The sequence below is a fragment of the Acidisoma sp. C75 genome (assembly GCF_054665095.1).
Map to the genome: position 1 here is coordinate 56,822 of NZ_BAAFHD010000008.1, position 177,988 is coordinate 234,809.

The following is a 177,988-nucleotide window of genomic DNA, read 5'->3' on the forward strand; positions in this document are numbered from 1 at the left end:
CATTCCGCTTCATGTCCAGTGCCACCAGCCCCCTCGATCCCGCAACCGTCCGCCGCATCGCGCGCCTCGCCCGCCTTCGCCTGGCCGATGGGGAGGTGGCGCAACTGCAAGGCGAACTCGGCACGATCCTTGGCTGGATCGAGCAGTTGAGCGAGGTGGATGTCTCGGGCGTCGATCCGCTCGCCAATATCGGCGCGGCCAGCTTGCCGATGCGCGAGGATCGGGTGACGGATGGCGATCAGGTGGATGCCGTGCTCGCCAATGCGCCGGCCCGCTCAGGCCCCTTCTTCACCGTGCCGAAAGTGGTGGAATAAGACCATGACGCTTGAATTCACCCTTGCCAGCGCCCGCGCGGCCCTGGCTGACCGCCGCATTTCCGCGCGCGAACTGACGCAGGCGCATCTCGATGCGATCGCAGCGCTCGAGCCGCAGATCCACGCCTATATTACGGTGACGGGCGAGCAGGCCTTGGTGCAGGCGGACGCCGCAGATGCCGCGCTCGCCCGCGGCGAAGCCGGGCCGCTCACCGGCCTGCCGATCGCGATCAAGGATCTCTTTTGCACCAAGGGCGTGAAGACGACGGCAGCGAGCCGCATCCTCGAACCGTTTGTGCCGCCCTATGAGAGCACGGTGACGGCGAACCTCCTGCGCGATGGCGCGGTCTTCCTCGGCAAGGCGAATTTGGACGAATTCGCCATGGGTTCCTCGACCACGACATCCGCCTTCGGCCATACGATCAACCCTTGGCAGCGGGCCGGAAGCACCACGCCGCTGGTGCCGGGCGGCTCTTCCGGCGGCTCGGCCGCGGCGGTCGCCGCCGGCATGGCGCTCGCTGCCACAGGCACGGATACCGGCGGCTCCATCCGCCAGCCGGCGAGCTATTGCGGCATCGTCGGCATCAAGCCGACCTATGGCCGCTGCTCGCGCTACGGCATCGTCGCCTTCGCCTCCTCGCTGGATCAGGCCGGGCCTTTCGCCCGCACGGTGGAGGACGCGGCGATCCTCCTCGGCTCGATGGCGGGCCATGACCCGAAGGACAGCACCAGCGCGAACCGGCCCGTGCCGGATTTTGCCGCCGCCGTGAAGCGGGGCGTGAAGGGGCTGAAGATCGGCGTGCCGCGGGAATATCGCGTGGACGGCATGCCGGCCGAGATCGAGGCGCTCTGGGCCCAGGGCCTCGGCTGGCTGCGCGAGCAGGGGGCGGAGATCGTCGATGTCTCCCTGCCGCACACCAAATATGGGCTTGCCACCTATTATATCGTCGCCCCCGCCGAAGCCTCTTCCAACCTCGCCCGCTATGACGGCGTGCGCTACGGGCTGCGCGTCCCCGCCAACGACCTCACCGATCTCTATGAGGAAACCCGGGCGGCGGGCTTTGGCGCCGAGGTGCGGCGCCGCATCCTCATCGGCACCTATGTGCTCTCGGCCGGCTACTACGACGCCTATTATCTGAAGGCACAGAAGGTCCGCGCGCTGATCCTCAAGGACTTCACGGATGCCTTCCAGACCGTCGATGCGCTGCTGACGCCGACCGCACCCTCGGCCGCCTTCGCCATCGGGGAAAACGAGGACGATCCGGTGAAGATGTATCTGAACGACGTCTTCACGGTGAACGCCAATATCGCCGGCATCCCAGGGCTTTCGGTGCCCGCCGGGCTGGACGGGCAGGGCCTGCCGCTCGGGCTGCAGGTACTCGGCAAGCCTTTCGACGAGGAGACGGTCTTCGCCGTCGGCGCTGCGATCGAGGCCGCGGCCGGCTTCATAGCCAAGCCGCAGATCCGCGCGGGCAAGGAGGGCTGAAGGATGAGCTACATCATCGAAGGTCGCACCGGCCCCTGGGAACTCGTCATCGGCCTTGAAGTCCATGCTCAGGTGATCTCTGAGGCAAAGCTCTTCAGCGGCGCCTCGGCCACCTATGGCGGCGAGCCCAACACCCATGTGAGCTTCATCGATGCCGGCTTCCCCGGCATGCTGCCCGTCATCAACCGGGAATGCGTGGCGCAAGCCGTGCGCACGGGCCTCGGGCTCAAGGCCGAGATCAATCTCGTCAGCCGCTTCGACCGCAAGAACTACTTCTACGCCGATCTGCCGCAGGGCTATCAGATCAGCCAGTTCGCCCACCCGATCGTGGGGCGCGGCGTGATCGACATCGAGCTGGAAAGCGGCGAGGTGCGGCATATCGGCGTCACCCGCCTGCATCTCGAGCAGGATGCCGGCAAGTCGATGCATGACCAGCACCCGAGCCAGTCCTTTATCGACCTTAACCGTGCCGGCGTCGCGCTGATGGAGATCGTGAGCGAACCCGACATGCGCTCGCCCGAAGAGGCAGGCGCCTACCTTCGCAAGCTCCGCACCATCCTCCGCTACTTGGGCACCTGCGACGGCAATATGGAGGAAGGCTCCATGCGGGCGGATGTGAATGTCTCCGTCCGAAAGGCGGGCGAGGGCTTCCGCACGCGCTGCGAAATCAAGAACGTCAACTCCGTCCGCTTCGTCATGCAGGCGATCGAGGCGGAGGCCCGCCGCCAGGTGGAGATCTGGGAAGCAGGCGGCCAGGTGGAGCAGGAGACGCGGCTCTACGACCCGGCCCGCGGCGAAACCCGCTCCATGCGCTCGAAGGAAGACGCGCATGACTATCGCTACTTCCCCGATCCAGACCTCCTGCCCTTGGTGATCGACCAGGCTTGGGTGGATGGGCTGGCAGCTATGCTGCCCGAACTGCCGGACGAAAAGAAAGCGCGCTTCATGAGCCAGTACGGCCTGCCGGCCTATGATGCGCGGGTGCTGGTGATGGAGCAGGCGAGCGCGGACTTCTACGAGACGCTCGCAAAGGGCAGGGACGGGAAGGTCGCCTCCAACTGGATGCTCGGCGATTTCTTCGCGGGCCTCAACCGGATGGGGCGCGGCATCGAGGAGAGCCCGATCTCGGCCGAACAGCTCGGCGGGCTTCTGGACCTCATCGCGGACAGCACGATCAACGGCAAGATCGCCAAAGAGGTGCTGGAGGCGATGATGGAGACCGGCAGGACGGCCGCCGCCATCGTCGAGGAGCGGGGCCTGCGGCAGGTGACGGATACGGGCGCGATCGACGCGGCGGTGGACGCCGTGCTCGCGGCCAACCCGGACAAGCTGGCGGAATACCGGGCGGGGAAAGAGAAGCTCTTCGGCTTCTTCGTGGGCCAGGTGATGAAGGCGATGGCGGGCCGCGGCAACCCGGCGCTTGTCAATGAGGCGATTCGCCGCAAGCTCTGACCGCGCGGCGAAGCCATGCGTCCCGAAGGGCGAGCCCCGCCCGCCGGGACGCATTGACCGCCCCCCGAGCCGCCGCTAGAAAGGCCCGGCAAACGTCGTGTAATGGTTTGCTTCTCCCGGCGGAGGGGTGGCCGAGTGGCTGAAGGCGGCGGTTTGCTAAACCGTTGTACAGGGTCAACCTGTACCGTGAGTTCGAATCTCATCCCCTCCGCCAGCTCTCTCTTCTGACTTCTTCCATTTCGCCCAAACTCACAGAATCGCCGCACCTTTGGCGGCTATGCCTTTCCAAGCTGATCTCCGCGGACTCAAGCCGGAGAATGAGGCCGACGTCAAAAAGAAGGCAGATCATCGATCTGGTGCTCGCGCACGTATCGGAAAACGCGGTCGAAGGAGCATACAACCGGGGGGGGGGCTAGCTCGATCGCCGCGGGGAACTTGCGCAACAATGGGCTGACGTGTTGCTGGCCGGCTTTCCCAGCCCGGAGAAGCTTATCGAGGGAAGAAGGAAGGGTGCCAGCAGCTGGCTTGTTGCAGCGGATTAGAACGCTCGGCAGGGCAAGAGGCGGATGCGCGCAGCCCCCTCATTACCAGTAGGTGTGTCGAGTCCCGTTCGTCACCCGAATCGAGCGGGGTTCCGTAGAATCCGCAATACGGTATTCTGGGCTCTCCGATAAACCACCTTTCGTCCAGGATGATTGCGCAATGTGGCTCCGCAGAACGATTACCAAGGCAAGCCAGGTGATCGGACGAAAGCCCGAACCCCCCACGTTTTCTGTGCAGCAGCGTCCTTTGGTCAAGGACAACGATTTGGGTTTGTCTTCGCAGGCTTCCACCCTTGCTGCTGCGATGCAGCAGGGTATCCCAATAATAATTCCCTGCTTTAATACCGTTACTTACGTGCGCGGTATGGTCGATCAACTAATTAACGTTGGGCTGCAAAATATTATACTTGTTGATAATGCTTCAAGTTATGGCCCTATGAAAGCCTATTTGGAAGAAGTAGATGGTAGGGTCAGGGTTGTCCGCCAGAATGTTAATGCCGGGCCGCGTAGTGTTTTTCTTGACCCGACGAACTTTGCCGTATTGCCCGAATTGTTCTGCGTTACGGATCCAGATTTGGTATTTTCGACTGAAATGCCGAGAGATTTCATTGCTCAGCTAGCTTTTGTTTCCGAAAGAGAGAAAGTCGGAAAGGCCGGTCTCGCGATTGACATCGCGAATCTGGAAATAATGCGAGACGACGATTTTTTTGTTGTCGATAGGCACTGGAAAATTTGGGAGTGGGAACAACAGTTTTGGGAAGAAGAGCTTCAACCTATGCCTGGTGGTGACCCTGTTTTTCGCGGACAGATCGACACTACCTTCGCGTTGATCAACAAGAAATACCTTGATTTGGTTGACCATTTTCCGGCAGTACGTGTGGCCGGCAGATTTACGTGCAAGCACCTTCCTTGGTATCAGGACAATGAATTGCCTGCGGAGGAAGAGGCGTTTTATCGAAAGGTCGCTGTCCATAGCTACTACCTTCGTGACAATCAACTCGCCGTTCCTGACTAAAGCTTATCGAGGGACCGGTGCCATTGCGGGCATGAAAAAGGGCCGCCGGGTTTCCCCGAGGGCCTTGGGAGCTGATATATAAGTCAGCCGGCGGCGGTCAGCCGCTGATTGTGCTCGATCTCTATGAAGGCCTTCCCGGCGCGCAAGACGGCATGAGGAATGCCGTGACGCTCGAGGAAGCGCTGACTGGATTGCTTGAAGCGGCAGCACGCGCTGTAACGGCTGAAGTGCCGGGCTGCATGATTTCGACGGGTCTTGTCGAGGCGGGCGCCGAGCACGACGATCTCTGTCAGGAGTTGGCCGCACGCCGAAGGGGCCTGCAGAAGGCGATTGCGCTTGGCCTGGAGCGCTGGATGGCGCCGCAGGAGGCTGCACCAATCGCCGCTTTCCTGTTTGCCGTCCAGCAAGGAATGTCGGTGCAGGCGCGGGACGGCGCGACACTGGACGACCTGCTTCTGATCGCTCAGAACGCGACTGCGGGCATCACCGCGCAGCGGACAACGGAGCGCCACAAATAGTTGGCTTCCAGTATAGGTGAAGCAGACCATCCCATCTCACCAATCGAGCGATCTTCCGAGACCCGCCTTCGCATACCGGCATCGCCGGAGATCTGATGGAGGCGAGGTGAGACGCAGCCCGATCGTGGGTTATAGGCCCAGCGCCGCCCGCGTTGGCCGAAGCAGGGAGCCGTGCGCGCATTCCGGATGAGGCGCGATCCCGAAGAAATGCCTTGTTCCGGGCAGATCGTGGGCATATCGCAATGACATCCCGCCTTAGTCACGGGCGGGTCATTTATTTCTAAAGTATTAACAAGAATGTCGCGCCTCGGGCGAAGTTACCTAAGCCCTTCGCGGAATGGTTCTGTTCATCTTCTTTTGGTAACGCCGATACGAAGTTAGTTATTTCGTAAAGGATCTTCACGCGATGCCTTGGACCTGGACCGGCGATGCTCATAACGGGCGTTGGGATGATCCCTCGAACTGGAGCGCCAGCGGCACGGATTTCGGCTATCCGACGCTCGAAGGTGACGGCACGGTGAATATATCCGGCTCGCCGACCATCGACCTGAACTCCTTTCAATCCATCAACCAGTTGAACATCGCGCCGGGCAGCAACCCGACGCTGACGAACGGCACATTGTACGTCAATCTCTTGAACCCGTCCGCCGGCGCCACGCTGAAGCTCGGTCACGGCACGATGGTGGGCTCGAACGGCGGCTTCTCGATGGTCGGTGCCGGCACGGCGACGATCTCCGGCGGCACCTTCAATTCCGGCAATACGGCCACGATCAATGCCGGCCAGACCCTCGCGCTGACCGGTGATACTGGCTTCACGGTGGGGAATGTCGCGGGCTCGGGCACGCTTTTGCTGAACGACGCTTCGGCCACGCTGACGGATGGGGGTTTTGCCGGCACGATCACTTTCCTGGCTTCGGGGCATGGCGGCAATTCGCAGAACACGCTCACGGTGCCGAACTATGACAACGTCTCGCAGGGTAACGGCATCACCCAGATCGCCAATCTCGGCTATGGCGATCGGATCTACGCCGGGGGCGATCAACTCGAGCTGAAGGCCAATGGCGACGGCACGTACAGCCTTATCGATACGCATTACGGGCAATACACCACGACCCTCAGCGGCGACGTGACGCTGGCGCCCGGCACCGTGCTGGCGGATTTCGTCAACCACGGCGGCTACTTCTCCTACAACGGCAGCGCACCCTGCTTCCTCGCCGGCACGATGATCGCGACACCGCAGGGCGAGGTTGCGGTCGAAACCCTCAAGGTCGGCGATCTCGTGCTCAACGCGGCCGGCGCGGCCCGGCCGGTGCAGTGGATCGGCCATCGCGTGCTGAGCGGCCCCTTCGTGACCTCCGGCCGCGTGCCACAGCCGATCCGCTTCACCGCGGGCTCGCTCGGCCGCGGGCTGCCGCGACGCGACCTGCTCGTCTCGCCTGATCACTGCATGGTCCTCAAGGGGCATCTCGTGCGGGCGGAAAGCCTGGTCAACGGCGCCACCATCCGGCGGGAGAGCGGCCATGCCGAGATCCCCTATTTCCATGTCGAACTCGCAACGCATGACGTGATCCTGGCCGAGGGCGCGCCGGCGGAGACCTTCCGCGACGATAACAGCCGCATCCTCTTCCAGAACGACCGCGTTGAGGTTGCCGCCCTGCCGCCGACCGAGCCCTGCCTGCCGCTCCTTGAGGAAGGCCAGGCCCTGGCCGAGCTGCGCGCTGGCCTTGAATATGCGGCGGTGCAGACCGTCTGGCTGCCGGAGGAAGGCAGCGTTCGCATCGCCATCATCCCCGGCATGGTGGCGCTCCGCCTCCGCTCGCCCGCAGCCCGCATGGGCGGCGATAGCCGGCTCCTCGGCGCCGCGATCTCGGAAATTCTGCGGGATGGCGCGCCGGTCGATCTCGCGGGCCCGGCGCTCACCGCCGGCTGGCACGGCGCGGAAACGGGTTGGCGCTGGACCGACGGCGCCGGCCTTGTGCTGACCGAGGGCGCCGCCTTCATTGAGCTGACGGTGGTCTCCATCGCCCGCGAGCAGCGCGACGCCGCCTGAAGCAGGCGTGCCGGGCCCTCAGCGCAGGCGCCGGGCCCGGCACGGTTTCACAATTCCACATGCGCCTTGAGGCCGGGCACCACCGCATTCGGGATGCCGCTCTGGGCGTTGGGGTGGATGACGTATTGGAAATCCGGCATGAGATTGATGCCGCGATAGGCGCCGCGAAAGGCGTGGATATCGTAGTTCGCCTCCAGCACCTCCTCGTTGGTCTGCACCCCGGTCGCGCCATTGCTGAAGGAGATGGACGGAGACATCTCCGCCCGCGCCGTAGATTTCCTGCACCAGCAGCTCATGCCGGCGAGCTTCTGCCAGTCGATATCGACTTCGAGCGCCCGCTGATCGGCATAATCGAGCGCCCGGCGCGTGCCGCCGGCGACATTACCCGCCGTCTCCGATGTGTCATCGAGCAGGAGGTTGATGCCGAGGCGGCCGAGATCGGTGCGGATGCCGCCCCAATCGCCGAACAGATGCTCACGGTTTGAAAAGCTGTCGAAAGCTGTCGAAAGCTGTCGCTTGCGGTGCCGGCCGCGCCAGCGTCTTGCTCGCGCCGAGGTGAGGCGGGCGCTCATCCCCCAGCCCCGGCACAGGGCGAGGATGATGGCCGGGCACGGCGAGCAAGCCTTTCGCCGATCGACCACACTGGCGCCAGCACACAGGGACGAGGAGATGAGGTTCATGGACAGACATCTCGGCATGCGAGTGCGCGATTGGGGGATCTTGTTGGTGCTTTCGGTGCTCTGGGGCGGTTCATTCTTCTTTGCGAAAATCGCGCTGCGCGGGGTGCCGCCGCTCACCTTGGTCTTCTGCCGGGTCGCGCTCGCGGCGGTCGCCCTTGGTCTCTATCTGCGGCTGCGCGGTATGGCCTTTCCCCGCGCGCCGGGGATCTGGCTTGCCTTCTTCGGCATGGGGCTGCTCAACAACCTCATTCCCTTCACCCTGCTTTTCTGGGGGCAGACTGAGATTGCCGGCGGTCTTGCTTCGATCCTCAACGCCACGACGCCGATCTTCTCACTCATCGCTGCCCATCTGCTGACAGCCGACGAGAAGCTCTCGATCGCCAAGCTGGGCGGCATCCTGCTTGGCTTCGCGGGCGTGGCGGTGCTGATTGGTGGCGGGCTGATGGCGCAGCACGGACCATCGCTGCTGCCTATGTTCGCCTGCCTCGGGGCCGCCTTCTCCTACGGCATCGCGGGCGTCTTCGGCCGGCGCTTCCGCCGCATGGGCGTGCCGCCGGTGCTGGGCGCCTTTGGTCAGACAACGGCGAGCGCCTGCATGTCCCTGCCGCTGGTGCTGCTGGTGGATGCGCCGTGGCACATGGCGCTGCCCGGGGAGGGCACGATTCTCGCGATCCTGGGCCTCGCTGTCCTCTCTACCGCGCTCGCCTATATCCTGTTCTTCCACATCCTGGCCGTGGGCGGTGCGGTGAACAGTTCCCTCGTCACGCTGCTCATCCCGGTCAGCGCCTGCCTGCTAGGCCGCGTGTTTCTGGGAGAGGATCTGGCGGCGAATGAATGCGCCGGCATGGCGCTGATCGCCCTTGGCCTGCTCGGCATCGACGGGCGGATCTTCCGGCTGTTCCGCCGCGCTGCGTCCGCCTGAGCAGGGCTGCTGCGCGCACCCTTTTCTTGCACCGCGGCAAAGGCCGGAGTATCCGGCAGCGCCAAGGTTTCGCAAGCGCAGGTGAATGAGAGCCATGGCATCCAGTGATCTGACCCCCGAAAGTGCGATCGAGCAATCCCTGGATATCCGCCGGCAGGTGGTGACGCGGCCACCGGTGGAAGAGGCCCTGGCCTTCGACGATGTGCTGCTGGTACCGAACTACTCGCAAGTGCTGCCGGCGAGCGTGAGCACCGCCTCGCGCTTCACCAGGAACATCCCCCTCAATATCCCGATCGCCGCCGCCGCCATGGATACGGTGACCGAGAGCGCGATGGCGATCGCCATGGCCCAGCTCGGCGGCATTGGCGTCATCCACAAGAACCTCTCGATCGAGGAGCAGGCGGCGCAGGTGCGGCGCGTCAAGCGCTTCGAATCCGGCATGGTCGTCGATCCGGTGACGATCCATCCGGATGCGACGCTCGCCGATGCCCGCGCCCTGATGACGGCGAACCGCATCAGCGGCATTCCCGTGGTGGAGCGGGGGACGGGCAAGCTCGTCGGCATCCTCACCAACCGCGATGTGCGCTTCGCGACCGATCCTGGGCAGCGCGTCTCCGACCTCATGACGCATGACCGGCTCATCACCGTCGTCGAAGGTGCGAAGTCCGAGCAGGCGCGCGCGCTCCTTCACAAGCACCGGATCGAGAAGCTGCTGGTGGTGGACGATGCCTATCGCTGCGTCGGCCTCATCACCGTCAAGGATATGGACAAGGCGGAAGCCTATCCGCTGGCCAATAAGGATGCGATGGGGCGGCTGCGCGTGGCGGCGGCAACCGGCGTCGGCGCGGATGGCGAGGCGCGGGCGCGGGCGCTCATCGCCGCCGGTGTCGATGTGATCGTGGTCGATACCGCGCATGGCCATTCGCGCGGGGTGATGGGCTCGGTCGAGACCATCAAGCGCTTCTCCAACGCGGTCGAGGTGGTGGCCGGCAATGTCGCGACGCCGGATGGCGCCGAGGCGCTCATCGATTCCGGGGCGGATGCGGTGAAGGTCGGCATCGGGCCGGGCAGCATCTGCACGACGCGCGTGGTGGCCGGTGTCGGCGTGCCGCAGTTCACCGCCGTGCTGGAGACCGCTGCCGCTTGTCGCGCGCTCGGCGTGCCGGCGATCGCCGATGGCGGCATCCGCACTTCGGGCGATGTGGTCAAGGCGATTGCAGCCGGGGCGAGCGCGGTGATGATCGGCAGCCTGCTCGCCGGCACCGACGAGGCGCCGGGAGAGGTGTTTCTCTACCAGGGCCGCAGCTACAAGGCCTATCGCGGCATGGGCTCGATCGGCGCCATGGCGCGCGGCTCGGCAGACCGCTACTTCCAGCAGGACATCAAGGACCAGCTCAAGCTGGTGCCGGAAGGCATCGAAGGCCAGGTCGCCTATAAGGGGCCGGTCTCGGCGGTGGTGCATCAGCTGGTGGGCGGGCTTCGCGCCGGCATGGGCTATGCTGGCAGCCCCGAGATTGCCGAGTTGCAACGAAGCGCGCGATTCCGCCGCGTCACCAATGCGGGCCTGCGCGAAAGCCATGTCCATGACGTGACGATCACGCGCGAAGCGCCGAACTACCGGCGCGACTGACCCCGCACCGTGACACCTTCCGCCCGCTTTGCCGCCGCGATCGCGCTGATCGAGGCGATCGACGCCGCGCCCCGCAAGCCGGCCGATGCCGTCGCCAATGATTTCTTCCGTGCCCGCCGCTATATCGGCGGCGGGGACCGGCGCGCGGTCTCCGAAACCGTCTGGTCGGTCCTGCGCCAGCGGCGGCGGCTTGCCTGGTGGATCGAGCGGGCGCAGGGCGCGGTCTCCGCGCGGCTGCTGGCCGCCGCGTCCTTCGTGCTGCAAGGGCAGGACTACGGCGATGTCGTCGCGCTCTTCTCCGGCGGCCGCTATGCGGCGGAGCCGCTGGACGGCGCCGAGGTCGAGACCCTCCGCCGCCTCAAGGGCCACACCATCCTGCATCCGGCCATGCCGGAGGCGGTGCGCTCCGAGGTGCCGGACTGGATCATGCCGGCACTCACCGCCCGCTTCGGGGGTGAGACGGAGCGGGAGCTTGCCGCCATGCTGAGCCCCGCCCCGCTCGATCTGCGGGTGAACCTGCTGCGCTGCACGCGGCAGCAGGCGGTGGCTGCGCTCGCGGCCGAAGGGATCGAGGCGCGGCCCGGCACGCTCAGCCCCTGGAGCCTGCGCATCGAAGGCCGCCGCCCGGTGGTGACCGGCGAAGCCTTCCAGAGCGGGCTGGTGGAAATTCAGGACGAGGGCAGCCAGCTCGTCGCCCTGCTCACAGCGCCGCGCCCCGGCCAGCGTGTGCTCGACTATTGCGCCGGCGCCGGCGGCAAGACGCTGGCGCTCGCCATGATGATGCAGAACAAGGGCCATATCCTTGCCTGCGATACTTCCGCCCCACGCCTGGAAGGGGCGGTGCGGCGCCTGCGGCGGGCGGGCGTGCATAATGCCGAGCAGCATCTGCTGGCCGATGGCGATGGCAAATGGGCTAAGCGGCGGCGTGAGACCTATGACCGCGTGCTGGTCGATGCGCCCTGCACCGGCACCGGCACCTGGCGGCGCAACCCCGATGCGCGGGCGCGGCTGACGGAGGCGGATCTCGCCGAACTGCTCCAGAAACAGGCGGCGATCCTGGCTGACGCCGCCCGCTTCCTCAAGGTCGGCGGCCGGATGGTCTATGCCACCTGCTCCATCCTGCCGGCCGAGAATGAGGCGCAGGTGAGCCGCTTCCTCGCCGTGCATCCTGATTTCGCGCAGGTCTCGCCCGAGGATGAGGCGCTCCGCAGCCTCGCCCCGGATGGGATGCTCCGCCTCACCCCTGCCCGGCACGGGACGGACGGCTTCTTCGCCGCCCTGCTCGAACGGCGGTGAGCACCGTCCGCCCCGCGCGGCGCGAGGATGCCACCCAAATCGGCGCCGTGCATGTGGCGGCCTGGCGGAGCGCCTATGCCGGCATCCTGCCGGATTGGACGCTGACCGCGCTTTCCCCAGCCCGCCATGCCGCTCAGTATGACCACCTCGTTCGCCGCGGCCATATCCTGCACGTGGCCGTGGCCGAGGAGAGCGTGGTGGGTTTCGTGACCGCGAGCACCCGGCCCCGCCAGCCCTTCGCCGGGAGCGAGATCGAAACCCTCTATGTGCTGGACGATTATCGAGACCAGGGCTTCGGCCGCGCCTTGATGCGGGCGGCCGCTGAAAGCCTGGCGGCGGCGGGCGCGGCAGACACCTTCCTCTGGGTCTTGAGCGAGAATCCGAGCCGCTGGTTCTACGAGCGTCTCGGCGGCCAGCGCGTCGCCGAGGGGGAGGTGCGCGTGGGCGGCGTCGCCTTGGCGCAGACCGCTTATCTCTGGGCACCGTTGACCCGCCTGCTGGCGCCGGAAGCTTAGCGGGCGCGCGGGCGGGGCAGCCGCGCTGGCCTTCGCCAAGACGGGGCGAAAGATCTCCGCCGCCGGGGCGTTAGCTCTGCTTGGCGCGGCGGCTGTCTCGCCTCGCTGCGCGCCACCTTGGGCAAGTAACGCCGCGGCCTTTGCTTGAGCAGGGGGAGCGCCCGGCGGGCTCGCCTTTGGGGCAGATTTGCGTCGAACGGTCTTGCTTCGCCCTGAGCCTCGGTTCATATCACGCCATGGCACAGATCACCGCAGACCGCATCCTCATCCTCGATTTCGGCAGCCAGTTCACGCAGCTGATCGCCCGGCGCGTGCGCGAGAGCGGCGTCTATTCCGAAATCTGGCCCTTCAATACCGATCCGCAAAAGATCGCCGATTACGCCCCGCGTGGCATCATCCTCTCGGGCGGCCCCGCCTCGGTAACGGAGGCGGTATCCCCACGCGTGCCGGAGGTCGTCTTCGAACTCGGCGTGCCCGTGCTCGGCATCTGCTACGGCCAGCAGGCGATGTGCGCGCAACTGGGCGGCCTGGTGGAAGGGCACGATCATCGCGAGTTCGGCCGCGCCTATGTCGAGGTGCGGGAGGCTTGCGCGCTCTTCGAGGGCATCGGGGAAGCGGAATGGCAGGTCGGCGCGCGCGAGCAGGTGTGGATGAGCCATGGCGACCGGGTGACAAAGATACCGCCCGGCTTCCGTGTGGTCGGCACCAGCGACGGCGCGCCCTTCGCCGTGATTGCGCATGATGAGCGCCGGCTCTTCGGCCTGCAATTCCACCCCGAGGTTGCGCATACACCGCATGGCAGTGCGATCATCCGCAACTTCACCCACCGCGTGGCCGGCTGCGCGGGGGATTGGACGATGGCGAGCTTCCGACAGACGCAGATCGCCGCCATCCGCAAGCAGGTGGGGCAGGGGCGGGTGATCTGCGGGCTTTCCGGCGGCGTCGATTCCGCCGTGGCGGCTGCGCTCATCCATGAGGCGATCGGTGATCAGCTCACCTGCATCTTCGTCGATCACGGCCTCCTGCGTGAGCGCGAGGCGGAAGAGGTTGTTTCCGTTTTTCGTGACCGTTTCAACATCAATCTCATCCATCGCGATGCGTCGGCGATGTTTCTCGGCGCGCTGGATGGCGTGGACGATCCGGAGCGCAAGCGCAAGATCATCGGCGGGCTCTTCATTGATGTCTTCGAGGAGGAGGCGACGAAGCTCGGCGGCGCCGATTTCCTCGCCCAAGGGACGCTCTACCCGGATGTGATCGAGAGCGTGAGCTTTACCGGCGGCCCTTCGGTGACGATCAAATCCCACCACAACGTCGGCGGGTTGCCGGCGCGGATGCGCATGCAACTGGTGGAGCCGTTGCGTGAACTGTTCAAGGACGAGGTGCGCAAGCTCGGGCTCGAACTCGGCCTGCCGCAGCGCATGGTGGGCCGTCATCCCTTCCCGGGGCCTGGGCTCGCGATCCGCATCCCGGGCGCGATCACGGGCGAGAAGCTCGCGCTGCTGCGCCGGGCGGATGCGATCTTCCTCGAGGAATTGCGGCTCGCCAATCTCTATGACGCGATCTGGCAGGCTTTCGCCGTGCTCCTGCCGGTGCGCAGCGTAGGTGTGATGGGTGATGGCCGCACCTATGATCTCGCCTGCGCGCTCAGAGCGGTGACGAGCACGGACGGCATGACGGCCGATGTCTATCCCTTCGAGATGAGCTTCCTCAGCCGCGTCGCAAACCGCATCGTCAACGAGGTCCGCGGCATCAACCGGGTCACTTACGACATCACCAGCAAGCCGCCCGGCACAATCGAGTGGGAGTGATCCCGCGTCTGCCAATCCCGATGCCGACAGCCATTGCGTCGGAGGAGCAGGTCCGGGCCGGTTTCGCGCTGGGCCGCCCCCGTCATCGCGCCGACCTCCATTTCCACCAGGCGCTCTGCCGCAAAACTGCTCATCTCGCGCAGAAGGTCCGTATCAGGGGGCCTTTTCGACAAGGTCTCGGACGTTCATCATACCTCGGTCATCGAGGCCTTCGGTTTTGGGCTGGTGTCAGCAACCAGATCTTACCGGATCATCTCCCGCGACGACCTCATCCAGAACCTACCCCCTCTCGGGATACGACTGCCGAGATCGCCAGCAGCGCGCCTTGCAAGCTCGCTTGGGCCATCGGTCCATAGAGTTCAGTCGTGACCCGCAGAAGTCCGATAGAGAGGGGTTGTGTCAATCACACACTATCACGCTCGGGCACGAGACAAGCGGTTGCGAGGCGGCTTACGGCAGGCGAGCGGCAGCGGTGCCAAGCGTTGACCGATGACCAGGCGGCGAAGAGGTTTAGCCGGCACGCACGGGGGCTGAGCGAGGCGCAACTGCCCATTATGCCCATGAATGGGTCGCTTCTGGCGCGGTTCGCTGTTCAGAAACAAAAAACGCGACGGTCGTAAGCGAGAAGCCTAAATATTATGCAGCTGGCGGAGGGCGAGAAGAGGCTTCGCTCCCGGCAGTGAATCCGGCCTCGCTGCTCCGCGCCCCATGCGGGGCGGCCCGTACCCATCGCGCTTGCGCAATAACTGCGGAGTTTTAACGGATTGGACAGCGCGGCTATGCGCGGTATCTGTTACTCAAACCCGTGCGGGATGACCTGCTGTGTCTGGCCCTCCCGAAGGATGCGAAGCCTGGAGGGAGGCGTCTATGCTGCCGGTCACGCTGGATCTGGAGATCGAAGGCCTCGCGCCCACCGCTCTGCGCGTCGCGCGGCTCGAAGGGGAAGAGCGGCTGACGCGGCCCTATCGGTTCGAGATTGACACGGTTTCGACCGATCCCGCCCTCTCTCTCGAGGCGCTTTTGCTCCGCCCGGCGCGCCTTGGCCTGCGGCGCGGAGAGGATCAACGCCTTATCCATGGTCTCATTGTCGCGGCCGAGGAATCGACCGAGGCGGCGGGCGATTTCTACGCCTATCGCTTCACGCTCATGCCGCGCCTTGCGCTTCTTGCGCATTCAACCCACTTTCGTACCTTCGGCACCCGCACTGCCCTCTCGGTCGCTGATGTGGTCCGGGCGCTGCTTTCGGAGCCGGAGGCGGCGGGGCTGATGCAGACCGACTGGTCCTTCCGCTTCTTCAAGGAGGAGGCCTATCCGCAGCGCGATTTCTGGCTGCAATCGGATGAGACCGATCTCGATTTCCTGCACCGGTTGCTGGAACATTGGGGAATCTTCTACTATTTCGAGCAGGCGAGTGGGCATGAGCGGGTGGTCTTTACCGATGCTTCGAGCCTCTGCCCCCAACAGGGGGCTGACCGCGTTCTCTCTTTCGACCGGACGGGAACGCAGACGGCGCAGAAGCAGGCATCCGTCCTCTCGGTTCGCCGCCAGCTGCGCACCGTCGCCAAGGGCATCCATCTCAAAACCTACAACTATGAGACGCCGCATGTTGAATTGACCGCCCAGGCCGATGTGCCGAAGGGCGGCGCCGGACGGGTGCATGAGGTCAAGACCTATTTCGCGACCGCGGAGGAGGGGCGGACCTTCGCCCAAGCGCGCGCCGAAGCGATCGGGGCGGAGCGTGACCAGTTCGATTTCGTGACGACATCCCCCTTCCTGGCTCCCGGCTTCTTCTTCGCGTTCGACATGTATTTCCGCCCGTCCTTCAACCAGTCCTACCTGCCCATCATGGTGTCCCATTTGGCCAACCAGCCGGTGGCCGGGGCTTTCGCCGAGCAGCGGTCGGAAGAGAGGGGTTACCAGAACCGTCTGCGGGCGATCCCCGCTTCCGTCCCCTATCGCAGCCCGCGGGAGACGCCGCGCCCGGTCATGACGGGGGTGAGCCCGGCCAAGGTCGAGGCGGGGGAGGGGGAGGATGGCCGCGCGATCCTGGACGCGCAGGGGCGCTACAAGGTCTCGATCACGCTTAACAACGACAAGACCGACCGTTTCGAGGGCTCGCCCTATCTGCGCATGGCCCAGCCCTATGGCGGCCCGGGCGGCACCGGCATGCATTTCCCCTTGCCCGACAAGACCGAGGTGATGATCGGCTGGATGGGCGGAGACCCAGACCGCCCCTTCATCATGGGCGCGCTGCCGAACCCTGAGATAACAAGCCCGGTGACCAAGAGCAACCAGGTGCAGAACGTGGTTCGCACGCCCTCAGGGATCTCGATGGTGATGAACGATGGCCCCGGCAAGCCATCGGCGGCGGATGAGGCGCGGCAGGCGGCGGGCGGCACGCGCCCAAGCCTGGCGGGCGGCATCCCGGCGTTCAGCGCGGACGAGGTCTTTACCGCCTTCACGATACCCGCCTATGGCGTCAGCCTGCCGCATTACCTGCGTATCGGCGATGTCGCCTCCACATCGGATATCGAGCGGCGGATCATCGCCGATCCTGCCTTCGGCGCCGGGAAGGTCGAATTCCGCGGCTTCGCCCTGTCGAGCGGCGATTATGCCGGCATGTTCTGCTACACGCCCGGCAATCGCACCATCACCACCGCTGGCAACCACACCGAGGTGATCGGCGGCCATCGGCGCATCTTCGTCGGCGGCACGTCCACGGTGATCGTGCAAAGCGGCCGCCAGACCGAAATCGTGCTCGATTGAGCGCGCCGCTCTGCGGTGGCCCCCGCGGCCGTCGCAGGCGGGAGCCGCCGCGCAGATCAGAAACCTCACCGATAGGGAAGACCGATGCCCGATTTCAAAGAGCTGAGCTGGAAGACGAACATCTACAGCGGCAAGGTGAGCTATACCCCTTCGGTCGCCTATTCGGGATCCCTCGACTACAAGTTCAGCCATTCCTTGAGCTACGGCATATCCCTGTCCTCAAGCGTCGCGCTGAGTTTCGGGCTGCTCGGCTTTGCCTACAAGCTCGGCGCGACTTTAACGCTGAAGGGCCGGCCGCAGGCGTTCAAAGGGCCGAAACTCGACAAGATCGACGCGATCCTGCCGGATTACACCCTCGGCACGAACGGCAACATGACGGGGTCGGACAGCAGCCTCGGCTCCGGCTCGTCGCAGTTCTTCACAAAGGATTTTGTGATCGGCAACCGGGCGACCAGCGGGGCCTTGGTCAAGACAGCCTTCGAAACGCAAGCGGCGGCAGCGGCCTATCTTTCGCTCGGCGTCACCGCGGCGAACGCGCTTTTCGAGCTTTGGCCGGATCTGCCTCTGCCAAAGACAGGCGCGCCGATCAATCTCGACGATACCGCGGCGGCCGAGCAGGCGGCCGAGAAGAAATACGACGACGAGTATAATGCCAACAAGCAGAAGGCGAAGGATGCCGGGCAGAGCGAGAGTAGCGCCGCCAAGCCTTCCTATGACCGGCAGATCGACGGCATCGGCAGCGTCGTCGCCCTGGGTCTGGCGACCGCGCCGACACTCGTGGCAGAAGCCCTGGTCGGCTGGTGCGGCTACCAGTATGACAAGGTTCACGCGCCCTTGCTCGAGAACGCGATCCTGTTGGAGCCGACCTTCTCGGTAACAAAAGAGGGCATAGCTGCCTCGGCCGGCGCGGCAGGTAAGGTGGTGCTGGCCGCCGGTGCGGGCTTGCCCGGCGTTCCGGCACAGCCGGAAGGGCCGAACGGAGTGCCCCCTGCGGTGCCGGCGCGGCCGAATGCCTATGGCACGGCGGCGCTGACCGTCGGCAAGCTCGGCATCAATCTCTCAGCCAATGCGGCGCCGGTGCTGAGCAGGGATCCGCCAGCAGGGATCACGATCGATGGCATTGCCCACAAGATTACGGTGGATGCGACGGGCGTGAAGATCGCCAATCGCGCGGGCGTTACGGTGATCGAAATCAACCCCGCGGGGAAAGTGAGCATCTCGGCACTGGGAGGGGTGATGATTACAGGCGATGTCAACATCCAGGGCAATCTCAGCGTCTGGGGCTCGGGCGAGTTCATGCGCAAGGTCCATGCCTTGAACATCCAGGCGGGGGCATGACGTGCTGAGCCTCACCCCCAATCCGAAGCAGCTTGCATCCTTCGTCACACGAGCCCGGGCGGAAGACTATATGCTGACCGTCGTCTATGTCGCGCGGGCGCGGATCGTGCCGCATGGCGCCTGCCTGCCTTTGCCGCCGGAGAAGCAGCCGGGCGTGCAGAAATCCAAGAATTTCGAGGATGGACTTGGCAACAGCCCTCGCTTTGCGGGTGATTTCATTCCCTTCAAGCCGCGCACCGATGTCACCCTCGCAGGATCGGCCCATGCGCCGCGCGGCAGCCGCACGACCCGGCTCGACGTGACGCTCGGGGTCGGCGCCTGGCGCAAGAGCCTCACCGTCATCGGCAACCGGGCGTGGCATCGCGGCGCTCAGAATGCCGTCGAGCTGTCACCGCCGGAGCCCTTCTCCGCCATGCAGATCAGGCTTGAGCACGCCTATGGCGGGATCGATTCGCCGATCAATCCCTGGGGCAAGGGCTATGGCCGGATGGAAGAGAAGCCGGGCGCGGAATTCGCCGCCTGCAATATCCATCCGGTGAACGAGTTCCGCTCGAAATGGAATCTCGCAATCCCGCCCGATACCTTCGGCCCGCTTTCGCCCGAATTTCCCCCGCGCCTGGCTTTGCGCGGCACCTACGACAAGACCTGGCTCTATAAGCGGAGCCCTCTGCCACCGCTCGATTTCGATTGGGGGCATTATAACGCAGCCCCGGCCGACCAGCAGTTCGATCCCTATCTGCGCGGTGACGAACTCTTATCCTTCGAAAATCTTCATCCCGACCATCCGAGCTTCACGGCCAGGCTGCCCGGCCTTCGCGCCCGCATCTTCCTCCGCCGCGAGGTGGATGAGCAGCGCAACAGCTGGTACGAAGAAGTGCCGGCCCGGCTCGACAGCGTGCATCTCGATACGGATGCAATGACGGTCGATCTCGCCTGGCGCGCCGTCTGCAGCACCGCGGACGAGGCGGCGAGCGATGTGCGGCATGGCTATGTCGCCGAAGAGAGCCTCGCCGAGGAGCCCGCTCCGGCGCATGTGCATATCGATGCCTTCCGCCGCAAACTGGAGGGTGAGCCGCCTGCGCCGCCGCCGGCCCTGCCCCTGGTGCCGCCGGAGGATCCGGAGCGTCCGGAGCCGGAGGAGATGGTCATGCAAGGGATGCGGGACTTGGTGGAGTCGAAGCCTTTCCCGCCCGAATTCAAGGCTGCGATGGCCAAGGCCAAGAGTTCCGAGGAAATGCTCGCCCTTCTGCGCGCCGAGGGAGACCGCACGCTGAAGGTGCTGCAGGATGCGGTGGCGGCGGTGCAGCGCGGGGCCATGCCCTGAAGCGGCGGCCGTGTGTCGCCCCTCAGCCCAGCGCCTGACTCGCCAGCGCGAAGCTGTGGGGGGTCGTGCCGTCCGGCGTCGCGCTCCGTATCCACCGTCGCCCGAGCGACATGCTGGTCACCACATCGTAGAGCGGCAGGCCGCAGGCGCCGATGAAATCGGCAAACGGGCCGGCGGCGCGGCGCGTATCGATGCGGAGGAACCGGCCGGCGAGTGGCGCCATAAGCGGTGCTGCCACCGCGATCGCCACTTCATCCGAAGCGGCGACGATCGGCCCCACGACATGGCCACGCCCGAAGGGCCGGCAGAGGGCGAAGGCGACGATCTCCTCCCCGCGCAGCAGGACCGTCCCGGAGGCGGTCTTCATCAACTCAGCGAGCAGCAGGCCGCGATGCGCGCCGAAGGCCTGGGCATCGAGCGCCGCGATCGCGGCAAGATCGTCGGTGGCGAGCGGGCGAAGCTGCGCGCCGGGCGGCAGCGGCGGCGGGGCAGGGGGCGGGCGGGCGATCGCGTTGCGCTGATAGACCTTGGCATCGGGCGTGAAGCTCAGCCCCGTGTAAAGCCGCCAGGCGGCCCGCGTCGCGTTGAGGCCGATGGCGCGGTGGCCGGCTTCGCCCGTCACCTGCCGCATCAGCCAGCGGCCGCCGCCATTGGCCTGGAGGCGGGGCGTCGTGATGACCATGCCGATCGTCATGAAGGCGCCGCCATAGGGGAACCACATGGCGGTGCCGAGCACGCGGCCAATCCCATCGGTCAGCGCCCGGCCCTGGCCGATCTGGCGCAGCATGTCCCAATCCTCGGCGCGATGCGGCCAGCCCACCGAGATCGAAAGCGCGTGCAACGCCTCCAGCCGCGCCTCATGAATATCGATGAGGGCGAGGCGGTAGGAATCGAGAAGCATTGTATCGCCAAGCGTCACGCGGCGGGGCTCTCCCTGCTCGACCTTCTGTCGCAGCTTAAGCCAGGCTGGCCGCATTTTGCGTCTGTGATGGCGCGTGTTTCGCAACATTCCACCGAAGCCGCCGCAGGTTTCAGCGCGCGGGGAGGTGGCGCCCGCCCCTATGCTCGCAGGGCAGCCTCCGCGCGCCGGCCGCGGGCATGCCCGTGGCGGGCTCCCGCTGCTGCGAGAAAGGTGTGAGGCATGGCGCAGGCTGAACAAAACCCCGTCCGGCTGCTGGACCGCCTGATCGGCTTCCCCTCCGTCGTCGGCCGGCCGAACGGCGCGATCGCCGATTTCATCGCCGCCGAGGCACGCGCGGCGGGGGCCGAGGTCAGCCTGCTGTCTGGGCCGGAAGGGGATCGCTGCAACCTTTTCGCGACCATCGGCCCGCGGGATCGGCCGGGCTATATCCTCTCCGGCCACATGGATGTGGTGCCGGCGGGTGAAGCCGGCTGGCGCGCCGATCCCTTCTGCCTGCGGGCGGAAGGCGGGCGGCTCCACGGCCGGGGCACCAGTGACATGAAGGGCTTTCTCGCCTGCGCCATGGCAACTGTCGCCCGCCTCGCGGGCCACGCCTTGGCCCGGCCGCTGCATCTCGCCTTCTCCTATGACGAGGAGGCCGGCTGCCGCGGTGTGCCGCATCTGCTGCGCCAGCTGCCTGCGCTCTGCGCCCCGCCGCTCGGCTGCATCGTCGGGGAGCCGAGCGGCCTGCTCGGCATCCTCGCCCATAAGGGGAAGGCGGCGGCGCGCGTCTCGGTGCGGGGCAGGGCCGGCCATTCTTCCCGCCCCGATCTGGGACGCAACGCCATCCACGCCATGGCGCCCGTGCTGGCCCAGGTGGCAGCCGCGGCCGCCGCGGCCGAAGCGGGGCTTCAGGATGCCCGCTTCGCGCCACCCTATTCCACTGTCCAGGCCGGCGTCATCCATGGCGGCGAGGCTTTGAACGTCATTCCCGAACATTGCCTGCTCGAAGTCGAAGCCCGGGCGCTCCCCGGTGTCGCACCGCGCAGCCTGCTCGCCGGCATCGCCGCCGCGGTCGCCCGGCTCGTCGCCCATGGGGAGGAGGCCGCCTTCGACATCGTCAGCGAATATCCCGCCCTCGCGCTGCCGGCGAAAGCGCCGATCGCCCGCCGCATCGCGCAGCTCACCGGTCAGGCCCCGCTCGCCGCGGTGAGCTACGGGACGGAAGCCGGGCTCTATGCCGCGGCAGGGATCGAGACGATCATCTGCGGGCCGGGCGATATCGCGCGCGCCCATCGGGCGGAGGAATACATCGAGGTTCGCGAAATCGCCGGCTGCATGGATCTGCTCGCCGGCCTCGGGCGGGAGCTTATGGCGTGACCTTCCTGTTTCTATCGACGCCGGAGCGGGAGCGGGTCTTCGCGCGCCACTTCGCATCCGCCCTCCCCAACCTTCCCTTCGTGAGCGATGCGGCGGCGGTCGCGCCCGAAGCCGTGCGCTTCATCCTCACCTGGTCCGTGCCGCCGGATCTCGCGCGCTACCGCAACCTCGAACTGCTGTTTTGCGTCGGCGCCGGCGTCGATCATCTGGCGACGGGCGATCTGCCGGCGGGCGCCGGCCTTGTGCGCATGATCGAGCCGGCGATCCGCCGCATGATGCAGGAATACGTCACCCTCGGCGTGCTCGCCCTGCATCGCGGCCTGCCGCTCTACCGCACGCAGCAGGCCCGCGAGGACTGGCGCCCGCAGCCGCATCCGCAGGCGACCGCGCGGCGGGTCGGCATCATGGGCCTCGGCGATCTCGGCACCGCAGCGCTCGACTGCCTGCGTCCCTTCGGCTTTCCCCTGGCGGGATGGAGCCGGAGTGCCAAGACCATCCCGGGCGTGCGCAGCTTTGCCGGCGCCCAGGAACTGCCGGAATTCCTGGCCGAGACCGATCTTCTGGTCTGCCTTCTGCCGCTGACGGCGGAGACGCGCGGCATCCTCAACGCCGATCTCTTCGCCCGTCTGCCGCAGGGCGCGCTGCTGCTGCATGCGGGGCGGGGGCAGCAGCTGGATGCGGCCGCGCTCCTCGCCGCGCTCGATCGCGGTCAGCTCGCCGCCGCCATGCTCGATGTGACGGACCCCGAGCCGCTGCCGGCCGGTGATCCCCTATGGCAACATCCGCGCATCCTCATCACCCCGCATGTCGCGAGCGTCACCCAGCCGGATAGCGCGGCCGAGGCGGTGATCGCGAATATCCGGCGGCATCTGGCGGGGCTTCCTCCACTTGGCCTGGTTGACCGCGCACGCGGCTATTGAGCGGCAGCAGAAAGCTCTGTCCGCCCCGCGCGGAACGGCGTTTCCGGCCGGCCGCCGGCCTGGCTGCGGCGCAAACTTCGGGCCGCCGCGCGCTAGGCTGAGGGCCCGCCCGCAGAAGGAGGCCGCATGTCCCTGAGCTTCGATCCGGCCTCCGTCGCCCTGCCGCCCGGGCATTTCATCGCCGGCCGCTACCAGCCGGAGCCCGGCCGCTTGACCCTGCACCGCCCTTCGGACGGCGAAGCCTATTGGCAGTCCCCGATCGGCGATGCGTCCTTGGTGGATGAGGCGGTCTCGGCCGCGCGGGCGGCTCTCAAGGAAAGCCGCTGGGGTGAGCGCCCACCGCGGGACCGCACGCGCGCGCTTCAGGCCTGGGCCGATCGGATCGAGGCCGATGCGCCTTATCTCGGCCAGCTGGAGGCGCTCTCCTCGACACGCCCGATCGCCGAGGTCGGGCCGATCGATATCGCGGTGACCGCCGAGCAGATCCGCTTCTATGCTGAAATGGCCGATAAGGAGGGCGGCATGCTGGCGCCGACCGGAGACGCCAGTTTCGGCATGGTGATGGATGAGCCTTTCGGCGTCGTGGGCGCCATCACGCCCTGGAACGTGCCGCTCTCCATGGCCGGCTGGAAACTCGCCCCCGCGCTCGCTGCTGGCAATGCGGTGGTGCTGAAACCATCGGAGATGACGCCGTTTTCGACGCTCCGCATCGCCGAACTGGCGATCGAGGCCGGGCTGCCGCCTGGCCTCATCAATATCGTGCTCGGCGATGGCATGACGACGGGTGCGGCGCTCGTGAGCCATCCCGGCATCGCCAAGATCAGCTTCACCGGCTCCACCACCGCCGGGCGCGCCATCCTGCAGGCGATCGGCCAGACCGGGGTGAAGCCGATGACGCTGGAACTCGGTGGCAAGAGCCCGCAGCTCGTTTTCGCCGATGCCGATCTCGGGCGCGCGGCTTCCGCCATCGCGCGCAGTGTCCTCGCCAATGCGGGCCAGGCCTGCGTCGCCGCCGCGCGCCTCATCGTACAGCGGAGTGTCGCGGAAGCGACGGTTGCCGCGATCCTCAGCCATATGGCGGCGATCCGCCCCGGCGCCACCTGGGATGAGGAGAGCCGCTTCTCCCCGATCATCTCGCTCCGCCAATTGGCCCGCATCGACGGGATCGTGACGGCGGCGAAGAATGCCGGCGCGACCTGCCTTGCCGGCGGCGCGCCGATCCAGCGGCCGGGCTATTTCTACCAACCGACGGTGCTCGCCGGCCTCGATGCGCGATCCCCGGCCGTCACCCAGGAAATCTTCGGCCCTGTCCTGACGGTCGAGATCTTCGACGAGGAGGAGGAAGCCCTCGCCCTTGCCGACCACCCGACCTATGGGCTCGCCGCCGGGCTCTATACCCAGGATCTGGCGCGCGCCCTGCGCATCACGCGCCGGCTGCAGGCGGGAACCATCTGGGTCAATCGCTATGGCCGCTCGCGCGATCACATCCTGCCGACCGGGGGGTATAAGCAATCGGGGATCGGCAAGGATCTGGGCCGCGAGGCCTATCGCGCCAATCGCCAGAGCAAGAGCGTGCTGATCGGGCTTTGAGGGGGGCGAGCATGAAAACCTATCGCGTGGGGTTGATCCCGGGAGATGGCGTCGGCAAGCCGGTGACGGAAGCGGCCTGGGCGGTGGCGCAGAGGGCGGCTTCTCTTGAGGGCGTCTCCTTGGTGGGTGAGAGCTTCCCCTGGTCCTGCGCCTATTACAGGGACACCGGCCGGATGATGCCGGCGGACGGGATCGAGACGCTGCGCGGTTTCGACGCCATCCTGCTCGGCGCGGTCGGCTGGCCGGCGGAGGTGCCCGATTCCGTCTCCCTGCACGGGCTTCTGCTGCCGATCCGCAAGGCTTTCGTGCAATACGCCAATATCCGCCCACACCGCCTGCTGCCGGGGGTCGAGGGGCCGCTGCGCGCCGAAGGCTTCGATATCCTCTGCATTCGGGAGAATACCGAGGGCGAGTATTCTGGAGCCGGCGGGCGCATCCACCAGGGCAGCGCGGAGGAGGTGGCGGTCGAAACCGCGATCTTCACCCGCAACGGGGTGGAACGCATCCTGCGCTTCGGCTTCGAGCAGGCTCGCCGCCGCAGCCGGCGGCTCGCCTCCGTCACCAAATCGAATGCGCAGCGGCACAGCATGGTCTTCTGGGATGAGGTGACGGCCGAGGTCGCGGCGGATTATCCGGATGTCACCGTCACCTCCTACCATATCGACGCCATGGCGGCGCGCATGGTGATGGCGCCCGAAAGCCTCGATGTCGTCGTCGCCTCCAACCTCTTCGGCGATATCCTCACCGATCTCGGCGCCGCGATCCAGGGCGGTCTCGGCTACGCGGCCTCGGCCAATATCGATCCGACACGCCGCAACCCCTCGATGTTCGAGCCGGTGCATGGTTCCGCTCCCGATATCGCGGCGCAGGGCATCGCCAACCCGATCGCGGCCATCTGGTCCGCCGCGATGATGCTCGATCATCTCGGGGAGGGTGCGGCGGCGGCGCGGGTGATGCGAGCGATTGAAGAGACGACGCGGCGCGGCATCGGCACGCGCCCGGGCGCGGCGCGGACGGAGGCGATCGCCGCCGCCGTGCGCGACGCTTTGGCGTGAAGGACGATGGACGGATGCTGACACTCGAGGATCGGAGCTTGCTGGTGGAGGCCGCGCTGATCGGCGGTGCCTGGCAAAGCGCGGCTGGCGGCGGCCGGCTGGCGGTGATCGACCCTGCGACCACCGAGCCGATCGGCCATGTGCCGGCGATGGGCGCGGCCGAGACCGAGGCGGCGATCGCCGCGGCGGAAGCGGCTCTCGGCCCGTGGCGGGCGACGCCCGCGGCGGCGCGGGCCGAAAAGCTTCACGCCTGGTACGGGCTGATCCGCGCGCATCAGGAGGATCTCGCCCGCATCATGACGGCGGAGCAGGGCAAGCCGCTCGCAGAATCGCGTGGCGAAGTCGCCTATGGCGCGAGCTTCGTCAAATGGTTCGCGGAGGAGGCGCGGCGCATCGGCGGCAGCACCATCCCAGCCCCGAGCGCGGACCGCCGCATCCTCGTGCTGCGCGAGCCGGTTGGGGTTTGCGGGATCATCACGCCGTGGAACTTCCCGAATGCGATGATCACCCGCAAGGTCGCGCCGGCGCTCGCCGCCGGCTGCACCGTCGTCATCAAGCCATCCGACCTCACGCCCTTTTCGGCCCTGGCCCTCGGGGTCCTGGCGGAGCGCGCGGGCATTCCCGCCGGCGTCATCAATATCGTCACCGGTGAGCCGGCGGGAATCGGCCGCGCGCTCACGCAAAGCGCGGTGGTGCGCAAACTCTCCTTCACCGGCTCTACCCGCGTCGGCAGCCATCTGATGCGGGAAAGCGCCGGCACGCTCAAGCGCCTCAGCCTCGAACTCGGCGGCAATGCGCCCTTCATCGTCTTCGAGGATGCTGATCTCGATGCCGCGGTCGAGGGTGTGCTCGCCTCCAAATTCCGCAATGGCGGCCAGACGTGCGTCTGCGCCAATCGCATCCTCGTGCAAAGCGGCATCTATGAGGCGTTCGCCGCCCGGCTCTCGGCGCGTGTCGCTGCCATGCGGGTCGGCCCCGGCACGGAGGAGGGCGTGGCGATCGGCCCGATGATCAATGCCGCCGCCCTCGACAAGATCGCCCGCCATGTCGAGGATGCCCGCGCCCGTGGCGCGCGCGTGCTTGCCGAGGTGTCGGCGGTGCCGAGCCGCGGGCTCTATGCCCGGCCGATGGTGCTGGGCGAGGCGACGACCGAGATGCTGCTCGCCCAGGAGGAGACCTTCGGCCCGGTGGCGCCGCTCTTCCGATTTGCCGACGAGGCGGAGGCGATCGCCATTGCCAATGCAACTCCCTTCGGGCTCGCGGCTTATTTCTATACCGAGAACCTCAAGCGCGCCTGGCGGGTGGGTGAGGCGCTGGAATTCGGCATGGTCGGGCTCAATACCGGCGTCGTCTCGATGGAGGTTGCACCCTTCGGCGGCATCAAGCAGTCGGGCCTCGGCCGCGAGGGCGGGCAATGCGGCATCGAGGAATATCTCGAGATGAAGAGCTTCCACATCGCCGGGCTCGGCTGAGCGAGGCGCGGGCGGGGCGAAGGCCCCTCCCGACCGCTCTACCGGATGCGGTCCAGCATGCCGTAATAGGCGCCGATCAGCGGCAGGAACCAGGGCTTGCCGCTATAGAGGGGGATGGCGGGCCAGGGCAGGCCTTCGAAGGGATTGTCCACCTGCTTGCCCATGATCTTGTCGGCCATCATCATGCCCATGAGCGTTGCGAGTTGCGCGCCGTGGCCGGAATAGCCGAGTGCGTAGTGCAGCCCATTCTCGACGCCGGCGCGCGGGAAGCGATCCTTGGTGACATCGATGAGGCCGCCCCAGCAATAGTCGATCTCGACATCGGCGAGGCTCGGAAAGATATGCCTGAGTGCCCGGCGCAGGATCGCACCGCTCTTGGCATCCGATTGCTCGTCAGAACGGGCGGAGAAGCGGGCGCGCCCGCCGAAGATCAGCCGCCGGTCTGGGCTGAGACGGAAATAATTGCCGATGTTGAGCGAGGTGACGCAGGTGCGGTCCCCCGGCATCACCGCCGCCGCCTCGCTTTCGCTCAACGGGCGGGTCGCGATGATGAAACTACCGACGGGGAGAATGCGCCGCCGCTGGAAGGCGAAGGTCTGCGGCGTATAGGCCCCCGTCGCCAGCAACACCTGGCCCGCGCGTAGCGCGCCGCGCGGCGTGGTGATGCGCCAGGCCGCGCCATCGCGCGCGCAGCCCGCGACCGGTGCCTCCTCGAAGATCGTGGCGCCCTGGCGCTCGGCCGCTTGCGCGAGGCCGGCGACATAGCGGCCCATGTGCATCATCGCGCTTTTCTTCGACAGCATGGCGCCATGAAAGACATCGGAGCCGATGTCGCGCCGCAGATCATCCTTGCTGAGGAATTCCGTATCGGGGTCCACCGCCCTGTGCACCGCCTCGAAATTCGCGGCGATCGCGGCGATATGCTGCGGCTTGGAGGCCAGTTTGAGCTTGCCCGCGCGGCGGAAGCTGCAATCGATCGCTTCCTCGGCCACGATCGTCTCGATCACATCCACCGCCCGATCGTAGGCGTGGTAGAGGGCGGCGGCGCGTTCCGCGCCGAAGGCGGCGGTCGCTTGCGCGAAGCTATGGGCGATGCCGTTGTTGAGGTGGCCGCCATTGCGGCCGGAGGCCCCGGCGCCGACCCGCGCCGCTTCGAGCAGCGCGACCCGCGCGCCCCCGCGGGCGAGGTGGCGGGCGGCGGCAAGGCCGGTGAAACCGCCGCCGATAATCGCGACATCCCATTCCCCGCGCACCGCCCCGGTTTCCGCCGGGGCGAAGCGGGGCGCAGTATCATGCCAGTAGGAGATGAAGCGCATGGCGATGCTCGCCCCTTTCGCTCTCAGAACGGATTGCGCGCGGCGCGCTAAAGCCCCAGCACGCCGGGCAGGCCGCCGATGTCGTGGATTTCGGTATAGCCATAATAGGGATTGGCCGGCTCATGCCCGCGATTGACCCAGACCTTGCGCGTGATGCCGAGATCATGGGCGCTCATCAGGTCGTAGCGGAAGGAGGAGGAGACATGCAGGATATCCTCCGGCCCGCAGCCGAGACTGTCGAGCATAAATTCGAAGGCGCGGAAGCGCGGCTTGTAGGCCTGCGCCTGCTGCGCCGTATAGACACGGTGGAACGGCGCGCCGAGCTTTTCGACATTGGACATGATCTGGCTGTCCATCGCGTTCGAGAGGATGACCAGGGGGATTTCCTTGGCAACGCGCGCGAGCCCGGCCGGCACATCGGCATGCGGCCCCCAGCTTGGCACCTGCGCATAGATCGCCGCGGCGTCCTCGGGTCGGAAGGCGACGCCGTTGCGGCGGCAAGTGCGTTCCACGGCATTGTGGATGACCTCCGCATAAGGCTTCCAATCGCCCATGATCTCATCCAGCCGATAGGCGGCGAAGTTGCGGTTGAACGCCGCCATCGCTTCCGCGTTGAGTTGGCTGCCGTAGATCGCACTCGCGGCCTCGCTCATCTGAAAGAAGGTCAGCGTGCCGTAGCAATCGAAGGTCACGTATTTCGGGCGGGTCGCGCTCATGTCTCTTGTTCCCTGGCAGGATGCGTTCGGCGCAGGCGATGCCGAGAGTCCGATCATAGGAGCGCCGCTGCCGCCGCACCCACTGCATCCGCCGGGCTTTGAAGCGCATTCTTCCGTATTGCCAGCCGCCGGCGGCAGAGAGTTCCACGCGCGGCCGCAGCACGGCGATCTCCACTCGCAGGATGCGGCTATGCATGGATCACGCGATGAATGGACGGGCCGCCCGCATGCTGAACACCGATCTTCGTTTCGAACGCTTCCTGGCGGGCCACATTCCCGAAGCGGTGGGGCTGTCGCGCGCTGCAGGCTGGCCGCATCGGGCCGAGGATTGGGCCTTCCTCGCCCGGTTGAGCGAGGGCTTCGCCGTGCTCGCGGAAGGGGGGCGGCTGGTCGGCACGGCTTTCATGACCCCATTCGGCCCGCAGGCGGCGACGATCAACACGGTCATCGTGGCGGAGGCCATGCGCGGCCAGGGGCTCGGCCGCCGGCTCATGCTGCGCTGCCTTGAAGCGGCCGGCGGCCGCCTCTGCCGGCTGATCGCGACCGCCGAGGGGCTGCCACTCTACGAAAAACTTGGCTTTCAGACCATCGGCAGCATCGTCCAGCATCAGGGTGTGGTTGCGCGGGCGAGGGTGCCGAGCCTGCCGCCGGGCATGCGGTTGCTCTGGCCGGCGGGGGCGGAGATGCGGGCGGAGTGTGCCCGGCTCGACCGTGCCGCGACCGGGATGGACCGCGCGGCCCTGATCGCTGGCCTCTTCGAAGAGGGGCGCATCGCTTGCCTGATGCGGGGCGACTCCCTTGTGGGCTATGCGGCACTGCGCGCTTTCGGCCGCGGCGAAGTCGCGGGCCCGATCATCGCGGCAGACCTGCCGGGCGCGGAGGCGCTGCTCGGCCTGCTCATGGCGGCCTGCGAAGGCCGCTTCCTGCGCGTCGATACCCTTCCGCAGATCGGGCTCGTACCCCGCCTGCAAGCCCATGGCCTCATGCCGGTGGGCGGCGGCATCGGGATGCGGCGGGGCGATGCGCCGGCTGCTCAGCAGGATTTCCATCTTTTCGCCCTGGCCTCGCAGGCCCTCGGCTGATCTGGAGACAATCGATGTTCAGCAATTCGCTCGTGGAACTAGACCGGGCGCATCTTATCCATCCCGTCACCTCCTACCGTGGGCATGAGCGGGCCGGCGTGCGCGTTATCCGCTCGGCCCAGGGGGCAACCCTGACCGATGCGGAAGGCCGGCAAGTGCTCGATGGTTTTGCCGGCCTATGGTGCGTCAATGCCGGCTACGGCCAGAAGAGCCTGATCGAGGCGGCGACCCGGCAGATGGAAGCGCTGCCCTATGCGACGGCCTATTTCGGCTTCGGTGCGGAACCGGCGATCCGGCTGGCGGCAGCCCTTGCCGAGCGCACGCCCGGCGATCTCAACCACGTCTATTTCACCCTCGGCGGGTCGGACGCGGTCGATAGCACCGTGCGCTTCGTGCGCTATTATCAGCAGGCGCGCGGCAAGCCGGAGAAGGACCAGTTCATCTCGCTCGAACGCGGCTATCACGGCTCCTCCACGGTCGGCGCCGGGCTGACGGCGCTGCCCGTCTTTCATGCGGGCTTCGGCGTGCCCTTCGCCTGGCAGCATAAAATTCCGTCGCATTATTCCTACCGCAATCCGGCCGGTGCCGATCCGGCCGCGATCATCGCCGCTTCCGAGCAGGCCTTGCGGAGCAAGGTCGCCGAACTCGGCGCCGAACGCGTCGCCGCCTTCTATGTGGAGCCGATCCAGGGCTCGGGCGGCGTCATCGTGCCCCCGCCCGGCTGGCTCGCCGCCATGCGCGCCCTCTGCCGGGAGCTTGACATCCTGTTCATTGCCGATGAGGTCATCACAGGCTTCGGCCGCACCGGGCCGCTCTTCATGTGCGCCGAGGAAGCGATCGTGCCAGACATGATGACGGTCGCGAAAGGGTTGACCTCGGGCTACGCGCCGATGGGCGCGGTGTTCATGTCCGAGGAGGTCTATGCCGTCATCGCCGATGCGGCAGGATCTGCCGCCATCGGCCATGGGCAAACCTATTCCGCCCATCCCGTTTCTGCTGCCATCGGCCTGGCGGCGCTCGAACTTTACGATGGCGGCTTGCTGGAGAACGGCCGCGCCATGGGGGCGAGGCTGCAGGCGGGGCTCGCCAGCCTCGCCGATCATCCGCTCGTCGGTGAAGTGCGGGGGCGTGGCATGCTGGCGGGGGTGGAGTTGGTGACCGACAAGGCGCGCAAGACTCCGCTGCCCGCGGCGGCCGAGCCTTCCCGCCGCATCTTGGACCGCGCCTGGGCGCGCGGCCTCGTCATTCGTGCGTTCGGAGACGGGATGCTGGGCTACGCGCCGCCGCTCTGCTGCACGGCGGCGGAAATCGACGCGATCGTCGAGCGGACGCGCGGCGTTCTGGACGACACCCTGGAGGATCCTGACATTCGCACGGCCATGCGTTGAGCGCAGAGCAGGGGAGGCGCGCTGGTTTGGTCGGCATTTCAGCATTTTCTGCCGTCATGCCTCCGTCATTCGGCGCAACCGCGCGGGCTTCCGGGATGACACTTTTGCGAGGCGCGGCGCGGCCGGCCATCCACCGCTACCCGCCCCATCAGGAGACGAGCCCGTGCCGCGTGCATTGACCGCGTTCAAGTATCTGACCTTCGATGTCGTCGGCACGCTGATCGATTTCGAGCAGGGGTTGACCGGCTGCCTCGGCGCCATCGCCTCCGAAGCGGGCCGCCCCTTCGATGGGGAAGAGGCGCTCGCCCTCTATCGCGCGGCGCGCTACGAGCCCGCGGCGGGCCATTTTCCCGACGATCTGGTGCGGGTCTATCACCGCATCGCGCCCGCGCTCGGCCTGCCGGAGGGCGCGGCCTATGCAGAGCGGCTCCGCGCTTCCGTCTCTGCCTGGCGCGCCTTTCCCGATAGCCGGGCGGCTCTCGCCGCGCTTGGCGAACACTTCCGCCTCATCGCGATGACGAACGCGCAGCGTTGGGCCTTCGCGCATTTCGCCGAGGAACTGGGCCAGCCCTTCTTCGCGGCCTTCACGGTGGACGATACCGGCACGGAGAAGCCCGATCCCGCCTTCTTCCATCATGTCTTCGATTTCGTGCGCGCCGAGGGCGACGGGCCGGAAGATATCCTGCACGTCGCGCAGAGCCAGTATCATGATATCGGCGTCTCCCGCCGCCTCGGCCTCACCAATTGCTGGATCGAGCGACGGCACGCCCAGCCCGGCTATGGCGGCACCATCGCACCCGCCGCCGTGACGACGCCGGACTATCACTTCACCACGCTCGCTGGCCTCGCCGATGCCGCTGCCGCCGCCCGGCAGCGCGCCGGCTGATCCGCCCCGCTTGCCAGAACAATCTGCCGCCTGCTTCAACCCTTTTGTGAGAGAACGCATCTGATGGAAGACCGTCTCAAATCGCTCTGGACCCCGCGTGACGACCGGATGGTGGAAGCGGCGATGAGTGCCGGCGCCACCCGGCGCGACCTCTTCCGCATGCTGGCCGCCGGCGGCGTTGCCGCTGCCAGCGCCGGCACGATCCTCGGCCGCGCCTCCTCGGCCCTGGCCGCGACGCCGACCTATGGCGGCTCGATCGTTGCCGCCGGTTGGTCTACCTCCACCGCCGATACGCTCGACCCCGCCAAGGCCTCGCTTTCGACCGACTACGTTCGCATCTGCGCCTTCTACAACCGGCTCACCTTTCTCGACGAGCACGGCATCACCCAGATGGAGCTGGCGGAGAGCATCGACAGCAAGGACGCCAAGACCTGGACCGTCAAGCTTCGCCGCGGCGTGACCTTCCATGACGGGCATACGCTGACCTCGGCCGATGTCGTCTTCACGCTCAAGCGCCATCTCGATCCGGCGGTCGGCTCCAAGGTCGCGACCTTGGCTAAGCAGATGCAGACGATCACCGCGGTTGATCCGCAAACCGTGCAAATCGTGCTGGTGGCGCCGAATGCCGATCTGCCGACGATCCTCGCCATGCACCACTTCATGATCGTGGCCGATGGAACGACGGACTTTTCGAAAGGCAACGGCACCGGGCCCTTCGTCTGCAAGGAGTTTAGCCCAGGCGTTCGCTCGATCGGGGTGAAGTTCAAGAACTACTGGAAAGAGGGCAAGCCCTATCTCGACAGCTTCGAGTTCATCGGCATCTCGGACGACACTGCGCGCGCCAATGCGCTCTTCGCCGGCAATGTCCAGCTTGCCGCGGCCCTCGATCCGCGCGCGGTGCAGCTCATCAACCGCCAGCCCGGCTACCGCGCCTCGATTACCAATTCCGGCAACTACACCGATCTCAACATGCGGCTCGACATGTCTCCGGGCGACAAGGCAGACTTCGTCACGGGCATGAAGTATGTGATGGACCGCCAGGAGATCAAGCAAGCCGTGCTGCGCGATCTGGCCATCATCGCCAACGACCAGCCGATCTCCCCGTCTGACCGCTACTACAATGCGGCTCTCAAGCCCAAGCCCTACGATCCGGACCGCGCGAAGTTCCACTTCAAGAAATCCGGCCTGATGGGCCAGAGAATCCCGATCGTCGCCTCCGATGCGGCCGGCTCCTCCGTGCAGATGGCGATGGTGATCCAGCAGTCCGCGGCGGATATCGGCATGAAGTTCGATGTGCAGCGCAAGCCGTCGGACGGCTACTGGTCCGAATACTGGCTGAAGGCGCCGGTGCATTTCGGCAATATCAATCCGCGCCCGACGCCCGATATCCTGTTCTCGCTGTTCTATGCCTCGGATGCGCCCTGGAACGAAAGCCGCTATAAGTCTCCGAAGTTCGACAGCATGCTGCTCGAAGCGCGTGGCATGCTGGACCAGACCAAGCGGACGGAGATCTATCACGAGATGCAGGCGATGGTCTCCGTGCAGGCGGGCACGGCAATTCCGGCCTGGATTTCCAATGTCGATGGTCTGTCGGACAAGCTGCATGGCCTGCGGCCCAACCCGCTCGGCGGCATGATGGGCTACGCCTTCGCCGAATACGTCTGGCTCGCCTGAGCCAGGCGCGCATGGGGCCGAGACAGGTGAAAGCGGGGGCATGAGCAAACAGGTCATCAGCCTCGTCCTCGGCCGCCTCGGCGCCACCATCCTGACGTTGCTCATCGTCTCGCTGGTGGTGTTCGGAGCGACCGACATGCTGCCCGGTGATACCGCCCAGATCATCCTCGGCCAGGCGGCGACGCCGGCGGCGGTCGCGGGCCTGCGCCGGGCGATGCACCTCAACGATCCGGCGATCATTCGCTATATCCGCTGGCTCGGTGGCCTTCTCGTCGGCAATCTCGGCCATTCCTATGCGAGCAATATGCCGGTCTCGGCGCTCATCGGCTCGCGCATCGGCAATTCGCTGGAGCTTGCCGGCATCACCACCGTCGTCTCGGTGCCGCTCGCGCTCTCCCTCGGCATCCTGGCCGCGATCCGCCCCGGCTCCCGCTTTGATCGCTTCGTCACGGTGCTGTCGGTCGGCGTGATCTCGGTGCCGGAATTCATGGTCGCCAATCTCGCCGTGCTGCTCTTCGCGGTCTATCTGCACTGGCTGCCGGCGCTCTCCTTCGTCAGTCAGATCCATTCGCCGCTCGATTTCATCCGGGTCTATGCCATGCCGGTCTTGACGCTCACTTGCGTCATCTCCGCCCAGATGGTGCGCATGACACGGGCGGCGATGGTCGAGACGATGAGCGCGCCCTATATCGAGATGGCGCTGCTGAAGGGCGCCTCGCGCCGGCGGCTCGTGCTCTATCACGCGCTGCCCAACGCGGTCGGGCCGATCGCCAATGCGGTGGCGCTTTCCCTCTCCTATCTGCTCGGCGGCGTCATCATCGTGGAGACGGTTTTCAACTATCCGGGCCTTGCCAAGCTGATGGTGGACGGGGTCGAGACGCGGGATCTGCCGCTTATCCAGAGCTGTGCGATGATCTTCTGTTTCGGCTATCTCCTGCTCGTCACCACCGCCGATATCATCGCGATTCTCTCCAACCCGAGGCTGCGCAAATGAGCCGCCCCTGGGCCAGGATGGGGGGCTTCGTGCTCTTCGGCTATCGCTGCAACATCGCAGGGCTGCTCGCCTTCTGTGTCGTGCTGTTCTGGGCGCTCGTCGCCATCCTGGCGCCGCATCTGGTGCCCTATCCGGTGGGGCGCATCGTCGATTTCAACGATTTCGATGGCATCACCGCCAAATACTGGTTCGGCACGGATTATCTCGGGCGGGATACATTCTCGCGCATCATCATGGGTGCGCGCTATACGGTGGGCATCTCGCTCTGTGCCACGCTCATCACCGCCGCCTGCGGCATCTCGCTCGGCATCGGCGCCGCGGTTACCGGCGGCTGGATCGATACGCTGCTCGGCCGCTTCTTCGATGCGCTCAACTCGAGCCCGAGCAAGCTGTTCGGCCTCGTGCTCGTCGCGGCCGTCGGCTCCTCCATTCCTGTCCTCATCCTGACGATGGCGGTGATCTACGTCGCCGGCAGCTTCCGCGTCTCGCGCGCGCTCGCCGTCAACGTCAATACGATGGATTTCATCACCGCCGCGCGGGTGCGCGGCGAGGGCCGGGCCTATCTCGTCTTTTCCGAAATCCTGCCGAACGTCGTCGGGCCGGTTCTCGCCGATACCGGCCTGCGCTTCGTCTTCATCGTGCTTCTGCTCTCCGGGCTCTCCTTCCTCGGCCTCGGCGTGCAGCCGCCCTATGCCGATTGGGGCGCCTTGGTGCGGGAAAATCTCGACGGTCTCTCCTACGGGTCGCCCGCCGTGCTGTTTCCGTCCTTCGCGATCGCGAGCCTCACGATCAGCGTCAATCTCCTGATCGACAATTTGCCGCGCAAGATCCGCGACCGGGAGGCCGCATGAGCAAGCTGGTGGAGATCCGCGATCTCAAGATCGATGCGCGCACCGATTCCGGCCGCATCGTGGAGATCATCCGCGGTATCTCGCTCGATGTGGCCGAGGGCGAGATGCTGGCGCTGATCGGCGAGAGCGGATCGGGCAAGACCACGCTCGCCCTCTCGCTCCTCGGCCATGCGCGGCCCGGCTGCCGCTTCACCGCCGGCTCCGTCACGGTGGATGGACGGGAGATGACGCATCTGCCGGAGGCTGAGCGCGCGCGCCTGCGCGGGTCGCTCGTCGCCTATGTGCCGCAAAGCGCGGCCGCGGCCTTCAACCCGGCACGCAGCATCCTCGATCAGCTGATCGAGGTGGTGGCAATTCACGAAAGCACGGGGCGGGAAGAGGCGCGGGCGCGGGCGATCGCACTCATCCGTGCGCTCGGCCTGCCCGAGCCAGAGCGGATCGGGCTGCGTTATCCGCATCAGGTTTCGGGCGGCCAGTTGCAGCGGCTCGCCGCCGTCATGGCGCTGATCGGCCGGCCGAAGGTCGTGATTTTTGACGAGCCGACCACGGCGCTGGACGTGACGACGCAGATCGAAGTGCTGCGCGCCTTCAAGGCGGTGATGAAGCGCCAGGGGATCACCGGTGTCTATGTCTCGCATGATCTCGCGGTCGTCGCTCAGATGGCGGACCGCATCGCCGTGTTGCGGGATGGCGCGGTGCAGGAGGTGGGGGAGACGCGGCAGATTCTGCAGGCGCCACGCCACCCCTATACGCAGCAATTGCTGCATGCCTTCTCGCCGAGCGACTACGTGCCACCGCCCGAGGGCAAGGTGCGCCCGGCGGCTATCCTGGAAGCGACGATCACCGCCGGCTATGGCCCGCGCGATCGGGCCGGCAACCCCGCCTTCCGTGTTCTCGATGCTGTTGAAATCCGCTTGGAGCAGGGGCGGACGCTTGGCATCGTCGGTGAATCGGGCTGCGGAAAATCGACCCTCGCCCGCGCCCTTGCCGGCATTTTGCCGATCAGCGCGGGCCGCATTCTCTTCGAAGGCAAGCCCCTGGCGCCGGAGATGCGGCGGCGGGAGAAGCGCGATTCCCAGCGCATGCAGATCGTGTTCCAGCTTGCCGATACCGCCATCAATCCGCGCAAGCGGGTGGCAGACATTGTTGGCCGGCCGCTCAGCTTCTATCAGGGAATGAGCGGCGCCGCGCGGGAGCGTCGGGTCGATGAGCTGCTCGATATGGTGCATCTCCCGCGCGCCCTGAAGCACCGGCTGCCGGGCGAGCTTTCGGGCGGGCAGAAGCAGCGCGTCAACCTCGCCCGCGCGCTTGCCGCCGAGCCGAGCCTCATCCTGTGCGACGAGATCACCTCCGCGCTCGATGCGGTCGTAGCCGATGCGATCATCGACCTGCTACGCGAGCTGAAGCGGGAGCTTGGTCTCTCACTTCTCTTCATCAGCCATGATCTGGCAACGGTGCAGTCGATCTGCGACGAAATCATCGTGATGTACAAGGGGCGCAAGGTGGAGGCGATGCGCCCCGTGGCGCTGGGCGGCGCGCCGAAGGAGCCGTATTCCCAGCTTCTCTTCGCCTCCACCCCGACGCTCGATCCCGGCTGGCTCGACGGGCTGGCCGAGAATGCGGTGTTCCAGAAGGCGCTCGCCAACCGGTGACGGCTATTCGGCGAAGAGGCTGGTGAGCGGCAGATGCGCTTTGACGATCGGGGATTTGAGCACGATGAAGCTGAAATATTTATCGATCCCGATATCGAGGTCGGTGAGCTGCTCCATCAGGGTCTGATATTCCGCGACGCCTTTGGTCACGACTTTCATGAGATAGTCGTAACCGCCGGAGATGAGATGGCACTCCACGATCGCATCGACCTTCTCGATCGCGGTGATGAAGCGGCTGAAATCGATCGGGCGGTGGTTCTTGAGCGTCACTTCGGTAAAGACGGTGAGCATCTGGCCGAGCTTGGCAATGTTCACCTGCGCGGAATAGCCGATGATATAACCTGCCTGCTGCAGCTTGCGCACGCGCATGAGGCAGGGGCTCGCGGAGAGGCCGACGCATTCCGCCAGCTCCACATTCGTCATGCGGCCGTTCTTCTGCAGCTCGTAGAGAATTTTGATGTCGATACGGTCAAGTTTCATCACGGCAGCTATCCGTCTTTCGGCCGCGCCACCCGCACCCATGGGCCGGCCGCGCGCGCCGCAGAAAATTCCGGGCGCCGGGCGATAACAGCACCCTCCGCTGGCGCAAGTCCAGCATGATGTTGCGCGTCTTCCTTCTTGCGTGATCGATCTTTCTGAACGGGACTAAGCGATGCGTGCGCGGCTGCTGGCCATCGAATCTTCTGCTGTCTTGCCCGAGCGGGCGGATGTGGTCGTCATCGGCGGGGGGATCGTCGGCGCGTCCACCGCCTATTATCTCGCGCGCCGCGGCCTTGCCGTCGCGCTCATCGAGAAGGGGCGCATCGGGGCCGAGCAATCCTGTCGCAACTGGGGCTGGTGCCGCCAGCAGAACCGCGATGCGCGGGAGCTGCCGCTCTCGACGCAGAGCCTCGCGCTGTGGGATCGTCTCGCCGGCGAGATCGGCGAGGATGTGGGCTTCCGCCGCTCCGGCTTGCTCTATCTCAGCCAGGACGAGGCAGAGATCGCGCGCTGGGCCGCCTGGCGGGATTTCGCCCGCAGCGTGGGCGTGAGGACGGATGTGCTGTCCGCCGAGGAAGCGACGGCGCGGGGGGCTGCCACCGGGCGGCGCTGGCGCGGCGGGGTCTTCTCGCCCACCGATGGTATCGCCGATCCATCGCGCGCGGCGCCCGTCATCGCCCGCGGGGTCATGCAGGCGGGGGGCACGGTGCATCAGTTCTGCGCCGCGCGGGGGATCGAGACCGAGGGCGGGCATGCTTCGGCTGTCGTCACCGAACGCGGCACGATCCGCACGCGCACGGTGGTTTTGGCCGGTGGCGCCTGGGCTTCTTCCTTCTGTCGCAATCTCGGCCTGCGCTTTCCGCAGGCTTCCGTGCGTTCCTCCATCCTCGCGGTGGGGCCCGGGGCGGAGGGGCTGCCCGATGCGCTGCACACCAAGGCGGTTTCCATCACCGCGCGGCAGGATGGCGGCTATACGCTTGCCATCAGCGGGCGGGCGAGCCTCGATCCAACGTCGCAGGGCCTGCGCTTCGCGCGTGATTTCGCGCCGATGTTCCGCAAGCGCTGGCGTTCCTTGCGGCCCGGCACCTTGGCGGGGCTGCGCGCCGGGCATGAGCGCGGGCGGGGTTGGCGCCTCGATGAGGTCACACCCATGGAACGCTGCCGCATTCTCGATCCCGAGCCCGACCAGCGGCTGATTGCGGAGACGCATGCCCGCGCCCTCGCGCTCTTGCCGGCACTCGGCAAGACCAGCATCCAGGCGGCCTGGGCCGGCTATATCGACAGCACGCCCGATGGCGTGCCGGCGATCGGCCCGATGCCCGGCCTGCCAGGGTTGATCCTGGCGGCGGGCTTCAGCGGCCACGGTTTCGGCATCGGCCCAGGCGCTGGGCATCTGGTGGCGGATCTCGTCACCGGCAGCGCGCCGATCGTCGAGGCGCGGGATTACGACCCGGCGCGGCTTGCGGCTTCGGCGCGCGGCAAGGTGGCGGATTTCTGAAGCGGCGCCTGTTCGCCTCAGTCTCGGACCTAGGCGAACATGGCTTGCGCGATGTAACTCCCTTCGCGCGGTGCTGGCGGGATGAAGAAGATGCCCGAGCCGGTATGCGCGATATATTCGTTCAACGCATCGGCGGCGCCGAGCTTGGTTTGCAGCGTCTCGAAATGGCGCGGGTCGTTCATATAGGCGATGAAGAGCAAGCCGGCATCGAGCATGCCGAACTGGTTCAGCCCATCGGTATAGTTGTACGACCGCCGCAGGATCTTGATGCCACCGTTGTTCTCATGTGCGGCGAGGCGGATATGTGCGGTCAACGGAATGATCGGGCTGCCGTCCTTTGCGACTGCAGCGAAATCGGGCGGATCAAACTCATGCGTGCCGCCCAGCGGCGCACCGCTCAGCTTATGGCGCCCGAAGACCTGGTTCTGGTTGCTCACCCGGTCGGTATCCCAGTTCTCGATATGCATCTGGATCTTGCGGACGATCTGGTAGCTGCCGTTGCGCTGCCAGGCAGGGCCATCGTGCAGCCAGACGAAGCGATCATACTCGCCAGCCTCACTGATATTGCGCGTGCCGTCCTTGAAGCCGAGCAGGTTGCGCGGCGTCGATTGGCCGGCCCCGGCGGAGGCGCGGCCGAAGCCCATCACCGTCCATCGGGTGGCGGCGCTGCCCGTGCTTTTGGCGATGCGTGCGAGGTCGCGGATGGCGTGATAGGCGACCTGCGGATCATCGGCGCAGGCCTGGAGCGAAAGGTCGCCGCCCGTCAATCCCGGCTGCAGCGCATCGCTCGGCAATGGCCGCAGATCGCGCAGCAACGCTGGCCGCTGCTGGGCGAGGCCGTAGGTCTCGGTGAAAACGCGCGGGCCGAGGCCGAGGGTGACGGTCAGCGAGGCGGGCCCGAGATCCCGCGCTTCCCCTGTGTCGATCCCGACGGCACTGGGCCCCGTGGGCTCGATCGGCCCGATCGCCGCTCCCGCGGTGAGTTGCGCGATCGCCCCCGACCAGAGGGCAAGCAGAAGCTGCAGATCCTCCCGCTTTCGCGTCGTGAGGTCAAAGGTCATATAAACCACGTGCCGCTGCGGCGGGGTGGCGATACCAGCCTGCCCACCGGCCCCGTAAAAGGGGATGCTCAAGGAGAGATCGACCTTATCCTCGTCAGCCGGCTCGGTGCCGGCATGCGCGGGCAGCGCGCTGCCGATGGCGCCGGCTGCGCCGAGCGTCGCCCCCTTGAGGAGGCCGCGACGGGAAAAGGGGCAGCTGCCGTTCCCAGGTTCTTGCTTGCTCATCGTCAGTTGCCCGCCGCGCCCGCCGTTGCCACCCGCTCGGCAATCTTCGAAAGCGGCTCCTGCAACTGCTGGATGGCACGGCTCAGCTTGGCGGCATCCGCCTTGCGGATTTCGGCGGTGTAACGCAGGTAGCCGCCCGGTTCCTTCGCGTCGCGATAGCGATCGAGCAGGCTGACCACATGCGCGAATTCGGCATTCACCTGCCGGGTAAGGTCCGGGTCGATCCGCTGCAGGCCAGGCTCGAGGAAGGCGAAGGCTTGGCGGGCACCTTCGATGTTGCCAGCAAAATCCACGAGATCGTAATGGCTGAAGGCTTCCTCTTCGCCGGTGATCTTGGTTGTCTGGACCTCCTCCAGAAGGTCTGCCGCACCGTTGGCGAGGTCTTCTGGCTTGTAGGTCAGCCCCTTCGCGCGTTGATCGAGTTCCTGCACATGGCGGAGCAGATCGGCCGCTGTCGCCTTGGTCGCGCCGGTGATGCGGCCATCCCGGAAAAGATCCCGCTCGATGAGGTGAAAGCCGCTCCAGCCGACCTTCGGATCGAGATTGGAGGCCCGCATATCGATCAGATAATCGAGGTTGCCGGCATTGTCGGTCGGCTTGTAGCCGGGCAATACGAAGCCATCGACATCCGATTCGATCCGTTCGTAGAACGGACGCGCGCGGGGATAATCCGCCTTTGCCTTCGCAAGGTCGCCGGCATCGATATCAGCCTTGAGTATGCTGACGGCGGTGACCATCGCGTCCGCGACCCCATCGACATAATGGCCGTATTCCGCTGCACCTGTTATGAGCAAGGCGCTGGTGGAGTTTCCGCTTTTCGTCGCGATTTCGCCGACCACGGTGAAGGGTACGTTCTCCTGTGAAGCGCCCGGGCAATAGATCCGGTAGCTGCCGCCGTCGAGCGTGAGGGTGAGCGAGACGGCAGGCAACCCGGGCGCCAGATTTTCCTTCTCGCCCAGGATCCGGTCTCCGCTTTGAATCTCGATCTCGGTGATGCCGGTTGCTGTCTTGTTGCGCACGGTGAAGGTGATCGGCCCGGCCTGAGCGATTGCATGGTCAAGCAGGCAGGCGCCGCCGTGCTCTCCGGTAAGAGTGATGGCGATATGCGAAGCGCCGCCGGCGATGGGTGCAGCGCCCTGCGCGGGCACGTCCGCGAGCGCGGCGGGCGCGAGGGCGGTCGCCCCTGCCAAGAGGGCCGCGAGGCGGCCTCTGGCGAGGATGCGCTGGGCGAGGGTGGAGGGGATCAGCTTACTCGGCAGCATGGGCGGAGTCCTTCGTGGGGTCATGAGGCGATGTCCCGCCGGGGCGGGTGGCCGGCAGCGGGATGTCGAGGTGGTGGCGGGGGCGGCCCCTCCAGGCCGTGACAAGGAGGAGGATGAGCCCGCCCGCCAGCAGGAGAACCGGCAGCAATCCGGCCCAGAACTGCCGTTCGCGGGCGGCTCCGCGGTAGGTGGAGAGTGCCGCGCTTGCTTGCGCGACATAGGCCGGCGCGACCGACCAGCCTGCGGCATCGGCCACCGCATCCTGGCTCAGGCTGAGGATGCGCGGCGCGGCGAGACCGCTGCCGGAGAGCGCGAGGATTGCCGTTGCCGCTTCTCGGGCATCGAGCAGGCGATGTCCGCTCGTCCAGACATCGGTCCTGCTGCGCAGGGTCCAGCGCGCATCATAGGGGCCAGGGTGCTGAGCCGCGTTCAGGCCGAGGGGGATGCGGCCACCGGCGAGGGCGACGACCTGGTCGAGCGTCAGGAGACGGGGCGCCTTGGGCAATTCGCTGACACGGTCGAGATGCCAGGCTTCGGCGGTAATCCCCGCATGATCCTCCGGCCGTGCCAGGGCATCAGGCAGCGGCAGCCGCGCGGTTTCACCATCGGCATGGGTGACGAGAAGGATGCCGGCCGAGACCGCATCCCCCGGCAGCAGTTGCGCGCTGCCGCCGCCGGCCAAGGGGGCAGAGGTGCCAAGCGTGAGGCGGGGCTCGGGGTAGAGCAGGGCGAGGGCCAGCGCCGCGGCCATCAGCCAGGCCCCGAGGGCGAGCCGCAGGCGGAGGGCGCCACGCGCCGTCGGCCGGTAGCGTTGCGGCCAATAGACGTAGAGCGCGACCGGAACCAGATAGGCGAACCAGCCGATCACTTCGATGCGGCGCGGATCGGCGGGGATGCCCAGCACGCCGGTGATGAGGGCGGAGCGCACCGTGCCGGGGCTGACGAGCCAGGCGAGATCCACCGTCATCTGCTGCCCGGCATCGAGCCACCCGGCTTCGTGCGCGGTGCGCAGCGCCGAGACCACGAGCCCGGCGGCGACGAGGATGAGAAAGACCCCGGTGACGCGGAAGAAGCGCGAGAGGTTGATCCTCACCCCGCCCGCATAGATGCCCCAGCCGATGAGGATGGCGAGCAGAATGCCGAGCACCGCGCCGAGCCCGGCAAGGGCTGCCGATTGGGCGGCCGAAAAGGTCGCGAGGAGGAAGACCGCGGTTTCGAAGCCTTCCTTCAGGACCGCGAGAAACGCCATGATGGCGAGTGCCGTGGCCCCGCGGCTGCTGAGCGCTTCCGCCGCTTGCGCTTCCAGTGTCCGCTTCATGCTGCGGGCATGACGGTTCATCCAGGCGATCATGCCGGTGACGAAAAAGACGGCGATGCCGCCGATCACCGTTTCCATGCCTTCCTGGGCCGCTTGCGGCAGCGCTTGCTCGATCATGTCGAGGCCGAGGCCGACGCAGAGCGAGAGCAGCATCGCCATGATGACGCCGCACCACATGGCGAACAGGCCGCGGCCGTTGCTGCGCAGGAAGGCGGCGATGATGCCGATGATGAGCGCGGCCTCAAGCCCTTCGCGAAGGCCGATGATGAAGGTGGCGAGCATTGCTGCCTCAGCCGCGCGATTGCGGAAGCAAGGCGGCGGCGGGCAGGGCTGGGTCTTGGGTCATGCGGGAATATCCATGCGTCGTGTCGGCGGCGCCTGGGGTAGCAAGCTCGCGCTGATATTGCAAGTCATTCGCAATTGCAGACGCCGATGCGGCGTCGAGCGGAGGCGAAGGTGCGACTTCTAGGCCGTCAAGGCGCGGCCGGGAGGCGGATTGGTGATTTTGGGGGAGGGCTGCCGCCCCAGGCGGGGCGGCAGGCGGGCGCGGCCCTTACTGCGCGGCGGCTTTCTTCATGATGGCGCCGGTCATCGGGATGAAATAGACGCCGACATCGCGGCGGGAATGGATCTTGCCCCGCGCATCCTTGGTGTAGACGTAGAGGAACTGCCCGCGCTTGAAGGGCTGGCCGATCGGGATCAACATGATCCCGCCGGGCTTGAGCTGCTTGAAGAGTTCCGGCGGGGCATATTCGGCAGCGCAGGTCACGATGATGCGATCGAACCCGCCCTCCACCTCGGGCCAGCCATAATAGCCGTCTCCTACCCGGTTGAAGACATTCGTATAGCCGATGGGCGGGAAGATGCGGTGGACGGCATGGCCGAGCGGGGCGATGATCTCGATGGAATAGGCCTTGTCCACGATCCGCGACAGCACCGAGCTTTGATAGCCGCTGCCGGTGCCGATTTCGAGCGTCGTCTGCCCCGGCTTCGGCTGGAGAACCTGCGTCATATAGGCTTGGCCGAGATAGTCCGACAGCGCGGAGCCATAGCCGATCGCCCAAGGCTTCGGGTTTGCCTCGTAGGTTTCGGCGGCCAGCGCGTCGTGCGCCTCGTAGTTATACATGTAGTATTCGCGCGGGACGGCGGCGAAAGCTGCCATCACGGCTGGATCGGCGTGGCCGAGATGGGAGGCGAGATAGGACTGGATGAGCTTGAGCGCTGCGGGCCGGCGGCTCTGGATGGCGTTGAATTCGTTCTGGGAAATCGTCACCGGCCGGCCGCTTGCGCGCATCGCCGCCTCATAGGCCGCATGGCTCCAATTGCCCTTGGCGACATCGACGGCGGCCGAGGAGGCAGCCGGGCTTGCCTGAGCCGGCAGGGCAGCCGGGGTCTGCGCCGATGACGCGGTCTGAGCTTTGGCTTCGGCAGCAAGGCCAAGGAAGGGGGCGCCGATCGCCGAGGCGATGGCATGGCGGCGGGTCAGGATCAGGGTCAAGAGGCGCTCCTCGCGCTAGGGAAGCTCAATGCGGCCACTCCATACAGCAGGGCCGCCGCGGTGAGAACCACATCGAACCCGTGGGTGACGGCGATGAGGTTGGCAAGCGGCGTCGCTACCACCGAGAAGGCACCATTGAGCGCCCAGGCCCAGGGGAGGAACGGGCCGCGCCCGACGCGGCCGAGGCCGAGCGGGAAGGGCAAGCCCATCGCGAAGGCCGCCGGGCCGGCCGCCAGCAGGATCAGCAGGAGGCGGAGTGGCAGCGGCCAGCCAAGGGTCGCCAGCATGACCGGCCAGGCGAAGAGCCGCAGCAGCAGAAGCCAGACGAGCACGGTGGCGACAGCGAGGAGGACCGCGCGCCGTGGCGGCCCCGCCCGCCCGCTGGCAAGGCTGCCGAGCCCCGCCGCGATCAGCATGGAGGCAAGCACCACGGCGAAGCCAAGCGTCGCGTCGTTCAGGTAAACGCTCGCATATTGGATGAGGACAAGCTCGACAAAGAGAAAGCCTAAGCCCAGGGCCGCGAAATAGAGGGCGGCGCGGCTGGTGCCGCCCGCGCTTTCCTGCCCGCGCCATGAGCGACGGGCGAGCAGTGGCAGCGCCAGGACCGCGAGCGCGATGATCCCGGCCTGGGCGAGCACGGCGAGGTTGACGAGCGGCTCCAGCTCCGCCTGGGGCAGCAGTTCGATGCGCTTGAGGATGAGCCCGAGTTGGCCGAGGCGCAGGACGTCGTAGAAGAAGGGGCGGTCGAGCGTGATGGGCGAAAGATCGAAGGCGCGGCCCGATTCGGTCGGCTGGCGGGCGACGACGGCCGGTGCCTCGTCGGCGATCGCATCCTGCGGTGCGGAACTCGTCTCCACCTGGCCGGTCTCGAAGGAGACCGGCGGCAGGTCATTGTAGAGATTGGCTCGCGCGGCGGCGACGTCCATGCCCTTGTAGTAGCTGATATCGAAAGAGAAATTATCGCAGAAGGCGGCGGCTGCCTTGATCTCGCCCGGCGTCAAGGGGGTTTTGGAGACAAGCACCCGGGCATTCCAGGCCGAGCGATAGACAAGAAGATGCGCGCCCGGGTCGGGTATGCCGGCCTCCCTCAGGGCGCGGCGGGCGGTGGCCAGCACCTTGAGCGTGTAGGCGGGAAATTCTCGGATGGAGATCGGGATCGAGAGCAGGCCCTGCGGCGCGAGATGGCGGAGATAGACCGCCATCGCCTCGGCTGCGAAATCGCTCGCATTCGGCGGGTCGGCATTGAGGAAATCGGCCGCGATGTCGATGATGTCCCACTGCCCGCGCCGGGCGGCGGCAACCGGCGAAAGCCCGCTCACCGGCCCGATGCCGCTTGCCATGGCGCGCAGCACCGGATCGGGCTCCACGGTGGTGATCTGCCCCGCGCCGAGCTTCCGCGCCTCGAGATAGGCCCAGCCGCCGGACGCGCCGATGAGCAACACCCGGCCATGGGGCCTGAGCACATAGGGGAGGGCGGCGAGTTCGCTCGGCGCGAAGCGGAGATCGGCGCCCTGCGCCGGGGCGAGCGCCGTCAGGCGGTTGCCGTCCCGATACAGGCCCGGTGCCAGCGGCGGCCCGGCCATGCCCATCATCGCGGCATCGTTCGAGACATCGACATCGACCCGCTCGGTAAAGTCATGCAGGACCATGAAGAGCCCGCGCGGCGAGATCCAGGAACGGGCGACGGTGCTGCCGGGCACATGCAACGGCGCGTAGATCGCCTTGAACTCGGAAAACCGGCCAGGATTGGCGAGCAGCAGCGGCAGCCCGGCCAGGATCAGCGCTCCCGCCGCGCCGAGCCTGGGCAGGAGGCGTCGGGCGGCGAAGGCCACTGGCAGCAGCAGCGCCAGCGGCAGAAAGAAGGGTGGGACGACATACATCACCGCCAGGATGGCGAGCGCGCCGCAGCCGGCCCCGAGCAGATCGGCGGCATAGACCCGGCCCAGCCGGTCTGGCGCGGCGATGAAGGAGAGGCCGACGAAGAGCCCGGCAATGACGAAAGCCGGCAGCAGGCAGACGTAATAGAGCAAGATGTTGAGGAATTCGTCCCCGAAGGTCACCGGGTTCTGCAGCCGCAGCGGGTTGAAGGGGTCGAGGTCTGCGGCATAGGCCCCGAAACCGATGGCGAGGATGAGGGCCACGGGCAGCCAGTCGAGGCAGAGGCGGGTATGCCGAGCGAACCAGCTCTCGGCCAGCGCGAGCGCGACCCCCGATATCGCGAAGCCGGCCAGCACGATGGAAATGACCCAATAGCCATAAGCGGACCAGGTGGCGACCGCAAAGGCCCGGGTGAGCGCGATCTCGAAGCCGATCGTCGCCGCCGAGACGAGAAAAAGGGGCAGCATGCTAGCGGGGCCAGACCTGAGTTTGGAGGAAGGAGAGGAGCAGCGCGTCGAACTTCTCGGGCTGCTCGACGAACATGGCATGGCCGACACCCGGCCAGACGACCGTGCGGGCCAGCGGATCGTGCCGCGCGACATTCGCCGCCTGCCCGGCAAGCCAGGGGCGCACGATGTAGAGGACCGGGCGATGGCTCATATAGAGCGCATCGCGCCAGTAGCTGCGCGGCTCAGGATAGCGGAGCAGGGCTTCGGCCGCCCATTTGGGGGTCCGCAGGCTCGCCTGGGTCAGCGCCGCGAGATAATCGGCCGAGGGCGGATGGACGAACATGCTGCGCACGAAGTGCCGCATCTCGATCGGCCAGGGGATGGGGGGGCCATGATGCGGCGGGAGAGGGCGCGGCGGCGGTTCCTCGCCCACGGAATTATCGATCAGCACCAGGCCCGCAATCCGCGCATTGCCATGGGTATGGACATAGGCGAGCACATCGAGCACGCCGAGCGACCAGCCGCAGAGGACGACGGGCGCCGGGCCCAAGCGGCTCAGCAGGTCGGCGATATCCTCACCCCGACGCCGATCGTCATAGCCGGAGGCGGGCACGGCGCTCGCACCCTGGCCGCGCGGATCGAGGGCGACGACGCGATAGCGGGCTGAAAGCGCAGCGATTTGCTGATGGAAGATCCAGGCCGGCATGGTCCAGCCGGGAATGAAGACGATGGTCGGCGCATTCGGCCGGCCCATGATGATGGCATGCAGGCGCACCCCATCGGAGGTCTGAAAGAAATAGTCCGCCGCTCGCGCGATCGGCGCGGAAGCGAGGAGAGCGAGGGCGGCGAGCAAGGCTCGGATCAGGCGCATGGCCGCTCACTGGCGCGGCGGCCATGCCTCTGTCAATCATTCTCGCGCGAGCCTCCCAGCGCCGGGGGAAAGCAGCGCGAGGCCGGGGGGCTGGCGGCGCCGCCCCAGCCTTTCCCCGCACTCGCTGGCAAGCGGTGTCGTTACTGGCTGGCGCCCGCGGTGTGAACCTTGTTCTTCTTGTTCATGCCGCCCATCTTCCGCCCGCTTCCGGTCGTCATGCCGCCGCCACTCGTGCCGCTTGCGGGATTGGTCGTAACCGTGCCGGTATTCGTGCTGGCGCCGGCGACAGCCGCACTCTGCGTTTGCGGCTGGACATCCGAGCCGCTGCCCGCCGCGAGTGCCGCCGACAGCGGGAAGGCACCGATCGCGGCAGTGAGAACGGCAATCTGCAAAGACTTCATGATCCACTCCATAGGTCACGTCGCATTATCGCAACATGCCTTATCTGATGAGCGGGAGGTCGATTTGCAGCTTGCCGCCGATCACGAAACGCCGAGATCGCGAAGCCGGGAAGATGCCCGGTGATCGCGCCGCTCGGGCCGCGATCGAGCGGCGGGTGAGACGGTGAGGAGTGATTGCCCAATCAAAACGATAGCGACGAACGATCCCGCCCCCGGGTTCAGCCTTGCTCTTCTGCCGCCTCGAAGCGCAGCGTACCGGCCCGCCGCGACGGCTCGCCGGTATCGCTCGGGTGCCGTTCGCCATCCATGACCGGGACGGCGAGAAAATCGAAGGGGCTGATACCTTCAAGGCAAGCGACGTTGATGCCGTATTGCTGCGTGTTGGAGCGGCGCTGATGGTGCGTGTAGATCCCGCAGGCAGAGCAGAAGAAATGCTGCGCCGTGCCGGTATTGAACTGATAACGGGTGAGCCTCTCCTCGCCGCTCAGGAAGCGAATGCCGCCAAGCTCGGCCGAAACCGCGATCGCGCCGCGCATGCGGCAGTATGAGCAGGTGCAGCGCCGAGCTGTGTTCAAGCCGTCACTGAGCGTGACCTCGAAGCGCACGGCACCGCAATGGCACCGGGCGTTATAGATCTGCTTCGCACGATCCATGATCGCTCCTTTGATAGCTCTACTGTGGACAGATCAGTGCCGCGCGCTCGTCATCCGCGGTCAGAGATCGAGATGCAGGAACTGGTTGAAGCTGCTCTGCTCGTAGGTGGAAAAGACCGGGCCGTCCTTGAAGCCGTGCCGGCGGTAGAGGGCGAGCGCCGGCTCGAAGGCAGGGCCGCTGCCCGTCTCCAGGCTGAGGCGCGGCATGCCGCGCGCTCTGGCCGCCGCGATGATGGTGGCGAGGAGCGCCGCACCCACCCCGAGGCGGAGGAAATCGGGATGCGTGCGCATCGATTTCACCTCGCCCGTACCATCCGGGAGCTGCTTCAGGGCGGCGATGCCGGCGATGCGCTCGCCCCGCCAGGCGGTCCAGACGCTGACTTCGGGAACCTGCAGGCCAGAAAGATCGAGGGCAAAGACGCTCCCTGGCGGAGACTCCGCATGCATGCCGGCAAGATGCAGCGTGAGCAGGTCGCGGGTTTGAGGATCGGTCAGATCCCCATCTCGGATGATCAACATCAGGCATCGGCTCCATGGCTCGGCCGTTCGGCGGCGGCGGTCCACTCATAGACCCGATCGACTTTGCTGACGATAACCCGGTACCACTGATACCAGAGAGCGCGGCCGAGCGCGCGGATCCGTGCATGCTCGGCATCGTCGCGCCAATCTTCCGCCGCCTTCTCGTCTCGCCACCAGCTGACGGTTATGCCGAAGCCATCGGTGCCGCGGGTGGAATGGATGCCGAGGTAGCCATCATGCGCGGCGGCTCTGGCTTCCATCGCCGCGGCGGCTTCTGCATAGCCAGCATCGTCGTTTGCCGTGCGGCGGGAGAGGAAGATCACGGCGACCGCGCCTTGCGGCAGGCCGCGGGGCAGATCCGGCGGATGGCCCAGGGTGGCCTTTGGCAGCAGATCGCAGCTCGTCACGCGTGCTCTCCCGAACGAGAGATGAGTGCCCGGGCCCGCCTGCCAAACTCGCGGGTCTCGGAAGGGCCAGTGCGCAACGGGCCGGGCAATGAAGCCCGTAGCATGCAGGCGAGCGACGCCGATCCGTGATGGAGAGAAAGGCTCGGCTTCCATGCAGCCGCCGCATGCCGCCCGGTCGCCCGGTAGTCGGCATGCCTGCGGCGGGGCACCTCCCCGCGCGAGCGCGCTACCGCGCGATCATCTCGCGTTTGCGGCGGAGACGTCTCGCCGGATCGCACTGCGCCGCCCGTCGGCGGTCTGCTGGCTCACCTGCTCCAGCGCCATGTCCAAGGCGATTTCCAGCGCGCGGGTCGTCCGCATGGTCTGCGTCATCAACAGCCCCCCTTGCAGTGCTGCGACGATCCCGGTCGCCAAGCGGGCGATGTCTGCCTCCGCGCGGAGCAACCCGCTCTCCTGCATGCGGCGCAAGGCCGCCGCCAGATGCTGCTCCCAGAGATCGAAACTCCGGGCGAGCGCATCGCGGGCCGCTTCGGAGCGATCCGCAAGCTCGCTGGCGAGCGAGCCGATCGGGCACCCGCCTTTGCCGCCGGAGGAGCGATTGAATTCGACGATCTTATCCCGCCAGGCGCGCAGATCGTCCAGCGATCTGACCTTGCCCAGGCAGGATTCCTGGAACTGGAGGACACCTGCTGCCTGCACTTCGACGACCGCGCACATCAGCGCCTCGCGGTCCGCGAAGTAGTGGTAGATCTGGGATTTGCTGGTGCCGCTTTCGGCCATGATGTCGTCCAGCCGGGTGCGGGCGACGCCGTGCTCCGCCACCAGCCGCGCGGCGGCGGCGACGATCCGGGCACGGGTCGCGGCGCCACGCGCGGTGGGCGTCGGGTTGTTCACAGGTGGCCGGGCTTTCATCATTCAGGCGATATAGTATTTCTGGACCTGGCAGCCCAGTCTTTCGCCGCAGGCCAAGTGCTTCGGCCGTTCTGCCGCGGCCAGTGGGGTGCCGCGCCGCTCCCCGCCGGTCACAGGCTCCAGCGCATGCCGCAATTCTGGCAGGGTGCGGGCGGCTTGTCGGAGAGCAGGCTTTCGCGGAACTCCTTATAGGCCGGGCTGTTCCAGATCTCGCGCAGATCCTGCTGCGAAGCGTCTCCCAGCGTATAGTTGCTATAGCCGCGCACCGAGAAGGGCGCGATGCAGCAGGGCAGCGCGCGGCCATGGGCGGTGAAATACATCAAAGACCAGGGCCTGCGGCAGGCGGACCAGGCGTGCTCATCCTGCCGCTTGAGGCTGAGGCCTGGCTCCGTCGCGCCGGAGGCATCCAAGGTCACGCCGAGGGGCGCGGCAAGCGCCTGGGCCGCCAAGATCGCCTGCCGCTCGTCTTCCGCCGTGCTTTCGAAAAGCGAATTGGCGGCGGTCGCCAGGCCATAGCCCTGCTCGTCGAAAACGAGCCGCTGGAGGTGCACCTCGGTAATGCCCATCTGGGCCGCCAGGCGCACGAAGGCCGGCAGTTGGTCCACCGTTTCCTTAAGCCCCGTCAACCAGAGCGAGACGCGCGGCGTGCTGGCGCCGACCTTCTTCTGATAGGCGATGAATTTGCCGACATCGCGGACGATGCGGTCGAAGAAGTCCTTGCCGCGCACACGGAGATAGGAATCACGATCGGCGGCGTCAAGCGAGACGCGCAATTCGTCGAGCCCGGTATCGATCAATTCCTGAAAGCGCTTCTGCTGCATCAGCGTGCCGTTGGTGTTGAACAGCACATAGGTGCCGCGCGCCTTGAGGTAGCGGATCATCCGCGGCAGATCGCGCACCAGCATCGGCTCGCCCACCCCATGCAGCACGACGCGGGCGATATCGGGCACCTGATCGACGATTTTCGTGAACAGATCCCAACTCATATCCGCCGGCGGCTCCAGCGTTTCGAAGGTGCGCGGGCAGGTTTCGCAGAGCAGGTTGCAGCGGTTGGTGACCTCCAGATAGAGGCAGACCGGCGGCTTCTCGGCGACGGCGGAACGCTCCCGCGCGACCTCCTCGAAGTAGCGGCGCGGATCCTTCAACGCGGCTGTGGAGGACATGAGAAAGCTCCTGATGTGGCCGCGAGGCGGCACGAGGTGACATGTAGCGGCTTCAGTTGGGCGAGAGGCTGCCCGCGCAATGGCGCGGGGCTGAGGGAGGCAAGGCGCCCGCTCATGCGGCGTTCACGCCGTCCAGAACCGCGGCGAGGCCGAGTTCGTCGCAGGTGCGCCGGGTAAAAGGCGCCGGATAGCCGCCGGCCTCGGAGAGGAGCCGCGCCAGGGAAGCCGCATCATCCACATCGTACCATGGCGGGAGTTCGACAAGATCGAGGCCCAAGGCGGCGGCCTGGTGGCGGGTTGCGGCGGCGACACTGTCCGTGCTCCAGGCGATGTCTCGAAACAGGCCGGGATGCGGCGCGCGCATGCCGAGAAGATAATAGCCGCCATCATCGCAGGCTCCCAGCACGATGCGCCGTTCATCACCCTCCAGCAGCGCGAGGGCTGCCTGCACCAGGAAGGCGGTCGGCAGGGTCGGCGTGTCTGAACTCAACACGCAGGCGGCGGTGTGGCCCTGGTCGAACTGGCCTTGGATCGCGTGGAAAAGACAGCGCCCAAAGCCTTCCACGCCGTCGGGCATGGGAATGGAGCCATCGGCCGGCAGGCAGGTCGTGCGCGGAGCGAGATGCGGCAACAGGAGCTGTTCGCTGCCGATCGGCGCATAGGCCGCGTAACCCAAAATCGGCGCCGCGAGCGAGGCAGCCGCCAGGCTCTCGGTGGTATCGCGCAGGAAAGCGCCGCTGAGCCGTGCCGCTTGTTCCGGCGTCAGCGGTGGGCAGAGCCGCGTTTTGGAATAGCCGGGCCGCGGTGATTTTGCCATCACGCCGATCGCGCAGCTGCCCGGAAGGTAGCCGATCGGTGGCGCGTCCGCGGCGCCGGGCGCTGCCGCCACCGCCATCTTGGCGGCAAAGGGTGACGCGCCTGGTCCAGCTTCCATAGGTCATCCTTTCGAGCCGGCCGCAGGACGAGCGAGACATCGCCTGCGCTGCGGCGTGCATGGCTCATCCCTTATTCTTCGCCGGACGACAGAGGTTACACGCGGCGCCGGAAATCTGCCCGGCACGGCATCACATCAACGCTTGCGCACGAACCTCTGCCCGTCCGCGCCGCTACCACCGCGCCAGCCGGGAGATCGTGATCTGCCCGATCAGCGTGACGATGCCGCAGCCGAGGGTGTACCAAACGGCGATATAGAGCGGGTCGTTCGAGGGGCAGGCGAAGACGAAGACGAAAGCACCCCAGCCGGCCGAGGCCAATGCTGCGGCGAGCGCCGTCCCGCGTTCATCCGAAGGCGCGCCCCGGCGAATGAGGAAGCCGAGCGCCACCACGGCCGGAATGGACAGGGCGATCATCTTCCACGCACATTGCAAGCCCTGGCGCCAGTCCAGCCGCAGCAGCAGATGCGACACTCCTCCCTGCGCCGCATCGATCAGCCAACCACTCGCGAAGATGATGGCGATGCAGACGAGGATCCAGCGCAGCCCACGCCGGGGAGAGCGGGTCGGATCGATGGAGCAGAGTGCGATGCCGGCGCCGAGCACCGCGATCAGCCCCATGCTGACGAGTTTCCACCAGAAGGATGGCGCCTCCATCGCAAGCCGCATATCCGGCCGCATGAAACCCATCGCCAGGAACAGGGCGACTTCCAAGATGCCGAGAACCGCGAGAATGGCGGCTTCGCGCAAGACGCTGCGGGGGCGCACCGGCCGGAGTTCGCCGCTCAGCCGCGCGATGAGCGAGTCAGTCTGCATCGACGGACTTCCGCGCAATGCCCGCGAGACGTTTGAGCCCGCGATGGATGTTCACCTTGACGAGCGCGACCGACTGGCCGGTGGCGCGCGATGCCTCTTCGAGGCTGTATCCTTCGATCTTGACCAGTTGGATGACTTCCGCCTGGGCCGGGCGAAGCTCGCGGATCAATTGCCCGAAGGTCGTCTCCGCAATCACCGCGTCCTCGTGGTCCGGCGTGCCGAAGCTATCGTCCAAAGGCTCGGTCGCATCCCATTTCATCGAGCGCAGCCGGTCGATCCATTTGTGGCGGGCGATCGCGGCGAGCCAAGGGCCAAAGGGCCGCGAAGGATCGAAGGTGTGCCGCTTTTCATGGAGCGCGAGAAGCACATCCTGCACGCTATCTTCAACCATCATGGCCGGGACACGGCGCTGATAGTAGCGCCGGAGCCAAGGGACCAGTTCCTCCAGAAGCGCGCGATAGGCATCCGCATTCCCCTCCAGGGTCGCCGCCATCAACCGATCCCAGTGGCCGGCCGATGCCTGGCGAAGCTTGGCGCTCGTCACCGTAACGCCATCGCGATCGACACGTGAGCGGAGCGGTCCCTCGGGCCATGCGAGGGCTGAACCAAACCCCGCCCAGCCTTATTCGATTGTGCGATCCTTGAGGTTACAGGGGCATCGCTCGCGCGTTCTTGTGCGCCCGAGGATAGCCGTAAGGCGCCCACATTCCATCGGCTTGGCGCCCTGGGCAAGGTCGCGGGCGCGAGACATCGCACCAACGGGAATTTTGGCCTCCAATCGTCTCGCATAGGCCCGCTGCTTCCATGTTGCGGCCGATGGTTTGGGTGCCCCTCATGCCCATACCTTCCTGCCTGCCGGTCCGTGGGGCCGACGGGCCTTTTAGGGTAAGTGGACTAAAACGTCCAGTCATCCGGCGCGCCCCGCCGTCAGGGATCGTTGGCCGAGCCGGTGATGAGCCGGGTGCTCCGCCGATAGGTGAGGTAGGCCCAGAGCCAGTTGAGAACGACGGCCGCGCGGTTGCGGCCACCCACCAGAAACAGGATATGCGCCACCCCCCAGAACCACCACGCCGGCGCCCCCCAGAGGCGCAGCCTGGTTAATTCGGCGACTGCCGAGAGGCGGCCGATGGTCGCGAGGTTGCCGTAATGGCGATATCGGAAGGCGGCTGGGGCAGGGCGGCCGAGCAGGGATGCCCGGATCGCCTCAGCCACATACTGCCCCTGCTGCTTGGCGGCGGGCGCGAGGCCCGGCACCATCTTGCCATCCCAGCCGCTGGACGCTGCCGTATCACCCACCGCGAAGATCTGCGGGCGTTCCGGCACCGAGAGGTCGGCGCCGACGATGATGCGGCCCGCGCGATCGGCGGCCGCGCCCAGCCACTGTGCGGCGGGCGAGGCGGCAACGCCCGCGGCCCAGAAGGTCGTCCGCGCCGCGATGCGGCGATCATCGATCCGCACCCCCGCCGCATCGATCGCCGTGACCTTCGCCCCGACGATCACTTCGACGCCGAGTGCCGCCAGCGCTCGCGCTGCCTCTGCGGAGGAGCCGGCGGAGAAGCTCGGCAGCACGCGCGGCGCCGATTGCACCAGTACCACCCGGGCCTGGGCAGGATCGATCCGGCGATATTCCATATCCATCCCGGTTCTTGAGAGTTCCGCCAAAGCGCCGGCGAGTTCCACGCCGGTCGGGCCGCCCCCGACGACCACAAAGGTCAGCCAGGCCTTCTGCTTCTCGGCGTCCATCGTGCTTTCCGCCTCTTCGAAGGCGCGCAGCACCCGGGCGCGCATGGCGGTCGCATCCTCGATCGTCTTGAGGCCCGGCGCGACGGTGGACCATTCGTCTCGCCCGAAATAGCTGTGCTCGGCGCCGGTCGCGAGGATGAGAAAATCGAAGGAGATACGCTCCTCGCCGACGATGACCTCTCGCGCCGCGGCATCGACCCCCGAGACATCGGCGAGCCGCACGGTGGCATTGCCCTGTCCTCGGAGCACGCTGCGGATGGGCACTGCGATATCGGCCGGGGAGAGCGCCGCGGTCGCTACCTGATAGAGGAGCGGCTGGAACAGATGGTAGTTGCGCCGATCGATCAGCGTTATGCGACAGTCCGTCCGCCGCAGCGCCTGGACGGCGGCAATCCCCGCGAAACCGCCACCGACCACGACGATATGGGGCGCGCTTGCCCGGAAGCCGCGCGCGCTCGTGTCGAATTTGCGGAGGGCTTGGCCGAGCCCGTGGTCGAGCGAAATCCTGCCCGGCCCGCGGGCCAGGATCAGCAGCAGGAGGAGGCCGAGGGCGGTGCCGTCCTGCTCGGGGCGCAGAAGCGGCATCAGCGGCCAGATGATGCCGAGCGCGAGCGCAAGCGGGCGGGTCATCACCCCGAGGATCAAAGCCCAGCCGAGCAGGATGAGCCACCAGGGCGCCGTCAGAAGCGCGCCTGAGATCGGCTGCGGCCACAGGGCGAGCCCTGCACCTCCGGCGGCGAGGAGCGCCAGGAACAGGCGGGTGACGAGGGGCAGCCCCGCGCTTGCTCCCCTGTCGAGGCCGGCATAGAAGCCGCCGATCATCCGCACCGGTGCGAAGGGCACGCGCCGCAAGCCGGGCCGCATCAGATAGTCGATCGAGAGCGGTCCCGCGCCTTGCACGACCAGCCAGAGCATTAGAAGGTCACGCGCCCCGGCCCCGGCCCCGTCCTGGAGCGGGCCGGCGTGCCCGAGCCCGAGCCCGAGCAGGAGAAGGAGGGCCGCGGGCCGGGTCATCAGACCGATCGCCAAGAGGACGGGCAGGATGCTCTGCAGCAAGGTCTCCGGGGCAGGTGGGATCTGCGAGAAGCCATGGGCCTGCATCATCGCCATGAGACCATGGACGAAGCTTTCCTGGGCGAGCCCAAGGCGGGCGGCCAGCAGCGCACCGGCGCAGACCAGCTCTCCGCCACCGCGCAGCCCGCCATCAAGGAGGCGGGTGGCTTCCAGCATCCGGGGCAGCACGTCCTTGCAGCGCGCGATCCGCCGGGTAAGGGCTGCCATGGCCCTGATCCGGCGGTGCTCTCTCTTCGCCTCTGCGGGCTTTCTCATGGTTCAGGAAGCGAGTGCGAGCGCGCGCGCCAGGGGGCCATCATACCGCAGGCCGGGAATGAGCCGCTTGGCGAGCAGATTGTCGATCCCGAAGCTGCGGCCGGCCTGGGTGGCCGCAAACATCCCATGCGTGCAGATGATACCGACATAGGTCCAGGGCCATTCGGTCGGGTCATTGTAGAGCCCGATCAGCAGGTTGAGCGTGAACAGTGCGGCAAGCGTGCCCGACAGCCGGACCATGAAGCCGAGCATGAGGGAGGCGGTAAAGAACACTTCGAGGAGATAGATCACCGGCTGGATCAGCGCGATGTGAGCCACGAAGATCTGCATGATGTCAGCATGAATTTGGAAGGAGCTGTATTTCACCGTCTGGCCGAGCCAGTAGTGGAAGCCGGGCGATACCGGCAGCGGAAGTTTCCACAGGGTGCCGAGATACCACATGCCGGCGGCCAGAACCCGCATCAGATAGATGCTCACATGGGTGAGCGTCCGCTGGCTTGGATCGCGGCGCCAGTTCAGGGAGAAGACATAGAGGCTGCCGAGAAGAATGGCCCAATACAGCAGAACGGTGAACCATCGCAGACCGCCGAGGGAGAGCTGATCGGGAATTCCCCCCGTCAGAAACTGGAAGAAGGTATGAACCGGATTGTCGTGCATGGCCGTTGCCTCGCGGGGTGAAGGTCGTCGTCTGTCCTTCTTCGGGATGCTGGCGGAATAGTTACGCGCCGGTGCCTGCCTCAGAAGGATTGCCAAGCGCCCGCCGCGGCGAGGGAGTAAAACGCACCCGCGCTGTAACTTCTCGTGATGCCGCATCGAAAGATGCCCTGACGGTATCGATGGTGTGCCGTCGCATCAGCCCATAAAGGATGCCCGGCCGCGCCGGGCGGGGAGCATGGCATGCGCCGTTGGTTGTTGCTCGCGCTCATCACTTTGATGCCGACGTTCGCGGCGGCGCAAAGCGCGCCGCGCCCGATCGTGGGCGAACTTTTCACCTCCGAAGGATGCTCCTCCTGTCCGCCGGCCGATGCGCGCATCGCCGAGCTTTCGAGGACGCGGCCGGACCTGCTTCTGTTGACCTTTCATGTGACCTATTGGAACAATCTCGGCTGGCGCGATCCCTTCTCGCTCGAAGCGGCAACCGCGCTTCAGCGGCGATATGTGGCGCTCGGGATCAGCCCGGAGGTATATACGCCGGCCCTCATCGTGGACGGCAAGCTGGACGCGATCGGCTCGGACGAGGAGGCTGTCAACGCCGCCCTGCGCCGCGCCGCCGCGGAGCGGCAGACCGCCGCGCAGATCCACCTGCAGCGCCGCGGCCCGTTGATGGAGGTGGCGCTCGGCGCCGGTGCAGGCCAGGGCCAGGTTTTGCTCATCGGTTACGACCGGCTGCATCGAACCGAGGTGCGCTCCGGTGAGAACGGCGGCCGCACCCTCATCGAGGCGAATGTCGTGCGGTCGATCGCGGCGATCGGAGATTGGCACGGAGAGCCCCTGCATCTGAGCGTTCCGCTGCCTCAGGGCCAGGAGGTCGCGGTCCTTTTGCAACAGCAGAACGGCCCCATCATCGGCGCCGCTCATACCGCCATCGAAGGAGCCGCCGGCGTCCGGTGAGCTTCCGAGCGCCATGAGCCTCGCAAATGCGGCTTGGTCGGTGTGCAATGCCCGGGCGGTGATCGCGCTGGCAAGCCGGGCCAGGATATTCGATCATGCGGCCCCCATCGGCCCCTGGTCCACAACGCTTTCCGGGCATGTCCGTCAACCCAAGGGAATATCCGCCATGCGCGTCCTGCCATGTCTCGTCGGTGTTCTGCTGGCCGCGTTCACCGGGATCGCCCCTGTCTCAGCGGCGATCGTGCAGAAATACGAGCAAAGCGCTTTCGCGGCCGCGCAGCGGCAGGGCGAGCCGATCCTCATCTTCGTCGAGGCGTCTTGGTGCCCGACCTGCGCCAGAGAGCGCCCAATCCTCAACCGCCTTTACGCAGAGCCGCAGTTTCGCAGCTTGCGGGTATTTGATGTCGATTTTGACACGAGTAAGCCGCTGCTGCGCCAGCTGCATGTCCAGATGCAGAGTACCCTCATCGTCTATCATGGATCGCAGGAGATGGGTCGCCTGACCGGCGCCACGGACCCGGTGGTGATCGCTCATCTTCTGGAAAAGTCCGGGATATAGGCGGTGTCGATCGCCGGTTTTGGGGCCAGTCTCGGCGCCGGGTTTCTCGCGGGCGTGCTCTCGACCTTGTCGCCTTGCGTCTTCCCGTTGCTGCCCCTGGTCGTGGGCGCGGCAACCGCTACCGGCCGCTTCGGGGCATTTTGGCTGGCTGCGGGCGTTGCCACCTCTTTCACCCTCGCGGGGCTCTTCGTGGCGACGGTCGGCTTCGCGATCGGCTTGGATGGCGGTGTTCTCCGCAGCGTCTCCGCAATTCTCCTGGTGATCCTCGGCGTCATGCTTCTGAGCACGGCGGCGCAGACCAGGCTCGGGATCGTCACTGGAACACTCACCAATGCCGCTGATCGGTTGAGCCGCATGCTCTCGGTTTCGGCGGCACCGGGACAAGCGATCATCGGCCTGCTGCTCGGCCTGGTATGGAGCCCTTGCGTGGGCCCGACGCTCGGCGCCGCCTCGCTTCTCGCCGCGCAAGGAAAGGACCTCCCCGGCGTGGCCGGCATTATGCTGGCCTTTGGCATCGGCACGACCATACCGCTGATTCTCGTTGCGATCTTGTCCCGGCATGTCCTGCTCCGCTGGCGTCGGCAGGCGCTGACGGTCGGGCGGGTTGGCAAGCTGGCGATGGGAGTGAGCGCGATTGCGGTGGGCCTGCTCATCCTTTCCGGCACGGATCGTTACATCGAGACGCGGCTCGTCCAGGCTTCGCCCGCTTGGCTGACGATGGTGACGACGTATTTCTGAACCTCTCCGCCGGCGCATCGCCTGGCCCGCCAAGCGTCGCTCGCTCGCTGCGGGCGATTACGCGGGGAGCGCCATCTTCGCCGCCATCAGGGCGGCGCCAAGGGCACCGCCCTGATCACCGAGCTGCGCGACTCTGAGATCGACCTTGACGGCGAAACCGGGAGCCCTTTCCAGGGCCGCCTGCAGACGGTCGTGGAACAGCGGGAGATAGGGCGCGACACTTCCCCCGAGGACCGTCACCTCGGGCATATAGAGGGTATGCAAAACCGCGAGGCCGCGCCCGAGGCGATTGCCATATAGCGCAAAGCAGGCGGCGATATCAGGCTCGCGGTCAGCGCGCGCTGCGGCTTCACCGATCAATCGGGCGGCGGGAATCTCAGCCGCGAGCTGGGGCCGCAGCATGGCCTGCAGGGCGGTGCGGGAGGCGAGGTGCTCCCAGCAGCCGTCAGCGCCGCAATAGCAGCGCTCGGTATTCTCCAAAATCGGAATGTGGCCGCCCTCCGGGTGGGCGCCGCGCGCGCCCCGGAAGGGGAGGCCATGGTCGAGCAGGGCGACGCCGATGCCGGTGCCGAGCGTTACCATCAGCATGCGTTCAGAGCGCCCGCCGGCGCCCGCTTCATATTCCGCGAAGGCTGCCACCGCGGCGTCATTATCCATGGCCACCGGCACGCCGCAGCGCGCTTCCAGCATCGTGGCGAGGGGCATCTCCGAGAACCATGGCAAGGTGTCCTGGTTATGCACCGTGCCGGTCGCACGATCGACCGGGCCGGCTGCGCCCACGCCGATCGCCGTCAGAACACTCGCCGCCGGCAGGAGATCGTGCAGGATGGCCGCGATGCGCGCGATCCTCGCATGCGCGTCGCCCGCGCCAAGCTCGGCCGTTGGCCAGACTTGGGCAGCGGAGATGGCACCCGCCTCGCAGATGACGAGGCGGCTCGCCGTCCCTCCCAGGTCGATTCCGGCGATGACGGGTCTCATATCTCGGCATGGCCTTTCTGTCGTCGTGGAAAGCGCGGGGGCACGGAGGCCGCCGCCCGCGCCTGCGCAGGTCTGCGCCCCGTCTCTAGCCGGCGCCGATGATCAGGCAAAGACCGGTGGCGATGATGATGATCCCCGTCAGCCCATGCATGCCGAAGGCGAGGGCTCTGCTTCCGCCGGAGCGCAGAACGCTCACCATGTCGCCGAAGGCGATCAAGCTCGCGATGAGCATGAATTCACCGAGCAGCCGCGGCGATCCGTTGGCGATCAGCAGGAGCACGAAGAGGCAGGACGCGATGTCGCGCGTGCCCTTGACCGAGAGCCAGGCGGCAAATCCGGCGGAGGGTGGGGGTGAGCCAGCGATGCCGAAGCCGGCTGCCGCGGTGGCGGGTGCCAGCCAAAAGCGGGCACCGAGGAAGAGGATGGCGGCCGCGATGAGGCCGGACAGGGCATATCCGGCGTCGAGCAGCAGGTGCGTCTGGGTCATTGGGGGTGCTTTCGTTTGTCGTGTGCAGATGATCTAGCGGCGCTAGAAAAATTGGTCAAGAAAAAACTGCCGTTGACAGAAAGAGGTTCGTCGATAGGATATCTCAATGTCGATTGCCGAACGCAAAGAGCGCCAGCGCGCTGAGCGCTATGAACTCATTCTGGCCAAGGCGGCTGAACTGGCAGAAGCCGAGGGTTGGGAGGCTGTCACCACCCGCCGTCTCGCCGAGTTGATCGATTACAGCCAGCCGGTTCTCTACAGCCATTTCAAGAGCAAGGCTGAGATCATGGCGGCGGTGGCGACGAAGGGCTTCGAGGAACTGGCGGCGCGGCTGGAAGGGGCGTTGCGGCACGCCGCGGGCGCCCCCCATCCGGTTCGCGAAGTCTCGCTTGCCTATCTGGACTTTGCCCGATCGCGGCCGGTTCTCTACGAGGCGATGTTCATTCTGCCGACGAAGATCAAATTCGCCAGCGAGGAAACGCCCCCGGCGCTTCGTGCGGCCTTTGCCGCCTTTCTCAAGGCAATCGGGCCGGATCGGACAGAGGCTCCGTTACTCGCCGAAGTCTTATGGAGCGCCCTGCACGGCATGGTGGTGCTGGAGCAGTCGGCGCGCATTCCGGCTCACGGCGCGGAGGAGAGGCTCAACATCCTCGTCGAGAAGTGGTCGTCAGCTTAGGTGTGTCAGTCTGACAAGCGCCAGACCGCAGCAGCCTTCGGCGGATGGCGGGCGATTGCCGGGCCAGGCTTGCATCCGAATGCCCGCGCACATGGTTGCGTCAGGCGCCTGAAACCAGGCGATGGCTATGCGCGCCTTACCCGGCTCACCGATCATCTAAATCATTAAAAAGATTGGCGGACCCGAGACGATTCGAACGTCCGGCCTTTGCCTTCGGAGGGCAACGCTCTATCCAGCTGAGCTACGGGTCCGTGTGCCGCAAGTGCTGACCGGCCAGTCTCTAGCGGGAAAGGGGAGCGATGAAAAGGGGGGATCGCGCGGGGGCCGCACCCGCCCCGGCCCGCAGGCTTGCGGAAGGCGCCCCGTCGGGGGTGGCAGGGGCGGCGCGCGCTGGCTATCATCGGCACCAATGGTCGGGCGGTCAGCGAGGAGCGGGGCGATGATGAAGGCGATCGAAATGCGCGAGGTATCCAACCGCGTGGTGAGCTGCGAAGGCACCGGCGGCCAGCTCGGCCACCCGAAGGTCTATCTGCGCCTGCCGGCGGTGCTCAACGGCCCCGATCAGGTGCAATGCCCCTATTGCTCGCGCCTTTTCGTGCTGAGCGGCGAGCCGGTCGCGGAAGGCCACTGAGGCGCGGAGCCGGCGAGAGAGCATCCGCGCATGGCCGAGGACGCCGCCGCCCCGCACCTCATCCTGATCGACGGATCGGGCTTCATCTTCCGCGCCTACCACGCCATCCCGCCGATGAACCGGGCCGATGGCACGCAGGTCAACGCGGTCTATGGCTTCTCCAACATGCTGGCGCGGCTGCTGAAGGATCATGTCGGCACGCATTTCGCGGTCATCTTCGATGCCGGGCGGCTGACCTTCCGCAACCGGCTTTATGCCGAATACAAGGCGCATCGGCCGCCGCCGCCGGACGATCTCATCCCCCAATTCGCGTTGGTGCGCGCGGCGACCCGCGCCTTCGGCGTGCCGGCGATCGAGCTTGAGGATTGGGAGGCGGATGATCTCATCGCCTCCTATGCCGCCGCGATCACGCGGGAAGGCGGGCGGTGCACCATCGTCTCATCCGATAAGGATCTCATGCAGCTCATCCGCCCGGGCGTCGAGATGCTCGATCCGATGAAGCAGAAGCCGATCGGGCCGGCCGAGGTGCTGGAGAAGTTCGGCGTGCTGCCCGAACAGGTGATGGACGTGCAGGCGCTGATCGGCGACTCGGTCGATAACGTGCCCGGGGTGCCCGGCATCGGGCCCAAAACCGCGGCAAGCCTGATGGCGGAATATGGCTCGCTGGAAGCGATCCTCGCCGCCGCGCAAGACGGCATGAAACCCTCCAAGCGGCGCGAGGCGCTGGTGGAGCATGCCGAGGCTGCCCGCCTTTCCCGCAAGCTGGTGGAACTCTGTGCCGAGGTGCCGCTGCCCGCGCCCATCCCGAGCCTCGTTGCCCGGCCCTGGGTCGGGGAAGAGCTGAAGGCGTTCCTCGCCGAGCAGGGATTTCGCTCGATCGCGACCCGCCTCGGTCTCGACGGCAACAAGGCGATGGCCGCCCCGGCGCCCCTGGCCGAGGGTGGCGCGCCCATGCCCTTCGGTGCGCCCGCGCCGCCGCCGGAACCGGTCGCGAGCGCGGCACCGGTGCCGAGTGCCGCGCCCTTCGGCCCTTATGAGACGATCCAGGATCTTCCCGCGCTCGCTGCCCTGCTCGCCGAGGCGACGGCCGAGGGCATGCTCGCCGTGACCGTCATCGCCGAGGGCGGGGAGGGGATGCGCGGGCGTCTGGTCGGGCTCGGCCTCGCCCCGCGCGCGGGGCGGGGCGGCTATCTGCCGCTCGGCCATGATCTGCTGGCCGGCGCCCAGGCGGAAGTCGGTGCGGCGCTCGCCGCCCTGCGGCCGGTTTTCGCCGATCCCTCGGTGCTCAAGCTGTTCCATGGCGCTAAGGAAGCCCTGGCCGTGCTGGAACGCGCGGGCCTGCCCGCCGGCACCGCGCCGCTCGACGATGTCATGCTGATCTCCTACGCCCTTGATGCCGGGCGGCACAGCCATGGCCTGGGCGATCTCGCGAGCCTGCATCTCGGCCATGGGATGGTGGGCGTCGAGACGGTGACGGGGGCGGGGCGGGGGCGCATCGCCCTCTCGGCCGCGCCCCTTGACCGGGCGACGGCGCTCGCCGGCGAGGCGGCGGATGCCACGCTCCGCCTGTGGCAGGTGCTGCGGCCGGGCCTTCGCCCCTGCAAGGCGCTCGCCCTCTACGAGATGATGGAGCGGCCGCTGGTGCCGGTTCTGCTCGCCATGGAGCAGGCGGGCATCGCCGTCGATGCCGATGAACTCCGCCGCCTCTCCGCCGACTTTGCCGAGCGCATGGCGGCCGAGGAGGTGCAGATCCACAGGCTCGCCGGCCGGCCCTTCAACCTCGGCAGCCCGAAGCAGTTGGGCGAGATCCTGTTCGACGAGATGGGCCTGCCCGGCGGCAAGCGGATGAAGACCGGTGCCTGGGGCACCGATGCCGCGGTGCTGCAGGATCTGGCCGATCAAGGCCATGAACTGCCCGAGCGGCTGCTCGCCTGGCGGCAACTCGCCAAGCTTAAATCAACATATACGGATGCGTTGATAGAGGAGATCGACCCCGGAACCCGCCGCGTCCATACCCGCTTCGCGATGGCGGCGACGAGCACCGGGCGGCTTTCCTCGATCGAGCCCAACCTGCAAAACATCCCGATCCGGACGGAGGAGGGCGGGCGTATCCGCCGCGCCTTCGTGGCGGCACCGGGGTCGCTCCTGGTCAGCGCCGATTATTCGCAGATCGAGCTGCGCCTGCTGGCCCATGTCGCCGATCTGCCGGGCCTGCGGGAGAGCTTCCGCAATGGCGAGGACATCCATACCCGCACGGCCTCCGAGGTATTCGGCGTGCCGATGCAGGGGATGGACAGCCTCACCCGGCGGCGCGCCAAGGCGATCAACTTCGGCATCATCTACGGCATCAGCGCCTTCGGCCTCGCCCGCCAGCTGCAAATCGAGCCCGGCCAGGCGCGGCGCTATATCGACGCCTATTTCGAGCGCTATCCCGGCATCCGCGACTATATGGAGCGGACCAAGCAGGAGGCGCGGGAGCAGGGCTTCGTGCTGACACCCTTCGGGCGGCGCTGCTGGATACCTGGAATCGCGGACAAGAACGCCGCGCGCCGCGCCTATGCCGAGCGCCAGGCGATCAACGCGCCGTTGCAGGGCGGGGGCGCCGATGTCATCAAGCGCGCCATGGTCCGCCTGCCGGCCGCACTCCGGCAGGCGGGGCTTGCCGGCCGCATGCTCCTCCAGGTGCATGACGAGCTTCTCCTCGAAGCGCCGGAGGCGGAGGCCGCAGCGGTTGCCGCGCTTGCCCGCACGGTCATGCAGGAGGTTGCGGTGCTCTCCGTCCCGCTCGTGGTCGAAACCGGGATCGGCCGCAGCTGGGCGGATGCCCATTGAGGCGGAGGCCGGCGGCGCCAGCCGCTAGCGATCCGCCGGCGTGTCATCGCTGATCGTGAAGCGGAAATCGCAGTGGCTGGCGCCTTCCATGATCGTCTGGGTGCGGGTGAGCTTGATCCGCGGATCGTAGCCCTCGCAGAAAGCCCCGTCGCGATTGCAGGAGAGGATCGCGCCGATCTCGCCCAGGCCCATCGCGTGGTAGGTCTCGGCATAGCGGCAGCGGCGGACGTTGAAATCGAAATGCCGCTCGTCCGCGCGCAACACCTCGAGGCGAAGCGCGTCTCCCCTGGTCCATAACTCGAACAGCTCCTGAAAAGCCTGCAAGCTCGGCCCGCCCGGCGTCTTGCCGGCGAAACTCCGCCCGCTCGCGATCGCCGCCGCGCGAATGGCCTGGGCGAGCAGGGCGCGGGCCCGCGCCTCGCCGAGTTCCGCCGCCAGCACCGGGTAGATCGACTGCACGAGTTCCGCCTCGATCTTGCGGCGTTCGAGGATGCCGATCTCCCCTGCGGTGGCCGCCAATTCCGGCGCCTCCGCCCCGTTTTTGCTTTCGTCTGCACGCATCCGCCTGCCTCCTCTGTCGGGCTCCGTCGGCCCTCTATCCTCCGGCCGGGCTCACCCGGGCGCGGGATTCGGTGAAGAGATGCTCCATCAGGTTGAGCGATCTCGCGAAGGCCGCTTCGGCATCGCCGAGGATGATCGCCTGGCAGACGGCGACATGCCCTTCCGTCGCCGCCTCCAACCCGTCCGCGCCATGATAGTGGAACCAGAAGCGACGGCTATGGATTTGCAGCGGGCTGAGGATGCGGGGCAGGAAGGGATTGGCGGAAGCCTGGCCGAGCGCCTCGTCCAAAGCCTTATCCGCGCGGAGATAGGCCCGCACCTCGCCGCGCCGCGCGGCACGCTGCATTTCCTGCACCCGCAGGCTCATCTCGGCGCGATCCTTCGGGCCGGCGAAGCGCGCCGCCGCGCGGGCGAGCAGCGGCTCCAGGCTCAAGCGCGGCTCCATCGCGCGCGGATAATCCTCAGGCCTGATCTCGGCGATCTTGATGCCCGAGCGCGGCTGCACCTCGACCAGCCCTTCCAGCGCCAGGCGTTGCAGCGCCTCGCGCACCGGGGTGCGCCCGAAGCCGATCTCGGCGATGATCGCCTTCTCGGTCAGCTTGGCGCCGGGCGCGAAGTCCAGCGTCACGATGCGGTCTTCGAGGGCGAGATAGGCCTCGTGGAACTGGGAAAGCGGGGTCGCGTCTGCCATGCGCCTCAACGCGAAAGGGGGGGAGCGACCGGTATAGAGGCACGGGATCGGGCCGCGCAACGGGGCATGATCGGCTTCTGATATATCATAAATAGCTTGCCACCGGCGCGGCGCTTTCCTAGGCTGCTCGCATGAACGGCGGCCGCATCGGCGGCGCGCGCGGGCTTGGTGAAGGAGAGGCGAAATGGCCGTGACGTGGCAAGGCGTGGTGCCGGCATTGATGACCGAGATGAAGGCGGATGGCGCGCTGGATCTGCCCGCCACCGCCCGCCATGTGGAGCGCTGCATCGAGGCGGGGTGCGAAGGCTTCGTCATGCTCGGCACGCTCGGCGAAAACAGCTCCCTCAGCCTCGAGGAGAAGGCGCAGGTGGTGGCGAGCGCGGTGGAAGCAGCCGCCGGCCGGGTGCCGATCATCGCGGGCGTTGCCGAATATACCACCGAGCTTGCGATCGCCAGTGCCCGGCGCATGCGCGCGGCGGGGGCTGCCGGGCTCATGGTTCTCCCCTGCATGGTCTATGAGCAGGACGCCCGCGAAGCCGTCGCGCATTTTCGCGATGTCGCCCGCGCGGCCGATCTGCCGATCATGATCTACAACAACCGCGTCTCCTACAAAGTCGATCTCAGCCCGGAGGACTTCGCTGAACTCGCCGACGAGGCGGCGATCGTCGCGGTCAAGGAATCGAGCCACGATAGCCGGCGCATCACCGACATGATCAGCCGCCTCGGCGATCGCTACCTGATGTTCTGCGGCGTGGACGATCTGGTGCTGGAAAATCTGCTCTTCGGCGCCGTCGGCTGGGTGGCGGGCCTCGCCAACTGCTTCCCGCATGAGGCGGTCGCCCTCTATCGCCTGGCGCGGGCGGGGCGGGTGGCGGAGGCGCTGGCCCTCTACCGCTGGTTCATGCCGCTCCTGCACCTCGATACGGCGGTGAAGCTCGTGCAATATATCAAGCTCGGCAACCATCTCACCGGCTATGGCGCCGAGCATGTGCGCCGCCCGCGGATGACGCTGGTGGGCGCCGAACGGGCAAGGATCGAGGCGATCTATGCCCGCGCGATGGAGACGCGGCCCGCCCTGCCGAAGGCGGCCTGACGCGGCGGCGATGGCCGATATCGCCATCATCGGGGCCGGGATTCTCGGCCTCGCCTGTGCGCAGAAGCTGCAGCGCGCCGGCCGGCAGGTGATGCTCATCGATCCGCATGGCATCGCCAACCGGGCGAGCGCCGGCAATGCGGCAGCACTCGCCTTTTCCGATGTGCTGCCGCTGGCGAGCCGCGGCCTGCTGTTCAAGCTGCCAGGCTGGCTCGCCGATCCGCTCGGCCCGCTCGCCATCCGCCCGGCCTATCTGCCGCGGCTGCTGCCCTGGTTCTGGCGCTTCGTGCTTGCCGGCCGCGCCGGCCCTATCCGGCGCTCGGTCTCGGCGCAGGCGGCGCTCATGCGCCTCGCGCGCGCGGAAATGGCGAGCCTCGTCGCCGATTGCGGGCTCGGCGGCATGATCCGCCAGGATGGCTCGCTCGAACTCTATGAAAGCGCGGCCGAGTTGCGGGCGGCGGAGGCCGGCTGGCGCCTCCGCGCACAAGAGGGCATCGCCTTCGAGCATGTGCGCGGCGCCCGGCTGGCCGCTTTGCAGCCGGGGCTTTCGCCGCGGTTTGTTGCCGGCACCTTCGTGCCGGGCTGGGAGACGGTGGCCGAGCCGCAGGTCTTCGCCCGCGCCATCGCCGATCATGTCTTCGCCCAAGGCGGCACGCTCCGCCAGCAGGCGGTGCGGCGGCTGGAAGCGGCGGAGGGGGCGGTGCGCCTGCATCTCGATGATGGGCAGACGATCCTCGCCCGCCAGGTGGTGCTGGCGGCGGGTGCCTGGTCCAAGCCGCTCGCCGCGCAGGCGGGGGAGACCATCCCCCTCGATACCGAGCGCGGCTATAACACGACGCTGCCGCCGGGCGCCTTTCCGCTGCGGCGGCAGCTCATCTTCGGCGGCCACGGCTTCGTCATCTCCGCGCTTTCCACCGGCATCCGCGTGGGCGGCGCGGTGGAATTCGCCGGCCTCGACCATCCCCCCAATTTCGCCCGCGCCCGCGCCATGCTGCGCAAGGCCAAGAGCTTCCTGCCCGAGCTGCGGACCGAGGGCGGGCGGGAATGGATGGGGCATCGCCCCTCGCTCCCCGATAGCCTGCCCGTGATCGGCCGGGCGCGCGCAATGCCGCGGCTGGTGCTCGCCTTCGGGCACGGGCATCTTGGCCTGACGCAATCGGCGGCGACCGGGCGGCTCGTCGCCGATCTCATCGCCGACCGGCCGCCCGCGATCGATCTCTCCGCCTTCAGCCCGGAAAGGTTCTAGAGTGCCATGGCGCGGTTCACCTTCTCCTGCATCGACGGGCATACCTGCGGCAACCCCGTCCGCCTCGTCGCCGGTGGCGCGCCGCCGCTCCAAGGCCGCACCATGCTGGAACGGCGCGCGCATTTCCTGGCGGAGTTCGACTGGATCCGCACCGGTCTGATGTTCGAGCCGCGCGGGCACGACATGATGTCGGGCGCGATCCTCTATCCGCCGACGCGCGAGGATTGCGACAGCGCCATTCTCTTCATCGAAACCTCCGGCTGCCTCTTCATGTGCGGCCACGGCACCATCGGCACCATCACCATGGCGATCGAGAACGGGCTGATCCGGCCGCAGACGCCCGGCGTGGTGCGGCTCGATACGCCGGCGGGCGTCGTCACCGCCGAATACCGTCAGGAAGGCCCCTTCGTCGAAGAGGTGCGGATCACCAACGTGCCTTGCTACCTGCATGCGGAGGGCCTTGCGGTCTCGATCCCCTCGCTCGGGCATGTCACCTTCGATGTCGCCTATGGCGGCAATTTCTATGCGATCGTCGATCCGCAGGAGAGTTTCCGCGATATCGCGGATGTCTCCGCCTCCGATCTCATCCGCTGGAGCCCGGAGCTGCGGCAGGCGATCAACGACGCCTATCGCTTCGAGCATCCGGAGAATCCGGCGATCAACCGGCTGACCCATATTCTCTGGACGGGCGCGCCCAAGGCCGCCGGCGCCACCGCGCGCAATGCCGTCTTCTACGGCGACAAGGCGATTGACCGCTCGCCCTGCGGCACCGGCACCTCCGCCCGCATGGCGCAATGGGCGGCGCAGGGCAAGCTCGCGCCCGGCGATCATTTCATTCACGAAAGTATCATCGGCTCGCTTTTCGATGGCAGGGTCGAGCGATCGACCATGGTCGGTGGCAAGCCCGGCATCGTGCCCTCTATCGGCGGCTGGGCGCGGCAGACCGGCTTCAACACGATCTTCATTGATGACCGCGATCCCTTCGCCCATGGTTTCACGGTCATCTGATGCCGATGCGGCGCGCGACCTGGGGAAGGATAGAGCAGTGAAGATCACGGCGATCACCGCCTGGCAGGTGCATCTTCCCTTGCGGGAGGGGCGCTATAGTTGGTCCAACGGCAATTTCATTGAGGTTTTCGACAGTACCGTCCTCGCGATCGAGACCGATGCCGGGATTACGGGCTATGCCGAATGCTGCCCGCTCGGCTCGGCCTATCTGCCCGCCTATGCCCAAGGCGTCCGCGCCGGGCTTGCCGAGATCGGGCCGAAGCTTCTCGGGCTCGACCCGACCAATCTCGGCGCCGTCAACGCCGCGATGGATGCCGCCCTGCGCGGGCATCCTTACGTCAAATCCCCCGTCGATATCGCCTGCTGGGACATTCTCGGCAAGCAGGCGGGCCTGCCGGTCTATCAGCTGCTCGGCGGCGCGATGCAGGAGAGCGTCCCGCTTTATCGCGCCATCTCGCAGGAAGCGCCCGAGGTGATGGCCGGCAAGATCGCTGGCTACCGCGCCGAAGGCTATCGCAAGTTCCAGCTGAAGGTGGGGGGCGCGGTGGAGGAGGATATCGCGCGCATCACCGCCTGCCGCGCGGTGCTCGATGCCGGCGAGTTGCTGATCGCGGATGCGAATACCGGATGGACGCGGGCGGAGGCGGCGCGCGTTGTCTCGGCAACCGGGCATCTCGACGTATTCTTCGAGCAGCCTTGCCCGAGCTACGCGGAATGCCTCTCCATCCGCCGGCGCACCGCGCGGCCCTTCGTGCTCGATGAAGTGATCATCGATGCGCCGATGCTGATGCGCGGCGTGGCGGAAGACGCGATGGATGCGATCAACCTCAAGATCTCCAAGGTCGGCGGTCTCACCCGCGCCAAGCTGATGCGGGATATCGCGGTGGCGAGCGGCGTGCCGATGATCGTGGAAGATAGCTGGGGCGGCGATATCGCAACTGCCGCGATCGCGCATCTGGCACTCTCGACGCCCGCCGAATTCTGCATCGCGGCGACCGATTTCAACAGCTACGGCACGCGGAGGATCGCGGCGGGCGCACCGCAGCGGGTTGCCGGCGCAATGCGCCCGGCCGAGGCGCCGGGCCTCGGCATCCTGCCGGATCTGCAAAGCTTCGGGGCGCCGGCGCTGGTTATCCGATGAGCGGGTTGGCCCGCTCAGCCCGGCAGGCCGTGGCTGCGGTCGTACCGGCTGGGGCGCGGCTGCTCCCAGCCTTGCGGCGGCCGCTCGGGCTTCCAGATTTCGACCGCGAGGGGAAAGCAGGCGGCGGCATCGGAGGAGTGTTCCGCCCCGCAATCTCCCCCTGGGCAGACCGAGAGGCAGCCGAGCAGATCGATCTCGGCGAAGAACTCCAGATAGTCGCCCGGCCGCACCGGGCTCGCCTTCATGAAATACTGCCCCGTATCACGGGTGAAGCCCGTGCACATGAAGACGTTGAGGACATCATGGATGAGCCCCTCGGCCTCCATCAGCGGGAGCGACCGTGCTTCGGCGAGCGCGCGGGTGAGGTTGGAGTGGCAACAATGGTGATAGATCCCGCCCTCATGCAGCAAGGCATGGGTATAGGGATCGCAGCGCGTGCCGATGACATCGTGGACCGCGCCGCCATCGGCATCGAAGCCGTACCAATCGAGCGTATCATGCGTGATCGTCGCCATCGCCCGCAGGAAAGGGAAGCTCGAATAGAGCCGATCGCCGCGGCCAAGATGCGTGCCGTTCAGGGCGCGGGTCTTGCCGGCGTAGAAGCGCTCGCTCAGATCATGCGCATTGAAGAGGTTGAGATCGGCGACCTGGGGGCCCTCCGGGCAGCAGATGCGGAAGAAATGACCGGCCGGCACCTCCCAGCAGGCGCCGGCGCGCGGCGGAATGACGAGGCGGGATTGCAGCGCGAGCCCGGGGCGGAGCGCGCGATAGGCGGCGAGGTCGGCCGCCGGCAAGGTCTCGCGCGGATAGCAGATGGTGGGCGGCGCGGCACGCCGCGCGGCGGCATCGGCGGGTGGGGCGGAGAGCGGCTGCGGCTTCATGGGCAAGGCCTTCGCGTGTGCGGGCGCCCGCGGCGCCATTCCGCCATGCTATGGCGCGAAGCCAAGCACGGCGAGAGTGGGCGGCGGCTTCTTCGCCAATGTTCAGCGCCACCGTCCGTTCCGGACAAGGGATAGGACGGCTCAGCTGGCGCATCATTCTCATCCGCTGACAGATGCGCCGCCGCGCGAAAGCTGTTCACTCCTCTGCGGCTTAACCCGCGTGTAGCCGTGGCACGAAGTCTGCAAGGATGCGTGGCGTCGCGTGCCGCGAGCGAAACATGCTGGGTGGATTTACCCTGCTCACTTGAATATGATTTCGTGACGTGAGTACTTCGTCTGCGAACCGGCCGGGCTTTCGGCCACATTCCGGAGAGATACATGATCAAGCCGATTCTTTACGCCGGCCTGCCCCTGATGCTGACCATCGGGGCGGCGAGCGCCTTTGCTGCCGATACCATCAAGTTCGGCGTTCCGGTTCCGCTCTCCGGCCCCTATGCCGAAGCGGGCGCCGATATCGTTCATGGCGCGCAGCTCGCCGCGGCCGATATCAATGCCAAGGGCGGCATTCTCGGCAAGAAGATCGAGATCGTGCCGGAAGATGATGGCTGCGACGCGCAAACCGGCGTGCAGGCGGCGCAGAAGCTCGTCGATGCCGGCGTGCCGGTCGTCACCGGTTCCTACTGCTCGGGCTCGGCCCTGCCGGAACTCATCGCCCTGCATCGCGCCGGCATCCCTTATGTGCTCGACGCCGCGACCAACCCGAAGCTCACCGAGATGGGGTTCGACAATGTCTTCCGGGTCATCGGGCGGGATGATCAGCAGGGGCCCTTCGCCGCTGCCTATATCGCGAACTATCTGCATGCCAAGACGGCGGCGGTGATCAATGACAACACGCCCTATTCCAAGGGCCTCGCGGACAATACGGTCGCTTCGCTGAAGAAGGACGGCGTCGATGTCGTCTACAACAATTCGATCACGCCCGGCCAGATGGACTACTCGGCCGTGCTCGCGCATGTCGCCTCGCTCAAGCCCGATGTGATCTACTATACCGGCTATTTCTCGGAAGCCGGGCTGCTGGCCAAGGAAGCGGCGGCGCTGCATATCAAGGCGCAGATGATGGGCGGGGACGCGACGAACGACGCGACGCTGATCAAAACCGCTGGTGCCGGCGCCGAAGGCTGGATTTCGACCACCGCGCCGCTGCCGCAATTCCTCTCCGGCGCCAAGGATTTCGTCGCCAATTTCAAGAAGGACTACAACGCCGAGCCGGGGCCCTATTCCGTCTATGAATATGATTCGGTGGGCGTCGCTGCGCAGGCCATCAAGAATGCCAATTCCACCGATCCGGCGGCGATCATCAAGGCGCTGCATGCGATCAAGAACTACCAGGGGCTGACCGGCAGCATCACCTTCGACAAGCAGGGCGATCGCACCAACGCCGCCTTCATCACTGTCATCGTCAAGAACGGCGCCTTCACGCCGGGGCAGACGATGAACACCGCCGGCAAGTGGGTGCAGGTGCAGTAACGGCAGGATGAGAGCAGCCGGTCGGAAAGACGCAGCATGAGCCAGTTCTTGCAGCTTGCCATTGCCGGGCTTACGACCGGCTCCTTCTATGCCCTCATCGCCCTCGGCTACACGATGGTCTATGGCATCGTGCGCCTTATCAACTTTGCCCATGGCGATATCTTCATGGTCGGCGCCTTCCTTGGATGGACGGTGCTTTCCGCGGTCGCCGCCTCGCATCTGCCCTGGGGGATCGGGCTCCTGCTGGCGCTCGTCATCGCCATGGCGCTGACGGGCGGGCTCGGCGTCATCGTCGAGCGATTTGCCTACCAGCCGCTGCTTTCGGCGCCGCCGCTCTCCATTCTCATCACCGCGCTCGGCGTGTCCCTCGCCCTTGAAAACGGCGTGCTCGTCATCGTCGGGCCGGGCTTTCAGACCTACCCGCACCTCATCTCGATGGCGGGTTTCAGCCTCGGCGGCGCCCAGATCAGCTACGCGCAGATCGGCATCATTGTGGTGAGCTTCCTGCTCATGGCCGGGCTTTACCTCTTCGTGCATCGCACCTTCATCGGCACCGCCATGCGGGCACTCGCGGTCGATCGCGATGCCGCGCGGCTGATGGGCATCAATGTCGAGCGGGTGATCCAGATCACCTTCTTTCTCGGCTCCAGCCTCGCCGCCGCGGCCGGGGTGATGGAGGGGCTCTATTATACCGAGATCAATTTCTTCATGGGCTTCATCGTCGGGCTGCGTGCCTTTACCGCGGCCGTGCTCGGCGGCATCGGCAATATTCCGGGCGCGATGGCGGGCGGCCTGCTCATCGGCCTGCTCGAAGCCTTCAGCGCCGGCTATATCTCCTCGCGTTGGACGGATGTGATCGTTTTCCTCGTGCTCATCGGCACGCTCGTCATCAAGCCGACCGGCCTCTTTGGCGAACGCGTCGTGGAGCGGATGTGACGATGCAGATGCTCCGCCGCAATCCCCTGGGCCTCGCTGGCATGGCGGCCCTCGCCATCGCCGCTCTCATCCCCTTCGGCTGCGAAAACTATATCGTGGACGTGGCGCTCACCATCGTCACCTTCGGTATCCTCGGCCTCGGCCTGAATATCGTGGTGGGCTATGCCGGGCTGCTCGATCTCGGCTATGCCGCTTTCTTCGCGATCGGCGCCTATACGACCGCGCTGATGGAGACGCTGCTCAACCTCAATTTCTGGGAGACGATCCCTTTCTCGCTGGTCTTCGCCGCGATCGCCGGGATCATCATCGGCTACCCGACGCTCCGCCTGCGGAGCGACTATCTGGCGATCGTCACCCTCGGCTTCGGCGAGATCGTCCGCCTCATCGCGACCAACCTCGATATCACGGGCGGGCCCAACGGGCTTTACGGCATCAACCCGGCACGGGTTTTCGGTGTTGAGCTGACATCGCCGAAGCAGGTCTATGCGCTCGGCCTCGTCTTCCTCGTCCTGGTCCTCTTCTTCGTCATCCGGCTCGGCGCCTCGCGCATCGGCCGCGCCTGGACGAGCATCCGCGAGGACGAATCGGCCGCCGAAGCCGTGGGCGTGCCCACCTTGCGGGTGAAGATGCTCGCCTATGTCATGGGCGCGCTGATCGGCGGGCTCGGCGGCAGCCTCTTCGCTGCCCGCTTCGGCGCGATCGACCCGACCTCCTTCACCTATGCGCAATCGGTGACCATTCTCATCATCGTGGTGCTCGGCGGGCGGGGCAGCATTCCGGGCGTGCTGCTTGGCGCCGTCATCGTCGCTGGCCTGCCGGAGGCGTTGCGCTTCCTCAACAATTGGCGTGAACTCGTCTTCGCGGTCGCGCTCATCCTGCTCATGCTGCTTCGCCCGCAAGGCCTGTGGCCGGCGCGGCTGCGCCATATCGCAGCACCGTCCGCCAGTGCGGCCGCGGCCGATCCGCATGCAGCCCCCGCCGCGCAGATCGCCGAGACGACGGCGGGCGAGCCGGATTGCCTTCTGGAGGCGCAGGGGGTGAGCCGGATCTTCGGCGGGCTGCGCGCTGTCTCGGGCGTTGATTTCGAGGTCAGGCGCGGCGAGATCCTCAGCCTCATCGGGCCCAACGGTGCCGGCAAGACCACCGTTTTCAACTGCCTCACCGGGGTTATTCCGCCGAGCGGCGGGCGCATCCTCTGGCAGGGTGCGCCGCTTGGCCGGCTCAAGCCGCACCGCGTCGTGGCGCGCGGCCTCGCGCGGACCTTCCAGGGCATCCGCCTCTTCGACAATCTGACCGTCTTCGAGAACGTGTTGCTCGGGCAGGATCACCGCTTTCACCTGCCCTTCTGGGCCGAGGTGCTCGGCCTGCCGCGGGCGCTGCGGGAAAGCCACCAGCATTATGCCGCTGCCCGCCGCTGGCTGGAATTCGTGGGGCTCGCCGAACAGTCCGGCCTGCGCGCCGGGGATCTCGCCTATGGCGACCAGCGGCGGCTGGAAATCGCCCGCGCGCTGGCCGGCCAGCCGCAGCTTCTGCTGCTCGACGAGCCGGCCGCCGGCATGAACCCGACCGAGAAGCAGTCTCTCATGGGCCTCATCCGCAGCATCCGCGATCTCGGCACCACGGTGATGTTGATCGAGCACGACATGCTGCTGGTGATGGGCGTGTCGGACCGGGTGATCGTCATGGATCGCGGGCAGGTCATCGCGGCCGGCAGCCCGGCCGAGGTGCAGGCCAATCCGCGGGTGATCGAGGCCTATCTCGGCGCCGACGAGGAGGACGAAGCGGGCGAGCCTGATGGCCCGCTGCTCAGCACGGGGGCGCTCGCATGACGCTGCTGGAGGTTTCCGGCCTCAGGGTCGGCTATGGCAAGGTCGAGGTTCTGCACGGGATCGATCTTGCGGTGGGTGCGGGCGAACTCGTGGCGCTGCTCGGCAGCAACGGCGCGGGCAAAACCACCACGCTCCGCGCGCTCTCCGGCCTCGAGCCGGTGCGGGGCGGCAGCATCAGCTTCGCCGGGCAGGTGATCTCGGGCCTTGCCGGGCACCAGATCGCCGCCCTCGGCCTCGCGCATGTGCCGGAGCGGCGGCGGCTGTTCGGCCCCCTCACGGTGGAGGAAAACCTCCGCCTCGGCGGCTATCTCATCCGCCGGCAGGCGCCGGAATTGAAGCGCCGCATCGAGGAGATGTACGAGCTTTTCCCCCGCCTGCGGGAGCGGCGGCTGCAACTGGCAGGCACGCTCTCCGGGGGTGAGCAGCAGATGGTGGCGATCGCCCGCGCGCTCATCCTGCGGCCCAAGCTGCTGGTCTTGGATGAGCCGTCGATGGGGCTCGCGCCGCTCGTCGTGCGGTCGATCTTCACCATCATTCGTCGTTTGCGGGATGAGGGGATGGGCATCCTGCTGGTGGAACAGAACGCCCGGCAGACGCTCAAGATCGCCGATCGCGCCTATGTTCTGGAAAGCGGCGCCATCATCCTCGCCGGTGCCGCGGCGGAGATGGCGGCGGACCGGCGGGTGCAGGCGGCCTACCTCGGCGGCGCGACCGCGGCCTGACGTCTCGTTCCTGGGCGGAGCCTCGCACCCCGCTGCCGCGCTTTCACGCGGCGGCTGCCAGCACGCGCATCACCGCCCAATCGAGCGGGGCGACGCCCACCGATTTGAAGATGCGCGGCGCACCGCTGGCCGCACGTGGCGGTGGTGTTTCCCCCGCATCCCGCGCGACCTCGCCGAGCGGGATCAGCTGCTCCCGCCCGATCCTCCCGGCGGCGAGCGCCGTGATGATCTCCCCGGATTCGACGAGGCAGGCCTCCACATCGTCCACATAGATCCGCCCCGCCGCCGCCAGCAGCTCCTGTGGCAATTCGTGCATATCGGGCCGGTAGGAGCCGATGGCGCCGATAAAGGCGCCGGGCTTGATCGCCTCGGCCGCGAAGAGCGGCGCGCGGGCGGTGGTGGCGCAGCCGACGATATCGGCTTCGCGCAGCGCGGCCTCAGGCTCCCGCGCGGCCAAGATGCGCAGCTGCGGCATCTCGCCCCGCAACCTCTCGGCGGCCGCGAGCGCGGTCTCATGGCTGCGGCTGACGAGGGTGAGGGCCGTGATCGGCCGCACCGCGACCAGGGCGCGGGCCTGCTCCAGGCCTTGCGCGCCGGTGCCGAAAATCACCGCGCGCGACGCATCGGGGGGCGCGAAGAGATCGGTCGCCAGGCCGAAGAGCGCCGCGGTGCGCAGCGCCGTGACCATCGGGGCATCGGCGATCACCGGGTCTTCAGCGCCGCCCGCCACGAGCGAGACGGTGCCCTTGATCAGCGGCACGCGCGCCGGATCGAGGGTGAGGGACTTGATGGCGAGGGTGCGGCTTTGCCGATGATAGACGGGCATGACGAGGCCGAAGCTCTGATCGAAGCTGAGGCGCTGCGGGCAATCGAACTCACCCTGCTGATGGCGGATCAGCGCATCGCGCACGGCTTCAATCACTGCCCGGATCGGGGCATGTTCACGTACGGCCGCGGCATCGAAGAGACGAAGGCTCATGGGGCGGGCATCCGGTAGCGGGCGAAAAGGGATGGAGGCTTTCAGATTACAGCAGGGCGCCGGCCCGTCCATCCTGCCGCCCGGCCCGCGCCCGCAAAAGTGGCACGAAAGTTTCATGCGGCGTGGCGGCCGCGCGGTTGTTCCGGCCCGGCCCGGCCAGTAGCTTTGGCAAGCAGGATGCGGGGCCTGGGCGCGCGCGCGGGGTGGAGCGGAGGAGGCAAGGCGGATGGTCATGGTTCCTTATCTCACCTGCATGCTCACCGTGGCCGCCACGCTGCATCTGCCGCCGCGCGTTCTGCCGGTGATCCAGGCGATCGAGGGCGGCCGCGTCGGCCTCGTGCATGAGAACAAGGATGGGTCGCAGGATCTCGGCGTCATGCAGGTGAACACGCTCTGGCTGCCGAGCCTCGCCGCCCGGGCAGGCTTCAGCCTGGCCGAGGCGCGGGCGCATCTGATCGACGATCCTTGCTTCAACATCGCCGCCGCCGGCCTCATTCTTCGCCACTATCTGGACGAGACGGGGGGCGCGCTGCTGCCGGCGATCGGCGATTACCATTCGCATACCCCGGCGCTCAACCGCAGCTACCGGCTGGAGGCGGAGGAGACGGCGCTCCGCCTTTTCGCAATCCGCCGCTAGAGGGTGTTATGCACTCGGGATGAGGAGAGCTGCCTGCTTTATCATGAAACAGGCGAAAGCGACGACGTGCAGGCCAGCGAGAGTAGCAGCATAGCGCTCGTAGTCTTTGACGAGACGTCGGCACCTGGTAGCCCAGGCGAATGAGCGTTCAACCACCCATCGGCGCGGCAGCAGCACGAAGCCGCGTTTGGCTTCGGGCAGCTTGACCACCTCAAGAGCGATCCCATGCTGCGCGGCTGCGGTGGCCGGTCGTTCGCCCGTGTAGCCCTGATCCACATAGGCGAGTTCGACGCTCTGATCAGTCGCGGCCTGGATAGCCTCCGCCAAGCGGCCAACCTCAGCACGATCATCGCGATCGGCGGGTGTCACGTGCAGAGCGAGCAGGTGGCCGAGCGTGTCGACCGCCATATGCAGCTTGGACCCGCGCTTGCGCTTGGCGCCGTCATAGCCTGCGCGGGTGCCGCTCTCTGGCGTCGAACGCAGAGTACGGCTGTCGATGATGGCGGCCGTGGGCTCGGGCGGCCGCCCATCTTTCATCCGCAGCACCGCACGAAGGTCATGCACTAACGCCTCGAAGCAGCCCGCCTGCAGCCAGCGCTGCGTCTGCTGGTAGACGGCGAACCAGGGCGGAAGGTCGTTTGGCATGGCGCGCCAGGCAATCCCGTAGCGGACCACGTAGCGCAGCGCGTTGAACAACTCCCGAAGAGAGTGCTGTCGTTGCGGTGCGTCCTCACGAACCAGCGTCAGATAGGAAACAACCAACGACCACTCGTCGTCGGACACGTCAGAGGGATACGGCTTGCGAACGCTCTCCATGCCCGCAGGTATGAATCAAACCAGCGCGAAAGTACATAACACACTCTAGGCTCGCCCGCCCGGAGCCGCTACTGCGCGGCGGTGGGCGGCCGGTAGCCATCCGTCAGCGTCTTGAGAAAGGCGATGATGTCCCGCTCATCCTGGGCCGTCATCGCCGGACGGTCGCCCAGGTGGCGGTTGAAGGGCGGGTCGGTCACGTCGATATTGGCGCGGTAGCGCGGCGGCAGATCGTTGAACTTGGCGATGCGGCCGTCTGCGCCGCGGGGATAGATCTTCGCCGGATCGGTATCACGGAAATCGTAGAAATCGAGCACCTGTTGCAGGCTGTGATAGACGCCGTTGTGGAAGAATACGTGGCGCGTGGCCACGTTGCGCAGCGTGGGCGTGAGGAACATGCCGCAATACTGCGTCTCTTTCGCGAGATCGCTGCGGAAGGGGCCGCAGATTCCGAGATCGTAATAATTTGGATCGCGGTTGGCGAGGAGCGCCCGGTTGCGCGGCAGGCCGAGCGCCTCGAACTGATGATCGGTGAAGAGCGGTGGCAGGCCGTCCTTGCTCGGCTGGTCGAGGTGGCAGGCCGCACAGTCGCCCTTGGCCGGGTCGTTGAAGGCGATGTAGCCGCGCATCTCGGCGCGGGTGAAGCGCGCGCGGCCGGCAAGCCAGGCATCGTATTTGCTCGAATAGGGGTGAAAGCTCGGATCTTCCACCTGGTAGCGGGCAACCGCGAAGAGCGCCTCGGAGACGAGGAGGCGCGGCTCGCTGAGCACGCTCGGGCCGAACAGCTGCACGAAGCCTTTCGCATAGGGTGCTGCGCGCAGCTTGGCGGCGACCGTCTCGATGCTGCCGCCATCCATTTCAACGGGGTTGAGCAAGGGGCCGAGCGCCTGGTCCTGCAAGGTATTGGCGCGGCCATCCCAGAAGAGGCCGCCCTGCGGCACGACGTTCGCCGCACTCTGCGCGGTGCTTGCCGCGGTCTTGATCGCGCGGCTATCGGCGCTTGCCTGTGCCGCGAGCTGGGGCAGCGGCGTCGGCGTATCGCTGTCGCCGCTCGGATCGGGGCCGATCGTGAAGGGCGGTTGATGCGCGAGATAGGCGAGGCTTGGCACCGCGCGCATGCCCTGGCGCTTGAGATCCGGGCCGCCGAAGACGGCAGGCAGATCCGAGGGCGGCCCATAGGCGCGGGCCGGATCGTGGCAGGAAGCGCAGGACAGCGTGCCTGAGGCCGAATAGCGGGGATCGTAGAAGATCCGGCGGCCGATTTCGGCGAGGGCCGAGAGCGGCGCGGCCTGCGGCTCGGCGAGCTGGACCGGGGAGGGGTTTTCCCCCTCCGCGATCTTGAAGCTCGCCACCGGATGGGAGAGCCAGGTGCCGAGCGGCACCGGGCTCTCCGCGGCATAGGCGAGGACGGCGGCGATGCCGAGCGCGCCGGCAACTGCGCCAAGAAGCAAAAGGCGCGTCAGTATGCGAACCGTCATCGTCCACTCAGCCGGTCAATGGTTCAGAAAGCGCCGTTGTCGTCGCTGCCGGGGAAGCCGTGATGATGACCGTGGTCATGGTCATGGTCATGATCATGGCCGTGGTGGCCGCCATGCGGGAAGGAGACGCGTTCGCCCGTCGTCGGGTTGAGGATCACCGGGGTCAGATGCGGCCGGGAGCCGAAGTCGAACATATTCATGATCGACTGGTCCTGCGCATCGAAGGAACCGCCGCCGAGGCGTTCGCCATGCAGCCAGTTGTCTTCGATGAAGCTGACCACGGAAGCCTGGCTCGTCTGTGTGTGGTCAACGTAGTTCTGGCGCGCCCAGGGAGAGATCACCATGAAGGGCAGGCGGGTGCCGGGGCCGCAGCGGCCGTTGACCGGCTGGCCGAGCAGGCCCTTGGGTCGCAGGCCGCTCCCGCAGGTGCCAGGCCCGTCGAGCTGGTCGGCGGTCGCGTCGAAGGAGCTGCTGGTCGGCTTATGGAAGACATGGTCATACCAGCCGTCGGAATCGTCCCAGGAGATGATCACCGCGGTGTTCTTCCAGGTGGGCTGCGTCTGCAGGAAGTTCACCAGCTTGACGATGCCCGCCTGTTCGTCGAGCGGGTCGGAATAGCCGGCATGGCCGTCCTGATAGGCCGGCAGCTTGATGTAGGAGACCGTCGGGAAATTGCCGGCCTTCACCGCCGCGTAGAAGTCCTGCAGGCCGTATTCGTGGTTCGCCGGATCGGGCTGGCCGTTCGCATCGTAGCTGTAGCCGATATCCATCACGGAAGCCGGGCGCGCATGCGTCGGGTTGGCGGTGGAGGCGAAATACTGGAACCAGTTGTGGTGCGGAATGTAATCCGCGACGTTCTGGCCGACGGTCGCCGAGTATGTCGTGCGGGCGCAGCCCGTGGTGCCGTTGGCATTGGTGCGGTTGAGGTTGAAGCCGCCCATGAAGCCGCCCCAGGTAATGCCCGCGGCGTTGAGCAGATCACCGATATTCTTGCCCGACATCATGACCTGGTTGGTCGTGCTCGAGCAGGTGTCGTAGGCAGGATCAACGTCGTTGACCATGGTATAGTCGGGCGAGCCGTTGATCTGGTTCGTCACGTAGTAGTGGGAGGTGGTGCTTTTCACGAGCTGAACGCCGTCCGTATTGCCGGATACGACTTCGAGCGCACCCGGCGTGGAGGGGCCGTAGGTGTTCGTGAAGTTCGCGTCGTCCATCGCGAAATTCTGGGCGTAGTTCCAGAGCGCGGTGACGGTATTGCCGTCGAAATAGCCCATCACCTGGCCGGTGGTGCCGAAGGCGCCGGCGCCGCCCGAGGTCGCGCTGCCGGTGTATTTCGGGAAGAGATCCATCTTGCCGCCGTCATAGGCCTGCTGTTCCGGCGTGTAGGCGTGATCCTGGTCAGCCGTCGCCGCCTGGCTGCGGTCGAGGCGGAAGGGGTTGGTGGCGCCCGTGCCGTTGGCGGCATTGGTCGCGTTCGGGTTGTTCGTCAGCAGATGCGCGGTGACGAGGTTGTTCACCTGCGGCGTCCGCGGCTGCGCGGTGAAGGCGGGCTCGCCCTGCGGATTGGTCGCCTGCGGATAGGTGGCGAAGTAATGATCGAAGGAGACGTTCTCGTCATAGATCACGACGAGATGCTTGATCGGCGTCGCCGTGCGCGTGAAATGATCGTTCTGCTCGGTGGGATGGAAAAAAGCCGGCGCGCGCGCGCCGAGGCGCTGCTCCCCGGCCTGCGCGGAGATGATGGTTGCAAGCGCAAGAACGGGGGCGCAGATCGTCGCGCCGAGGAGAGACTTTCGCAGTTTCATAATGCGTCCTTTGAGGAAGATCCGGTTGGCGGATGGGAGGCTTCCTAGCCCAACCTCCGGCAGGCGCGTGTGACGCATTAATGACTTGTTACCGAAATGTCACCTCGTGCCCGACCCCTGCGAGGCGCGCGCGCAATGCCATCATTTCTTAATTTGCGCCGCTTTCGGAACCGCCACATACGCGCAAGATGGAGGCTTTGATCGCGCGGCATGCCGCGCTTCCCGATTCAGAGACGGCGCTCGGCCTGCTCGTCGCGTCCGGCGTCTGTGATGCGCAGGCGGCCGAGCGCGCGCGCGCCGGCGGCCGCGAGGCGGGGATCGACAGCGTCGAAGCGCTCGTCAAGCTCGGTCTCGTGCCGGAGCGGGACCTGGCACGCGGCTGGGCCTCGCTGTTCGGGCTCGATCTCGTCAGCCGGGATCTGTATCCGACGATGCCGGTGCTGCCCGATGCGCTCTCCCCGCGTTTCTTGCGGGCGGCGCAAGCCGTGCCGCTGATGCTTGAAGCGGCGCCGGGCGGCGGGCAGCGCCTGGTCCTCGCGGTCGCCAATCCGCTCGATCGCTTTCTCGTCGAGGCGGTCGCGCAGGCAACCGGGATGGCGGTGCGCCTCGCGGTCGGCGTGCCGATCGAACTCGAAGCGGCGCTCGACGCGCTTTATCCGGAGGAAGCGGATGGCGCGGGCCGGCCGGCGGAGGCAGAGGCGATCGCCTCGGAGGATGATACCGCGCGGCTCAAGGATCTGGCGAGCGAAGCGCCGGTCATTCGCCTCGTCAGCCAGACGATCGCGCGCGCTGTGGAGAGCCGGGCGTCGGACATTCATTTCGAACCCTTCGAGGATCGTTTTCGCATCCGCTATCGCTACGATGGCGATCTGCAGGAGGCGGAGACCCATCCGGCGCATCTCGCGCCCGCCATCATCTCGCGCCTCAAGATCCTCGCCAAGCTCGATATCGCCGAGCGTCGGCTGCCGCAGGACGGGCGCATCACCATCGCCGTGCGCGGGCAGGAGGTGGTGTTTCGCGTGGCGACCGCGCCGAGCCTCTATGGCGAGGTCGTCGTGCTGCGCGTGCTCGATCGGAGCGCCGTCACCTTCGATTTCGCAGCCCAAGGGCATGATGCGGGCGTCGTCGCGCGGATGCGCGCGACCCTCGCCCTGCCGAACGGCGTCATGCTCGTCACCGGCCCCACCGGCTCGGGCAAAACCACCACGCTCTATACCGCGCTGCTCTCGATCAACGCGGTGGAGCGCAAGATCATCACGGTCGAGGATCCGATCGAGTATCAGCTGCCCGGCATCACGCAAATGCAGGTCAAGCCGCAGATCGGCCTCGGCTTCGCGCAATTGCTGCGCTCGATCCTGCGGCTCGATCCCGATGTCATCATGGTCGGCGAAATCCGCGATCTGGAAACCGCCGAGATCGCGGCGCGCGCGGCGCTGACCGGCCATCTCGTGCTCTCCACCCTGCACACCAACTCGGCGGCTGCCGCCATCACCCGGCTGCGGGATATGGGGCTCGAAGATTACCTGCTCGCCGCCGTGCTGCGCGGCGTGCAGGCGCAGCGCCTGGTGCGGCGCCTCTGCCCCGCCTGCAAGGCGCCCGCCGCGCTGCCCGATGCGCTGCGGCGGAAATTCGGCCTCGGCGAAGGCCCGCTCTTCCGCCCCACGGGCTGCGCCGCCTGCCGGCAGACTGGCTTTGCCGGCCGCCAGGCGATCACCGAATTCCTCACGCCCTCCCCGGCGGTGGAGCGGCTGCTGTTCGCCCGCGCGGATCAGGCGGCGATCGAGCAGGCGGCGGTCGAAGGCGGCATGAAGCCCATGCTGCAGGCCGGCATGGAGGCGGTGGCGCGCGGGGAAACCACGGTCGAGGAGATCCTCCGCGCGGTTCAGGCGCAGGACGCATGAGCGCCGGGCGAGGCCCCGGCTGATGGGCCAGTTCCGCTACCGGATCCTGCTCGGCGGCCTCGCCGAAAGCGGCCTCATCGAGGCGGCCGATGCGGCGGATGCCGCGCGGCAGCTGCAGAAGCGGGGCGCCATGGTGCTGGGCCTCAGCCCGGCTGGGCGGGAGATGCCGCTGCTCTCCTTCCGCTTCGGCGCGGAGGCCGCGCTGCGCCACAACGATCTCACGGATATCATGCGCGAACTCGCGAGCCTGCTCTCCGCCGGGCAGGATCTCGACCGCGCGCTGCGCCTCATCGCCGAGGAGGCGCCAAACCGGCGGGTGCAGCGGGTGATGCGCCGCCTGCACGAGCGGGTGCGCGATGGCGCGGCACTCGCGGCTGCCATGGAGCGCGAGCCGCGCAGCTTTCCCGCGGTCGCGATCGGCCTCGTCAAGGCCGGGGAGGCGGGGGGCGATCTCGCCGCGACCGTCGCCCGGCTGGCCGAGCTGATGGAGCGGCAGCGGAGCCTGCGCGCCAGCCTGCAATCGGCGATGATCTATCCGGTGATCCTGCTGATCGGGGCGAGCGGCTCGATCATCCTGCTGCTGACCCAGGTGCTGCCGCAATTCGTGCCGCTCTTTGCCCAGAACGGCGCCGCCCTGCCGCCATCCACCGCCTTCCTGCTCGCCGCCGGCCATGCCGTGACCGCCGATGGGCCCTATGTCGGGCTCTTGCTCGCGCTGCTGGCGCTCGGCGGGGAGCGGGCCTTGCGGCGGCCGGGGCCTCGGCTTGCCGCCGATCGGCTGCTGCTGCGCCTGCCGCTGCTCGGCGGCCTCATGCGGGAGATCATGGCCGCGCGCTTCTCCCGCACCTTCGGCATGCTGCTGATCAACGGCGTGCCGCTGCTCGGCGCGCTTGGGGTGACGGAAGGGGTGCTGGGCAACCACGCGGCGCGGCGGGCGGTGCGCGCGGCGGCGGAAACCGCCAAGGCCGGGCAGGGCGTTTCCCGGGCACTCGGCGCCTCGGGCTGCTTTCCCTCGCGGCTTCTGCACCTTCTGCGCCTCGGCGAGGAGACGGCGCAGCTCGGGCCCCTTTCGCTCCGTGCGGCGGATATGTTCGAGGAGCGGACGCGCCTTGCCGTGCAGCGGCTGGTGGCGCTCGCCGTCCCCGCCATCACCATCCTCATGGGGGCGGCGATCGCCGGCATCGTCTCCTCGCTGCTCCTTGCCATGCTGAGCCTCAATGATCTCGCGCATTAGCAAGCGGCAGGCCGGCTTCACCCTGATCGAGATCCTGGTGGTCGTCGCCATTCTTGGCCTCGCGCTCGCGATCTTCGCCGGGGCGCGGCCGCCCGGCCGCGGGCGGCTCGCCATGGAGGCGGCGGTGCGCTCGGTCGTGCTCGCCATGCGCGAGGCGCGCGGCGAGGCGATCGCGCGCGGCGCGGTAGTGTCGTTCCGGCTGCCGCGGCTGCCTGCTTTCGTCTCGGTCGTCGAGCAAGCGCCGGCCGGCGGCATCCGCTTCGCGCCCGATGGCAGTTCGAGCGGCGGGCGCGTGCTGATGGCTGGCAGTGGCGAGCATATGGCGGTGGAGGCCGATTGGCTCACGGGGATCGTCCATGCCGCCGCCTTGCCCTGAGCCGCGCCGGCGCGAGGCGGGCTTCACCCTGCTCGAAGTTCTGGTCGCCTTCGTGATCGCGGCCCTCGCCGCGATCGTGCTTTACCGCGCGGCTTTCGACGGCGCGGCCGAGAGCGGCACCGCCACCCTCTACCAGGAGGCGACCGAGCGGGCGCAATCGCGCCTCGCCTCAATCGGGACGCTGACGCCGCTGCACCCCGAGCAGGCGAGCGGCGCCGATGGCGGCGGCTTTCGCTGGCGGGTGGTGATCACCGAACGCGCGAGCGAGCCGCGCCTCAGCCTCTACACCGTTCGTGTCACCGAGCAGTTCGGCAGCCGTTCGGTGACCTTGACGACCGAGCGGCTGGCGGCGAGGGGGCCATGAACCGGCGCGAAGCAGGCTTCACCCTCCTCGAAATCCTCGTGGCGCTCGTCATCTTCGGCCTCGTCATGGCGGGTCTCGCGCAAAGCCTGCGCTTCGGCCTCGTGGCGCTCCAGGCAAGCGCGGTGCGCGGCGCCGGGGCGGAAGACCGCGCGGCGCTCGATCGTGCGCTCACCCGCCTTATCGAAGCGGCGGAACCCGGCAGCCTGACCGGCGGGCCGGGCGGATTCGCCTTCACCACCCGCCTGCCGCCTGGTGCGGGGCTTGGCGGCGGCCTCGCCGATGTCGCGATCGAGATGGCGCCGGGCCATCGGCTCGTGCTCCTCTATCGCGCGCATCCCCCGGGCCTGCCGCTCCGCCCCTTGCCGCCGCCGCGGCGCAAGGTGCTGGCCGCCGGCGTCGCGGCTTTCGCGATGAGCTATTACGGCGCGCGGGGCGATGCGCCCGCGGCCTGGGGCCCGCGTTGGGAGGACAAGGCCCTGCCGCTGCTCCTGCGGATGCATCTGGCGGCACCCGGCGCGCCGGCCTGGCCGGATCTCGTCGTCGCGCCCGATCCGCAGTCCGGCTGAAACCAAAGCTTCATTGTTCATGGAAGGGTGAAGCCACTAGGCACAGCCGTTCATTTTTCCGCAACAATGCCGGCTTCGTCTCATTCTTTGATGCTGTCCTACTTCCTCACCTGGTGGATGACGCAGATGCGGGCGCTTCTCCTGGGCGAGGGCGCCGGCATCCGCGCGCCGGACGGGCTGATCGTCGCGATCGACGATCTCGCGGGTGAAGCGCCACGCGGCATGCTGCTCCTCCGCCGCCAGGGCCGGGAGGCGCCGCTGAGGCCGCTCGGCGCCGCGCTGCCGGGCGCCACGGCGGCCATGCCCGTGGCCGCCCTGCCGCGCCTGCCGGTCATCCTTCGCCTGCCCGCCGGCCTCGTGCTCAGCCGCCAGGCTTCCCTGCCGCTCGCCGCGGCGCGGGATCTGCAGACGATGCTGGCCTTCGAGATGGACCGGCTGACGCCGTTTACGGCAGCCGAGGTCTATTGGAGCCTCGGCACGGTCGAGACGCATCGCGCGCAGGAGAAGGTCAGCATCCGCCTCCTCCTCGTCCTCCGCCGCAAGGTCGATGGGCTGCTCGCCCATCTTCGCGCCCAGGGCCTCGCCCCGCGCTGGATCGAGGGGCCGGGCGGGCTTATCGCGCTCGATGAGCGCGGCGGCGGGCGCCGTCTGCCGCGCCTCGGCCAGCCCCTCGCCTGGCTTTGCCTGCTGCTCGGCCTGCTGGTCATCGGCACGCCCTTCATCCGCCAGGAGATGGCGCTGGCGGCGGCGCGCCAGGCGCTCGCCCGCAGCAGCGCGGCGGGCGAGGAGGGTGCGGCCTTGCTCCGCCGCATCGCCATCGCCCATGACAGCCGCCTCATCATCGGGGCGGCCCGCGACCATGGGGATGCGCTCGCCCTGCTTGCCGCCCTCACCACGGCGCTGCCGGACGGCACCTGGCTCGACGATCTCTCGCTGCATGATGGCGCGCTGAGCATCGACGGCGAATCGACCGACGCGACGCGGCTCATCGCGCTGCTCTCCGCCGTGCCGCTGCTGCGGGCGCCGAGTTTCGCCGCTCCCGTGACGCGAAGCGCCGACGATAAGATGGACCAGTTCTCGCTGCGCGCGGCGATCGCGCCATGAGCGGCGGGCGCATGGCTTTGCCGGAAGGCCCGCGGGGGCGGATGCTGGCCCTTGCCATCACCATCCTCGGCCTCGGCCTTGTGTGGCTCGCCCTCGGCGCGCCGCTACTCGGCTGGTATCAGGCGCGCGCGGTCGCGCTTTCGGAGGCGCGGATGCGGGCGGCGCATCTCGCGCGGCTCGCGGCGGAGGTGCCGGCGCTGCGCCGCGCGGTGCTCCGCCTCGGCGGTGAGGGCGCGGATCGCGGCCTGCTCCTGCCCGGCGCCAGCGATGCGCTGGCCGGCGCCAACCTCCAGTCGGAATTGCAGGATCTCGCGGCGCAAGCCGGCGTCACGCTCGATAGCGCCGCGATGCAGCCGGCCGCCGCCGCCGGGGCGCTGCGGCGGATCACCGTGCAGGTCAGCCTCAGCGCGCCTTTCGCCCCGCTGGTGGTGTTCCTCGGCAGCATCGGCACTGCCCGGCCGCAGATCATCCTGGATGACCTCAGCCTCACCGCCATCCGACCGCCGGGCGGCAGCACGCCGCCGCTCGTGATCGAAGGCGGCAACCCTGCCGCCGCGCGCGATGCGGGCAGCAGCCCGCCGCCGGCGCCGACGATCGAAGCGAGCTTCTCCGTCACCGGTTTTCGCGCCGGGGATCGGCCGTGAGGCTTCGGCAGGCCGCGCTGCCTGGCCTCGCGCTGCTGCTGGCGGGCCTTTGGGGGATGGAGCTGAGCGGCCGGGCGCCTGCCAGCCTCACCCTGCCGCCGGGCCGGGTGCCAGCCGCGAGCGGCGCCATCGGCACGCCGGCGGGCAAGATCGCCGCCTGGCAGGCGGTGATCCTGGGCCGCCCGCTTTTCGCGGAAGATCGGCGGCCGCCGCCTGCGGCGGGCAACGCCGGCCTCGCCCGGCTTGCCGCCATCATCATCGCCGGCGGCAACCGCTGCGCGATTTTCGCACCCGCCGGCGGCAAGCCGCAGATCGTGCCCGAGGGCGGTGCGATCGGCGGCTATCGCCTCAGCCGCATCGGCCCGGATTGGGTGGCGCTGGATGGCGCCGCCGGGCGCCTTCTGCTGCATCCCGCCTTCGCCGCCGCACCTTCCGCGTCGGGTGGTGCCGCCGCCGGGCCGCAGAGCGACCTCGCCGCGGCCCCCCCACCGCTCACGGGCCCGACCGTGCCGCCGCCTGGCGCCCCGCCTTCGGCGATCGATTACGATAACGAGCATTGACCTTGCGCCACGATCTCACGCTTCTCCTCGCCCTTCTGCTGGCTCTTGCCGCTTGCAGCCCGCAACCGGTGGCGAGCTATCCGGCGCCGCCGCTCGGCAGCACGCCCGCGCTCGCTTTGGCCGAAACCGGGCCGGGCGGCACGCCGGCCAATGCGCGCATTCAGCCCGCCTATCCGCCGGGGCCGAGCTTCAGCGCGGGGCAGGGGGCGGAGGGCAGCGCGGGTGGTGCGGCGCCGGCCGGCGGTCTCGCGGCGAATGCCGGCGCGGGCGGGGGCGCGGGCGATATCACGCTCAACTTCGCCGATACGGATCTGCGCAGCGTCGTCGCCGAAATGCTCGGCTCCATCCTCCGCGTGAACTACACGATCGACCCGGGGGTGAGCGGCAGCGTCACCCTCCATACCGTGCGGCCGCTGACCCAGGCCGAGATCATCCCGACCCTGCAGACGCTTCTCGCCCAGAATGGCGCCGTTCTGGTGCAGAGCGGAGGGATGTACCGCGTCATGCCGGCGGGCGGCAAAGCGGGCGATGGCGGGCTTGCCGGCAGCGCCGCACTTGGCGGTTCCGCCGTTGTTGCGCTGCGCTACGCCTCCGCCCCCGATCTCGCGACGGTCCTGCAACCCTTCGTCACCAAGGGCGGCGGCATCACCGCGGACCCGACCTCCAACGCCGTGATCATCTCGGGCGACCCCTCGACCAGGGCGGCCCTCGAAGGTCTTGTGCAAGCCTTCGATATCGATGCGCTGGCCGGGCAGTCCTACGCCGTTTATCCGGTCTCCTCGGGCAATGTGAAGGATTTCGCGCAAGCCCTGCAGGCGGCGCTGGTGCATGACGGCGCGGCCAAGCCGGGGCAGAAGGTGGCATCCGCGCTCACCGTCATTCCCCTCGAACGGATCAGCGCGGTACTCGTCATCACCCGCAGCCCTGAGCTTCTGGATGAGGCGGCGCGCGCCTGGCGCGTGCTCGCCCAGGCGCAGGCGGAGACGGCGCGCAGCTGGCGCGTTTTCTACCTGCGCAACACGCGCGCCAACGATGCCGCCTATCTGCTGCAGGAGGCTTTCACCCCGGATAACGTGACCGCCCAGCCGACGCCCGACAAGGTGGATGACGGCTCATCCAGCATGTTCAGCAATTCCGGCACGAGCGGCGGCGCGGGCGGCTCCTCTGGCGGGGCCTCCGCCGGCCTCGGCGGTGGCAGCGGCGGTCTCGCCAGCGGCGCGGGCGGGCAATCGGGCATCGGCCAGTCCGCGCTCGGCGCTTCGGGCTCCGACGGCGCGCCGAAGAGCGCCGGCCAGGGCGGCAGCGCAGGCGCGAGCGCCCTTCTCGGCGCGCTTTCCGCGACCGCCACCAATACCGCGAGCACATCCGAGCCGCGGATCATCCCCGATCCGCAGAACAATGCCGTGCTCGTCTATGCGACCGCGGGCGAAGCGAACGAGATCACCGGCATGCTCGCCAAGCTCGACATCCAGCCCTTGCAGGTGCGGATCGACGCGATCGTCGCCGAGGTCGATCTCACCGGCAAGCTGCAATACGGCACGCAGTTCTTCTTCAAGTCGGGCGACATCAACGCCGTCCTCAGCAATGCCACGACCTCGGCGCTGGCGACGAGCTTTCCCGGCTTCGTGCTCTCCGGCAATGGCAGCAGCGCAGCCCCGCTCGCCATCTCGGCCCTGCAGGACGTGACGAAGGTGAAGGTGCTGTCCTCGCCCGAACTCATGGTGCTGGATGGCCAGGCCGCCAATCTCCAGGTGGGCCAGCTCGTCCCCTATCTCACCCAGACCTCGCAAAGCACCCAGACCGCCAATACCGCGGTGATCAACTCGGTCGATTATCGCGAGACCGGCATCATTCTGAAGGTGACGCCGCATGTCGGCAATGATGGACTTGTCACCCTCGACGTGCGGCAGGAGGTAAGCGGGGTCGCCAACGGTATCACCACGGCAGGGCTCGATTCACCGACCTTTACCGAGCGCGTCGTCACCTCCCGGATCGCGATTCAGGATGGGCAGACGGTCGGCCTCGCCGGTCTCATCTCGGATAATGATTCGCACGAGAATTCCGGCATCCCGGGGCTCAAGAACATCCCCCTGCTCAGCGGGCTCTTCAGCACGCAGACGAATAACCGCACGCGCCAGGAACTGCTTGTGCTCATCACCCCGCATGTCATCCGCAACCAGCAGCAGGCGCTCGATCTCACCGCGGATATGGAGCAGGTCATGCCCAATGCGGCGATGGTGAACGGGCAGTTGCAAACCTCGCCGGTCGGCGGCTCGCCGGACCCGACGGCCGCGCTCCGCGCCCGCTTCGCCCGATGAGGGCGGGGCTCGGCCCCGGTGGGCGCGACCGGGGCTTCGCCCTCCTCATCGTTTTGTGGACCCTGGTGCTGCTGGCCTTGATCCTGACCGCGCTGCTCGCCTCGGGGCGAAGCTCCGTCACCCTCGCGGGCCGGGTGCGGGATGCGGCGATCGGCCGCGCGGCGGCCGATGGCGCGATCGCGGAGGCGATCTTCCATCTCGCCACAGGCAGCGACTGGCGGCCCGATGGCGCGCCGCATCTGGTGCGGATCGGCGCTTTCACCGTCGTCGTCGAAGCGCGCATGCTGCGTGACAGGATCAACCCCAACCTCGCCTCGACCGCGCTGCTCTCGGGCCTGTTCGAGGCGGCGGGCCTCCCCGCACAGCAGGCGCGGCGGCTTGCCGAAGCGGTGGTCTTCTGGCGCGCGCCGGACACGGACAAGGCGGCCGCGGCGCGGCAGCTTGCCGCCTATCGGCGGGCCGGGCTCGGCTTCGCGCCACCCGGGCGCCCCTTCGCCTCGATCGCCGAGCTGGGCGCGGTGATGGGCATGACGCCGGCATTGCTCCAGCGCCTGCGCCCGGCGCTCAGCCTCGACCAGCCGGGCGATCCCGATCCGGCGGCGGCGCCTCCGCTGGTGCGGGCGGCGCTGCGGCTGTCCGGCGAGGCTGGGGCGCAGGCTGGCGCCTTCGAGGGGGCGTTTCCGGTGGTGGCGATCACCGCCACCGCCGCCGGACCGGGCCATACCGTGATCCGTCGGCAGGCGCTGGTGCGGATGATCAGCCTCCGCGCCCGCACCCCTTACGAGATCCTCCGCCAGACGGACGCGCCTGCGCAATGAGCCCAGGCGAGACAGGGGAATGGGGGAGCGGCATCGGTATCCTGGGCAAAGCCGACACGCCATCAGGCGGGCGCTGGACTAAGCTCGGGGGGAGACTGGTGCCGACACTCGGAATTGAACCGAGGACCTACTGATTACGAATAAGGGTATTATCGTGTTTCACCCGAAATCTGGATGCCACAAGACGCAGCACAAAATGCCGGAAAAGCGTTGAAAAAACTGCACTTCCTGCCTTAAAGATAAATCACCGTGCTTCACCCCACGTCACCCTATCCGGGTTGAAGTGAAGCACGGGCGAGGCACGGAGTGAAGCACAGTGACCGTTCATCTCACCGCAAGCGCGATCGATGCCGCTACCCGCAAGGCGCGGGAAACCCGGGCGCTGGTGGAACTGGTGGATAGCGCGACCGCCGGCTTACGGCTTCGCTGCTCCGCCCGTGGCCGGCGAGCGTGGGTTCTGGCCACGCGGGACACCTTCGGCAGGCTGCGCCGGTTTCCGGTGGGCGAATATCCGGCCATGGGCATCGCCGAGGCACGCGGCAGAGCCTCGGTGGTGCGGACCGAGATCAAGGGCGGGGCTGATCCCGTGGCGGAAGCCCGCCGCCGCCGCCAGTCCGCCCGCGAAGGGGTGGAGGGTATCGCAACCCTTGCCGATCTGCTTGCCGTCTATGAGACAGCGGAAGGCAGCCGCAAGAAGTCCTGGGCTGAGCAGAAGGCCCGTATTGAAAGCGTGTTCGGCAAGCTGCTCAAGAAGCCGCTCGCCACCGTGGCGCTGGTGGACTTCCAGCTAATGGCCGATCGCTGGCCGGCCATTAGCTCGGCCTCGGCCGCCTGCCGATATCTCGCCCCGATCTTGAAATGGGCGGGCGCGCCGGGCAGGGGCTATGTCTCCGCTACCATGACCGGCCTGCGGCCGCCTGCCGCCCCGGGCCGGCGGGATCGTGTTCTATCTCGCGATGAGCTGGCCCGCCTTCTGCCGGTGCTGAAAGCCTCGCCGCGTCCCTATGCCGCTTGCCTGCGGCTCATCCTGCTCACCCTTGCCCGGCGGGAGGAAGCCGCCGGCGCTCGCTGGCGGGATATCGACCTAGAGGCGGGCATCTGGACGATTGCCGAGACGAAGAACGGCCAGCCTCATGCAGTGCCGCTCGCCCGCCAGGCCCGCGCTCTGCTGGCCTCGCTCAAGCCGGAAGGAGCCGACCCGCTGGCGCTGGTATTCGCCACCCGCACGGGGGAACGCTTAGGCAATTTCGATAAGGAGACGCGGGCGCTCCAGGTAGCGAGCCAGACCGAGGGCTGGACCCGGCATGACCTCCGCCGCACAGGGGCGACCATGCTGGGTGAGATGGGCGAGCTTCCTGATATCGTGGAAGCGGCCTTGAACCATGTCGCCATCCGCTCCCGGCTGGCCGCTACCTACAACCGAAGCCGCTACCGTCCGCAGGTGGCTGCCGCTCTGCAACGTCTTGCCGATGCGCTGGACGGGATCGAGGCCGGCGGGGCGGAGATCGTGCCGATAGGCGGGAGGCAATGAGCGATGCCGAGGCTGTGACACTGTTGACACTATTGACAGTATGAGGGCGAGGCCGCCGGCTGATCCTCGTTTTCGAGAATTTCCCTCGATGCCAAATTGCCAAAACTGCCGCTGAGGGGCTGACCGGGCCGCGCGGAACGCGGTGAAAGGGTGCCGGGCGGTGCTGGAACACCAGCCCAGCGTGATCCTGAGATACAGAAGGATGGAACCATCATTACCAGAACCGAGACGGAAGATAACACGGCAGCCGCCGCCCTTGCCAGCAGCAGCCAGAACATTGGCGCGCAAAGGGCCGCGCGGTGAACGCGGGGGGTGAGGGGTCGAAAACGAAGAGGCCGCCGGCGGTGCGGACCGCATCACCGCCAAATTCCCGCGCGGGCAAAATGAAAGAGAAAGATACTCCGGCATCGCCAGCCCATACGCCGGCCTTGCATTCCAGGTTGCCAAGTGAGGCAGGGGAAAAGCCGGGCCGCAATATAAGGAACGGAAAGGTGGCCATGCCTATAGGCCGCGCCGGCAAGCATGATGTCAGGCTCCCTTGGGGCGGCGCACTCGAAACGGCCCCAGTTTGCGCCGCGCCGTTGTTCGGTGCCTTGGATATCAAGGCCCTTGCCGACGCGGCGGGCTATCCCGAGCCGCCCGATTCTCCAGCATCGGCCAAATGGCTGGACCTAGAAATACGCGTTGCGGCTTCCGGCGCGATGATGGCGTGGAACCGCGCGCTGCCACAGGATCATCACGCGTGGAATGCCCTGGTTCATCTGCGCGCAACTGAACTTCTCAACGCCTTCGGTTTTGTGGACGCGGATGACGTTCTTAACCGAGAAAGGATTGAGGCGCTGCATGGAAGCGGGTTGGCGCTGGGTGGCGCTGCAATGCAATTTAATTGGGAGGCACGCAAGGCAAAGCTGCGTAATTCCCCCATTTGCGTATCGGCGGAGGTATCGAGACTTTTGCAGGTTAAGCCGACACGCCTTGATGATGAAGACGCGTTCGTGTTTGTGACGCAGATGTTCGCTGCTTTGCCTTGGCTTATTGGGGCGCTTGCCAAAGGTGCTGGAGCAACTAAGGGAATGACTATCGCCAGCACTCCCCGAAGGAGAGGCAACACGCCAAAGCACTTCCAGGGGCAGGTTTTCAACTTCCTACGACAAAACTTCCAGAACATCACCGGGCAGCCGCTTTCCGGCTTACGAAAAGCCGACGATGAAGGAGCGGGTACGCGCAACCTCAAAGCGCCGCCCGTGCTCTGGTGCAAGGTATTTTTTGCCCTCATTGCGGAGCGTGTTCCTGCGAGAGTGCTTAACGCACCGCCGGCCTTGATCGAAGAGGCACGGGGGCTTGCTGCTTTGTCGCAAGGCTCTATTGCCGAATACCTGGCGCGGAAGCCGAAAGGGCGCAGTAAGTCCACTGCAACAACAGAATAGCCAAAAAATTTGGCTATTTCGTTGGCTTGGTCCGGCCTGCGAATCCTGAGTAAATCACCTCGCATCCCGCCGCCCCGCATGCGGCAACTGGCACAAGGATGCACACGCAATGCCAAAACTCTCCGCCCCCGCTAAGCCGATTGACCTGACTGCGCCGCCGGCCCTGGCAACCATCGCCGAGACCTGCGCAACGTTGCGCATCTCCCGCGCCACCTGCTGCCGATGGATTGAGGCTGGCCGTCTGGAATCCGTGAAGCTCGGCACCGCCGTGCGGATCAAGGTTCCGAGCATCGCCGCGATTGCCGCCTGAGCAAAGAAAAACCCCGCCGCGCGGTAACGCGGACGGGGCGGAAACTCTCAGTCCGTGCAACGCCTTACTTAGAGAGTATCCGCTTCCTGTCAAGCGATTTTCGCCCGGCCATCCCGAAAGGGCAGCCCATGGCCACCGACTTCAAAGCCTCTGCTGATCGCCTTCATAGCCGCCGCCTGAACGCCCTGGACCGCCACCAGCGCTGCCGGCTCGCGGACACCCGCCGCGCCGCGATTGCGGAGGCTGCTCGATGAGCGAGACAATCACGCTTCTGCGCTGCGCCCGTGGTCTCGCTCTGGCAAAGCGCATTACGCCCGCCGGCATCAACACCTATGACCAAGCCAAGCGGTTCGATGGATTCACCCGGTCGCTCTCCGGCCTTGATGACATGCAAGACCTGCTCGGCCATCTGATCGATGCACCGCGCTTCTGCGTGGTGCGGGGGGCGCTTGCCGCTGGTGAGACGGCAACGGGAATCCGACGCCTGATCCATGAAGATCGGGCAACCGGCGATGCCGCCACGCTACGAGACGTGCCGCGCCGCTGGCTCGCTCTCGATATGGAGGGGATCGATCGCCCCGCCGATCTGCCTGCCGCCGATCTGCCAGGCTGCGCCGCGCTCGCCATCGCCACCTTGCCTGAAGCCTTCCGCGTGGCCGGCCATATCGCCCAAGCGACGGCCGGCCACGGTATCAAGCCCGGCATCCGCCTGCGCCTCTGGTATTGGCTCAGCCGCGCCACCAGCGGGGCGGAGGTTCGCCGCTGGCTCAAAGATACCCCGGCTGATCCCTCCATCTTTGGCGCTGCGCAGCCGATCTATATTGCCGCGCCGATCTTCTCAGAGGGGGCGCGTGATCCCGTGCCGCAGCGCCTCCATAGCCGCCCTGGCGGGCTTGTTGAGGTGCCACCGCCCGAAGCCCTGGCTCCGTCCCCCGCGCCACCAGCAAAGCCCCTGCCGGCGCCTGGGAATAGCCGCGCGGAACGCTATGCCCTGGCTGCTCTCCGTCATGCCGCCGCCGCTGTGGCATCCGCCCCGGTGGATAGCCGGCATGTCACCTGCCGCAGCCAGGCGCGCGGCCTGGCTCGGCTGGTGGAGGCCCGGCTTCTGGCATCAGCGGATGTAATCTCCGTGCTGGACGCCGCATTGCAACAAGCGGGCAAACCGAAAGGCGAGGGGGCCAGGGTTGCCGCCTGGGCTATCGCGCATCCGTCCACCGCCAAGCTGCCGGAGGGCATCGCCTGATGGACGCGCTTATCACCGATCCCACCGCCTTCGTGCAGAACGCCGTGGCGGCATCCCAGCCGGAGCCCTGGGGCGAGCCGGACATGAGCATATTGCGCAATGGCCGCCGCGAAGCGCCGGCCTTCCCGCTGGACCTACTGGGTGACGAATGGGCCGCCTGGGTGACGACCGCCGCCGAAGCTGCCGCAGCGCCGATCGATTACGTGGCCCTGCCGCTGCTCGCTAGCGCCTCGGCCCTCATCGGCAACGCCCGCTGGGTGCAAGCCGCACCTGGCTGGGCGGAGCCGCCGCATCTCTGGTGCGGGGTGGTGGGGGATTCTGGATCGAGCAAAAGCCCTGGCATGGATTGCCTGCTTCGCCATGTTTTGCCGCGGATCGAGGCCCGGATGCGGAGTGACCACCCGGACAAGCTGGCGGATTGGCGCGCGGCGGCTGAGATGCGCGCGGCGCAAGAGGAGGCATGGCAGAAGGACGTGCGGGCCGCCGCCAAAGCTGGCAATGCTCCGCCCCAGCCGCCCCGCGACCAAGCCCCTGTAGAGCCGCAGGAGCCTCGGCTTCGGCAGAGCGACGTGACGATTGAGAAGGTGGCCAGCCTGCTCGCCAGCGCCGCGCCCAAGGGCCTCTTGATCGTGCGGGATGAACTGGCCGGCTGGCTCCTCGGCATGACGAACTACAACGATGCGGGCCGCGCCTTCTGGCTGGAAGCCTATGGGGGCCGCCCCTATCGGGTGGAGCGCCAGAAAAGCCCGCAGCCGATCGAGGTGCCGCGCCTGGCCGTTGCCGTGATGGGCGGAACGCAGCCGGATAAGCTGGCGGAAATGTTCGCCGATGCCGATGACGGCTTGCTAGCGCGCTTCCTCTGGGCCTGGCCGGAGCCGAAGCCCTTCCGCCTCGGCCGCGCCGCGCCGAATGCTGGCTTCGCGGTGGAGGCGCTGGACCGGCTGCGCCTGCTGGATCTCATTGCCGCCACGGGGGAAGCGCCCGCTGCCCCGATTATGGTGCCGCTCGCTGCCGAGGCATTGCCCATGCTGGAAGCCTTCGCGCGGGAGATGCAGGAGACCCAAGCCAATGCCGGCGGCCTGCTCCGCTCGGCCTATGGCAAGGCGCGGGGGCTCGCCGTGCGGATTGCGCTGGTGGTGGAGTTTCTGCGCTGGGCTGCCACCAGCGGGCAGGAATCGCCGCCGCGCGTGGTAAGCAAAGCTGCCTTCGCCGATGCCTGCGATCTGGTTGCCGACTACTTCATGCCGATGGCGATGCGCGTCTATGGCGATGCAGCCACCCCACCAGCGGAGCGAAACGCCACCACGCTCGCCCGGTGGATCATGCAGCAGAGGCCGCCGGAGGTGCATATCCGGCGGCTGCAACGGGAGGTGCGCCTGCCCGGCCTGCGCGCGGCGGAGGATATCCGCGCTGCCTGCGCTGCGCTGGTGGAGGCCGATTGGCTCCGCCCGCCTGCGCCGGGTGCTTTCCAGGCGCGCAGCAAGACGGCTTATCCGGTTAATCCGTCCATCCTGGGGGCGGCGCGGTGAGGTGGTCGCAAGCCTACAAGGCTCGCATGCAGACGCCTGACATTGTTGACACAATGGACACAATGGCCGGACTGCCCATCCCGCCGCCCCATACTGTCAACAGTGTCAACAGTGTCACGCACGGGGACGAGGGAGAAACGGCATCGGAGGCCGCCTTCCTCGCCACGGAACGCGCGGCACTGGTGGCGGAGGGCGAGCGATCAGACGCGCGCGCGGCGATACCGCACCGCCTGCCGCCGTCATGGGCGGAGCCTGCGATAGAGCCGACACCCGGCGCGCGCTGCGTCATGAGCGGAGATCATCGCCGCTGGTGGAAGGAGCGCATCGCGCCGAAGGGCTGGCGCTGCTGGGCCTGCCATCCGCCTTTGCACCTGCCGGGCGATGCGGTGCGGGAGGTGCAGACCTGAAAGGGTTTCCGCGCCGTTTGCCATTGACATGTGACAACCATAAGTTTACAGATTGCTCCGATGATCAGATCATTCCGCAGCAAGCCGCTTGCCGACTTCTGGAACACCGGGAGCACGGCAAAGCTTGACGCGCGCATGGTCAGCCGTATTCAGGCGAGGCTTTCACGTCTGCATGTCAGCAAGCGTCCGGAAGAGATGAATGTGCCGGGGTTCAGGTTCCATTTGCTCACTGGCACGCGAGCGGGAACCTATGCCGTCTCGGTCAATGGCCCGTGGCGCATCACCTTCCGCTGGGACAATGAAGACGCTGTGGAGGTGGATCTTGAGCAATACCATTGATGGGGGCCGATCATGAGTGACACCTACCGCGCCGCCGCTTCTCCCGCCTGGCGCCCCACGCATCCGGGCGCGCTGCTGCGGGAGGAGGTGCTGCCCGCGCTTGATCTGAGCGTGTCCGCCGCCGCTGAGATGCTGCATGTCTCCCGCCAGATGCTGCACCGTATCCTGGCCGAGGAATCCGCCGTCTCGCCTGAAATGGCCGTCCGGCTGGGCAAGCTGTGCGGCGATGGCCCGCGCATCTGGCTAGCGATGCAGCAGGAGCATGATCTGTGGCAGGCCGAGCGTGACCTGGCCGAGGAGATCGAAACCATCCCGACGCGGGCGGCCTGACGCTGCACCCAAGCCAGCCAGCGGATGGAGGAGTTCTGAAACCCGGGCGCTGTTCCTTTTTGGTCCGCGCGCCCTTGCCCATGCTCAGCACGGCGGGCAAGGATGGCAGCCGCCAACAAACAGCTAAGTGTGCCCATGTCTGCTCTCGCCCAACTGCTTGATTCTTTTAGAGGCTGTTTGAAAATGGTTGTGGCGGCTCGGTGCGGTCTGATTCAAGCTTAGGATGTGGACCCAAGAGAGCCGAGGCCGGATGGCCGACATCGCCCGCAAGACCAAGCGGTATCCGACTGACCTGACCGACGAGGAATGGGCGCGCATTAAACCGCTACTGCCCGAACCGCCGAAGCGTGGGCGCAAAGTCAGCGTCGACTTGCGCGAGATGCTGAACGCGATCCGCTACATGGCGCGCAGCGGCGGTGGCTGGCGCATGCTGCCTACCGATTTCGGCCCGTGGCAAACTGTCTATTGGTGGTTCCGGCGGTTCGTGCGCCGCATGCTGTTCCAGACCATTCACGACGTGTCGTTGATGCTCGACCGTGAGCGTGCCGAGCGTGAAGCTAGCTGTATGGTCCCGGGATGTGGTGGTACACATTTCCATCATGCCTTGAGGGACGATCTATGGGCCAGATTCTTCACGGAAGCGCCCGCACGACAGAGGCGGTCCGTCGCGCAATTCAACTACGTCAAGAGAGCGTAAGGGTCCTCGCGAAACGCTTCGGCGTCAGCCCTACGACCATCCAGAAATGGCGAAAACGAGAGACCACCACCGATGCCCCGATGGGACCGAAAGTACCCCGGTCCACCGTGCTGACGGTTGCGGAGGAGGCGGTTATCGTCGCCTTCCGACGACATACGCTGCTGCCACTTGATGACTGCCTCTATGGCCTTCAACCAAGCATCCCACATCTCACGCGATCGTCGTTGCATCGCTGCCTCGCGCGGCATGGCATCAGCCGCTTGCCCGAGCTGCTTGGTGACAAACCTAAACGGAGCAAGTTCGCCGCCTACGCAATCGGCTACTTCCACATCGACATCGCCGAGGTTCGAACGGAGCAAGGCAAGCTCTACCTGTTCGTCGCCATCGACCGCACCTCAAAGCTGGCTTTTGCAAAGCTCGAGCATGAGGCGACCCGATACACCGCGTCCGATTTCCTCCGTGCCCTCGTCGAGGCGGTGCCGTATCACATCCACACTGTCCTCACCGACAACGGCATGCAGTTCTGTCACGCGCCTCGTAACAGGTCAGGCCCGACTGCCCAATACAGCGTGCACATGTTCGATCGCGTCTGCCGCGAGTACAACATCGAGCATCGCCTAACCAAGCCTAACCATCCTTGGACGAATGGGCAGGTCGAGCGGATGAACCGCACGATTAAAGAGGCGACCGTCAAGCGCTACCATTATGCGACTCACGACCAGCTGAAATCGCATCTGCAGCTCTTCGTTGACGCCTACAACTACGCGCGCCGTCTGAAGACCCTGCGCGGCCTCACTCCCTACGAATATGTTTGCTCGACCTGGATCACAGAGCCAGATCGATTTAGGATCAATCCGTCACACCACATCCCGGGACCATACACCTGGCACAGATTGCTAGGCAATGCCCGCGGGTGATACTCCTGCTGCTAACGTTCCTATCTCATTGGCGTTCGCGAGATTACGAAAGGCAAGCGCCGAGCGAGTAAACTGGCGACGTCCTCACTTTTCGAGAACGTCGCCAAACCGGCACTGTCTTTGGGTTGCCGAGCCCACACGAAGAGACTTTTGCTTGCGAAAAGCAGCCCTTCTCGTTCTGCTAGAGCACCTGGGTAGCATAACGGGAAAAGAAAACAAGCATGCCTACTGAACTCGTCTTCGGCTTCGATATTGGCACCACCTCCATCGGCTCCGCCGTGGTCAGAATGGACAGCAGCGCCGGCACCGGCGACATTGCTCATCTCGGGGTGCGCATTTTTCCGGAAGCGCGCGATCCCGGCGGCATACCGCTCAATCAGCAGCGCCGGCAGCGGCGGATGATGCGCCGCCAATTGCGCCGTAGGCGCAACCGCCGCCAGGATCTAAACACGCTGCTCAACGAAGCTGGCCTGCTGCCGCCCTTCAGCAAGGCGTCCACCGCACTTTGGGTCAGGGTTATGGCGATGGATCCTTGGGCGCTCCGCACCCGGGCGGTGGCCGATACACTTGCGCCGCATGAACTCGGCCGGGCCCTATATCACCTCGCTCAACGGCGGCACTTCAGGGGAAGGGATCTGGAAAGTACCCAAATCATCGAGGAAGGCGGCCGGATTGAAGTCACCGCAGATGAGAAGGCCGCGGCTAATCAGCGGGAGCTCGACCGGAAAGGTCTCAAAGCGTCAGGCAAGTCCCTCGGCGCATATTTGGCGGCGATCCCCGAGCGTGAACAGCGGCGCCGCGGCCACCACTTTGCCCGAGAGGATGTGGCAGTCGAGTTTCGCAACATTCTGCAGGTGCAGGAACCCTATCACACTCCGCTGCGGGACCCCGATTTTCTGGCAAATCTTGAACAGGTGATTTTCGATCAAAAGCCGGTCTTCTGGAGGCGTGCGACACTCGGGACATGCCGCTTCGTTCCCAGTGCTGAGCTTGCGGCCTCGGCCTCCTGGGTCGCGCAGGAAAAGCGCATGCTGGAAAAGCTCAACAACCTCCGCATCGAGGAAGGCAACGGGCGGCCGCTCGACGATCAGGAGCGTGCGGCTATCCTCGCCCTGCTGCGTAAGCAGGATAGCGTCAGCTGGGCGGGCATTCACCGCCACCTCAAGCTTTACTGGCGCAAGCATGACTTGCCCGAAAAGCCGACGTTCAATCTCCAGCGCGGGGGTGAAAAGGGTCTGGTCGGAAATCGCCTCGAAAATCGTCTCGCTACCATCATGGGCGGACGCTGGCAGAGCGATCCGGAGATGCGGGATAGGATGCGGCGGGAGATCCATGACCGACTGTATAAGGCTGATTATGGACAGATCGGCGGGCGCATCGTCATTCTTCGAAAGGAAGAGAGCGAGCGGCATCGCGCCGAGGCGCGCGACACGTTGCGGCGTGATTTCGATTTGACGGTGGAACAGGCTGACCAGTTAAAGGCCTTGAGCTTCGCCCCTGGCTGGGAGCCGTTTTCCGTCGAAGCGCTTTGGGCCTTCCTGCCGCGCCTGCAGGCGGGCACCCCGTTTGGCACGCTGCTCAGCGGGCCGGAAGAGGAGGCTTGGCGCGTTAAAACCTTCCCCAAGCGTGATCAACCGACTGGCGCCTGGGTCGACCGGTTGCCGACGCCGGGCAACAGCCTGGAGGAGAGCAGCCGGCAGAAATCTGTTCGTAACCCCACCGTGCTGCGCGTGCAAAACGAATTGCGCAAGGTCGTGAACAACCTGATCACGGTATACGGGCGCCCCCATCGCATCCGCGTGGAAGTCGCGCGCGAGGTCGGCAAGTCCGCCCGCGAACGTGCCGAGGATCTTAAGCGCAATGGTGACCGGGAGACGCAACGCAAGAAGGCGGCAGAGGAATTGCGCAAGGGCGGCATCGCGGAGCCCACACGCGACGATGTCGAGAAGTGGCTACTCTGGCGGGAATGTAACCACCAATGCCCCTATACCGGGCGAATGATCGATTTCGCTTCCCTCTTCCATACTGGAGAGTTCCAGGTCGAGCATATCTGGCCGCGCTGGCGCTCACTTGATGACAGCTTCGGCAATAAGACCCTCTGTCATCGTGATTTCAATCTGCGGAAGTCCAATCGCACGCCGTTCGAAGCTTTCCAGCATGATCAGGCAGGTTGGGAGGCGGCGCTTGCGCGTGTTCGTGCCTTCGCGGGTCAGCCGGGTTTGATGGCGGCCAAGGCGCGTCGCTTCGCCGCCACTGAAATCCCCGCCGATTTTGCCGCCCGCCAGCTCACTGATACCGGTTATGCCGCGCGCCAAGCCGTCGGCTTTCTCAAAATGCTGTTTCCTGATCTCGGGCAGGCGGGTGAAGTGCGCGTGGCCACCCTGTCCGGCCGGGTTACGTCGCGCCTGCGCCACAATTGGGGCTTGAATGGCATCCTGTCGGATAGCGGCGATAAAACCCGTGCCGACCACCGCCATCATGCGATCGATGCACTGGTTGTGGCGCTCGCGCACCCTGGCTACACACAACGTCTATCCCGCTGGTTCCAGGCGAGGGATGCGGCGACCCCGGAGCCTGAACCGGCGCTCGATCCGCCCTTCCCTAATGTTAGGGCGCTTGCCGAGGCGAAGGTTCCATCCATCACGGTCTCCCACCGGGTAAGGCGCAAGGTCTCGGGGCCGCTGCACAAAGATACGACCTATGGCGATGCCGGCCCGGCGGAAGGAACGGGTCACGCTTTCTATCGTTGGTTCGTCACGCGTAAGCCTGTTGAAGCGCTGACGCAGGCGCTCCTCGCAAAGGGTGATGCCTGGCCTGATGAGCATATTCGCGAGGTAGTGCGCTCATGGGTTGCGGCCCATGGAGGTGATCCGAAGAAGGCCTTTGCCCAAGCCTACCCTACTGTGTCGGAAGGTGGCCCGCCGATCCGCAAGGTCCGGATCCGGGTGAAACAGCAGGAAAAGCTGATGGCCAACCTGAAGAACGGCTACGCCGATCTGGGCAACAATCATCACGCCGCTGTATTCCGGGGCCCAGTTGGTGAAATCGATACCGAAGTTGTCAGTCTGTTCGAGGCGGCAAGCCGCCTGCGTCGTCGCGAGCCGGTCATCACGAAGTCTTTGAAGGGAGCGCGGTTGCTGATGTCCCTGGCCCAAGGGGACAGCGTTTTCTTTCCTGAAGGAAAGTTTAAGGGCTTATGGATAGTTCAGAGCGTGTGGTCCGCAGGCCCGATCGTTCTTTGGCGCGCTGAGGATGCAAACGGCGGTTCGGTCTTTCGCCCCACGCCCGCAGCAATTCTAAAATCCGGCGGCCGCAAAGTGTCGGTCGATCCTATCGGCCGTATCCGGCCTGCGGGGGACTGATGTTGCGCAAAACGATTGAGGTAGCGACTCCTGGAACTAGACTTTCGGTGAGCCATCGGCAGCTTGTTATCGAACGACCTGAAGTGCCGAAGGCGACAGTCCCGATCGAGGACATTGGGGTTCTCCTCGTCGATGATCCCCGGGCAATCTACACGCAGGCGGTCTTTATTGACTGCTTGGCTGCGGGCGCCACGGTCATCGTCGCCGGCAGGGATCATCTACCCACCGGCATGATGTTGCCGATGGACGGGCATCATGCGCTGACTGAACGGCACTGGGCACAGGTGGAAGCGAAAGAACCATTGCGGAAGCGACTATGGCAGTCAGTGGTGGCTGCCAAGCTGCGCCAGCAGGGACGGGTGATGAAAGAGGCCTCGGGGCAGGATATCGGCTTGTCGGCGCTCGCCGCCCGTGTGCGCTCGGGCGACCCGGATAATTTCGAGGCTCAGGGCGCGCAACGCTACTGGCCGAGGCTATTCGGCCGGGACTTCAGGCGTGATCGTGATAGCAGCGGCACCAATGCGCTTCTTAATTACGGCTATGCCATTATCCGCGCGGCCTGCGCCCGCTCGCTCGTTGCCTCGGGCTTGATCCCTTCGCTCGGGATTTGGCATCGCAATCGCTCAAATCCCTTTTGTCTCGCCGATGACCTGATGGAGCCATGGCGCCCCATCGTGGATTGGACAGTGCGCGGCCTGCACCGCCGTGGCGAATACGCACCAAGTCTAGACGAGCGGCCGACGCGCGCGGCCTTGCTCGCCATTTTCAACGAAACGGTGATGGTAGGCGGCAAGCGCTGGCCGCTTCTGCTTGGTATCGAGCAATCCGCCGCAAGTCTGGCTAAGGCGCTCACGATGAATGACCGCACGGCGCTCATCCTGCCAGAAAGCCTGGCGCTGCAACCGCTTCTGGTCGAAGATGGCGCGGCCTGAACCGTCGCCGCGCTATCCGATCCAACCCTGGGGATGGCGGAGCGTGTGGATAATCGCGATGTTTGACTTGCCGGTGGATACGAAAGCCGCGCGGCGCGCCTATGCCCGGTTTCGGAAAGAGCTGCTCGATGATGGCTTCACCATGATGCAGTTTTCTATCTACATTCGACACTGCGCTTCGATCGACAATGCCGAGCTGCACGCCGCACGTATGGGTGCGCGAGTGCCACAGAAGGGGGAGGTGCGCTTACTCACGATCACCGACAACCAGTTTGGGCGCATAAAAGTTTTTTTCGGTAAAAAGCGCGAAAGCCCGGTGGTGGCCCCAGCTCAGCTTCAGCTTTTTTGACAGCGGAAATGAAAAAACTCTCGCGCTTCCAATTGGTTACGCGAGAGTAGTTCTAGCAGAACGAGAGAGGGCTGCAATCCGCAGCGTGAATACAGTATCCCCCGCGTGCAGGCCCGTTCTAGCAGAACGAGAGAGGGCTGCAATCCGCAGCCGCCAGCGCAGGAGATACTTGCTGGCGCAGGTTCTAGCAGAACGAGAGAGGGCTGCAATCCGCAGCCAGCCTTAGATGCTCCCACCGCAACCAAAAGTTCTAGCAGAACGAGAGAGGGCTGCAATCCGCAGCATGAATGCCATGAAACCATTACTCGTAAACGTTCTAGCAGAACGAGAGAGGGCTGCAATCCGCAGCCGTTCTTGACAGACCCGGACTGCCACATGCGTTCTAGCAGAACGAGAGAGGGCTGCAATCCGCAGCTATGTCGAGCATTTCCTTACATGGCGCCAGGTTCTAGCAGAACGAGAGAGGGCTGCAATCCGCAGCCCTTGAGCACGCGAGTGTCGTGCGGCTGAGTTCTAGCAGAACGAGAGAGGGCTGCAATCCGCAGCTCCCGGCTGCGGCGCGTGCGCAATCCGCATGTTCTAGCAGAACGAGAGAGGGCTGCAATCCGCAGCTAACTATATCGTCAATCCGATTGTTGATCCGTTCTAGCAGAACGAGAGAGGGCTGCAATCCGCAGCCCGTAGCGTCGGCTCATACCACCACCTCCGGTTCTAGCAGAACGAGAGAGGGCTGCAATCCGCAGCTGATTATCAGCACCTACGATGCGCCGATCGGTTCTAGCAGAACGAGAGAGGGCTGCAATCCGCAGCAGATCGTTGCGCCGCGCTCCTTCACGCTGCGTTCTAGCAGAACGAGAGAGGGCTGCAATCCGCAGCAGATCGACCACCACCTAGCCGGCCCGAGCGGTTCTAGCAGAACGAGAGAGGGCTGCAATCCGCAGCCGGGTGGCGTCGGTGGCATCGCCGCCGGGGGTTCTAGCAGAACGAGAGAGGGCTGCAATCCGCAGCAGGAGTGCCGTCAGGTGACTGGCGGGATGGGTTCTAGCAGAACGAGAGAGGGCTGCAATCCGCAGCTGGATCGTCGCCATGCTCCTCCCTATCAAAGCGCCGGCTACCCGAAGGCAACCCGCCAGAGCGTCAACAATATCATGTTGGCCGAGGGGCAGGGTGGCTCACTCTGCGTCACCCTATCCGCCCTTCCGTGAAGCACCGGCGAGGCACAGTTTTTATGGAAGCAGGGCGGATGAGGCGAAAAGCGCCTCTAACCCATTGAAAAGAATGGTGCCGACACTCGGAATTGAACCGAGGACCTACTGATTACGAATCAGTTGCTCTACCCCTGAGCTATGTCGGCCACGCGCGGTCATGTATCGTGATCGGCAGCAGAGTGCAACACCCCTTTGGCCCCACCCTGTTCAAGCAGCGCAGCGTGCCGGCGGGGGCGAAGGAGGCCAGTTCATGGGCTATGCCGAAGACGGGATCTGGCATACCGGTTGGTATGATACGAAGGCCCATGGCGGCCGGTTCGAGCGGACGGTGACCCGCTATCGCAACTGGATCACCCCGGATGGCGCGGCGGGGCCGAGTGGCGAAGGCGGCTTTGCGGCCGAGCCCGGGCGCTACCGCCTCTATGTCTCGCTCGCCTGCCCCTGGGCCCACCGCACCCTCATCTTCCGCGCGCTCAAGGGGCTGGAGGCGATGATCCCCCTCTCCGTCGTCAACTGGGTGATGCGCGAACGCGGCTGGACCTTCGATCCCGCGCCGGGCGTGGTGCCCGATCCGGAGGGCGCGGCTACTCTCTTCGAGGTTTACCGGCGTGCCGATCCGCGCTTTTCCGGCCGCGTGACGGTGCCGGTGCTGTGGGATTCCAGCCGTCGCACCATCGTCAACAACGAGAGCGCCGAGATCATCCGCATGCTGGGCAGCGCCTTCGATGGCATCGGTGCCGCGCCGGGGGACTATTATCCGCCGCCGTTGCGGGCGGAGATCGACGGGCTCAACGAGCGGATCTACCGCACGGTCAATAACGGCGTCTATCGCGCGGGCTTCGCGACCACCCAGGAGGCGTACGAGGAGGCGCTCGCGCCCCTTTTCGAGACGCTCGATTGGCTCGAGGCGCGGCTGGCGGACCGGGCCTATCTCTGCGGCGCAGCGGTGACGGAGGCGGATTGGCGGCTTTTCACCACCCTTATCCGCTTCGATGCCGTCTATGTCGGCCATTTCAAGTGCAACCTGCGGCGTATCAGCGACTATCCCAATCTTTGGGACTATACGCGCGGGCTCTACCAGTCTCCGGGCATCGCGCAGACGGTCGATTTCGCCCATATCAAGGGCCATTACTATCAGAGCCACGAGATGATCAACCCGACCGGCATCGTCCCCGCGGGTCCGCTGCTCGATTTCGACCTTCCGGCCCGCCGCCCACAACCCCGTCCGGCGGGGTTCTGACCAGGGGCCTGGCGCCGCCGATCGTCTCCGCCGGCCTCGCTTGCGGCGCGCTTCCCCGGCCCGCGAGGCCCTTCGCGCTCGACCGGCCATCGGCTCTCGCCTGGCCGAAAGCCGCTATGCTACGGGTGGGGCCGGGTATGAAGGATCAGCACTGGCGGACCGGGCCGATGCTGTCTTGCAGAGGAGATTGCCGATGGGTCTGGTTCGGAAACGCGTGCTGGTGACCGGGGGGGCCGGCTTCCTCGGCTCGCATCTCTGCGAACGGCTGCTCGACCAGGGGGATGACGTGCTCTGCGTCGATAACTACTTCACCGGCCGCAAGGATAATATCGCGCATCTTCTCGCCCATCCCCGCTTCGAGGCCATGCGCCACGATGTCTGCTTCCCGCTCTATACGGAGGTGGACGAGATCTACAACCTCGCCTGCCCGGCATCGCCCGTTCATTACCAGTTCGATCCGGTGCAGACGACGAAGACCAGCGTCATGGGTGCGATCAACATGCTCGGCCTCGCCAAGCGGGTGAAGGCGAAGGTGTTCCAGGCGAGCACCAGCGAGATCTATGGCGATCCCGAGGTGCATCCGCAGACGGAGGACTATCGTGGCAATGTCAACACGCTCGGGCCGCGCGCCTGCTACGATGAAGGCAAGCGCGCGGCGGAGACGCTGTTTTTCGATTACTGGCGCCAGCACAAGGTACGCATCAAGGTGGTGCGCATCTTCAACACCTACGGCCCGCGCATGCATCCGAATGATGGGCGCGTTGTCTCCAACTTCATCATGCAGGCTTTGCAGGGAGAGCCGATCACGCTGTACGGCGATGGCAGCCAGACGCGCGCCTTCTGCTTCGTGGACGACCTGGTCGAAGGCTTCCTCCGCCTGATGGCGACCGGAGACGAGGTGACGGGGCCTGTCAACATCGGCAATCCGCACGAGATCACGGTCAAGGAACTGGCCGAACATGTGGTGCGGCTGACGGGCTCGAAGTCCAAGATCGAATACCGCCCGCTGCCGCAAGATGACCCGACCCAGCGCTGCCCGGACATCACCCGCGCCCGCGCGCTGCTCGACTGGGAACCGCGCGTGCCGCTGGAGGAAGGGCTCACGCGGACGATCGCGTATTTCTCCAGCCTGCTGGCGCGCAACTAGCCATTCTGCGCCGGGTCGAAGCTTTCGCAATCCGGCGCGAAATAAGCCGCCGCTAGGACAGCAAGCCATCGCTCGGAGAAGACGCGGCAAGGGATTTGCCACGTCAACGCCCGGCGAGCAAGCATGCGCCGATCGCGCGGATCGGCCGCCCTCCGCTCGGCAGCGCAGTGTCTGAAGAGGGATGCGCCAGGCGCCTGCCGCGGCCGGTTACGGTCGCGGGGCATCCGCCCGTTACGGCGCCCGGACGGACAGAAGCCAGGCATGACGAGGTTGCGGCGATTGAAGCGGCGTCTGACACACTCCGAGAGCCTTTGGCGATCCGCCAAGGCTGCTATGGGAGCAGGAGAGAGGGGAGATGCCGCAGATCAGAAACGCGATCAGGAATGGTGCTGCTGGAGGGGATTGAACTCTCGACCTCTCCCTTACCAAGGGAGTGCTCTACCACTGAGCTACAGCAGCGCCGGTGCGGTGGGCGGCTTCATAGGCCGCCCGCGCGCGGCTTGCAAGCCCCTCCCGCCGCGGGGCGCTCATCCGGGCGGGGGCGGCGGGTCGCGGTCGAAAACCCGGTGGGTCAGCGTCGCCGAGGGCAGGGTCGAGCTCATGATCGTCCCATCCCGCTTGAGCGCGACCCAGCCGCCCCACAGGATGAGCGCGATCACCGGCAGGCTCGCGATCGTCACCGTGCCGTTCGGCCAGTCGAAGGCCATGAGCACCACGACCGCCGCGAGGCAGGCGAGCGCCACCCAGGAGGAATAGGGCGAAAGCGGCATGCGGAAGGCGACCGGCTTGTTCTCCCCCCGCTCGATCGAGGCGCGCAGCCGCAGTTGGCAGAGCAGGATGAAGGCCCAGGTGCTGAGCACGCCGACGGAGGCGACGTTCAGCACCAGTTCGAAGACCTGGCTCGGCACGAGGTAGTTCAGCAGCACGCCGATGGCATAGACCACGACCGTCACCAGGATGCCGCAATAGGGCACCGCCTGGCCGTTGAGGCGGGCGAGCAACGGCGGGGCGGAGCCGCCAATGGCGAGCGAGCGCAGCACCCGGCCGGTGGAATAGAGGCCGGAATTGAGGCTCGAAAGCGCGGCGGTGATGACGATGACGTTCATCACGCTGCCCGTGCCTTCGATGCCGAAGGCGTGGAAGAAGGTCACGAAGGGGCTCTGCCCCGCCTTATAGGCGGTCCAGGGCAGCAGCAGCACCAGGAGCACGACGGAGCCGACATAGAAGATGGCGATCCGCCAGATCACGCTGTTGATGGCGCGCGGCAGAATCTCCCGCGCGTTCTGCGCCTCGCCGGCGGCGACGCCGAGGATCTCGACCCCGGCATAGGCGAAGATCACCCCCTGCGTCAGCACCACGGCGGCGAGCAGCCCGTGCGGGAAGATGCCGCCCTGGTGCGAGATCATGGCGAGCCCCGGGTGATGGCCGCCGACCTTGAGCCCGGCGCCCAGCACGACCACGCCGAAGAGCAGGAAGAGCGCCAGCGCCGCCACCTTGAGGAGGGCAAACCAGAATTCGAGTTCCCCGAACCAGCGCACGCCGACGAGGTTGGTGGCGGTGACGATGACGAGCGCGATGAGCGCGAAAACCCATTGCGGCACCGGGCCGAAGGCGGGCCAGTAATGCATGTAGAGGGCGACGGCGGTGATATCGACGATGCCGGTCATCGCCCAGTTGAGGAAATAGAGCCAGCCGGCGACGTAGGAGGCGCGCTCGCCCATGAATTCCCGGGCGTAGGAGACGAAGCTGCCCGAGGTCGGCCGGTGCATCACAAGCTCGCCCAAGGCGCGCAGGATGAGGAAGGCGAGGATGCCGCAGACGAGATAGACGAGGGCGAGGGCAGGGCCCGCCAGCTGCAGCCGCGCGCCGGCGCCGAGGAAGAGGCCGGTGCCGATGGCCCCGCCGATCGCGATCATCTGGATCTGGCGGTTGCTCAAGCCTTGCTTGTAGCCGCCCTCATGGGAGTCGAGCCAGGCGAGCTGGTCCTGATGGTCACGCGGTGCGCCTGTCATTCGTCTCCCCATCGGCTGATTGGCGTTCATTACGGCGCGAGACTGGCACGGGGGTGAAGCGGTTGGGAAGAACTCTCGCGCGGGCCGGCGCGCTCCGGGGCGGCATCGCCGCGGGAGGTGAATTGACAGGGGCGGCAGCCCTCTGCCAAGCCCCGGCGCGTGACAGAGGATGAACCCCCGCGCCCGAGGCTTTCGCCCGCCGCCCAAGCTGCCGAGGCCGAGCGGGAGCGCCGTCGTGCCGCCGCACTCCGCCAGAACCTCCGCCGCCGCAAGGCGCAGGAGCGTGGGCGCGGGCAGGGCGGGGATGGCGAAGCCTCCCCGCCGCGCGCCGCGCCAGAGGAGCCTGGGGAGAGCACAAAGGGCGAGGATAGCGGGGCGGAGCCACCGGTTTAGCTCGCGTGCCGCGCCGCACACAGCTTGTTTCCAAATATTTCAAACTGCCTCTAAGATAGTCGCCTCACCCAGGCGCGGCCCCCGCCGCGTGCGATCCGCCCCGTTCCGAGCCGTGGAGCCCTTGTTCATGCCTGTCCTGCCCGATCACGAGATCCGCCGCCTGGCCAATGAACAGGGAATGATCGATCCCTTCGTCGAGACCCAGAAGCGGGACGGCGTGGTGAGCTACGGCCTTTCCTCCTACGGCTACGATGCGCGCGTCGCGGAGGACTTCAAGATCTTCACCAATGTCGATTCGGCGGTGGTGGACCCGAAGGCCTTCAACCCGTCGAGCTTCGTCGATCGCCGCGTGCCGGTCTGCATCATCCCGCCCAACAGCTTCGCCCTCGCTCATACGGTCGAGTATTTCCGCATCCCGCGCGACGTGCTCGTCATCTGCCTCGGCAAATCGACCTATGCCCGCTGCGGCATCATCGTGAACGTGACCCCGCTCGAGCCCGAATGGGAAGGCCAGGTGACGATCGAGATCAGCAACACCACGCCGCTGCCCGCCAAGATCTATGCCGGGGAGGGGATCTGCCAGTTCCTCTTCCTGCGCGGGGAGAGCGCGCCCGAGGTGAGCTATGCCGACAAGGCAGGGAAATATATGGGCCAGCGCGGCGTCGCGCTGCCGCGGATGTGAGCGGCTGGGCAGAGGCGGAAGAGAGCGAGGCGCGCATGGACAGTATTCGGATCATCGGCGGCCAGCCGCTTGCCGGGGAGATCGTGATCGGCGGGGCGAAGAACGCCGCCCTGCCGCTGATGGCCGCCGGGCTGCTCACGGATGAGCGGCTGGTGCTCTCCCGCGTGCCGCGCCTCGCCGATATCGTGACGATGACCGACCTGCTCTCCCAGCACGGCATCGCGGTGGAGCCGGGAGAGGGCGGGCGCAGCCTCTCGCTCGGCGGGCGGATCAGCAATACCGAGGCGCCGTACGACATCGTGCGCAAGATGCGGGCATCGATCCTCGTGCTCGGGCCGCTCCTCGCGCGCTGCGGGGAGGCACGGGTTTCGCTTCCCGGCGGCTGCGCCATCGGCACCCGCCCGGTCGATCTCCATCTCAAGGGTCTTGAGCAGATGGGGGCCGAGATCACGCTCGATCAAGGCTATGTCGCGGCGCGGGTGCGCGGGCGGCTTCGGGGGGCGACGATCATCTTCCCCATGATCTCGGTCGGCGCGACCGAGAACCTGCTCATGGCGGCGGCCCTCGCCGAGGGGCAGACGGTTCTGCGCAACGCGGCGCGCGAGCCGGAGATCACCGATCTCTGCCACTGCCTCACCGCCATGGGGGCGCGCATCGGCGGGATCGGCACCGGCGAACTCGTCATCGAAGGGGTGGAGCGGCTGCACGGCGCGCACCACGCCATCATCCCCGACCGGATCGAAACGGGCACCTATGCCTGCGCCGTCGCCATCGCCGGCGGAGAGATCGTGCTGCGGCATGCGCGGATGGATCACCTCGGCGCGGTCGCGCGGGTGATGGAGGAGGCCGGCATCCGCATCACCGAGGTGCCGGAGGGCATCCGCGTCCAGCGCCGCAACGGGCTGCACGGGGCGGATGTGATGACCGAACCCTATCCCGGCTTCCCGACCGATATGCAGGCGCAATTCATGGCGCTGATGGCGGTGGCCGAGGGCGCTTCGATGATCACCGAGTCGATCTTCGAGAATCGGTTCATGCATGTGTCGGAACTGGTGCGCATGGGGGCGCGGGTGAATGTGCATGGCGCCTCGGCGATCGTGCGCGGCGTGCCGCAGCTCACCGGCGCGCCGGTGATGGCGACTGATCTGCGGGCGTCCTCCTCTCTCATCCTCGCCGGCCTCGCGGCGCGCGGTGAAACGATCGTCAGCCGCGTCTATCACCTCGACCGCGGCTATGAGGATGTGGAAGGCAAGCTCTCCGGCGTCGGCGCGCGGATCGAGCGGATCGGCGGCTGATCCCTCAACGCGTCTGGCCGCGGCGGGCGCCCAGGGTGGGGCGCCCCTGGGGTTCGGCGGGAAGGCCGATCGGCGCCTCGGGGCGGAGCGTGGCTTCGGACAGCCCGGAAGGCGGTGCTCGGCGCTATGACCTATGATGAGTTCGACGCGTTCTGCCGCTCGCTTCCCGCCAGCCGCTTTTCCGTGCAATGGGGCGGATCGCATGTCTGGAAAGTCGGCGGAAAGGTCTTCGCCATCGGCGGCTGGCAGATGGACGAGCCAAGCTTCACCTTCAAGGTCAGCGAGATCGCCTACGAGATGCTGAAGGAGCAGCCAGGCTTGCGCCCGGCACCCTATCTCGCCTCGCGCGGCCTGAAATGGATCCAGCATTTCGCGCGGCCCGGATTGGCCGAGGATGACCTGCGTGCCTACATCCGCCACTCGCACCGTATCGTGGCGCAAGGCCTCTCCAAGAAGAGACGGCGGGAACTCGGGCTCGAGTCGCTCTGAGGGCGGCCGCCGAACCGCGTGGCCGGGCGCGAAGCCTTTGGCTACCGCGCGCCGAATCGCTTGGCGGAGTGCGCCGCGCCATGCGGCTCAGGCAGGTAGCGCAGCAGAAGCGCCCGCCAATCGAAGGCGGCCCGGCTCGGCTCGCTCATCGCGGCGCGCTCGGGCGTCGCCTCAGGCCGCGGCTCCCTGGCCCTCAGTTCCTTCCGCGCCCGGCGCGGCCCATCGCTCTCGTCTCGCGCTTGCATGGCAGCGATTTCGTCGGACGACGGTGACGATCCTGTGGCGCCCGTATGTCGAAAGATTGCCGCTTGCGCACGAGGGCGTGCGGCTGCGGCAACGTCAGGCAAAGCTGGCCGGGATGTAGATTGATAAAGGGGAAAAACGGGATGGTGGAGCTGAGGGGGATCGAACCCCTGACCTCGTCATTGCGAACGACGCGCTCTCCCAGCTGAGCTACAGCCCCGTTCCCGTGGGCGGCTTTTTGCGGGGGTTGCCCCCCGATGTCAAGCGCACCCGCCCGAGCATTGGTTGCATGGCTCTCCCGCCGCCGTTAGGGTCCGCCCCGCACGCAATCGCAAAGGGATCTTATGGGCGCGCTGATCTGGCTGATCGAAAAGGTGATCAGCCTCTACATCTGGGCAATCATCATCGCCGCCGTGCTCAGCACGCTGGCCTCCTTCGGCGTGATCGACACGCGCAACCGGATTGTGTGGACGGTGATGGACTTCCTTGACCGGGTGACGGCGCCGATCCTCAACCCGATCCGCCGCGTCATTCCCTATCTCGGGAATATCGACATCAGCCCGATCATCGCCATTCTGCTGCTCGGCGCGCTGCAACGCCTCATCGCCGAGCTCTATATCCGGGCGATGGTCGGCGGGTTCTAAGGCCAGGCTGAACAGGGAAGGCGAATCGGCGTCGGGGCGGAACGAGGGCGCTCTCCCCGATGCCCTGCCGCCGGCAAGCCGCGCGAGAGACCGGCTGAAGCCCGGTCAGAGCCCGCGTTCGCGGCGGATACGGTCCCACGCGGCATTGACCCGCGCCGCCCGCTCCGTCGCGCGGGCGATGAATTCCGGCGGCACGCCGCGGGCGGCGAGGCTATCGGGATGGTTCTCCCGCATCAGCCGCATCCGCGCCTCGCGCAGCTCGTCATTGCTGGCGGCGCGGGTGAGGCCGAGTTCCTGGTACGGATCGCCCTCACTGCTCGCGGCGGCGCGGGCGGAATTGTTCATCGCCTGATCCCAGGCCAGCCGGTCGAGCCGCAGGCGGCGATGCACTTCCTGCAGGAAGAGCGTCTCGGCGCCGTTCACCGGCCCATCGGCGCGAGCGATGGCGAAGAGCGAGCGCAGCACCTCTTCCAGCAGCACGCGGTTATCGGCGCTGAAGGCGGCGGCGAGTTCCTCGGCGAAAGGCTCGAAGCCCGCCGCCGTCTTGCGCGCCTCGTCGAACAGCCGGCCGACCACCGGCAGGTTCTGCGGCGGCACATGGAAGCTGCGCTTGAAGGCATCGATCTCGGTGCGGTTCACCGGCCCGTCGCATTTGGCGAGCTTGGCCGAGAGGGTGACGGCGGCGATCGCGAAAAGCTGCTCGCGCTGGCCGAGCATGGCGGCAAGGCGGGCAGAGTTGAGCGAGGCGGAGGCGCTGCTCGCCCCGTTGCTGGCGAAGCCGCGCAAGCCTTTGCGAATCTGCGGAATGGCGCCAGTATCGGCCGCATGGCCGAGGGCCGCGCCCATAACCGCGCCTGCCGGACCGCCGACGGCAAAGCCCGCGACGCCGCCGATGATCTTTCCCCAGAGCATGGCAAGGGTCTAACACGATGCGCCGGATTGGGCGATATCAGAACGCGGAGAGCGGCGTGGCGGCTATGGGCCAAGGATGGGCGGGGTGACGGGCTGGCGCTTCTGGATCGATCGCGGCGGCACTTTCACCGATATCGTGGCGCAAGCGCCAGGCGGGGAGCGTCTGGCGCGCAAATACCTCTCCGAAAATCCCGGCCGCTATGCCGATGCGGCGATCTTCGGGATACGCGACATCCTCGGCCTTGCCCCAGGCGCGCCGATCGCGCCGGGCGCCATCGTGCATGTGCGCATGGGCACGACGGTCGCGACCAACGCGCTTTTGGAGCGGCGCGGCGTGCCGGTGCTGCTCGTCGTCAACCAAGGGCTCGGCGATCTTCTGATGATCGGCAACCAGGCCCGGCCACGTCTCTTCGATCTCGATATCCGCTTGCCTGGCGTGCTCTATCGGGAGACCTTGGAAATCTCGGCCCGCGTCGCGGCCGATGGCGGCGAGATCGCCCCGCTCGACGAGGCGGGGACGCTCGCCGCGCTCCGCGCCGCCCGCGCGCGGGGGCTGGAGGCGGTCGCCATCGCCCTCATCCATGCCTGGAAATATCCCGAGCAGGAGCAGCAGGTTGCGGCCCTTGCCCGCGCGGCGGGCTTCACCCAGGTCTCCACCAGCCATGAGACGGGCCCGCTGCTCCGCCTCGTGCCGCGCGGGCAGACGACGGTGGCGGACGCCTATCTCTCGCCGATCCTGCGCCGCTATGTGGATCAGGTGGCGGACGCACTGCCGGGCGTCGATCTCTTCTTCATGCAATCCCATGGCGGGCTCGCGCGCGCGGATCGCTTCGCCGGCCGCGATGCCGTGCTGTCGGGCCCGGCGGGCGGCATCGTCGGCGCCGCCCGCACCGCCGCGGCGGCGGGCTTTTCCCGCGTCATCGGCTTCGACATGGGCGGCACTTCGACCGATGTGGCGCTCTATGACGGGCATTTCGAGCGCACGACGGAAACCGAGATCGCCGGTGTCAGGCTCCGCGTCCCGATGCTCGCGATCCATACCGTCGCGGCGGGTGGCGGCTCCATCCTCGGCCGGGCTGGTGCGCGCCTCACCGCCGGCCCGGAATCGGCCGGCGCCAATCCCGGGCCGCTCTGCTACCGCCAGGGTGGGCCTTTGACGGTGACGGATGCGAACCTGCTGCTCGGCCGCATCCAGGCGGCCCACTTCCCGGCGATCTTCGGCCCGGGCGGCGATGAGCCGCTGGATCGGGCGGGCGTCGAGGCGGCTTTCGCCGCCCGCGCGGCGGAGGTGGCGGGGGCGACGGGCCAGGCGCTCACCCCGCGCGATCTCGCCGAGGGTTATGTGCGCATCGCCGTCGCCCATATGGCGAGCGCGATCCGCGAAATCACCACCCGTCGCGGGCATGACGTGACGGGCTTCGCCCTCGCCTGTTTCGGCGGCGCTGGCGGCCAGCATGCCTGCCTGGTGGCCGAGGCGCTGGGGATGACGCGGATCTTCATCCATCCGCTGGCGGGCGTGCTCTCGGCCTATGGCATGGGGCTCGCCGACCAGTCCCTCATCCGCGCCCAGGCGGTGGAGCAGCCTTTCGAGCCGGCGCTGATGGGAAGGCTCGCCAGCCTTGCCGAGCGGCTGGCCGCCGAGGGGAGGGCGGCACTTCAGGCGCAGGGCGCGGCGGTGGAGGGGCTCGCCACCATCGCCACCGCCGAAGTGCGGCTGGCCGGCACCGATGCGCCGCTGCCCGTGCCGCTCGGTGAGCATGGCGCGATGCTGGCGGCCTTCCGCGCGCTGCATGCCCAGCGCTTCGGCTTCCCGCCGCCGGATCGCCCGCTCATCCTCGAATCCCTGAGCGTCGAGGTGATGGCGCCGGCCACAATCCCCCCCGAGGCGATGCTGCCGCCCCGGCCCGCCGGCACCGCGCTCGCACCGCTTGAAACCATCGCGCTCTATAGCGGCGGGCGGATGCACCAGGCGCCGGTTTACGACCGCGCGGCGATGCGCGGGGGAGACCGGATCGCCGGCCCCGCGCTGATCCGGGAAGAAAACGCGACGACGGTGATCGAGCCCGGTTGGGCGGGCGGGATGACGGAGGCGGGCGGGCTCGTCCTCGAACGAGATGCCGAGGCGGCGGCGTCCTCTGTCTCTGGCGCTGCCTCGCCCGCTTCCGCCGCCGCCGATCCGGTGCTGCTCGAACTCTTCCACAATCTCTTCATGAGCATCGCCGAGCAAGCCGGCGTCGTGCTGCAGAACGCCTCCCTCAGCGTCAACATCAAGGAGCGGCTCGATTTCAGCTGCGCCCTGTTCGATGGCGAAGGCCGGCTCATCGCCAATGCCCCGCATGTGCCGGTGCATCTCGGGGCGATGGGCGAGAGTGTCCGCCATGTCATTGCCCGGCGGGGGCCGCGCCTGCGGCCGGGCGATTCGGTCGCGCTCAACGATCCCTATGCCGGCGGCACGCACCTGCCCGATATCACCGTCGTCACCCCGATCTTCGATGCCGAGGGGCGGGAGATCCGCTTCTTCACCGCCAATCGCGGCCACCATGCCGATATCGGCGGCACGACGCCCGGCTCCACGCCGCCCGATTCCCGCAGCCTCGTGGAGGAGGGGGTGGTGATCGACGATTTCCTGCTGGTGAGCGCGGGCCGGTTCCAGGAGGAGGCCTTCCGCGCGCTGCTTGCCGGGGCCCGCCACCCCGCCCGCAGCATCGACACCAACATCGCCGATATCGCGGCCCAGATCGCGGCCAACCAGGCGGCGGCGCGCGAGATGGCGCGGATCGAGCGGGAATGGGGCTGGCCGCTCATCCGCGCCTATATGGATCATCTGCGCGCCGATGCGGCCGAGGCGGTGCGGCGGGTGATCGACGGGCTGGCCGATGGCCGCTTCGTCTATCGCATGGATGATGGCGCGCCGCTCGTCGTGAGCATCCGCGTCGATCGCGCGGCGCGCCGCGCGGTGATCGATTTCACCGGCACAGGGCCGCAAAATCCCGGCAATTTCAATGCCCCTCCGGCGGTGACGCGGGCGGTGGTGCTCTACGTCTTCCGCTGTCTGATCCGGGCGGATATCCCGCTGAACGATGGCTGCCTGGAGCCGCTCGATATCCTCATCCCGCCGGGCAGCTTCCTCGCCCCGGCGCCTGGGGCCGCGGTGGTGGCGGGCAATACCGAGGTGAGCCAGGCCGTGGCGGCCGCGCTCCTCGGCGCGCTCGGTGTCGTGGCCTCCTCCCAGGCGACGATGAATAACCTGCTGTTCGGTGATGCCAGACGACAGTATTACGAGACAATCTGCGGTGGCGCCGGAGCGGGGCCTGGATTTGAGGGAGCCTCGGCGGTCCATACTCACATGACGAATACGCGAATGACCGACCCCGAGATTCTCGAACTGCGCTATCCGGTGCGGGTGGAGGAATTCGCCCGCCGCGCCGGCTCGGGCGGGCCGGGGCGGTTCCGCGGGGGGGACGGTGTGCGCCGCCGGCTCCGCTTCCTCGAACCGATGACGGCGGTGATCGTCGCCTCCCGCCGGTCGGAGGGGCCCTTCGGCCTTGCCGGCGGGGCGGCGGGCGCGCCCGGCCGGCAATGGGTCGAGCGGGCGGACGGCCGCCACGAAGCGCTCGGCGGGCGTGACCGGGCGGAGCTTGCCGCCGGCGAGGTGCTCGGCATCGAAACCCCGGGCGGCGGCGGTTACGGGCGCGCATGAGGCGAATGCCGCATAGGCGCGGGCGGTGAGGCGCCGGCCCCTGCGGGAGCCGCGGCGGATGACGCACCGGCCGCGGCGCTCGCGCCTCGTTCCGCTCGCGGCCGTGCTGGCGGTGCTCGGCGCGTTGCTGGCGCTGATCTGGATCGGCCCCGGCCTGCTCGATTGGAGCAAGCATCGCGAGGCGGTGGAATCTGCCGCGAGCGAGCTGATCGGGCGGCAGGTCGATATCGACGGCGCGATCCATCTGAGTCTCTTGCCGCAGCCCTCGATCAGCGCCGAGAAGGTTTCGGTGCGCGGCGAGACGGATGGCGTGCGCCTTGCCGCGCGGACGCTGACGCTCAACCTCTCCCTCGGCGCGCTCATCACCGGGCGAATCGCGGTGACGCATCTCGCCCTCGACCATCCCGATCTCCGCCTGCCCTGGCCGCTGCCGGAAGGCCCGACCTCGGTGGAGCCGCCGCCCTGGCTTTCCACCCTCTCGGCCGATATCACCAACGGCACCGTCTCGATCGGCCGGCTGACCATCACCCATGCCGATTTCAGCGTGACGACCGGCGCAGTCGCGAATGCGCTGACGATCGACGGCACGGCGCAGGCGGCGGGCCTCGGCTGGAAGGGCCAGCTCAGCCTCGGCTGGCCGGAGGCTGATGGCGCCGCCGCCCTCCGCATCGCCCTGCAAGGCCCGGACAGTCCGGCAAGCAGCTTCGAACTTGCCGGGCGGATGACGCCGCAGGGGGTTATCTCTGGCCAGTTTTCGGCCCATGGGGCGAAGCTTTCGGCGCTGCTGCCGGGGCCGCCCGTCGCCTTCGATGCCTATGGCCGGATGCAGGCGGATGGGCGCCGGCTGCGGTTCACGGGTTTGCGCCTCAACCTTGGCGATGTCGCGGCGGAGGGTGAGGGCGATCTGCGCCTCGGGCCGCCGGCCGCGGGGCGGGGCGGGGCCGCGACGAGCGGCAGCACCGCCGCCCGGGCGAGCCCGCCGCTTCACCTCAGCCTGCATACGCCGATGTTCGATCTCTCCCCCTGGCTCGCGAGCTTTCCCAAGGCGAGCCAGAGCATCATCCCGATGGCGCTGACGCTCGACGCCGATTCGGCGATCTATGGCCAGGGATTGATGCGCCATTTCAGCCTGCGGCTCGAAACCTCGTCGAGCGCGGTGAAGGTGAACGCCTTGCAGGCGACCCTGCCGGGCGAGGCCGATATCACCCTCGCCGGCCTCTACGATCCGGATGCGGCGCTCTTTCGCGGGGCGATCAAGCTTGCGGCGCCGTCACCGCTCGTCACCCTGCATTGGCTTGCCGCGGCGCATGGCCTGCCTGATGTCTCGGGCGCCCTGCTCGGCCTGCGGACGCTGGCGCTCGATGCGAATCTCTTCGTCGATCCGAAACAGGTCGCGCTAACGACGATCGACGGAACGATGAACGATACGGCCTTGAGCGGCGGCCTCGCCATCACCCGCGGCGCCGTGCCGCGCATCTCGGCCGGGCTCGCGCTTGGCCGGATCGATCTCGATACCTGGCTGCCGCCCGCCTGGATCGCCGATCCGCCGGGGCCGGATGCGCTCGCCCGCGCGCTCGGCGGGATCGCGGCCGATCTGCGGTTGACGGCGCGGCAGGTATGGATTGCCGGGGCCCGGGTGGACGATGCGCTGCTGGACGCCGATCTCGGCAGCCGTGGCCTCAACCTCCGCCAATTCGCCGGTCGCTATGGCGGCATGCAGATCCTCGCCTCCGGCGTGCTCAACCCCAAGGGCGCCGTGCAGGATGGCCGGCTGGTGCTGGCGGCACCCGATGCGGCGCCCCTCGCGGCTCTGCTGCCGGCCCCCGCGCGCGCCCTCAGCGCCGCCTTCCGCCACCAGCCGCTGGCCCTGACCTTGACCGGCAGCGGCCCGGTGGACCGGCTGCAACTGGCGCTGCAAGGCAAGCTCGGGGATCTCATGATCTCTGCCCAGCCGCTGCTCGACCTTCCGCGCGGCAGTTGGAAGGGCGTGCTGACGCTGCAGCATCCGAGCGCGCGGCGGCTGCTCGCCCTCATCGGCTTCGACGCAGCGGGAAGCTGGCTCGGCGAGGGGTCGCTCTCCCTGGTCGGCAACCTTGCTTATGGACAGGCCGGCTGGTCCGTCTCACCGCTGACTTTCAGCCTCGGCCAGCTGCATGGCAGCGCGCGGCTGGCCGAGGCGCGGGGCGCAGAGAAGATCCTCGGCGCGATCGCGATCGATAGCCTGCCCTGGCCGCAGCCGGATGCGGACCAGCCGCTGCCGCTCTCGGTGCTGAGCGGCTGGCAGGCGAGCCTCGGCATCACCGCCCAGCAGGTGGTGCAGGGGCTGCGGCCGCTTGCCCGCAAGGTGCAGGCCTATGCGGACCTCACCCAAGGCGTGCTGCGGCTCTCGATCGCGCATGCCGCTATCCTGGGGGGCGCGGCGAATGGCACGATCCGGCTGACGTCCGCAGACCCGCCGCAGCTCAGCCTCGATCTCGCGCTCCGCGGCGCGCATCTCGCATCGCCCGCCGCTGACACGCCGGCGCCGAGCCTCGTGGACTGGCTGCCGATCGCGCTGACCGCCCAGCGGCTCGACGCGCAGATCGGGCTGACGGCCGAGGGCTATAGCCTCAACTCCTGGCGGGCGAGCCTGGGCGGGCGCGTCGGCTTCATCGCCGAGCATGGCAGCCTCGGCGGCATCGACCTCGCGGGGGCAGCCCCGGCCCCGGTGGACGCCGGGGCGACGCCGGGCCGTCACGCGCCTGGCGCCGCGGTCTTCACCGGCGCGACACCTTTCGATGAATTCGGCGGCTCGGGGAGCGTCGCGCTCGGCAATCTCAGCATCACATCGATGAGCCTGAGCGGACCGGCGGGGGCGATCTCGATCGGCGGGCAGGTCGATCTGGTGCGTGGCACTTGCACGCTGGCGCTGGCACTCAGGCCGCATAGTCCCGCGGCTGGCGGCGGGGCCGCCGCAGGCGAGCCGCCGCCACTCACCGCTGTCCTGCAAGGGCCGATCGGCCGGCCGGCCGCCTCGCTCGTGCAGGGGATGGCGCCGGGGATGGCCACGGCCACGGCCACGGCTCAGGGCGGGGTACCGGCCCCGGGGGTCGCTGAGGGCGCCCCCTCCACCCCGGGCAAGGGCACTGGCTCCGGTCCGGCGGCGGCGCGGACGCATTGAGCCGGCGGCCCGCCGCGCGCCGCGGCGGCGAGCGCGGTGAGACGGAGCGCCGAAGCGAGGGGCCGCCCGGCAAGGGGCTGCGCCGAGGCGCGGTTCGCATCCACGGCGACGACGAGAGCGCCGAGCGCCAGGCCCTGCATGGCGGCCATGGCTTCCAGCACCTGCCAAAACTCCGCCTCAAGCGCGACCGAGGTGCGGTGCCCGGCGATCGTGAAGCTTTTTTTCACCAGCATGGCTTTACCACCTGAATCTCCGCCGGGCCCGAGGGTGGTTGGCCGCATGGTCTGGCCCAACCGTCTCTCCCAAGGCTTGTCGGCGTGGTGTGGCAGGTTGCGCGGGGATGACAAAGGGATGAAGAAGGCAGAGCGGCGCTGTCCACCCGACCTTGCCGGATGTATTGACGGGCCGCCAAGGCGCGCCATCTCCCCGCTGCCGAGAGAGGGGTGAGATGGCGAGAACCCAAGGCTGCGCAGGCAAGGCCGGCCAGCCGGGAAGTTTGTTCTGCGCCAACTCATTTGTGATATGAAGATGCTCTCCTAGAGCCTTGGTCACAAATAGTTTTCTTTCCTGCTGAAGGTGTATAGCTTAGAGCCGGGAGCGGCGGAAAATTGGCTCGAAGAGGCTTTATCCGCCGAAAGACTTCGCCAGGAGACCAAGGTGAAACAGTCCTACGTCATCGAGATCGACGGAGTTTTCGTCGGCGCCGCGGCGCGCTACGGTGATCGCTACCGCTTCGTCGGTGTTGATTCACGCCTCAAGGAAATCGACGGCCAGCAGTTCGCGGAACTTTCCGATGTGCGGGAAGCGGCGAGCCGAACCTATCGCCGCGCGCCCTTCGTGGCCGCGAAGCCAGCTGCCCCGCCGCATGTTCTTGCCTTCCCGCCGCTCTCGGCGGCCTGAGCGCCTCATCCCACAGGCTCCGCGCAGACGGCCATGATGGCCATGCGCGGAGTTGGGCTAATGGAGCCGCAAGTTCTGGTGCGGGCTGTCGAGGCTGAAGGTGGGGATCGTCACGTCGAATGCCTCGCCCGAGGCGAGCGCGACCATGTGATAGACGCCACCCATGAAGCCCGAAGGCGTATCGAGCGGCGTGCCGGAGGTATATTCGAAGCTCTCCCCGGGATCGAGCACCGGCTGCTCTCCCACCACGCCCTCGCCATGGACATGCTGCACCCGGCCGAGACCGTTGGTGATCGCCCAGGTGCGGCGGAGCAGCTGCACCGTCTCGCTCCCCTGGTTCTCGATCGTCACCCTATAGGCCCAGACGAAGCGGCCATCCTCCACCTGGGATTGGTCATCGAGGAAGAAGACGCGGACGCTCACCCGAATATGGCGCGTCGTCTCGGTATAGGCGTTGGACATGGCGCTCAGCCGGCAGCCGGCTCTCTCTCTCTCAACTCGCGGTCGCGGGCGCACCCCGAAGCGGCGGCGCCGGCAATGTGCCAAGGCTAGACCAGTTCCGCGCCTGAGGGAATCTCATCCCCGTTCGCCCGCCCCCCGCCAGGGCGCCGCTTCAATGCGCCGGCAGCGCGCGGCCGGCGGCAATCTCCTCGATCTCGGCAGCCGGCCGCTCCCCGGTGATGCCTTGGGCCGCGAGCTCACCCGTGAGCATCGAGAGCTTGAAGCCATGGCCGGAGCAGGCGCTGATGAGCCAGCCGCGCGGCCCGATCGGCCGCTGGATGAAATGCTCATCCTCGGTGATGGTATAGTAGCAGGCCTTGCGCTCCAGCACCTGGTAGCGATCGAAATCGCGGAGCACCTGGCCGAGCGAGCGCAGCAGGCGAGCGACGTCCTCGTCGGTCGCCATACGGTCCTGATCGGGGTCTCCCTTGCGGGTAAAGACATGATCGCCGATCTTGAGGCGGGTGCCGCGATGCGGCGGCAGGATGTAGCAGCTCGATTCGGCGCCGAGATCGGCCATCACGCAGGCATCGGCCCAATCCTCGGTATATTCGGGCGGGGGCAGCAGGAACATCACCGCCTGGCGGGAGGGCAGCGCCTCGGGCCGCATCTCGGGCACCAGCCGATCCGCCCAGGCGCCGGCGGCGACGACGATATGGTCGCCCGAAAACTCCCGCCCGTTCGCCGTCAACCTGCCCTGCTCGGTATCGATCGCCGTCACCTTGTGCATGGCGTGGAAGCGGGCGCCGCCGGCCCCGAGGAGGTTGATGAGCCCCCGCATGATGCGGTGCGGAAAGAGCAGCCCGGCGCCGTTCGTCTCCACCACCTTGGTGACGGGATCGAGATTGATCATCGGATAGCGCCGCCGCGCCTTGTCCATCGGCAGGTCGCGGAAGCTGATGTTCATGCTGGTCAGCGCGTGGGATGTGCCCTCCAGCCAGGGCGTATCCTCGCGAATGAAATAGGTCGCCCCGGTCGGCTCGTAATGGGTGGCGCCGAGATCGCGCCAAAGCTCGCCCCAGAGCGAATAGGCACGCGGCATGAGGGCGGCATAGCCGGTGAACTCGCCATAGGCGTGGCGCGTGATGCGATGCTCGTCCCAGGAGGAGCCGATGGGGTTGGGGATCGGGCCCTGCTCGAAGATTTCCACTTCGTAACCACGGCGGTGCAGCCGCCAGGCGGTGGCGAGCCCCGCGATGCCGGCACCGATGATGAGAATCCGTCCCTTGGCGGCCATCGCTCGCTTCCCCTTCAGGCTGAGGCTGTCTCTTCTCCCTGTACTTCATAATACCGTTTTGTCGATGGCACCCAGCCCTGTCTTGCACGCCAATCGCGCGGCAGGTTGGCGAAACGGCCGAGGCCGAGCTTGCCGATGTCGGTGAAGGTGCAGCGCCCCTCCTGGACGAGATCGCGGATAGCGTGGCCGGTGGCGGGGGAGAGGCCGAAACCGACCGAGCTCATGGTGCAGAGGGTGAGGTTGCCGGGATCGGCGAGCCGTTCGATGACCGGGCGGCCATCGGGCGTATTCTCGATGATCCCGGCCCAGGAGCGGATGACCCGCAGATGCGCGGCTTTCGGGAACAGCTCGGCGAGCCGGCGGGAGAGGTTCTGCAGAAGGGGCGTGGCCGGGCGGGCAAGCGGCCCGCCTTCGGCCGGCCTGCCATCGGCCGCGGTATCCTCCAGCCACTCATGCGGGCCGCCGCCATAGGCCAGGTTGCCGCGCAGGGTCTGCCGGCCATAGAGGCCGTTGCCGTCGACGCCGCCGATCTTCATGAGCGGCGCCGGCTCCGTCACGATCATCTCGGCCCGCGCCGGCGCCAGCGGCAGGTGGAGGCCGATGGAGGCGAGAAGGGCTGCCGTCTGCGGCCCGGCGGCGAGCACCAGATGGTCGCAGGCGAAGCGGCCGAGGCTCGTCTCCACGCCGCGGATGCGGCCGCCTTCGAGGATGAGGGAGGAGACGGCGGTATGCTGCAGAATGCGCCCGCCTAAATCCTGCAAGGCCCAGGCATAGGCCTGCACGGTCCGCTGTGGATTGGCCTGACCCCCGAAATGGTAATAGACGGCGCCGACGCAGTTATCCCCGGCGAAGGGCACCAGCTCCCGCGTCTCTTTCGGGTCCAATACCTCATACTGGTATCCCATGCCGGCGCAGATATCGCCATGGTCCCTGTATTGGGCGAGCTGCGCCTCGGTCAGCGCCATGATCACCCGCTCGCGCCGGTATTCCGTCGGGTAGCCGAGGAGCTCGTCCATCATCGGCCATAGCCGCTGCTCCTCATGGAACAGCGGGCTCTGGTAATGCGTGCAGCCGCCGCCATTGCGGCCCGAGGCTTCCCAGCCGACGATCCCCTTCTCGATGACGAGGACATCGACGCCATCGCGCGCCAGCCACCAGGCGGCGGAAAGGCCGGTGACACCACCGCCGATGACGATGACGGAGGCGCTTTTCTTGATCTCGCTCATCGCACCCGCCCTCAGAAATGGCTCATGCGGCCGGCGCGCTCGGCTTCGCGCTCGGTGCCGATATCGGCATAGGGAATCCACTGCGTGCGGATACCGAACCAGACGTTCCAACCGGCTTCCATCTCCGGCGTCTCGGCGGTCGCGCCGAGCTGCCCCAAGGGCAGGGGGCGCACCGGCGCGCGGTAGCCGGCAAGCGGGATGCTATCGAGCGGCCGATCGGCGCCGAGCGCCATCATCATCGCCACCTGCTCGCGGCAGCGGCGGGCCTGGCAGGGGCCCATGCAGGCACGGGTGAGGCGCTTGATCTGGTCCTGGTTGACGGGCCCCTCCTGCGCCAAGGTTTCGAGGCTGCGGCCTTCGATTGGCGCGCCGAGATAGCGGGGCGGCTGCACGCCGAGGAGATCCCGCCGTGTCACCTCCTCGCAGCTGCAGGCGATCACATCGAGGCCGCCGGTCTCGATCAGCGCTTCCATCCATTCCATGCGATAGGCATCGGTATCGGCGGGAAGCGGCGGCTGAGGTGCGGGCTCTGCGGCGGGTTCTGCCGTGAGGCCAAGGGAGGCAAGCGCCGCGGCGGCGGCGGCCCGGCCGGAGGCGGCGGCATCGCGCCCCACGCCTGCGCAATCACCCGCGAGATAGACGCCCTCGGGCAAGGTGCTGGCCGTGAAATCTCCGCCCTGCCGCGCGATGCGGGCGCCGGCGACATCAGCGAGTTCGATGACCGGCACCTGGCCGATCGCGAGGCAGATGGTGTCGCAGGCGATGCTCCGCGTGTCGCCACCACCGACCGGGGCGAGCAGGGCTGCCGTCACCCCCTCCGCATTGCCTTCCGCTTCCAGGATGGCGTGGCCGGTGATGATTTCGACCCCACGCGCGAGGAGGCCCGCGACATCGGCCTGCGGCTCGCCGCGCACCTCCACGAGTGCTGCGACCTCAAGCCCGGCATCGAGCGCGAGGGAAGCGGTCTCCACGGCGAGCTTGCCCGAGCCGAGGATGACGATGCGCTGGCCGTTGAAGGCCTGATAGCGGCGGATGAGCGTGCCGAGGGCCAGCGCGCCGACCACGCCCGGCGTCTCGAAGCCGCGGAAGGCATAGACGAGATCCCGCGCGCCGGCGGCGATAATGAGCCGGTCGAAGCTCATGAGCCAGGAGCGGGTCTCGTCCGCCAGCCCCACCACCGGCGCCGGCAGCGCACGCAGATTGGGGCCGGCGACGAACGCGCCCCAGGCGATGGTGCCGAGGTGCACATCCACCCCAAGCTCGAACGCCTCCTCGATCCCGGGAGAGGCCTGCAGCATCTGCCCCAGCATGCGGCCCTGGTTCTGCACCGCCGGCGTCCAGCGATTGCCGAAGAGGAGCGGCACGTCAATGCCGATGAGGCCGCTGCTCAGCGGGTTCTCATCGATCAGCGTCACCTGCGCGCCGGCTTTGGCGGCCGTGAGCGCGGCCCCGATCCCCGCTTCGCCGGCCCCGATGACGAGGATCTGCGCATGGCCCTCGGGCTTGCCGAACTTCTCGCCGATCGCATGAAAATCGGTGGGCGTGGCATTGTCCATCAGACGGCCTCCAGGGCTTGCGCGAGATCGGCGATGAGATCGGAGGGGGCTTCGATCCCGACCGAGACGCGCATGGTCGCCGGCCCGATATGGACCGCCGCACGCTGCGCTTCCGGCACGGCGTAATGCGTCGTCGTCGCCGGGTGACAGATCAAGGTCTCCGTCCCGCCGAGCGAGACCGCGAAGCGCAGCAGCCGCAGGCGATCGAGGAAGCGGAAGGCGCCAGCCTCGCCGCCCTCGACATCGAAGGAGAACGTCGAGCCCGCGCCTGCGCATTGCCGGTCATAGACCGCGCGCTCCGGTGTGCCCTCGGGCAGGAAGCCGAGATAGGTGATGCGCGTCACCTTCGGGTGGTCGCGCAGGAAGGTCGCGATCGTCTCGGCGTTCGCCACCGCCCGCTCGGTCCGCAGCGCCATGGTTTCGACCGAACGCAGCAGCATCCAGCAGCTATGCGGATCGGCGTGGTTGCCCATCAGCGTGCGGAGCTTGCGGAGGCGGCCGACCAGCGGCGCCGCGCCGCTCACCGATCCGGCCATGAAGTCGCTATGCCCGCCGGCATATTTGGTGAGCGAGGTGAGGCAAAGATCGGCGCCATGCTCCAGCGGGCTTTGCAGGAAGGGACCGAGGAAGGTGTTGTCAACCGAGATGACCGGCCGCCGCCCTTGCGCGAGCGCGATGCGGTCTGCCAGCCGGCTGATGAGCGCGATATCGGCGATCGCACAGGTGGGGTTCGCGGGGCTTTCCACCATGATGAGCGTGAGCGGGCCCTTGGCCATGGCGGCATCGGCGACCTCGCGCAGATGCGCCTCGTCCACGCCATCGGTAAAGCCGAAGGGATGAACGCCCATCTCCGTCATATGCGTGTTGAGCAGCATATCCGTGCCGCCATAGATCGGGCGGCTGTGCATCATGCTATCGCCCGGCCGCAGGAAGCACTGCGCGATGGTCGAAACAGCCGCCATGCCGGTCGAGAACAGCGCCGCATCCTCTGCCCGGTCGATCGCCGCGATGCGGGTTTCGGCCATGCTGAGGTTGGGGTGGCCGAGGCGCGCATAGATATAGCCGTGCTCATGCCCGCGCTCGGGCACCGCGCCATCGAAAAACGCCTGATGCACCGCCCGCGCTTGCGCTGCCGAGGCATAGACGAAGGTCGATGTCATATAGATCGGCGGCTTGGCGGCACCCTGATGCTCGGCCGGATCGTAGCCCGCGCCGATCGCCAGCGTTTCGAGCGCGAGGCCCGGTTTGTCCTCATGCGCCATGGTCAGACCTTCAGAACGAGGGAGGAGCGGGGATAGCTGCAGCAGGCGAGGATATCGCCCGCTGCGATCTCATCCTCCTCGATGCCGCCCTGGTGGTTCATCTCGACCTCGCCTTCCAGGCAGTGGATGCGGCAGGTGCCGCAGATACCGTCCGCGCAGGCGTAAGGGATGGCAAGGCCGAGCCGCTGGGAGACGGTGAGCACGCTCTCCCCCGGCCGCGCCTCGGCTTCGCGGCCCGAGGGCTCGAAGCGCAGGCGGAAAGCTGCGCCTGCTTCCTCCGCACGCGCTTGCGCGAATTCCGGGATGGGGATGGCGGTGAAGGCTTCCGTGCGGAACCGCGCGGCAGCGCCGCCGGCGCGGGCATGGGCCTCTTCCACCGCCGCCATGAAGCCCTGCGGGCCACAGCAGAAAACCTCGCGCACCGCGAGATCGGGGGCGAGGCGCGCGAAGGTCTCGGCTGTCGGGCGGCCATCGGTGCTCGTCAACCAATCGAGCTTCCAGGTTCCCAAAGCCGCCGCGATCGCCTCAATCTCCGGCTTGAAGAGCCAATCCTCTGCACGCCGGCCGAGATGGAGGTAATGCACCGGCGTATGGTCGTCGATGTCTCTTAGATAGCGGGCGATCGCCGCCATGGGCGTCGCCCCGCTGCCGGCCGAGACGAGGAGCAGCGGGTGCTGAGGCGGTGCCGTCAGGCAGAAGGGCCCGGCGGGCGGCCGCGCTTCCAGCGCCATGCCGGGGCGCAGCGTCCGGTGCATCCAGGCGGTCGCCGACGCATTCAGCGTCTCGGTCTGCGCCTTGATGGTGAGTTCGATCACCTCGGTCTGCGTGGCCGAGGATGCGATGGTGAAGCAGCGCCAGGCGGTGCCGGTGTCGAGCGGTAGGCCGAGGGTCACGAATTGCCCGGGATGGAAGCGCACCGGCGCGCCGCTGGCGGGCGCAAAGCGGAAGGTCTTCACGCCTGGCCCTTCATCCCCCACCGCCTGGCAGACCAGCCGATCGGCGCCGCCGGCCCAAAGAGTTTCCGTCATGCTACTCGGCAGCCATTGACTGCACGTGCGGGGCCTCGATCTCGTCCAGATAGGTGAGCGCTTGCCGCACATAGTAATCCGTGAAGCGCCGCACGAGAGATTCGGCGACTTCCGAATAGGGGCCCGGCCGGTAGCCGGGGCTATCGACGCCCCGCTGGTTGAGCTCGCAGAGATCGCGATCTTCGAGGTTGGTCACGTCCCAGAGCTTCACGAGGTTGTCGAGATCGTAATCCACCCCCTCCACCGCGTCGCGATGCACCACCCATTTGCCGAGCACCAGCGTCTCCTTCGGCGCTACCGGGATCGCCGTGAACATGAAGGTGAAGTCGGCTGTGGAATGGCAGAAGCTATGCGGCTCGATCGCCCAGCGCAGGCTGCCGATATCGCCATCGCCGATCGGGCACATGAGCTTGGAGACCGCGCGGGCGCCATCCATCGTCATCGAGACCATGCCGGGGTTGAGCGGGAAGCGGGAGGCCTGCCACCAGCTCCCTTCCACCGGCGCGCCCGACAGCCCGAGGGATGCCATCCGCGCATCGAAGGCCGCTTCATGGTCGGAGACGGGCTCGAAATTGCCCTTGGCAAAGATCGGGAAGGTGACGGCGAGTTCCGGATGCCGGCCGGCGCAGTGGTAGCATTCCCGCGCATTCTCCATCACGATCTTCCAGTTGGCGCGTTCGACCAGCGTCGCCTGATGCGCGACCTTCGCTTCCCGGAAATTGTGGGCGGCGAGCATGGGCCCCACCGCCGCGCGATAGGGCGCGAAATCGGGCGGCGTCTCGGCAAGGCAGACATAGACCGTGCCTTCCAGCGTCTCGACATGGATGGGCGCCAGGCCGTGCGCCGCCGGATCAAATCCATCCCCCATGCGTCCGGCAAAGAGCAGCTTGCCGGTGAGATCGTAGGTCCATTGATGATAGGGGCAGACGAGCCGGGCGGCCTTGCCCGAGCCTTCGGCGCAAAGCTCCGCCCCGCGATGGCGGCAGGTATTGTGGAAGCCGCGCAGCACGCCATCCTTGCCGCGGATGATGATGATGGGCGCGCCGCCGATCTTCAGCGACTGGTAGCTGCCGGCTTCCGGGAATTCGACCTCGAAGCCGATGAGCATCCAGCCGCGGCGGAACAGCGCCTGTTGGTCGAAGTCGAAGACGCCGGGATCGTTGTAGAGGAACTGCGGCAGGCTATGCCCCGCCGGCCGCGCTTCGAGCGCCGCCCTGATCCGCTTGCTATCCACGATCCGCATGCTCCATCGCAGGGAAAACCTGGTGCGCCGCAACCACCCTGAGCGACCGTCGCGCCCCTTGAGGTAATCCGCCCGGCGCAGCATGGCATGAGAGGCCCGGCGCGGGGCAAATCTCATTTCCTCATGCCCCTATCGCGTCGCGGCATTGTGCGCCGCAGCGGGGGCGGGGACGCCTCGCCTACCGCGAAGATCGGGCAAAAAGCGGCGGTTTGCCGCGAATTTCGGCTAGCCAGCCGGGCAAGAAACGGTCATAGATGGCAGTGGCGCTTTTACAGTTTGGGCTACAAGTGTTTCGGTACGCGGGTTCCTCTCGCCTCCGGCGCCTCCCCCCAATGCAAAAGTCAGTTTGGCCCGCATGTTGCGGGTTGCCAGGTGCGAGGAGAGACCCGATGTCGGTCGGCACGGTTAAGTGGTTCAATGCTACCAAGGGCTATGGCTTCATTCAGCCGGAAGAAGGCGGCGCGGATGTGTTCGTGCACATCTCCGCCGTGCAGCGCGCCGGTCTTGGCGGTCTGAATGAAGGCCAGCGGGTCAGCTTCGATCTGGAGCGGGGCCAGAAGGGCAAGATGGCAGCCGTGAACCTCAAGGTCTGATCGCTCCTTCGCGATCAGTCTTGCGAGCCGAAAAGCGGCGGGCCCGATGCCGGGTCCGCCGCTTTTTCTTTGGTTTATCGGCCGGGCGGCCGGCGCGTGGCGGAGGGTGCCTCCGCCCTTCGCTTCAGATAACCCATTCCCCGGCGCGCATCAGAGCCTCCGCCTCGCCCTGCGCGCCGATCCCGTCGATATCGACGGAGCCTGAGCCGATCATCCAATCGATATGGATGAGGCTACGATTGGCCCCGGCCTCGACCAGCGCCTCCTCGCTCTTCTCCTCGAAATTGCGGATGCATTTGTTATAGGCCTGGCCGAGGGCGATATGGCAGGCGGCATTCTCGTCGTAGAGCGTGTTGAAGAACAGGATGCCGCTTTGCGAGATCGGCGACGAATGCGGGACGAGCGCCACCTCGCCGAGGCGGGACGCGCCGGCATCGGTCTCCAGCACTTTGCGAAGCACCTCCTCGCCACGCCGCGCCGAGGCCTCGACGATGCGCCCGCCCTCGAAGCGCACGGCGATATCCTCGATCAGCGTGCCCTGGTAGGAGAGCGGCTTGGTGCTGCGCGCCGTCCCTTCTACCCGGCGGGCATGCGGCGTCGTGAAAACCTCCTCCGTCGGGATATTTGGATTGCAGGTGATGCCGTTGCGGGCAACCTCGGAGCCGCCCGCCCATTCATGCTCGTCGGCGAGGCCCACGGTCAGATCCGTGCCCGGCCCCTGGAAGCGGAGTGCGGCGTAGCGCCGCTCGTTGAGGAAGGTCTTGCGGTCGTGCAGGCGCTGGTTGTGCGCATTCCAGGCGGCCACCGGGTCCGCCTGATCGACGCGAGAGGCCGCGAAGATCGCATCCCAGAGCCGCATGACGGCATCGGCCTCCGACAGGTCGGGGAAGACCATGCGCGCCCAGGCGGGGCTCGCGAAGGAGACGATGCTCCAGTTGATATGGAAATCGACGATATGCTGCAGCGCCGGCTGATAGGCGCGGGAGCGGGCGCGGTTGGCGCGGCTGACCTTTTCCGCGTCCTGCCCGGCGAGCAGCGCCGGGTTCTCGCCCGAAATCGCGAGCCGCGCGGCGCCCGCGCCATAGGCTTTCGCCATGCCCTCGAAGAGCCAGGCGGGGGCGGTGTCGAAGCTTTCCGGCGCCGCTTCCTCGAAGCGGGCGAGGGTTGCATCCTCATCCGCATAGAAGGTGGTGACGAGCGAGGCCCCCGCCTTATAGGCGTGGCGGGTGATGCGCCGCGCGAGGGGCAGGCTTTCGAGCGGCGCCGTCATCACCACTTCCTGGCCCGCGCGCAGCCCGAGCCCCACCCGCACCGCGACCTCCGCCAGACGATCGAGCTTGGTTTCGAAATCCATCACACTCTCCCCGTTCACCGGGGCCAAGGTCACCCCCGAAAGGCGGTCCCGGTCAAGAGCGGGGCGCCGTCAGAGATGGATGCCGCCCGCGACCTCGATCCGCTGGCCATTGACCCAGCCGAGATCGGGCGAGAGCAGCGCCGCGATCACCGGCCCGACATCCTCGGGCAGGCCGACCCGGCCGAGCGCAGTCACCTGGGAGATCATGCGATTGACCTCCGGATTGTCCCGCACGATGCCGCCGCTGAAATCGGTCGCGATCGCGCCGGGCGCGACGACATTCACGGCGATGCCGCGTGGCCCGAGTTCGAGCGCCATGTAGCGGGAGAGGGCTTCGACGGCCGCCTTCATGCTGCCGTAGCCGATGCGCCGGGGCATGGCGAAGCGGGCGAGGCCGGAGGAGATGTTCACGATCCGCCCGCCATCGCGCATGAGCGGCAGAAGCGTCTGGGTGAGGAAAAAGACGCCCTTGAAATGCACCTGATAGAGCGCGTCCATCTCGGCTTCGGTCATCTCCAGAAAGCCGGTATTGGAGGAGGTGCCCGCGTTATTGACGAGGAAATCGAACCGCTCGGCGCCGAGCCTGGAGAGGGCGGCGGCGAGTTCAGCCGCGAAGGCCGGGAAGCCCGCGCTCTCGCCGGTATCGAGCGGCAGGGCGATGGCGGGCAGCCCCGCCTCTTCGGTGAGTTGGCAGACGGCTTCCGCCTCCGCTCGGTTTTGGCGATAGGTGAAGATCGAGCGGACGCCGCGCCCGGCAAGGGTGAGGACGGTGTTGCGCCCGATGCCGCGGCTGCCCCCGGTAACCACGGCGATGCGGGCGGGGCCCGATTTGGTTTCGTTCGGCATGAAGCCCTCCTGAAATGAGACGCCGGTTATTATGGGTGCCGGCCAGGGCCGGATGAATGCCGGAAGCCGGCGCGTTCTTGCCTGTTCCTGCTCGGCGGCTATCATGGGCGGGAGAAGGAGCCTCCCCGTGGTTCGAGACCTCGCCGCCGCCCTGGCCCGCTTCACCGCCCGCCAGAGCGGCGAAAGCCCCTACGAGACCGCGATCCCCGGCGTTATCGTGCTGCGCGCGACGGAGCCGCATCCGCCGATATGCCGGATGGCGCAGCCGACGATCTGCATCGTGGCGCAAGGCGCGAAATGGGCGACCTTCGGCGGCAACCGCTACACCTATCGCGCGGGCGAGGCGCTGGTGGTCGGCGTCGATGCCCCCGCGATGGGCCGGGTGACGGAGGCAAGCCCGGAGGAGCCCTGCCTTTGCCTGCTCATCGGGCTCGATCTCGATCTCATGCGCGGCGTCGCCGAGGAACTGGGCAGCGGCGGCGCGCCGCATCAGGGTGTGCCGCGTCAGGCCGGGCCGCGTCAGGCCGGGCCGCGCGGCGTCCTCGTCAGCAACTTCGAAGGCCCGCTTGCGGATTGCGCGCTCCGCATGGTGCGGCTGCTCGATACGCCGGAGGCGATCGGCACGCTCGCCCCCATCATCATGCGGGAAATCTGCTACTGGCTGCTGAGCGGCCCGGATGGCGGCGCGATCGCCCGCATGTGTTGCGCGGCCGGGCCTTCGCAGCAGCTGATGCGGGCGATGCGCCACCTGCGGGAGCATTTCGCCGAAACGCTGCGCATCGCCGATCTCGCCGGCATCGCGCATCTCAGCGTCTCGGCCTTCCATCGCCAATTCAAGGCGCTGACGGGGTTGAGCCCGCTGCAATACCAGAAGCAGATGCGGCTGTTGCGGGCGCGCCAGCTGATGGCGGCCGAGGCGATGACGGCGGCGCAGGCGGCACTCAGCGTCGGCTATGAGAGCGCATCCCAGTTCAGCCGCGATTATGCTCGCCAGTTCGGGCTGCCGCCGAAGCAGGATGCCCGGCGGATCGCCGCCAGCCTGCCGGCGATGGTGGCGCCGGATGCCGCCCCGCCCGGCAGGCGCGCGGCGGTGCCAGCCGCCTTGCCGTCCGCGTGATGGGCCGCGCGGCTCGCTTGCGGTGCCGGCTGACGGCGGGGCCAGGCCCCGCTATGCTGCCGGCATGGACGCGATGACCCTGCTTGCCCCCGACGAAGCCCGGCCCGTGATGGTGGACCATCCGGGCGGCTCCTCCGATCTGCTGCTCACCTGCGATCACGCCGGCCGCGCGATCCCCCGCCGGCTCGGCCAGCTCGGCCTGCCGGATGCCGAGCTTGAGCGCCATATCGCTTATGACATCGGGGCGCGGGCGGTGGCCGAGCAGGTCGCGGATGCCCTGGACGCGACCCTGATCCGGCAGGTCTATTCGCGCCTGGTGATCGACTGCAACCGTGATCCTGGCGTGCCGAGTTCGATCCCCGAGATCAGCGAGACGACGCGCATTCTTGGGAATGAGGGGCTGACAGAGGCAGCACGGCAGGCCCGTATCGCCGAGATCTTCACCCCGTATCATGCGGCGATCGCTGCGACGCTCGATGCGCGGGCGGAAGCCGGGCGGGTGACCGCGCTCATCTCCGTCCACAGCTTCACCCCGGTCTTCAAAGGCACCGCGCGGCCCTGGCACGCGGCGGTGCTCTATAACCGCGATGCCCGCCTTTCGCGGCTGCTGAAGGCGCGGCTGGAGGCGGAGGGTGGCCTCGTCGTCGGCGATAACGAGCCCTATTTCGTGAGCGACCTGACGGATTACACCATCCCCGTGCATGCCGAGCGGCGGGGGCTGCCCTATCTCGAAATCGAAATCCGCCAGGATCTGATCGGCAGCGCCGAAGGCCAGCGGGAATGGGCCGGGCGCCTCACCCGCCTGCTTCCCATGGTGTGGCAGGCGTTCCGCGCGGGCGAAGGCTAACCGCCCCGGAGGCTCGGGCCCCGGCTCGGCGCGCCTATGGCTCGCAGCCCGCCTCCCGCAGCAAGTCCGTCACCGCCTCGCCGGGCACCTCGCGGCTGGTGAAAGCCTGGCCGATGCCGCGCAGCAGCACGAAGGCGAGGGCGCCATCCCGCATCTTCTTGTCCCGCCGCATATGGGCGATGAGGCAAGCGGCCGAGAAGCGGCGGTTGAGCATGGCAAGCTCGGAGGGCAGGCCGACCGCGGCCAGGTGGTGGCGGATGCGGGCGGGGAGATCGGGCGGGCAGAGCCCGAGCTTGGCGGAGAGGCCGGCCGCGAGGCCGAGGCCGATCGCCACCGCCTCGCCGTGTAGCAGGCCGCCGCCATAGCCGATCTCGGCTTCCAGCGCATGGCCGAAAGTATGGCCGAGGTTGAGCAGCGCCCGCCCGTCATTGGGCTTTTCCTCTCGCTCGTCATCGCCCACTACGCTCGCCTTGAAGGCGCAGGCACGGCGGATGGCCTCGGCCTGGGCCTGGGCATCGCCACTGACCACGGCTGCGCCATGCGCCTCGCACCAGGCATAGAACTCCGCATCGCCGATGAGCCCGGCCTTGACGATCTCGGCATAGCCCGCGCGGAGTTCCCGCACCGGCAGGCTCGCCAGCACATCGGTATCGGCCAGCACCATGCGCGGCTGGTGGAAGGCACCGATGAGGTTCTTGCCGTGGCGGCTGTTGATGCCGGTCTTGCCGCCGACGCTCGAATCGACCTGGGCGAGCAGCGTGGTCGGCACCTGCACGAAGGGCAGGCCGCGCAGCGTCGCCGCGGCGGCAAAGCCCGCGAGATCGCCCACCACCCCGCCGCCCAAGGCGATGATGGTGGTGCGGCGCTCCACCCCCTGGTCGAGCAGCGCGGTGACGAGGCCGGACCAGCCCTCGATCGATTTGCTCGCCTCCCCAGGCGGCAGGATGACCTGCCCGGTCGTGAAGCCGGCTTCGGCGAGCCCGGCTTCGAGTGCGGCGAGATGCAACGGCGCGACATGCGCATCGGTCACGATGACGGCGCGGCGCTGAGGCAGCACGGTGCCGAGAAGGGCGCCGGCACGGGCGAGCAGGCCGGGGCCGATCACCACCTCGTAGCCGCGTTCGGCGAGCGCCACCGGCACGCGGAGCGGCGGGGCGTGGCGGGCGATGCGCTCGGCCAGGCGGGCGGCCATGCTGTCCACGGGTTCGTCACGGGAATCGATCACGATATCGGCCTCGGCATAGACGGGGTGGCGGAGCGTCATCAGCCGCTCCAGGACGGTGGCGGGGTCGCCGGCATTGAGCAAGGGCCGGTGGCTGCGGCCGGCCACGCGCTTGAGGAGTAGGGGCAGGCTGGCGCGCAGCCAGATGGAGAGGCCATGGTCGCGGATCACGGCCCGCGTCTCGGCATCCATGAAGGCGCCACCGCCGGTCGCCAGGACCACGCGGGGGCCGGAGAGCAGGCGGCGGATCACCCGCCGCTCGACATCGCGGAAGGCCGGCTCGCCGAATCGCTCGAAGATCTCGCTGATGCTCTGCCCCGCCGCCTGTTCGATCTCGTGATCGGCATCGACGAAGGGCAGGCCGAGAAGGGCGGCGAGGCGCCGGCCGACGGCGGTTTTCCCCGCGCCCATGAGGCCCACGAGCACGATGCTGCGGGGCGGGGGCAGGGGCAGGGCGCCGGGCGCGGAGGCTGGATCGTCGATATTGCGCGTCATCGGCCGAGGCATTAGCACAGCCGCATCACTCACGGGCAGGCCACCGGATGCGCAGCTTCCTCCTCATTCTCGTTATCCTCTTGCTGGTCGTGGCGGGTGGCGGATTCGTCGCCCTCGGCATGTTCCCGCTGCCCCTGCATCAGACGCAGGTGCACCAGATGCTGCCGACCCCCACCGCCGCCCAGGGCTGAGCGCGGGCGCCCGGCGATGGAGCGGTCGCTGGAGGCGTTTCTCGAAATGATGGCCGCCGAGCGGGGGGCGGCGCCGAACACGCTCGCCGCCTATCGCCGCGATCTCGAGGATCTCGCGGCCTTCCTGGCCGCCCGCGGCAGCGATGCGCGGGGCTGCGCCAAGGCCGATCTCAGCGCCTATCTGGTGAGCCTCGCCGAGGCCGGGCTTTCCCCCCGCACCCAGGCCCGCCGGCTGGCGAGCCTGCGTGGCTTCTTCACCTTTCTGCTGCGCGAGGGGCTGCGGCCGGACCATCCCGCCCGCCTGCTCTCGGCGCCGCGCAGCGCGCCCGCCTTGCCGAAGAACCTGACCGAGCGGGAGGTGGATGGGCTGCTCACCAGCGCCGCGGCGGCGGCGGTGGAGGGGCTCACCGGGCTGATGATGCAGGCGGGGCTCGAAATCCTCTATGCCAGCGGTCTTCGCATCTCCGAGATGCTGGCGCTGCCCGCCCAGGCGCTGACCGCGGACGCCGAGATGCTGATGGTGCGCGGCAAGGGTGGGCGGGATCGGCTGGTGCCGCTCTCGGCCGCGGCCCGGGCGGCGGCAGCCGCCTATCGCGGCGCGCGGTCAGGGGCGAAGGCGCCGCCCTCGCGCTGGCTCTTTCCGGGCCGCGACCCGCGCCAGGCGCTCACCCGCCAGGCCTTCTTCCTGCAGCTCAAGCGGCTCGCGGCCAAGGCCGGGATCGATCCCGCCCGCGTCTCCCCCCATGTGCTGCGCCATTCCTTCGCCTCGCATCTGCTGGGGCGGGGGGCGGATCTGCGCAGCATCCAGATGCTGCTCGGCCATGCCGATATCGCGACGACGGAGATCTATACCCACCTGCTCTCGGAGCGCCTGCAGAAGCTGGTGGAGGAGCGGCATCCGCTGGCCCTTGCGCATCAGGGGGAGGAGACGCCGGGGGGCTGAGGGTCGGCCGCTCTCCCGCCGCATCCGGCCGCACCGCTCGGGCGTTAGGGAAGAGACGCTCCCGGAGCTGCCCGATGAGACTTCTCTCCCTGCTCGGCCTCGCCTTCGCGCTCTCGGGCCTCGCGGCCTGCGCCCGCCAGCCGGTGACGGCCTTCGCCGGCCGCACGCCGCCCTTTCGCGTGCAGGATTTCTACGCCGGCCACTCCAGGGGCTACGGCTTCTTCTTCGACCGCGACGGCAATGTCGTGAAGCAGTTCACGGCCGATGAGAACGGCACCTGGGATGGCCATGTGCTGCATCTGCACGAGCATTACGTCTTCTCCGACGGCAAGACCCAGGATCGGGACTGGACCTTCACCCGCGCGGCGGATGGCAGCTGGATCGGCCGCACGCCCGAGGTGGTGGGCGTCGCCCGTGGGCAGACCTCGGGCAATGCCTTCCGCATGCACTATGTGTTCGACCTGACCAAGAGCGGATCGCCCCATACCCTGACCTTCGACGACTGGCAGTGGATGGTCGCGCCGAAGGTGATGATGAACCGCGCCTGGGGCAGCAAGCTCGGCGTCACCCTGGGCGAGATCGAGGCGGTCTTCATCCACGATTGAAGGCGGGCGCGCGGTGCAGGCCGGCCAGCCGATCCCCCAGGCCGCGGACCATGCGGCGGCCCGGCACCTCGATGAAGTGATGGAGTGCGAAGGCGGTCACGCCGAGGCTCGCGATGAGGAAGCCGGCGGAAAGGCTCTGCGCGACGAGCGGCGGCATGGCCATCGGCAGATGCCGGATCTCCCAATGCACGAGGCCGATCCAGACATTGTGGATGACATAGAGGGTGTAGCTCAGCACGCCGAGTTCGAAGACCGGACGCCAGGCGAAGAGGCGGGCGAGTGGCCCGCGATCGCAGGCGAGCGCGAGGACCAGGGCGGGGAAGGCGGGATAGATCGCCTGATCGGGCCAGCGCAGCAGCAGGCCAAGGGCGATCCAGCCGAGCGCCGCCCAAGCGAGGCCGCGCGCGGCGAAGCGCCGGACGGAGCCCAGGGTATAAAGCCGGTAGGTCAGCAGGCCGAGGGTGAAGCCGCCGAGGCAGCGGATGAGCGGGATGAGGGTGCGCCCATCATAGGCATCGAGCGCGCCGTTATGGTGCAGCCCGTCGGTCGCGGTCAGCATGCTCGCCAGCAGCACGAGGCCGATCGCGCCGGCGAGCGCGAGGAGCGCCTGCCAGCGGGCGCGAAAGAGGATCGCGCCGACCACGAAGGGAAAGACGAAATAGGCGCCCCATTCGGTGCTGATCGACCAGGTGGGCGTGGTCGCCGCCTTGGCCAGCCCCCAGGACTGGACCATGACGATATTGGCGAGCACATCCTTCAGCGGATGCGGCAAGGTGAGGGCGAACCAGCCATCCGGCACCTGCAGGCTGTGATAGACCGCGAGCGAATAGGCCAGCCGCAAGGCGAAGAAGGTGATGTAGAGCGGATAGAGCCGGGCGACGCGGCGGGCGAGGAAGGTGAGATAGGCGGGCGCGCCCACCCCTTCGCGGAACATCTGCCCATAGGTCAGCGCCATGACGAAGCCGCTGAGGACGAAGAAGACATCGACGGCGAGATAGCCGCGCCCAACCAAGGGGCTGAGGCCGATCGGGAAATCGGAAGCGGGATAGATGTGATAGGCGATGACGATGACGGCGGCGATGCCGCGCAGGCCGGTCAAGGCCTCGATCTCGTCTCGCCCGGCGGGGGTGATCCGATCGTCCCGGATGCGGGACGTGGTCTGCTTCTCCAGGGTCGTGCTCATGGGGCAGAGGTGGGCAGCGCGGCGAAGGCGGCAGGGCTCGGCGCACGATCCTGTGATCGGATGGCTCGGCAGCTTAGGTCAACTCGGCGCGAGGGCCCGCCGCACCTCGCCGGCCGCGCCTCGCCGGCTGCACACGGCAGACGCCCGCTCCAACGAGAGGAGCCGGCAAGCGGAAGGCGCTATCCGGCCGGCATCGGCCAGGGGGTCAGGACGGGAGTTTGAGCCAGGGCCCGCCGACCTGGTTGCGCCCGGCGCGCTTGGCGAGGTGCATGCCCTTCTCCGCCGAGTCGAGGATGCGGCTCGGCTCGTCACAGGGCACGATGCCGGTGACGCCGATGCTCACCGTCATCCGGATCAGCTTGGTGCCGACCATGAAAGGAAAGGTGGCGACGGCGACGCGCAGCCGCTCGGCCACCAGGATAGCATCCTGCATGACGAGCCCGTTGAGCAGCACGCCGAATTCCTCGCCGCCCATGCGCGCCAGCAAGTCGCCATCGCGCAAGGCGGCGGCGAGGCAGCGGCTCAGGTCATGCAGCAGCCGATCCCCCACCTCATGGCCGTATTGCTCGTTGAAATCCTGGAACAGGTCGATGTCGATCATCAGGAAGCTCGCCCGCACCTCCTCCTGATCGCAGAGCGCGGCCAGCGCCGCGTCCATCCGCTCGCGATTGGCAAGCCCGGTCAGCGGATCGACGAAGGCGGAACTCCGCTCGCCCTGCGCCTTCTGCAGAACTTCGTGCAGGTAGAGGCGGCGCGCCCCCCGCTCCAACCCATGCAGGGCGGTGAGGGCGAGCAGCGTGAGGATGATCTGGCAGGCGAGCGGAAGGAGGGCGAGGTTCCACGGCAGGGGGAGGACGCCGAGGAGTATGGCGGCATAGAGGACGAGGCTCGCCCCGCTCAGCGCAGCGGCGCGGCGAACGGGCAGCAGCAGCAGCAGCGGGAGAAAGGTCGTGCCCAGCGTCGCGAGCGCCAGAGCATCGACCCCAGGCCTCTCGCCGCCCCAGACGAGGCTGAGGCTGACGGCGAGGGCAAAGGCGAGGCCCAGGGCGAAGGCCGCCCCCTCGCGCCGCTGTTGCGGAATGGTGGAGCCGAAGAAGCGCCGCAGCCCGGCGGTGAGGGCAGCGAGCGCCAGGCAGGTGACGAGGAGCGGCATCCAGGCCGCCGCGCCGGAGACGAGGAGCCCGACGAGGATGACGAGCAGCGAAGCCGCGGCCCAGCCGATCATGGACAGCTTGCGCAGCTGGGCCGAACGCGCTTCCGCCCAATCCTGCTGGTAGCGGCTTTCGAGGAAGGGCGGGAAGGTGAGATCCAGCCGGCTCTCCCGCAGTTCGGCTTCGACGGCGGCGGTGAAGCTGCCGTGCAGGTTCGGCTGATCAGCCCCATCACTCCACATGCACGACGGCTCCCGGCTCCTGAACGGCCTGTCGCGCGACGCGGCAGGTCCGATCAAAGACTTACCTCGGCAGGTCTTGTTTTTTCGTTAGCGAGGCGAACGCATTAACCAAATGGCAATTATATGCGCCGCCGGATGGATGCGTGCGGCGAATGACCCCGCTCGCGACCTTCCCTCGCTCCGCCGGGCGGGCTTAAAGCAGGACGAGATCGTCGCGATGGATCAGTTCGTCCCGGCCGCGCCAGCCGAGCAGAGCCTCGATCTCCTCAGACCGGTGGCCGGCGATGAGGCGGGCATCCTCGGCACCATAGGCCGAAAGGCCGCGCGCCATTTCCACCCCCTCGGGGCTCAGCACACGCACGGCATCGCCGCGGGCGAAATCGCCCGAGACGGCGCGCACCCCCGCCGGCAGAAGCGAGCGGCCGGCGGCGAGGGCCCGCGCCGCCCCGGCATCGACGGTGAGGCTGCCGAGCGGGGCGAGGCTGCCGGCAATCCAGCGCTTGCGGGCGGAGCGGCCGTCTTCCCGCGGCAGAAACCAGGTGCAGGCCGCCCCGTCCATCAGGGCGCGCAGCGGATGCGGGCGGTGGCCGAGGGCGATCGCCATGGCGCAGCCGGCATTGGTCGCGATCCGCGCGGCGACGAGCTTGGTGCGCATGCCGCCCGATGAATAGCCGGGCGGCGGCTCGCCGCCCATGGCGTCGATTTCCGGTGTCATCACCGGCACCACCGGAATATGCGCGGCTTGCGGGTTGCGGCGCGGATCGGCGGTATAGAGCCCGTCGATATCGGAGAGCAGGACGAGTTGATCGGCCTCGACCATTTCGGCGACGCGCGCGGCCAGCCGGTCATTGTCCCCGAAGCGGATTTCGGCGGTCGCCACCGTGTCGTTCTCGTTGATCACCGGGACGCAGCCGAGGCCGAGCAGGGTCGCGAGCGTCGCGCGCGCATTGAGATAGCGGCGCCGATCCTCGCTATCCTCGATCGTCAGCAGAAGCTGGGCCGCCGTGATCCCCTGGGCGGACAGCGCCTCCGTCCAGGCCTGGGCGAGGCGGATCTGGCCGACGGCGGCGGCCGCCTGCTTTTCCTCGAGCTTGAGGCGCGGTTGGGTGAGGCCCAAGCTGCGGCGGGCGAGGGCGATGGCACCCGAGGAGACGAGGATGACTTCGGTGCCCTGGCGGCGCAGCGCGGCGACATCCTCCGCCACCTGGTCGAGCCAGGCCTGCCGCGGCGTCGCCGCCGCCTGATCGACGACGAGGGCGGAGCCGAGCTTGACGACGAGGCGCCGGGCGGCGCCGAGGCGCGGCAGGATCACGCCTCCTGCCCGCGGCCGCCGCCGGCCGTCTCCGAACGGCTCTCCGAGCGGGTTTCAGCCTCGGCCCGGCGCCCCTGAGCCGCCTGCCGCTCGGCCCGCGCCGCGTTCACGATCTCCATCAGCGCGCGGAGGATCTCCGGCACGCCCTGGCGGGAGACGCCGGAAGCGACGAAGACCGGCGCGCCGGAGGCGCGGGCGAGGGCCGTGCGGCGGGCGGAAAGCTCGCGCGGGCTCATCGCATCGGCCTTGTTGAGCACCAGGATCTCGGGCTTGGAGGCGAGGCCGCCGCCATAGGCTTCCAGCTCACCGCGGATGGTGCGCCAGGCATCCACCACATTGCCGGCCGCGCCATCGACGAGATGCAGCAGTGCCGCGCACCGCTCGACATGGCCGAGGAACCGATCCCCGAGCCCCACGCCCTCATGCGCGCCTTCGATGAGGCCCGGAATATCGGCGAGGATGAATTCCTCATATTCGGTCGGCCGTACCACGCCGAGCTGGGGCACCAGCGTGGTGAAAGGATAGTCGGCGATCTTCGGCCGCGCGGCCGAGACGACCGAGAGGAAGGTGGATTTGCCGGCGTTCGGCAGGCCCACGAGCCCGATATCGGCGATGAGCTTGAGGCGCAGCCAGACCCAGCGCTCCTCCCCCGGCCAGCCCTTATCCGCCCGGCGCGGCGCGCGGTTGGTGCTGCTCTTGAACATGGCATTGCCATGCCCGCCATCGCCGCCGCGGCAGAGCACGACGCGGCTGTCCGGCCGATCGAGATCGGCGAGCAGGGTCTCGCGGTCATCGTCGAGGATTTCGGTGCCGACGGGGACGCGGATGGTGATCGAGGGGGCATCGCGGCCGGTGCGGTCCGAGCCCGCGCCATTGCCGCCCTTCGGCGCCTTGAAATGCTGCGTATAGCGGAAGTCGATCAGGGTATTGAGATCGGGCGAGGCTTCGAAAATGATATCGCCGCCACGGCCGCCATTGCCGCCATCCGGGCCGCCGAACTCGATGTATTTTTCCCGGCGGAAGGCGACCACGCCATCCCCGCCATCGCCGGAACGGACATAGATCTTGGCCTGGTCGAGGAACTTCATCGGGGCAGCACCGGTCTCAAAAAAATAAAGGGGCCAGCGGAAAGCCGGCCCCTTGGCAGTCTCTGGGGCGGGCCGCAGGGCGGCCCGCGAAAAGGCTCGGGGCCTTGCTTACTCGGCGGCCTGCGGCAGCGGCGTCACCGACACATGCACGCGGTCTGCCTTGGTCTCGAACTGCACGCGGCCATCGATCAGCGCGAAGATCGTGTGGTCCTTGCCGAGCCCGACATTCTGGCCGGGCTTCATCTTGGTCCCGCGCTGGCGGATGATGATATTACCGGCGACGACGCTCTCGCCACCGAACTTCTTGACGCCGAGGCGGCGGCCGGCGGTATCGCGGCCGTTGCGGGACGAGCCGCCTGCTTTCTTATGTGCCATCTCTCAATCTCCTACGGAAAGCGGGGCTCAGGCCGCGACGATATCGGCGATGCGCAGCACGGTCACGTGCTGGCGGTGGCCGTTCTTGCGGCGGCTGTTCTGCCGGCGGCGCTTCTTGAAGATAATGATCTTGTCGAGCCGGTCCTGCGCGACGACCGTGGCCGTCACGCTCGCGCCCGCCACCAGCGGCGCGCCGACCTGGGCGGCGATGCCTTCGCCGCCGACCGCGAGCACTTCGCTGAAGGTGATGGTCTGGCCGGCCTCGGCCTCCAACTTCTCGACCTTCACGATGGCGTTCGGTTGAACGCGGTATTGCTTTCCGCCCGTGCGGATCACTGCAAACATCAGTCTCTCACTTTCATGCTGCACCCTCGTTGGGGCGGCTTCTTTTTATGAGGCAGGCGGTGGACGCAGGAACACCCGCGCGGCCTTTGCCAGCGGGCGGGGTCTATCCAGCAGCGGCGGCGGTGTCAATCTGATTACAGGTCAAGGGCTTTGCGAGCAAAGCGGGGCAGGGGCGCTCAGGCTTGAGGAGCGGTCGCGCGGAGGGCCCGCTGGCCGTAGGGGATGAGCACCAGCAGCGCCGCAATCGGCAGCAGCAGGCCGAAATCGCCGAGGTAGCGCCCGCCGATACCGGCAATCACCGCGCCGATGAGGAAGGAGAGCAGCGTCAGCAGCATGCGGAGCGCCTGCCGTTCCAGAATGACCTTCTCGCTCTTCGTGTGGCGAATCGAGGGGAAACGGCAGGCGAAGGCCACGATATCGCTCAGCACCTGGGTGAGGTTGCCGGTCATCACCGTCGTCGGCGGCAGGTTGTTCAGAACGAGCCGCATGAGCGTATTTTGCAGCGCCATGGCGAGCACGACGAGCGTGCCGGTGACGATATTGCCCAGGCTGTTGGCATGCGAGGCATTGGCCAAGGCCAAGGCCGAGACCATGGTGAGCAAGAGCAGCCCAGCTTCGAGCAGCAGGGCCGGCAGGAAGGGATCGCGCTCATGCTCCGCCAGAATGCCGATCATCCAGGCGGAAGCGACCACGCCGACACAGAAGACCGGCAAGGCCGCGACGAACATCAAGACGTCGTAGTGATTATGCGCGAGATAGATCGCGAGGAAAATGAGGTTGCCGGTGATATGGGCCGGCAATAGGCCCGAGAGCCGCGTGAAACCATAGACGTCGATGAACCCGGCCACGAAGCCGAGGCCGACAACGAAGGCGTTATGGTCAAATTTGCGCATCGAGCCTCAGCCAGGCAGGACTGGTATGTATATATGTTTATATCTGGTCGAGGTCATCCCTCCTTGAGCACGCGGAGCCCGGCGAAGCTTTGCACCACCGGCATGATCTCGATGGTGTTGACGTTGAAATGCGCCGGCAGGCTGATGACCCAGCGCACTGTCTCGGCCACGTCCTCGGAGGTCAGCGGCGTCGTATTGGCATAGACGTTCGCGGCCTTGGCCGGATCGCCGAAGCGCACGGTGGAAAACTCCGTGCCGGCGACGAGCCCCGGCTCGATATTGGTGACGCGCAGCCGCGTGCCGGCGAGATCGGCGCGGAGGTTGAGCGAGAACTGGCGCACGAAGGCCTTGGTGCCGCCATAGACATTGCCGCCGGCATAGGGCCAGGTGCCGGCGACGGAGCCCATATTCACCACATGCCCGCGGTCCCGCGCCACCATGCCGGGGAGGACGGCGCGGGTGACGTAGGTGAGGCCTTTCACATTGGTATCGATCATCCGCTCCCAGTTTTCGAGAGAGGCGCTCTGCGCCGGGTCGAGGCCGAGGGCGAGGCCGGCATTGTTCACCAGCACGTCGATCTCCGCCCAGTCGGCGGGCAGGCCGTCGATCGCGGCGAAGACGGCTTCCTTGTCCGTCACGTCGAGGGCGAGCGGCAGGACGCGATCCCGCCCGAGTTCCTCGGCGAGGGCCTCGAGCCGCTCCGCCCGCCGGGCGGTGGCGATGATGCGATGGCCGAGCGGGGCGAGGAGGCGGGCGATATCGGCGCCGAAGCCGGCACTGGCGCCGGTGATGAAGACGATCATGGGCTGAGCCTCTCCTGTGCGGGCGGCGGCGCGCCCGAGGATGGGCGCGCGGAGGCCGCGATGGCCCCTTATCCGGCAGATCGGCCGCCCCAGGCAATGCGCGCCGCGCCTGCCGGCATGCAGGGCGCGCGTGCGGTGGCGGGCTGCCGCCCTTCCGCCGCCTGATCGCCGTTTGGTGACGCGCCTGCGGGTACGGCGGGTGTTGCGGCGGAGCAGGGGCATCCTCAGCTTGAGCGCAAGGCCGCGGGGGGCACTGCCGTTCCGCGCCGCCGCAAAGGGTGCAATCCCCAAAGGAGACCACAGCATGAGCATCAGCCATCAGAAGATCGCCGCCCTGGTGACGGACGGTTTCGAGGAAGTGGAACTGACCGGCCCGGTCGAGGTGCTGCGCGCCGCGGGGGCGACCGTCACCGTCGTCTCTCCCAAATCGGGCGAGCTCCAGGGCATGAACCATGACAAGAAGGCCGGCCGCATCCGCGCCGACGTGCCGCTTTCCGGCACCACGCCCGATGCCTATGACGCGCTCCTGCTGCCGGGCGGCGTCGCCAACCCCGACTATCTGCGGGTGGACGAGGCGGCGGTTGCCTTCGTGCAGCATTTCGTGACCGCGCAGAAGCCGATCGCCGCGATCTGCCACGGGCCTTGGACGCTGATCGAGGCCGACGGCGTGAAGGGCAAGCGCATGACCTCCTGGCCCTCCCTCAAGACCGATCTCCGCAATGCCGGCGCCGAATGGGTGGATGAGGAAGCGGTGACGGACGGGCTGTTGGTGACGGCCCGCAAGCCTGACGATATCCCCGCCTTCTCCCGCGCCTTCGTCGATCTCCTGGAACAGGCGGGCGAGGCGGGTGGCAGAGAGGGCGGCCAGAGGGCGGGGCAGCGCCGCGCCTCCTGAGCCGGCCCGGCGCGCGGGTTTCGGCGCGCGGCTGCCATGGGGCGAAGGCCCTGGAGCGGCGGCGGTGCTCCCGCGTTCGGTCCTCACCATGCTAGCGTATAGGGGCTCCGGGGCGCGCACCGCTTCGGGGCCCTTTCGCTGATCAGAAAGCCCCTCGCCGATGCGGCCTCTGCCTGAGTCTGTCCTGCCCGAGCCCGCCCTGCCGGCCGAACTGCTGACGCCGGCCGAGATGGCGGCCGTCGATGCACGCGCGCCGGCGCTCGGTGTGCCGGGCCTCACGCTCATGGAAAACGCCGGGCGGGCGGTGGCGCGCGCCATCCGCGCCCGGTTCCGGCCCTGCCGGCTTCTGGTGCTGGCCGGCCCCGGCAATAATGGCGGGGACGGCTATGTTGTCGCCAGGCTGTTGCAGCAGGAGGGTTGGCCGGTGCGCCTTGCCCGCCTCGGCGCGCCGAAGCCCGAATCGGACGCCGCCCAGATGGCCGCCCGCTGGCGCGGGCCGGAGGCGGAGTTCACGCCCGCCGAAGCGGCGCGGGCCGACCTTGTGATCGATGCGGTGTTCGGCGCCGGCCTCACGCGCGATCTCGCGCCCGAGATTTCGGCCGTACTCGGCGCCGCGCGGCGGATCGTCGCGATCGACGTGCCGAGCGGCCTCGACGGTGAAACCGGCCAGGCACGCGGTGCCGTCTCGCGCGCGGACCTCACCGTCACCTTCCATCGGCTCAAACCCGGGCATCTGCTGCTGCCGGGGCGAATGCTCTGCGGCGCGCTGCATTGCGCGCCGATCGGCATGCCGGAGGGCGCGATGCTCAGAGATGAGATTAAGACCTTCGCCAATGGCCCTGATCTTTGGACATTACCGGCGCTCACCATGGCCGGGCAGAAATACACCCGCGGCATGCTCTCGATCCTCGCCGGCAGCGAGATGGCGGGCGCCGCGCGGCTGGCCGCGATGGGCGCGCGGCGGGCGGGGGCAGGACTGCTCACCCTGGTCGTCGCAGGCAATGGCGATGTTCTGCGGGGGACCGAGCCGGGGCTCATCATCAGCGAGGCGCCGCTGGAAGAGTTACTGCAAGATCAGCGTCGTAAAGCGTGGATTTGCGGCCCGGGATTAGGGTTGGAGCGTGCCCGGGAAGCACTTCCCCAGCTGATCGCGGCAGAGCGGCGGATCGTCGCCGATGCCGATGCCCTCGGCGCCTGCGCAGGCGCGCCGGAGCGGCTGCGGGGCGTCTCCGTCATCACCCCGCATGGCGGGGAATTCGCCAAGCTGTTCGGGCCGGTCGGGTCCTGCAAGCTCGCGGCGGCACGGGCGGCGGCGGCACGGATCGGCGCCGTCGTCGTGCTCAAGGGTGCCGATACAGTGATCGCGGCGCCCGATGGGCGGGCGGCGATCAACCACAATGCGCCGCCTTCGCTGGCGACGGCCGGATCGGGCGACGTGCTGGCCGGCATCATCGGCGGGCTGATCACCCAGGGCATGGCGGATTTCGAGGCGGCTTGCGCCGGCGTCTGGCTGCATGGCGCGGCGGCGCAGCTCGCCGGGCCGCCGGCCGGGCTCATCGCCGAGGATCTGGGCGAGGGGATTGCCCGCGCCCTTGCCGGCTTCCTGCCGCCGGACGCCAAGGAAACAGGTGAGCCGTGTAGCCCCCGCGCTTGTGAGCGGCGCCCGACTGCTGTAAAGCGCCCGCCCTACGGCTGCGGTTCGCGGGCGTGGTGAAATTGGCAGACACGCCAGATTTAGGTTCTGGTGGCGCAAGCCGTGGGGGTTCAAGTCCCTCCGCCCGCACCAGTCTCCATCCCCACCCTGCCGGCGCCCTGCGCCCGCGCTGCCACGCCACCGGCCACGCAACCCTCTAACGCCTTTTGTTTCGACCCGGAGCCCTGACGTTCAATGCAGATCAACCAAACCCAGTCCGACGGGCTGAAGCAGTCTTTCACCGTCACGCTGCCCTTCGCCGATCTCGACCAGAAGCGGCAGGCCCGGCTGGTTGAACTGAGCCGCACCATCCGCCTGCCGGGCTTCCGCCCCGGGAAGGTGCCGATGAGCCTGCTGCAGAAGCGCTATGGCTCGGCGGTGCTGGCCGAAATCTCCGACGAGCAGGTGAACGAGGCGACGCGCCAGCTGCTCTCCGAGCGCGGCCTGCGCCCCGCCCTGCAGCCCAAGGTCGATCTCGTCTCGGCCGGTGACGACAAGGATCTGGAATTCACCCTCGAACTCGAGGTGCTGCCCGAGATCGAAGTGCCGCCCTTGGGCGAGATCACGCTGACCCGCCTCAAGGCCGAGCCTTCCGAGGACGCCGTGACGCAAGGGCTGGACAATCTGCTCAAGAGCCGCCGCAAGCAGGTCGATGTCACCGAAGATCGCCCGGCGGTGGACGGCGATGCGGTGATCGTGGATTTCATCGGCCGCATCGACGGCACGCCCTTCGAGGGCGGCTCGGCTCAGGACGTGGCGGTGGAGCTTGGCGGTTCCGGCTTCATCCCTGGCTTTGCCGAGGGCATCGCCGGCATCCGCGCGGGCGAGACCCGCACCATCCAGGTGACCTTCCCCGAGGATTACGGCGCGGCCGAGCTTGCCGGGAAGGCGGCGGAGTTCGAGATCACCGCCAAGGCACTCAAGACCTTCGAGGCCGCCGAAGCGAATGACGCGCTGGCGACCGAGCTTGGCTTCGAGGATCTGGAGGATCTGAAGAAGTTCATCCGCGACCGGCTGCAGCGCGAGCTGGACAACGAGGCGCGGCAGAACCTCAAGCGCCAGCTGCTGGACGCGCTGGCCGAGCGGGTGAGCTTCGCCGTGCCGCCCTCGCTTGCCGAGAGCGAATTCAAGCAGATCTGGGACCGGCTTGAGGAAGAGCGCAAGGCCGGCCGCCTCGATGAATCCGACAAGGACAAGGACGAGGAGACGTTGCGCGCCGAATACCAGGCGATCGCCGATCGCCGTGTGCGCCTGGGCCTGCTGCTCGCCGAGATCGGCCAGAAGAACGGCATCACCGTCACGAACGAAGAGCTGAACCGCGCCGTCTTCCAGCACGCCATGATGTATGGTCAGCGCCAGAAGGAAGTGCTGGACATGTTCCGCAAGAACCCGCAGGCGGCGGAATTCCTGCGCGGGCCGATCTTCGAGGAGAAGGTGGTGGATTACATCCTCGAACTCGCCCGCGTCGAGGATAAGCCGGTGACGGCGGAAGAACTCGCCGCCGCCGTCGAGACCGACGCCGAAGGCTGAGGCTGAGAGCGGGCCGGGCGCTGCTCGGCCGGCTCGCCGCCGGTGGCCTTTCGCCCGCCAAGCGGAGCCTGGCTGGAGCGCTATCCTGAGCCCGATCGCGGCGCGTGCCGAAGCCCGCGCGCGCCGCCCCCCTTTTCAATCGGCCCGCAAAGCCTCACATTGGGGTGAGTTTGCCGGCCCCAGCCGGTGCGCGGGCCCGATCGCCGTTGAGGGATCTGGCCTGCCCACCCCGAGGCCGGAGGCCTCTTGCGAGTTCGGCAGGTTCATGAGGAAATGCCGGTAGATTCGCATGATAGCGTGGCGGCGGCGCCAGCCGGCCGCGCGGGAAAGGACTGACGATGCAAGACCGCGATCCCCTGACCGTCTATAGCAACACCCTGGTGCCGATCGTCGTCGAGCAGACCTCGCGGGGCGAACGCTCCTACGACATCTATTCGCGCCTGCTCAAAGAGCGGATCATCTTCATGACCGGCCAGGTCTTCGACGAGATGAGCTCGCTGATCTGCGCGCAGCTGCTCTTCCTGGAAAGCGAGAACCCGACCAAGGACATCGCCTTCTACATCAACAGCCCGGGCGGCGTCGTCACCTCCGGCCTCGCGATCTATGACACGATGCAATACATCCGCTGCCCGGTGAGCACGGTCTGCATCGGCCAGGCCGCCTCCATGGGCAGCCTGCTGCTCACCGCCGGGGCATCGGGCAAGCGCTACGCGCTGCCGAATGCTCGCATCATGGTGCATCAGCCCTCCGGCGGTGCGCAGGGCCAGGCGACCGATATCGAAATTCAGGCGCGGGAAATCCTGCGCATCCGCCAGCGGCTGAATGAGATCTATGTCCGCCACACCGGGCAGTCTCTCGACACCATCGAACGTAAGTTGGAGCGTGATAGCTTCATGTCGGCCGAGGAAGCCCGCGAGTTCGGCCTTATCGACGAGGTGGTGGAGAGCCGGCCGGTGACTGGCGGCGAGGAGCCGAAGGCGGGTTGAGCCGGGGCCGGGTGGCCGGGCTGCGGGGGCGCCGTCTCCCGCCGCTTGGCCTCAAGCCCGCCGGCCTGAAACTTGTATGGCCCTTCCCGCGTAGAGAAAGGGTCGGGGCATACGACATGGGCGGTGGCCCGCGGCTTCAGACGCAAGACGTGCCGTGCCGTTGATGGCGGGCCTGATCGCCAAGGGCGAAACCAGCCTGCACCTTGTTTAATATTGCTCCCGCGGCGTAGGCTTATAGACCGGCGCCTGGGCCGACCCGGGAGAGGAGCCTGCCATGAGCAAGACCAGCGATTCCAAGAACACCCTGTACTGCTCGTTCTGCGGCAAGTCCCAGCACGAAGTGCGCAAGCTGATCGCGGGGCCGACCGTCTTCATCTGCGACGAATGCGTCGAACTCTGCATGGATATCATCCGTGAGGAGAACAAGACGCATCTCGTGAAATCCCGCGATGGGGTGCCCACTCCGCGTGAAATCTGCAAGGTGCTGGATGATTATGTCATCGGCCAGCAACATGCGAAGCGGGTGCTGAGCGTCGCGGTTCACAATCATTACAAGCGCTTGGCCCATGGCCAGAAGCATAATGACGTCGAGATCGCGAAATCCAACATCATGCTGCTCGGCCCCACGGGCTCGGGCAAGACGCTGCTCGCCCAGACGCTCGCGCGCATGCTCGACGTGCCCTTCACCATGGCGGATGCGACGACGCTGACGGAAGCGGGCTATGTCGGCGAGGATGTCGAGAACATCATCCTCAAGCTGCTGCAGGCGGCGGACTACAATGTCGAGCGGGCGCAGCGCGGCATCGTCTATATCGACGAGGTCGATAAGATCAGCCGCAAGTCGGACAATCCGTCGATCACCCGCGACGTGTCGGGCGAGGGCGTGCAGCAGGCGCTGCTCAAGATCATGGAGGGGACGGTCGCCTCCGTGCCGCCGCAGGGCGGGCGGAAGCATCCGCAGCAGGAATTCCTGCAGGTGGATACCACCAATATCCTCTTCATCTGCGGCGGCGCCTTCGCCGGCCTCGACAAGATCATCGCGGCCCGCGGCAAGGGCTCAGGGATCGGCTTCGGCGCCACGGTGAAAGACCCGGATGAGCGGCAGACCGGCGAATTGCTGCGGGAAGTGGAGCCGGAAGACCTGCTGCGCTTCGGGCTCATCCCTGAGTTCATCGGCCGCCTGCCCGTTCTCGCGACCCTTGAAGATCTCGACGAGAATGCCCTTGTTGAAATCCTGACCAAGCCGAAGAACGCGCTTGTGAAGCAGTATGCCCGCCTCTTCGAGATGGAGGGGGTCAAGCTGAACTTTACGGATGATGCGCTACGCTCCGTCGCGGGCCGCGCCATCAAGCGCAAGACCGGGGCGCGCGGGCTCCGCTCCATCATGGAGCAGATCCTGCTCGGCACGATGTATGAACTCCCCGGCCTCAACAATGTCGAGGAAGTCGTCATCAACCGCGAAGTGGCGGAAAACCGCGCCGAACCCTTGTTCACCTATGGCAAGGAACGGGCGGAAGAGAGTGCGTGATGGGTGCCTGATGAGGGCCCAGCCCAGCGTGGGGTCCGCAAGCCGCTGCCGCTGACGGCAGGCGCGGCGGCGGGCGGACCGAGGCCAAGCGCGGGGGATTTGCAATGTTGCCAGCATCGTCATGCGGACCGGGCGAGGCCCCGGCGCCTCTGCAGGCGAAGGCTCCGCCCCGAGAGGACGATGCTGGGGAACGACTGTCCTTGAAAGGAGGTCATCGTGAGTGACGAAGAGATGACGGCGACCGAGGTTGCCCTGGAAGGCCGGATGCCGGTTCTGCCGCTGCGGGATATCGTGGTTTTCCCGCATATGATCGTGCCGCTGTTCGTCGGCCGCGAGAAGTCCGTCCGCGCCCTGGAGGCGGTTGCCAAGGAAGGCAAGCAGATCCTGCTCGTCGCCCAGAAGAACGCGGCGCAGGACGATCCGAGCGCGGATGACATCTACCGCGTCGGCACCGTCTCGACCATTCTGCAACTGCTCAAGCTGCCGGACGGCACGGTGAAGGTGCTGGTCGAAGGCACGAGCCGCGCCCGGGTGACGCGCTTCACCGAGGTCGAGAACTATTTCGAGGCCGAGGTCGAGCCGGTGGCGGAGACCACGGGCGATCCGAAGGAGCTGGAAGCCCTCGGCCGCACGGTGGTCGGCCAGTTCGAGCAGTATATCAAGCTCAACAAGAAGATCGCCCAGGAAGTTCTGGTCTCGCTGAACCAGATCGACGATCCGGGCAAGCTCGCCGATACCGTGGCGAGCCATCTGGCGCTCAAGATCGCCGAGAAGCAGGAGCTTCTGGAGATGCAGGGCGTGGGCGAGCGGCTGGAGCGGCTGTTCGGCCATATGGAGACCGAGATCGGCGTGCTGCAGGTGGAAAAGCGCATCCGCAACCGCGTGAAGCGGCAGATGGAGAAGACGCAGCGCGAATACTACCTCAACGAACAGCTCAAGGCGATCCAGAAGGAGCTGGGCGAGGGCGAGGACGGGCGGGACGAGATCGCCGAGATCGAGGAGAAGATCGCCAAGACCCGGCTTTCCAAGGAAGCGCGGGACAAGGCGATGGCCGAGATCAAGAAGCTGCGCAGCATGAGCCCGATGAGCGCGGAAGCGACCGTGGTGCGTAACTACCTCGATTGGATCCTCTCGATCCCCTGGAAGAAGCGCAGCAAGATCAAGTCTGACCTTGTCGCCGCCGAGAAGGTGCTGAACGACGAGCACTATGCGATGGAGAAGATCAAGGAGCGCATCCTTGAATACCTCGCGGTGCAGGTGCGGAGCCAGAAGGTGAAGGGGCCGATCCTCTGCCTCGTGGGGCCGCCCGGCGTCGGCAAGACCTCGCTCGCCAAGTCGATCGCGCATGCGACGGGCCGGAACTTCGTGCGCATGTCGCTCGGCGGCGTGCGGGACGAGGCGGAGGTGCGCGGCCATCGGCGGACCTATATCGGCTCCATGCCAGGCAAGGTCATCCAGGGCATGAAGAAGGCCAAGACCTCGAACCCGCTCTTCCTGCTCGACGAGATCGACAAGCTCGGCGCCGATTGGCGGGGCGATCCGTCCTCGGCGCTGCTCGAAGTGCTGGACCCGGAGCAGAACGGCACCTTCGCGGATCATTACCTTGAGGTCGATTACGACCTGTCGGACGTGATGTTCGTGACGACGGCGAACAGCCTGCGCATGCCGCAGCCGCTGCTCGACCGCATGGAGATCATCCGCATCCCCGGCTACACCGAGGATGAGAAGATCGAGATCGCCAAGCGCCACCTCATCCCGAAGCAGGGCCAGGCGCATAACCTCAAGAAGGAGGAATGGTCGGTCTCGGAGGATGCGCTGCGCGACCTTATCCGCTTCTATACGCGGGAAGCGGGCGTGCGGAACCTGGAGCGCGAGGTCGCCAATCTGGCGCGCAAGGCGGTGAAGGAGATCGTCACCGGCAAGGCCAAGCGGGTCGATTTCACCGCCCAGAACCTCGAGCCCTATGCCGGGGTGAAGAAGTTCCACTATGGCGAGGCGGAAGCCGAGGACATGGTGGGCGTGGTGACGGGCCTCGCCTGGACGGAAGTGGGCGGCGAGATCCTGACCATCGAAAGCGTGCTGCTGCCCGGCAAGGGCGGGGTGAAGCAGACCGGCAAGCTCGGCGACGTGATGCAGGAGAGCGTGGCGGCGGCCATCAGCTATGTGCGCAGCCGCTCCATCACCTTCGGCATCAAGCCGACGCTTTTCGAGAAGCGGGATATCCATGTCCATGTGCCGGAGGGGGCGACGCCGAAGGATGGACCTTCCGCCGGCATTGCCATGGCAACCTCGATCGTCTCGGTGCTGACCGGCATCCCGGTGCGGCGCGATGTCGCCATGACGGGCGAGATCACGCTGCGCGGCCGGGTGCTGCCGATCGGCGGGCTGAAGGAGAAGCTGCTGGCCGCCTTGCGCGCGGGGATCACCACCGCCTTCATTCCGAAGGAGAATGAGAAGGATCTGGCGGAAATTCCCGAAAACGTGAAGACGGCCATCAAGATCATTCCGGTGAGCCATGTGGATGAGGTGATCAGCCAGGCGCTGGTTCGCAAAGCTGAGCCTATTGAATGGGTTGAACCCGAAGAGACGCCGATTCCGGCGAAATCCGAAAGCCCGGTGGCGGCGCCCCTGCTGCCCCACTGAGCCTCATTCTTTTCGACTAGATCTTGGCGGAAAAGGGCGGTGAATGGCTGTTCACCGCCCTTTTCCTGCCCTATGGCGTAACTACTGAATTGGTTTGAGCGAGTTCCGCGGGGCCGCGCGGCCGTGCCGCTTTCCGGCGGCGGCTGGGTGGGCCCCGGTGAGAGTTGCCCCGGCAGCCGCCCCATACTTTGGGCATCGGGCCGCCGCGGGTTGGTGCAATGTGAACAGGGAGTTCCAGCGTGAACAAAATGGATTTGATCGCCGCCGTTGCCGAAGCGACGGACCTTTCTCGCGCCAAGGCGGGGGAAGTGGTGGATGCGGTCTTCGCGACGATCACCGAAGGGCTGAAGTCCTCCGAGGTTCGGCTGGTGGGCTTCGGCAATTTCGTGACCGCGCAGCGCAAGGCCGGCACCGGCCGCAACCCGCGGACGGGCGAGGAGATCGCGATCCCGGCTTCGACCTCGGTGCGGTTCAAGCCGGGCAAGGCGCTGAAAGACGCGCTGAACTGATAGTCCAAGATTCCGGCCGGGCTTGGGGAGACCCACCGGCCGGGATTTCGTCCTGGGCGACGCTGATCCCGATCCGGCGTGATGCCCATGAGCGCCGTGACGCGACCCGGCGCGACCAGCGCCACGTGTGCGCTTCCCTTTTGGGCACTGCGACAGCCGCGTTGACACGAATAAGTGCCTGAGCGCCACCGTGATGCGCAATGCAAACGGGGCAGGGGGCTTTACCAAAGCCCCCTGATTTCTCTACACCAGCGCGCGCCGAGGGCCGGGGCCTGTGGGCGGTTAGCTCAGCGGTAGAGCGTCTCGTTTACACCGAGAGGGCCGGCGGTTCGAACCCGTCACCGCCCACCACCGGCGCCAGCATTCCCCTTATTGAACTGGCCAGCGGCGCCTCGGATGCCAGTGTCGGTGTCAGAAGCCGCTTCAATCGCTACAACCGAGGCCTGCCCGGCTTCGTGCCAGGCATGACGAATCTGACGCATGCTTCCCGATCAGTCTGATGGGCTGAGGGCCGGGTTTGACCGTCCTCGACGGCAGCGTTTCGCTCAACGATCGCAAGACCCAGCTGCGCCCCTCGGCGCGCGGCGCCCGCCGCACCGACCGTCCATGCCGGGCGGGCAAAGCGGGCAAGGCCAGCCGCGGCTCCGCCCGGCCGCCCGCGCGCGGCGCGACTCACGCGAATGGCTCGGCTTCCTGTCAACGCCCAGCGGTGCAGGCACGCCCCCCTGCGGACGCGCAACCAAAGCGTCATTTCGGCGGCAATCCGCGCTTGACGGGTCGGCGCCCGCGGGCTACTTCCCCACCCGTCGCTGCGGGTGTAGCTCAGTTGGTTAGAGCGCCGGCCTGTCACGCCGGAGGTCGCGGGTTCGAGCCCCGTCACTCGCGCCAGCGACGCAGCAGGAATTCAGTTTTCCTTCCCATGACATCGTGACGCTCCGCCTCTGGCCGATCGCGCCGGGAGGCCTGTCGCGCGGGCCGCGTTACAAAGTTACGCGGCTTTCATGACAATGGGTTAAGGGGGGTGGCGCGCTGCGGGCGGAGGGTCTAGGTTCCTGATGCTGCTGCCGCGAAGAATGCTTTGTCGCGGCGCTTCGCCGTGATCGCCTGACGACCAGGGAGATGAAGGTGCAAACTCTGCTTGCGCAGTACTGGCCCATTCTTATCTTTGGAGCGATCGCCGCGGGGATTGCCACGGCCATGATGACAGCGGCGGTGCTGGCGGCGCGGCAGAAACCCTATGCCGAGAAGCTTTCCGCCTATGAATGCGGCTTCGAGCCGTTCGACGATGCGCGCCGCCGCTTCGATGTGCGCTTCTACCTCGTCTGCCTCCTCTTCATCATTTTCGATATCGAAGTGGCGTTCCTCTTTCCCTGGGGCGTCAGCCTCTCGCATATCGGGCTGCTGGGCCTCTTCACCATGCTCGCCTTCCTTGCCGAACTCACCGTCGGCTACGTCTATGCCTGGCGCCGTGGCGCGCTGGATTGGGAGTGATGGCGATGAGCGACAGGATCGCCCCTGGTGCTGCTGGCGAAACCGGCAGCGAGGTGATGTGGAACGGGCGGGAGCTGCCGCCCGGGCCGGAGCAGGATGCGGTGATGCGCGCGATCACCGGGGAGATCGCCGGGCGCGGCTTCGTCGTCGGTAATCTCGACAAGATCGTCAACTGGGCGCGCACCGGCAGCCTGTGGCCGATGACCTTCGGCCTCGCCTGCTGCGCCGTCGAGATGATCCACGCCTATATGCCGCGCTACGATCTCGACCGCATGGGGGTCATCCCGCGCGCGAGCCCGCGGCAGAGCGACGTGATGATCGTCGCCGGCACGCTGACCAATAAGATGGCGCCGGCCTTGCGCAAGCTCTACGACCAGATGAGCGAGCCGCGCTGGGTCATCTCCATGGGCAGCTGCGCCAATGGCGGCGGCTACTACCATTACTCCTATTCCGTGGTGCGCGGCTGCGACCGGATCGTGCCGGTCGATGTCTATGTGCCGGGCTGCCCGCCTTCGGCGGAAGCGCTGGTTTACGGCATCATGCAGCTTCAGAAGAAAATCCGCAGGACGGGGACGATCCTTCGTGGCTGATGCAAACGACACGGCGCCCGCCGAGGCGCTGCCGCCGGCGCCATTGAGCCCGCATGAGGCGCTGGCCGCCGCCGCGGGCGCGCTTGCACCGCAGACGACGGCACGCGTCGAGCTTGGCGAGGTCGTGCTGCGCACCAGTCTCGCCGCCCTGCCGGGGGTGATGCAGACCCTGCGCGACGATCCGCGCTTTGCCTTCGAGCAATGCATGGATATCTGCGGGGTTGACTGGCCGGAGCGGGAAGAGCGGTTCGAGGTGGTCTATAACCTCCTCTCGGTCTCGCTGAACCAGCGCATCCGCGTCATCGTGACGACCGATGGTGTGCAGCCGGTGCCCTCCGTCTCGGGCCTCTGGGCGGCGGCAACCTGGTGGGAGCGCGAGGCCTGGGATCTCTTCGGCATTCCCTTCTCCGATCAGCCGGATCTGCGCCGCATCCTCACCGATTACGGCTTCGTCGGGCACCCGATGCGCAAGGACTTCCCGATGACCGGCTATGTCGAGGTTCGCTACGACGAGGAGCGGCGCCAGGTGGTCTATGAGCCGGTCAAGCTCGTGCAGGATTTCCGCCGCTTCGATTTCATCTCGCCTTGGGAAGCGATGACGACGCTGCCCGGGGATGAGAAGGCGCATCGGGAGGGCTGAGGCATGGTGGAAATCAATATCGCCGAGACGCCGACCGTCGATCCGCGCACCAAGATCGTCGAGATCGACAGCCACGCGATCAATTTCGGGCCGCAGCATCCGGCGGCCCACGGTGTGCTCCGCCTCATCCTGGAGATGGATGGTGAGGTGGTGGACCGCGCCGATCCGCATGTCGGCCTGCTGCATCGCGGCACCGAAAAGCTGATGGAATACCGGACCTATCTGCAGAACGTCTCGTATTTCGACCGGCTCGATTACGTGAGCCCGATGGCGCAGGAGCATTGCTACGCGATCGCGGTGGAGAAGCTGCTCGGCATCACGGTGCCGGAGCGGGCGGAGTGGATCCGCACCCTCTTCGGCGAGATCACCCGCATCCTGAACCACCTGCTCAACGTCACCTCCTTCGCGCTCGATGCCGGCGCGACGACGCCGAGCCTCTGGGGTTATGAGGTGCGCGAGCAGCTGATGGAGTTCTATGAGGCGGCCTCGGGCGCGCGGATGCATGCGAATTACATCCGGCCGGGCGGCGTCAACCGTGATCTGCCGGCCGGGCTCGAGGAAAAGATCGCCGCCTGGTGCGACACCTTCCCGGCCTTCGTGGACGATCTCGAAGGCCTGCTGACCGAGAACCGCATCTGGAAGCAGCGCACCGTCGATATCGGCATCGTGACGGCGGAAGAGGCGCTGAACTGGGGCTTTTCGGGGCCTAATCTGCGCGCCTCGGGCGTGCCCTGGGATCTTCGCCGCGCCCAGCCCTATGCCAAATACAATGAGGTGCAGTTCGACATCCCGGTTGCCCGCAATGGCGACTGTTATGATCGCTACCTCGTCCGCATCCAGGAGATGCGGGAGAGCCTCAAGATCATCCGGCAATGCCTCGCCGCGATGAAGCCGGGGCCGGTGCGGGTGCAGGACAATAAGTTCACCCCGCCCCGTCGTGGCGAGATGAAGCGTTCGATGGAAGCGCTGATCCATCATTTCAAGCTCTTCACCGAAGGCTTCCACGTGCCGGCGGGGGCGACCTACACGGCGGTGGAAGCGCCCAAGGGCGAATTTGCGGTCTACCTGGTGGCGGACGGCACCAACCGGCCCTATCGCTGCAAGATCCGGCCGACGGGCTTCGCCCATCTGCAAGCCATGGAGAAGATGGCGCGCGGCCATATGCTGGCCGATGCGGTTTCCATCATCGGGTCCATCGACCTCGTCTTCGGCGAAATCGACAGGTAATCATGAGCCAATCCCCTGTAGCCTCCGCGGTCGAGCCGACGCATTTCGCCTTCAATGCGGAATCGGAGGCCGAGATTGAACGCATCCTGCTGCGCTACCCGCCGGAGCGGCAGGCGAGTGCGGTGATCTTCCTGCTCTACATCGTCCAGCGCCAGATGGGGCAGGAGACCGGCAGCGCCTGGATCCCCCGCATCGCGATGGACGCGGTGGCCGCCCGCCTCGGCATGCCGCCGATTCGCGTCTATGAGGTGGCCACCTTCTATACGATGTTCAACCTCAAGCCGGTGGGCCGCTACCACCTGCAGGTCTGCACCACGACGCCGTGCTGGCTGCGCGGATCGGACGAGGTGGTCGCCGCCTGCAAGAAGGTCGCCGGCATCGCGCATCTCGGCGAGACGAGCGCGGATGGCATGTTCACCCTCACCGAGGTCGAATGCCTCGGCGCCTGTTCCAACGCGCCGATGATGCAGGTGAACAACGAGAATTATTACGAGGATCTCGACGGGCCGCGCACGGAAGCGCTGCTCGAAGCCTTCCGCCGGGGCGAGACCCCGCAGCCGGGCCCGACCATCGCGCGCTTCGGCAGCCAGGCGGAGGGCGGGCCGACGACGCTGACCCATCCGGAAGAGTTCTGGTCGCCCGAGAAATATGCCGCTTTGAAGAAGCAGCGCGAGGAAGCGGCCGCCCGCGCCGCCGCCGAGAAGGCCGCCGCCGAGGCGGCCCAGCCGGCCGAGCCTGCCGCCAAGCCGGGAGCCTGAGCCATGGCACTCTTGCAAGACCGCGACCGCATCTTCACCAATCTGCACGGCCAGCGGGATTGGCGGCTGGACGGCGCGCGCGCACGCGGCGACTGGGATGGCACGGCCGAGCTTCTCGCCCGCGGCCGCTTCACGATCGTCGATGAAATCAAGGCCTCGGGCCTGCGCGGCCGCGGCGGGGCGGGCTTCCCCTCCGGCCTCAAATGGTCCTTCATGCCAAAGGATCGCGGCGATAAGCCGGCCTATCTCGTCGTCAACTGCGACGAGAGCGAGCCCGGCACCTGCAAGGATCGGGAGATCCTGCGCAACGAGCCGCACAAGCTGGTGGAAGGCTGCCTCATCGCCGGCTTCGCGATGGGGGCGACCGCCGCCTATTGCTATATCCGCGGCGAATACTGGCTCGAATACACGCGCCTCCAGGCGGCGGTGGAGGAAGCCTATGCGGCGGGGCTGATCGGCAAGAACGCCGCCGGATCGGGCTATGATTTCGATGTCTTCGTGCATCGCGGCGCCGGCGCCTATATCTGCGGCGAGGAAACGGCGATGCTGGAAAGCCTCGAAGGCAAGAAGGGGATGCCGCGCTCCAAGCCGCCCTTTCCGGCCGCGATGGGCCTTTATGGCCTGCCGAGCACGGTGACGAATTGCGAGACGGTCGCCGTTTCGCCGACCATCATGCGCCGCGGCGCCGCCTGGTTCTCAAGCTTCGGGCGGGACAAGAACCAGGGCACCAAGCTGTTCTGCATCTCGGGCCATGTGAACCGGCCCTGCACCGTCGAGGAATCGATGGGCATCACCATGCGCGAGCTGATCGAGACCCATGCCGGCGGCGTGCGCGGCGGGTGGGACAATCTCCTCGCGGTCATCCCGGGCGGCGTCTCGGTGCCGATGATCACCAAGGAGATGGCCGAGACCGCGATCATGGATTTCGACGGTTTGCGGGAAATGCGCTCCGGCCTCGGCACCGGCGCGGTCATCGTGATGGATAAATCGACCGATCTGATCAAGGCGATCGCCCGCATCTCCGCCTTCTACAAGCATGAAAGCTGCGGCCAGTGCACGCCCTGCCGGGAAGGCACGGGCTGGATGATGCGCATCATGAACCGCATGGTGGAAGGCCGCGCCGAGATCGAGGAGATCGACATGCTGGAGCAGGTGACGCGCCAGGTGGAGGGCCATACGATCTGCGCGCTGGGCGATGCTGCGGCCTGGCCGATCCAGGGCCTCATCCGGCATTTCCGCCCGCTGATGGAAGAGCGCATCGCTGCCTACAAGGCGCGCATCGGCGCTTCCCCCAGTTCCACGCAACCCATGGCGATCGCGGCGGAGTAGCGCTGATGCCCAAACTCACGATCGACGGCATCGAGGTCGAGGTTCCGGCCGGCTTCTCCGTGCTCCAGGCGGCGGAAGCGGCGGGGCGGGAAGTGCCGCGCTTCTGCTATCATGATCGGCTTTCGGTCGCGGCCAATTGCCGGATGTGCCTGGTCGAGGTCGAGAAGGCGCCGAAGCCCGTCGCCTCCTGCGCCTTTCCGGTGGCCGATGGCATGGTCGTCAAGACCGATAGCGAGATGGTCCGCCGCGCCCGCCGTGGCGTGATGGAATTCCTGCTCATCAACCACCCGCTCGATTGCCCGATCTGCGACCAGGGCGGGGAATGCGACCTGCAGGACCAGGCGATGGCCTATGGGCGGGATCATTCCCGCTATACCGAGGATAAGCGCGCGGTCCGCAACAAGGATCTCGGCCCGCTCGTCCGCACGGTGATGACGCGCTGCATCCAATGCACGCGCTGCGTGCGCTTCGCGACCGAGATTGCCGGCGTGCCGGAACTCGGCGGCGTCTCGCGCGGGGAAAATCTCGAGATCACCACCTATGTCGAGCAGGCGCTGACCTCGGAGCTTTCGGGCAATCTCGTCGATATCTGCCCGGTGGGTGCGCTGACCTCCAAGCCCTATACCTTCACCGCCCGGCCCTGGGAGCTGCGCAAGACCGACAGCATCGACGTGCTGGATGCGGTGGGTTCCGCGATCCGGGTGGATACGCGCGGGCCGCAGGTGATGCGCATCCTGCCGCGTCTGCATGAGGCGGTGAACGAGGAGTGGCTGGCCGACAAATCCCGCCATGCGGTGGATGGGCTGACGCGCCGCCGGCTGGACAAGCCCTGGGCCAAGGTCGGTGGCAAGCTTCGGCCGGTGACCTGGGAAGAGGCCTTCATGGCGATCGCCGGGCGGCTGCGCGACGTGCCGGGCGCGCGGATCGGCGCGCTCGCCGGCGATCTCGCCGATGCCGAGAGCATGCTGGCGCTCAAGGATCTGATGGCGACGCTCGGTTCCGCCAATATCGATTGCCGCCCGGGCGGGGCTGCCTTCGACCTCGGCCGGCGGGACTACTACCTTTTCAACACCACGATCGCCGGGATCGAGGAGGCGGACGCCATCCTCCTCATCGGCACCAATCCGCGCCACGAGGCGCCGATCCTCAATGCCCGCATCCGCAAGCGCTGGCGGCAGAACCGCCTGGCGGTGGGCGTCATCGGGCCGGCGCAGGATCTCACCTATCCGTCTGAGCGGCTGGGGACGGGGGCCGAGACGCTCGCCGCGCTGCTCTCGGGCGAGCACGCCTTCGCCGAGGTGCTGAGCCGCGCCACCAAGCCGATGATCGTGCTGGGCGAGGGGGCCCTGGAAGGCGCGGGCGGCGCGGCGGTGCTGGCGGCAGCCTGGTCGCTCGCCGAGAAGGTCGGCGCCTTCGCCGAAGGCTGGCACGGCTTCAACATCCTGCATCGCGCGGCGGCGCGTGTCGGCGCGCTCGATCTCGGCTTCGTGCCGGGGCCGGAGGGGCGGAACTGGGCCGAGATGGCTTCGGGCGGCGTCGATGTCCTCTGGCTGCTCGGCGCGGACGAGTTCGATGCGGCGGCGATCCCGCCCGAGACCTTCGTGATCTACCAGGGCCATCACGGTGATCGGGGCGCGGCGCGGGCGGATGTGATCCTGCCGGGCGCGGCCTATACCGAGAAGAGCGGCACCTACGTGAACACCGAAGGCCGCGTGCAGCGCACCGGCCAGGCGGCTTTTCCGCTCGGCGAGGCGAAGGAGGATTGGCGGATCATCCGCGCCTTCAGCGCCGTGCTCGGCCGGCCGCTGCCCTATGACACGATCGAGGCGCTGCGCGCGCGGCTGGCAAGCGTCAACCCGGTCTTCGGCCAGGTGGATCGCTTCACCCGCTTCGCGACGACCGATACCGCCGGCCCCGCCGACCGCGGCGAGACCCTCGGCAGCCGGGCCTTCCTGCCGGCGATTGCGGATTACTACCAGACTGACCCGATCAGCCGCGCGAGCCCGACCATGCAAGCCTGCACCGAGACCTTCCGGCCCCTTCTTCAGGCGGCGGAGTAAGCGGCGATGGGTTTCTTCTCCACCATCCTCGGCCATATCATCCTCGCCGCCCTCGAGACGCTGGCGGTGCTGGTGCCGCTGCTCCTGATCGTCGCCTACGCGACCTATGCCGAGCGCCGCATCATGGCGGCGATGCAGATGCGCAAAGGGCCGAATGTCGTCGGCCCCTTCGGCCTCTGGCAGCCCTTCGCAGATGCGATCAAGATGATCATGAAGGAAACGATCATCCCCTCGGGCGCCAATCGCGGCCTGTTCCTGCTCGCCCCGATCCTGACATTCACGCTGGCCATGTTCGCCTGGGCGGTGGTGCCGACCGGCAATGGCCTCGCGGTCGCCGATATCAATGTCGGCACGCTCTATCTCTTCGCGATCAGCTCGCTCGGTGTCTATGGCATCATCATCGCGGGCTGGGCGTCGAATTCGAAATACGCCTTCCTCGGTGCCCTGCGCTCCGCCGCCCAGATGGTGAGCTACGAGGTCTCGATCGGCTTCATCATGGTGTCGGTGCTGCTCTGCGTCGGCAGTCTCAACCTCAACCAGATCGTTCTCGCTCAGAACGGGCTGTGGTTCTGCATCCCGCTCTTCCCGATGTTCGTGGTGTTCTTCATTTCGGGGCTGGCGGAGACCAACCGCGTGCCCTTCGACCTGCCGGAGGGCGAGAGCGAGATCGTTGCCGGCTTCATGGTGGAGTATTCCTCCATGAGCTATGCCATGTTCTTCCTCGGCGAATATGCGAACATGGTGCTGATGAGCGCCATGATCTCCATCCTCTTCCTCGGCGGGTGGATGGCGCCGCTGCCCTTCCTCACCTTCGTGCCGGGCCCGATCTGGCTGATCCTCAAGATCTTCCTGATCATGTTCGTCTTCATCTGGGTGCGCGCGACCTTTCCGCGCTTCCGCTACGACCAGCTGATGCGGCTGGGCTGGAAGGTCTTCCTGCCGCTTTCGATGGGCTACATGGTGCTGGTGGCGGTGGTGCTCGAAGCTTTCGGGTGGCTGCCCCATGGTTGAGATGCGTCGGTTGCTGGCTGCGGCAGCAAGAAGGGGAATGAGATAATGGGTGTTCTCGACCGCGCGGCGCGCAGCCTGCTGCTCAGCGAATTGCTCGGGGGCATGGCGATCACCTTCCGCACCATGTTCCGCCCGAAGGCGACGCTGAACTATCCTTTCGAGAAGGGCCCGCTCTCACCCCGCTTCCGCGGTGAGCATGCGCTGCGCCGCTACGCCAATGGCGAGGAGCGCTGCATCGCCTGCAAGCTCTGCGAGGCGATCTGCCCGGCGCAAGCCATCACCATCGAGGCCGAGCCGCGGGAAGACGGCTCCCGCCGCACCACGCGCTACGATATCGACATGGTGAAATGCATCTATTGCGGCCTCTGCGAGGAGGCCTGCCCGGTGGATGCCATCGTCGAAGGCCCGAATTTCGAATTCTCCACCGAAACCCGCGAGGAGCTTCTCTATGACAAGCAGAAGCTGCTCTCGAACGGCGACCGTTGGGAGCCGGAGATCGCCCGGCGCCTCGAACTCGATGCCCCGTATCGGTAAGCCCGCGCCATGATCTTCGCTCAGATATTCTTCTACCTTTTCGCGATCGTCCTCATCGCTTCGGCGGTGATGGTGGTGACGGCGCGCAACCCCGTCCATTCCGTCCTCTTCCTCATCCTCTGCTTCTTCAACGCGGCCGCGCTCTTCCTGCTGGCGGGGGCGGAGTTCCTCGCCTTCATCCTCCTCATTGTCTATGTCGGCGCGGTCGCGGTTCTGTTCCTCTTCGTCGTCATGATGCTCGACATCGACTTTTCCGAGCTGCGCGCGGGGGTGCAGCGCTATGCCCCGATCGGGGCGGTGGTCGGCATCATCCTCTTCCTCGAACTGGTGCTCATCCTCGGCGGCTGGAAGATCGCCCCGGCGGCGACGGGCCTGCGGATCACGCCGATGCCGGCCGGGATCACCAATACCGAGGCGCTGGGCCAGGTGCTCTACACCCACTACGCCTTCCTCTTCGAAAGCGCCTCGGGGATCCTCATGGTCGCCATGATCGGCGCCATCGTGCTGACCCATCGCGAGCGGCGGCGCTCCAAAACCCAGGACATCGCGCGGCAGGTGGCGCGGCGGCCTTCGGAGACCCTCGTCATGCTGGATGTGCCAGCTGGTGCCGGCGTGCGCGAGCTTGGCATCCTGCGGCCCGATCCGGTGCTGAACCGGCCCGAGCCCGACCTCACCCTACCGCCGGCAGGCGAAACCGCCGCCGCCGCCCAGCATCGCGGAGCGCATTGACATGCCCGGCACCGGCCTGCCCGTGGGGATCGGCCCCTATCTCGTGGTTTCCGCCATCCTGCTGGTGGTGGGCATCTTCGGCATCTTCATCAACCGCAAGAACGTCATCACCATCCTGATGTCGATCGAACTCATCCTGCTCGCGGTGAACGTCAACTTCATCGCCTTCTCCGGCATGCTGCACGACCTCACCGGGCAGGTCTTCACCATGTTCGTGCTGACGGTGGCCGCCGCCGAAGCGGCGATCGGCCTTGCGATCGTGGTGATCTACTTCCGCAACCGCGGCTCCATCGCGGTCGAAGACGTCAATCTGATGAAGGGCTGAGACGTGAACGCCGCTTTCGCCATTGCCGTTTTCGCCCCGCTTCTCGGATCGCTCGCCGCTGGCCTCTTCGGCCCCTGGCTGAAGGATCGGGGGGCCGAGGCCGTGAGCATCGCCTGCATGCTGGCCGCCGCCATCTGCGGCGTGATCGCAGGCGTCGCCCAGCTGACCCATGCCGTGCCGCCGACGGTGGTGCCGATCGCCGCCTGGATTCATGTCGGCGGCTTCCAGGTGGATTGGGCGCTCCGCTTCGATAGCCTCGCCGCCGTCATGGTGCTGATGGTGACGGTGGTTTCCACCCTCATCCACATCTATTCGGTGGGCTATATGGCGGGGGACCGCTCGGTCCCGCGCTTCTTCTCCTACCTCTCGCTCTTCACCTTCGCGATGCTGATGCTGGTGACGGCGAACGACCTCGTGCAGCTTTTCTTCGGCTGGGAGGGCGTCGGCCTCGTCTCCTATCTGCTCATCGGCTTCTGGTATGAAAAGAAGTCGGCCAATGACGCGGCGGTGAAGGCCTTCGTGATGAACCGCGTCGGCGATCTCGGCTTTGCGCTGGCGATCGCGCTCACCTTCTTCCTCTTCGGCTCGGTGCGCTTCGCGGATATTTTCGCCGCCGTCTCTGCCCATGCCCATGCGAGCTATCACCTCTTCGGCGCCAATCTCGATGCGCTGGATGTCATCGGCATCCTGCTCTTCATCGGCGCGATGGGGAAATCCGCGCAGCTTGGCCTGCATCCCTGGCTCGCGGATGCGATGGAGGGGCCGACGCCGGTTTCCGCCCTCATCCATGCAGCGACCATGGTGACGGCGGGCGTCTTCCTCATGGTGCGGATGTCGCCGCTGCTGAACGAGGCGCCGGTCGCGCTCACCTTCATCGGCGTGATCGGCGGATTGACCGCCTTCCTGGCGGCGACGATCGGCTGCGCCCAGAACGACATCAAGCGCGTCATCGCCTATTCCACCTGCTCGCAGCTCGGCTACATGTTCGTGGGCATCTCGGTCGGCGCGTATCAGACCTCGATCTTCCACCTCATCACCCATGCCTGCTTCAAGGCACTGCTGTTCCTGACCGCGGGATCGGTGATCCATGCGATGTCGGGCGAGCAGGATATGCGCCGCATGGGCGGGCTCGCCCGGCGCATCCCCTATACCTATACGATGATGTGGATCGGCTGCCTGGCGCTGGCCGGCATTCCGCCGCTTTCCGGCTTCTTCTCGAAGGACGCGATCATCGCCGCGGCCTTCGCCGGCGGCGCCTATTTCCCGTGGATCCTGACGGTGCTGGCGGCCTTCCTCACCGCCTTCTATTCCTGGCGGCTCATCTTCATGACCTTCCATGGTGAGGCGCGGGGCGAGGCGCATGTGATGGCGCATGTGCGTGAAAGCCCCTGGAACATGCGCGGGCCGCTGTTCCTGCTGGCGCTCGGCGCGATCTTCGTCGGCGGGGTTTTCGCCCATGATTTCATCGGCGCCGACCAGCAGGCCTTCTGGAACGGCTCGATCAGCAGCCTGCCCAATATCCTGGCCGCGCTCGATCATCTTCCCTTCGTCATCGATATCCTGCCGACGCTTTGCGCCCTGCTCGGCATCCTGACCGCCTATGTGATGTATATCGCGCGGCCCGGCCTGCCGGCCGAGATGGCGGCGCGCTTCGCCGGCCTCTACCGGCTGCTGCTCAATAAATACTATGTGGACGAGGCTTATGATGCGGTCTTCGTCCGCCCCTACCGGGCGCTCGCCCGCATCATCTGGCATGTCGGCGATGAGGAGATCATCGACGGCATCCCCCGCGGCGGCGCGCTCATCGCCCGCGGCTCGGCCGGGGGGCTCACGCGGTTTCAGACCGGGTCGCTCGCGCAATATGCCTTCGTCATGCTGATCGGGCTCGTCGTCCTGATCTCCGTCTTTCTGATCTTCCGGTGAGCCCGATGAACCAGGCCGGTTTCCCGATCCTTTCGCTGCTCACCTTCCTGCCGCTGGCGGGCGTGGTGGTGCTGCTCTTCCAGCGCGGCGAGGACGAGGCCGCGGCGAACGCCGCCCGGTGGACGGCGCTGTGGACGAGCCTCATCGTCTTCGTCCTCAGCCTCATCCTGTGGTTCGGCTTCGACAAGTCGGTCCCCGGCTTCCAGTTCGTCGAATATCTGCCCTGGCTGCCGCAATACGGGGTGGACTATCGCATGGGGGTGGACGGCATCAGCGTGATGTTCGTGCTGATCTCGACGGCGCTGACCCCGATCGCGATCCTCTCGGCCTGGAAAACGCAAGGTCGCGCGCGGGAATACATGATCGCCTTCCTGGCGCTCGAAACCACCATGATCGGCCTCTTCTGCGCGCTCGACTTCGTGCTGTTCTTCGTCTTCTTCGAGGCCGTGCTCATCCCGATGTTCGTGATGATCGGCGTTTGGGGCGGGGAGCGGCGGCGCCCGGCGGCGATCAAGTTCTTCCTCTTCATGTTCGCGGGCTCGATGCTGATGCTGCTCGGCCTGCTCGCCATCTGGTTCCATGACGGGACGACGAGCATCCCGGCAATGATGCGCATGCCGCTGCCGGCTTCCTTGCAGTTCTGGCTCTTCCTCGCCTTCCTCGCCGCCTTCGCCGTGAAGATCCCGATCTGGCCGGTGCATACCTGGCTGATCGACGCGCATCGCGAGGCGCCGATCGCGGGATCGGTGCTGCTCGCGGGCGTGCTCGCCAATATGGGCGGCTACGGCTTCCTGCGCTTCTCGGTGCCGCTGCTGCCGCAGGCGAGTGCGGAGCTTGCGCCGCTGATGTTCGCGCTCGCCGTCGTCGCCATCATCTACACCTCGATCGCGGCCCTGGTGCAGCGCGACCTCCTGAAGTTCTGCGCCTATTCCTCGATCGGCCATATGGCGATTGCCGTCGTCGGCATCTTCACCTTCTCGGTGCAGGGGATCGAGGGCTCGCTCTTCCGCATGCTTTCCCACGGCGTCATCACCGCCGCCCTCTTCATCTGCGTCGGCGTGCTGATGGATCGCACGCGAAGCCAGAGCATGGATGGGTTCGGCGGCCTCGCGCGCAGCATGCCCTTCTACGCGCTGCTCTTCATGATCTTCGTGATGGGCACGGTGGGCCTGCCCGGCACGGCGGCCTTCATCGGCGAAATCCTCGTCATCGTGGCGGCGCTCAAGGTCAATTTCTGGGTGGCGCTGCTCACCGGCAGCACGCTCATCCTCAGCGCCATCTATACCCTTGTGATGTATCGCCAGGTGGTGTTCGGCGCGGTCGAGCGGCCGGAGATGGCGAAGATGCCCGATCTCGGCGGGCGGGAGATCGCCATGCTGGTGCCGCTCGTGATCCTCACGCTCTGGATGGGGATTTACCCCTCCAGCTTCTCGACCTTCTTCGACGCGACGGCGACCGCCATGGCCCATGCCCATGGGCTGGCCATGGCATCGCCACCCGCCGCGCACCTCGCCTCGGCCGCAGGCACGGGCACCGTTATGGCCGGGGGGGCCAACTGATGAACTGGCTTATCGCATTTCCGGAGATCGCCCTCTCGGTCTTCGCCATGGCGATCCTGCTCGCCGGGGCCTTTACCCGCGCCACGGCTGCCTTCCAGCTCGCCAGCATGCTCTCGCTGGGCGCGCTGCTGCTGACCGTGGGGTTCGTGGTCATCTCCCCGGTGGGCCATGGCTATGAGGGGCTCTTCATCGCGGATGCCTTCAGCCGCTTCTGCCAGATCCTCATTCTCGCCGCGGCGGGCCTTGCCATCGTCCTCTCGCTCGATTTCAACATGCGTGAAGAGGGGATGGCGCGCTTCGAATTCCCCGTGCTGATCCTCTTCGCCACGATCGGCATGATGATCATGGTGGGTGCCACCAACCTCATGACGCTCTATCTCGGGCTCGAGATGCAATCCCTCGCGCTCTACGTCCTCGCCGCTTTCGCGCGCGATCAGCTGCGCTCGGCGGAAGCCGGGCTCAAATATTTCGTGCTCGGCTCGCTCGCTTCCGGCCTGCTGCTCTATGGCCTGTCGCTGACCTACGGCTTTTCGGGGACGACCGATTTCGTCCATATCGAACTTGCACTCGGCAGCGGGGCGCCCTCCACCGGGCTCGTCATCGGCATGGTCTTCGTGCTCGTCGGCCTCGTCTTCAAGATCGCCGCCGTGCCCTTCCACATGTGGTCCCCGGATGTCTATGAGGGCGCGCCGACCTCGGTGACGGCGCTGCTCGGCTCGGCACCGAAGGTGGCGGCGCTCGCGCTGCTCATCCGCGTGATGGGCGGGCCCTTCGGCCATCTCATGCAGGATTGGCGGCTGCTCATCGAGATCATCGCCATCGCCTCGCTTATCCTCGGCGCGCTGGCGCCGCTGGTGCAGACCAATCTCAAGCGGCTGATGGCCTATTCGGCGATCGGGCATGTCGGCTACGCCCTCATGGGTCTGGCCGCCGGCACCGCCGGGGGGGCGAGTGCCACGCTCATCTATCTCGCGACCTATGTGTTCATGACGCTCGGCGCCTTCGGCGTCATCCTCGCCATGCGCAAGGATGGCCGGCCGGTGGAAAAGATCTCGGACCTTGCCGGCCTCGGCCAGCATGACGGCGCGCTCGCGCTTGCCATGACCGTCTTCATGCTGAGCATGGCGGGCGTGCCGCCCTTCTCGGGCTTCTTCGGCAAGCTCTACGTCTTCCTCGCCGCGACCGGCAGCGGCCTCTGGACGCTCGCGGTGATCGGCGTGATCACCAGCGTGATCGGCGCCTTCTACTACCTGCGTATCGTCAAGATCATGTATTTCGATAGTGCGGCGCTCGCTTTCGATCGCCGGGCCCCCTCGCTTTCCTTCGGCGTGGCGGCGGCCGGCATCATCACCGTCTTCTTCATCCTGGTGCTGGGGCCGATGACGGCCGCGGCGCAGGCCGCCGCCTCGGCTCTCTTGGGTTGAGGGGCGAGGAGGGCACCCCTCCGCTTCACCTGCCGGCTGGATACAGGCTGCTGGAGGAGGGGATCATCGCCTCGACCTCCGATGCTTGTATCGCGCGGGCGCGGATGGGCGAGGCGGATGGTCTGGCCATTCTCGCCGAAGGGCAGACGGCGGCGCGCGGCAGCCGTGGGCGCGGCTGGACCGGGGCGCCGGGCAATCTCTATTTCTCGGTGCTGCTCCGGCCACGAAACGCGGTGGAGGCGGAGGCGTCCGGTGCCGGGCGATGGGCGCTCCTCGCCGGCATCGCCTTCATCGAGGCTTTACGCGCTTTCGCCGCCGAGCCCGCGGCGCTCTCCCTCAAATGGCCGAACGACGTGCTCGGGGAGGGTGCCAAGCTCGGCGGGATTCTCGTCGATGCCGCCTTCACGGGTGAGCCGCCGGGCAGGCTCGATTGGCTGGTGATCGGCTTCGGCGCCAATCTGGCCGCAGCCCCCGCCGTGCCGGGGCGCGCGACCGCGATGCTGGCAGCAGCGGGCGGCAGGCCACCGGGGCCGCCGGCGGTTGCCGCCCGGCTGCTCTCCCGGATCGACCATTGGCGCCAGGTGCTGGCGGCGGAGGGCTTCGCCCCGCTGCGCGCCGCCTGGCTCGCCGCTGGCCATCCGCTCGGCACGCCCCTTCGCATCAGGGATGCGCAGGGCGAGCGGGAGGGGCTCTTTGGCGGGCTCTCTGCCGGGGGCGCTCTCCTGCTACAAGCGCCCGGCGGTGAGATGGTTGCCCTCTCCACAGGCGAGGTTTTGTTAGGGCAGGGAGGTCAGGCGCCATGCTACTCGTGATCGACGCCGGCAACACCAATATCGTCATGGCGGTGCATGATGGCGAGACCTGGCGCGGCACCTGGCGCATCTCGACCGATGCGCAGCGCACCTCCGACGAATATGCCGTCTGGCTGACGACGCTGCTGCGCCATAGCGGGATCGAGCCTGCCGCCATCACCCGCGCGGTCATCGGCATCGTGGTGCCGGCCGCGCTTTATCACCTCCGCCGCCTCTGCCGCGAATGGTTCATGGTCGAGCCGCTCATCGCCTCCGCCGAACTCGACTGGGGGTTTCAGATCCTGACCGACAGCCCGGCCGAGGTGGGGGCGGACCGCCTGCTCAATACGCTGGCCTCCCATCAGCGTTATGGTGGCCCGCTGGTCGTTGTGGATTTCGGAACCGCCACCAATTTCGATGTGGTGGACTCTGACGGTAATTTCATCGGCGGCATCATCTCGCCCGGCGTCAATCTCTCGATCGAGGCGCTGCATCGGGCGGCCGCGCGGCTGCCGCGCATCGCGATCGGGCGGCCGCAGGTGGTGATCGGCCGTTCTACCGTGCCGGCCATGCGGTCCGGCATCTTTTGGGGTTATGTCGGCATGGTCGAAGGGCTCGTCCAGCGCATCCGCGGCGAGTTCGCCCAGAGCCTGAAAGTGATCGCGACGGGCGGGCTCGCCCCGCTCTTCGCCGAAGGCACGACGATTTTCGAAGCGATCGATCCCGATCTCACGCTGGAGGGGATGCGTTTGTTGGCGCTGCGCAACCCGGCTCCCAGCCTCGCCCAAGACTGGAAGCGCCAGCCCACAGGAGATTGATCAAGGACTGATTCCTGATGTTTGAAGATGACGACGATCTGGCCTTCCTTCCGCTTGGGGGGACCGGCGAGATCGGCATGAATTTCAACCTCTACCGCTGCCGCGGGCAGTGGCTGGCGGTGGATTGCGGCCTGGGTTTCGGGGGGCCGGAAAGCCCCGAGGTGGATGTGATGGTGCCCGATCCGGGCTTCATCGCGGAGCGGCGGGACAAGCTCCTCGCCCTCATCATCACCCATGCGCATGAGGACCATATCGGCGCCGTCGCCTGGCTCTGGCGGCAGCTACGCTGCCCGGTCTATGCGACGCCCTTCGCCGCCGCCGTGCTGCGGCGGAAGCTTGCGGAAGCCGGCTTGCTCGCGGAAGTGCCGCTCCATGTCGTGCTGCCCGGCGCGCGGCTGACGCTTGGCGCCTTCGAGATCGAGTTCGTCGCCATGACGCATTCGATCCCGGAAGCCCAGGCGCTCGCCATCCGCACGCCCTTTGGCCTCGTGCTGCATAGCGGGGATTGGAAGCTCGACCCGGACCCGGTGGTGGGCGGGCTGACGGACGAGGCGGCCCTTCGCCGCTTCGGCGATCAGGGCGTGCTCGCGATGATCTGCGACTCGACCAATGCCACCGTCGAAGGCCATTCCGGCTCGGAGGCCGAGGTGCGGCGGGCGCTGCCCGAGCTGATCCGCCATCTCAGCGGCCGCGTGGCGGTGACCTGCTTCGCGAGCAACGTCGCGCGGCTCGAGAGCATCGGGCTTGCCGCCAAGGCGGCCGGCCGCCAGGTGGCGATCGCGGGCCGTTCCTTGCGCAATATCGAGGCGGCGGCGCGGGAATGCGGCTATCTCGCCGATCTGCCGCCCTTCCTGTCGGAAGATGCGGCGGCCGACGTGCCGGACGACAACCTGCTGCTGATCCTCTCCGGCAGCCAGGGCGAGGCGCGGAGCGCGATGTCGCGCGTCGCTTCCGATACGCATCCCCGCATCGCGCTCGGCGAAGGCGATACCGTGATCTTCTCGAGCCGCGTGATCCCCGGCAATGAGCGGGCGATCAACCTCGTGCAGGACAATCTTGCCCGGCGTGGGGTGCGGCTGATGACCGAGGAGGACCATCTGGTCCATGTCTCGGGCCATCCGGCGCGGGACGAGTTGCGGCGGATCTACGGCATGGTGCGGCCGATTCATGCCGTGCCGGTGCATGGCGAGTGGCGGCACCTCACGGCCCATGCGGGCCTTGCCCGCGAGGCGGGGGCGAAGCCGCTGATGCTGGAGGATGGCGATATCCTGCGCCTCGCCCCTGGCACGCCGCAGATCGTGGATAGCGCGCCCGTTGGGCGACTGGCGGTGGATGGCAATCGCCTGGTGCCGATGACCGGCGGCGTGATGGGCGCGCGGCGGCGCATGCTCTTCAACGGCGTGGTGGTGGCAAGCCTTGCGGTCGACCAAGGCGGCCGCGTGCTCGGCCAGCCGCAGCTTTCGGCGCCCGGCCTGTTCGAAGCCGAGGATGCCGAGACCAGCCGCATGGTGGCGGAATTCAGTGCCGCGATCGGTGAATTGCCGGCGCCGATTCGGCGGGACGATTTCTCGCTGCTCGAATCGGCGCGCGCGGCGCTGCGGCGCGTCGTCGGGCGGCGGGTGCAGAAGCGGCCGCTGGTCGATGTCCATCTGATGCGGATCGGCAGCTGACGCAGCAGCGCCGAGGCTGAGCAGAGCAGGGGGCGGGCGCCTTTCCGCCGTCCCCTGGCCGTGCCTGCCGCAGCTGGGGGCGGGCTCAAATCACCGCAAGGCGCGCAGCGCAGGGCGGTATTCCGGCGGCGGCGGGTCTTTCGGGCAAGAGCCCCCTTGCGGCGCCCGGCAAGTGCCGTTAGGTAAGCGGCCATCGGAACCGTGGGCGCATAGCTCAGCGGGAGAGCACCACCTTGACACGGTGGGGGTCACAGGTTCAATCCCTGTTGCGCCCACCACGGTTCCCCTTTCTCCCTTTCATGAAAAATTTGGTGTGATCGCCCGCAACCTGCGGCTGTGATCTGCTGCGCTCTGGCGTAGCGGTGCGGTTGATGGCAGGGTGCGATTGGGTTCGTTTCGGAATCGGTTGGCGGGTTAACGAGATTCTGCGGCCAAACCGGAAAGCTTTTGATTTTCCATTCGAATTAACTGATGACTGGCGAGAAAGCTTACAATTAGCTTAACGGCCATCGAAAAATACCACCAAAGGTTGTGTTTGTTATTGACTTCTACACGCTACGGTAGCACCCTGAGCCTACAACCTGGAGGTGTAGTCCGATGCGCGTTCTTCTTGTCGACAATGATGCCCAGGCCGTCGCGGTGATCCAACGGGCACTGAAGGCGAGCGGGGCGGTACTCGAACATGTCGAGACTGGCGAGGAAGCGTTTCAACTCGCCAAGCGCTACGATTACGACGCCATGATCATGGATGTGATGCTGCCGGACACTGACGGCTACGAGGTGATCCGCAAGCTGCGCTGGGCCTCGATCAATATCCCGATCCTGGTGCTCTCCAGCCTCACCCGCCCCCAGGCCAAGGTGAAGGCCTTCTCGCTTGGCGCGGATGATTTCCTGGCCCGGCCCTTCGACGAGGCCGAGCTCGGCGCCCGCATCCAGGCCCTGGTGCGCCGCTCCAAGGGGCTCAGCCACTCGCGCATCACCGTGGGCGCCATCCAGCTCGACATGGATTCGAACGTCGTGACGGTGGATGGGCAGCCGGTGCATCTGACGGAGAAGGAATATCGCATCCTGGAACTGCTGTTCCTGCGCAGCGGCAGTATCGTGACGAAGGAATCCTTCCTCAACCACCTTTATAGCGGCACCGACGAGCCGGACATCAAGATCATCGATGTCTTCGTCTGCAAGCTCCGCCGCAAGTTGACCCAGGCGGGGGCGGAGGACGTGATCACCACGGTCTGGGGCCGGGGCTACATTGTGCGGGACGCGGTGGCGAGCAGCCAGCCGGTGCCGCGGGTGGCACCGGGGCTGCAAACGGTGCCGGCCTGATCACGCGGTATCTGCGCCGGCGCTCTGGCGCCGGATGGCAAGGCGCTTTATGGAGAAGGGGCGTGCGGATGGGTGGCCGAGCGGTTTAAGGCAGCGGTCTTGAAAACCGCCATACGTGTAAGCGTATCGTGGGTTCGAATCCCACCCCATCCGCCAGTTCGGAACTGTGTCCAGTCTGGACAGATAGGTAACACCTTGTTCCTAAGAGATGGGTGACAACCTCGTGCCGAACGGGTTGTCGATGGGTTGCA

The 177,988-nt window shown here is 67.1% G+C and carries 156 protein-coding genes, 10 tRNA genes, 3 pseudogenes and 1 CRISPR repeat array; of the genes and pseudogenes, 112 read left to right on the forward strand and 57 right to left on the reverse strand.

From position 1 onward, the window contains the following. Nucleotides 1-11 precede the first annotated feature (11 nt). The 7 genes from gatC (at nt 12) to ACYQ7X_RS11860 (ending at nt 7,377) form a co-directional block, all read left to right on the forward strand. Nucleotides 12-314: an Asp-tRNA(Asn)/Glu-tRNA(Gln) amidotransferase subunit GatC gene (gene gatC, locus ACYQ7X_RS11830; protein ID WP_459697236.1), complete on the forward strand. Its 303-nt coding sequence runs from the start codon at nt 12-14 to the stop codon at nt 312-314. A 4-nt stretch (nt 315-318) separates the two neighbouring features. Next, nucleotides 319-1,800: an Asp-tRNA(Asn)/Glu-tRNA(Gln) amidotransferase subunit GatA gene (gene gatA, locus ACYQ7X_RS11835; protein WP_459697237.1), complete on the forward strand. Its 1,482-nt coding sequence runs from the start codon at nt 319-321 to the stop codon at nt 1,798-1,800. A 3-nt stretch (nt 1,801-1,803) separates the two neighbouring features. Next, complete coding sequence (gene gatB, locus ACYQ7X_RS11840; RefSeq protein WP_459697238.1) at nt 1,804-3,252, forward strand: Asp-tRNA(Asn)/Glu-tRNA(Gln) amidotransferase subunit GatB; 1,449 nt, start codon at nt 1,804-1,806, stop codon at nt 3,250-3,252. A 121-nt stretch (nt 3,253-3,373) separates the two neighbouring features. Beyond that, a tRNA-Ser gene (locus ACYQ7X_RS11845) sits at nt 3,374-3,466 on the forward strand. Between the two features lie 488 nt (nt 3,467-3,954). Next, nucleotides 3,955-4,809, forward strand: a complete 855-nt coding sequence (locus ACYQ7X_RS11850; protein WP_459697239.1) for a glycosyltransferase — start codon at nt 3,955-3,957, stop codon at nt 4,807-4,809. A gap of 110 nt (nt 4,810-4,919) precedes the next feature. Continuing rightward, nucleotides 4,920-5,327: a hypothetical protein gene (locus ACYQ7X_RS11855; protein WP_459697240.1), complete on the forward strand. Its 408-nt coding sequence runs from the start codon at nt 4,920-4,922 to the stop codon at nt 5,325-5,327. 406 nt (nt 5,328-5,733) lie between these two features. After that, nucleotides 5,734-7,377: a Hint domain-containing protein gene (locus ACYQ7X_RS11860; RefSeq protein WP_459697241.1), complete on the forward strand. Its 1,644-nt coding sequence runs from the start codon at nt 5,734-5,736 to the stop codon at nt 7,375-7,377. Between the two features lie 47 nt (nt 7,378-7,424). Here the strand turns inward: ACYQ7X_RS11860 and ACYQ7X_RS11865 are convergent, their stop codons facing one another. Next, nucleotides 7,425-7,949 (reverse strand): carbohydrate porin, encoded by a 525-nt coding sequence (locus ACYQ7X_RS11865; RefSeq protein ID WP_459697242.1) that lies wholly within the window; start codon nt 7,947-7,949, stop codon nt 7,425-7,427. Nucleotides 7,950-8,055: 106 nt separating this feature from the next. Between ACYQ7X_RS11865 and ACYQ7X_RS11870 the strand changes: the two genes are divergently transcribed. The 5 genes from ACYQ7X_RS11870 (at nt 8,056) to guaA (ending at nt 14,228) form a co-directional block, all read left to right on the forward strand. Continuing rightward, on the forward strand, nt 8,056-8,979 hold the full coding sequence (locus tag ACYQ7X_RS11870; RefSeq protein WP_459697243.1) for a DMT family transporter: 924 nt from the start codon (nt 8,056-8,058) through the stop codon (nt 8,977-8,979). Between the two features lie 94 nt (nt 8,980-9,073). Next, on the forward strand, nt 9,074-10,609 hold the full coding sequence (guaB, locus tag ACYQ7X_RS11875; RefSeq protein WP_459697244.1) for an IMP dehydrogenase: 1,536 nt from the start codon (nt 9,074-9,076) through the stop codon (nt 10,607-10,609). A gap of 9 nt (nt 10,610-10,618) precedes the next feature. Beyond that, nucleotides 10,619-11,905, forward strand: coding sequence for an RsmB/NOP family class I SAM-dependent RNA methyltransferase (locus tag ACYQ7X_RS11880; protein WP_459697245.1), 1,287 nt, complete (start codon nt 10,619-10,621; stop codon nt 11,903-11,905). Continuing rightward, nucleotides 11,902-12,420 carry an N-acetyltransferase family protein gene (locus ACYQ7X_RS11885; protein WP_459697246.1) on the forward strand — a complete coding sequence of 173 codons (519 nt, stop codon included), beginning with the start codon at nt 11,902-11,904 and terminating at the stop codon, nt 12,418-12,420. The genes ACYQ7X_RS11880 and ACYQ7X_RS11885 overlap by 4 nt, the downstream gene beginning before the upstream one ends. Before the next feature lie 236 nt (nt 12,421-12,656). Then, nucleotides 12,657-14,228: a glutamine-hydrolyzing GMP synthase gene (gene guaA / locus ACYQ7X_RS11890; protein ID WP_459697247.1), complete on the forward strand. Its 1,572-nt coding sequence runs from the start codon at nt 12,657-12,659 to the stop codon at nt 14,226-14,228. A 2-nt stretch (nt 14,229-14,230) separates the two neighbouring features. Here the strand turns inward: guaA and ACYQ7X_RS11895 are convergent. Next, nucleotides 14,231-14,420 (reverse strand): annotated as a pseudogene (locus ACYQ7X_RS11895) (transposase); the annotation flags it as partial. A gap of 675 nt (nt 14,421-15,095) precedes the next feature. Between ACYQ7X_RS11895 and ACYQ7X_RS11900 the strand changes: the two are divergent. From ACYQ7X_RS11900 to ACYQ7X_RS11910, 3 genes are all read left to right on the forward strand, one after another. After that, the gene (locus ACYQ7X_RS11900; protein WP_459697248.1) at nt 15,096-16,994 is read left to right on the forward strand and encodes a type VI secretion system Vgr family protein; all 1,899 of its coding nucleotides are present in this window, start codon (nt 15,096-15,098) and stop codon (nt 16,992-16,994) included. Nucleotides 16,995-17,078: 84 nt separating this feature from the next. After that, entirely contained in the window at nt 17,079-18,332 is a 1,254-nt protein-coding gene (locus tag ACYQ7X_RS11905) for a hypothetical protein (RefSeq protein WP_459697249.1), read from the forward strand. Nucleotide 18,333: 1 nt separating this feature from the next. Beyond that, nucleotides 18,334-19,656 carry a DUF2169 family type VI secretion system accessory protein gene (locus ACYQ7X_RS11910; protein WP_459697250.1) on the forward strand — a complete coding sequence of 441 codons (1,323 nt, stop codon included), beginning with the start codon at nt 18,334-18,336 and terminating at the stop codon, nt 19,654-19,656. Between the two features lie 22 nt (nt 19,657-19,678). On the opposite strand, the gene ACYQ7X_RS11915 is transcribed toward ACYQ7X_RS11910, so the two are convergent. Then, on the reverse strand, nt 19,679-20,575 hold the full coding sequence (locus ACYQ7X_RS11915; RefSeq protein ID WP_459697251.1) for a GNAT family N-acetyltransferase: 897 nt from the start codon (nt 20,573-20,575) through the stop codon (nt 19,679-19,681). Between the two features lie 222 nt (nt 20,576-20,797). On the opposite strand from ACYQ7X_RS11915, the gene argE reads away from it, so the two are divergent. The 5 genes from argE to ACYQ7X_RS11940 all read left to right on the forward strand — a co-directional run bounded on the left by argE (nt 20,798) and on the right by ACYQ7X_RS11940 (nt 26,974). Next, nucleotides 20,798-21,937: an acetylornithine deacetylase gene (argE, locus tag ACYQ7X_RS11920; protein ID WP_459697252.1), complete on the forward strand. Its 1,140-nt coding sequence runs from the start codon at nt 20,798-20,800 to the stop codon at nt 21,935-21,937. After that, on the forward strand, nt 21,934-22,857 hold the full coding sequence (locus ACYQ7X_RS11925; RefSeq protein WP_459697253.1) for a 2-hydroxyacid dehydrogenase: 924 nt from the start codon (nt 21,934-21,936) through the stop codon (nt 22,855-22,857). The genes argE and ACYQ7X_RS11925 overlap by 4 nt, the downstream gene beginning before the upstream one ends. 126 nt (nt 22,858-22,983) lie before the next feature. Beyond that, the gene (locus ACYQ7X_RS11930) at nt 22,984-24,447 is read left to right on the forward strand and encodes an aldehyde dehydrogenase family protein (protein ID WP_459697254.1); all 1,464 of its coding nucleotides are present in this window, start codon (nt 22,984-22,986) and stop codon (nt 24,445-24,447) included. An 11-nt stretch (nt 24,448-24,458) separates the two neighbouring features. Further along, nucleotides 24,459-25,502 (forward strand): tartrate dehydrogenase, encoded by a 1,044-nt coding sequence (locus ACYQ7X_RS11935; protein ID WP_459697255.1) that lies wholly within the window; start codon nt 24,459-24,461, stop codon nt 25,500-25,502. A 14-nt stretch (nt 25,503-25,516) separates the two neighbouring features. Continuing rightward, nucleotides 25,517-26,974 carry an NAD-dependent succinate-semialdehyde dehydrogenase gene (locus ACYQ7X_RS11940; protein ID WP_459697257.1) on the forward strand — a complete coding sequence of 486 codons (1,458 nt, stop codon included), beginning with the start codon at nt 25,517-25,519 and terminating at the stop codon, nt 26,972-26,974. A gap of 38 nt (nt 26,975-27,012) precedes the next feature. On the opposite strand, the gene ACYQ7X_RS11945 is transcribed toward ACYQ7X_RS11940, so the two are convergent. Continuing rightward, the gene (locus ACYQ7X_RS11945; protein ID WP_459697258.1) at nt 27,013-28,290 is read right to left on the reverse strand and encodes an NAD(P)/FAD-dependent oxidoreductase; all 1,278 of its coding nucleotides are present in this window, start codon (nt 28,288-28,290) and stop codon (nt 27,013-27,015) included. Between the two features lie 47 nt (nt 28,291-28,337). Continuing rightward, nucleotides 28,338-29,006, reverse strand: a complete 669-nt coding sequence (locus ACYQ7X_RS11950; RefSeq protein WP_459697259.1) for a haloacid dehalogenase type II — start codon at nt 29,004-29,006, stop codon at nt 28,338-28,340. Between the two features lie 194 nt (nt 29,007-29,200). Here ACYQ7X_RS11950 and ACYQ7X_RS11955 point away from each other — a divergent pair, with 194 nt between their 5' ends. The 7 genes from ACYQ7X_RS11955 to ACYQ7X_RS11985 all read left to right on the forward strand — a co-directional run bounded on the left by ACYQ7X_RS11955 (nt 29,201) and on the right by ACYQ7X_RS11985 (nt 37,533). Next, nucleotides 29,201-30,088, forward strand: coding sequence for a GNAT family N-acetyltransferase (locus ACYQ7X_RS11955; RefSeq protein WP_459697260.1), 888 nt, complete (start codon nt 29,201-29,203; stop codon nt 30,086-30,088). Between the two features lie 14 nt (nt 30,089-30,102). Continuing rightward, the gene (locus ACYQ7X_RS11960) at nt 30,103-31,476 is read left to right on the forward strand and encodes an aminotransferase class III-fold pyridoxal phosphate-dependent enzyme (protein ID WP_459697262.1); all 1,374 of its coding nucleotides are present in this window, start codon (nt 30,103-30,105) and stop codon (nt 31,474-31,476) included. A 163-nt stretch (nt 31,477-31,639) separates the two neighbouring features. After that, nucleotides 31,640-32,362, forward strand: coding sequence for an HAD-IA family hydrolase (locus ACYQ7X_RS11965; RefSeq protein ID WP_459697264.1), 723 nt, complete (start codon nt 31,640-31,642; stop codon nt 32,360-32,362). A 63-nt stretch (nt 32,363-32,425) separates the two neighbouring features. Further along, a complete protein-coding gene (locus tag ACYQ7X_RS11970) occupies nt 32,426-34,036 on the forward strand; it encodes an ABC transporter substrate-binding protein (RefSeq protein ID WP_459697265.1) in 1,611 nt (536 codons plus the stop codon). 40 nt (nt 34,037-34,076) lie between these two features. Further along, nucleotides 34,077-35,030 carry an ABC transporter permease gene (locus ACYQ7X_RS11975; RefSeq protein WP_459697266.1) on the forward strand — a complete coding sequence of 318 codons (954 nt, stop codon included), beginning with the start codon at nt 34,077-34,079 and terminating at the stop codon, nt 35,028-35,030. Further along, complete coding sequence (locus ACYQ7X_RS11980; protein WP_459697267.1) at nt 35,027-35,881, forward strand: ABC transporter permease; 855 nt, start codon at nt 35,027-35,029, stop codon at nt 35,879-35,881. The genes ACYQ7X_RS11975 and ACYQ7X_RS11980 overlap by 4 nt, the downstream gene beginning before the upstream one ends. Continuing rightward, nucleotides 35,878-37,533: an ABC transporter ATP-binding protein gene (locus ACYQ7X_RS11985; protein WP_459697268.1), complete on the forward strand. Its 1,656-nt coding sequence runs from the start codon at nt 35,878-35,880 to the stop codon at nt 37,531-37,533. The genes ACYQ7X_RS11980 and ACYQ7X_RS11985 overlap by 4 nt, the downstream gene beginning before the upstream one ends. A 3-nt stretch (nt 37,534-37,536) precedes the next feature. Here the strand turns inward: ACYQ7X_RS11985 and ACYQ7X_RS11990 are convergent, their stop codons facing one another. Then, the gene (locus ACYQ7X_RS11990; RefSeq protein WP_459697395.1) at nt 37,537-38,013 is read right to left on the reverse strand and encodes an Lrp/AsnC family transcriptional regulator; all 477 of its coding nucleotides are present in this window, start codon (nt 38,011-38,013) and stop codon (nt 37,537-37,539) included. A gap of 172 nt (nt 38,014-38,185) precedes the next feature. Here ACYQ7X_RS11990 and ACYQ7X_RS11995 point away from each other — a divergent pair, with 172 nt between their 5' ends. Further along, complete coding sequence (locus tag ACYQ7X_RS11995; protein ID WP_459697269.1) at nt 38,186-39,511, forward strand: NAD(P)/FAD-dependent oxidoreductase; 1,326 nt, start codon at nt 38,186-38,188, stop codon at nt 39,509-39,511. A 29-nt stretch (nt 39,512-39,540) separates the two neighbouring features. Here the strand turns inward: ACYQ7X_RS11995 and ACYQ7X_RS12000 are convergent, their stop codons facing one another. The 17 genes from ACYQ7X_RS12000 to ACYQ7X_RS12080 form a co-directional block, all read right to left on the reverse strand. Next, on the reverse strand, nt 39,541-40,797 hold the full coding sequence (locus ACYQ7X_RS12000) for a Dyp-type peroxidase (RefSeq protein WP_459697270.1): 1,257 nt from the start codon (nt 40,795-40,797) through the stop codon (nt 39,541-39,543). 2 nt (nt 40,798-40,799) lie between these two features. After that, nucleotides 40,800-42,059 carry an iron uptake system protein EfeO gene (efeO, locus tag ACYQ7X_RS12005; RefSeq protein ID WP_459697271.1) on the reverse strand — a complete coding sequence of 420 codons (1,260 nt, stop codon included), beginning with the start codon at nt 42,057-42,059 and terminating at the stop codon, nt 40,800-40,802. After that, the gene (efeU, locus tag ACYQ7X_RS12010) at nt 42,046-43,659 is read right to left on the reverse strand and encodes an iron uptake transporter permease EfeU (RefSeq protein ID WP_459697272.1); all 1,614 of its coding nucleotides are present in this window, start codon (nt 43,657-43,659) and stop codon (nt 42,046-42,048) included. The genes efeO and efeU overlap by 14 nt, the downstream gene beginning before the upstream one ends. Before the next feature lie 271 nt (nt 43,660-43,930). Next, nucleotides 43,931-44,875, reverse strand: a complete 945-nt coding sequence (locus ACYQ7X_RS12015) for a protein-L-isoaspartate O-methyltransferase family protein (protein WP_459697273.1) — start codon at nt 44,873-44,875, stop codon at nt 43,931-43,933. Further along, nucleotides 44,872-47,220 (reverse strand): hypothetical protein, encoded by a 2,349-nt coding sequence (locus tag ACYQ7X_RS12020; protein ID WP_459697274.1) that lies wholly within the window; start codon nt 47,218-47,220, stop codon nt 44,872-44,874. Before ACYQ7X_RS12020 ends, ACYQ7X_RS12015 begins: the two co-directional genes overlap by 4 nt. A gap of 1 nt (nt 47,221) precedes the next feature. Beyond that, nucleotides 47,222-48,073: an alpha/beta fold hydrolase gene (locus tag ACYQ7X_RS12025; RefSeq protein WP_459697275.1), complete on the reverse strand. Its 852-nt coding sequence runs from the start codon at nt 48,071-48,073 to the stop codon at nt 47,222-47,224. A gap of 140 nt (nt 48,074-48,213) precedes the next feature. Then, on the reverse strand, nt 48,214-48,474 hold the full coding sequence (locus tag ACYQ7X_RS12030) for a hypothetical protein (RefSeq protein ID WP_459697276.1): 261 nt from the start codon (nt 48,472-48,474) through the stop codon (nt 48,214-48,216). Nucleotides 48,475-48,692: 218 nt separating this feature from the next. Then, a complete protein-coding gene (locus ACYQ7X_RS12035; protein ID WP_459697277.1) occupies nt 48,693-49,127 on the reverse strand; it encodes a GFA family protein in 435 nt (144 codons plus the stop codon). A 60-nt stretch (nt 49,128-49,187) separates the two neighbouring features. After that, on the reverse strand, nt 49,188-49,646 hold the full coding sequence (locus ACYQ7X_RS12040) for a GNAT family N-acetyltransferase (RefSeq protein ID WP_459697278.1): 459 nt from the start codon (nt 49,644-49,646) through the stop codon (nt 49,188-49,190). Then, nucleotides 49,646-50,053, reverse strand: a complete 408-nt coding sequence (locus ACYQ7X_RS12045) for an antibiotic biosynthesis monooxygenase family protein (protein ID WP_459697279.1) — start codon at nt 50,051-50,053, stop codon at nt 49,646-49,648. The genes ACYQ7X_RS12040 and ACYQ7X_RS12045 overlap by 1 nt, the downstream gene beginning before the upstream one ends. Nucleotides 50,054-50,290: 237 nt before the next feature. Then, nucleotides 50,291-50,947, reverse strand: coding sequence for a TetR/AcrR family transcriptional regulator (locus tag ACYQ7X_RS12050; RefSeq protein ID WP_459697280.1), 657 nt, complete (start codon nt 50,945-50,947; stop codon nt 50,291-50,293). A 128-nt stretch (nt 50,948-51,075) separates the two neighbouring features. Further along, complete coding sequence (locus tag ACYQ7X_RS12055; RefSeq protein WP_459697281.1) at nt 51,076-52,128, reverse strand: radical SAM protein; 1,053 nt, start codon at nt 52,126-52,128, stop codon at nt 51,076-51,078. A 112-nt stretch (nt 52,129-52,240) separates the two neighbouring features. Then, on the reverse strand, nt 52,241-53,062 hold the full coding sequence (locus tag ACYQ7X_RS12060) for a TIGR04282 family arsenosugar biosynthesis glycosyltransferase (RefSeq protein ID WP_459697282.1): 822 nt from the start codon (nt 53,060-53,062) through the stop codon (nt 52,241-52,243). Between the two features lie 172 nt (nt 53,063-53,234). Then, a complete protein-coding gene (locus tag ACYQ7X_RS12065; protein ID WP_459697283.1) occupies nt 53,235-53,876 on the reverse strand; it encodes an NrsF family protein in 642 nt (213 codons plus the stop codon). Continuing rightward, entirely contained in the window at nt 53,866-54,369 is a 504-nt protein-coding gene (locus ACYQ7X_RS12070; RefSeq protein WP_459697284.1) for a sigma-70 family RNA polymerase sigma factor, read from the reverse strand. The genes ACYQ7X_RS12065 and ACYQ7X_RS12070 overlap by 11 nt, the downstream gene beginning before the upstream one ends. A gap of 434 nt (nt 54,370-54,803) precedes the next feature. Continuing rightward, nucleotides 54,804-56,900 (reverse strand): NAD(P)/FAD-dependent oxidoreductase, encoded by a 2,097-nt coding sequence (locus ACYQ7X_RS12075; protein WP_459697285.1) that lies wholly within the window; start codon nt 56,898-56,900, stop codon nt 54,804-54,806. Between the two features lie 51 nt (nt 56,901-56,951). Continuing rightward, nucleotides 56,952-57,605, reverse strand: a complete 654-nt coding sequence (locus ACYQ7X_RS12080) for a hypothetical protein (RefSeq protein ID WP_459697287.1) — start codon at nt 57,603-57,605, stop codon at nt 56,952-56,954. Nucleotides 57,606-57,845: 240 nt separating this feature from the next. Here ACYQ7X_RS12080 and ACYQ7X_RS12085 point away from each other — a divergent pair, with 240 nt between their 5' ends. The 3 genes from ACYQ7X_RS12085 to ACYQ7X_RS12095 are packed head-to-tail and all read left to right on the forward strand — an operon-like array spanning nt 57,846 to nt 59,856. Next, nucleotides 57,846-58,559 (forward strand): DUF1223 domain-containing protein, encoded by a 714-nt coding sequence (locus ACYQ7X_RS12085; protein ID WP_459697288.1) that lies wholly within the window; start codon nt 57,846-57,848, stop codon nt 58,557-58,559. 13 nt (nt 58,560-58,572) lie between these two features. After that, complete coding sequence (locus ACYQ7X_RS12090; protein WP_459697289.1) at nt 58,573-59,118, forward strand: thioredoxin family protein; 546 nt, start codon at nt 58,573-58,575, stop codon at nt 59,116-59,118. Nucleotides 59,119-59,121: 3 nt separating this feature from the next. Beyond that, complete coding sequence (locus tag ACYQ7X_RS12095; protein ID WP_459697290.1) at nt 59,122-59,856, forward strand: cytochrome c biogenesis CcdA family protein; 735 nt, start codon at nt 59,122-59,124, stop codon at nt 59,854-59,856. A 57-nt stretch (nt 59,857-59,913) separates the two neighbouring features. On the opposite strand, the gene ACYQ7X_RS12100 is transcribed toward ACYQ7X_RS12095, so the two are convergent. Together ACYQ7X_RS12100 and ACYQ7X_RS12105 are read right to left on the reverse strand one after the other, a co-directional pair. Next, a complete protein-coding gene (locus ACYQ7X_RS12100) occupies nt 59,914-60,834 on the reverse strand; it encodes an ROK family protein (protein WP_459697291.1) in 921 nt (306 codons plus the stop codon). 85 nt (nt 60,835-60,919) lie between these two features. Further along, on the reverse strand, nt 60,920-61,321 hold the full coding sequence (locus ACYQ7X_RS12105) for a DUF4267 domain-containing protein (protein WP_459697292.1): 402 nt from the start codon (nt 61,319-61,321) through the stop codon (nt 60,920-60,922). 106 nt (nt 61,322-61,427) lie between these two features. On the opposite strand from ACYQ7X_RS12105, the gene ACYQ7X_RS12110 reads away from it, so the two are divergent. Next, nucleotides 61,428-61,997, forward strand: a complete 570-nt coding sequence (locus ACYQ7X_RS12110; protein WP_459697293.1) for a TetR/AcrR family transcriptional regulator — start codon at nt 61,428-61,430, stop codon at nt 61,995-61,997. A gap of 174 nt (nt 61,998-62,171) precedes the next feature. Here the strand turns inward: ACYQ7X_RS12110 and ACYQ7X_RS12115 are convergent. Then, nucleotides 62,172-62,248 (reverse strand) — tRNA-Arg (locus tag ACYQ7X_RS12115). Nucleotides 62,249-62,436: 188 nt separating this feature from the next. Between ACYQ7X_RS12115 and ACYQ7X_RS12120 the strand changes: the two genes are divergently transcribed. Both ACYQ7X_RS12120 and polA read left to right on the forward strand, forming a co-directional pair. Continuing rightward, nucleotides 62,437-62,628, forward strand: coding sequence for a zinc-finger domain-containing protein (locus ACYQ7X_RS12120; protein ID WP_459697294.1), 192 nt, complete (start codon nt 62,437-62,439; stop codon nt 62,626-62,628). A 30-nt stretch (nt 62,629-62,658) separates the two neighbouring features. Beyond that, complete coding sequence (polA, locus tag ACYQ7X_RS12125) at nt 62,659-65,460, forward strand: DNA polymerase I (protein WP_459697295.1); 2,802 nt, start codon at nt 62,659-62,661, stop codon at nt 65,458-65,460. A gap of 24 nt (nt 65,461-65,484) precedes the next feature. Here the strand turns inward: polA and ACYQ7X_RS12130 are convergent, their stop codons facing one another. Together ACYQ7X_RS12130 and ACYQ7X_RS12135 are read right to left on the reverse strand one after the other, a co-directional pair. Beyond that, nucleotides 65,485-66,021 (reverse strand): L-2-amino-thiazoline-4-carboxylic acid hydrolase, encoded by a 537-nt coding sequence (locus tag ACYQ7X_RS12130; protein WP_459697296.1) that lies wholly within the window; start codon nt 66,019-66,021, stop codon nt 65,485-65,487. Between the two features lie 34 nt (nt 66,022-66,055). After that, nucleotides 66,056-66,712, reverse strand: a complete 657-nt coding sequence (locus ACYQ7X_RS12135) for a GntR family transcriptional regulator (RefSeq protein ID WP_459697297.1) — start codon at nt 66,710-66,712, stop codon at nt 66,056-66,058. 184 nt (nt 66,713-66,896) lie between these two features. Here ACYQ7X_RS12135 and ACYQ7X_RS12140 point away from each other — a divergent pair, with 184 nt between their 5' ends. The 4 genes from ACYQ7X_RS12140 to ACYQ7X_RS12155 are packed head-to-tail and all read left to right on the forward strand — an operon-like array spanning nt 66,897 to nt 71,200. Further along, entirely contained in the window at nt 66,897-67,805 is a 909-nt protein-coding gene (locus tag ACYQ7X_RS12140; protein WP_459697298.1) for a dihydrodipicolinate synthase family protein, read from the forward strand. A 10-nt stretch (nt 67,806-67,815) separates the two neighbouring features. Next, nucleotides 67,816-69,051 carry an NAD(P)/FAD-dependent oxidoreductase gene (locus ACYQ7X_RS12145; protein ID WP_459697299.1) on the forward strand — a complete coding sequence of 412 codons (1,236 nt, stop codon included), beginning with the start codon at nt 67,816-67,818 and terminating at the stop codon, nt 69,049-69,051. A 6-nt stretch (nt 69,052-69,057) separates the two neighbouring features. Further along, complete coding sequence (locus ACYQ7X_RS12150; RefSeq protein ID WP_459697300.1) at nt 69,058-70,059, forward strand: 4-hydroxyproline epimerase; 1,002 nt, start codon at nt 69,058-69,060, stop codon at nt 70,057-70,059. A 37-nt stretch (nt 70,060-70,096) separates the two neighbouring features. Next, on the forward strand, nt 70,097-71,200 hold the full coding sequence (locus tag ACYQ7X_RS12155; protein WP_459697301.1) for a cis-3-hydroxy-L-proline dehydratase: 1,104 nt from the start codon (nt 70,097-70,099) through the stop codon (nt 71,198-71,200). Between the two features lie 14 nt (nt 71,201-71,214). Here the strand turns inward: ACYQ7X_RS12155 and ACYQ7X_RS12160 are convergent, their stop codons facing one another. Further along, nucleotides 71,215-72,081, reverse strand: a complete 867-nt coding sequence (locus ACYQ7X_RS12160; RefSeq protein ID WP_459697302.1) for an urea carboxylase-associated family protein — start codon at nt 72,079-72,081, stop codon at nt 71,215-71,217. A gap of 378 nt (nt 72,082-72,459) precedes the next feature. Between ACYQ7X_RS12160 and ACYQ7X_RS12165 the strand changes: the two genes are divergently transcribed. Genes ACYQ7X_RS12165 through ACYQ7X_RS12180 form a run of 4 tightly spaced genes read left to right on the forward strand, consistent with a single transcriptional unit; the run spans nt 72,460 to nt 77,095 of the window. Continuing rightward, the gene (locus ACYQ7X_RS12165) at nt 72,460-73,608 is read left to right on the forward strand and encodes a branched-chain amino acid ABC transporter substrate-binding protein (protein WP_459697303.1); all 1,149 of its coding nucleotides are present in this window, start codon (nt 72,460-72,462) and stop codon (nt 73,606-73,608) included. Between the two features lie 36 nt (nt 73,609-73,644). Next, a complete protein-coding gene (locus tag ACYQ7X_RS12170; RefSeq protein WP_459697304.1) occupies nt 73,645-74,544 on the forward strand; it encodes a branched-chain amino acid ABC transporter permease in 900 nt (299 codons plus the stop codon). A 2-nt stretch (nt 74,545-74,546) separates the two neighbouring features. Beyond that, nucleotides 74,547-76,373, forward strand: a complete 1,827-nt coding sequence (locus tag ACYQ7X_RS12175) for a branched-chain amino acid ABC transporter ATP-binding protein/permease (protein ID WP_459697397.1) — start codon at nt 74,547-74,549, stop codon at nt 76,371-76,373. Beyond that, entirely contained in the window at nt 76,370-77,095 is a 726-nt protein-coding gene (locus tag ACYQ7X_RS12180) for an ABC transporter ATP-binding protein (RefSeq protein WP_459697305.1), read from the forward strand. Before ACYQ7X_RS12175 ends, ACYQ7X_RS12180 begins: the two co-directional genes overlap by 4 nt. A gap of 43 nt (nt 77,096-77,138) precedes the next feature. Here ACYQ7X_RS12180 and ACYQ7X_RS12185 read toward each other — a convergent pair whose 3' ends face one another. Next, nucleotides 77,139-78,074: an ornithine cyclodeaminase family protein gene (locus ACYQ7X_RS12185; RefSeq protein ID WP_459697307.1), complete on the reverse strand. Its 936-nt coding sequence runs from the start codon at nt 78,072-78,074 to the stop codon at nt 77,139-77,141. Nucleotides 78,075-78,300: 226 nt separating this feature from the next. Between ACYQ7X_RS12185 and ACYQ7X_RS12190 the strand changes: the two genes are divergently transcribed. Next, a complete protein-coding gene (locus tag ACYQ7X_RS12190) occupies nt 78,301-78,711 on the forward strand; it encodes a lytic transglycosylase domain-containing protein (RefSeq protein WP_459697308.1) in 411 nt (136 codons plus the stop codon). A gap of 6 nt (nt 78,712-78,717) precedes the next feature. Here the strand turns inward: ACYQ7X_RS12190 and ACYQ7X_RS12195 are convergent, their stop codons facing one another. The 3 genes from ACYQ7X_RS12195 to ACYQ7X_RS12205 all read right to left on the reverse strand — a co-directional run bounded on the left by ACYQ7X_RS12195 (nt 78,718) and on the right by ACYQ7X_RS12205 (nt 82,807). Continuing rightward, nucleotides 78,718-79,527 (reverse strand): IS5 family transposase, encoded by an 810-nt coding sequence (locus ACYQ7X_RS12195; protein ID WP_459697309.1) that lies wholly within the window; start codon nt 79,525-79,527, stop codon nt 78,718-78,720. A gap of 68 nt (nt 79,528-79,595) precedes the next feature. Next, a complete protein-coding gene (locus ACYQ7X_RS12200; protein WP_459697310.1) occupies nt 79,596-81,002 on the reverse strand; it encodes a cytochrome-c peroxidase in 1,407 nt (468 codons plus the stop codon). Nucleotides 81,003-81,025: 23 nt separating this feature from the next. Then, the gene (locus ACYQ7X_RS12205; RefSeq protein WP_459697311.1) at nt 81,026-82,807 is read right to left on the reverse strand and encodes a phospholipase C; all 1,782 of its coding nucleotides are present in this window, start codon (nt 82,805-82,807) and stop codon (nt 81,026-81,028) included. Nucleotides 82,808-82,995: 188 nt separating this feature from the next. On the opposite strand from ACYQ7X_RS12205, the gene ACYQ7X_RS12210 reads away from it, so the two are divergent. The 23 genes and pseudogenes from ACYQ7X_RS12210 to cas2 all read left to right on the forward strand — a co-directional run bounded on the left by ACYQ7X_RS12210 (nt 82,996) and on the right by cas2 (nt 106,065). Continuing rightward, nucleotides 82,996-84,708, forward strand: a complete 1,713-nt coding sequence (locus ACYQ7X_RS12210) for a GspE/PulE family protein (RefSeq protein WP_459697312.1) — start codon at nt 82,996-82,998, stop codon at nt 84,706-84,708. Nucleotides 84,709-84,730: 22 nt separating this feature from the next. Further along, nucleotides 84,731-85,942 carry a type II secretion system F family protein gene (locus ACYQ7X_RS12215; protein ID WP_459697313.1) on the forward strand — a complete coding sequence of 404 codons (1,212 nt, stop codon included), beginning with the start codon at nt 84,731-84,733 and terminating at the stop codon, nt 85,940-85,942. Then, nucleotides 85,926-86,318: a pilus assembly FimT family protein gene (locus ACYQ7X_RS12220; RefSeq protein ID WP_459697314.1), complete on the forward strand. Its 393-nt coding sequence runs from the start codon at nt 85,926-85,928 to the stop codon at nt 86,316-86,318. The genes ACYQ7X_RS12215 and ACYQ7X_RS12220 overlap by 17 nt, the downstream gene beginning before the upstream one ends. After that, a complete protein-coding gene (locus ACYQ7X_RS12225; RefSeq protein WP_459697315.1) occupies nt 86,299-86,682 on the forward strand; it encodes a type IV pilus modification PilV family protein in 384 nt (127 codons plus the stop codon). The genes ACYQ7X_RS12220 and ACYQ7X_RS12225 overlap by 20 nt, the downstream gene beginning before the upstream one ends. Then, nucleotides 86,679-87,248, forward strand: a complete 570-nt coding sequence (locus ACYQ7X_RS12230) for a prepilin-type N-terminal cleavage/methylation domain-containing protein (protein WP_459697316.1) — start codon at nt 86,679-86,681, stop codon at nt 87,246-87,248. Before ACYQ7X_RS12225 ends, ACYQ7X_RS12230 begins: the two co-directional genes overlap by 4 nt. A gap of 90 nt (nt 87,249-87,338) precedes the next feature. Then, a complete protein-coding gene (locus ACYQ7X_RS12235) occupies nt 87,339-88,352 on the forward strand; it encodes a PilN domain-containing protein (protein ID WP_459697317.1) in 1,014 nt (337 codons plus the stop codon). A gap of 11 nt (nt 88,353-88,363) precedes the next feature. Then, nucleotides 88,364-88,996, forward strand: a complete 633-nt coding sequence (gene gspM / locus ACYQ7X_RS12240) for a type II secretion system protein GspM (protein ID WP_459697318.1) — start codon at nt 88,364-88,366, stop codon at nt 88,994-88,996. Next, complete coding sequence (locus ACYQ7X_RS12245; RefSeq protein ID WP_459697319.1) at nt 88,993-89,556, forward strand: hypothetical protein; 564 nt, start codon at nt 88,993-88,995, stop codon at nt 89,554-89,556. Before gspM ends, ACYQ7X_RS12245 begins: the two co-directional genes overlap by 4 nt. Nucleotides 89,557-89,558: 2 nt before the next feature. After that, nucleotides 89,559-91,874: a type II secretion system secretin GspD gene (gspD, locus tag ACYQ7X_RS12250; protein ID WP_459697320.1), complete on the forward strand. Its 2,316-nt coding sequence runs from the start codon at nt 89,559-89,561 to the stop codon at nt 91,872-91,874. Continuing rightward, complete coding sequence (locus ACYQ7X_RS12255) at nt 91,871-92,692, forward strand: hypothetical protein (RefSeq protein ID WP_459697321.1); 822 nt, start codon at nt 91,871-91,873, stop codon at nt 92,690-92,692. Before gspD ends, ACYQ7X_RS12255 begins: the two co-directional genes overlap by 4 nt. 316 nt (nt 92,693-93,008) lie before the next feature. After that, nucleotides 93,009-94,223: a tyrosine-type recombinase/integrase gene (locus ACYQ7X_RS12260; protein WP_459697322.1), complete on the forward strand. Its 1,215-nt coding sequence runs from the start codon at nt 93,009-93,011 to the stop codon at nt 94,221-94,223. A 491-nt stretch (nt 94,224-94,714) separates the two neighbouring features. Then, nucleotides 94,715-95,650 (forward strand): hypothetical protein, encoded by a 936-nt coding sequence (locus ACYQ7X_RS12265; RefSeq protein ID WP_459697323.1) that lies wholly within the window; start codon nt 94,715-94,717, stop codon nt 95,648-95,650. Nucleotides 95,651-95,759: 109 nt separating this feature from the next. After that, nucleotides 95,760-95,960 carry a helix-turn-helix domain-containing protein gene (locus ACYQ7X_RS12270; RefSeq protein ID WP_459697324.1) on the forward strand — a complete coding sequence of 67 codons (201 nt, stop codon included), beginning with the start codon at nt 95,760-95,762 and terminating at the stop codon, nt 95,958-95,960. A gap of 250 nt (nt 95,961-96,210) precedes the next feature. Further along, entirely contained in the window at nt 96,211-97,203 is a 993-nt protein-coding gene (locus tag ACYQ7X_RS12275) for a hypothetical protein (protein WP_459697325.1), read from the forward strand. Then, nucleotides 97,203-98,732: a DUF3987 domain-containing protein gene (locus ACYQ7X_RS12280; RefSeq protein WP_459697326.1), complete on the forward strand. Its 1,530-nt coding sequence runs from the start codon at nt 97,203-97,205 to the stop codon at nt 98,730-98,732. Before ACYQ7X_RS12275 ends, ACYQ7X_RS12280 begins: the two co-directional genes overlap by 1 nt. Before the next feature lie 62 nt (nt 98,733-98,794). Further along, complete coding sequence (locus ACYQ7X_RS12285) at nt 98,795-99,139, forward strand: hypothetical protein (RefSeq protein WP_459697327.1); 345 nt, start codon at nt 98,795-98,797, stop codon at nt 99,137-99,139. Between the two features lie 60 nt (nt 99,140-99,199). Beyond that, nucleotides 99,200-99,478, forward strand: coding sequence for a type II toxin-antitoxin system RelE/ParE family toxin (locus ACYQ7X_RS12290; RefSeq protein ID WP_459697328.1), 279 nt, complete (start codon nt 99,200-99,202; stop codon nt 99,476-99,478). A gap of 12 nt (nt 99,479-99,490) precedes the next feature. Beyond that, nucleotides 99,491-99,808, forward strand: a complete 318-nt coding sequence (locus ACYQ7X_RS12295) for a HigA family addiction module antitoxin (protein WP_459697329.1) — start codon at nt 99,491-99,493, stop codon at nt 99,806-99,808. Nucleotides 99,809-100,031: 223 nt separating this feature from the next. Continuing rightward, nucleotides 100,032-100,370: pseudogene (locus tag ACYQ7X_RS12300) on the forward strand (transposase); the annotation flags it as partial. 56 nt (nt 100,371-100,426) lie between these two features. After that, nucleotides 100,427-101,422 (forward strand): IS481 family transposase, encoded by a 996-nt coding sequence (locus ACYQ7X_RS12305; RefSeq protein WP_459697330.1) that lies wholly within the window; start codon nt 100,427-100,429, stop codon nt 101,420-101,422. A 221-nt stretch (nt 101,423-101,643) separates the two neighbouring features. After that, nucleotides 101,644-104,784 (forward strand): type II CRISPR RNA-guided endonuclease Cas9, encoded by a 3,141-nt coding sequence (gene cas9, locus ACYQ7X_RS12310; protein WP_459697331.1) that lies wholly within the window; start codon nt 101,644-101,646, stop codon nt 104,782-104,784. Beyond that, entirely contained in the window at nt 104,784-105,716 is a 933-nt protein-coding gene (cas1, locus tag ACYQ7X_RS12315; RefSeq protein ID WP_459697332.1) for a type II CRISPR-associated endonuclease Cas1, read from the forward strand. The genes cas9 and cas1 overlap by 1 nt, the downstream gene beginning before the upstream one ends. Beyond that, complete coding sequence (gene cas2 / locus ACYQ7X_RS12320; protein WP_459697333.1) at nt 105,703-106,065, forward strand: CRISPR-associated endonuclease Cas2; 363 nt, start codon at nt 105,703-105,705, stop codon at nt 106,063-106,065. The genes cas1 and cas2 overlap by 14 nt, the downstream gene beginning before the upstream one ends. Before the next feature lie 49 nt (nt 106,066-106,114). Further along, a CRISPR array of direct repeats spans nt 106,115-107,139; the repeat unit is 36 nt; unit sequence GTTCTAGCAGAACGAGAGAGGGCTGCAATCCGCAGC. A gap of 205 nt (nt 107,140-107,344) precedes the next feature. Here the strand turns inward: cas2 and ACYQ7X_RS12325 are convergent. Further along, nucleotides 107,345-107,419 (reverse strand) — tRNA-Thr (locus tag ACYQ7X_RS12325). A gap of 104 nt (nt 107,420-107,523) precedes the next feature. Here ACYQ7X_RS12325 and ACYQ7X_RS12330 point away from each other — a divergent pair. Together ACYQ7X_RS12330 and ACYQ7X_RS12335 are read left to right on the forward strand one after the other, a co-directional pair. Further along, nucleotides 107,524-108,513 (forward strand): glutathione S-transferase family protein, encoded by a 990-nt coding sequence (locus ACYQ7X_RS12330; RefSeq protein ID WP_459697334.1) that lies wholly within the window; start codon nt 107,524-107,526, stop codon nt 108,511-108,513. Between the two features lie 193 nt (nt 108,514-108,706). Then, on the forward strand, nt 108,707-109,660 hold the full coding sequence (locus ACYQ7X_RS12335) for a UDP-glucuronic acid decarboxylase family protein (protein WP_459697335.1): 954 nt from the start codon (nt 108,707-108,709) through the stop codon (nt 109,658-109,660). A gap of 384 nt (nt 109,661-110,044) precedes the next feature. Here ACYQ7X_RS12335 and ACYQ7X_RS12340 read toward each other — a convergent pair. After that, nucleotides 110,045-110,119, reverse strand: a tRNA-Thr gene (locus ACYQ7X_RS12340). A gap of 68 nt (nt 110,120-110,187) precedes the next feature. Next, a complete protein-coding gene (locus tag ACYQ7X_RS12345; RefSeq protein WP_459697336.1) occupies nt 110,188-111,672 on the reverse strand; it encodes an amino acid permease in 1,485 nt (494 codons plus the stop codon). A 159-nt stretch (nt 111,673-111,831) separates the two neighbouring features. On the opposite strand from ACYQ7X_RS12345, the gene ACYQ7X_RS12350 reads away from it, so the two are divergent. The 4 genes from ACYQ7X_RS12350 to ACYQ7X_RS12365 all read left to right on the forward strand — a co-directional run bounded on the left by ACYQ7X_RS12350 (nt 111,832) and on the right by ACYQ7X_RS12365 (nt 114,531). Next, on the forward strand, nt 111,832-112,065 hold the full coding sequence (locus ACYQ7X_RS12350) for a hypothetical protein (RefSeq protein WP_459697337.1): 234 nt from the start codon (nt 111,832-111,834) through the stop codon (nt 112,063-112,065). A gap of 127 nt (nt 112,066-112,192) precedes the next feature. Then, entirely contained in the window at nt 112,193-112,747 is a 555-nt protein-coding gene (gene dcd / locus ACYQ7X_RS12355) for a dCTP deaminase (protein WP_459697338.1), read from the forward strand. Nucleotides 112,748-112,782: 35 nt separating this feature from the next. Further along, nucleotides 112,783-114,042 (forward strand): UDP-N-acetylglucosamine 1-carboxyvinyltransferase, encoded by a 1,260-nt coding sequence (gene murA, locus ACYQ7X_RS12360; protein ID WP_459697339.1) that lies wholly within the window; start codon nt 112,783-112,785, stop codon nt 114,040-114,042. Nucleotides 114,043-114,168: 126 nt separating this feature from the next. Further along, nucleotides 114,169-114,531: an MmcQ/YjbR family DNA-binding protein gene (locus ACYQ7X_RS12365; RefSeq protein WP_459697340.1), complete on the forward strand. Its 363-nt coding sequence runs from the start codon at nt 114,169-114,171 to the stop codon at nt 114,529-114,531. Nucleotides 114,532-114,918: 387 nt separating this feature from the next. Here ACYQ7X_RS12365 and ACYQ7X_RS12370 read toward each other — a convergent pair. Beyond that, nucleotides 114,919-114,994: transfer RNA gene (locus ACYQ7X_RS12370), tRNA-Ala, on the reverse strand. 124 nt (nt 114,995-115,118) lie between these two features. Between ACYQ7X_RS12370 and ACYQ7X_RS12375 the strand changes: the two genes are divergently transcribed. Beyond that, nucleotides 115,119-115,418, forward strand: a complete 300-nt coding sequence (locus ACYQ7X_RS12375) for a YggT family protein (RefSeq protein ID WP_459697341.1) — start codon at nt 115,119-115,121, stop codon at nt 115,416-115,418. A 105-nt stretch (nt 115,419-115,523) separates the two neighbouring features. Here ACYQ7X_RS12375 and ACYQ7X_RS12380 read toward each other — a convergent pair whose 3' ends face one another. Next, nucleotides 115,524-116,330 carry a TerB family tellurite resistance protein gene (locus tag ACYQ7X_RS12380; RefSeq protein ID WP_459697342.1) on the reverse strand — a complete coding sequence of 269 codons (807 nt, stop codon included), beginning with the start codon at nt 116,328-116,330 and terminating at the stop codon, nt 115,524-115,526. Between the two features lie 85 nt (nt 116,331-116,415). Between ACYQ7X_RS12380 and ACYQ7X_RS12385 the strand changes: the two genes are divergently transcribed. Further along, nucleotides 116,416-120,030: a hydantoinase B/oxoprolinase family protein gene (locus ACYQ7X_RS12385; protein ID WP_459697343.1), complete on the forward strand. Its 3,615-nt coding sequence runs from the start codon at nt 116,416-116,418 to the stop codon at nt 120,028-120,030. A 58-nt stretch (nt 120,031-120,088) separates the two neighbouring features. Continuing rightward, the gene (locus tag ACYQ7X_RS12390; RefSeq protein ID WP_459697344.1) at nt 120,089-123,190 is read left to right on the forward strand and encodes an AsmA family protein; all 3,102 of its coding nucleotides are present in this window, start codon (nt 120,089-120,091) and stop codon (nt 123,188-123,190) included. Here the strand turns inward: ACYQ7X_RS12390 and ACYQ7X_RS12395 are convergent. Further along, on the reverse strand, nt 123,094-123,705 hold the full coding sequence (locus ACYQ7X_RS12395) for a ribbon-helix-helix domain-containing protein (RefSeq protein ID WP_459697345.1): 612 nt from the start codon (nt 123,703-123,705) through the stop codon (nt 123,094-123,096). The genes ACYQ7X_RS12390 and ACYQ7X_RS12395 overlap by 97 nt on opposite strands. A gap of 142 nt (nt 123,706-123,847) precedes the next feature. Between ACYQ7X_RS12395 and ACYQ7X_RS12400 the strand changes: the two genes are divergently transcribed. Beyond that, on the forward strand, nt 123,848-124,090 hold the full coding sequence (locus tag ACYQ7X_RS12400) for a hypothetical protein (RefSeq protein WP_459697346.1): 243 nt from the start codon (nt 123,848-123,850) through the stop codon (nt 124,088-124,090). Between the two features lie 57 nt (nt 124,091-124,147). Here ACYQ7X_RS12400 and apaG read toward each other — a convergent pair whose 3' ends face one another. The 7 genes from apaG to ACYQ7X_RS12435 all read right to left on the reverse strand — a co-directional run bounded on the left by apaG (nt 124,148) and on the right by ACYQ7X_RS12435 (nt 132,134). Next, nucleotides 124,148-124,552: a Co2+/Mg2+ efflux protein ApaG gene (gene apaG, locus ACYQ7X_RS12405; protein WP_459697347.1), complete on the reverse strand. Its 405-nt coding sequence runs from the start codon at nt 124,550-124,552 to the stop codon at nt 124,148-124,150. Nucleotides 124,553-124,703: 151 nt separating this feature from the next. Further along, complete coding sequence (locus ACYQ7X_RS12410) at nt 124,704-125,828, reverse strand: NAD(P)/FAD-dependent oxidoreductase (protein ID WP_459697348.1); 1,125 nt, start codon at nt 125,826-125,828, stop codon at nt 124,704-124,706. A gap of 14 nt (nt 125,829-125,842) precedes the next feature. Continuing rightward, nucleotides 125,843-127,054, reverse strand: a complete 1,212-nt coding sequence (locus ACYQ7X_RS12415; protein ID WP_459697349.1) for an NAD(P)/FAD-dependent oxidoreductase — start codon at nt 127,052-127,054, stop codon at nt 125,843-125,845. Between the two features lie 11 nt (nt 127,055-127,065). Beyond that, nucleotides 127,066-128,610: an FAD-dependent oxidoreductase gene (locus ACYQ7X_RS12420; RefSeq protein WP_459697350.1), complete on the reverse strand. Its 1,545-nt coding sequence runs from the start codon at nt 128,608-128,610 to the stop codon at nt 127,066-127,068. Then, complete coding sequence (locus ACYQ7X_RS12425; RefSeq protein ID WP_459697351.1) at nt 128,610-129,872, reverse strand: cystathionine gamma-synthase family protein; 1,263 nt, start codon at nt 129,870-129,872, stop codon at nt 128,610-128,612. Before ACYQ7X_RS12425 ends, ACYQ7X_RS12420 begins: the two co-directional genes overlap by 1 nt. A gap of 2 nt (nt 129,873-129,874) precedes the next feature. Beyond that, a complete protein-coding gene (locus ACYQ7X_RS12430; RefSeq protein ID WP_459697352.1) occupies nt 129,875-130,900 on the reverse strand; it encodes a flavin reductase family protein in 1,026 nt (341 codons plus the stop codon). Nucleotide 130,901: 1 nt separating this feature from the next. Beyond that, a complete protein-coding gene (locus ACYQ7X_RS12435) occupies nt 130,902-132,134 on the reverse strand; it encodes an aromatic ring-hydroxylating oxygenase subunit alpha (RefSeq protein ID WP_459697353.1) in 1,233 nt (410 codons plus the stop codon). Between the two features lie 398 nt (nt 132,135-132,532). Between ACYQ7X_RS12435 and ACYQ7X_RS12440 the strand changes: the two genes are divergently transcribed. Then, nucleotides 132,533-132,736, forward strand: a complete 204-nt coding sequence (locus ACYQ7X_RS12440) for a cold-shock protein (RefSeq protein WP_459697354.1) — start codon at nt 132,533-132,535, stop codon at nt 132,734-132,736. Between the two features lie 124 nt (nt 132,737-132,860). Here the strand turns inward: ACYQ7X_RS12440 and ACYQ7X_RS12445 are convergent, their stop codons facing one another. Together ACYQ7X_RS12445 and ACYQ7X_RS12450 are read right to left on the reverse strand one after the other, a co-directional pair. Further along, nucleotides 132,861-134,090 (reverse strand): aminopeptidase, encoded by a 1,230-nt coding sequence (locus tag ACYQ7X_RS12445; RefSeq protein WP_459697355.1) that lies wholly within the window; start codon nt 134,088-134,090, stop codon nt 132,861-132,863. A gap of 69 nt (nt 134,091-134,159) precedes the next feature. Beyond that, complete coding sequence (locus ACYQ7X_RS12450; RefSeq protein WP_459697356.1) at nt 134,160-134,936, reverse strand: SDR family NAD(P)-dependent oxidoreductase; 777 nt, start codon at nt 134,934-134,936, stop codon at nt 134,160-134,162. A gap of 127 nt (nt 134,937-135,063) precedes the next feature. On the opposite strand from ACYQ7X_RS12450, the gene ACYQ7X_RS12455 reads away from it, so the two are divergent. Both ACYQ7X_RS12455 and ACYQ7X_RS12460 read left to right on the forward strand, forming a co-directional pair. Continuing rightward, on the forward strand, nt 135,064-136,053 hold the full coding sequence (locus ACYQ7X_RS12455) for an AraC family transcriptional regulator (protein WP_459697358.1): 990 nt from the start codon (nt 135,064-135,066) through the stop codon (nt 136,051-136,053). A 64-nt stretch (nt 136,054-136,117) separates the two neighbouring features. Further along, the gene (locus ACYQ7X_RS12460) at nt 136,118-136,900 is read left to right on the forward strand and encodes an N-formylglutamate amidohydrolase (RefSeq protein ID WP_459697359.1); all 783 of its coding nucleotides are present in this window, start codon (nt 136,118-136,120) and stop codon (nt 136,898-136,900) included. Nucleotides 136,901-136,934: 34 nt separating this feature from the next. On the opposite strand, the gene aroB is transcribed toward ACYQ7X_RS12460, so the two are convergent. Further along, nucleotides 136,935-138,617 (reverse strand): 3-dehydroquinate synthase, encoded by a 1,683-nt coding sequence (gene aroB / locus ACYQ7X_RS12465; RefSeq protein WP_459697360.1) that lies wholly within the window; start codon nt 138,615-138,617, stop codon nt 136,935-136,937. Between the two features lie 47 nt (nt 138,618-138,664). On the opposite strand from aroB, the gene ACYQ7X_RS12470 reads away from it, so the two are divergent. The 3 genes from ACYQ7X_RS12470 (at nt 138,665) to ACYQ7X_RS12480 (ending at nt 140,356) form a co-directional block, all read left to right on the forward strand. Next, nucleotides 138,665-138,808: a hypothetical protein gene (locus tag ACYQ7X_RS12470; protein ID WP_459697361.1), complete on the forward strand. Its 144-nt coding sequence runs from the start codon at nt 138,665-138,667 to the stop codon at nt 138,806-138,808. A gap of 16 nt (nt 138,809-138,824) precedes the next feature. Continuing rightward, nucleotides 138,825-139,751 carry a tyrosine recombinase gene (locus tag ACYQ7X_RS12475; RefSeq protein ID WP_459697362.1) on the forward strand — a complete coding sequence of 309 codons (927 nt, stop codon included), beginning with the start codon at nt 138,825-138,827 and terminating at the stop codon, nt 139,749-139,751. Nucleotides 139,752-139,825: 74 nt separating this feature from the next. Continuing rightward, the gene (locus tag ACYQ7X_RS12480) at nt 139,826-140,356 is read left to right on the forward strand and encodes a DUF3833 family protein (RefSeq protein WP_459697363.1); all 531 of its coding nucleotides are present in this window, start codon (nt 139,826-139,828) and stop codon (nt 140,354-140,356) included. On the opposite strand, the gene ACYQ7X_RS12485 is transcribed toward ACYQ7X_RS12480, so the two are convergent. The 8 genes from ACYQ7X_RS12485 to ACYQ7X_RS12520 form a co-directional block, all read right to left on the reverse strand. After that, entirely contained in the window at nt 140,343-141,539 is a 1,197-nt protein-coding gene (locus ACYQ7X_RS12485; RefSeq protein ID WP_459697364.1) for an acyltransferase family protein, read from the reverse strand. The two genes, ACYQ7X_RS12480 and ACYQ7X_RS12485, sit on opposite strands and share 14 nt — an antisense overlap. A 205-nt stretch (nt 141,540-141,744) precedes the next feature. After that, nucleotides 141,745-142,932 (reverse strand): GGDEF domain-containing protein, encoded by a 1,188-nt coding sequence (locus ACYQ7X_RS12490; RefSeq protein ID WP_459697365.1) that lies wholly within the window; start codon nt 142,930-142,932, stop codon nt 141,745-141,747. A gap of 193 nt (nt 142,933-143,125) precedes the next feature. Beyond that, nucleotides 143,126-144,244 carry a glutamate 5-kinase gene (gene proB, locus ACYQ7X_RS12495; RefSeq protein WP_459697366.1) on the reverse strand — a complete coding sequence of 373 codons (1,119 nt, stop codon included), beginning with the start codon at nt 144,242-144,244 and terminating at the stop codon, nt 143,126-143,128. Then, a complete protein-coding gene (gene obgE / locus ACYQ7X_RS12500; protein ID WP_459697367.1) occupies nt 144,241-145,332 on the reverse strand; it encodes a GTPase ObgE in 1,092 nt (363 codons plus the stop codon). Before obgE ends, proB begins: the two co-directional genes overlap by 4 nt. A 108-nt stretch (nt 145,333-145,440) precedes the next feature. Continuing rightward, entirely contained in the window at nt 145,441-145,707 is a 267-nt protein-coding gene (rpmA, locus tag ACYQ7X_RS12505; RefSeq protein ID WP_459697368.1) for a 50S ribosomal protein L27, read from the reverse strand. Nucleotides 145,708-145,734: 27 nt separating this feature from the next. Beyond that, nucleotides 145,735-146,052 carry a 50S ribosomal protein L21 gene (rplU, locus tag ACYQ7X_RS12510; RefSeq protein WP_459697398.1) on the reverse strand — a complete coding sequence of 106 codons (318 nt, stop codon included), beginning with the start codon at nt 146,050-146,052 and terminating at the stop codon, nt 145,735-145,737. 176 nt (nt 146,053-146,228) lie between these two features. Further along, the gene (locus ACYQ7X_RS12515) at nt 146,229-146,945 is read right to left on the reverse strand and encodes a YoaK family protein (protein ID WP_459697369.1); all 717 of its coding nucleotides are present in this window, start codon (nt 146,943-146,945) and stop codon (nt 146,229-146,231) included. 53 nt (nt 146,946-146,998) lie between these two features. After that, nucleotides 146,999-147,748, reverse strand: coding sequence for an SDR family oxidoreductase (locus tag ACYQ7X_RS12520; RefSeq protein ID WP_459697370.1), 750 nt, complete (start codon nt 147,746-147,748; stop codon nt 146,999-147,001). Nucleotides 147,749-148,052: 304 nt separating this feature from the next. Between ACYQ7X_RS12520 and ACYQ7X_RS12525 the strand changes: the two genes are divergently transcribed. The 30 genes and pseudogenes from ACYQ7X_RS12525 to ACYQ7X_RS12670 all read left to right on the forward strand — a co-directional run bounded on the left by ACYQ7X_RS12525 (nt 148,053) and on the right by ACYQ7X_RS12670 (nt 177,893). After that, nucleotides 148,053-148,643 carry a type 1 glutamine amidotransferase domain-containing protein gene (locus ACYQ7X_RS12525; RefSeq protein ID WP_459697371.1) on the forward strand — a complete coding sequence of 197 codons (591 nt, stop codon included), beginning with the start codon at nt 148,053-148,055 and terminating at the stop codon, nt 148,641-148,643. 160 nt (nt 148,644-148,803) lie between these two features. After that, nucleotides 148,804-150,357, forward strand: a complete 1,554-nt coding sequence (locus ACYQ7X_RS12530; protein WP_459697372.1) for an NAD(P)H-hydrate dehydratase — start codon at nt 148,804-148,806, stop codon at nt 150,355-150,357. Then, a tRNA-Leu gene (locus ACYQ7X_RS12535) sits at nt 150,345-150,429 on the forward strand. Before ACYQ7X_RS12530 ends, ACYQ7X_RS12535 begins: the two co-directional genes overlap by 13 nt. A gap of 102 nt (nt 150,430-150,531) precedes the next feature. Beyond that, complete coding sequence (gene tig / locus ACYQ7X_RS12540; protein ID WP_459697373.1) at nt 150,532-151,866, forward strand: trigger factor; 1,335 nt, start codon at nt 150,532-150,534, stop codon at nt 151,864-151,866. A gap of 338 nt (nt 151,867-152,204) precedes the next feature. Then, nucleotides 152,205-152,852: an ATP-dependent Clp endopeptidase proteolytic subunit ClpP gene (gene clpP / locus ACYQ7X_RS12545; RefSeq protein WP_459697374.1), complete on the forward strand. Its 648-nt coding sequence runs from the start codon at nt 152,205-152,207 to the stop codon at nt 152,850-152,852. A gap of 274 nt (nt 152,853-153,126) precedes the next feature. After that, nucleotides 153,127-154,380: an ATP-dependent Clp protease ATP-binding subunit ClpX gene (gene clpX, locus ACYQ7X_RS12550; protein ID WP_459697375.1), complete on the forward strand. Its 1,254-nt coding sequence runs from the start codon at nt 153,127-153,129 to the stop codon at nt 154,378-154,380. 231 nt (nt 154,381-154,611) lie between these two features. After that, nucleotides 154,612-157,023 (forward strand): endopeptidase La, encoded by a 2,412-nt coding sequence (gene lon, locus ACYQ7X_RS12555; protein ID WP_459697399.1) that lies wholly within the window; start codon nt 154,612-154,614, stop codon nt 157,021-157,023. Nucleotides 157,024-157,271: 248 nt separating this feature from the next. After that, on the forward strand, nt 157,272-157,532 hold the full coding sequence (locus ACYQ7X_RS12560; RefSeq protein ID WP_459676232.1) for an HU family DNA-binding protein: 261 nt from the start codon (nt 157,272-157,274) through the stop codon (nt 157,530-157,532). Between the two features lie 276 nt (nt 157,533-157,808). After that, nucleotides 157,809-157,883 (forward strand) — tRNA-Val (locus ACYQ7X_RS12565). Nucleotides 157,884-158,343: 460 nt separating this feature from the next. Next, nucleotides 158,344-158,420, forward strand: a tRNA-Asp gene (locus ACYQ7X_RS12570). Between the two features lie 237 nt (nt 158,421-158,657). Further along, nucleotides 158,658-159,023, forward strand: a complete 366-nt coding sequence (ndhC, locus tag ACYQ7X_RS12575; protein ID WP_459697376.1) for an NADH-quinone oxidoreductase subunit A — start codon at nt 158,658-158,660, stop codon at nt 159,021-159,023. A 5-nt stretch (nt 159,024-159,028) separates the two neighbouring features. Then, nucleotides 159,029-159,613 carry a NuoB/complex I 20 kDa subunit family protein gene (locus ACYQ7X_RS12580; protein ID WP_459697377.1) on the forward strand — a complete coding sequence of 195 codons (585 nt, stop codon included), beginning with the start codon at nt 159,029-159,031 and terminating at the stop codon, nt 159,611-159,613. Beyond that, the gene (locus ACYQ7X_RS12585) at nt 159,606-160,253 is read left to right on the forward strand and encodes an NADH-quinone oxidoreductase subunit C (protein WP_459697378.1); all 648 of its coding nucleotides are present in this window, start codon (nt 159,606-159,608) and stop codon (nt 160,251-160,253) included. The genes ACYQ7X_RS12580 and ACYQ7X_RS12585 overlap by 8 nt, the downstream gene beginning before the upstream one ends. A gap of 3 nt (nt 160,254-160,256) precedes the next feature. After that, nucleotides 160,257-161,480 carry an NADH-quinone oxidoreductase subunit D gene (locus ACYQ7X_RS12590; protein WP_459697379.1) on the forward strand — a complete coding sequence of 408 codons (1,224 nt, stop codon included), beginning with the start codon at nt 160,257-160,259 and terminating at the stop codon, nt 161,478-161,480. Nucleotides 161,481-161,482: 2 nt separating this feature from the next. Beyond that, nucleotides 161,483-162,094 (forward strand): annotated as a pseudogene (locus tag ACYQ7X_RS12595) (complex I 24 kDa subunit family protein); the annotation flags it as partial. Nucleotides 162,095-162,241: 147 nt separating this feature from the next. Continuing rightward, on the forward strand, nt 162,242-163,567 hold the full coding sequence (nuoF, locus tag ACYQ7X_RS12600) for an NADH-quinone oxidoreductase subunit NuoF (RefSeq protein WP_459697380.1): 1,326 nt from the start codon (nt 162,242-162,244) through the stop codon (nt 163,565-163,567). A gap of 5 nt (nt 163,568-163,572) precedes the next feature. Continuing rightward, the gene (gene nuoG, locus ACYQ7X_RS12605) at nt 163,573-165,627 is read left to right on the forward strand and encodes an NADH-quinone oxidoreductase subunit NuoG (RefSeq protein WP_459697381.1); all 2,055 of its coding nucleotides are present in this window, start codon (nt 163,573-163,575) and stop codon (nt 165,625-165,627) included. A gap of 6 nt (nt 165,628-165,633) precedes the next feature. Continuing rightward, nucleotides 165,634-166,638 carry an NADH-quinone oxidoreductase subunit NuoH gene (nuoH, locus tag ACYQ7X_RS12610; protein ID WP_459697382.1) on the forward strand — a complete coding sequence of 335 codons (1,005 nt, stop codon included), beginning with the start codon at nt 165,634-165,636 and terminating at the stop codon, nt 166,636-166,638. Between the two features lie 45 nt (nt 166,639-166,683). After that, the gene (nuoI, locus tag ACYQ7X_RS12615) at nt 166,684-167,172 is read left to right on the forward strand and encodes an NADH-quinone oxidoreductase subunit NuoI (protein WP_459697383.1); all 489 of its coding nucleotides are present in this window, start codon (nt 166,684-166,686) and stop codon (nt 167,170-167,172) included. Between the two features lie 9 nt (nt 167,173-167,181). After that, complete coding sequence (locus tag ACYQ7X_RS12620; RefSeq protein WP_459697384.1) at nt 167,182-167,901, forward strand: NADH-quinone oxidoreductase subunit J; 720 nt, start codon at nt 167,182-167,184, stop codon at nt 167,899-167,901. Nucleotide 167,902: 1 nt separating this feature from the next. After that, the gene (nuoK, locus tag ACYQ7X_RS12625; RefSeq protein ID WP_459697386.1) at nt 167,903-168,226 is read left to right on the forward strand and encodes an NADH-quinone oxidoreductase subunit NuoK; all 324 of its coding nucleotides are present in this window, start codon (nt 167,903-167,905) and stop codon (nt 168,224-168,226) included. 3 nt (nt 168,227-168,229) lie between these two features. Beyond that, nucleotides 168,230-170,149, forward strand: coding sequence for an NADH-quinone oxidoreductase subunit L (nuoL, locus tag ACYQ7X_RS12630; protein ID WP_459697387.1), 1,920 nt, complete (start codon nt 168,230-168,232; stop codon nt 170,147-170,149). A 5-nt stretch (nt 170,150-170,154) separates the two neighbouring features. Then, nucleotides 170,155-171,708 (forward strand): NADH-quinone oxidoreductase subunit M, encoded by a 1,554-nt coding sequence (locus ACYQ7X_RS12635; RefSeq protein WP_459697388.1) that lies wholly within the window; start codon nt 170,155-170,157, stop codon nt 171,706-171,708. After that, complete coding sequence (gene nuoN / locus ACYQ7X_RS12640) at nt 171,708-173,132, forward strand: NADH-quinone oxidoreductase subunit NuoN (protein WP_459697389.1); 1,425 nt, start codon at nt 171,708-171,710, stop codon at nt 173,130-173,132. The genes ACYQ7X_RS12635 and nuoN overlap by 1 nt, the downstream gene beginning before the upstream one ends. Further along, nucleotides 173,129-173,944: a biotin--[acetyl-CoA-carboxylase] ligase gene (locus tag ACYQ7X_RS12645; RefSeq protein WP_459697391.1), complete on the forward strand. Its 816-nt coding sequence runs from the start codon at nt 173,129-173,131 to the stop codon at nt 173,942-173,944. The genes nuoN and ACYQ7X_RS12645 overlap by 4 nt, the downstream gene beginning before the upstream one ends. Beyond that, on the forward strand, nt 173,932-174,741 hold the full coding sequence (locus tag ACYQ7X_RS12650; RefSeq protein WP_459697392.1) for a type III pantothenate kinase: 810 nt from the start codon (nt 173,932-173,934) through the stop codon (nt 174,739-174,741). Before ACYQ7X_RS12645 ends, ACYQ7X_RS12650 begins: the two co-directional genes overlap by 13 nt. A 17-nt stretch (nt 174,742-174,758) precedes the next feature. Continuing rightward, nucleotides 174,759-176,411, forward strand: a complete 1,653-nt coding sequence (locus ACYQ7X_RS12655; protein ID WP_459697393.1) for a ribonuclease J — start codon at nt 174,759-174,761, stop codon at nt 176,409-176,411. A gap of 203 nt (nt 176,412-176,614) precedes the next feature. Then, nucleotides 176,615-176,689 (forward strand) — tRNA-Val (locus ACYQ7X_RS12660). 319 nt (nt 176,690-177,008) lie between these two features. Next, entirely contained in the window at nt 177,009-177,737 is a 729-nt protein-coding gene (locus ACYQ7X_RS12665) for a response regulator transcription factor (RefSeq protein ID WP_459697394.1), read from the forward strand. Between the two features lie 66 nt (nt 177,738-177,803). After that, nucleotides 177,804-177,893 (forward strand) — tRNA-Ser (locus ACYQ7X_RS12670). Nucleotides 177,894-177,988: the final 95 nt, after the last annotated feature.

Bases quoted from the DNA above. Each gene is read 5' to 3' on its own strand.
- gatC (WP_459697236.1), top strand. From the start codon at position 12: ATGTCCAGTGCCACCAGCCCCCTCGATCCCGCAACCGTCCGCCGCATC.
- gatA (WP_459697237.1), top strand. From the start codon at position 319: ATGACGCTTGAATTCACCCTTGCCAGCGCCCGCGCGGCCCTGGCTGAC.
- gatB (WP_459697238.1), top strand. From the start codon at position 1,804: ATGAGCTACATCATCGAAGGTCGCACCGGCCCCTGGGAACTCGTCATC.
- ACYQ7X_RS11850 (WP_459697239.1), top strand. From the start codon at position 3,955: ATGTGGCTCCGCAGAACGATTACCAAGGCAAGCCAGGTGATCGGACGA.
- ACYQ7X_RS11860 (WP_459697241.1), top strand. From the start codon at position 5,734: ATGCCTTGGACCTGGACCGGCGATGCTCATAACGGGCGTTGGGATGAT.
- ACYQ7X_RS11865 (WP_459697242.1), bottom strand. From the start codon at position 7,949: ATGAGCGCCCGCCTCACCTCGGCGCGAGCAAGACGCTGGCGCGGCCGG.
- ACYQ7X_RS11870 (WP_459697243.1), top strand. From the start codon at position 8,056: ATGGACAGACATCTCGGCATGCGAGTGCGCGATTGGGGGATCTTGTTG.
- guaB (WP_459697244.1), top strand. From the start codon at position 9,074: ATGGCATCCAGTGATCTGACCCCCGAAAGTGCGATCGAGCAATCCCTG.
- guaA (WP_459697247.1), top strand. From the start codon at position 12,657: ATGGCACAGATCACCGCAGACCGCATCCTCATCCTCGATTTCGGCAGC.
- ACYQ7X_RS11900 (WP_459697248.1), top strand. From the start codon at position 15,096: ATGCTGCCGGTCACGCTGGATCTGGAGATCGAAGGCCTCGCGCCCACC.
- ACYQ7X_RS11905 (WP_459697249.1), top strand. From the start codon at position 17,079: ATGCCCGATTTCAAAGAGCTGAGCTGGAAGACGAACATCTACAGCGGC.
- argE (WP_459697252.1), top strand. From the start codon at position 20,798: ATGGCGCAGGCTGAACAAAACCCCGTCCGGCTGCTGGACCGCCTGATC.
- ACYQ7X_RS11930 (WP_459697254.1), top strand. From the start codon at position 22,984: ATGTCCCTGAGCTTCGATCCGGCCTCCGTCGCCCTGCCGCCCGGGCAT.
- ACYQ7X_RS11935 (WP_459697255.1), top strand. From the start codon at position 24,459: ATGAAAACCTATCGCGTGGGGTTGATCCCGGGAGATGGCGTCGGCAAG.
- ACYQ7X_RS11940 (WP_459697257.1), top strand. From the start codon at position 25,517: ATGCTGACACTCGAGGATCGGAGCTTGCTGGTGGAGGCCGCGCTGATC.
- ACYQ7X_RS11945 (WP_459697258.1), bottom strand. From the start codon at position 28,290: ATGCGCTTCATCTCCTACTGGCATGATACTGCGCCCCGCTTCGCCCCG.
- ACYQ7X_RS11950 (WP_459697259.1), bottom strand. From the start codon at position 29,006: ATGAGCGCGACCCGCCCGAAATACGTGACCTTCGATTGCTACGGCACG.
- ACYQ7X_RS11955 (WP_459697260.1), top strand. From the start codon at position 29,201: ATGGATCACGCGATGAATGGACGGGCCGCCCGCATGCTGAACACCGAT.
- ACYQ7X_RS11960 (WP_459697262.1), top strand. From the start codon at position 30,103: ATGTTCAGCAATTCGCTCGTGGAACTAGACCGGGCGCATCTTATCCAT.
- ACYQ7X_RS11970 (WP_459697265.1), top strand. From the start codon at position 32,426: ATGGAAGACCGTCTCAAATCGCTCTGGACCCCGCGTGACGACCGGATG.
- ACYQ7X_RS11975 (WP_459697266.1), top strand. From the start codon at position 34,077: ATGAGCAAACAGGTCATCAGCCTCGTCCTCGGCCGCCTCGGCGCCACC.
- ACYQ7X_RS11980 (WP_459697267.1), top strand. From the start codon at position 35,027: ATGAGCCGCCCCTGGGCCAGGATGGGGGGCTTCGTGCTCTTCGGCTAT.
- ACYQ7X_RS11985 (WP_459697268.1), top strand. From the start codon at position 35,878: ATGAGCAAGCTGGTGGAGATCCGCGATCTCAAGATCGATGCGCGCACC.
- ACYQ7X_RS11990 (WP_459697395.1), bottom strand. From the start codon at position 38,013: ATGAAACTTGACCGTATCGACATCAAAATTCTCTACGAGCTGCAGAAG.
- ACYQ7X_RS11995 (WP_459697269.1), top strand. From the start codon at position 38,186: ATGCGTGCGCGGCTGCTGGCCATCGAATCTTCTGCTGTCTTGCCCGAG.
- ACYQ7X_RS12000 (WP_459697270.1), bottom strand. From the start codon at position 40,797: ATGAGCAAGCAAGAACCTGGGAACGGCAGCTGCCCCTTTTCCCGTCGC.
- efeO (WP_459697271.1), bottom strand. From the start codon at position 42,059: ATGCTGCCGAGTAAGCTGATCCCCTCCACCCTCGCCCAGCGCATCCTC.
- efeU (WP_459697272.1), bottom strand. From the start codon at position 43,659: ATGCTCGCCACCTTCATCATCGGCCTTCGCGAAGGGCTTGAGGCCGCG.
- ACYQ7X_RS12020 (WP_459697274.1), bottom strand. From the start codon at position 47,220: ATGCTGCCCCTTTTTCTCGTCTCGGCGGCGACGATCGGCTTCGAGATC.
- ACYQ7X_RS12025 (WP_459697275.1), bottom strand. From the start codon at position 48,073: ATGCGCCTGATCCGAGCCTTGCTCGCCGCCCTCGCTCTCCTCGCTTCC.
- ACYQ7X_RS12030 (WP_459697276.1), bottom strand. From the start codon at position 48,474: ATGAAGTCTTTGCAGATTGCCGTTCTCACTGCCGCGATCGGTGCCTTC.
- ACYQ7X_RS12035 (WP_459697277.1), bottom strand. From the start codon at position 49,127: ATGGATCGTGCGAAGCAGATCTATAACGCCCGGTGCCATTGCGGTGCC.
- ACYQ7X_RS12040 (WP_459697278.1), bottom strand. From the start codon at position 49,646: ATGTTGATCATCCGAGATGGGGATCTGACCGATCCTCAAACCCGCGAC.
- ACYQ7X_RS12055 (WP_459697281.1), bottom strand. From the start codon at position 52,128: ATGTCCTCCACAGCCGCGTTGAAGGATCCGCGCCGCTACTTCGAGGAG.
- ACYQ7X_RS12060 (WP_459697282.1), bottom strand. From the start codon at position 53,062: ATGGAAGCTGGACCAGGCGCGTCACCCTTTGCCGCCAAGATGGCGGTG.
- ACYQ7X_RS12065 (WP_459697283.1), bottom strand. From the start codon at position 53,876: ATGCAGACTGACTCGCTCATCGCGCGGCTGAGCGGCGAACTCCGGCCG.
- ACYQ7X_RS12070 (WP_459697284.1), bottom strand. From the start codon at position 54,369: ATGGCGGCGACCCTGGAGGGGAATGCGGATGCCTATCGCGCGCTTCTG.
- ACYQ7X_RS12075 (WP_459697285.1), bottom strand. From the start codon at position 56,900: ATGGCAGCCCTTACCCGGCGGATCGCGCGCTGCAAGGACGTGCTGCCC.
- ACYQ7X_RS12080 (WP_459697287.1), bottom strand. From the start codon at position 57,605: ATGCACGACAATCCGGTTCATACCTTCTTCCAGTTTCTGACGGGGGGA.
- ACYQ7X_RS12085 (WP_459697288.1), top strand. From the start codon at position 57,846: ATGCGCCGTTGGTTGTTGCTCGCGCTCATCACTTTGATGCCGACGTTC.
- ACYQ7X_RS12090 (WP_459697289.1), top strand. From the start codon at position 58,573: ATGAGCCTCGCAAATGCGGCTTGGTCGGTGTGCAATGCCCGGGCGGTG.
- ACYQ7X_RS12100 (WP_459697291.1), bottom strand. From the start codon at position 60,834: ATGAGACCCGTCATCGCCGGAATCGACCTGGGAGGGACGGCGAGCCGC.
- ACYQ7X_RS12105 (WP_459697292.1), bottom strand. From the start codon at position 61,321: ATGACCCAGACGCACCTGCTGCTCGACGCCGGATATGCCCTGTCCGGC.
- ACYQ7X_RS12110 (WP_459697293.1), top strand. From the start codon at position 61,428: ATGTCGATTGCCGAACGCAAAGAGCGCCAGCGCGCTGAGCGCTATGAA.
- ACYQ7X_RS12120 (WP_459697294.1), top strand. From the start codon at position 62,437: ATGATGAAGGCGATCGAAATGCGCGAGGTATCCAACCGCGTGGTGAGC.
- polA (WP_459697295.1), top strand. From the start codon at position 62,659: ATGGCCGAGGACGCCGCCGCCCCGCACCTCATCCTGATCGACGGATCG.
- ACYQ7X_RS12130 (WP_459697296.1), bottom strand. From the start codon at position 66,021: ATGCGTGCAGACGAAAGCAAAAACGGGGCGGAGGCGCCGGAATTGGCG.
- ACYQ7X_RS12135 (WP_459697297.1), bottom strand. From the start codon at position 66,712: ATGGCAGACGCGACCCCGCTTTCCCAGTTCCACGAGGCCTATCTCGCC.
- ACYQ7X_RS12140 (WP_459697298.1), top strand. From the start codon at position 66,897: ATGGCCGTGACGTGGCAAGGCGTGGTGCCGGCATTGATGACCGAGATG.
- ACYQ7X_RS12145 (WP_459697299.1), top strand. From the start codon at position 67,816: ATGGCCGATATCGCCATCATCGGGGCCGGGATTCTCGGCCTCGCCTGT.
- ACYQ7X_RS12150 (WP_459697300.1), top strand. From the start codon at position 69,058: ATGGCGCGGTTCACCTTCTCCTGCATCGACGGGCATACCTGCGGCAAC.
- ACYQ7X_RS12160 (WP_459697302.1), bottom strand. From the start codon at position 72,081: ATGAAGCCGCAGCCGCTCTCCGCCCCACCCGCCGATGCCGCCGCGCGG.
- ACYQ7X_RS12165 (WP_459697303.1), top strand. From the start codon at position 72,460: ATGATCAAGCCGATTCTTTACGCCGGCCTGCCCCTGATGCTGACCATC.
- ACYQ7X_RS12170 (WP_459697304.1), top strand. From the start codon at position 73,645: ATGAGCCAGTTCTTGCAGCTTGCCATTGCCGGGCTTACGACCGGCTCC.
- ACYQ7X_RS12175 (WP_459697397.1), top strand. From the start codon at position 74,547: ATGCAGATGCTCCGCCGCAATCCCCTGGGCCTCGCTGGCATGGCGGCC.
- ACYQ7X_RS12180 (WP_459697305.1), top strand. From the start codon at position 76,370: ATGACGCTGCTGGAGGTTTCCGGCCTCAGGGTCGGCTATGGCAAGGTC.
- ACYQ7X_RS12185 (WP_459697307.1), bottom strand. From the start codon at position 78,074: ATGAGCCTTCGTCTCTTCGATGCCGCGGCCGTACGTGAACATGCCCCG.
- ACYQ7X_RS12190 (WP_459697308.1), top strand. From the start codon at position 78,301: ATGGTCATGGTTCCTTATCTCACCTGCATGCTCACCGTGGCCGCCACG.
- ACYQ7X_RS12195 (WP_459697309.1), bottom strand. From the start codon at position 79,527: ATGGAGAGCGTTCGCAAGCCGTATCCCTCTGACGTGTCCGACGACGAG.
- ACYQ7X_RS12200 (WP_459697310.1), bottom strand. From the start codon at position 81,002: ATGACGGTTCGCATACTGACGCGCCTTTTGCTTCTTGGCGCAGTTGCC.
- ACYQ7X_RS12205 (WP_459697311.1), bottom strand. From the start codon at position 82,807: ATGAAACTGCGAAAGTCTCTCCTCGGCGCGACGATCTGCGCCCCCGTT.
- ACYQ7X_RS12210 (WP_459697312.1), top strand. From the start codon at position 82,996: ATGGAGGCTTTGATCGCGCGGCATGCCGCGCTTCCCGATTCAGAGACG.
- ACYQ7X_RS12215 (WP_459697313.1), top strand. From the start codon at position 84,731: ATGGGCCAGTTCCGCTACCGGATCCTGCTCGGCGGCCTCGCCGAAAGC.
- ACYQ7X_RS12220 (WP_459697314.1), top strand. From the start codon at position 85,926: ATGATCTCGCGCATTAGCAAGCGGCAGGCCGGCTTCACCCTGATCGAG.
- ACYQ7X_RS12225 (WP_459697315.1), top strand. From the start codon at position 86,299: ATGCCGCCGCCTTGCCCTGAGCCGCGCCGGCGCGAGGCGGGCTTCACC.
- ACYQ7X_RS12230 (WP_459697316.1), top strand. From the start codon at position 86,679: ATGAACCGGCGCGAAGCAGGCTTCACCCTCCTCGAAATCCTCGTGGCG.
- ACYQ7X_RS12235 (WP_459697317.1), top strand. From the start codon at position 87,339: ATGCTGTCCTACTTCCTCACCTGGTGGATGACGCAGATGCGGGCGCTT.
- gspM (WP_459697318.1), top strand. From the start codon at position 88,364: ATGGCTTTGCCGGAAGGCCCGCGGGGGCGGATGCTGGCCCTTGCCATC.
- ACYQ7X_RS12255 (WP_459697321.1), top strand. From the start codon at position 91,871: ATGAGGGCGGGGCTCGGCCCCGGTGGGCGCGACCGGGGCTTCGCCCTC.
- ACYQ7X_RS12270 (WP_459697324.1), top strand. From the start codon at position 95,760: ATGCCAAAACTCTCCGCCCCCGCTAAGCCGATTGACCTGACTGCGCCG.
- ACYQ7X_RS12275 (WP_459697325.1), top strand. From the start codon at position 96,211: ATGAGCGAGACAATCACGCTTCTGCGCTGCGCCCGTGGTCTCGCTCTG.
- ACYQ7X_RS12280 (WP_459697326.1), top strand. From the start codon at position 97,203: ATGGACGCGCTTATCACCGATCCCACCGCCTTCGTGCAGAACGCCGTG.
- ACYQ7X_RS12285 (WP_459697327.1), top strand. From the start codon at position 98,795: ATGGCCGGACTGCCCATCCCGCCGCCCCATACTGTCAACAGTGTCAAC.
- ACYQ7X_RS12290 (WP_459697328.1), top strand. From the start codon at position 99,200: ATGATCAGATCATTCCGCAGCAAGCCGCTTGCCGACTTCTGGAACACC.
- ACYQ7X_RS12295 (WP_459697329.1), top strand. From the start codon at position 99,491: ATGAGTGACACCTACCGCGCCGCCGCTTCTCCCGCCTGGCGCCCCACG.
- ACYQ7X_RS12305 (WP_459697330.1), top strand. From the start codon at position 100,427: ATGGGCCAGATTCTTCACGGAAGCGCCCGCACGACAGAGGCGGTCCGT.
- cas9 (WP_459697331.1), top strand. From the start codon at position 101,644: ATGCCTACTGAACTCGTCTTCGGCTTCGATATTGGCACCACCTCCATC.
- cas1 (WP_459697332.1), top strand. From the start codon at position 104,784: ATGTTGCGCAAAACGATTGAGGTAGCGACTCCTGGAACTAGACTTTCG.
- cas2 (WP_459697333.1), top strand. From the start codon at position 105,703: ATGGCGCGGCCTGAACCGTCGCCGCGCTATCCGATCCAACCCTGGGGA.
- ACYQ7X_RS12330 (WP_459697334.1), top strand. From the start codon at position 107,524: ATGGGCTATGCCGAAGACGGGATCTGGCATACCGGTTGGTATGATACG.
- ACYQ7X_RS12335 (WP_459697335.1), top strand. From the start codon at position 108,707: ATGGGTCTGGTTCGGAAACGCGTGCTGGTGACCGGGGGGGCCGGCTTC.
- ACYQ7X_RS12345 (WP_459697336.1), bottom strand. From the start codon at position 111,672: ATGACAGGCGCACCGCGTGACCATCAGGACCAGCTCGCCTGGCTCGAC.
- dcd (WP_459697338.1), top strand. From the start codon at position 112,193: ATGCCTGTCCTGCCCGATCACGAGATCCGCCGCCTGGCCAATGAACAG.
- murA (WP_459697339.1), top strand. From the start codon at position 112,783: ATGGACAGTATTCGGATCATCGGCGGCCAGCCGCTTGCCGGGGAGATC.
- ACYQ7X_RS12365 (WP_459697340.1), top strand. From the start codon at position 114,169: ATGACCTATGATGAGTTCGACGCGTTCTGCCGCTCGCTTCCCGCCAGC.
- ACYQ7X_RS12375 (WP_459697341.1), top strand. From the start codon at position 115,119: ATGGGCGCGCTGATCTGGCTGATCGAAAAGGTGATCAGCCTCTACATC.
- ACYQ7X_RS12380 (WP_459697342.1), bottom strand. From the start codon at position 116,330: ATGCTCTGGGGAAAGATCATCGGCGGCGTCGCGGGCTTTGCCGTCGGC.
- ACYQ7X_RS12390 (WP_459697344.1), top strand. From the start codon at position 120,089: ATGACGCACCGGCCGCGGCGCTCGCGCCTCGTTCCGCTCGCGGCCGTG.
- ACYQ7X_RS12395 (WP_459697345.1), bottom strand. From the start codon at position 123,705: ATGAGTTGGCGCAGAACAAACTTCCCGGCTGGCCGGCCTTGCCTGCGC.
- apaG (WP_459697347.1), bottom strand. From the start codon at position 124,552: ATGTCCAACGCCTATACCGAGACGACGCGCCATATTCGGGTGAGCGTC.
- ACYQ7X_RS12410 (WP_459697348.1), bottom strand. From the start codon at position 125,828: ATGGCCGCCAAGGGACGGATTCTCATCATCGGTGCCGGCATCGCGGGG.
- ACYQ7X_RS12415 (WP_459697349.1), bottom strand. From the start codon at position 127,054: ATGAGCGAGATCAAGAAAAGCGCCTCCGTCATCGTCATCGGCGGTGGT.
- ACYQ7X_RS12420 (WP_459697350.1), bottom strand. From the start codon at position 128,610: ATGGACAATGCCACGCCCACCGATTTTCATGCGATCGGCGAGAAGTTC.
- ACYQ7X_RS12425 (WP_459697351.1), bottom strand. From the start codon at position 129,872: ATGGCGCATGAGGACAAACCGGGCCTCGCGCTCGAAACGCTGGCGATC.
- ACYQ7X_RS12430 (WP_459697352.1), bottom strand. From the start codon at position 130,900: ATGACGGAAACTCTTTGGGCCGGCGGCGCCGATCGGCTGGTCTGCCAG.
- ACYQ7X_RS12440 (WP_459697354.1), top strand. From the start codon at position 132,533: ATGTCGGTCGGCACGGTTAAGTGGTTCAATGCTACCAAGGGCTATGGC.
- ACYQ7X_RS12445 (WP_459697355.1), bottom strand. From the start codon at position 134,090: ATGGATTTCGAAACCAAGCTCGATCGTCTGGCGGAGGTCGCGGTGCGG.
- ACYQ7X_RS12450 (WP_459697356.1), bottom strand. From the start codon at position 134,936: ATGCCGAACGAAACCAAATCGGGCCCCGCCCGCATCGCCGTGGTTACC.
- ACYQ7X_RS12460 (WP_459697359.1), top strand. From the start codon at position 136,118: ATGGACGCGATGACCCTGCTTGCCCCCGACGAAGCCCGGCCCGTGATG.
- aroB (WP_459697360.1), bottom strand. From the start codon at position 138,617: ATGACGCGCAATATCGACGATCCAGCCTCCGCGCCCGGCGCCCTGCCC.
- ACYQ7X_RS12470 (WP_459697361.1), top strand. From the start codon at position 138,665: ATGCGCAGCTTCCTCCTCATTCTCGTTATCCTCTTGCTGGTCGTGGCG.
- ACYQ7X_RS12475 (WP_459697362.1), top strand. From the start codon at position 138,825: ATGGAGCGGTCGCTGGAGGCGTTTCTCGAAATGATGGCCGCCGAGCGG.
- ACYQ7X_RS12480 (WP_459697363.1), top strand. From the start codon at position 139,826: ATGAGACTTCTCTCCCTGCTCGGCCTCGCCTTCGCGCTCTCGGGCCTC.
- ACYQ7X_RS12485 (WP_459697364.1), bottom strand. From the start codon at position 141,539: ATGAGCACGACCCTGGAGAAGCAGACCACGTCCCGCATCCGGGACGAT.
- ACYQ7X_RS12490 (WP_459697365.1), bottom strand. From the start codon at position 142,932: ATGTGGAGTGATGGGGCTGATCAGCCGAACCTGCACGGCAGCTTCACC.
- obgE (WP_459697367.1), bottom strand. From the start codon at position 145,332: ATGAAGTTCCTCGACCAGGCCAAGATCTATGTCCGTTCCGGCGATGGC.
- rpmA (WP_459697368.1), bottom strand. From the start codon at position 145,707: ATGGCACATAAGAAAGCAGGCGGCTCGTCCCGCAACGGCCGCGATACC.
- rplU (WP_459697398.1), bottom strand. From the start codon at position 146,052: ATGTTTGCAGTGATCCGCACGGGCGGAAAGCAATACCGCGTTCAACCG.
- ACYQ7X_RS12515 (WP_459697369.1), bottom strand. From the start codon at position 146,945: ATGCGCAAATTTGACCATAACGCCTTCGTTGTCGGCCTCGGCTTCGTG.
- ACYQ7X_RS12520 (WP_459697370.1), bottom strand. From the start codon at position 147,748: ATGATCGTCTTCATCACCGGCGCCAGTGCCGGCTTCGGCGCCGATATC.
- ACYQ7X_RS12525 (WP_459697371.1), top strand. From the start codon at position 148,053: ATGAGCATCAGCCATCAGAAGATCGCCGCCCTGGTGACGGACGGTTTC.
- ACYQ7X_RS12530 (WP_459697372.1), top strand. From the start codon at position 148,804: ATGCGGCCTCTGCCTGAGTCTGTCCTGCCCGAGCCCGCCCTGCCGGCC.
- tig (WP_459697373.1), top strand. From the start codon at position 150,532: ATGCAGATCAACCAAACCCAGTCCGACGGGCTGAAGCAGTCTTTCACC.
- clpP (WP_459697374.1), top strand. From the start codon at position 152,205: ATGCAAGACCGCGATCCCCTGACCGTCTATAGCAACACCCTGGTGCCG.
- clpX (WP_459697375.1), top strand. From the start codon at position 153,127: ATGAGCAAGACCAGCGATTCCAAGAACACCCTGTACTGCTCGTTCTGC.
- lon (WP_459697399.1), top strand. From the start codon at position 154,612: ATGACGGCGACCGAGGTTGCCCTGGAAGGCCGGATGCCGGTTCTGCCG.
- ACYQ7X_RS12560 (WP_459676232.1), top strand. From the start codon at position 157,272: ATGGATTTGATCGCCGCCGTTGCCGAAGCGACGGACCTTTCTCGCGCC.
- ACYQ7X_RS12580 (WP_459697377.1), top strand. From the start codon at position 159,029: ATGAGCGACAGGATCGCCCCTGGTGCTGCTGGCGAAACCGGCAGCGAG.
- ACYQ7X_RS12590 (WP_459697379.1), top strand. From the start codon at position 160,257: ATGGTGGAAATCAATATCGCCGAGACGCCGACCGTCGATCCGCGCACC.
- nuoF (WP_459697380.1), top strand. From the start codon at position 162,242: ATGGCACTCTTGCAAGACCGCGACCGCATCTTCACCAATCTGCACGGC.
- nuoG (WP_459697381.1), top strand. From the start codon at position 163,573: ATGCCCAAACTCACGATCGACGGCATCGAGGTCGAGGTTCCGGCCGGC.
- nuoH (WP_459697382.1), top strand. From the start codon at position 165,634: ATGGGTTTCTTCTCCACCATCCTCGGCCATATCATCCTCGCCGCCCTC.
- nuoI (WP_459697383.1), top strand. From the start codon at position 166,684: ATGGGTGTTCTCGACCGCGCGGCGCGCAGCCTGCTGCTCAGCGAATTG.
- ACYQ7X_RS12620 (WP_459697384.1), top strand. From the start codon at position 167,182: ATGATCTTCGCTCAGATATTCTTCTACCTTTTCGCGATCGTCCTCATC.
- nuoK (WP_459697386.1), top strand. From the start codon at position 167,903: ATGCCCGGCACCGGCCTGCCCGTGGGGATCGGCCCCTATCTCGTGGTT.
- ACYQ7X_RS12635 (WP_459697388.1), top strand. From the start codon at position 170,155: ATGAACCAGGCCGGTTTCCCGATCCTTTCGCTGCTCACCTTCCTGCCG.
- nuoN (WP_459697389.1), top strand. From the start codon at position 171,708: ATGAACTGGCTTATCGCATTTCCGGAGATCGCCCTCTCGGTCTTCGCC.
- ACYQ7X_RS12650 (WP_459697392.1), top strand. From the start codon at position 173,932: ATGCTACTCGTGATCGACGCCGGCAACACCAATATCGTCATGGCGGTG.
- ACYQ7X_RS12655 (WP_459697393.1), top strand. From the start codon at position 174,759: ATGTTTGAAGATGACGACGATCTGGCCTTCCTTCCGCTTGGGGGGACC.
- ACYQ7X_RS12665 (WP_459697394.1), top strand. From the start codon at position 177,009: ATGCGCGTTCTTCTTGTCGACAATGATGCCCAGGCCGTCGCGGTGATC.